At 62.0% G+C, this 230,686-nt stretch carries 206 protein-coding genes, 1 tRNA gene, 6 pseudogenes and 1 riboswitch (1 of these 214 cut by a window edge); of the genes and pseudogenes, 88 read left to right on the top strand and 125 right to left on the bottom strand.

The genetic code is table 11. The features are described 5' to 3' along the window. Positions 1-557: 557 nt before the first annotated feature. Positions 558-1,016 carry an REP-associated tyrosine transposase gene (locus PFEN_RS26170; protein WP_191489499.1) on the top strand — a complete coding sequence of 153 codons (459 nt, stop codon included), beginning with the start codon at positions 558-560 and terminating at the stop codon, positions 1,014-1,016. Between the two features lie 737 nt (positions 1,017-1,753). Here PFEN_RS26170 and fba read toward each other — a convergent pair. The 6 genes from fba to tkt all read right to left on the bottom strand — a co-directional run bounded on the left by fba (position 1,754) and on the right by tkt (position 8,146). Then, complete coding sequence (gene fba / locus PFEN_RS26165) at positions 1,754-2,818, bottom strand: class II fructose-bisphosphate aldolase (protein ID WP_191489498.1); 1,065 nt, start codon at positions 2,816-2,818, stop codon at positions 1,754-1,756. A 221-nt stretch (positions 2,819-3,039) separates the two neighbouring features. Continuing rightward, positions 3,040-3,384 (bottom strand): MliC family protein, encoded by a 345-nt coding sequence (locus PFEN_RS26160; RefSeq protein WP_191489497.1) that lies wholly within the window; start codon positions 3,382-3,384, stop codon positions 3,040-3,042. Between the two features lie 59 nt (positions 3,385-3,443). Continuing rightward, positions 3,444-3,662: a hypothetical protein gene (locus PFEN_RS26155; protein ID WP_191489496.1), complete on the bottom strand. Its 219-nt coding sequence runs from the start codon at positions 3,660-3,662 to the stop codon at positions 3,444-3,446. Between the two features lie 32 nt (positions 3,663-3,694). Next, positions 3,695-4,858, bottom strand: coding sequence for a phosphoglycerate kinase (locus tag PFEN_RS26150; RefSeq protein ID WP_191489495.1), 1,164 nt, complete (start codon positions 4,856-4,858; stop codon positions 3,695-3,697). Positions 4,859-4,875: 17 nt separating this feature from the next. Beyond that, the gene (gene epd / locus PFEN_RS26145) at positions 4,876-5,925 is read right to left on the bottom strand and encodes an erythrose-4-phosphate dehydrogenase (RefSeq protein WP_191489494.1); all 1,050 of its coding nucleotides are present in this window, start codon (positions 5,923-5,925) and stop codon (positions 4,876-4,878) included. Between the two features lie 223 nt (positions 5,926-6,148). Then, a complete protein-coding gene (gene tkt, locus PFEN_RS26140; protein WP_191489493.1) occupies positions 6,149-8,146 on the bottom strand; it encodes a transketolase in 1,998 nt (665 codons plus the stop codon). 273 nt (positions 8,147-8,419) lie between these two features. Between tkt and PFEN_RS26135 the strand changes: the two genes are divergently transcribed. From PFEN_RS26135 to PFEN_RS26115, 5 genes are all read left to right on the top strand, one after another. After that, positions 8,420-9,415 (top strand): ArsR/SmtB family transcription factor, encoded by a 996-nt coding sequence (locus PFEN_RS26135; protein ID WP_191489492.1) that lies wholly within the window; start codon positions 8,420-8,422, stop codon positions 9,413-9,415. A gap of 18 nt (positions 9,416-9,433) precedes the next feature. Continuing rightward, a complete protein-coding gene (gene metK, locus PFEN_RS26130) occupies positions 9,434-10,624 on the top strand; it encodes a methionine adenosyltransferase (RefSeq protein ID WP_191489491.1) in 1,191 nt (396 codons plus the stop codon). Between the two features lie 187 nt (positions 10,625-10,811). Next, positions 10,812-11,207 carry a DUF1090 family protein gene (locus PFEN_RS26125; RefSeq protein ID WP_191489490.1) on the top strand — a complete coding sequence of 132 codons (396 nt, stop codon included), beginning with the start codon at positions 10,812-10,814 and terminating at the stop codon, positions 11,205-11,207. Positions 11,208-11,304: 97 nt separating this feature from the next. After that, entirely contained in the window at positions 11,305-12,975 is a 1,671-nt protein-coding gene (ligB, locus tag PFEN_RS26120) for an NAD-dependent DNA ligase LigB (protein ID WP_412071482.1), read from the top strand. A 100-nt stretch (positions 12,976-13,075) separates the two neighbouring features. Further along, complete coding sequence (locus PFEN_RS26115; protein WP_191489488.1) at positions 13,076-13,471, top strand: DUF1090 domain-containing protein; 396 nt, start codon at positions 13,076-13,078, stop codon at positions 13,469-13,471. Between the two features lie 231 nt (positions 13,472-13,702). On the opposite strand, the gene PFEN_RS26110 is transcribed toward PFEN_RS26115, so the two are convergent. After that, positions 13,703-14,152 (bottom strand): c-type cytochrome, encoded by a 450-nt coding sequence (locus PFEN_RS26110; protein ID WP_191489487.1) that lies wholly within the window; start codon positions 14,150-14,152, stop codon positions 13,703-13,705. A 146-nt stretch (positions 14,153-14,298) separates the two neighbouring features. Between PFEN_RS26110 and PFEN_RS26105 the strand changes: the two genes are divergently transcribed. Then, entirely contained in the window at positions 14,299-15,450 is a 1,152-nt protein-coding gene (locus PFEN_RS26105; protein ID WP_191489486.1) for a murein transglycosylase A, read from the top strand. A gap of 52 nt (positions 15,451-15,502) precedes the next feature. Here the strand turns inward: PFEN_RS26105 and PFEN_RS26100 are convergent, their stop codons facing one another. From PFEN_RS26100 to PFEN_RS26085, 4 genes are all read right to left on the bottom strand, one after another. Then, complete coding sequence (locus PFEN_RS26100) at positions 15,503-15,889, bottom strand: MAPEG family protein (RefSeq protein WP_191489485.1); 387 nt, start codon at positions 15,887-15,889, stop codon at positions 15,503-15,505. 98 nt (positions 15,890-15,987) lie between these two features. Then, positions 15,988-16,236, bottom strand: a complete 249-nt coding sequence (locus PFEN_RS26095; protein WP_191489484.1) for a helix-turn-helix domain-containing protein — start codon at positions 16,234-16,236, stop codon at positions 15,988-15,990. Between the two features lie 12 nt (positions 16,237-16,248). Further along, the gene (locus tag PFEN_RS26090) at positions 16,249-16,797 is read right to left on the bottom strand and encodes a DUF2975 domain-containing protein (protein ID WP_191489483.1); all 549 of its coding nucleotides are present in this window, start codon (positions 16,795-16,797) and stop codon (positions 16,249-16,251) included. Between the two features lie 114 nt (positions 16,798-16,911). Then, positions 16,912-17,316 (bottom strand): acyl-CoA thioesterase, encoded by a 405-nt coding sequence (locus PFEN_RS26085; protein WP_191489482.1) that lies wholly within the window; start codon positions 17,314-17,316, stop codon positions 16,912-16,914. A 198-nt stretch (positions 17,317-17,514) separates the two neighbouring features. Beyond that, a riboswitch (S-adenosyl-L-homocysteine riboswitch) is annotated at positions 17,515-17,621 on the top strand. A 21-nt stretch (positions 17,622-17,642) separates the two neighbouring features. Between PFEN_RS26085 and ahcY the strand changes: the two genes are divergently transcribed. The 5 genes from ahcY to PFEN_RS26060 all read left to right on the top strand — a co-directional run bounded on the left by ahcY (position 17,643) and on the right by PFEN_RS26060 (position 24,210). Next, a complete protein-coding gene (gene ahcY / locus PFEN_RS26080) occupies positions 17,643-19,052 on the top strand; it encodes an adenosylhomocysteinase (RefSeq protein ID WP_191489481.1) in 1,410 nt (469 codons plus the stop codon). A 133-nt stretch (positions 19,053-19,185) separates the two neighbouring features. Continuing rightward, positions 19,186-20,031 carry a methylenetetrahydrofolate reductase [NAD(P)H] gene (gene metF / locus PFEN_RS26075; RefSeq protein WP_191489480.1) on the top strand — a complete coding sequence of 282 codons (846 nt, stop codon included), beginning with the start codon at positions 19,186-19,188 and terminating at the stop codon, positions 20,029-20,031. Between the two features lie 67 nt (positions 20,032-20,098). After that, entirely contained in the window at positions 20,099-21,181 is a 1,083-nt protein-coding gene (locus tag PFEN_RS26070; RefSeq protein ID WP_191489479.1) for a hypothetical protein, read from the top strand. Between the two features lie 58 nt (positions 21,182-21,239). Next, positions 21,240-22,025, top strand: coding sequence for a substrate-binding periplasmic protein (locus PFEN_RS26065; protein WP_191489478.1), 786 nt, complete (start codon positions 21,240-21,242; stop codon positions 22,023-22,025). 307 nt (positions 22,026-22,332) lie between these two features. After that, positions 22,333-24,210, top strand: coding sequence for a DEAD/DEAH box helicase (locus tag PFEN_RS26060; RefSeq protein WP_191489477.1), 1,878 nt, complete (start codon positions 22,333-22,335; stop codon positions 24,208-24,210). A gap of 181 nt (positions 24,211-24,391) precedes the next feature. Here PFEN_RS26060 and PFEN_RS26055 read toward each other — a convergent pair whose 3' ends face one another. Then, positions 24,392-24,988 (bottom strand): YceI family protein, encoded by a 597-nt coding sequence (locus PFEN_RS26055; protein WP_191489476.1) that lies wholly within the window; start codon positions 24,986-24,988, stop codon positions 24,392-24,394. Positions 24,989-25,019: 31 nt separating this feature from the next. Beyond that, on the bottom strand, positions 25,020-25,571 hold the full coding sequence (locus PFEN_RS26050) for a cytochrome b (RefSeq protein WP_191489475.1): 552 nt from the start codon (positions 25,569-25,571) through the stop codon (positions 25,020-25,022). A gap of 285 nt (positions 25,572-25,856) precedes the next feature. On the opposite strand from PFEN_RS26050, the gene PFEN_RS26045 reads away from it, so the two are divergent. After that, complete coding sequence (locus PFEN_RS26045; protein WP_191489474.1) at positions 25,857-27,263, top strand: adenosylmethionine--8-amino-7-oxononanoate transaminase; 1,407 nt, start codon at positions 25,857-25,859, stop codon at positions 27,261-27,263. Positions 27,264-27,458: 195 nt separating this feature from the next. After that, on the top strand, positions 27,459-28,178 hold the full coding sequence (locus PFEN_RS26040) for a 16S rRNA (uracil(1498)-N(3))-methyltransferase (protein ID WP_191489473.1): 720 nt from the start codon (positions 27,459-27,461) through the stop codon (positions 28,176-28,178). Positions 28,179-28,316: 138 nt separating this feature from the next. Here PFEN_RS26040 and PFEN_RS26035 read toward each other — a convergent pair. Both PFEN_RS26035 and trhA read right to left on the bottom strand, forming a co-directional pair. After that, a pseudogene (locus PFEN_RS26035) lies at positions 28,317-28,406 on the bottom strand (hemolysin III family protein); the annotation flags it as partial. 219 nt (positions 28,407-28,625) lie between these two features. Then, on the bottom strand, positions 28,626-29,243 hold the full coding sequence (gene trhA / locus PFEN_RS26020) for a PAQR family membrane homeostasis protein TrhA (protein WP_191489472.1): 618 nt from the start codon (positions 29,241-29,243) through the stop codon (positions 28,626-28,628). Between the two features lie 644 nt (positions 29,244-29,887). Here trhA and PFEN_RS26015 point away from each other — a divergent pair. Further along, the gene (locus tag PFEN_RS26015) at positions 29,888-30,802 is read left to right on the top strand and encodes a LysR substrate-binding domain-containing protein (RefSeq protein WP_191489471.1); all 915 of its coding nucleotides are present in this window, start codon (positions 29,888-29,890) and stop codon (positions 30,800-30,802) included. 187 nt (positions 30,803-30,989) lie between these two features. On the opposite strand, the gene madM is transcribed toward PFEN_RS26015, so the two are convergent. The 15 genes from madM to pilG form a co-directional block, all read right to left on the bottom strand. Further along, positions 30,990-31,754, bottom strand: coding sequence for a malonate transporter subunit MadM (gene madM, locus PFEN_RS26010; RefSeq protein ID WP_191489470.1), 765 nt, complete (start codon positions 31,752-31,754; stop codon positions 30,990-30,992). Position 31,755: 1 nt separating this feature from the next. Then, positions 31,756-32,172 (bottom strand): malonate transporter subunit MadL, encoded by a 417-nt coding sequence (madL, locus tag PFEN_RS26005; RefSeq protein ID WP_191489469.1) that lies wholly within the window; start codon positions 32,170-32,172, stop codon positions 31,756-31,758. 65 nt (positions 32,173-32,237) lie between these two features. Continuing rightward, on the bottom strand, positions 32,238-33,167 hold the full coding sequence (gene mdcH / locus PFEN_RS26000) for a malonate decarboxylase subunit epsilon (protein ID WP_191489468.1): 930 nt from the start codon (positions 33,165-33,167) through the stop codon (positions 32,238-32,240). Continuing rightward, positions 33,164-33,793, bottom strand: coding sequence for a malonate decarboxylase holo-ACP synthase (locus tag PFEN_RS25995; RefSeq protein ID WP_191489467.1), 630 nt, complete (start codon positions 33,791-33,793; stop codon positions 33,164-33,166). Before PFEN_RS25995 ends, mdcH begins: the two co-directional genes overlap by 4 nt. 6 nt (positions 33,794-33,799) lie before the next feature. Beyond that, positions 33,800-34,603, bottom strand: coding sequence for a biotin-independent malonate decarboxylase subunit gamma (mdcE, locus tag PFEN_RS25990; protein WP_191489466.1), 804 nt, complete (start codon positions 34,601-34,603; stop codon positions 33,800-33,802). Beyond that, positions 34,600-35,451, bottom strand: coding sequence for a biotin-independent malonate decarboxylase subunit beta (locus PFEN_RS25985; RefSeq protein ID WP_191489465.1), 852 nt, complete (start codon positions 35,449-35,451; stop codon positions 34,600-34,602). Before PFEN_RS25985 ends, mdcE begins: the two co-directional genes overlap by 4 nt. Further along, entirely contained in the window at positions 35,444-35,743 is a 300-nt protein-coding gene (locus PFEN_RS25980) for a malonate decarboxylase subunit delta (RefSeq protein ID WP_191489464.1), read from the bottom strand. Before PFEN_RS25980 ends, PFEN_RS25985 begins: the two co-directional genes overlap by 8 nt. Further along, positions 35,743-36,741, bottom strand: coding sequence for a triphosphoribosyl-dephospho-CoA synthase (locus PFEN_RS25975; RefSeq protein WP_191489463.1), 999 nt, complete (start codon positions 36,739-36,741; stop codon positions 35,743-35,745). The genes PFEN_RS25980 and PFEN_RS25975 overlap by 1 nt, the downstream gene beginning before the upstream one ends. After that, positions 36,742-38,418 (bottom strand): malonate decarboxylase subunit alpha, encoded by a 1,677-nt coding sequence (gene mdcA, locus PFEN_RS25970; RefSeq protein WP_191489462.1) that lies wholly within the window; start codon positions 38,416-38,418, stop codon positions 36,742-36,744. A 169-nt stretch (positions 38,419-38,587) separates the two neighbouring features. Next, entirely contained in the window at positions 38,588-39,043 is a 456-nt protein-coding gene (locus PFEN_RS25965) for a chemotaxis protein CheW (RefSeq protein ID WP_191489461.1), read from the bottom strand. Beyond that, positions 39,036-44,951 (bottom strand): Hpt domain-containing protein, encoded by a 5,916-nt coding sequence (locus PFEN_RS25960; RefSeq protein ID WP_191489460.1) that lies wholly within the window; start codon positions 44,949-44,951, stop codon positions 39,036-39,038. Before PFEN_RS25960 ends, PFEN_RS25965 begins: the two co-directional genes overlap by 8 nt. Positions 44,952-44,961: 10 nt before the next feature. Next, entirely contained in the window at positions 44,962-47,019 is a 2,058-nt protein-coding gene (locus tag PFEN_RS25955; protein ID WP_191489459.1) for a methyl-accepting chemotaxis protein, read from the bottom strand. A gap of 3 nt (positions 47,020-47,022) precedes the next feature. Continuing rightward, positions 47,023-47,574 carry a chemotaxis protein CheW gene (locus tag PFEN_RS25950; protein ID WP_191489458.1) on the bottom strand — a complete coding sequence of 184 codons (552 nt, stop codon included), beginning with the start codon at positions 47,572-47,574 and terminating at the stop codon, positions 47,023-47,025. A 12-nt stretch (positions 47,575-47,586) separates the two neighbouring features. Beyond that, entirely contained in the window at positions 47,587-47,952 is a 366-nt protein-coding gene (gene pilH / locus PFEN_RS25945) for a twitching motility response regulator PilH (protein ID WP_191489457.1), read from the bottom strand. Between the two features lie 45 nt (positions 47,953-47,997). Continuing rightward, on the bottom strand, positions 47,998-48,405 hold the full coding sequence (gene pilG / locus PFEN_RS25940) for a twitching motility response regulator PilG (RefSeq protein ID WP_191489456.1): 408 nt from the start codon (positions 48,403-48,405) through the stop codon (positions 47,998-48,000). 251 nt (positions 48,406-48,656) lie between these two features. Between pilG and gshB the strand changes: the two genes are divergently transcribed. From gshB to PFEN_RS25905, 7 genes are all read left to right on the top strand, one after another. Further along, a complete protein-coding gene (gene gshB, locus PFEN_RS25935; protein ID WP_191489455.1) occupies positions 48,657-49,610 on the top strand; it encodes a glutathione synthase in 954 nt (317 codons plus the stop codon). Between the two features lie 77 nt (positions 49,611-49,687). After that, entirely contained in the window at positions 49,688-50,587 is a 900-nt protein-coding gene (locus PFEN_RS25930) for an energy transducer TonB (RefSeq protein WP_191489454.1), read from the top strand. A gap of 122 nt (positions 50,588-50,709) precedes the next feature. Then, positions 50,710-51,279 carry a YqgE/AlgH family protein gene (locus PFEN_RS25925; RefSeq protein ID WP_191489453.1) on the top strand — a complete coding sequence of 190 codons (570 nt, stop codon included), beginning with the start codon at positions 50,710-50,712 and terminating at the stop codon, positions 51,277-51,279. After that, positions 51,279-51,719 (top strand): Holliday junction resolvase RuvX, encoded by a 441-nt coding sequence (gene ruvX, locus PFEN_RS25920; RefSeq protein ID WP_191489452.1) that lies wholly within the window; start codon positions 51,279-51,281, stop codon positions 51,717-51,719. Before PFEN_RS25925 ends, ruvX begins: the two co-directional genes overlap by 1 nt. Positions 51,720-51,785: 66 nt before the next feature. Beyond that, entirely contained in the window at positions 51,786-52,292 is a 507-nt protein-coding gene (gene pyrR / locus PFEN_RS25915) for a bifunctional pyr operon transcriptional regulator/uracil phosphoribosyltransferase PyrR (protein WP_191489451.1), read from the top strand. Positions 52,293-52,305: 13 nt separating this feature from the next. After that, entirely contained in the window at positions 52,306-53,310 is a 1,005-nt protein-coding gene (locus PFEN_RS25910) for an aspartate carbamoyltransferase catalytic subunit (protein WP_191489450.1), read from the top strand. Beyond that, positions 53,307-54,578, top strand: a complete 1,272-nt coding sequence (locus PFEN_RS25905) for a dihydroorotase (protein ID WP_191489449.1) — start codon at positions 53,307-53,309, stop codon at positions 54,576-54,578. Before PFEN_RS25910 ends, PFEN_RS25905 begins: the two co-directional genes overlap by 4 nt. Before the next feature lie 215 nt (positions 54,579-54,793). Here the strand turns inward: PFEN_RS25905 and PFEN_RS25900 are convergent, their stop codons facing one another. Further along, a complete protein-coding gene (locus PFEN_RS25900) occupies positions 54,794-55,213 on the bottom strand; it encodes a TM2 domain-containing protein (RefSeq protein WP_191489448.1) in 420 nt (139 codons plus the stop codon). Between the two features lie 252 nt (positions 55,214-55,465). Between PFEN_RS25900 and PFEN_RS25895 the strand changes: the two genes are divergently transcribed. Beyond that, a complete protein-coding gene (locus PFEN_RS25895; protein ID WP_191489447.1) occupies positions 55,466-56,116 on the top strand; it encodes a C40 family peptidase in 651 nt (216 codons plus the stop codon). A gap of 212 nt (positions 56,117-56,328) precedes the next feature. Here PFEN_RS25895 and PFEN_RS25890 read toward each other — a convergent pair whose 3' ends face one another. Next, positions 56,329-57,435 (bottom strand): PilT/PilU family type 4a pilus ATPase, encoded by a 1,107-nt coding sequence (locus tag PFEN_RS25890; protein ID WP_191489446.1) that lies wholly within the window; start codon positions 57,433-57,435, stop codon positions 56,329-56,331. Positions 57,436-57,499: 64 nt separating this feature from the next. Then, positions 57,500-58,534 (bottom strand): type IV pilus twitching motility protein PilT, encoded by a 1,035-nt coding sequence (locus PFEN_RS25885; RefSeq protein ID WP_191489445.1) that lies wholly within the window; start codon positions 58,532-58,534, stop codon positions 57,500-57,502. 56 nt (positions 58,535-58,590) lie between these two features. Here PFEN_RS25885 and PFEN_RS25880 point away from each other — a divergent pair, with 56 nt between their 5' ends. The 9 genes from PFEN_RS25880 to PFEN_RS25840 all read left to right on the top strand — a co-directional run bounded on the left by PFEN_RS25880 (position 58,591) and on the right by PFEN_RS25840 (position 65,350). Continuing rightward, complete coding sequence (locus PFEN_RS25880) at positions 58,591-59,277, top strand: YggS family pyridoxal phosphate-dependent enzyme (protein WP_191489444.1); 687 nt, start codon at positions 58,591-58,593, stop codon at positions 59,275-59,277. A 33-nt stretch (positions 59,278-59,310) separates the two neighbouring features. Then, positions 59,311-60,129, top strand: coding sequence for a pyrroline-5-carboxylate reductase (proC, locus tag PFEN_RS25875; protein WP_191489443.1), 819 nt, complete (start codon positions 59,311-59,313; stop codon positions 60,127-60,129). A gap of 18 nt (positions 60,130-60,147) precedes the next feature. Beyond that, positions 60,148-60,738, top strand: coding sequence for a YggT family protein (locus PFEN_RS25870; protein WP_191489442.1), 591 nt, complete (start codon positions 60,148-60,150; stop codon positions 60,736-60,738). A 258-nt stretch (positions 60,739-60,996) separates the two neighbouring features. Further along, positions 60,997-62,136: a homoserine O-succinyltransferase MetX gene (metX, locus tag PFEN_RS25865; RefSeq protein ID WP_191489441.1), complete on the top strand. Its 1,140-nt coding sequence runs from the start codon at positions 60,997-60,999 to the stop codon at positions 62,134-62,136. Positions 62,137-62,143: 7 nt separating this feature from the next. Continuing rightward, positions 62,144-62,764 carry a methionine biosynthesis protein MetW gene (gene metW, locus PFEN_RS25860; protein WP_191489440.1) on the top strand — a complete coding sequence of 207 codons (621 nt, stop codon included), beginning with the start codon at positions 62,144-62,146 and terminating at the stop codon, positions 62,762-62,764. 26 nt (positions 62,765-62,790) lie between these two features. Next, positions 62,791-63,225, top strand: coding sequence for a DUF4426 domain-containing protein (locus PFEN_RS25855; protein ID WP_191489439.1), 435 nt, complete (start codon positions 62,791-62,793; stop codon positions 63,223-63,225). Beyond that, on the top strand, positions 63,222-63,818 hold the full coding sequence (gene rdgB, locus PFEN_RS25850; protein ID WP_191489438.1) for an RdgB/HAM1 family non-canonical purine NTP pyrophosphatase: 597 nt from the start codon (positions 63,222-63,224) through the stop codon (positions 63,816-63,818). The genes PFEN_RS25855 and rdgB overlap by 4 nt, the downstream gene beginning before the upstream one ends. A 59-nt stretch (positions 63,819-63,877) precedes the next feature. Further along, the gene (gene hemW / locus PFEN_RS25845) at positions 63,878-65,017 is read left to right on the top strand and encodes a radical SAM family heme chaperone HemW (protein ID WP_191490260.1); all 1,140 of its coding nucleotides are present in this window, start codon (positions 63,878-63,880) and stop codon (positions 65,015-65,017) included. 9 nt (positions 65,018-65,026) lie between these two features. Continuing rightward, positions 65,027-65,350: a DUF3392 domain-containing protein gene (locus tag PFEN_RS25840; protein ID WP_191489437.1), complete on the top strand. Its 324-nt coding sequence runs from the start codon at positions 65,027-65,029 to the stop codon at positions 65,348-65,350. A gap of 129 nt (positions 65,351-65,479) precedes the next feature. Here the strand turns inward: PFEN_RS25840 and trmB are convergent, their stop codons facing one another. From trmB to PFEN_RS25820, 4 genes are all read right to left on the bottom strand, one after another. After that, entirely contained in the window at positions 65,480-66,205 is a 726-nt protein-coding gene (trmB, locus tag PFEN_RS25835) for a tRNA (guanosine(46)-N7)-methyltransferase TrmB (RefSeq protein WP_191489436.1), read from the bottom strand. Positions 66,206-66,214: 9 nt separating this feature from the next. Further along, positions 66,215-67,009 (bottom strand): thiazole synthase, encoded by a 795-nt coding sequence (locus tag PFEN_RS25830; RefSeq protein WP_191489435.1) that lies wholly within the window; start codon positions 67,007-67,009, stop codon positions 66,215-66,217. A gap of 66 nt (positions 67,010-67,075) precedes the next feature. Then, positions 67,076-67,276: a sulfur carrier protein ThiS gene (gene thiS / locus PFEN_RS25825; protein WP_191489434.1), complete on the bottom strand. Its 201-nt coding sequence runs from the start codon at positions 67,274-67,276 to the stop codon at positions 67,076-67,078. A gap of 87 nt (positions 67,277-67,363) precedes the next feature. After that, on the bottom strand, positions 67,364-67,744 hold the full coding sequence (locus tag PFEN_RS25820) for a DUF423 domain-containing protein (protein WP_191489433.1): 381 nt from the start codon (positions 67,742-67,744) through the stop codon (positions 67,364-67,366). Between the two features lie 70 nt (positions 67,745-67,814). Between PFEN_RS25820 and mtgA the strand changes: the two genes are divergently transcribed. Beyond that, positions 67,815-68,537 (top strand): monofunctional biosynthetic peptidoglycan transglycosylase, encoded by a 723-nt coding sequence (mtgA, locus tag PFEN_RS25815; RefSeq protein ID WP_191489432.1) that lies wholly within the window; start codon positions 67,815-67,817, stop codon positions 68,535-68,537. A 215-nt stretch (positions 68,538-68,752) separates the two neighbouring features. Here the strand turns inward: mtgA and rpoH are convergent, their stop codons facing one another. The 4 genes from rpoH to ftsY form a co-directional block, all read right to left on the bottom strand. Further along, entirely contained in the window at positions 68,753-69,607 is an 855-nt protein-coding gene (gene rpoH / locus PFEN_RS25810; RefSeq protein WP_100944601.1) for an RNA polymerase sigma factor RpoH, read from the bottom strand. A gap of 129 nt (positions 69,608-69,736) precedes the next feature. Next, positions 69,737-70,759 (bottom strand): permease-like cell division protein FtsX, encoded by a 1,023-nt coding sequence (gene ftsX, locus PFEN_RS25805; protein WP_191489431.1) that lies wholly within the window; start codon positions 70,757-70,759, stop codon positions 69,737-69,739. Further along, entirely contained in the window at positions 70,756-71,427 is a 672-nt protein-coding gene (gene ftsE / locus PFEN_RS25800; protein WP_191489430.1) for a cell division ATP-binding protein FtsE, read from the bottom strand. Before ftsE ends, ftsX begins: the two co-directional genes overlap by 4 nt. Further along, positions 71,424-72,866: a signal recognition particle-docking protein FtsY gene (gene ftsY / locus PFEN_RS25795; protein ID WP_191489429.1), complete on the bottom strand. Its 1,443-nt coding sequence runs from the start codon at positions 72,864-72,866 to the stop codon at positions 71,424-71,426. Before ftsY ends, ftsE begins: the two co-directional genes overlap by 4 nt. 174 nt (positions 72,867-73,040) lie before the next feature. Between ftsY and PFEN_RS25790 the strand changes: the two genes are divergently transcribed. The 6 genes from PFEN_RS25790 (at position 73,041) to PFEN_RS25765 (ending at position 80,562) form a co-directional block, all read left to right on the top strand. Further along, the gene (locus tag PFEN_RS25790; protein WP_191489428.1) at positions 73,041-74,396 is read left to right on the top strand and encodes a M16 family metallopeptidase; all 1,356 of its coding nucleotides are present in this window, start codon (positions 73,041-73,043) and stop codon (positions 74,394-74,396) included. Further along, the gene (locus PFEN_RS25785) at positions 74,389-75,879 is read left to right on the top strand and encodes a M16 family metallopeptidase (protein WP_191489427.1); all 1,491 of its coding nucleotides are present in this window, start codon (positions 74,389-74,391) and stop codon (positions 75,877-75,879) included. Before PFEN_RS25790 ends, PFEN_RS25785 begins: the two co-directional genes overlap by 8 nt. After that, complete coding sequence (gene rsmD, locus PFEN_RS25780; RefSeq protein ID WP_191489426.1) at positions 75,879-76,493, top strand: 16S rRNA (guanine(966)-N(2))-methyltransferase RsmD; 615 nt, start codon at positions 75,879-75,881, stop codon at positions 76,491-76,493. The genes PFEN_RS25785 and rsmD overlap by 1 nt, the downstream gene beginning before the upstream one ends. A gap of 126 nt (positions 76,494-76,619) precedes the next feature. Further along, positions 76,620-77,972: a M16 family metallopeptidase gene (locus PFEN_RS25775; RefSeq protein WP_191489425.1), complete on the top strand. Its 1,353-nt coding sequence runs from the start codon at positions 76,620-76,622 to the stop codon at positions 77,970-77,972. Beyond that, positions 77,965-79,428, top strand: a complete 1,464-nt coding sequence (locus PFEN_RS25770; RefSeq protein WP_191489424.1) for a M16 family metallopeptidase — start codon at positions 77,965-77,967, stop codon at positions 79,426-79,428. Before PFEN_RS25775 ends, PFEN_RS25770 begins: the two co-directional genes overlap by 8 nt. A gap of 120 nt (positions 79,429-79,548) precedes the next feature. Then, positions 79,549-80,562, top strand: coding sequence for a hydrolase (locus tag PFEN_RS25765; RefSeq protein WP_224771074.1), 1,014 nt, complete (start codon positions 79,549-79,551; stop codon positions 80,560-80,562). A gap of 231 nt (positions 80,563-80,793) precedes the next feature. Here the strand turns inward: PFEN_RS25765 and PFEN_RS25760 are convergent, their stop codons facing one another. Continuing rightward, the gene (locus PFEN_RS25760) at positions 80,794-81,648 is read right to left on the bottom strand and encodes a sulfurtransferase (protein ID WP_191489423.1); all 855 of its coding nucleotides are present in this window, start codon (positions 81,646-81,648) and stop codon (positions 80,794-80,796) included. A gap of 54 nt (positions 81,649-81,702) precedes the next feature. Next, positions 81,703-82,371: a TetR/AcrR family transcriptional regulator gene (locus tag PFEN_RS25755; RefSeq protein ID WP_191489422.1), complete on the bottom strand. Its 669-nt coding sequence runs from the start codon at positions 82,369-82,371 to the stop codon at positions 81,703-81,705. 163 nt (positions 82,372-82,534) lie between these two features. Between PFEN_RS25755 and PFEN_RS25750 the strand changes: the two genes are divergently transcribed. The 5 genes from PFEN_RS25750 to PFEN_RS25730 all read left to right on the top strand — a co-directional run bounded on the left by PFEN_RS25750 (position 82,535) and on the right by PFEN_RS25730 (position 87,298). Continuing rightward, a complete protein-coding gene (locus PFEN_RS25750) occupies positions 82,535-83,977 on the top strand; it encodes a coniferyl aldehyde dehydrogenase (RefSeq protein ID WP_263596644.1) in 1,443 nt (480 codons plus the stop codon). A gap of 25 nt (positions 83,978-84,002) precedes the next feature. Then, positions 84,003-84,548: a twin-arginine translocation pathway signal protein gene (locus tag PFEN_RS25745; protein WP_191490258.1), complete on the top strand. Its 546-nt coding sequence runs from the start codon at positions 84,003-84,005 to the stop codon at positions 84,546-84,548. A gap of 169 nt (positions 84,549-84,717) precedes the next feature. Then, a complete protein-coding gene (locus PFEN_RS25740; protein ID WP_191489420.1) occupies positions 84,718-86,313 on the top strand; it encodes a GMC family oxidoreductase in 1,596 nt (531 codons plus the stop codon). Between the two features lie 117 nt (positions 86,314-86,430). Continuing rightward, positions 86,431-86,910: a pantetheine-phosphate adenylyltransferase gene (gene coaD / locus PFEN_RS25735; protein WP_040071510.1), complete on the top strand. Its 480-nt coding sequence runs from the start codon at positions 86,431-86,433 to the stop codon at positions 86,908-86,910. A 136-nt stretch (positions 86,911-87,046) separates the two neighbouring features. Further along, positions 87,047-87,298, top strand: coding sequence for a YfhL family 4Fe-4S dicluster ferredoxin (locus tag PFEN_RS25730; RefSeq protein ID WP_191489419.1), 252 nt, complete (start codon positions 87,047-87,049; stop codon positions 87,296-87,298). A 157-nt stretch (positions 87,299-87,455) separates the two neighbouring features. On the opposite strand, the gene PFEN_RS25725 is transcribed toward PFEN_RS25730, so the two are convergent. The 3 genes from PFEN_RS25725 to PFEN_RS25715 form a co-directional block, all read right to left on the bottom strand. Beyond that, complete coding sequence (locus PFEN_RS25725) at positions 87,456-87,794, bottom strand: multidrug transporter (RefSeq protein ID WP_191489418.1); 339 nt, start codon at positions 87,792-87,794, stop codon at positions 87,456-87,458. 69 nt (positions 87,795-87,863) lie between these two features. Beyond that, positions 87,864-88,676 (bottom strand): bifunctional DNA-formamidopyrimidine glycosylase/DNA-(apurinic or apyrimidinic site) lyase, encoded by an 813-nt coding sequence (gene mutM, locus PFEN_RS25720; RefSeq protein WP_191489417.1) that lies wholly within the window; start codon positions 88,674-88,676, stop codon positions 87,864-87,866. A gap of 49 nt (positions 88,677-88,725) precedes the next feature. Beyond that, entirely contained in the window at positions 88,726-89,538 is an 813-nt protein-coding gene (locus PFEN_RS25715; protein WP_191490257.1) for an HDOD domain-containing protein, read from the bottom strand. A gap of 199 nt (positions 89,539-89,737) precedes the next feature. On the opposite strand from PFEN_RS25715, the gene PFEN_RS25710 reads away from it, so the two are divergent. From PFEN_RS25710 to ilvD, 6 genes and pseudogenes are all read left to right on the top strand, one after another. Beyond that, positions 89,738-90,934: a class I SAM-dependent rRNA methyltransferase gene (locus tag PFEN_RS25710; RefSeq protein ID WP_191489416.1), complete on the top strand. Its 1,197-nt coding sequence runs from the start codon at positions 89,738-89,740 to the stop codon at positions 90,932-90,934. A 369-nt stretch (positions 90,935-91,303) separates the two neighbouring features. After that, positions 91,304-91,528 (top strand): annotated as a pseudogene (locus tag PFEN_RS25705) (nitroreductase family protein); the annotation flags it as partial. Further along, positions 91,525-92,496 carry a diiron oxygenase gene (locus PFEN_RS25700; protein WP_191489415.1) on the top strand — a complete coding sequence of 324 codons (972 nt, stop codon included), beginning with the start codon at positions 91,525-91,527 and terminating at the stop codon, positions 92,494-92,496. The pseudogene PFEN_RS25705 and the gene PFEN_RS25700, both read left to right, overlap by 4 nt. Beyond that, the gene (locus tag PFEN_RS25695; protein ID WP_191489414.1) at positions 92,489-93,694 is read left to right on the top strand and encodes a multidrug effflux MFS transporter; all 1,206 of its coding nucleotides are present in this window, start codon (positions 92,489-92,491) and stop codon (positions 93,692-93,694) included. The genes PFEN_RS25700 and PFEN_RS25695 overlap by 8 nt, the downstream gene beginning before the upstream one ends. A gap of 56 nt (positions 93,695-93,750) precedes the next feature. Then, positions 93,751-93,859: pseudogene (locus PFEN_RS25690) on the top strand (RlmI/RlmK family 23S rRNA methyltransferase); the annotation flags it as partial. 314 nt (positions 93,860-94,173) lie between these two features. Continuing rightward, complete coding sequence (ilvD, locus tag PFEN_RS25685; RefSeq protein WP_191489413.1) at positions 94,174-96,021, top strand: dihydroxy-acid dehydratase; 1,848 nt, start codon at positions 94,174-94,176, stop codon at positions 96,019-96,021. 167 nt (positions 96,022-96,188) lie between these two features. Here ilvD and PFEN_RS25680 read toward each other — a convergent pair whose 3' ends face one another. After that, positions 96,189-96,734, bottom strand: coding sequence for a hypothetical protein (locus tag PFEN_RS25680; RefSeq protein WP_191489412.1), 546 nt, complete (start codon positions 96,732-96,734; stop codon positions 96,189-96,191). 417 nt (positions 96,735-97,151) lie between these two features. After that, positions 97,152-98,207 (bottom strand): haloacid dehalogenase-like hydrolase, encoded by a 1,056-nt coding sequence (locus PFEN_RS25675; RefSeq protein ID WP_191489411.1) that lies wholly within the window; start codon positions 98,205-98,207, stop codon positions 97,152-97,154. A gap of 244 nt (positions 98,208-98,451) precedes the next feature. On the opposite strand from PFEN_RS25675, the gene PFEN_RS25670 reads away from it, so the two are divergent. After that, positions 98,452-99,843, top strand: a complete 1,392-nt coding sequence (locus PFEN_RS25670; protein WP_191489410.1) for an L-cystine transporter — start codon at positions 98,452-98,454, stop codon at positions 99,841-99,843. 191 nt (positions 99,844-100,034) lie between these two features. On the opposite strand, the gene PFEN_RS25665 is transcribed toward PFEN_RS25670, so the two are convergent. Then, positions 100,035-100,547 (bottom strand): dihydrofolate reductase, encoded by a 513-nt coding sequence (locus PFEN_RS25665; protein WP_191489409.1) that lies wholly within the window; start codon positions 100,545-100,547, stop codon positions 100,035-100,037. A 140-nt stretch (positions 100,548-100,687) separates the two neighbouring features. On the opposite strand from PFEN_RS25665, the gene PFEN_RS25660 reads away from it, so the two are divergent. Then, positions 100,688-102,067 carry a DUF2868 domain-containing protein gene (locus tag PFEN_RS25660; protein ID WP_191489408.1) on the top strand — a complete coding sequence of 460 codons (1,380 nt, stop codon included), beginning with the start codon at positions 100,688-100,690 and terminating at the stop codon, positions 102,065-102,067. Further along, positions 102,060-103,433, top strand: a complete 1,374-nt coding sequence (locus PFEN_RS25655; protein ID WP_191489407.1) for a DUF3482 domain-containing protein — start codon at positions 102,060-102,062, stop codon at positions 103,431-103,433. The genes PFEN_RS25660 and PFEN_RS25655 overlap by 8 nt, the downstream gene beginning before the upstream one ends. Before the next feature lie 176 nt (positions 103,434-103,609). On the opposite strand, the gene PFEN_RS25650 is transcribed toward PFEN_RS25655, so the two are convergent. The 12 genes and pseudogenes from PFEN_RS25650 to PFEN_RS25595 form a co-directional block, all read right to left on the bottom strand. Continuing rightward, entirely contained in the window at positions 103,610-104,998 is a 1,389-nt protein-coding gene (locus PFEN_RS25650) for an efflux transporter outer membrane subunit (RefSeq protein ID WP_191489406.1), read from the bottom strand. After that, positions 104,995-106,005, bottom strand: a complete 1,011-nt coding sequence (locus PFEN_RS25645) for a hypothetical protein (RefSeq protein ID WP_191489405.1) — start codon at positions 106,003-106,005, stop codon at positions 104,995-104,997. The genes PFEN_RS25650 and PFEN_RS25645 overlap by 4 nt, the downstream gene beginning before the upstream one ends. Further along, the gene (locus tag PFEN_RS25640; protein ID WP_191489404.1) at positions 106,002-108,167 is read right to left on the bottom strand and encodes a peptidase domain-containing ABC transporter; all 2,166 of its coding nucleotides are present in this window, start codon (positions 108,165-108,167) and stop codon (positions 106,002-106,004) included. Before PFEN_RS25640 ends, PFEN_RS25645 begins: the two co-directional genes overlap by 4 nt. Further along, entirely contained in the window at positions 108,164-109,444 is a 1,281-nt protein-coding gene (locus PFEN_RS25635) for an HlyD family secretion protein (protein WP_224771072.1), read from the bottom strand. Before PFEN_RS25635 ends, PFEN_RS25640 begins: the two co-directional genes overlap by 4 nt. Positions 109,445-109,670: 226 nt before the next feature. Beyond that, the gene (locus PFEN_RS25630) at positions 109,671-109,823 is read right to left on the bottom strand and encodes a hypothetical protein (RefSeq protein WP_191489403.1); all 153 of its coding nucleotides are present in this window, start codon (positions 109,821-109,823) and stop codon (positions 109,671-109,673) included. Positions 109,824-110,154: 331 nt separating this feature from the next. Next, a pseudogene (locus PFEN_RS25625) lies at positions 110,155-110,750 on the bottom strand (phosphonate degradation HD-domain oxygenase). Next, a complete protein-coding gene (locus tag PFEN_RS25620; protein ID WP_191489402.1) occupies positions 110,747-111,883 on the bottom strand; it encodes a TIGR03364 family FAD-dependent oxidoreductase in 1,137 nt (378 codons plus the stop codon). The pseudogene PFEN_RS25625 and the gene PFEN_RS25620 overlap by 4 nt, the downstream one beginning before the upstream one ends. Positions 111,884-112,107: 224 nt before the next feature. Then, on the bottom strand, positions 112,108-113,130 hold the full coding sequence (locus tag PFEN_RS25615; protein WP_191489401.1) for a putative 2-aminoethylphosphonate ABC transporter substrate-binding protein: 1,023 nt from the start codon (positions 113,128-113,130) through the stop codon (positions 112,108-112,110). 38 nt (positions 113,131-113,168) lie between these two features. Continuing rightward, positions 113,169-114,893, bottom strand: coding sequence for a putative 2-aminoethylphosphonate ABC transporter permease subunit (locus tag PFEN_RS25610; protein ID WP_412071481.1), 1,725 nt, complete (start codon positions 114,891-114,893; stop codon positions 113,169-113,171). Between the two features lies 1 nt (position 114,894). After that, entirely contained in the window at positions 114,895-115,971 is a 1,077-nt protein-coding gene (locus PFEN_RS25605) for a putative 2-aminoethylphosphonate ABC transporter ATP-binding protein (RefSeq protein WP_191489399.1), read from the bottom strand. Between the two features lie 297 nt (positions 115,972-116,268). Further along, positions 116,269-117,132: a LysR family transcriptional regulator gene (locus PFEN_RS25600; RefSeq protein ID WP_191489398.1), complete on the bottom strand. Its 864-nt coding sequence runs from the start codon at positions 117,130-117,132 to the stop codon at positions 116,269-116,271. Between the two features lie 17 nt (positions 117,133-117,149). Then, positions 117,150-119,507 carry a heavy metal translocating P-type ATPase gene (locus PFEN_RS25595; RefSeq protein WP_191489397.1) on the bottom strand — a complete coding sequence of 786 codons (2,358 nt, stop codon included), beginning with the start codon at positions 119,505-119,507 and terminating at the stop codon, positions 117,150-117,152. 83 nt (positions 119,508-119,590) lie between these two features. On the opposite strand from PFEN_RS25595, the gene cadR reads away from it, so the two are divergent. Continuing rightward, positions 119,591-120,037, top strand: a complete 447-nt coding sequence (gene cadR / locus PFEN_RS25590) for a Cd(II)/Pb(II)-responsive transcriptional regulator (protein ID WP_191489396.1) — start codon at positions 119,591-119,593, stop codon at positions 120,035-120,037. A 180-nt stretch (positions 120,038-120,217) separates the two neighbouring features. On the opposite strand, the gene PFEN_RS25585 is transcribed toward cadR, so the two are convergent. From PFEN_RS25585 to PFEN_RS25575, 3 genes are all read right to left on the bottom strand, one after another. Further along, positions 120,218-121,189: a thymidylate synthase gene (locus PFEN_RS25585; RefSeq protein WP_191489395.1), complete on the bottom strand. Its 972-nt coding sequence runs from the start codon at positions 121,187-121,189 to the stop codon at positions 120,218-120,220. Positions 121,190-121,237: 48 nt separating this feature from the next. Further along, the gene (gene lgt, locus PFEN_RS25580) at positions 121,238-122,059 is read right to left on the bottom strand and encodes a prolipoprotein diacylglyceryl transferase (RefSeq protein WP_191489394.1); all 822 of its coding nucleotides are present in this window, start codon (positions 122,057-122,059) and stop codon (positions 121,238-121,240) included. A gap of 126 nt (positions 122,060-122,185) precedes the next feature. Continuing rightward, positions 122,186-122,968: a sulfite exporter TauE/SafE family protein gene (locus PFEN_RS25575; protein ID WP_191489393.1), complete on the bottom strand. Its 783-nt coding sequence runs from the start codon at positions 122,966-122,968 to the stop codon at positions 122,186-122,188. Between the two features lie 112 nt (positions 122,969-123,080). On the opposite strand from PFEN_RS25575, the gene PFEN_RS25570 reads away from it, so the two are divergent. Continuing rightward, on the top strand, positions 123,081-123,827 hold the full coding sequence (locus PFEN_RS25570; protein ID WP_191489392.1) for an NRDE family protein: 747 nt from the start codon (positions 123,081-123,083) through the stop codon (positions 123,825-123,827). 57 nt (positions 123,828-123,884) lie between these two features. On the opposite strand, the gene ptsP is transcribed toward PFEN_RS25570, so the two are convergent. Both ptsP and PFEN_RS25560 read right to left on the bottom strand, forming a co-directional pair. Next, on the bottom strand, positions 123,885-126,158 hold the full coding sequence (gene ptsP / locus PFEN_RS25565) for a phosphoenolpyruvate--protein phosphotransferase (RefSeq protein ID WP_191489391.1): 2,274 nt from the start codon (positions 126,156-126,158) through the stop codon (positions 123,885-123,887). Positions 126,159-126,179: 21 nt separating this feature from the next. After that, positions 126,180-126,659 carry an RNA pyrophosphohydrolase gene (locus PFEN_RS25560; RefSeq protein WP_040071746.1) on the bottom strand — a complete coding sequence of 160 codons (480 nt, stop codon included), beginning with the start codon at positions 126,657-126,659 and terminating at the stop codon, positions 126,180-126,182. A gap of 143 nt (positions 126,660-126,802) precedes the next feature. Between PFEN_RS25560 and PFEN_RS25555 the strand changes: the two genes are divergently transcribed. Then, complete coding sequence (locus PFEN_RS25555; RefSeq protein WP_191489390.1) at positions 126,803-127,459, top strand: HAD family hydrolase; 657 nt, start codon at positions 126,803-126,805, stop codon at positions 127,457-127,459. 130 nt (positions 127,460-127,589) lie between these two features. On the opposite strand, the gene PFEN_RS25550 is transcribed toward PFEN_RS25555, so the two are convergent. From PFEN_RS25550 to ilvA, 4 genes are all read right to left on the bottom strand, one after another. Beyond that, positions 127,590-128,057, bottom strand: a complete 468-nt coding sequence (locus PFEN_RS25550; RefSeq protein WP_191489389.1) for a DUF2269 family protein — start codon at positions 128,055-128,057, stop codon at positions 127,590-127,592. Next, positions 128,054-129,310: an SDR family oxidoreductase gene (locus PFEN_RS25545; RefSeq protein WP_191489388.1), complete on the bottom strand. Its 1,257-nt coding sequence runs from the start codon at positions 129,308-129,310 to the stop codon at positions 128,054-128,056. The genes PFEN_RS25550 and PFEN_RS25545 overlap by 4 nt, the downstream gene beginning before the upstream one ends. A 22-nt stretch (positions 129,311-129,332) precedes the next feature. Next, the gene (locus tag PFEN_RS25540) at positions 129,333-129,761 is read right to left on the bottom strand and encodes a DUF2269 family protein (RefSeq protein WP_191489387.1); all 429 of its coding nucleotides are present in this window, start codon (positions 129,759-129,761) and stop codon (positions 129,333-129,335) included. Positions 129,762-129,954: 193 nt separating this feature from the next. Further along, positions 129,955-131,469: a threonine ammonia-lyase, biosynthetic gene (ilvA, locus tag PFEN_RS25535; RefSeq protein WP_263596639.1), complete on the bottom strand. Its 1,515-nt coding sequence runs from the start codon at positions 131,467-131,469 to the stop codon at positions 129,955-129,957. Positions 131,470-131,677: 208 nt separating this feature from the next. Here ilvA and rpiA point away from each other — a divergent pair, with 208 nt between their 5' ends. Then, complete coding sequence (rpiA, locus tag PFEN_RS25530; protein ID WP_191489385.1) at positions 131,678-132,349, top strand: ribose-5-phosphate isomerase RpiA; 672 nt, start codon at positions 131,678-131,680, stop codon at positions 132,347-132,349. Positions 132,350-132,410: 61 nt separating this feature from the next. Here the strand turns inward: rpiA and PFEN_RS25525 are convergent, their stop codons facing one another. Then, positions 132,411-133,076 (bottom strand): fumarylacetoacetate hydrolase family protein, encoded by a 666-nt coding sequence (locus PFEN_RS25525; RefSeq protein WP_191489384.1) that lies wholly within the window; start codon positions 133,074-133,076, stop codon positions 132,411-132,413. A 37-nt stretch (positions 133,077-133,113) separates the two neighbouring features. Beyond that, the gene (locus PFEN_RS25520; RefSeq protein ID WP_191489383.1) at positions 133,114-134,508 is read right to left on the bottom strand and encodes an FAD-binding oxidoreductase; all 1,395 of its coding nucleotides are present in this window, start codon (positions 134,506-134,508) and stop codon (positions 133,114-133,116) included. A 202-nt stretch (positions 134,509-134,710) separates the two neighbouring features. Between PFEN_RS25520 and serA the strand changes: the two genes are divergently transcribed. Then, complete coding sequence (gene serA / locus PFEN_RS25515; RefSeq protein WP_191489382.1) at positions 134,711-135,940, top strand: phosphoglycerate dehydrogenase; 1,230 nt, start codon at positions 134,711-134,713, stop codon at positions 135,938-135,940. A gap of 63 nt (positions 135,941-136,003) precedes the next feature. Here serA and PFEN_RS25510 read toward each other — a convergent pair whose 3' ends face one another. Further along, on the bottom strand, positions 136,004-136,444 hold the full coding sequence (locus tag PFEN_RS25510; RefSeq protein ID WP_191489381.1) for a DUF4399 domain-containing protein: 441 nt from the start codon (positions 136,442-136,444) through the stop codon (positions 136,004-136,006). A 136-nt stretch (positions 136,445-136,580) separates the two neighbouring features. Here PFEN_RS25510 and PFEN_RS25505 point away from each other — a divergent pair, with 136 nt between their 5' ends. After that, complete coding sequence (locus PFEN_RS25505; protein WP_191489380.1) at positions 136,581-137,180, top strand: transporter substrate-binding domain-containing protein; 600 nt, start codon at positions 136,581-136,583, stop codon at positions 137,178-137,180. Between the two features lie 117 nt (positions 137,181-137,297). Here PFEN_RS25505 and PFEN_RS25500 read toward each other — a convergent pair whose 3' ends face one another. Together PFEN_RS25500 and PFEN_RS25495 are read right to left on the bottom strand one after the other, a co-directional pair. Beyond that, on the bottom strand, positions 137,298-137,798 hold the full coding sequence (locus PFEN_RS25500) for a DUF523 domain-containing protein (protein WP_191489379.1): 501 nt from the start codon (positions 137,796-137,798) through the stop codon (positions 137,298-137,300). Then, positions 137,795-138,430 (bottom strand): 2OG-Fe(II) oxygenase, encoded by a 636-nt coding sequence (locus PFEN_RS25495; RefSeq protein WP_191489378.1) that lies wholly within the window; start codon positions 138,428-138,430, stop codon positions 137,795-137,797. Before PFEN_RS25495 ends, PFEN_RS25500 begins: the two co-directional genes overlap by 4 nt. A 108-nt stretch (positions 138,431-138,538) precedes the next feature. Between PFEN_RS25495 and PFEN_RS25490 the strand changes: the two genes are divergently transcribed. Then, entirely contained in the window at positions 138,539-139,297 is a 759-nt protein-coding gene (locus tag PFEN_RS25490; RefSeq protein ID WP_191489377.1) for a DUF2059 domain-containing protein, read from the top strand. A gap of 109 nt (positions 139,298-139,406) precedes the next feature. Here the strand turns inward: PFEN_RS25490 and PFEN_RS25485 are convergent, their stop codons facing one another. Together PFEN_RS25485 and PFEN_RS25480 are read right to left on the bottom strand one after the other, a co-directional pair. Then, entirely contained in the window at positions 139,407-141,359 is a 1,953-nt protein-coding gene (locus PFEN_RS25485) for an ATP-dependent DNA helicase RecQ (protein ID WP_191489376.1), read from the bottom strand. Positions 141,360-141,667: 308 nt separating this feature from the next. Further along, complete coding sequence (locus PFEN_RS25480; RefSeq protein ID WP_191489375.1) at positions 141,668-142,843, bottom strand: tetratricopeptide repeat protein; 1,176 nt, start codon at positions 142,841-142,843, stop codon at positions 141,668-141,670. Positions 142,844-143,073: 230 nt separating this feature from the next. Here PFEN_RS25480 and PFEN_RS25475 point away from each other — a divergent pair, with 230 nt between their 5' ends. From PFEN_RS25475 to PFEN_RS25455, 5 genes are all read left to right on the top strand, one after another. Further along, positions 143,074-143,835 (top strand): hypothetical protein, encoded by a 762-nt coding sequence (locus PFEN_RS25475; protein ID WP_191489374.1) that lies wholly within the window; start codon positions 143,074-143,076, stop codon positions 143,833-143,835. Between the two features lie 473 nt (positions 143,836-144,308). After that, positions 144,309-144,596 carry a hypothetical protein gene (locus PFEN_RS25470; RefSeq protein WP_191489373.1) on the top strand — a complete coding sequence of 96 codons (288 nt, stop codon included), beginning with the start codon at positions 144,309-144,311 and terminating at the stop codon, positions 144,594-144,596. A gap of 115 nt (positions 144,597-144,711) precedes the next feature. Then, on the top strand, positions 144,712-145,158 hold the full coding sequence (locus tag PFEN_RS25465; RefSeq protein WP_191489372.1) for a hypothetical protein: 447 nt from the start codon (positions 144,712-144,714) through the stop codon (positions 145,156-145,158). A gap of 82 nt (positions 145,159-145,240) precedes the next feature. Next, positions 145,241-145,375, top strand: coding sequence for a type II toxin-antitoxin system RelE/ParE family toxin (locus tag PFEN_RS31675; protein ID WP_412071480.1), 135 nt, complete (start codon positions 145,241-145,243; stop codon positions 145,373-145,375). A 178-nt stretch (positions 145,376-145,553) separates the two neighbouring features. Next, a complete protein-coding gene (locus PFEN_RS25455; protein WP_412071479.1) occupies positions 145,554-145,727 on the top strand; it encodes an AbrB/MazE/SpoVT family DNA-binding domain-containing protein in 174 nt (57 codons plus the stop codon). Between the two features lie 762 nt (positions 145,728-146,489). On the opposite strand, the gene PFEN_RS25450 is transcribed toward PFEN_RS25455, so the two are convergent. The 3 genes from PFEN_RS25450 to PFEN_RS25440 form a co-directional block, all read right to left on the bottom strand. Beyond that, positions 146,490-148,040, bottom strand: coding sequence for a phosphoenolpyruvate carboxykinase (locus PFEN_RS25450; RefSeq protein ID WP_191489371.1), 1,551 nt, complete (start codon positions 148,038-148,040; stop codon positions 146,490-146,492). Positions 148,041-148,219: 179 nt separating this feature from the next. Continuing rightward, positions 148,220-149,122: an Hsp33 family molecular chaperone HslO gene (gene hslO, locus PFEN_RS25445; protein ID WP_191489370.1), complete on the bottom strand. Its 903-nt coding sequence runs from the start codon at positions 149,120-149,122 to the stop codon at positions 148,220-148,222. 192 nt (positions 149,123-149,314) lie between these two features. Further along, positions 149,315-149,716 carry an RNA-binding S4 domain-containing protein gene (locus PFEN_RS25440; protein WP_191489369.1) on the bottom strand — a complete coding sequence of 134 codons (402 nt, stop codon included), beginning with the start codon at positions 149,714-149,716 and terminating at the stop codon, positions 149,315-149,317. 216 nt (positions 149,717-149,932) lie between these two features. Here PFEN_RS25440 and PFEN_RS25435 point away from each other — a divergent pair, with 216 nt between their 5' ends. Next, on the top strand, positions 149,933-150,415 hold the full coding sequence (locus PFEN_RS25435) for an ATP-dependent zinc protease (protein WP_191489368.1): 483 nt from the start codon (positions 149,933-149,935) through the stop codon (positions 150,413-150,415). Then, the gene (rimK, locus tag PFEN_RS25430) at positions 150,412-151,317 is read left to right on the top strand and encodes a 30S ribosomal protein S6--L-glutamate ligase (RefSeq protein WP_191489367.1); all 906 of its coding nucleotides are present in this window, start codon (positions 150,412-150,414) and stop codon (positions 151,315-151,317) included. Before PFEN_RS25435 ends, rimK begins: the two co-directional genes overlap by 4 nt. A gap of 3 nt (positions 151,318-151,320) precedes the next feature. Here the strand turns inward: rimK and PFEN_RS25425 are convergent, their stop codons facing one another. Beyond that, positions 151,321-152,634 (bottom strand): ATP-binding protein, encoded by a 1,314-nt coding sequence (locus tag PFEN_RS25425; RefSeq protein ID WP_191489366.1) that lies wholly within the window; start codon positions 152,632-152,634, stop codon positions 151,321-151,323. A 139-nt stretch (positions 152,635-152,773) separates the two neighbouring features. Further along, positions 152,774-153,514 (bottom strand): two-component system response regulator OmpR, encoded by a 741-nt coding sequence (gene ompR, locus PFEN_RS25420; RefSeq protein ID WP_040071576.1) that lies wholly within the window; start codon positions 153,512-153,514, stop codon positions 152,774-152,776. Between the two features lie 338 nt (positions 153,515-153,852). On the opposite strand from ompR, the gene PFEN_RS25415 reads away from it, so the two are divergent. From PFEN_RS25415 to gshA, 3 genes and pseudogenes are all read left to right on the top strand, one after another. Continuing rightward, positions 153,853-156,177 carry a Tex family protein gene (locus PFEN_RS25415; RefSeq protein WP_191489365.1) on the top strand — a complete coding sequence of 775 codons (2,325 nt, stop codon included), beginning with the start codon at positions 153,853-153,855 and terminating at the stop codon, positions 156,175-156,177. Then, the gene (locus PFEN_RS25410; RefSeq protein WP_191489364.1) at positions 156,177-156,560 is read left to right on the top strand and encodes a PaaI family thioesterase; all 384 of its coding nucleotides are present in this window, start codon (positions 156,177-156,179) and stop codon (positions 156,558-156,560) included. The genes PFEN_RS25415 and PFEN_RS25410 overlap by 1 nt, the downstream gene beginning before the upstream one ends. Positions 156,561-156,759: 199 nt before the next feature. After that, positions 156,760-158,342 (top strand): annotated as a pseudogene (gshA, locus tag PFEN_RS25405) (glutamate--cysteine ligase). Between the two features lie 216 nt (positions 158,343-158,558). On the opposite strand, the gene argA reads toward gshA, so the two are convergent. Next, positions 158,559-159,857: an amino-acid N-acetyltransferase gene (gene argA / locus PFEN_RS25400; RefSeq protein WP_191489363.1), complete on the bottom strand. Its 1,299-nt coding sequence runs from the start codon at positions 159,855-159,857 to the stop codon at positions 158,559-158,561. 145 nt (positions 159,858-160,002) lie between these two features. Continuing rightward, complete coding sequence (argE, locus tag PFEN_RS25395) at positions 160,003-161,163, bottom strand: acetylornithine deacetylase (protein ID WP_191489362.1); 1,161 nt, start codon at positions 161,161-161,163, stop codon at positions 160,003-160,005. 317 nt (positions 161,164-161,480) lie between these two features. Here argE and PFEN_RS25390 point away from each other — a divergent pair, with 317 nt between their 5' ends. Next, positions 161,481-162,848, top strand: a complete 1,368-nt coding sequence (locus tag PFEN_RS25390; protein ID WP_191489361.1) for an inorganic triphosphatase — start codon at positions 161,481-161,483, stop codon at positions 162,846-162,848. Between the two features lie 102 nt (positions 162,849-162,950). On the opposite strand, the gene PFEN_RS25385 is transcribed toward PFEN_RS25390, so the two are convergent. Then, entirely contained in the window at positions 162,951-163,427 is a 477-nt protein-coding gene (locus tag PFEN_RS25385; RefSeq protein WP_191488881.1) for an Lrp/AsnC family transcriptional regulator, read from the bottom strand. 140 nt (positions 163,428-163,567) lie between these two features. Here PFEN_RS25385 and PFEN_RS25380 point away from each other — a divergent pair, with 140 nt between their 5' ends. From PFEN_RS25380 to PFEN_RS25355, 6 genes are all read left to right on the top strand, one after another. Next, complete coding sequence (locus PFEN_RS25380; protein ID WP_191488882.1) at positions 163,568-163,906, top strand: hypothetical protein; 339 nt, start codon at positions 163,568-163,570, stop codon at positions 163,904-163,906. Positions 163,907-164,048: 142 nt separating this feature from the next. After that, on the top strand, positions 164,049-165,830 hold the full coding sequence (locus PFEN_RS25375; protein WP_191489360.1) for a GspE/PulE family protein: 1,782 nt from the start codon (positions 164,049-164,051) through the stop codon (positions 165,828-165,830). Positions 165,831-165,942: 112 nt separating this feature from the next. Then, positions 165,943-166,863, top strand: coding sequence for an SPFH domain-containing protein (locus PFEN_RS25370; protein WP_191488883.1), 921 nt, complete (start codon positions 165,943-165,945; stop codon positions 166,861-166,863). 10 nt (positions 166,864-166,873) lie between these two features. Beyond that, positions 166,874-167,323, top strand: a complete 450-nt coding sequence (locus PFEN_RS25365) for an NfeD family protein (RefSeq protein WP_191488880.1) — start codon at positions 166,874-166,876, stop codon at positions 167,321-167,323. Between the two features lie 66 nt (positions 167,324-167,389). Beyond that, positions 167,390-167,707 carry a DUF2388 domain-containing protein gene (locus PFEN_RS25360; RefSeq protein WP_191488879.1) on the top strand — a complete coding sequence of 106 codons (318 nt, stop codon included), beginning with the start codon at positions 167,390-167,392 and terminating at the stop codon, positions 167,705-167,707. Between the two features lie 241 nt (positions 167,708-167,948). Next, positions 167,949-169,088, top strand: a complete 1,140-nt coding sequence (locus PFEN_RS25355; RefSeq protein WP_191488878.1) for a DegT/DnrJ/EryC1/StrS family aminotransferase — start codon at positions 167,949-167,951, stop codon at positions 169,086-169,088. Between the two features lie 127 nt (positions 169,089-169,215). Here PFEN_RS25355 and gcvH read toward each other — a convergent pair whose 3' ends face one another. The 16 genes from gcvH to PFEN_RS25275 all read right to left on the bottom strand — a co-directional run bounded on the left by gcvH (position 169,216) and on the right by PFEN_RS25275 (position 186,223). Beyond that, positions 169,216-169,599 carry a glycine cleavage system protein GcvH gene (gene gcvH / locus PFEN_RS25350; protein WP_191488877.1) on the bottom strand — a complete coding sequence of 128 codons (384 nt, stop codon included), beginning with the start codon at positions 169,597-169,599 and terminating at the stop codon, positions 169,216-169,218. A 57-nt stretch (positions 169,600-169,656) separates the two neighbouring features. Further along, positions 169,657-170,739 (bottom strand): glycine cleavage system aminomethyltransferase GcvT, encoded by a 1,083-nt coding sequence (gcvT, locus tag PFEN_RS25345; protein ID WP_191489359.1) that lies wholly within the window; start codon positions 170,737-170,739, stop codon positions 169,657-169,659. Positions 170,740-170,894: 155 nt separating this feature from the next. Continuing rightward, positions 170,895-172,502 (bottom strand): ABC transporter permease, encoded by a 1,608-nt coding sequence (locus PFEN_RS25340; RefSeq protein ID WP_191489358.1) that lies wholly within the window; start codon positions 172,500-172,502, stop codon positions 170,895-170,897. Between the two features lie 215 nt (positions 172,503-172,717). Further along, on the bottom strand, positions 172,718-173,719 hold the full coding sequence (locus PFEN_RS25335; protein ID WP_191489357.1) for an extracellular solute-binding protein: 1,002 nt from the start codon (positions 173,717-173,719) through the stop codon (positions 172,718-172,720). Between the two features lie 357 nt (positions 173,720-174,076). After that, positions 174,077-174,706 (bottom strand): class I SAM-dependent methyltransferase, encoded by a 630-nt coding sequence (locus PFEN_RS25330; RefSeq protein ID WP_191489356.1) that lies wholly within the window; start codon positions 174,704-174,706, stop codon positions 174,077-174,079. Positions 174,707-174,825: 119 nt separating this feature from the next. Then, the gene (locus PFEN_RS25325) at positions 174,826-175,470 is read right to left on the bottom strand and encodes a methionine ABC transporter permease (RefSeq protein WP_191489355.1); all 645 of its coding nucleotides are present in this window, start codon (positions 175,468-175,470) and stop codon (positions 174,826-174,828) included. Then, a complete protein-coding gene (locus PFEN_RS25320; RefSeq protein ID WP_191489354.1) occupies positions 175,460-176,581 on the bottom strand; it encodes a methionine ABC transporter ATP-binding protein in 1,122 nt (373 codons plus the stop codon). The genes PFEN_RS25325 and PFEN_RS25320 overlap by 11 nt, the downstream gene beginning before the upstream one ends. Position 176,582: 1 nt before the next feature. Then, on the bottom strand, positions 176,583-177,392 hold the full coding sequence (locus PFEN_RS25315; RefSeq protein WP_191489353.1) for a MetQ/NlpA family ABC transporter substrate-binding protein: 810 nt from the start codon (positions 177,390-177,392) through the stop codon (positions 176,583-176,585). Positions 177,393-177,567: 175 nt separating this feature from the next. Continuing rightward, entirely contained in the window at positions 177,568-178,929 is a 1,362-nt protein-coding gene (locus tag PFEN_RS25310; protein WP_191489352.1) for an LLM class flavin-dependent oxidoreductase, read from the bottom strand. Further along, positions 178,929-180,122, bottom strand: a complete 1,194-nt coding sequence (locus PFEN_RS25305) for an SfnB family sulfur acquisition oxidoreductase (protein ID WP_191489351.1) — start codon at positions 180,120-180,122, stop codon at positions 178,929-178,931. The genes PFEN_RS25310 and PFEN_RS25305 overlap by 1 nt, the downstream gene beginning before the upstream one ends. Before the next feature lie 23 nt (positions 180,123-180,145). Next, a complete protein-coding gene (locus PFEN_RS25300; protein WP_191489350.1) occupies positions 180,146-181,387 on the bottom strand; it encodes an SfnB family sulfur acquisition oxidoreductase in 1,242 nt (413 codons plus the stop codon). Between the two features lie 211 nt (positions 181,388-181,598). Then, the gene (locus PFEN_RS25295) at positions 181,599-182,354 is read right to left on the bottom strand and encodes a hypothetical protein (protein WP_191489349.1); all 756 of its coding nucleotides are present in this window, start codon (positions 182,352-182,354) and stop codon (positions 181,599-181,601) included. A gap of 407 nt (positions 182,355-182,761) precedes the next feature. Then, the gene (gene tcyN, locus PFEN_RS25290; protein ID WP_191489348.1) at positions 182,762-183,511 is read right to left on the bottom strand and encodes an L-cystine ABC transporter ATP-binding protein TcyN; all 750 of its coding nucleotides are present in this window, start codon (positions 183,509-183,511) and stop codon (positions 182,762-182,764) included. A gap of 3 nt (positions 183,512-183,514) precedes the next feature. Then, positions 183,515-184,180 carry a cystine ABC transporter permease gene (tcyL, locus tag PFEN_RS25285; protein ID WP_191489347.1) on the bottom strand — a complete coding sequence of 222 codons (666 nt, stop codon included), beginning with the start codon at positions 184,178-184,180 and terminating at the stop codon, positions 183,515-183,517. Further along, a complete protein-coding gene (gene tcyJ / locus PFEN_RS25280) occupies positions 184,180-184,977 on the bottom strand; it encodes a cystine ABC transporter substrate-binding protein (RefSeq protein WP_191489346.1) in 798 nt (265 codons plus the stop codon). Before tcyJ ends, tcyL begins: the two co-directional genes overlap by 1 nt. A gap of 253 nt (positions 184,978-185,230) precedes the next feature. Continuing rightward, entirely contained in the window at positions 185,231-186,223 is a 993-nt protein-coding gene (locus PFEN_RS25275; RefSeq protein WP_191489345.1) for a D-cysteine desulfhydrase, read from the bottom strand. A gap of 190 nt (positions 186,224-186,413) precedes the next feature. On the opposite strand from PFEN_RS25275, the gene epsC reads away from it, so the two are divergent. Next, a complete protein-coding gene (gene epsC / locus PFEN_RS25270) occupies positions 186,414-187,343 on the top strand; it encodes a serine O-acetyltransferase EpsC (RefSeq protein ID WP_191489344.1) in 930 nt (309 codons plus the stop codon). 215 nt (positions 187,344-187,558) lie between these two features. Here epsC and PFEN_RS25265 read toward each other — a convergent pair whose 3' ends face one another. After that, positions 187,559-187,816 carry a hypothetical protein gene (locus tag PFEN_RS25265; protein ID WP_191489343.1) on the bottom strand — a complete coding sequence of 86 codons (258 nt, stop codon included), beginning with the start codon at positions 187,814-187,816 and terminating at the stop codon, positions 187,559-187,561. Between the two features lie 272 nt (positions 187,817-188,088). Further along, positions 188,089-188,829 (bottom strand): SDR family oxidoreductase, encoded by a 741-nt coding sequence (locus PFEN_RS25260; RefSeq protein WP_191489342.1) that lies wholly within the window; start codon positions 188,827-188,829, stop codon positions 188,089-188,091. Between the two features lie 124 nt (positions 188,830-188,953). Between PFEN_RS25260 and PFEN_RS25255 the strand changes: the two genes are divergently transcribed. Beyond that, the gene (locus PFEN_RS25255; protein ID WP_191489341.1) at positions 188,954-189,844 is read left to right on the top strand and encodes a LysR family transcriptional regulator; all 891 of its coding nucleotides are present in this window, start codon (positions 188,954-188,956) and stop codon (positions 189,842-189,844) included. A gap of 104 nt (positions 189,845-189,948) precedes the next feature. Then, positions 189,949-190,986, top strand: coding sequence for an L-glyceraldehyde 3-phosphate reductase (gene mgrA, locus PFEN_RS25250; protein ID WP_191489340.1), 1,038 nt, complete (start codon positions 189,949-189,951; stop codon positions 190,984-190,986). A 706-nt stretch (positions 190,987-191,692) separates the two neighbouring features. Here the strand turns inward: mgrA and PFEN_RS25245 are convergent. The 5 genes from PFEN_RS25245 to PFEN_RS25225 all read right to left on the bottom strand — a co-directional run bounded on the left by PFEN_RS25245 (position 191,693) and on the right by PFEN_RS25225 (position 196,302). Next, entirely contained in the window at positions 191,693-192,475 is a 783-nt protein-coding gene (locus PFEN_RS25245; protein WP_191489339.1) for a MetQ/NlpA family ABC transporter substrate-binding protein, read from the bottom strand. Between the two features lie 377 nt (positions 192,476-192,852). Continuing rightward, positions 192,853-193,758, bottom strand: a complete 906-nt coding sequence (locus tag PFEN_RS25240) for a sigma 54-interacting transcriptional regulator (protein WP_191489338.1) — start codon at positions 193,756-193,758, stop codon at positions 192,853-192,855. A gap of 57 nt (positions 193,759-193,815) precedes the next feature. Continuing rightward, the gene (locus PFEN_RS25235; protein WP_191489337.1) at positions 193,816-194,397 is read right to left on the bottom strand and encodes an alpha/beta hydrolase; all 582 of its coding nucleotides are present in this window, start codon (positions 194,395-194,397) and stop codon (positions 193,816-193,818) included. Between the two features lie 382 nt (positions 194,398-194,779). Then, positions 194,780-195,103 (bottom strand): hypothetical protein, encoded by a 324-nt coding sequence (locus PFEN_RS25230; RefSeq protein WP_191489336.1) that lies wholly within the window; start codon positions 195,101-195,103, stop codon positions 194,780-194,782. 113 nt (positions 195,104-195,216) lie between these two features. Beyond that, positions 195,217-196,302 (bottom strand): fatty acid desaturase, encoded by a 1,086-nt coding sequence (locus tag PFEN_RS25225; RefSeq protein ID WP_191489335.1) that lies wholly within the window; start codon positions 196,300-196,302, stop codon positions 195,217-195,219. Positions 196,303-196,398: 96 nt separating this feature from the next. Here PFEN_RS25225 and PFEN_RS25220 point away from each other — a divergent pair, with 96 nt between their 5' ends. After that, on the top strand, positions 196,399-197,403 hold the full coding sequence (locus PFEN_RS25220) for an AraC family transcriptional regulator (RefSeq protein ID WP_191489334.1): 1,005 nt from the start codon (positions 196,399-196,401) through the stop codon (positions 197,401-197,403). 255 nt (positions 197,404-197,658) lie between these two features. On the opposite strand, the gene PFEN_RS25215 is transcribed toward PFEN_RS25220, so the two are convergent. Then, positions 197,659-198,345 carry a Crp/Fnr family transcriptional regulator gene (locus tag PFEN_RS25215; RefSeq protein ID WP_191489333.1) on the bottom strand — a complete coding sequence of 229 codons (687 nt, stop codon included), beginning with the start codon at positions 198,343-198,345 and terminating at the stop codon, positions 197,659-197,661. A gap of 86 nt (positions 198,346-198,431) precedes the next feature. Between PFEN_RS25215 and PFEN_RS25210 the strand changes: the two genes are divergently transcribed. Beyond that, the gene (locus PFEN_RS25210) at positions 198,432-198,956 is read left to right on the top strand and encodes a DUF962 domain-containing protein (RefSeq protein ID WP_191489332.1); all 525 of its coding nucleotides are present in this window, start codon (positions 198,432-198,434) and stop codon (positions 198,954-198,956) included. 159 nt (positions 198,957-199,115) lie between these two features. Here PFEN_RS25210 and PFEN_RS25205 read toward each other — a convergent pair whose 3' ends face one another. The 6 genes from PFEN_RS25205 to dibA all read right to left on the bottom strand — a co-directional run bounded on the left by PFEN_RS25205 (position 199,116) and on the right by dibA (position 205,972). Further along, positions 199,116-200,105, bottom strand: coding sequence for a sulfate/molybdate ABC transporter ATP-binding protein (locus tag PFEN_RS25205; RefSeq protein WP_191489331.1), 990 nt, complete (start codon positions 200,103-200,105; stop codon positions 199,116-199,118). Positions 200,106-200,108: 3 nt separating this feature from the next. After that, positions 200,109-200,981: a sulfate ABC transporter permease subunit CysW gene (cysW, locus tag PFEN_RS25200; protein ID WP_191489330.1), complete on the bottom strand. Its 873-nt coding sequence runs from the start codon at positions 200,979-200,981 to the stop codon at positions 200,109-200,111. 12 nt (positions 200,982-200,993) lie between these two features. After that, entirely contained in the window at positions 200,994-201,812 is an 819-nt protein-coding gene (cysT, locus tag PFEN_RS25195; protein WP_191489329.1) for a sulfate ABC transporter permease subunit CysT, read from the bottom strand. A 176-nt stretch (positions 201,813-201,988) separates the two neighbouring features. Next, entirely contained in the window at positions 201,989-202,999 is a 1,011-nt protein-coding gene (locus tag PFEN_RS25190) for a sulfate ABC transporter substrate-binding protein (RefSeq protein ID WP_191489328.1), read from the bottom strand. Positions 203,000-203,153: 154 nt separating this feature from the next. Beyond that, the gene (gene oscA / locus PFEN_RS25185; RefSeq protein ID WP_045181150.1) at positions 203,154-203,336 is read right to left on the bottom strand and encodes a sulfur starvation response protein OscA; all 183 of its coding nucleotides are present in this window, start codon (positions 203,334-203,336) and stop codon (positions 203,154-203,156) included. A gap of 716 nt (positions 203,337-204,052) precedes the next feature. Continuing rightward, the gene (gene dibA, locus PFEN_RS25180; protein ID WP_191489327.1) at positions 204,053-205,972 is read right to left on the bottom strand and encodes a phosphodiesterase DibA; all 1,920 of its coding nucleotides are present in this window, start codon (positions 205,970-205,972) and stop codon (positions 204,053-204,055) included. A 188-nt stretch (positions 205,973-206,160) separates the two neighbouring features. On the opposite strand from dibA, the gene desA reads away from it, so the two are divergent. Continuing rightward, positions 206,161-207,345: a delta-9 fatty acid desaturase DesA gene (gene desA, locus PFEN_RS25175; protein ID WP_191489326.1), complete on the top strand. Its 1,185-nt coding sequence runs from the start codon at positions 206,161-206,163 to the stop codon at positions 207,343-207,345. Positions 207,346-207,493: 148 nt separating this feature from the next. After that, positions 207,494-208,483 carry a GGDEF domain-containing protein gene (locus PFEN_RS25170; protein WP_191489325.1) on the top strand — a complete coding sequence of 330 codons (990 nt, stop codon included), beginning with the start codon at positions 207,494-207,496 and terminating at the stop codon, positions 208,481-208,483. A 190-nt stretch (positions 208,484-208,673) separates the two neighbouring features. On the opposite strand, the gene PFEN_RS25165 is transcribed toward PFEN_RS25170, so the two are convergent. The 3 genes from PFEN_RS25165 to gabD all read right to left on the bottom strand — a co-directional run bounded on the left by PFEN_RS25165 (position 208,674) and on the right by gabD (position 212,918). Further along, positions 208,674-209,885, bottom strand: coding sequence for an HDOD domain-containing protein (locus PFEN_RS25165; RefSeq protein ID WP_191489324.1), 1,212 nt, complete (start codon positions 209,883-209,885; stop codon positions 208,674-208,676). Positions 209,886-210,018: 133 nt separating this feature from the next. Beyond that, positions 210,019-211,302, bottom strand: coding sequence for a 4-aminobutyrate--2-oxoglutarate transaminase (gabT, locus tag PFEN_RS25160; RefSeq protein WP_191489323.1), 1,284 nt, complete (start codon positions 211,300-211,302; stop codon positions 210,019-210,021). A gap of 173 nt (positions 211,303-211,475) precedes the next feature. Beyond that, a complete protein-coding gene (gabD, locus tag PFEN_RS25155) occupies positions 211,476-212,918 on the bottom strand; it encodes an NADP-dependent succinate-semialdehyde dehydrogenase (protein WP_191489322.1) in 1,443 nt (480 codons plus the stop codon). A 397-nt stretch (positions 212,919-213,315) separates the two neighbouring features. Between gabD and PFEN_RS25150 the strand changes: the two genes are divergently transcribed. The 4 genes and pseudogenes from PFEN_RS25150 to PFEN_RS31665 all read left to right on the top strand — a co-directional run bounded on the left by PFEN_RS25150 (position 213,316) and on the right by PFEN_RS31665 (position 217,373). Next, a tRNA-Arg gene (locus tag PFEN_RS25150) sits at positions 213,316-213,392 on the top strand. 497 nt (positions 213,393-213,889) lie between these two features. Next, positions 213,890-215,077, top strand: a complete 1,188-nt coding sequence (locus tag PFEN_RS25145; protein ID WP_224771071.1) for an HD-GYP domain-containing protein — start codon at positions 213,890-213,892, stop codon at positions 215,075-215,077. A 133-nt stretch (positions 215,078-215,210) separates the two neighbouring features. Further along, a pseudogene (locus tag PFEN_RS31670) lies at positions 215,211-216,473 on the top strand (HAMP domain-containing protein); the annotation flags it as partial. After that, complete coding sequence (locus PFEN_RS31665) at positions 216,468-217,373, top strand: methyl-accepting chemotaxis protein (protein ID WP_412071491.1); 906 nt, start codon at positions 216,468-216,470, stop codon at positions 217,371-217,373. The pseudogene PFEN_RS31670 and the gene PFEN_RS31665, both read left to right, overlap by 6 nt. Before the next feature lie 179 nt (positions 217,374-217,552). On the opposite strand, the gene PFEN_RS25135 is transcribed toward PFEN_RS31665, so the two are convergent. The 7 genes from PFEN_RS25135 to PFEN_RS25105 form a co-directional block, all read right to left on the bottom strand. Next, positions 217,553-217,813 (bottom strand): hypothetical protein, encoded by a 261-nt coding sequence (locus tag PFEN_RS25135; RefSeq protein ID WP_191489320.1) that lies wholly within the window; start codon positions 217,811-217,813, stop codon positions 217,553-217,555. A 442-nt stretch (positions 217,814-218,255) separates the two neighbouring features. Further along, positions 218,256-223,541: a dermonecrotic toxin domain-containing protein gene (locus PFEN_RS25130; RefSeq protein WP_191489319.1), complete on the bottom strand. Its 5,286-nt coding sequence runs from the start codon at positions 223,539-223,541 to the stop codon at positions 218,256-218,258. 129 nt (positions 223,542-223,670) lie between these two features. Then, a complete protein-coding gene (gene pgaD, locus PFEN_RS25125) occupies positions 223,671-224,189 on the bottom strand; it encodes a poly-beta-1,6-N-acetyl-D-glucosamine biosynthesis protein PgaD (protein ID WP_191489318.1) in 519 nt (172 codons plus the stop codon). After that, complete coding sequence (pgaC, locus tag PFEN_RS25120; protein WP_191489317.1) at positions 224,186-225,541, bottom strand: poly-beta-1,6-N-acetyl-D-glucosamine synthase; 1,356 nt, start codon at positions 225,539-225,541, stop codon at positions 224,186-224,188. Before pgaC ends, pgaD begins: the two co-directional genes overlap by 4 nt. Positions 225,542-225,544: 3 nt before the next feature. After that, positions 225,545-227,542: a poly-beta-1,6-N-acetyl-D-glucosamine N-deacetylase PgaB gene (gene pgaB / locus PFEN_RS25115; RefSeq protein ID WP_191490253.1), complete on the bottom strand. Its 1,998-nt coding sequence runs from the start codon at positions 227,540-227,542 to the stop codon at positions 225,545-225,547. A 12-nt stretch (positions 227,543-227,554) separates the two neighbouring features. Then, complete coding sequence (pgaA, locus tag PFEN_RS25110; protein WP_191489316.1) at positions 227,555-230,035, bottom strand: poly-beta-1,6 N-acetyl-D-glucosamine export porin PgaA; 2,481 nt, start codon at positions 230,033-230,035, stop codon at positions 227,555-227,557. Between the two features lie 187 nt (positions 230,036-230,222). Then, positions 230,223-230,686, bottom strand: partial view of a CHASE2 domain-containing protein gene (locus PFEN_RS25105; RefSeq protein WP_191489315.1) — the 3' portion only. It continues 1,843 nt past the right edge of the window; 464 of the gene's 2,307 nt are visible here — the last part of the coding sequence; its start codon lies off the right edge, out of view; the stop codon is at positions 230,223-230,225.

Below are 230,686 nucleotides of genomic sequence, written 5' to 3'. Positions count from 1 at the left end.
GCTGCGCAGCCGAACGCGGGCAAGCCCGCTCGCCACACCTCTACTTCACTTCTGCACCTCTTCATCTCTTCACCTATGCACTTCTGCACTTCTGCACTTCTGCGGTCATACGGCCGACGTAAAGCCTCAAAACAGAACTAGAAGGGCTAATGTCCGTCAGCAAATAAAATGTGAGGCCGAACCGGACCTTGTGGCGAGCGGGCTTGCCCGCGCTGGGGTGCGCAGCGCCCCCAAAACCTGCGATCACGGTGTATCAGACATACCTGGGACTATGGTTTTACGGCTGCTGCGCAGCCGAACGCGGGCAAGCCCGCTCGCCACACCTCTGCAACTCCTGCACTCCTGCACCTCTGCACCTCTGCAACTCCTGCACTCCTGCACTCCTGCACCTCTGCAACTCCTGCACTCCTGCACTCCTGCACTCCTGCACTCCTGCACTCCTGCACCTCTGCACAACGAATGGGATCTGTAATACACGGTAAACCTTCCACCCCTTCCACCGTCGTGTGTGCTGCTAGCGTAAGTAGCATCTCCTCCAGCAAAGAGAGTGCAACGGATTGCCTCGACATCCCGACTCACATCGCCTGCGTATCGGTCGATACTCCGAACCCGGTCGCGCCTACTTGATCACGGCAGTGGTGCATAAACGATTACCGCTATTTGCCAATTGGCAGTTGGCGCGTTTGCTCGTCGCCGAAATGAGGAGAGCCCATGAGCAAGGCTGGGTGGAGTCCATGGCCTGGGTGATCATGCCGGATCACTTCCATTGGCTGTTTCAACTGCACCATAGCCATCTCTCACGGGTTATTGGCAGCATCAAATCCCGCAGTACCCTGACCATCAATCGGGCGACTCATGGTTGTGGCCGTTTCTGGCAAAGCGGTTATCACGACAGAGCCATTCGTGATGGCGAAGATTTGCGCAACACGGCTCGATACATAGTCGCCAACCCTCTACGTGCGGGCCTGGTCAAACAGATTGGAGACTACCCGCTGTGGGATGCCATTTGGCTTTGAAGCAAGAGCCTGGACCGGTGGTGAGTGGGCTTTTTCTAATGCCATTCAGCATAAGGAAGCCTGAGGTCGGACACAGTCCTGTGGCGAGCGGGCTTGTCGGAACATCGCACCGCCGCTCAGGGGGGGGCCAAGCGCCCCCAAAAAACTGCAAGCACCATGTGTCAGACATAACGGAACTTTGATTTTACGGCTGCTGCGCAGCCGAACGCGGGCAAGCCCGCTCGCCACACCTCTGCTTCATTTCTGCACCGCCTCACCTATGCATCTATGCATCTATGCATCTATGCATCTATGCATCTATGCATCTATGCATCTATGCATCTATGCACTTCTGCGGTCATACGGCCGACGTAAAGCCTCAAAACAGAACTAGAAGGGCTAATGTCCGTCAGCAAATAACATGTGAGGCCGAACCGGACCTTGTGGCGAGCGGGCTTGCCCGCGTTGGGGTGCGAAGCGCCCCCAAAACCTGCAATCACGGTGTATCAGATATACCCAGGACTATGATTTTACGGCTGCTGCGCAGCCGAACGCGGGCAAGCCCGCTCGCCACAATGAGAACTGCGTTCGAACCGGAAGACCGAGATACCCCTTAATCTGGGACTCCAGTGGTGTCTATTGAAATGCATCTTCCCATATGGCGAGCGGGCCGGCCCGCGTCAGGAACACTCCTTGCGCCTTGACTCTCGCCCACAAAAAACCCGCATCGCTGCGGGTTTTTCATAACGCTGCCAGTCTTAGTTGACCTTGGCGTTCAACTCACCCTTCAAGTAACGCTGGAACATCGCTTCCAGGGAGATCGGCTTGATCTTCGAAGCGTTGCCGGCAGTACCGAAAGCCTCGTAACGGGCGATACACACGTCACGCATGGCCGTCACGGTGGCACCGAAAAACTTGCGCGGGTCGAACTCGCTCGGGTTGGTGGCCATCAGGCGACGCATGGCACCCGTGGACGCCAGGCGCAGGTCGGTGTCGATATTGACCTTGCGCACGCCGTGCTTGATACCTTCGACAATTTCCTCAACCGGTACGCCGTAGGTTTCCTTGATGTCGCCACCGTACTGGTTGATGATCGCCAACCACTCTTGTGGCACCGACGAGGAACCATGCATCACCAGGTGAGTGTTGGGGATGCGCTTGTGGATTTCCTTGATCCGGTCGATCGCCAGCACGTCGCCGGTAGGCGGCTTGGTGAATTTGTAGGCGCCGTGGCTGGTGCCGATGGCGATGGCCAGGGCGTCGACCTGGGTCTTCTTGACGAAGTCCGCGGCTTCTTCCGGGTCGGTCAGCATCTGGCTGTGATCGAGTACGCCTTCAGCACCGATGCCGTCTTCTTCACCGGCCATGCCGGTTTCCAGCGAACCCAGGCAACCCAGCTCGCCCTCAACCGAAACGCCGCAAGCGTGAGCCATGGCCACGGTCTGTTGGGTAACCCGGACGTTGTATTCGTAGTCGGTCGGGGTCTTGCCGTCTTCGCCAAGGGAACCGTCCATCATCACCGAGCTGAAACCCAGTTGGATGGAGCGCTGGCAGACGTCCGGACTGGTGCCGTGGTCCTGGTGCATGCACACCGGGATATGCGGGAATTCTTCGATAGCGGCCAGGATCAGGTGCCGCAGGAACGGCGCGCCGGCGTATTTGCGCGCACCGGCCGAAGCCTGGACGATCACCGGGGAGTCGGTCTTGTCAGCGGCTTCCATGATGGCGCGCATCTGCTCAAGGTTGTTGACGTTGAAGGCTGGAACGCCGTAGCCGAATTCGGCTGCGTGGTCCAACATCTGGCGCATGCTGATAAGTGCCATTATGTGTGTCTCTCCCGGTCGAGGGTCGTTAATCGTGCAAGCCTGCCGGAGCGGCGGCTGCTATTCAAGTCATTGCAGATCGGGGGCTACCCCTGCCTGCGGATGTAGGGGTGAGCTTGCTCGCGATGGTGGCTCAGGCACTGCGGGGTATCAGGTACCCCGCGTTATCGTTGACGTCCATCGCGAGCAAGCTCGCTCCTACAGGGGACCGCGCTCAGCCGTTAACGCGCCTTGCAGGCCCGGCCGATCAAATCATTGGTGGCAACCCAGTAAACCAGGCCTTCCTCACCTTTTTTGTGAAACGCCAAGACGTTGTCGCTGTACAACACACCGCTGTCGACGGCACCGGCCTCGGGCTTGAGGCGATACACCTGGTCGGCGTTACCCAGGCGTACGTCGACCACCTGCTGCGCAGTGTCGACATAACGCCAGAGCACTTCGGCCTGGCTGTCACAGGTCCAGTGCGTCCAGTTGTCCGCCGGGGCCGACGCCTGATTGAAGGTGGCACTGAAGGCGGCGCAGCCACCCAGTGCTACCAGTGAAACAAGGGCGATAAAGCCTTTCATGCCGGTTCCTCGACTGACGACCGCTGGCCGCCAGCACTGCCTGTAGTGAATCTGACCCGTCAAGGACAGCCCCGTTCCCGGGTCCCGGACGAGGTGTCGTATTTTTCCAACCCGTCCGGCCCCAGGCGCTTGTTGATCACCGGGGCGGTTTCCGCCTGCCAGTCGGCCTGGTCGCACCCCCTCGGGGCGCGCTCTGCCGCCGGCCCGGCCGTGGGCTTGCCAGCACAACCGGCCAGCAAACCCACCAGGATCAGCAACGTTAACAACGGCTTGACCATCTGAACACTCCCTGTCAAAGGCCGATGCCGACTCAGGCCTTGGCGCGGCTTTCCAGCACTTCCACGGCCGGCAGTACCTTGCCTTCGACGAATTCGAGGAAGGCGCCACCGCCGGTGGAAATGTAGGAGATATCCTTGGCAACGCCATACTTGTCGATGGCCGCCAGGGTGTCGCCACCACCGGCAATGGAAAACGCCGAGCTGTCGGCGATAGCTTGAGCCAGGACTTTAGTGCCGTTACCGAACTGGTCGAATTCGAACACACCGACCGGACCGTTCCACAGGATGGTCTTCGACGATTTCAGCAGTTCGGCGAAGTGCGCGGCGGTCTGCGGGCCGATGTCGAGGATCATGTCGTCAGCGGCGACGTCGGCGATCAGTTTCACGGTGGCGACGGCGCTCTCGGCGAACTCCTTGGCCACCACTACGTCAACCGGCAGCGGCACGCTGACCTTGGCCGCGATGGCACGGGCAGTGTCCAGCAGGTCCGGCTCATAGAGGGACTTGCCCACTGGATGACCGGCAGCGGCCAGGAAGGTGTTGGCAATGCCACCGCCGACGATCAGTTGATCGCAGATCTGGCTCAGGCTGTTGAGTACGTCGAGCTTGGTCGACACCTTGGAGCCGGCAACGATGGCGGCCATCGGCTGGGCCGGCGCGCCCAGGGCCTTGCCCAGGGCTTCCAGTTCGGCGGCCAGCAGCGGGCCGGCGGCGGCGACCTTGGCAAACTTGGCCACGCCATGGGTCGAACCCTCGGCACGGTGCGCGGTACCGAAGGCGTCCATCACGAACACGTCGCACAGGGCGGCGTATTGCTTGGCCAATTCGTCGGCGTTCTTTTTCTCGCCCTTGTTGAAGCGCACGTTTTCGAACAGCACGACGTCGCCGGCCTTGACCTCGACACCGTTCAGGTAATCGGCCACCAGCGGCACTTCGCGGCCCAGGGCCTTGCTCAGGTAGTCGGCTACCGGTTTGAGGCTGTTCTCGGCCGAGAACTCGCCTTCGGTCGGACGGCCCAGGTGCGAGCAGATCATGACTGCCGCGCCTTTTTCCAGGGCCAGCTTGATGGTCGGCAGCGAAGCCAGGATACGCGCATCGCTGGTGACAACACCGTCCTTGACGGGAACGTTGAGGTCTTCGCGGATCAGTACGCGCTTACCTTGCAGATCGAGGTCGGTCATCTTCAACACGGTCATGGGTCGCAATCTCTGGTTTACGGTTTGTGGTGAATGGTGTGCAGGTAATGCTCTGCAACATCCAGCATTCGGTTGGCAAAACCCCATTCATTGTCGAACCAGGCCAGCACGTTCACCAGCCTTGGGCCGGAAACACGGGTCTGACTCGCATCGACAATCGCCGAATGAGGGTCATGGTTGAAATCGCAGCTGGCATGGGGCAACTCAGTGTAGGCCAGCAGGCCCTTGAGCGGACCGTGAGTGGCGGCCTCGCGCAGGATCCGGTTGACCTCCACGGCATCGGTGTCGCTGACGGTCTGCATCGTAATGTCGAGGCAGGACACGTTGACCGTCGGCACCCGTACGGCTTTGGCCTGGATTCGCCCGGCAAGTTCCGGCAGCAGGCGTTCGATGCCCCGCGCCAGACCGGTGGACACCGGGATCACCGACTGAAAGGCCGAACGTGTACGGCGCAGGTCTTCGGCGTGGTAGGCATCGATCACCGGCTGGTCGTTCATCGCCGAGTGGATGGTGGTGATCGATACGTATTCCAGGCCGATGGCCTGGTCCAGCAGGCGCAGCAGCGGCACACCGCAATTGGTGGTGCAGGAAGCGTTGGAGACCAGACGCTCGTCGCCGGTCAGGCAGTCCTGGTTGACGCCAAAGACGACGGTGGCGTCGACATCCGTCTCGCTGGCCATCGGCTGGGAGAACAGCACCCGTGGCGCGCCGGCGGCGAGGAAGCGCTCGCCGTCCTCGCGGGTGTGATAGGCACCGGAGCATTCCAGTACCAGGTCCACGTCCAGCGCGGCCCAATCGATTTCTTCGGGGCTGGCACTGCGGAAGACTTTCACGCAGTGGCCATTGATATGCAGACAACCGTCCTCGACCCGCACTTCGCCGGGAAAGCGGCCATGGGTGGAGTCGAAACGGGTCAGGTATTCAAGGCTGGCCATATCGGCCAGGTCGTTGAGGGCAACGATTTCAAAAGCGGCCCGATCCCCTCGCTCGAACAGCGCACGCAGGACACAACGACCGATACGGCCATAGCCGTTGAGTGCAACTCTGTAAGGACGCGGTTGGGGCATGGGGATCTCGTCGAAGCTTGCGTATCAAGCATCCACGCAGAAGCATGGATTATGTGGAGCTGGGCTTGCCTGTGAGTGAGGTGGCGTCTGCGAGGCCGTCTTCGCGGGCAAGCTCCGCTCCCACAGTGTCCGTGTCTGGCCAAGGAGTTCTGGCGCGACATCAAACCTGTGGGAGCGGAGCTTGCCCGCGAAGAGGCAAGACCAGACAATCCTACTCTCGAACTTAGTCTTCCAGCAGCTCTTCAGCCTGACCCAGGATGTTCTCCAGGGTGAAGCCAAACTCTTCGAACAAGGCCGGCGCGGGCGCCGATTCGCCGTAGGTGGTCATGCCGATCACACGACCTTCCAGGCCCACGTACTTGTACCAGTAGTCGGCGTGAGCGGCCTCGATGGCAATCCGCGCGCCCACTTGCAGCGGCAGTACCGCCTGCTTGTAGCTCGCCTCCTGGGCATCGAAAACACTGGTGCACGGCATCGACACCACGCGGACCTTGCGACCCTGTTCGGTCAGCTTGTCGAAGGCTTGCACCGCCAGACCGACTTCCGAACCGGTAGCGATCAGGATCAGCTCGGGCTCGCCCGCGCAATCCTTGAGCACGTAGCCACCGCGGTTGATGTTCTCGATCTGTACGGCATCGCGGTGCTGATGTTGCAGGTTCTGCCGGGAGAAGATCAGCGCCGAAGGACCGTCCTTGCGCTCCAGGGCGTTTTTCCAGGCCACGGCGGATTCCACCGCGTCGGCTGGACGCCAGGTGTCGAGGTTCGGCGTGCAACGCAGGCTCGCCAGTTGCTCGATCGGCTGGTGGGTCGGACCGTCTTCGCCCAGACCGATGGAGTCGTGGGTATAGACATGGATCACGCGCTGCTTCATCAGTGCCGACATGCGCACGGCGTTGCGGGCGTACTCCATGAACATCAGGAAGGTCGCGCCGTAAGGCACCAGGCCACCGTGCAGGGTGACGCCGTTCATGATTGCGGTCATGCCGAATTCGCGCACGCCGTAATGCACGTAGTTACCACTGGCATCCTCGGCGTTGACACCCTTGCAACCCTTCCACAGGGTCAGGTTGGAACCGGCCAGGTCGGCCGAGCCGCCGAACAGTTCCGGCAACAGCGGGCCAAAGGCGTTCAGGGTGTTCTGACTGGCTTTGCGGCTGGCGATGGTTTCGCCCTTGGCCGCGACTTCGGCGATATAGGCCGAGGCTTTTTCGGCGAAGTCGGCCGGCAGCTCACCGCTCAGACGACGCACCAGCTCATTGGCTTCGACTGGGAAGGCCGCGGAGTAGGCGGCGAAACGCTGGTCCCACTCGGCTTCGAGCGCGCGCCCGGCTTCCTTGGCATCCCACTCGGCATAGATGTCGGCGGGGATTTCGAACGGGCCGTAATTCCACTTCAGCGCCGCGCGGGTCAGAGCGATTTCCGCGTCACCCAGCGGGGCGCCGTGGCAATCTTCCTTGCCTTGCTTGTTCGGCGAGCCGAAGCCGATGGTGGTCTTGCAGCAGATCAGGGTCGGCTGCGTGCTTTTGCGCGCGGTCTCGATCGCGGTCTTGATCTCTTCCGGATCGTGACCGTCGACGTTGCGGATCACCTGCCAGTTGTAGGATTCGAAACGCTTGGGCGTGTCGTCGGTGAACCAGCCTTCGACTTCGCCGTCGATGGAGATGCCGTTGTCATCGTAGAAGGCGATCAGCTTGCCCAGGTCCAGGGTCCCGGCCAGGGAGGCGACTTCGTGGGAAATGCCTTCCATCATGCAGCCGTCACCGAGGAACACATAGGTGTGGTGGTCGACGATGTTGTGCCCGGGACGGTTGAACTGCGCGCCCAGGACCTTTTCCGCCAGGGCGAAGCCCACGGCGTTGGCCAGGCCCTGGCCGAGCGGACCGGTGGTGGTTTCCACGCCCGGGGTGTAACCGTATTCCGGGTGACCCGGGGTACGGCTGTGCAGTTGGCGGAAGTTCTTCAGGTCGTCGATCGACAGGTCGTAGCCGGTCAGGTGCAGCAACGAATAGATCAGCATCGAGCCATGACCATTGGACAGGACGAAGCGGTCACGGTCGGCGAACGACGGGTTGCTCGGGTTGTGCTTCAGGTAGTCACGCCACAGTACTTCGGCAATATCCGCCATACCCATGGGGGCACCGGGATGGCCGCTGTTGGCTTTTTGCACGGCATCCATGCTGAGGGCACGAATGGCGTTGGCACGCTCACGACGGCTGGGCATCGCTGATCTCCTGGGAATGTTGAATCGAGAGTAAATAAAACGAAACGGAAAAAAGGCGAGCATTTTCCCTCAGCGACCGCCAAGGGGCAATGACAGATAGTCACCATGAGGCGTTTTTCCCGCGGATAGTCGCGCATTCCCCGGGTGAAACCTTTCCGCCGTCGAATCTGTATAGACCAGCGCAGCCTCGAAAGCGCCACCTATCGCTCAATATCAAAACTTTTTGATATTGATCTTGCTAGGCGACCGAGGGGTCACTAGACTGCTGGCCTTATGAACTTACGCGTGCCCGCCATCCGTCATGACGACAGCGACGACCTGTCCGCCCTGTGCAAGGCCGGCGGCGACCCGTTGCGCCTGAACGTCTTGCGGGCCCTGGCCAACGATTCGTTCGGCGTGCTGGAACTGGCGCAGATCTTCGGCATCGGCCAATCCGGCATGAGCCACCACCTGAAAGTGCTGGCCCAGGCCGAGCTGGTGGCCACCCGTCGCGAAGGCAATGCGATCTTCTACCGCCGCGCCCTGCCCCACACCGGGCGCCTGGGCGGCAAGCTGCACGCGGCGCTGCTTGAAGAAGTCGACGAGCTCGACCTGCCGAACGACGTACAAGCCCGCATCGGCCTGGTACACGGTCAGCGTGCCGCCGCCAGCCAGGACTTTTTCTCACGGGTAGCGGAGAAATTCCGCGCCCAGCAAGATTTGATCGCCGGCCTGCCGCAGTACCGCGAAAGCGTCCTGGCGCTGCTCGACAAGCTAAGCTTCGGTCCCCAGGCCACGGCCCTGGAAGTCGGCCCCGGCGACGGTGCCTTTCTGCCGGAACTGGCGCGGCGCTTCCAGCAGGTCACGGCACTGGACAACAGCCCGGCCATGCTCGAGCTGGCTCGCCAGCTGTGTGAGCGCGAAGCGCTGGACAATGTCAGCCTGCATTTGGCCGATGCCTTGCAAGCCCCCCACCCGCAGGCCGACTGCGTGGTACTGAACATGGTGCTGCACCACTTCGCCGCACCGGCCGAGGCCCTCAAGCAGATGGCCGGTCTGCTGCAACCTGGCGGTAGTTTGCTCGTGACAGAATTGTGTAGCCACAACCAGAGCTGGGCCAGGGAGGCCTGCGGTGATCTCTGGTTGGGGTTCGAACAGGACGATCTGGCCCGTTGGGCCATCGCTGCGGGGCTCGTGCCCGAGGACAGCCTCTATGTAGGCTTACGTAATGGTTTCCAGATCCAGGTCCGCCACTTTCAGCGGCCGGCTGGCACCACTCACCATCGGTAACTCAGGAAAACCATCGATATGAGCGAATATTCCGTTTTCACCTCCGAGTCCGTGTCCGAAGGGCATCCGGACAAAATCGCCGACCAGATCTCCGATGCGGTGCTGGACGCCATCATTGCTGAAGACAAGTTCGCCCGTGTCGCGTGCGAAACCCTGGTGAAGACCGGTGTAGCGATCATCGCTGGCGAAGTGACCACTTCGGCCTGGGTCGACCTCGAGGACATCGTCCGTAACGTGATCCTCGACATCGGCTACAACAGCTCCGACGTCGGTTTTGACGGCGCCACCTGCGGCGTGATGAACATCATCGGCAAACAGTCGGTGGACATCGCCCAGGGCGTTGACCGCAGCAAGCCGGAAGACCAGGGCGCCGGCGACCAGGGCCTGATGTTCGGCTACGCCAGCAACGAAACCGCGGAGCTGATGCCAGCCCCGATCGCCTTCTCCCACCAGTTGGTCCAGCGCCAGGCCGAAGCCCGCAAATCCGGCCTGCTGCCTTGGCTGCGCCCGGACGCCAAGTCGCAAGTGACCTGCCGTTACGAAAACGGCAAGGTCGTGGCAATCGACGCGATCGTACTGTCGACCCAGCACAACCCTGAAGTGTCCTACAAGGACCTGCGCGAAGGCGTGATGGAGCTGATCGTCAAGCACGCGCTGCCGGCCCATCTGCTGACCAAGGACACTCAGTTCCACATCAACCCGACCGGCAACTTCATCATCGGTGGCCCGGTGGGCGACTGCGGCCTGACCGGTCGCAAGATCATCGTCGACAGCTACGGCGGCATGGCCCGTCACGGCGGTGGCGCGTTCTCCGGCAAGGATCCATCGAAAGTTGACCGTTCCGCCGCCTACGCAGGTCGTTACGTGGCCAAGAACATCGTCGCCGCTGGCCTGGCCGATCGTTGCGAAATCCAGGTTTCCTACGCCATCGGCGTCGCTCAGCCGACTTCGATCTCGTTGAACACCTTCGGCACCGGCAAGATCAGCGATGAGAAGATCATCAAGCTGGTCCGCGAGATCTTCGACCTGCGTCCATACGCCATCACCACCATGCTCGACCTGCTGCACCCGATGTACCAGGAGACCGCGGCCTACGGCCACTTCGGCCGCACCCCGGCGCTGAAGACCGTCGGCGACGATACCTTCACCACCTTCACCTGGGAAAAGACCGACCGCGTAGACGCGCTGCGAGCGGCTGCCGGCCTGTAATGTAGCCTGCGTCACAAAAGCCCTCCATGGCCGGCCATGGAGGGCTTTTTCATGTCTGTCGAAACTTGCGCGCCGGGACACGCCTCCCTAGAATCGCGCCCCCTCTCGAACCCTTTTCCCACTTGGATATTGCCCGGCGCCGTTCGAGACTCCCTTTCGCGCCGCCAATCGAACATTGAGGTTTGTCATGCGTCTCTCCACACTCGCCCCTGCCGCCATCCTGCTCGGCCTGTTCTCCCTGTCCGCGCAGGCGGCTGACCTGAGCGCCCTGGCCGGTGGCCTGACCTCGCAGTTGGGCGGCACCGCCGCTACACCCGCGGCCACCACCACCGCGGGTTCGAGCCCCTGCAACAAGCAGATCCAGGATCTGCAGGCCAAGATCGATGCCGCCAAGGCCAAGGGCGACGACCTGAAGGTCAGCGGCCTGCAAATGGCCATGGACCAAGCCTCCAAGGGCTGCACCAAGCTCAACGGCCAGGCGGCTGCCGCGCAACCGGCTGCCGCTGCGCCCGCCGCCACCCAGGACGCCAAGGCCCAGGCCATGGATACTGGCATGAAGGCACTGGGTGGCCTGCTCAAGTAAGTCGACACACGTAGTAAAAAAGCCCCGCCTCGCGCGGGGCTTTTTTATGCGCGCACTGATCTAGGCTTGTATTTCAGGTCGAGCAAGGATGCTCAGGATGCGTTTCTTCAGTGGATTGCCGTGCTTCGTTGTATGTCTAGCCGCCCATGCCTACCCTTGCCCGGACTGGCAGGCGGAACGCGCCCGACGAGAAGTCGAGGCTCTGCAGGAACAGTTGCTCCAGTGGGACCAAAGCTACCATCGCCAAGGCATCTCGCCCGTGGCCGACGAACTCTACGATCAGTCCCGCCAGCGGCTTGAGCAGTGGCGTAGCTGTTTCCGACAGCCGCCAGACAAACCGCATACGCCGCCCGGCGCGGCGGGTCCCGCGCCCCACCCGACCGCCCATACCGGCCTCGACAAGCTGCCGGACGCCGAGGCCGTCCGCGCCTGGATGAAAGACCGCGCGGGCCTGTGGATTCAGCCCAAGGTCGATGGCGTGGCCGTGACCCTGGTGTATCGCCAGGGCCGGTTGCACCAGGTCATCAGCCGCGGCGACGGGCTCAGCGGCCAGGACTGGACCGCCTCGGCCCGCAGGATTCCGGCAATCCCCGACGCCTTGCCGGTCGTCCGGGACCTGGTGTTGCAAGGTGAGTTGTACTGGCGTTTACCCAACCACGTGCAAGCCCGCGAAGGCAGCCTGAACGCCCGAGGCACGGTGGCCGGGTTGCTGGCCCGACACCAGCTGGACCGCTCGCGGGCCGAGGGTATCGGCCTGTTCGTCTGGGACTGGCCACAGGGACCGGCAACGCAGGAGGAGCGCCTCGAAGGATTACAGGCACTGGGGTTCCCGGACAGCAAGACCTACAGCCAGCCGATCCGTGACTTCAGCGAAGCCGAACACTGGCGCAATCACTGGTACCGCCAGCCACTGCCGTTTGCCAGCGATGGCGTCGTCCTGCGCCAGAGCCGACGCCCCGCCGCGCAAGCCTGGCGAGCCCTGCCCCCCTACTGGAGCGTGGCCTGGAAATACCCGCATGCCCAAGCATTGGCCCATGTGCGCAAGGTCAGCTTCAACGTTGGGCGGACCGGGCGAATTACCCCAATGCTGGAGCTGGCACCGGTGCAACTCGACGACCGGCGGATCAAACGGGTCAGCCTCGGCTCGCTGCAACGCTGGCAGGCCCTGGATATCCGCCCTGGCGACCAGGTCGCGATCAGTCTCGCCGGCCTGACCATCCCACGCCTGGACGCCGTGGTCTGGCGCAGCAGCGAACGCGAGCCGCTGGCCGTACCCGACCCTCAGCGCTTCCACCTGCTGAGTTGCTGGGAATATGGCCCGGGTTGCGAAAGCCAGTTTCTCGCCCGCCTGCGCTGGCTGAGCGGCAAGCAAGGGCTGGATCTGCCGCACCTGGGCGGCGGCACCTGGGACAAGCTGGTAGCAAGCGGAAGGGTCAAGCGCCTGCTCGATTGGTTGACCCTGGAGGGGGAAGAGCTTGCTACCATTGGCGGATTCGGCCCGCGCAACCGTGCTCGATGGCTGGAGAGCGTCCAACTGGCCCGGCAACGACCTTTCGAGCGCTGGCTCAGGGCGCTGGGACTGCCACCCTCGGCCACGGCGCCCTTGGACCCACCCTGGTCGGTATTGGCAGGCCGTACGCCCCAGGCGTGGCGGAGCATGCCCGGTGTCGGAGCCGAGCGGGCGGTACAACTGAGCGCTTTTTTCCGCGACCAGGAAGTACAGGCCCTCGCAGAATCATTACGTAACGCCGGTATCAAGGGATTTTAAGGACATAATCCCTGGCTAATTCAGATCATTCATACAGACAGTTTCGCCATCTATTTTCAGAGTGATCATTTTTCAATCATTGTTTCAGCCCGGAGTGTTTATGAGCTTTTTTCCACCGTTGGCGATCCTGACCTTGTGCAGAGTCCTGGCCGCCCCCTTGCTGGCCGCCGAAGAGCCCACCGAACTGACCGGTTGCGCCGCCAAGCGCCAGGCCATCAGCAGCCAACTCGACATCGCCAAGGCCCAGGGCAACGCTGAACAGCAAGCCGACCTGGAAAAGGCGTTGGACGAAGTGACCACCCATTGCACCGATGCCTCACTGAAAAGAGAACGGGAAAACAAGGTGCTCGACGCCAAGCACGAAGTCAGCCGCCGTCAGGCCGACCTCGACAAGGCGATGAAAAAGGGCGATCCGGACAAGGTCAACAAGCGCAAGGAAAAGCTCGCCGAGTCGCGCAAGGACCTGCAGAACGCGCTGGATGAGCTGGACAAATAGGTCACTGGAGCAGGATATCAAACGGTCGAAGCCAAGCGCCCCACCGTCACTCCGCTCAACTGAGAATGCCGCAACCCCTGTAGGAGCCAGCTTGCAGGCGATGAGGCCAATGAGCCTTGCATCGCCCGATCAGCCGCCATTGCCGGCAAGCCGGCGCCTACAAGACCGTGGTTGTGGGTACAGGGTCAAGACCGCTCTACGAACGCCGCCGCCCCTGATCGTCCACCAGGCTCAATGATCGCGAAACTCCTTATGGCAAGCATCGCAAGCGCCTTCGACCTTCTCGACCGCCGGTTTCAAGGTGCTGACCTTGTAAGGCTGGACCTGGCTGGCAAGCCGCAACTCTCCGGTGGCGACTTCCAACGAGCGCGCCAGCTCCTGGAAATGCGCCTGTTTCTGCCAGACGGCATCCCTGGCACTGGTATGCTCTGCTTCCTTGACTTGTGGGAAGTGTTTCCACGGCTCATGGGACAGGTCATCGAGCTGGTTCGCGCCCTCGACAAAACGCGGCCCGTCGAAGGGAATACGGCCGCGCAACATGCCGCCCAGGTCTTCGCTGGTCTTGAGCATCTGTTTGAAAATGGTCTTGCGCTGCCCCAAAGGAGAATTCGGGTCAACGCCGCCGCAAGCACTGAGGGTCAGACAGGCCAGCAATACAACAGAAAGGCTTTTAAGAGTCATGGTGGCTTCGGATCACGGGAAACGGCGGCCAGTATCCTCGTCTCGTCGCCAAAGACCAATAGCTTGCCAGCCCCATAACCACACTGAATCAATGGATTTGCTGAACAGAGTCTGAACAGGCAATCACCTTAGGAATTCACCGCTGTATGAACACCACTTTCAAGCGACTGGCCGCAGCCCTTTGCGCCCTCGCCCTGCTCGCTGGCTGTAATCGCAACGAAACCGCGGCGCCCCATGCGCCGCTAACCACCTACCTCAAGGCCGATTGGCAGGTACTGCCGACGGTTTCCGACACTGACTTGCAAGCGGGTTTCAGTTCGTGGCGCAGTGCCTGCGCCCGGCTCAAGACGGACGCCAACTGGGGCCCGACCTGCCTGGCGGCGGCCAATGTTGCCGATACCCCGACAGCCATTCGTGACTTTCTCCAGCAGAACCTCGAGGTCTACAGCCTGCGCTCTGCGCAAAACAGCGCCGACGGCCTGATCACCGGCTACTACGAGCCGGTCTACCGTGGCAGCTTGACCCAGACCGCCAAAGCCACGGTGCCGGTCTATGGCGTACCCGACGACCTGATCATCGTACAGCTCGACAGCCTCTACCCCGAACTCAAGGGCAAGCGCCTGCGCGGACGACTGGAAGGCCGCGTGGTGAAACCCTATGACGACGCGGCGCTGATCGCCACCCAAGGCGTCAAGGCCCCGGTGCTGGCCTGGTTGACCGACCCGATGGACCTGCAATTCCTGCAGATCCAGGGCTCGGGCAGGATCCGCCTGGATGACGGCCAGCAGGTACGGATCGGCTATGCCGACCAGAACGGCTACCCCTATCGCGCCATCGGGCGCTGGCTGGTGGAACAAGGCGAGCTGAAGAAGGAAGACGTCACCATGGGCGCCATCAGCGCCTGGGCCAAGGCCCACCCGACACGTATCCCGCAATTGCTCGGCAGCAACCCCAGCTATGTGTTCTTCGCCCGCAATCCGGACAGCAACGAAGGGCCGCGCGGCTCGCTGAACGTGCCGCTGACCGCTGGATACAGTGTGGCGGTGGACCGCAAAGTGATTCCGCTGGGCAGTCTGCTCTGGTTGTCGACGACCAAGCCGGACGGCAGCGCCCTGGTCCGTCCGGTGGCCGCCCAGGATACCGGCGGCGCGATTGCCGGCGAGGTCCGCGCCGACCTGTTCTGGGGCACCGGTGATGCGGCGGGCCAATTGGCCGGGGACATGAAGCAGAAGGGCAATATCTGGATGTTGTGGCCCAGGGGTGTGGCGTTGCCCAAGGCTCCGGATGTTGGCAGTTGATTGTTGCGGGGGCCGGCACGGGCCCCACACGATCCAACGACTGAAACACACCTCAGATAGAGACGAAAAAGAACGCCGCAATCAACACCATCCCAACAAACCACACCAGCGAGCGCAATATCGCCCAGTCCGCCAGGTAGCAGATGATGTAGAGCAGGCGACTGGTGATAAACAGCACCGCCAGCACATTGATGGTCACCAGTGACGCGGTGCCGGCAATATGGGCAATGATCACCGCCGCCGCAAAGGCCGGAGTCACCTCGAAGCCGTTCAACTGCGCCGAGTGAGCCCGCTTGGCGAAACCCTCAAGACCCTCGAGAAAGGCCCGCGGATCATGGTTCTCCCGCAGGCCGAACTTGCCATCACTGAACTTGGCGAGGCCAGTACACAGGTACGGCAGGAAGATAGCGATCAACACACACCAGAAAGCGACGGTCATAACAGAGTCCCTGAAAAGTGCCTGACGGCGTCGCCCACAACACTAGCCCACAACGGGACAGGCCGCAGAATGTTCTTTATCTTCCGACAGCGATGCAATCAGCCGTTGGCCAGTACCTCGACCTGAGCCTCGGCGTCTGTCACGGCGGGTCGATATTTCAACAAATCGCCGGGCTGGCAATCGAGCGCCTGACAAATGGCCTCGAGGGTCGCCAGGCGAAAGCCCTTGACCTTGCCCTGCTTCAACAATGAAAGGTTCTGCTCGGTAATGCCAATCCGCGCCGCCAGGTCCTTGGACTTGACCTTGCGCAGGGCCAGCATCACATCCAGCGTTATTTCAATCGACATCGACACATCCCACTAGATGAATTGTTGATTTTCACGGGCCAACTGGCAGGCGTTGCCCATGATCCGGGCCACCAGCATGACCGCGGCGCCCAGAAACAACGCCACCAGTTGAGCGGGACTGAAACCGAGACTCAGCAGACGTTCTCCCGGTGGCAGCAACAGGGTTATCCACACACTCATCAGCGGGTATAGCAGCACACTGGAAAGCACCCAAAGGCCGACACTCTTGCCTACCGTGCCTAGCAGGCCGGCCGTTTCCCGGGAAAAATACTCACCTTGCGCATAGGTCTGGAACAAAGCACGCAGCGCTTGCAGCCCGCGCGTCAGGACCAGTAACGGGATGCTGCTGAGCAGCATGCCACCGACCACCTGCCACCAGGGCATGGCGGCAATATCGACCTCAAGCTCCCTGACCAGGGAGGTCAGGTTGAAGTCGAATCCGTGCTCGACAAGCACCGGAAAAAACCAGCACGCCATGTTGAGCAGCAACATGCTCACCAGCAAAACCAGGGTGGCAGTTGCCAACCAGCGACTGTGCTTGATCAAACGATCGTCTTTCATCGAATACTCCTGTTAATCCTTTGGTCGGATGACCCGCCAAAGAAACTAACAGGGGATAAAATTATCGCAAAACGATAATTTATTACAAAATAACAGTAACTGCAGGAGCAGCCATCACCGATTGGGCTCATCATCCTTGAACTGATCCTTCACGTACTTGATCTCGGTACGCCCGTGAGGCGATGGCAGGCCATCCTCGCCGAGATTGACGAAGACCATTTTCTCCACGGTCAGGATGCTTTTGCGGGTGATTTTGTTGCGCACTTCACAGGTCAGGGTGATGGAGGTACGGCCGAACTCGGTGGCCGTGATGCCCAGCTCGATGATGTCGCCCTGGCGCGAGGCGCTGACGAAGTTGATTTCGGAGATGTACTTGGTCACCACGCGCTGGTTGCCCAGCTGGACGATGGCATAGATCGCCGCCTCCTCGTCGATCCAGCGCAGCAGGCTGCCGCCGAACAGCGTGCCGTTGGGATTGAGGTCTTCGGGTTTGACCCATTTGCGGGTGTGGAAATTCATGCTCACTCCTGACCGTCTTGCCGATTGATGCCCGCCATCATGGCAGACCGGCCGGTCAAGCTCCATGAGGGCTCGACTATGGTAGTCATCAACAATCTTCATGTCGCCGACAGAAACCCTTGGGAAGTCCGTTCCGGGCAGCTATAATCCCCACCGTTTCAAAACGGTAACCTTCGCTTGGTACCGTTTTCCCGCCACCTGTCCGAGGGGCGCTGCAGCAGGTTCGACCTGTCAGGCTCGGATGGGGCGTTGTTCGCTCAGGGTTCCCTGCACGGACACTAAACGCACAACGGCGCCCATTCGCATACTACGAATGGAGGCTCTTCATGAGCGCTGTCAACACGCCTGCAGATTTCAACGACTACAAAGTCGCCGACATGTCCCTGGCTGCCTGGGGCCGTCGCGAAACCATCATCGCCGAATCGGAAATGCCGGCCCTGATGGGTCTGCGCCGCAAGTACGCCGGTGAGCAGCCACTCAAGGGCGCCAAGATCATCGGCTGCATCCACATGACCATCCAGACCGCCGTGCTGATCGAGACCCTGGTTGCCCTGGGTGCCGAAGTGCGCTGGTCGTCCTGCAATATTTTCTCGACCCAGGACCAGGCCGCCGCCGCCATCGCCGCCGCCGGTATCCCGGTCTTCGCCTGGAAAGGCGAGACCGAGCAGGAATACGAGTGGTGCATCGAGCAGACCATCCTCAAGGACGGCCAGCCTTGGGACGCCAACATGATCCTCGACGACGGCGGCGACCTGACCGAGATCATCCACAAGAAATACCCGGCCATGCTGGAAAAAATCCACGGCGTGACCGAAGAAACCACCACCGGCGTGCACCGCCTGCTGGAAATGCTCGCCAAGGGCGAACTGAAAATCCCGGCCATCAACGTCAACGACTCGGTGACCAAGAGCAAGAACGACAACAAATACGGCTGCCGTCACAGCCTGAACGATGCCATCAAGCGCGGCACCGACCACCTGCTGTCCGGCAAGCAGGCGCTGGTGATCGGCTACGGTGACGTGGGCAAGGGTTCGTCCCAGTCCCTGCGTCAGGAAGGCATGATCGTCAAGGTTTCCGAAGTCGATCCGATCTGCGCCATGCAAGCCTGCATGGACGGTTTCGAAGTGGTTTCGCCGTTCATCAACGGCCAGAACGACGGCACCGCCGCCAGCATCGACAGCGCCCTGCTGGGCAAGATCGACCTGATCGTCACCACCACCGGTAACGTCAACGTCTGCGATGCGAACATGCTCAAGGCCCTGAAGAAGCGCGCCGTGGTCTGCAACATCGGTCACTTCGACAACGAAATCGACACCGCTTTCATGCGCAAGAACTGGGCATGGGAAGAAGTGAAGCCACAGGTGCACAAGATCCATCGCACCGGCCATGGCGATTTCGATCCGCAGAACGACGACTACCTGATCCTGCTGGCCGAAGGCCGCCTGGTGAACCTGGGCAACGCCACCGGCCACCCAAGCCGCATCATGGACGGTTCGTTTGCCAACCAGGTGCTGGCGCAGATCTTCCTGTTCGGCCAGAAGTATGCCGACCTGTCCGCCGCTCAGAAAGCCGAGCGCCTGACCGTGGAAGTCCTGCCGAAGAAGCTCGACGAAGAAGTGGCCCTGGAAATGGTTCGCGGCTTCGGCGGCGTGGTCACTCAACTGACCAAGCAACAGGCTGACTACATCGGCGTCACCGTCGAAGGTCCGTTCAAGCCGCACGCTTATCGCTACTGATACGCCCGGCTCCTTGTAGGAGCGAGCTTGCTCGCGATGAAGGCGATGCGGTGTGTCAGTTGCACCGCCATCGCGAGCAAGCTCGCTCCTACAGGGGCTCGCGTCCGGCTTTCGAGTTTCCAAGGATCCGACCATGTCCCAAGATCGTCGCTACAGCTTCGAGTTCTTCCCGACCAAGACCGATGCCGGGCAGGAAAAACTGCTCGCCACTGCCCGTCAGTTGGCCGGCTACAACCCCGACTTCTTCTCCTGCACCTACGGTGCCGGCGGCTCGACCCGCGACCGCACGATCAACACCGTGCTGCAGCTCGAGAATGAAGTAAAGATTCCCGCCGCACCGCATCTGTCCTGCGTCGGCGACAGCAAGGCCGACCTGCGCGGCCTGCTGGAGCAATACAAGAGCGCTGGCATCAAGCGCATTGTCGCCCTGCGCGGCGACCTGCCCTCCGGCATGGGCATGGCCAGCGGCGAACTGCGTCACGCCAATGACCTGGTGACCTTCATTCGTGAAGAAACCGGCAGCCACTTTCATATCGAAGTCGCCGCCTACCCGGAAATGCACCCACAAGCGCGCAATTTCGAAGACGACCTGCACAATTTCGTACGCAAGGCCAATGCCGGCGCCGACAGTGCCATCACCCAGTATTTCTTCAACGCCGACAGCTACTTCTATTTCGTCGAGCGTGTGCGGGCGATGGGCGTGAATATCCCGATCGTGCCGGGGATCATGCCGATCACCAACTACAGCAAGCTGGCGCGTTTCTCCGATGCCTGCGGCGCGGAAATCCCGCGCTGGATCCGCAAGCAACTGGAAGCCTACGGTGACGATACCCAGAGCATCCAGGCCTTCGGCGAGCAAGTGATCAGCCAGATGTGCGAACGCCTGCTGCAAGGCGGCGCGCCAGGGCTGCACTTCTATACCCTGAACCAGGCGGAGCCAAGCCTGGCCATCTGGAACAACCTGAAGCTGCCTCGCTAGCTAAGAAGCGCAAGCCCCTGAAATTCGGGGGCTGCAATCTCCCCCCAGCAGAAAAAGATCGTTGCCCATGACCACGACTCCCGCCAGCCGCCCGCAACTTGTCTATCTGGTCTTCGGCAACGAGACTTACCATCAGGAAGCCGTATTTAGTATTGCCAGTGCGCTCGCTCGCCTGCGCGAAACGCCCGGCGCGGAACTCGACATCCAGATTTTTACCGACAACCCTGAGCCTTATCGGCTGCTGCCGGTCCGCATCCGCCCGCTGGACGAAGCCACCCGTAAACGCTGGAGCGAGCCCTACGGCTATCACTTCCGAATCAAGCATATGGCGATGCGCAGCATTCTCGAAGACGCCGAGCAAGCAATACTGATCGACACCGATACCTTCTTCCATCGCTCCCCCATGGAGCTGTTCAAACGCATAGAACCTGGCGCCCTACTGTGCAACGTGGTCTATGGCGCCTATGGTGCCGACAAGAAAACGACGCTGTATACGGCGCTCTCGGCCCGCCTCAAGGAAAAGGGCCTGGCCGACGATCAGATGATGACGCTCAACTCCGGCGTGATCGGCCTGAACCGGCATGACATTGGCGTCATGGACCAGTCCATACAGTTGATGGATGAACTCTTTCCTTTCGCCCAAGGCGCCTACACGCTGGAAGAATTCTGCCTATCGATCGCAGCCTATCGCACCAGGAGCGTCAGGGAGTGCCCGGATCTGATCCACCACTATTGGGGCCGTAAGGTGCTCTTCCGTGCCAAGGTCAAGGCCTGGCTGCACAAGCATGGCGCAGACCCGCTCAGCCGCGAAGCGCTCGACGACGCTTGCCTGGTCAACGGTCGCCTGCCACGCCCGCCTCGCGGACGACGCATGCGCAACAAGCTTATGACCCTGACCTTGCCAAAACGGCAACGCCAGTTCTTCCGGGAACTGCTCTATGGCTGCTACGAGCACGCCAACGAGTTCGATCAGGCCTGTGGCACCGCCTGGTGGGAGCGCGCGCGCGAGAGCTTGGAGGAACGCCTGAAGCAACCACTGACCAATGAGCAACTGGCCCAATGGCTCGACAGTATCGCCTCGCGTCTATTGCTGGGCAAACGCCGCGAGACCATCCTTCAACACCTGCTCAGCGTCCGGCCCCTCGTATAAAACGGAAACAGGCATTCCAAAGCTTCTATTCGCCGCCTCGGCGTCGTAATCTCCAGCCATGTCCGCCATTGCCCAACTCCTGACAGTTGTGTTTTTCGCTTGCCTGAGCTTCGCCGCTCAAGGTGAAAAGCTGCGCATTGTCACCGACCCCTGGGCCCCCTACGCCTACCAGGAAAACGGCCAGGCCAAAGGAATCGATTACGAAACCACGGCGATTGTGCTCCAGCGCCTGGGTATCGACGCGGAGTGGCAGTTCCTGCCCTGGAAACGCTGCCTGGTGATGCTGGAGCAAGGCCAGGCCGACGGTGCCCTGGATATCTTCCACAACCACGAGCGCGACAAAAGCCTGCTCTACCCCGGCGAAGCCTTGTCGGAGGTGGATTTCGTGTTGTTTTATGCCAAGGCCCGGCCTCATCCTTTCGTCACCCTCGATGACCTCAACGGCCTGACCATCGGCACCTCCCCCGGTTATCTGTACAGCTCGGTGTTCAGCGACGCCAAGGGCCTCAAGCGCGAAGACGGGCCTAGCCAGGAAGCCAACTTCGGCAAGCTCGCCCGGGGGCGCATCGACCTGCTGATCACTGATCGCCGGGTTGGCCAACGCATTCTGGAACACATGCAGTTGCAGGACCGGATCGACCAGTACCCAACGGTCATCGCCCGGGAAAACCAGTACCTGGCCGTGCGCCGCGCCGCCGGGATGGACCTGTTGATACAACGCTTCGGTGCCGAATTGCGGCGCTTCAAGCACGAACCGGCCTATGCCGAGCTCGTCGCCCGCTATGCCGGCAAGGCCAGGAACAGCACGAACGGGCTCCATGAACACGAAAGCGCAAACCGTTGAGCAGCAGGAAAGCAGCGCACGGCGTTTGCTCTGTTATACTCCGACGTTCCCGCCAGGCTCACGCCCGGACGCTCGACCTTGCATCAGGTATTCCGACACTGCGACCAGCGCCGCCCAACGGCCCGCGCGAGCGGTGCGTAGAGCCTCAAGGCCCAGCAGGACCGGACGGGATGCGCCCCAGGGGTCAGTAAGAAAACTCGCCAAACCCGCTCGACAGGCAGGCAGCTTTTCTCTTACAGAACCTGAAACGCTATTCGCGCCAGGCAAGATTCCCATCGGGCCAAGCCCTAACTGAACAGGATTACTCATGTCCTTTGCTTCCCTCGGTCTCTCCGAGGCTTTAGTCCGCGCCATCGAGGCAGCGGGCTATACCGAGCCTACTCCGGTGCAACAGCGGGCCATTCCCGCCGTGTTGCAAGGTCGCGACCTGATGGTCGCGGCACAGACAGGTACGGGTAAAACCGGCGGTTTCGCCCTTCCGATTCTGGAACGGTTGTTTCCCAATGGTCACCCGGACAAATCCCAGCGTCATGGCCCGCGCCAACCGCGCGTGCTGGTCCTGACCCCAACCCGTGAACTGGCTGCCCAGGTGCACGAGAGCTTCAAGGTCTACGCCCGTGACCTGAAATTCGTCAGCGCCTGCATCTTCGGCGGCGTTGGCATGAACCCACAGGTCCAGGCCATGTCCCGGGGCGTCGACGTACTGGTTGCCTGCCCGGGTCGTTTGCTCGACCTGTGCGGCCAAGGCAGCGTCGACCTGTCCCACGTGGAAATCCTCGTGCTGGACGAAGCCGACCGCATGCTCGACATGGGCTTTGTCCATGACGTGAAGAAGGTCCTCGCCCGCCTGCCGTCCAAGCGGCAGAACCTGCTGTTCTCGGCGACCTTTTCCAAGGACATCACCGACCTCGCCGGCAAGTTGCTGCACAACCCGGAACGCATCGAAGTCACGCCGCCGAATACCACGGTCGAGCGTATCGAACAACGCGTCTTCCACCTGGCCGCCAGCCACAAGCGCTCGCTGCTGGCGCACCTGATCACCGCCGGTGCCTGGGAACAGGTCCTGGTGTTCACCCGCACCAAGCACGGCGCCAACCGTCTGGCCGAGTACCTGGACAAGCACGGCCTGAGCGCCGTCGCCATCCACGGCAACAAGAGTCAGAACGCCCGCACCAAAGCCCTGGCCGACTTCAAGGCCGGCGAAGTGCGGATCCTGGTGGCCACCGATATCGCCGCTCGCGGCCTGGATATCGACCAGTTGCCGCATGTGGTCAACTTCGAACTGCCGAACGTCGATGAAGACTACGTGCACCGTATCGGCCGTACTGGCCGGGCCGGTCGTTCGGGCGAGGCCATTTCCCTGGTCGCGCCAGACGAAGAGAAGCTGCTGAAAAGCATCGAGCGCATGACCAAGCAGAAAATCGCCGACGGCGACCTGATGGGCTTCGATTCCAGCGCCGTGGAAGCCGAGAAGCCGGAAGTGCGCGAGCGTCCGGATGTGCGCAACCCGCGCAACACCCCACGCGGTCCGAAGGGCGACGGCCCGAATGGCAGCGGTGGCGGCGGCGGGCGCAAGGATAAAGGCAAGGACAAGGGTGGCAAGGAGAAACCCGCCACCAACGGTCGCGGTGAGCGTCCGGCTCGTGAGCAGAAGCCACGTGAAGGCACACCGGCTCGCGAACAGCGTCAGCCAAGCCAGCCAAGCCAGCCGCCGCGCGCGGCGGCTGATCGTGCTCCGGATGAGTTCCTTGACGACGATATCGATAACTTCGGGAACCGCGTTGATTACGTGCCCCAGGCCAAGCCGGCCCAGGGCCGTGGTCGTCGTCCGGGGGCACCGGCACCAGGTGCGGGGGCTCCGCGCAGCGGTCAGCCGCAAGGTCGCCAGAATGGGCCGCGCAATGGTAGCGGCGCCACTACCGGGACTCCGCCAGCCAAGCGTAGCGGGCCACGCAATGGCGCTCCGCGTGATGGGCAGGCCCGTCGCGAAGAGTCACGCAATCGCCGCCCGGCTCGGGACGATCAGCCACGTGAGGAGCCAGCAGTACAGAATCCGCGTGGGCCGGGACCGAAGATTATTCATAAAGAGTCGAAGAGCGATCGCTTCCCGACACCTGAGCAGTTGGATCAGCTGCCAGGACGGCCTCGGGGTGAGAAGCCGGCGTTGTTGACTCGCAATCGCTGAGTTGGCAGTGCAATGAAAACGCCCCCGGCTCGTGAGAGCCGGGGGCGTTTTTTTGTCTGGCACAAATATTGAAACTTTGCGCTTACTGTAGGAGCAGAGCTTGCTCGCGAAGAGGGCCCTGAAGACGCCAAAAGCTTCGCGGGCAATCGAGCGTCGACCGGCTGCTCCTACAGTCTCAGCATTACTTCGCTTTCACACCCTCAAACGTCACATACAGCTCCACCGCGTCAGACGCTGGGCCCAAATCCATCATCTTGCCAAAGTCCGAACGCTTGATATGCGCTACACCTTCGAAACCAGCACGGTAGCCACCCCATGGATCCTTGCCTTCACCCAGGAAGGTCGCCTTGACCACGATCGACCTGGTCACGCCGTGCATCGTCAGGTCACCCGTGACGTCAGCCGTGTCCTTGCCATCGGCATTCTTGCCTGTCGATTTGACGCTGGTGGACACGAACTTGGCATCGGCAAACTTGGCAACGTCCAGGAAGTCCTTGCTGGAGATGTGCTTGTCACGCTCGGCATGGTTGGTGAACACGCTGGCGGTACGCACGTTGACTTCGATTTTGCTGGCTTCAGGCTTGGCCGCATCAAAGCTGAACTTGCCGTCCAGGTCCTTGAAGGTACCGGTGATGAAGCTGTAGCCCAGGTGGCTGATCTTGAAGTCGACGAAGGCGTGCTGGCCTTCCTTGTCGATCACATAATCCGCAGCCATCGCCTGACCGGCAACAAACAGCGCAGAACCGATTGCCAGTGCGGCGAGAGTCTTTTTCAACATACTTCTATTCCTTTTGAGTCGAGGTTGAACATCAAGCTTTGCGACCCAGCATGCGGGTCAGCGTCGCATCACGGTCGATAAAGTGGTGCTTCAGGGCTGCCAGGGCATGGAGACCCGCAAAGATCACCACCGTCCAGGCCAGGTACAAATGCACCGCCCCCGCCACATCCGCCTGATCGGGGATGCTGGAAATCCAGGCGGGCACGTCAAACAGGTTGAACACCGGAATCCCGACACCTTCGGCGGTGGAAATCAGGTACCCGGAAAACATCACGGCGAACAGGCCGAGATAGAGGAACGCATGACCGAACTTGGCACCCAGGCGGGTCAGTCGGCCATGATTGGCCGGTGGCGGTGGCGGTGGGCTGATGAAACGCCAGACCACGCGCAGCACCATGACCGCGAACAGGGTCAGGCCGATACTTTTATGCAGGTCCGGAGCCGCCTTGCGCCACTCGCTGTAGTAGTCGAGCCCGACCATCCACAAGCCCAGCGCAAAAAGACCGAACACCACCAGGGCAACGCCCCAATGCAGGAACATGCTGACAGCACCATAACGAGAAGATGAGTTGCGTAGCTGCATTGCCGGAATCCTGTAAGTGATGCGCCCAAGACTAATGGTTTACCTATCGAATTAAAGCGGAAAATTTCGCTTTGAAATATCGAAAAAACCGATTATCAGTCTGCGACGAACGGGTTAAGAAAATATTAAGGTCGATCTCTACGGTGAACACTCGGCCGCGCGGGTTTATTCGCGCCCGGCAATGCGGCGCCAGCATCGCCATGGGTTGTTCTGCGGCCGCGCATTGCATAGGCTTGCGCGATTGTGTGTCCGCCGGCGTCGCGGACAACCGCCCGGAGAATGCAAATGAGCCTGAACAACCAGTGGATGCAGCGCGATCTCGCGGTGGTATGGCATCCCTGCACCCAGATGAAAGATCACGAACAACTGCCGATGATCCCCATCAAACGCGGCGAAGGCGTCTGGCTGGAGGATTTCGAAGGCAAGCGTTACCTCGACGCCGTCAGTTCCTGGTGGGTCAACGTGTTCGGTCATTGCAATCCGCGCATCGGCCAGCGCATCAAGGACCAGGTCGACCAGCTCGAGCACGTGATCCTCGCCGGTTTCAGCCATCAGCCGGTGATCGAGCTGTCCGAGCGCCTGGTGAAGCTGACACCCGAAGGCCTGACCCGTTGCTTCTATGCCGACAACGGCTCGTCGTGCATCGAAGTCGCGCTGAAGATGAGCTTTCATTACTGGCTCAACCGCGGCCTGCCGGACAAGAAGCGCTATGTCACCCTGACCAACAGCTATCACGGCGAGACCGTGGCGGCGATGTCGGTGGGCGATGTGCCGCTGTTCACCGAGACCTACAAGGCCCTGCTGCTGGACACCATCAAGGTGCCCAGCCCGGATTGCTACCTGCGCCCGCAAGGCATGAGCTGGGAAGAACATTCGCGCAATATGTTCCGGGTCATGGAACAGACCCTGGCGGACAATCACCACAGCGTTGCCGCCGTGATCGTCGAACCGCTGATTCAGGGCGCTGGCGGCATGCGCATGTACCATCCGGTCTACCTCAAGCTGTTGCGCGAGGCCTGCGACCGTTATGGGGTGCACCTGATCCACGATGAAATCGCCGTGGGCTTCGGCCGTACCGGAACCATGTTCGCCTGTGAGCAAGCCGGCATCCGCCCGGACTTCCTGTGCCTGTCCAAGGCCCTGACCGGCGGCTACCTGCCGCTGGCGGCGTGCCTGACCACCGAGGATGTCTACAGCGCCTTCTACGACGATTATCCGACCCTGCGGGCGTTCCTGCATTCCCATAGCTACACCGGCAATCCACTGGCTTGTGCGGCGGCCCTGGCGACCCTGGATATCTTCGAGCAGGACAACGTTATCGAGAACAACAAGGCCCTGGCCCGGCGGATGGCGAGTGCCACCGCGCACCTGGTGGACCATCCACACGTCGCCGAAGTCCGCCAGACCGGCATGGCGCTGGCGATTGAAATGGTCCAGGACAAGGCGAGCAAGACCGCCTATCCATGGCAGGAACGCCGCGGCCTGAAGGTTTACCAGCACGCCCTGGAACGCGGCGCCTTGCTGCGGCCACTGGGCAGCGTGGTGTATTTCCTGCCGCCGTATGTCATCACCCCGGAGCAGATCGACTTCCTGGCTGAAGTGGCCAGCGAAGGGATCGATATCGCCACCCGCACAGGTGTCAGCGTGGCGGTACCGACCAATTTCCATCCGGATTTCCGTGATCCGGGCTAGAGGACAATGAGGTCCCGTGGCGAGCGGGCTTGCCCGCGTTCGGCTGCGTAGCAGTCGCAAGACCGGCCCCCTCGGTCTGCCTGATAGGCCGAATTCGCAGGTTTCAGGGCCGCTTCGCAGCCCAACGCGGGCAAGCCCGCTCGCCACGGAGGTATCATTCGCCTGCGCAAATACGATTTTCAGCAGAGATTTCAAATGAGACTGTCCCGCTTCTTTATCGACGCCCCCTTGAACCTCGGCGAACACGAGCTGCCCGAGGCCCAGGCCCACTACATCGGCCGCGTGCTGCGCATGGCCGAGGGCGACGCGCTGCAAGTGTTCGACGGTTCGGGCACGGAATTCCTCGGCAGCTTGCTGGAGGTCGGCAAGAAGCGCGTGCGCGTGCAACTGACTGAAAGCTTCGCCGGGCAAACCGAGTCGCCGCTGCGCATCCATCTCGGCCAGGGCCTGTCCCGGGGCGAGCGGATGGACTGGGCGATCCAGAAAGCCAGCGAACTGGGCGTGAGCGAAATCACCCCCATCGTCAGCGAGCGCTGCGAAGTCCGACTCAAGGACGAACGCGCCGACAAGCGCCTGGCCCATTGGCGGCAGATCGCGATCAGCGCTTGCGAACAGTGCGGCCGCTCGACGCTCCCGCTGATTCATCCACCGCTGTTGCTGGGCGAATGGGTGAAACAGACCGAAGCCCAGCTCAAGCTGGTGCTGCACCCGGTGGCCGAGCCGCTGACCAGTCACCCCAAGCCGGGGACACTGGCGTTCCTGATCGGCCCGGAAGGCGGGTTGTCGGACGCTGAAGTGGCCCAGGCCGCGCAAGCCGGTTATCTGCCGGCACGCCTCGGCCCGCGAGTCCTGCGTACCGAAACCGCGCCGGTGGTGGCCTTGGCGGTGGCCCAACAACTGTGGGGCGATTTCTGACCACACCTATTTCCTGACACGCCGCAACCCCTGTAGGAACCGGCGATGAGGCCAATGAGCCTTGCATCGCCAGATAAACCGCTATCGCTGGCAAGCCAGGCGCCTACAAGGGCCTGCCTTGGCCTTTGGATCGTGACCTCAGATCACATACCAGAAAATCGCCACGAAATGCAGCACGCTGCCGGCAATCACAAACAAATGCCAGATCCCATGGGCCTGCCTTAGCCTTTGGATCGTGACCTCAGATCACGTACCAGAAAATCGCCACGAAATGCAGCACGCTGCCGGCAATCACAAACAAATGCCAGATCCCATGGGCCTGCCTTGGCCTTTGGGTCGTGACCTCAGATCACATACCAGAAAATCGCCACGAAATGCAGCACGCTGCCGGCAATCACAAACAAATGCCAGATCCCATGGGCCTGCCTTGGCCTTTGGATCGTGACCTCAGATCACGTACCAGAAAATCGCCACGAAATGCAGCACGCTGCCGGCAATCACAAACAAATGCCAGATCCCATGGGCATGCCGCAGCCGATAATCCAGCGCGAAAAAGATAATCCCCAGGGTATACAAGGCCCCGCCGGTCGCCAACCAGACAAACCCCGCCGTACCCAACGCGGCGATTAGCGGCTTGACCGCCACCAGCACAATCCAGCCCATCACCGCGTAGATCACAATGGACAGGATCCGTGCTTCGGAACGTGGCTTGATCTCCTGCAACATGCCAATCACCGCCAGGCCCCAGACGATCCCGAACAGCGCCCAGCCCCAGGGTCCGCGCAGTGTCACCAGGCAGAACGGTGTATAGCTGCCGGCGATCAAGAGGTAGATCGACAGGTGATCGAGCTTCTGCATGATCACCTTGGCGCGCCCGCGCACGCTGTGGTACACCGTCGACACGCTGTACAGCAGCATCAGGGTCACGCCGTAGATCGCCACACTGACGATCTTCCAGGGGCTGCCATCCAGGCTCGCCACCACCAGCAACCAGATCGCCCCGATACCCGCCAGCACCGCCCCCACCAGATGGGTCCAGGCGTTAAAGCGTTCCCCGTGATACATCTGCCACCTACCTCGCTTGGTCGATACAACTGCGCGCAAGGCTCAGGCCTTGCGGGCAAAAGCACAAGGGTCTTCGCATGGTACCGTCAGGAAGACTCCCCACATCGGCACCTTCCCATAAAAAACAAGGCACCCATCTCCTATATATCGTTCCATTGATGAAGAAAAAAAGACCTGGCCTCGAAAATGAATCGGCACCACCCCGCGCCTGCTCAAGGCCATGCCGCGCAACCCAGGACACCGGGGGCACCGGTTTTTCAGCTCGTCGACCTACTCACCGGCGTACAGTTGCCACCCTCAAGGCGAAAGCCCTGGTCGATTCGGCATTGAATAATGCAAGAGATAGAACACTCGTAAGATTCGTAGCGTCTGGACGGACGCTTGTGGCGAGCGGGCTTGCCCGCGCTGGGGCGCGAAGCGGCCCTGATACCAGTGATCGCGGTCTATCAGGTAGAGCGAGGCCTCTGGTTTCACGACTGCTTCGCAGCCGCGCGCGGGCAAGCCCGCTCACCACAAGATCGTGCTCGGCCTGACATCTGTGTCACTGACAGGCATTGGGCCAAACCCGGCTCCATTCTGAAAAAGCCCCAGCCAAAACCCCAGGACTTGGGCACAATCAGGGCATTCGAAAAAGAGCCCGCGCCATGCTGATCGACGAAGAGCTGACCCTGAAAAAGCTGGAGGTGTTCCTGGCCTTCATGCGCACCGGCAATCTGGCGCGGGCGGCGGCCGAATTGCAGACCAGCAACGTCAGCGTTCACCGGGCCATCCACTCCCTGGAAAACGCCCTGCGCTGCCCGTTGTTCAAGCACGAAGGCCGCAACCTGACGCCGCTGGAAAGCGCCTATGTGCTGGAAGAGCGCGCGCAGAAGCTGATTCAGGACGTGCTCGAAAGCATCCGCGTGACCCGCGAGGCCGCCGGTTTCTCCGCCGAGCGCTTCAAACTCGGGTCGCTCTATTCGCTGACCGTGAAAACCGTGCCACAACTGATCATGGGCCTGAAGATCCGCCGCAGCGAACTCAATATCGACTTGATCCTGGGCTCGAACTTCGACCTCTTCTACAAGCTCAAGAACATGGAAGTGGACGCGATCCTGGTGTCGTTGGACGACTCGACCAACGACCCGGACTGCGAGCGCCTGCCACTGTTTTCCGATGATATCTTCCTGGCGACACCCGCCGACTCGCCACTTTCCCAACAGAGCGAAGTGGACCTGGCGGATTTGCGCGACATGACCTTCATCACCCTGACCCAAGGCTTCGCCACGCACCGGGATGGCAACCGGGTGTTCGAGCAGGCAGGCTTCGAGCCGAAGGTGGCGATGCAGGTCAACGACATCTTCACGCTGTTGAGCATGGTCAGCTCCGGGGTCGGCTATGCCTTGTTGCCGGGGCGGATTGCGGCGGTGTATGAAAACCGGGTGAAGCTGATTCCATTGCAGGCGCGCTACCGCCTGCAACAGCATATCGGCGTGGTGTTCCTCAAGGCCAAGGAGCGTGATCCCAACCTGTTGGCGCTGTTGGCGGAGTGCCGGATGTATGCCAACCGGTTGACCTGAGCTGCCAACGATCAGGTTTGATCATGCATTTTCAGTGCGTTCAAGGGCCTCTTCGCGGCGGTGCGGCGATCCGACAAGCTCCGCTCCCACAAGTTATGAGTCGTGCACTCAACCCTGGTCCTCCGCGGACATTGTGGGAGCGGAGCTTGCCCGCGAAAAAGTCAGAACAGGCACCGTATTATCAGGATCAGCCCACCAACCCACGCACGATGAAGAACAGCAGCGAAGGCCCGAGCAGACAGCCCAACCCGGTATGGAAGGTCGCCGTCAGCGCTCCATAGGGCACCAGCCGCCGATCCGTCGCCGCCAGCCCAGCGGTCACGCCACTGACCGTGCCCGCCAGACCACCGAACACCATTGCCGAACGCGGATTGTCCAGGCCCATCCAGCGCGCCGCCACCGGCGTGCCGACCATCACCAGAATCGCCTTGATCAAGCCTGTCGCGATCGACAGCGCCACCACTTCGGAACTCGCGCCAATCGCCGCCCCGGTCACTGGCCCGACGATATAGGTCACCGCCCCGGCACCAATGGTGGTGATACTCACCGCATCGCGATAACCGAAGGCCCAGGCCATGCTCGCCCCGACCACAAACGGCAGCAGCGTGCCCAGCAGCAGCGCCAGAGCACCGATCAAGCCGGCCTTCTTCGCCTCGGTCGCCTGGACTTCGAAGGCCGTGGCAACGATGGCGAAGTCACGCAACATCGCCCCGCCCATCAACCCGACGCCGGAAAACATGGCGACATCCGCCAGGCCTTTTTGCCCGCCCGTCAGCGTACCACCCACCCAAGCCAGTACCAGGCCGATCGCGATGGCAATCGCCGAACCATGGATCCGGCCATAGGTCAGGCGCTTGGACAGCACCACCGACACCCACATCACCAAGCCGACACCGGCGAATGCTGTTACCAGTCCATTCTGTCCCAGGCCCTTTCCAATGAGCTCCCACATATCAGCGACCTCCCGTGGCGGTTGAGGTCGGGGCAAAGGTTTCCGGCTCATCCGGTAATGGCTCGCCTTTATGAACCCGGCTGATCAGGGCAATGGCGCAACCGCAGACCACTACCGAACCAATCGCCGCCAGCAGTGCCAGCGGCCCGCCGTGCAGCGCCGCGACCACGTTCTGGTTGGCGGCCATCGCGACCACTACCGGAATGTACATGGCGCCCCAGAAACCGACGCCCAGCTCGCAATCCTTGCTCAGGCCGCCGCGTTTATGCATCCACAACCGGGCGCAGATCAGCAGGATCATTGCGATCCCGACCCCGCCGACATTGGATTTGACACCCAGCAGCACGCCCAGCATATCTCCCAGAATCACCCCTGCCAGCGTACAAATCGCCAGCAGTGCCACACCGTAAATGATCATTGTTGTTATCCTCACATCGCATTGCCGAAGTTGTTGTTTTTGTCCTTCGAAGCAGCAGCCGGTGTTTATCGGTGACGGCGTCCCTCCTCATCCAACAGCGCCTTGAGGCTATCCAATCGGGCGCCGTCGAACGCGATGACGGTGCCTTGCTCGAATACCCGGCGCGCCAGTCCGGTCAAGACCGAACCCGGAGGCAGTTCGATCTGCAGGCGGGCACCGCGCTCATAGGCGCTCTGTACGGTGCCGCGCCAATCGACGACCCGGCGCATATTGAAGGCCAGGTCATCGCGGATCTGTTCAGCGCCGCGCAGGAGCCGCGCGCTGCTAGCGCTGAGGTAGCCCAGCCGCGGCGCCTGAACCGGCACCTGGGCAAAGGCGGCGGCCAGTACCTGGGCCGGCTCGTCCAGCAGCGGGCAATGAGATGGCACGCTGACCGCCAGGCGCCTGACCACCCCGTCCCTTCCCATCAGGGCAACCAGCGCGCGCATCGCCTCGTCGCTCCCGGCAATCACGCATTGGTTATCGGCGTTGATATTCGCCAGGTAGACCGGTGTGCCTGCGCTGTGCACCTGGGCCAATAACTTATCCACAGCCGTCAGCTCCAGCCCGATCAGGGCGGTCATGCCATAGCCCTGTGGATAAGCCTGTTGCATCAATTCGCCACGCAGGCTGACCAGGCGCAGGGCATCAGCGAACGCCAGGGACTCGGCCAGTACCGCCGCCGGGTAGGCGCCGATGGACAGGCCGGCGACATAAGCCGGCAACACGGTGTTTTCCAGCAGCAACCGGGCACAAGCCACACCGGCGATCAGCAGGCAAAGCTGCACCGCCCGAGTCGAGGCCAGGGCCTGCGGCGTATCCAGCAACGCCACGTCCTCACCCAGCACGGCACGCGCCTCGTCCAGGCATTCGCGGACGACCGCGGCCTCAGGCAGGCGATGCAGCATGCCGGGCTGTTGCGCACCCTGACCGGGAAACACCAGCAGGCTGCTCATGCCATTTGCTCCTGGACGGACCAGGGGTCGAGCACCAACTGCGCGCCACTGGCCCGCTTGAGCAGAACACGGCGCGCCGAGCTCGCCCACTCCGCCAGTGCCACCGCGCCCCACGGGGTTTGCAGTTGCAGGTCAACGCGACAGAACGGGTTGTCGAGTTGCTGCAACAAGCCGGCGGCCTGACGACGGGACAGTGCTTGCGGTACACGCAGAATCAGATCCAGGTCGCTCTGTTGATGCAGGGTTGGAAAACCGCTGGCCAGTTCGAAACCGGCACTGCCAGCGACGCCCCAGACCAGCCTCGATTCACTCAGCAACGGACGCAGGTGACGCAGTGCCCGCAAGGCCGGCCAGTCCCGCGCAGCGACGTCAATATCGATCAGGGCTTCGGGCCGCACGCGACGCGCGACCAGCGTCCGCGGCATCAACGTGGCGAAACGCTGCTCCCGCAAAGGCCCGCGTACCCCCACCGGCACCAGATCAGGCGCGCTCAGCGCCCGCCGCACCACCACCGGGTGGCCGAGACTCAGCACCTCGGCCACCCAGCCCGGGGCGTTCTCCGGCAACTGCTCCGGGGTCAATCCCCAGAGCAGATCGTGGGGCAGGAACGGGGCGTCAGCGCGCATCGCGGCTCACCACTGCTCGCGCAACAGTTGCCGGACCCGACTCGATGCCGCCCGGTTGCTCGCGCCGAGCCGCCCACTCAAGTCCGGGCCCTTGCGCGCCACATCATGGATGGCTTCGACCAGGCAGTCCCGCACCTGTGCCAGGTCGGCCGCCGTGGGTTGTTCGATCCGCTCCACGCCCAGGGTTTTCCAGAGCAGGCCGAGACTGGCGAAGCTATCGATGTCGTAGGCCATCGGCGGCACGCTGGCAGCCAGGGCCTCCAGTTCCTCGACGCTACGCAAGGTCACCCGCGCCGCCGACGCCTTGCCCATCGCATGGACCATCACCCCCGGATCGCGCAGGGCAATCAACCGATTGGCCTGGTAGCCATGGGCGAGGAACGCCCCGGACATCGCCTTGCCCACCAACAGCGCAATCACCGCATGCCCCGCCAGGCGGGCCCGGGCATAACTGTCCACCGCCCCGGCCAGGGCCTGATGAATCCCCAAGGCTTCTTCACGGCGCCCGTAGGCCTGGCTCGGTACATCGACAATGGCGACCAAGGCGCGCTTGTCCGCGCGCCCGCTGTCGGCCTCGATCACCTCGTCGACGGCCTTGGCCAGGCCCCAGCCTTCGAGCAACCCGACCTCACCGTCGCGGGCACGGACAAAGCGGTTGGCCGGATCAGCCACTACCGCGAGAAAACGCACCGGTTGCCCCGCGAGTCGGGCATCCGCGACTTTCAACGACGGCGGCAGGCCGGGCACTTCGCCAGCCCCCGCGGTCAGGGCCTGGAACCAGTGCAAACCGCGCAGGGAATAAGCGCTCATGGGCGATCTCCTTGGAAAAGACGGCGCACCGTGGCCGGATCAATCTGCGGTTCGGCATCCAGTTCAGCCAAGCGTCGCAGGTAGCCATCCGCCTGCCGACTACGCTGCACCTCGGGCAAGCCGGCCTCCAGCAATGCGCTGACCTGTTGCTGGATCAACGCCACATCGTCGGCGACATAACGATCCGCGAGGCCACTGGCGAAACGTTGTTCGCCACCGGTCAGGCTCCAGATAAACGGCCGGTCACGGGAGTCGTACTCCGCCAGCCCAGCCTCCTGTTCGATCACCTGCGGGCCGTTGAGGCCCAGGCGCGCCTCCTGGGTCACCAGCAGATAACTGCACAGCCCCGCCGCGATGGACATACCGCCAAAACACCCGACGCTGCCGGCCACCACGCCGATCACCGGCTGATAACGGCGCAGGTCGACAATCGCCGCGTGGATGTCGGCGATGGCCGCCAGCCCCAGGTTGGCCTCCTGCAAACGCACGCCACCGGTCTCCAGCAGCAACACGGCACGAGTCGGAACGCCGTTGCGGTTGTCTTCGGCGGCCAGCTCCAGGGCCCCGGCGATTTTCGCACCGCCGACTTCACCGAGACTGCCGCCCTGGAACGCGCCTTCGATGGCCGCGATCAGCACCGGCAAGCCGTCAATGCGGCCCTTGGCAATCACCACGCCGTCGTCGGCCTGCGGCACCACGCCCTGGCGTTCGAGCCAGGGCGACATGATCCGGGCAAAGGGGTCGAGCAACTCGCGAAAACTGCCGCGATCGAGCAAGGCCCGGGCGCGCTGCCGGGCACCGAGTTCGACGAAGCTGTGTTTGTGCAACAAACGCGCGCTGTCAGTCATGGTCGATCTCCTCGAAACCTTGTTCCAGGCGCAAACGGACCACCCCGGGGGTGGCGCCGAAATCATGGATATCGATGGCCAGCGCGGGCAACAACTGGCCGTCGAACAGCCGTTCGAACAGGTGTTGCCAGCGGGCGGAGCTGCCGTTCACCGAGGTGGTAACCTGGATCGACAGCGTGCCGGGACGACCGGGCTCCAGCAACACTTCCAGATCACCCGAACCGACGCAGCCCACCAGCGCGCACCCTTTGGGCGGTTGGCCGGCGGGGAATTCAAAGGACAATTTTTCCATTACAAGGCTTCCTGTTCGAGGCGATCGATCAGCAGGCAGGCGGCGAGCAGATCCGCCGCGCCCCCCGGTGAAGCGTTTATCGCCAACAGCTGTTGATCCAATTCATGCAGGCAGCGCCGTCCGGCCAGGCTGGCGCTACCGCCCGCCGCCAGCACGGCGCGGGCGCCCTGTTGCATGGCCTGCAAACCTGGCACGCCAGCGCGGTAGAGCACGCAGGTGTCGGCCAGGCGGGTCATGATGGCGAGCAGGGCATCCAGCCGGGCGTTCTGTTCGCCATGACCGGCGAGCCGGCTGCGCTTGAGTTGCGGCAGACCAAGTCCGGTCACGGTCGGGAAGCCCAGTTGCGCCTCTTCCCGGGCGCCGCGAGCACCGTAGCGTTGCGCGACCTGGCGGCCGTGGCTGGTGCCATTGGGCGCGTAGCGGTCTTCCAGCAAGGCCAGGCGGGCGGCACGTAGCGTCAGGGCGTTGGCGGTCACGGCACGAGGGTCCAGCGCCGCTGCCGCCACCAGCAGCCCCAAGGCCCAGATCGCCCCGCGATGGGTATTCACTCCGCCGGTGGTCTGGAGCATCGCCTGCTCGCCTTCGCGACCGATACGGCCCAGGGCTTCACGTAGCGGCAAACCGATGCCCGGCTCCCCGTAGGAGCGAGCTTGCTCGCGATGGACGTCGACGATTACGCGGGAAACCTGGGGCCCAGCGGTGCCTGGACCCTCATCGCGAGCAAGCTCGCTCCTACAGGGGGCGGTGTTTTCCGTAGCGTCGCGGAGGTTGTCCATACCTTGCGCCGCTTCGGCCATCTCCTTGAACATCGGCCACAACGACAAGGCCGAAGCATGCATCAGGCCCAGATGCAGATCGCTGTGCGCCCCGTTGCCGCGTCGATCCACCAAGGCCGGCTTGGGCGACAGGTCGGCCTCGTCGATCAGCGCTTCCACCGCGAAGTCCGCCAAACGCTCGGCCAGAGACAAGGGTTGGGCTTGCAGATTGGGAGCGTGCATTTACCAGCTCCTGAATTTGGCGGGCGGGTTGTACAGGCCACCCGACCACTCCACCAGGTCGGCCACGCTCTTGGCCGCCAGCAGTTCGCGGCTGGCGTCGGTGCGCCGAATGCCCAGGTCCTCGGGCAAGGCTATCAAGCCTTCGCGACGCATCCGCAGGGTATCCTTGGGGTTATGCCGCAAACCGATGGCGGTGACGCCGGCCACGGCGGCGATCATCGCCTGGCGTTCTTCCAGGGAACGCGCCTTGTACAGGTAAGCGATGCCTTCTTCAGTGAGCAAATGGGTGACGTCGTCGCCATAGATCATGATCGGCGCCAACGGCATCCCGCTTTTCCTCGCCACCTCCACGGCATCGAGGGTTTCAACGAAGGTCGGTTTGCCGCCTTCCTGGAAGGTCTCGACCATCTGCACCACCAGCTTTTTGCCGCGCTCAAGCAAGGCTTCGGGTGCATCGCCGCTATCGAGGCGCATATCGAGCCAGGCCGGAGTACCGTGGCGACGACCGCGCGGGTCATGCCCCATATTCGGCGCCCCGCCGAAACCGGCCAGGCGACCGCGGGTCACGGTGGACGAATGACCGTCACCATCAACCTGCAAGGTCGCGCCGATAAACAGATCCACCGCATACTGCCCGGCCAACTGGCAGAACATCCGGTTCGAACGCAACGAGCCGTCGCGTCCGGTGAAGAACACGTCCGGCCGCGCCGCGATGTAGTGTTCCATGCCCAGTTCGGTGCCGAAGCAATGCACACTTTCGACCCAGCCGCTTTCGATGGCGGGAATCAGCGTCGGGTGCGGGTTGAGTGTCCAGTTGCGGCAGATCTTGCCTTTCAGGCCGAGGGATTCGCCGTAGGTCGGCAGGATCAGTTCAATGGCCGCGGTATTGAAACCAATCCCATGGTTGAGGGACTGCACCTTGTGTCTTTCGTAGATCCCACGAATCGCCATCATCGCCATCAACACGTGTACCGGCTTGATATGGCGTGGATCGCGGGTGAACAACGGCTCGATATAGAAAGGTTTGTCGGCCACCACCACGAAGTCGACCCAGGACGCGGGAATATCCACCCGCGGTAATTCGCTGACGTCATCGACCAGTTGATTGACCTGGACGATCACAATCCCGTCGCTGAAGGCCGCCGGCTCGATCAGCGCCGGGGTGTCTTCGGTGCTGGGACCGGTATAAATGTTGCCGGCGCGGTCGGCCATGAAACCGGCACTGAGCACGACATTGGGGATCAGGTCCACCACCAGGCGCGCATAGAGTTCGATGTAGGTGTGAATGGCGCCGATTTCCAGCAGGCCGTCTTCCAGCAACTGGCTGATGCGCAGGCTCTGGGTGCCGGCGAAGGAAAAGTCCAGCTTGCGGGCGATGCCGCGCTCGAACAGGTCCAGGTGCTCGGCGCGACCGACACTGGGCATGATCATGTGCAAATCGTGGAGCTTGGCCGGATCGGCTTTCACCAGGGAGCGGGAAAGGAAATCCGCCTGCTTCTGGTTATTGCCCTCCAGCACCACCCGGTCGCCCGGCATGATCAGGGCTTCGAGGGCGGCGACGATCTTGTCGGTCGGCAACACCACACCGTCGGCGAGGGCTTGCACCTGCGCGAGACGCCGCTGCTTCTCGGCGCGCCGCCGGGTCCAGCGCGAGTCGGGGGAATTGGGGGTTGTCATGCTCACTCCACGGGTTCGCTTTTGTGGAGTAGACAGTAGGAGTGTATTGGCAAGGCATCAATCAAGCCCGCCGGAGGATCATTACGCTCAGGGTAATGGTTCTGTACTTGTCAGGTTCAGCGGTGCCTGGGGCACCATCGCGAGCAAGCGCGCTCCCGCACAGTACCCGTCAGGCCAACCCCGACTCCAACACCAACTGCTCCAACCCCAGCAGGTCCGGCACCCTCGCCACCCATTCGCCAACCTGCACCGCCGCTTTCTCGAACCGGCACAGCGGCACATCGACAAAACTCAGCTGGCTGTCGAGCTTGTACGAGCGCGGAATACCCTGGATCACCAGCGCGATGAACTTCAACTCCGGCCGCCCACCGAGGGCATTGAGCACCACGATCCGCGCCCGATCCCCCACCGCCAGCGGACCGCCGCACGCCGCCTCGAAGCTGATCAGCGGCAATTGCTGGTTGCGCCAGGTCACCTGCCGCAGATACCACGGCGGCGCATCGCTCGCCGGTTCGCCGCGCTGGTAATCAATCAGCTCCGCCACCGCGACATTCGGCAACAGCAGGTAACGATCCGCCAATGGCAGCATCAGCCCCGTCAGGCTGCTGGTGCTGTGCTCATGCATGGACCTGACTCCAATAGGCGATGCTTTCCAGCAACACCGACTCCTGGTACGGCTTGCCCAGGTACTCGTTGACGCCAATGGCCATGGCCCGGTCGCGGTGCTTCTGGCCGGTACGCGAGGTGATCATGATGATCGGCAGGTCCTTGAGGCGCTCATCGTTGCGGATCCGCGTCGCCACCTCGAAACCGTCCATGCGCGGCATTTCGATATCCAACAGCATCAGGTCCGGGGTGTGTTCTTCCAGCAATGCCATGGCATCCACGCCATCCTTGGCCGTCAGCACGTTCATCCCGTTGCGCTCCAACAACCGACTGGTGACCTTGCGCACGGTGACCGAGTCGTCCACCACCATGACCAGGGTCGGGCGCACCAGCGTGGCATCCACGCTGGCACCACTGGACACGGACTGCTCCGGAGCCCGCGCCAATGCGCTGCGCACATGGGCGAGCAAGTCGAGAATCAGCACCACGCGACCGTCGCCAAGGATGGTCGCCCCCGACAACCCCGGCACCGAGGCGAACTGTGGCCCCAGGCTCTTGACCACGATTTCCCGCGAGCCCGCCAGCGAGTCCACCTGCAGCGCCACCCGCTGATCGTTGCAGTGCACCAGCAATACCGGCAGCGGCAGGCTCTGGCCCAGTAGCTTCGGCTTGCTCACGGTTTGCAGCAGCTCGCCCAGATAACGCAGTTCGTAGGTCTGCCCGGCGTACTCGTAGCGCGGTGGATCAAGTTGGTAATAGCTTTCCAGCTCGCCCGGCAATACCCGCACCAGTCCCTCGACGGTGTTCAGCGGCACGGCATATTGCTCGTCGGCGCATTGCACCATCAGCGCCCGGTTCACCGAGACGCTGAACGGCAGACGGATCTGAAAGTGCACGCCCTGCCCCGGGATCGAATCGATACGCATGCTCCCGCCCAGTTGCCGCACTTCTTCGTGAACCACGTCCATGCCCACGCCGCGCCCGGAAATCTGGGTGATCTTTTCCGCGGTGGAAAACCCCGGCTGCAGGATGAACTGCAACACGTCGCGATCGCTGATCGGCATGTCCGGTTCCAGCAGACCACGCTTGATCGCCTTGCGCCGCACCGCTTCGAGCGGTATTCCGGCGCCGTCGTCACGGATGTCGAAGACGATGTCGCCGCCTTCGTGGGACAGGTCCAGGGTGATCAGCCCCTGCTCCGGCTTGCCGGCGGCGCGGCGGCCTTCGGCATTTTCCAGGCCATGGTCGACAGCGTTACGCAACATATGCTCCAGGGGCGCGACCATGCGCTCCAGGACATTGCGATCCATCTCGCCCTCGGCATTGCCGATCACGAAATCGACCTCCTTGCCCAACTCCCCCGCCACCTGCCGGACGATGCGCTTGAGGCGCGGCACCAGGCGCTCGAACGGCACCATGCGCGTGCGCATCAGGCCCTCCTGCAACTGGGTGTTGACCCGCGCCTGTTGCGCCAACAGGTTTTCCGCATCCAGGTTACGCCCGGCCAGGGTCTCCTTGAGGTCCAGCAGGTCGGAGGCGGACTCGAACAAGGCCCGCGACAATTGCTGCAACTGGGAATGCCGGTCCATTTCCAGCGGATCGAACTCTTCATAGCCCAGGCGCTCGGCCTCCACCTGCTGGCGGCTGAGAATACGGCCCTGGGTCTCGGTGTCGAGGCGCCGCAACTGGTCGCGCATGCGCTCGATGGTGGTTTCCATTTCATTGAGCGCGATCCTGGCGTCATTGACCTGCTGCTCGATACGACCACGGAAGATCGAGGTTTCACCCGCCAGGTTGACCAGGTCTTCGAGCACGTCAGCGGAAACCTTGACCATATCCTGGGCCGCCCGCTCGGCCTCGGCGACCATCGCTACCTCGACTTTGGGCGACGCCGGGGGGACAGTCGAGACGGCTGCCGGCAGATTGATCGGCGACTGCCGACCAAACGCCTGGATATCCTGGATCAGGGCATCGGCGGGCACTACCGGCTTTTGCGCGCGAACCGCATCGAGCATCTGCGCCAGGCGATCATGGCCAACCTGCAACAAGCCGAACAGCTCGCTCCCCGCTTGCAACTGGCCCGCCGAGAGCCCTTCGTAGAGAAATTCCAGTTCATGGGCCAGGTCGCCGATCGGCACGATTTCCACCATCCGCGCGCTGCCCTTGAGGGTGTGCAGGTCGCGCAGCAGGGTTTCCACGTCCTGGCGATTCGCCGGCTCGGCCTGCCAGCGCAGCAAGGCCGCAGCGGAGCTTTCGAGGATATCGAAACCTTCCTCGAGAAAGATCTCCAGTAGCTCCGGGTCGCTACCGGCGGCCGTTGCCTCGATGGCTTCGCTGACCTCCAGCGGCGCGCTGCCGGCCTGGCGGAACAGACGCAGGCTTTCGATCAGGGCGCTCGGATCGCCCAGGGTCTGATGCCCCTGGAGCTGGTCCAGCAGGACGGCCAAGCGGTCATGGCTCTTCTGCAACAGCAGCGCCAGTTCGGGAGAATGGCTGAAGCGCCGGTCCACCAGCCCCTCGTAGAGATTTTCCAGCTCATGGGCCAGATCGCCCACCGGGCCGATCTCGGCCATGCGCGCCCCGCCCTTGAGGGTGTGCAGATCCCGTTGCAGGGACAGCAACGGCGCGGCGTTGTCCGGTTCGTCGAGCCAACGCTGCAAGGCCAGCCCGGCGCTGTCGAGGATATCCGCGGCTTCTTCGAGGAAGATCACCACGATCTCATCGTCGAGGTCCACCGCCTCAAGGGCCTCGCTCGCTTCAGCGGTGGCGGCGCCCAGTTCGGCGATGCTCGCGGCCCGGTTGCCATCGGTCTTGATCAGCCCGGTGGCGGACGGGTCGAGGGCCTCGTCGAGCAACTCGCGCAAGGCCCGGACCCGCGCCGGCTGCGCCTTGATCTCCTGGCCAGCGGCCAGTTCGTCAAACATGTTGAGCAGCGCTTCATGGGCACTCTGCGCCTCATGGAAAAACCGCTCGCTGACCGCCAGGCTGCTTTCTTCGACCGCGCCGTACAAGTCCAGCAAGGCTTCGCAGAGTTCGTCCAGCGGGTGCAGGTCGGCACTGTGAGCGCCCTGGCCAAGGGTGGTCAGTTCGTCCAGCAGGTCGTTGAGTTCCTGGCGCTGGCCGGGGTGCTGCTGCCAGCGCAGCAGCAGGTTTTCCGCATCCAGCAGGATGTCCATGCCCTGGGCCAGGAAGTTGTTGATCAGTCGCGGGTCGCGCTTGGTGCTGCTGGAAACACTGAGCAACGACTCCAGCCGGGCCGCGAGCAGGGTCTCGGCACGCTGGATCAGTTCCGAGGCGCCATCGATGGCCGCCAACGGGTCGTCCGCCAGTTGCTTCAAACCCTGGTGCAACAGGACTTCAGCCTCCAGCAGCAACTCGACCTCGTCCAGGTCCAGTGGCAACAGGTGGGCCTTGAACTCACGCACCAGGTGGTAAAACGGTGCCGCCAGTTCGGCGATCGGTCGCACGCCCGCCACATAGGCACTGCCCTTGAGGGTGTGCAAGGCCCTTTGCAGTTCGTCGCTGGCCAGCAGCGGCAGATGCTCGGTGGCCTGTTCGAGGAAATGATTGAGGCTGTCCAGGTGGGTCTCGGCCTCGTTGCGGAAAATCTCCAGCAACTGCCGGTCGATGGACTCATCCTCGGTTTCTCCGCCCTCCCCGCTCACCGCCTCGCCCGCGCTCGCCAACTCATGGGCACGGGCGGCCAACCGGTCGACATCGTCGCGCTGACGCTGGGCATGCTCGGCAAACTCGCCGACCAGTTCCGGCAACACCCGCAGCACATCGTCGAGCAACTGCCGGACCGGCGCATCGGCCTCGACACTGTGTTCGAGCACGCGATTGAGCAGGTTCTCCACGGCCCAGGCCAGTTCGCCGAGCACCAGCGCCCGCACCATTCGGCCGCTGCCCTTGAGCGTGTGGAAAGCCCGACGCAACTCGGTCAGAGCCGATTTGCTCTCGGTATTCGCCACCCAGCGCGGCAGGTACTCGCGCAGCACATCGAGCACTTCCGCGCATTCCTCGAGGAACACTTCACGCAATTCGTCATCCACCGGTACCTCGTCACCCGGTGGTGGCAGCAGGCTGCCCGGAACCTGGCGGGCCGGCGGGTTGAGCACCGACACCGGGCTGGCCAGGACCTCGGCCAGGGACTGCGCCACCTGTGGACTGTCCAGTGCCTGCAGGTCCTGCATCACCAGGGCTTCGTTGGGGCTCAGAATCTCGTCGAGCACCGGTACATCCTGCTCGGCGGGTCGGTAGCCGAGGGCGTCGAGGCTTTCCTCGGCCAGGTCCAGCAGCCGTTCACCCGGGGCCTCGTGGTCTTCGCCCAGGCGTTCGAGATAGTACTCGATACTGCTCAGGGCATCGGCCAGGCGGTCGAGTTGCTGCCAGGACGGCGGCTGCGGATCTTGCAACAGATGATCCTGGATATAGCGATTGCAGGTTTCCAGCAGGCTCGCGGCCCGATTGAGGGGAATCATCGCCAAGGCCCCGCGAACCTGGGTCAGCAACTCTGGCAAGGGCAGCAGGCGCTCGCGGTCCCAGTCGGCATCGATGTACTCGATGATCAGGTCCTTGGCTTGTTGCAGGCAGATCCGCGACTCCTTGAGCACCAACTGGTGGATCTGGCTCAGGTCGGTGGTCGGCAGGCGGCTTTCTTCGCGACTTTCCGGCTCCACGGTGCCGATCATCCCGGCCAGGGTCGCCTCGACATAGAGCAAGGCCCCGGCGACGTCCATCAGCACCGCGTCATTCGGCTCGCGCTGGCCCTGGACCAGGCCCAGGACCACCGCCGTCTGGTCGATGATGACCTTGCGCGGCTGGCCGAAGCCGAGCACCGCCAGGGTATCGGCGATCTGCCGCAAGGGTGCCAGCAGGCTGGACAGTTCGTCGGTGTGCTGGCGGTCGCCGCGCACGAACAAGTGGAGGCGTTCCTTGACCCGTACCAGCTCCTCGCACAACGCCGCGACCACCGAACGCATGGCATCGCGGTCCGGGCCGGCCAGGCGGGCCCGCTCCTCGTCGACCACCGCGGTGTCGGGCAGGGCTTCATCCAGGCCATAACGTTCTTTCAGGATCCGCATCCGCGCCGATGGCTGCCGCGCCTTGGCAATATAGAACAACAGGCTCTTGAGCAATTCTTCCGGGGCCGGCTGGTTGATCCCGGCAATGCCCTGTTCCAGAAGGCGCTTGAGCTCCTTGTCGGAATCCTTGAGCAGGCTGCGCAGGGCCGGACTGTTGGCGATGGCCCCGGCAAGCATGCCCTCGACCAGCGCCGACGCGACCTGCCAGAGCGGCCCCAACGGCGCTTCCAGGCACAAGCTTTCCAGGCGCGCGAAAACCTTGGCCATATAGCCGAGGTTGGTCTCGTCGTCCTGTTCGCGCAACAAGCCGACCAGCGCGGTCTGCAGCATTTGCCGCAGCTTGCGCAGCAAGGCCGGCAGTTCCGCCGGGGTCAGTTGAGCGAGGGTTTCCTCGTCCAGTGGCGGCAGCTGCGGCAGGGTCGGGCTGAACAGGCTGGTTTCCGAGAGCAGGCTTTCGCCTCGGGCGCTGCGCAGGTCGTTGAGCAGCGGCAGCACCACCAGTGGCAGATCGCGGCGCGCACTGTGGACCCGGTCCAGATACAACGGCATCTGGCCAAGCGCCTGGCGTAGCAGCTTGAGCGCTTCCGGCAGATCGACCACCCGCCCCTGCTGCACGGCCAGGGCCAGGGCTTCGGTCTCTTCGGCAAGCAGCGCCGCGCCATAGAACTCGACCATCTGCAAACTGCCGTGGACCTGGTGAATACACTCCAGGCACTCGGCGATGTCCTGGGCCGAATGCGTCGGCTCATCGAACGCATCCAGGGCCTGGCGCGCCTGTTTCAGGGTATCGGCGATTTCGCCCTTGACCCATTCGAGGGCCACATAGTCGTGCTGATCGCTCATGACGACTCCACTAACGGGTTTCACGCGCATCGGGCGCCGCGGGCAAAGTGAAACCGGAGACCGAGCGCCGCAACTGGCTGGCCATTTTCGCCAGGTTGCCGATGCTTTCGGCGGTGGCGGTCGAGCCGGACGATGTCTGGGTGGTGATCTGCTGGATCACGTTCATGGTCAGCGAGATCTGCCCGGCCGACGAGGTCTGTTGCTGGGCGGCGTTGGAAATGCTCTGGATCAAGGCCGCCAGGGTCTTGGACACCCCTTCGATCTCTTCCAGGGCCACCCCGGCGTCCTGGGCCAGGCGGGCACCGCGCACCACTTCGGTGGTGGTCTGCTCCATGGAGATCACCGCCTCGTTGGTATCGGTCTGGATCGCCCGCACCAGGGTTTCGATCTGCCGGGTTGCCGCCGACGAACGCTCCGCCAGGCGCTGCACTTCATCGGCCACCACCGCGAAACCGCGCCCGGCATCGCCGGCCATGGACGCCTGGATCGCCGCGTTGAGGGCGAGGATATTGGTCTGGTCGGCAATGTCGTCGATCAGACTGACGATGTCGCCGATTTCCTGGGAAGATTCGCCCAGGCGCTTGATCCGCTTGGCGGTGTCCTGGATCTGTTCGCGAATGTTGTCCATGCCGTGAATGGTGTTGTGCACCACCTCATTGCCCTTGTTGGCGATCTCCACCGAACGCTCGGCCACCGCTGAAGACTCGGCGGCGTTGGCCGAGACCTGGTCGATCGACTCGGCCATGTCGCTGATGGCGGTGGACGCCTCGGAAATCTGCTGGGCCTGGTGCTCGGAGGCCTCTGCCAGTTGCATGGCGGTGGCCTGGGTTTCCTGCACGGCGGCGGCGACCTGGCCGGCGGTGAGGTTGATGGTGGCCACCAGATCGCGCAACTGGTCGACGGAATAGTTGATGGAGTCGGCAATGGTCCCGGTGAAGTCTTCGGTGACCGAGGCGGTGACGGTCAGGTCGCCGTCGGCCAGGTCCTCGATTTCGTCGAGCAGGCGCATGATCGCGTGCTGGTTGCGTTCGTTTTTCTCGGCGGTCTCGTGCAACTGCCGATTGGTCTCGCGGACCATGACCAGGCCGATCAGGATGATCGAGGCCAGGGCCAGCAGGCCCAGGACATATCCACCGATGGTGTCCAGGGAGCGTTCGCCGGCAAGGTTTTCAAAACCATTGGCCAGGTGCGAGGCTTCGTCCAGCAACGTCTGCGACAAACTGAAGATATTCCCGGCCGACTCGCGGACCTGGAACAACTGCGGCGAGGTCTCGAGGATTTCATCCACCGAGCCGGAGACGAACTCGAAGAGCTCGGCAATATCCCCCAGGCGGGCGCGGGCGTCCTTGTCTTCGACCTGGGTGATTTTCAGGGCCGCGTTGCCCTGGAGCATACCGTTGAGGACCTGGCCGAAACGGGCGGCGTCGCGACCGAAGGCATCGGCGGCCTGGGACGAGGTTTCGTCGCCGGCCAGTACCGTGTTCACCGCCCCCAGGATGCGCTCGGCGAGCAACGACTGGCGCTGGGCCATGGCCACCTGCGCCGCCGGAGCGCCGCGCTGCAGGAGAATCTCCACGACCTTTTCGTATTCGACCTGCAACTGCGGTACGGTTTCGGCCAGGGTCGCGGCGACCTGATGCAACGACAGCACGGTCTGTTCGCTGGCCAGGATGGCGTCGGTGTTTCTCAGCAGGTTTTCCCAGTCCTGCTGCACCGCATGCATTTCCGGGCGCACGGCGGGCGGCGCGGCGGGCAGGCCGGTGGCCGGGTCGCCTTTCTTCAGGTAGCCCCAGCGCTGGGCGAAATCGTTGCGCGCATCACTCAGCAGCTTGAATGCCGCGGCCTTGCCGGAAGCCGCTTCCGTGGCGTTCTTGGCGATACGCTGGGACAGCACCCGCAGTTCGCCGGCATGGCTGATGTATTGCTTGTCGTAGGTGGACTGGGTGTTCAGATAGGCAAAGTTGGCGAACAGCAGCATGATGAACACGATCAGGGCAATAAACAGCACCAGGATCTGCGAACGACTGCGCGAAGCCTCCAACGGTTTGCCGGTTTTAGCGTTTGTCATCGATCAGGCCCCTGCCTGTAAGGCCACATCCAGAAACCCCGGCGCCTGCGCCAGGGCAAACGGGCTGAACACCCACCAACTGCGTTCACGCTCGAAACGGCCCCGGACAAAGGGTGCCACCGCGTCATCCGGCGGCGGCACCGCCAGTCCCTGCTGCCCGCCCAGTGGAAAGTGCTGCAAACCCGCGACTTCGTCCACCATCAGGCCGGCGAACACGTCCTTGTATTCCACCACCAACACCCGCCGCTGCTTGCGCAAGATCGAGAGTTCATGGCCGAAAAAACCGCACAGGTCCATGATCGGCAGCAAACGTCCACGCAAGTTGGCAACGCCCTTGACCCAGGGTTTCACCCCCGGCAACAGGGTGACGCGCGGCTCATGCAGGACCTCGCCGACTTCGCCCATCGGCGCCACATACCAGTGCTCGCCAAGGCGAAAGCCGATGCCGCTCCAGGTATCCTGGCGGGCCTGCTGCGACGGCAGGTCAGCCGCCAGCAAACGACAGCGCTGGTCGATTTCCAACAGCAGCTGGAAGGCGGTCTGTGACGGGCTCATGGGCGCGGGCCGTCAGCCGGCGAGGACACTGTTCAGGGTCTTGATCAGGGTGTCTTCCTCCACCGGCTTGGTCAGGTAGTCGCGGGCGCCCTGGCGCGTGCCCCAGACCTTGTCGGTTTCCTGATCCTTGGTGGTGATGATGATCACCGGGATGTGGCTGGTTTCACTGTCCTTGGTCAGTTGCCGGGTGGCCTGGAAGCCATTGAGGCCCGGCATGACGATGTCCATCAAGACCGCGTCGGGCTTCTCCTGGCGGGCCAGGGCCACGCCATCGGCACCGTTCTCGGCCTTGAGCACCTCATGACCGTGCTTTTCCAGCATGCCGGTCAGTTTGTACATTTCAGTCGGCGAATCATCGACGATCAGGATACGTGCCATGGTGTTCCCCACTGCTTATAAGGCGGGCGGCCAAACGGCCGCCCGTCAATGTGCTTGTTCTACCACCGCGAACCCCGGCACATGGGCCTTGATCGCGGCCAGCAGTTCTTCCTTGCTGAACGGCTTGGTCAAAAACTGATCGGAACCGACGATACGCCCCTTGGCCTTGTCGAACAGGCCATCCTTGGAGGACAGCATGATCACCGGCGTGGACTTGAACGCACGATTGTTCTTGATCAGGGCGCAGGTCTGGTAGCCATCCAGGCGCGGCATCATGATATCGACGAAGATAATCCCCGGATGATGATCGGCGATCTTGGCCAGCGCATCGAAACCGTCGATGGCCGTGATCACCTCGCACCCCACGTGTTTCAACAGCGTCTCGGCGGTTCGACGAATCGTCTTGGAGTCGTCGATGACCATCACTTTCAGGGCCGTGGAATGCTGTTCCATATCTGCTCTACCATCGCCACAGCGACTCGATTGACTGCACCTAAGCGGTTTTCAGGCGCGAAGCCCTTGATGTGTAAGCGCTTCGAGCGGCATGCGAGCCTTTTTAGCACAGTCTCATGATGCAATCTATCAACCGCCCCCGGCCGCGCCCGGGCAGTCGCTTTTTCCTTGACCGGGAATCGGTGTAGCGCCACTCTGACGCCACTTTTTCAAGTCATTTCGGCCATCACGGCCCATAGAGGATATAGCCCATGAGCGTTCGTCTCGGGATTGTCATGGACCCCATCGCCAACATTTCCTATAAGAAGGACAGCTCCCTGGCCATGCTGCTGGCCGCCCAAGCGCGCGGCTGGAGCCTGTTCTACATGGAACAGCAGGACCTGTACCAAGACGCCGGCGTGGCCCGGGCACGCATGCGTCCACTGAAGGTGTTCGCCAACCCCGAGCAGTGGTTCGAGCTGGCAGCCGAGACCGACACGGCCCTCAGCGACCTTGATGTGATCCTGATGCGCAAGGATCCACCCTTCGACATGGAGTTCGTCTACTCCACCTACCTGCTGGAACAGGCCGAGCGCGCCGGGGTGCTGGTGGTCAACAAGCCGCAGAGCCTGCGCGACTGCAATGAAAAGCTGTTCGCCACCCAGTTCCCGCAGTGCACGCCGGCCACCGTGGTCAGCCGTCGCGCCGATGTGTTGCGCGAATTTGCCGGCAAACACGGCGACGTGATCCTCAAGCCACTGGACGGCATGGGCGGCACCTCGATCTTCCGCCATCGGGTCGGCGATCCGAACCTGTCGGTGATCCTCGAGACCCTGACCGCCCTGGGCAGCCAGCAGATCATGGCCCAGGCCTACCTGCCGGGGATCAAGGACGGCGACAAGCGCATCCTGATGGTCGACGGCGAGCCGGTGCCGTATTGCCTGGCGCGAATTCCGGCCGCCGGTGAAACCCGTGGCAACCTGGCCGCTGGCGGGCGCGGCGAAGCCCGCCCGCTGACCGAGCGCGACCGCTGGATCGCCGCCCAGGTCGGCCCGACCTTGCGCGAGAAAGGCCTGCTGTTCGTCGGCCTGGACGTGATCGGCGAGCACCTGACGGAAATCAACGTCACCAGCCCGACCTGCATCCGCGAGATCGACAACGCCTTTGGCACCGACATCGGCGGCCTGCTGATGGATGCCATTGAGCGCAAGCTGCAAGCCCGCTGATGTAGAACAGCCGAGAAAAAACCAACATTGCGTTATCATGTTCGGCTTTCGATACATGCAATGTTGGTTTCCTGGTCATGACGCTTCCCGCCGATCTGCCTCCCGAACTCTCCCACGCCGGCATACGCCCGGCGGATCGGCTCGGCTTCACGCTTTTCCTGGCCGCGCTGATCCACCTGGCGCTGATCCTCGGCCTGGGTTTCACCTTCGTCGAGCCCAAGCAGATCAGCAAGACCCTGGAAATCACCCTGGCCACCTTCAAGAGCGAGAAAGCGCCCGAAAAGGCCGATTTCCTCGCCCAGGACAACCAGCAAGGCAGCGGCACCCTGGATAAAAAGGCGATTCCCAAGACCACCGAGGTCGCGCCGTTCCAGGACAACACCATCAATCAGGTCACCCCACCGCCGCCGGCCAAACAGGAAGTGACGGAAGCGGCGCCGAAGGCGGTGGTCACCACGGTGGCGCCGAAGCCGAAGAAAGCCGTGATCAAGCATGAACAGGTCAAGACCGAGGCCGCGCCTCAGCCAGCGGCGCCGACGTTCGACAGCTCGCAACTGTCCAGCGACATCGCCAGCCTCGAAGCGGAACTGGCCAAGGAACAGCAGCTCTACGCCAAGCGACCGCGGATCCACCGCTTGAGCGCGGCCTCGACCATGCGCGACAAGGGCGCCTGGTACAAGGAAGACTGGCGCAAGAAGGTCGAACGCATCGGCAACCTCAATTATCCCGAGGAAGCCCGGCGCCAGCAGATCTACGGCAATTTACGCATGATGGTCTCGATCAATCATGACGGCTCGCTCTATGAAGTGCTGGTGCTGGAGTCCTCCGGACAGCCACTGCTGGACCAGGCGGCGCAACGTATCGTGCGCCTGGCGGCCCCGTTCGCGCCCTTTACCGGCGATCTGTCGGATATCGACCGCCTGGAGATCATCCGTACCTGGCGTTTTGCCCGGGGCGACAAGCTTTCCAGCAATTGAGCGCATCCGATTGAATTCCCCTGGCGGGCCTCGAACCTGTGGGAGCGCCCGAAGTACAAACGTGCCGCATCAAGCGCTTGATCTGCTTGTCAGGTCGCCCGCCCACGGCCACACTAAGGCTCATGAAAAACCTCACCCCGACGTACCTCAAGCATCACTTCCTGATCGCCATGCCGCATATGGCCGACCCGAACTTCGCGCAGACCGTCACTTATATAGTCGAGCACAGCGCGAACGGTGCCATGGGGCTGGTGATCAACCGCCCACAATCGCTGAACCTGGCCGATATCCTCGAACAACTGCGCCCGGACATCGAGCCGCCAGCTCTCTGCCAGCATGTGCCGATCTATTCCGGCGGCCCGGTGCAAACCGACCGCGGCTTTGTCCTGCACCCCATCGGCCAGACCTACCAGGCCACCGTCGAACTGGACGGCCTGGCGCTGTCCACCTCCCAGGACGTGCTGTTCGCCATTGCCGACGGCGAGGGCCCGCCGCGCAGCCTGATCGCCCTGGGATACGCCGGCTGGGAAGCCGGGCAACTGGAAGCGGAGCTGGCCGACAACGCCTGGCTGACCTGCCCGTTTTCCCCGGACATCCTCTTCGAAACCGACAGCGACGCGCGCCTGGCCGCCGCCGCCGCCCACCTGGGCATCAACCTCAGCCTGCTCACCAGCCAGGCGGGCCACGCCTGATGGCCGCCATTCGCCTGCTGCTGGGTTTCGACTACGGCACCAAACAGATCGGCGTCGCCGTCGGCCAGATGATCACCGGGCAAGCCCGCGAGCTGTGCACCCTGAAGGCGCAGAACGGTATTCCCGACTGGAACCAGGTCGAAGCCCTGATCAAGGAGTGGCAGCCCGACGCCGTAGTGGTCGGCCTGCCGCTGAACATGGACGGCAGCCCCAGCGACATGTGCGCCCGGGCGGAGAAATTCGCCCGCCGGCTCAACGGCCGCTACAACCTGCCGTTCTTCACCCAGGACGAGCGCCTGACCACCTTCGAAGCCAAGGGCGAACGCATGGCCCGTGGCGGTCAGAAAGGGACCTATCGCGACAACCCGGTGGACGCCATCGCCGCCAAGCTGCTACTGCAAAGCTGGATCGAAGAACACCCGACGCCCGCCGAATCCTGAACACTGGCGAGGCCCGAACGATTCACCCTCGTCTTGATTCCCGCAAGGGCCCTTGAAGGAGCAACCATGAGCCTGCCCAATCCCGCCGACCTGATCAGCCAGATGGCCGTCGATCTCACCGCCTACCTGAGCAAACGCGGCATTGCCGAGCCGCGCTTCATTGGCATCCGTACCGGCGGCGTATGGGTCGCCCAGGCGCTGCTCAAGGCCCTTGGCAACGCGGCCCCCCTCGGTATCCTGGATGTGTCCTTCTACCGCGACGACTTCAGCCAGAGTGGCCTGCACCCGCAAGTGCGCCCGTCCGAGCTGCCGTTCGAGATCGAAGGCCAGCACCTGGTGCTGATCGACGACGTGTTGATGAGCGGCCGAACCATCCGCGCCGCCCTCAATGAACTGTTCGACTACGGCCGCCCGGCCAGCGTGACGCTGGTCAGCCTGCTGGACCTCGATGCCGCCGAATTGCCGATCCGTCCCGATGTGGTCGGCGCAACACTGTCGCTGGCGCCCACGGAACGGGTAAAATTGTCCGGCCCCGCGCCGCTCCAACTCGAACTTCAAGACCTCGCCCTTTAAAGAGTCCTTTGCGATGACGCCTCTAGACGCCAAGCGCCCGCTGCAGCTCAACGATCAGGGCCAGCTACGCCATTTCCTGTCGCTCGACGGCCTGCGCCGCGAGCTGTTGACCGAAATCCTCGACACCGCCGACTCCTTTCTCGAAGTCGGCGCCCGGGCGGTGAAGAAAGTCCCATTGTTACGCGGCAAGACCGTGTGCAATGTGTTCTTCGAGAACTCCACCCGCACCCGCACCACCTTCGAAATGGCCGCCCAGCGGCTATCGGCGGATGTGATCACGCTGAACGTGTCCACCTCCTCGGCGAGCAAGGGTGAAACCCTGCTCGATACCCTGCGCAACCTCGAGGCGATGGCCGCCGACATGTTCGTCGTGCGCCACGGCGACTCCGGCGCCGCGCACTTCATCGCCGAACACGTCTGCCCGCAGGTGGCGATCATCAACGGCGGCGATGGCCGCCACGCGCACCCGACCCAGGGCATGCTCGACATGCTGACCATCCGTCGGCACAAGGGCAGTTTCGAAAATCTTTCGGTGGCCATCGTCGGCGACATCCTGCACTCGCGGGTGGCGCGTTCGAACATGCTCGCGCTCAAGACCCTCGGCTGCCCGGACATCCGCGTGATCGCGCCGAAGACCTTGCTGCCGGTCGGCGTCGAACAATACGGGGTGAAGGTCTACACCGACCTGGCCGCGGGCCTGAAGGACGTCGACGTGGTGATCATGCTGCGCCTGCAGCGTGAACGCATGACCGGCGGCCTGCTGCCCAGCGAAGGCGAATTCTACCGCCTGTTCGGCCTGACCACCGCGCGCCTGGCGGGTGCCAAACCGGATGCCATTGTCATGCATCCGGGCCCGATCAACCGTGGCGTGGAGATCGAATCGGCGGTGGCCGACGGTCCCCATTCGGTCATCCTCAACCAAGTCACCTACGGCATCGCCGTACGCATGGCCGTGCTGTCCATGGCCATGAGCGGGCAGACCGCCCAGCGCCAATTCGATCAGGAGAAGGCCCAGTGAAACTCAGCATACTCGGCGCCCGCGTCGTTGATCCGAGCAGCGGCCTGGATCAAGTGACCGATCTGCACCTCGAGGCCGGCAAACTGCTTGCCATTGGCACCGCCCCGGCGGATTTCGCCGCGATTGAAGTCATCGACGCCAAGGGCCTGGTGGCCGCCCCCGGGCTGGTGGACCTGAACGTCTCCCTGCGCGAACCGGGCTACAGCCGCAAGGGCAACATCGCCAGCGAAACCCGCGCGGCGGCGGCCGGCGGCGTCACCAGCCTGTGCTGCCCACCGCGGACCAAACCGGTGCTGGACACCTCGGCGGTGGCCGAACTGATCCTCGACCGCGCCCGCGAAGCCGGCAACACCAAGGTGTTCCCCATCGGCGCCCTGAGCAAAGGCCTGGAAGGCGAGCAATTGGCCGAACTGGTAGCCTTGCGCGATGCCGGTTGCGTGGCGTTCGGCAACGGCCTGGAGAGTTTCCGCAACACCCGCACCCTGTGCCGGGCGCTGGAATATGCCGCGACCTTCGACCTGACGGTGATTTTCCACTCCCAGGACCATGACCTGGCCTACGGCGGCCTGGCCCATGAAGGCGCCACCGCCAGTTTCCTCGGCTTGCCGGGGATTCCAGAAACCGCCGAGACCGTGGCCCTGGCCCGCGACCTGCTGCTGGTGGAACAGAGTGGCGTGCGCGCGCACTTCAGCCAACTGACCAGCGCCCGCGGCGTGGCCCTGATCGCCCAGGCCCAGGCCCGTGGCCTGCCGGTGACCGCCGATGTGGCCCTGTACCAGTTGATCCTGACCGACGAAGCGCTGATCGACTTCTCCAGTCTTTATCATGTGCAACCGCCGCTGCGCACCCGCGCCGACCGCGAGGGTTTGCGCGCGGCGGTGAAATCCGGGGTGGTCACGGCCATCTCCAGCCACCATCAACCCCATGAACGGGATGCCAAGCTGGCGCCGTTCGGCGAGACCGAGCCGGGTATCAGCAGCGTCGAGCTGTTGCTGCCGCTGGCCTTGACCCTGGTGGAAGATGGCCTGCTGGACCTGCCGACCCTGCTCAAGCGCCTCAGCGCCGGTCCCGCCGAGGCCTTGCGCCTGCCGGCGGGCAAGCTGGCGGTGGGCGCGGCGGCGGACCTGGTGCTGTTCGATCCGAGCACCTCGACCGTGGCCGGTGAGCACTGGTTGTCCAAGGGCGAGAACTGCCCGTTCATCGGCCATGCGTTGCCGGGAAGCGTGCGTTATACGCTGATGGATGGGCGGATCACGCACCAGGCCTGATCCCCACCAGTAATTGTGGGATGGCTATAGGCTATAACTGTGGCGAGCGGGCTTGCCTGCGTTCGGCTGCGAAGCAGTCGTAAAACCGATCACCTCGGTCAACCTGATGTACCGAGTTTTCTGGTTTCAGGGCCGCTTCGCGACCCAGCGCGGCGGTGCGGCGTTCCGACAAGCCCGCTCGCCACAGGACCGCGCTCGACTTCAAACTTTCTGATTCAGCCCCGCCCGCTGTTCCTCAGCGACACCTGGTCATTCAGCGTCCAGAAGTCATACAGCACGCCCAACCCCAGCAACCCGCCCGTCACCAGGTAAAGCAGCCCGGTCAGCCACTTGCCCATGTACATCCGGTGCACACCGAGCAGCCCCAGGAACGTCAGCAGCAACCAGGCGACGTTATAGTCCAGCGGACCCGCGGTGAAACGCAGGTCCGCCTCCCGATCCATGCTCGGAATCAGGAACACGTCGATCAACCAGCCGATACCGAACACCCCGAAGGTAAAAAACCAGATCGTCCCGGTAATCGGCTTGCCGTAATAGAAGCGGTGCGAGCCGGTAAAACCAAAAATCCACAGCAAATACCCGAGTAAAACGTTGTGAGTATTAACCGGTGTGCCGTCTTGTCGATAGGTGTTCATCAAGGCCCTCTCCGAGCTCGATAGATAAATATTTCGTAATTTCGTGTGACTTTTTTACTGTCTCAAAACATGTAACAAACCCTTGCCAGAAATCGCTGAAAGCCTTGTGGGGCCTGACTCTCACGTGACCCATGGGTCGCTTTTCGCAGCCGCCCGCGCATTTAACCCCCTGTATTGATTCGACAAACGGGCCCAGAAGTGAGCAAAAAGCTGTTATAAAGTTGCGCGATTACCTATTTAGAGCCTTGCCTAATGCGACCATTTTTCAAGACATGGCTAACCATTTGCCTATTAATGCCACTGGCCGCCCACGCCACCAACCGTGAGCAACGTCTTCCTTCCGTCAACGGTCACACCGCCAAATCACCGGTTTCCGTTGCCCATGCTACCGATTTGAACGCACCTGTGGTCAAGCGCCCTGGCAAGCACAGCAGCCACGGCAAAGCCCATCATACTGTCGTTGCGATCAATCCGGCGGCGCCAAACGCCAAGCAAAGCAGCGCGGTGCTCAGCCGTGCGGTGAACGCATTGGGCACACCCTATCGCTGGGGTGGCAGCAGCCCGAGCAAGGGCTTTGATTGCAGCGGCCTGGTCAAGTATGCCTTCAACGGCGTAGCCGCCAGTGATCTGCCACGCACCTCCAATGCCATGGCCGCCGGCCACGGGCAGAAAGTCGCGCGCAAGGACCTCAAGCCTGGCGACCTGCTGTTCTTCACCCTCAAGAGCCGCAAGGTCAACCATGTAGCCATCTACCTGGGCAACGACCGCTTTATCCATGCGCCGCGTCGTGGCAAGTCGGTGAGCATCGACACGCTGAAGAAGCCGTATTGGGATAGCCACTACGTGATTGCCAAGCGGGTGATTCCAAAAGAGCAGAATCATATGCGGGTTGTGCAGCGCTGATCGGATTGGTAGTGCGCCCGTGAAGCTTTGGGCGCTCTCGAGGGCCTCTTCGCGGGCAAGCTCCGCTCCCACAATCACCGAGTCAATCTCAGAGTCTGGATCCAGCCGGCTCCCACAGGTTGTCAGTCGTACACAAGACTCAGGCACGACTCGAATCTAGTGTGGGAGCGGAGCTTGCCCGCGAAGAGGCCAGGACCGCGACCAAAAGACTCCTAGGCCGGCCCCAGGCTCAAGCTGTCCGCCCCCTCGCTACTCGCGCCCTTCTCCAGCTTGATCATCAGCCGCAAGTCATTGGCCGAGTCGGCATATGCCAGCGCATCGCGGTAGCTGATCGCCCCCTCCTGATACAACACATACAACGCCTGGTCCAAGGTCTGCATCCCCTGCTCGGTCGAGCGCTTCATCAACGATTTGAGCTCCTTGATTTCACCCTTGCGAATCAGATCGGCCATCAACGGCGTATTCAGCAACACTTCCACCACCACCCGCCGCCCCTTGCCATCACGGCTCGGAATCAATTGCTGGGCGACAATCGCCCGCAGGTTGAGGGACAGCTCTATCCAGATCTGCGGATGGCGATCCACGGGAAAGAAGTTGATGATCCGCTCCAGCGCCTGGTCGGCATTCGGCGCGTGCAGGGTCGCCAGACACAGGTGACCGGTTTCCGCGAAAGCCAGGGCGTGCCCCATGGTTTCCCGGGTGCGTACTTCGCCAATCATGATCAGGTCCGGAGCCTGGCGCAGGGTGTTTTTCAGCGCAACCTCGTAGGAGTCGGTGTCGATCCCCACTTCTCGCTGGGTAATGATGCAATTGTGGTGTTCGTGGACAAACTCGATGGGGTCCTCAACCGTGACGATATGACCGCTACCCTGCTGGTTGCGGTGGCCGATCATCGCCGCCAGGGTAGTCGACTTGCCGGTCCCGGTTGCCCCGACAACCATCACCAAGCCGCGCTTGAGCAACGCCAATTGCTCGATGAACGGCGGCAGTTTCAGTTCCGCCAGCGCGGGAATCAACGTTTCGATACGCCGCAACACCATGCCCGGCTGGCTGCGCTGGTAGAAGGCGCTGACCCGGAAGCGGCCGATGCCCTTGGGCTGGATGGCAAAATTGCATTCGTGCAGATGGCTGAAATCCAGTTTCTGGCGCTCGTTCATCAGCCCGAACACCGCGTCCTGGACCTGCTCCTGGGTCAACGGGGTGTGATTCACCGGCAGGATCTGGCCATTGACCTTCAGCGAAGGCGGCAGGCCCGGGGTGATAAACAGGTCGGACCCGCCCTTCTCCACCATCAGGCGCAGCAGTTTCTCGAACTCCATGAGCTTCTCCGCGTCGAATCAGGCATACACCTGTGTGACAGCGTAGAAGCTTGTGGGGTCCGTGTTAGAAGTTGTCCGGAATCTTGGCCTTTTCCCGGGCGTTATCCCGGGTGATCAGCCCCTTGCTCAGCAGGTCCTTGAGACACATGTCGAGGGTCTGCATGCCCAGCGAGCCGCCGGTCTGGATCGAGGAGTACATCTGCGCCACCTTGTCTTCGCGGATCAGGTTACGGATCGCCGGCGTGCCGAGCATGATCTCGTGGGCCGCGATGCGCCCGCCGCCGACCTTTTTCAGCAGACTCTGGGAAATCACCGCCTGCAACGACTCCGAAAGCATCGAGCGGACCATGGACTTCTCTTGCGCCGGAAATACGTCCACCACCCGGTCGATGGTCTTGGCCGCCGAGGTGGTGTGCAGCGTGCCGAACACCAGGTGACCGGTCTCGGCCGCGGTGAGGGCCAGGCGAATGGTTTCCAGGTCACGCATCTCGCCCACCAGGATCACGTCCGGGTCTTCGCGCAAGGCCGAACGCAGGGCGGCGGAGAAACTCTGGGTGTCGCGGTGCACTTCCCGCTGGTTGACCAGGCACTTCTTCGATTCGTGAACGAATTCGATCGGGTCCTCGATGGTCAGGATATGGTGATGCCGGTTATTGTTCAGGTGGTCGATCATCGCCGCCAGGGTGGTCGACTTGCCCGAGCCGGTCGGCCCGGTCACCAGCACCAGTCCGCGCGGCACCTCGGTGATCTTGCGGAACACCTCGCCCATGCCCAGGTCGCTCATGGTCAGGACTTTCGAGGGAATGGTCCGGAATACCGCGCCCGAACCGCGATTGTGGTTGAAGGCATTGACCCGGAACCGCGCAACGCCCGGCACTTCGAAGGAGAAATCGGTTTCCAGAAACTCCTCGTAGTCCTTGCGCTGGCGGTCGTTCATGATGTCGTAGATCAGGTCGTGGACCTGCTTGTGGTCCAGCGCTGGCAGGTTGATCCGCCGCACATCGCCGTCGACTCGGATCATCGGCGGCAGGCCCGCCGAGAGGTGCAAGTCCGACGCGCCCTGTTTGGCGCTAAAGGCCAGCAGCTCGGTGATATCCATGAGGCTCCCCAATACAGGTAGAATGCCGCAGACTTTTGACCTGCTGGCGAATTTTAATGACCACGATAGCAGACAACATCACCGCCGTTGCAGCCCGCATTGCGTCCGCCGCCCAGGCCGCCGGCCGCGACAGCGCCGACATCGGCTTGCTCGCCGTGAGCAAGACCAAGCCCGCCGCCGCCGTGCGCGAAGCCCATGCCGCGGGCCTGCGGGACTTCGGCGAAAATTATCTGCAGGAAGCCCTGGGCAAACAGGCGGAACTGACCGACCTGCCCTTGTGCTGGCACTTCATCGGCCCCATTCAATCGAACAAGACTCGCGCCATCGCCGAGCACTTCGACTGGGTACACTCCGTGGATCGCCTGAAAATCGCCCAACGCCTGTCCGAGCAACGCCCGGCCAACCTGCCGCCGCTGAACATCTGCATCCAGGTCAATGTCAGTGGCGAGGCCAGCAAGTCCGGCTGCGCCCCCGCCGACCTGCCCGCCCTGGCCACCGCCATCGCCGGCCTGCCGAACCTAAAATTGCGCGGATTGATGGCCATTCCCGAGCCGACGGAAGATCGTGCCGCCCAGGACGCGGCCTTTGCCGCCGTCCGTACCTTGCAAGACAGCCTCAATCTGCCGCTCGATACTTTGTCCATGGGCATGAGCCACGACCTGGAATCGGCCATTGCCCAGGGCGCCACCTGGGTGCGGATCGGTACCGCGCTGTTTGGCGCCCGCGATTACGGCCAGGCCTGAGATGGCCCTACACACTGATTTGAAGGATCCGACATGAGCAAGACACGTATTGCCTTTATCGGCGCAGGCAACATGGCCGCCAGCCTGATCGGCGGCCTGCGGGCCAAGGGCCTGGAAGCGGCGCGGATCCGCGCCAGCGATCCGGGCGAAGAAACCCGCGCGCGGGTCCACGCCGAACACGCCATCGAAGTGTTCGCCGACAATGCCGAAGCGATCCAGGGCGCCGACGTGGTGGTCCTGGCGGTCAAGCCGCAAGCCATGAAAGCCGTCTGCGAGGCCTTGCGCCCGAGCCTGGCGGCGAATCAGCTGGTGGTGTCGATTGCCGCCGGGATCACCTGCGCCAGCCTGGGCCAGTGGCTCGGGGCCCAGCCGATCGTGCGGTGCATGCCCAATACCCCGGCGCTATTGCGCCAGGGCGTCAGCGGCCTGTTCGCCACCGAACGGGTATCCGCCGCGCAGCGCGAGCAGGCCGAGGAACTGTTATCGGCCGTGGGCCTTGCCCTCTGGCTGGACGAGGAGCGGCAACTGGACGCGGTCACGGCTGTTTCCGGCAGCGGCCCGGCGTACTTCTTCCTGTTGATCGAAGCCATGACCGCTGCCGGCGAAAAGCTCGGCCTGCCCCGTGCAACCGCGGCGCAGCTGACCTTGCAGACGGCCCTGGGCGCCGCCCACATGGCGGTCTCCAGCGACGTCGACGCCGCCGAGCTGCGCCGTCGCGTCACTTCGCCCGCCGGTACCACGGAAGCGGCGATCAAGGCGTTCCAGGCCGGCGGCTTCGAAGCCCTGGTAGAAAAGGCGCTCGGCGCCGCCGCCCATCGTTCGGCCGAAATGGCCGAGCAACTCGGTCAGTAATCCTCGAGGGAATCTTTAATGTTTGCATTCAATAGCGCTGCCATTTTTGTCATACAAACCCTGGGCAGCCTGTACCTGTTGGTGATTCTGCTGCGTTTCATCCTGCAACTGGTCCGGGCCAACTTCTACAACCCGCTCTGCCAGTTCACCGTCAAGGCCACCCAGCCCCTGCTCAAGCCACTGCGCCGGATCATTCCGAGCATGTTCGGACTGGATATGTCCTCGCTGGTGCTGGCGATCATCGTGCAGATGCTGTTGATGGCAGTGATCCTGCTGCTCAGCTACGGCGTGACCGGCAACGTCGCTTACCTGCTGATCTGGTCGGTTATCGGTATCACCTCGCTGTTCCTCAAGGTGTTCTTCTTCGCCATGATCATCAGCGTGATCCTCTCGTGGGTGGCTCCGAGCAGCCATAGCCCGGCGGCCGAGCTGGTGTACCAGATCAGCGAACCGGCCCTGGCGCCGTTCCGCAAGATCGTGCCGAACCTGGGTGGCCTGGACATCTCGCCGATCCTGGCGTTCCTGGTGATCCAGTTGATCCAGAGCTATGTGATTCCGCCGCTGGCCGTCATGAGCGGCATGCCGGAAGTGCTGTTCCGGTTGATCTGATCAGCTGCGCGGGCGCGGCTTGCAGTGGAAACAAAACCCGCTGCAGGCACAGCGCTTATTGTGGGAGCGGAGCTTGTCGGATCGCCGCGAAGCTTTCAGCGGTCTCAAGGCCTCCTTCGCGGGCAGGCTCAGCTCCCACGCAAACGCGGCTCACCAAGAGACCGTGTGCTTCATCACATAGATTCCTGTCCGACCTTCGCTTGCCGCTAACCCCCTTGCTCATTAGACTTACGCCTCATTCAAGCGTGAGCAGGGTCGATGTCCACTGTCTTTCCCCACGATTCCGTCGGGCTGGTCGTGCCGCAAACGGCACACTTCAGCGAGCCCCTGGCCCTGGCCTGTGGCCGTTCCCTGCCAGCCTACGACCTGATCTACGAAACCTACGGCAGCCTCAACGCCACGGCGAGCAATGCCGTGCTGATCTGCCATGCCCTCTCCGGCCACCATCACGCCGCCGGTTTTCACCGCGCCGACGAGCGCAAGCCCGGCTGGTGGGACAGCTGCATCGGCCCCGGCAAGCCCATCGACACCAACAAGTTCTTCGTCGTCAGCCTGAACAACCTCGGCGGCTGCAACGGTTCCACCGGCCCGAGCAGCCTCAACCCCGAGACCGGCAGACCCTTCGGCGCCGATTTCCCGGTGCTGACCGTGGAGGACTGGGTTCACAGCCAGGCCCGCCTCGCCGACCGCCTGGGCATCAGGCAATGGGCCGCGGTGATCGGCGGCAGCCTGGGCGGCATGCAAGCCATGCAATGGTCCATCACCTACCCCGATCGCGTGCGCAACTGCGTCGCCATCGCCTCGGCCCCCAAGCTGTCGGCGCAGAACATCGCCTTCAACGAAGTGGCGCGCCAGGCAATCCTCACCGACCCGGAGTTTCACGGCGGCTCCTTCCAGGAACACGGCGTGATCCCCAAGCGCGGCCTGATGCTGGCGCGGATGGTCGGACACATCACCTACCTGTCCGATGACTCCATGGGCGAGAAATTCGGCCGCGGCCTGAAGAGCGAAAAGCTCAACTACGACTTCCACAGCGTGGAATTCCAGGTCGAAAGCTACCTGCGCTACCAGGGCGAGGAGTTTTCCGGGCGTTTCGACGCCAATACCTACCTGTTGATGACCAAGGCCCTGGACTACTTCGACCCGGCGGCCAACTTCAACGATGACCTGGCGCAAACCTTCGCCGGCGCCAAGGCGCGCTTCTGCGTGATGTCCTTCACCACCGACTGGCGTTTCTCACCGGCCCGCTCGCGGGAAATCGTCGATGCGCTGATGGCCGCGCGCAAGGACGTCTGCTACCTGGAGATCGACGCGCCGCAAGGCCACGATGCCTTCCTGATTCCGATCCCGCGTTACTTGCAGGCGTTCGGCAACTACATGAACCGAATATCGCTGTGAGGACGCCATGAGAGCCGACCTGGAAATCATCCAAGACTGGATCCCCGCCGGCAGCCGCGTGCTCGACCTCGGCTGCGGCGACGGCGAACTGCTGGCCTGGCTGCGCGACCACAAGCAGGTCAGCGGCTACGGCCTGGAAAACGACCCGGACAACATCGCCACCTGCGTGGCCAAGGGCATCAATGTCATCGAGCAGGACCTGGACAAGGGCCTGGGCAACTTCGCCAGCAACAGCTTCGATGTCGTGGTCATGACCCAGGCCCTGCAAGCCGTGCACTACCCGGACAAGATCCTCGACGAAATGCTCCGGGTCGGGCGCCAGTGCATCATCACCTTCCCCAACTTCGGGCACTGGCGTTGCCGCTGGTACCTGGCGAGCAAGGGCCGGATGCCGGTGTCCGATTTCCTCCCGTACACCTGGTACAACACGCCGAACATCCACTTCTGCACCTTCGAGGACTTCGAGGCCCTGTGCAGCGAACGCTCGGCCAAGGTCATCAACCGGCTTGCCGTGGATCAACAGCACCGCCACGGGTGGGCCAGTAAGCTATGGCCTAATCTGTTAGGGGAGATCGGTATTTATCGCGTCAGCAGTCCGGGCCTCGCCGATCATCAGCTCGCGGTGTAAACCGCACGGTTTCGAGGAGAATGACCATGTTTCGTGCAGCTGCTTTTCTAATGTTGGCCTGTCTCGGTGTCACGGCCATGGCCGCCGACGCCATCAAGAGCGAACGCCAGGAAGTGTTCGGAGACATCACCGTGCACTACAACACCTTCAACTCCACCTATATCCAACCGGATGCCGCCCAGCGTGCGGAGCTGGTTCGCAGCAAGAACCAGGGCGTGATCAACATCTCGGTGGCAAAAGCCGGCAAACCGATGGTGGCGCAGGTCAGCGGCAACGTGAAGGACCTGACCGGTAAGAGCGTGACGCTGAACTTCAAGCAGAAGACAGAGCAGGGCGCCATCTACTACCTGGCGCAATACCCAGTGCCGCAGCAGGAAAACCGCATCTTCGAAATTACCGTCACTGTCGCCGGCGATACCCACACTTTCAGCTTCAACCAGGAACTTTTCCCCGCCGAATGATGAATTTCAGCCAACTGGTACTGGCCAGCCACAACGCCGGCAAACTCAAGGAACTCCAGGCCATGCTCGGCGGTTCGGTGCAACTGAGCTCGATCGGCGAGTTCAGCAGCGTCGAGCCGGAAGAAACCGGTCTGTCGTTCGTCGAAAATGCCATCCTGAAAGCCCGCAATGCCTCACGTATTTCCGGCCTGCCGGCGCTGGCCGACGACTCCGGGCTGGCGGTGGACTTTCTCGGCGGCGCGCCGGGCATCTATTCGGCCCGTTATGCCGATGGCCAGGGCGACGCGGCGAACAACGCCAAGCTGCTCGAGGCCCTGAAGGACGTCCCGACCGCGGAGCGCGGGGCGCAGTTCGTCTGCGTGCTGGCCCTGGTCCGGCATGCCGACGACCCACTGCCGATCCTCTGCGAAGGCCTGTGGCACGGGCGCATCCTCACCAGCGCCAGCGGCGAGCATGGCTTTGGCTACGATCCGCTGTTCTGGGTACCGGAGCGTGACTGCTCCAGCGCCGAACTGGGCCCTGTCGAAAAGAACCAGCTCAGCCACCGTGCCCGCGCCATGGCTCTGCTGCGCCAACGCCTGGGCCTGCAATGACCCAGCCCCACGTAGCGCCGCCGCTGATCCACGGCAGCGCGCCAACACCTCGTGCGGCCATGCCGCAGCTACCGCCCCTGGCGTTGTACATCCATATCCCCTGGTGCGTGCGCAAATGCCCGTATTGCGACTTCAACTCCCACGCCGCCAGCCCGGTGCTGCCGGAAGAAGAGTATGTCGACGCGCTGCTGGCCGATCTCGACCAGGACCTGCACGCGGTGCATGGCCGTGAATTGAGTTCGATCTTCTTCGGCGGCGGCACGCCCAGCTTGTTCAGCGCCCAGGCGCTGGGACGCCTGCTCAAGGGCGTCGAAGCACGTATTCCTTTCGCCAGCGATATCGAAATCACCCTGGAAGCCAACCCGGGGACATTCGAGCAGGAAAAATTCATCGCCTATCGGCAATTGGGCATCAATCGGCTGTCCATCGGTATCCAGAGCTTCCAGGAAGACAAGCTCAAGGCCCTGGGCCGCATCCATAGCGGCGGCGAAGCCATGCGCGCGGCGGACATGGCGCGTCAGGCCGGCTTCGACAACTTCAACCTGGATCTGATGCACGGTTTGCCCGACCAGTCCCTGGAGGATGCCCTGGGCGACCTGCGCCAGGCCATCGCCCTGAAACCCACGCATCTGTCCTGGTATCAGCTCACGCTCGAACCCAACACCGTGTTCTGGAACCAGCCGCCGACGCTGCCGGAAGACGACACCCTGTGGGATATCCAGGAAGCCGGCCAGGCCCTGCTGGCCGAGCACGGCTACGCCCAGTATGAAGTCTCGGCCTATGCCCAACCCGGGCGAGCGGCGCGGCACAACCTCAACTACTGGAGCTTCGGCGATTTCATCGGCATCGGCGCGGGCGCCCATGGCAAGCTCAGCCACCCGGACGGGCGCATTGTGCGGACCTGGAAAACCCGCCTGCCGAAGGACTACCTGAACCCGGCCAAGGCCTTTCAGGCAGGGGAAAAAAACCTGGCCAACGAAGAGCTGCCGTTCGAGTTCCTGATGAACGCCCTGCGCCTGACCGCGGGCGTCGACGCGGTCTTGTTTGCGCAACGTACCGGGCTTAGTCTCGACAGCTTGCACGCCGCGCGCGCCGAGGCCGAACAAAGTGGCCTGTTACAGGTCGAACCGTCACGCCTGGTAGCCACCGCTCGCGGGCAACTGTTTCTCAACGACCTGCTGCAATATTTTTTGACCTAAGGAAACCCCATGGACCTGGTACTCGACCTGCTCGCCACGGTGTCACGCTGGAGCCGCAGCAACCTGTCGGAAATCGCCCTGGCGCTGGTGGGCTGCCTGCTGGTGCTGTTTGGCGCGGATATCAAGGGTTGGATCGATCAACGCCTGGGCAGCATTGCCGGCGCCTTGCGCGTACCGTTGATGGCCCTGCTGTGCATGATCGGCAGCGGCGCGGCATTGATCTACGCCACGCCCTGGGTGGTGCGCGGTTTGAGCCAGTTCAACAACTACAGCCTGGCGCCGGTGCTGTTGGTGGTGCTGGTATTGATCGGGGTAGTGGCGGATCGGCGCTGATTGGACAGCACCGGAGCCGGGCCTGACGCTATTTCGCGCGGAGCCCTGCAGGAGCCAGCTTGCTGGCTCCTGCAGGGGACGCGGTGCTGCTGGCAAATACGCTACCGCCCCACCGTGCCGCCATAGGCATCAGGCCAGCTTTTCGAACTTCAAGTCCCACACCCCATGCCCCAGTCGCTCGCCACGGCGTTCGAACTTGGTGATCGGGCGCTCGGCCGGACGTGGCACGCATTTACCGTCTTGCGCCAGGTTGCGATAACCCGGGGCGACGTTCATCACTTCCAGCATGTATTCGGCATACGGCTCCCAGTCGGTGGCCATATGCAGAATCCCACCGACCTTCAACTTGCTGCGTACCAGCTCGGCAAAGGACGCCTGGACAATACGACGCTTGTGGTGGCGACTCTTGTGCCAAGGATCGGGGAAAAACAGCATCAGCCGATCCAGGCTGTTGTCCGCCACGCAGCGGTTGAGCACTTCAATCGCATCGCAGTCGTAGACCCGCAGGTTTTTCAGCCCTTGGGTCAGCACGCCATTGAGCAACGCCCCGACACCCGGCCGATGCACTTCAACACCGATAAAGTCCTGCTCCGGTGCCGCCGCCGCCATCTCCAGCAGGGAATGGCCCATGCCGAAGCCGATTTCCAGCGAGCGCGGCGCCGAGCGACCGAACACCTGGTCGAAATCCACCGGTGCGTCGGCCAGCGGCAGGACGAACAGCGGCGTGCCCTGCTCCAGACCTTTCTGCTGGCCTTCGGTCATGCGCCCGGCGCGCATCACGAAACTCTTGATACGGCGGTGTTGGCGCTCTTCATCAGCTTGCGGCGGGAGCGGCGTGTCGTTCGATTCAGTCATCAAAGGCTCTTACTTGATCAGACCATCCAGCGGCGAGGAAGCGCTGGCATAGAGTTTTTTCGGCATGCGCCCGGCGAGGTAGGCCAGGCGGCCGGCGACGATGGCGTGCTTCATCGCCTCGGCCATCAGGATCGGTTGCTGGGCGTGGGCGATGGCCGAGTTCATCAGCACCGCTTCGCAGCCCAGCTCCATGGCGATGGTGGCGTCGGATGCGGTACCGACACCGGCGTCCACCAGCACCGGGATCTTGGCTTCTTCGAGGATGATCCGCAGGTTGTACGGGTTGCAGATCCCCAGGCCAGTACCGATCAGACCGGCCAGCGGCATGACCGCGATACAACCGATTTCCGCCAGTTGCCGGGCGATGATCGGATCATCGCTGGTGTAGACCATCACGTCGAAGCCTTCCTTGACCAGCACTTCGGCGGCCTTGAGGGTTTCGATCACATTGGGGAACAGGGTCTTCTGGTCGGCCAGGACTTCCAGCTTCACCAGGTTGTGACCGTCCAGCAGTTCACGGGCCAGGCGACAGGTGCGCACGGCTTCGATGGCGTCGTAGCAACCGGCGGTGTTCGGCAGGATGGTGTAGCGATCCGGCGGCAGGATATCCAGCAGGTTCGGTTCGCCCGGGTTCTGCCCGAGATTGGTCCGGCGCACGGCCACGGTGACGATCTCGGCCCCCGAGGCTTCGATGGCCAGGCGGGTTTCTTCCATATCACGGTATTTGCCAGTGCCCACCAGCAGGCGGGACTGATAGGTACGGCCGGCCAGCACGAAGGGCTTGTCGCTGCGAACAGTGCTCATTCGGAAATCCTCTTGAAAGGTTGAGGGTTTGCAGGGTGGATCAGGGCGTGGGGGCCGCGGGCGGGATCAACCGCCGCCGATGGCTTGTACCACTTCGACCTGATCGCCTTCACGCAGGGCGGTTTCGGCATGCTGGCTGCGCGAAACGATCTCCAGGTTCAGCTCCACCGCCACCCGGCGCCCGACCAGGTCGAGCCGGGCCAGCAGCGCCGCGACGGTCTCGCCATCGGGCAGTTCAAAGGGTTCACCGTTCAATTGAATGCGCATGCGCCGGGCTGCCATCATTTTTAGGGGTCAGCATTCTAGCCCGATCAGTCCGGGCGACCCAAGCCATTCGTCGACCTGGCGGGCAGCTCAAGCCAGCGTTTGCAAGCGCCAGGCCGCCAGACCGAGGCAGAACCAGCCAACCAGGAAGCTCAGGCCACCGAAGGGAGTGATAATGCCCAGTTTGCCGATACCGGTGAGGGTCAACAGATACAGGCTGCCGGAGAACAGCAGGATACCGATGGCAAACGAAATTCCGGCCCAGCTCACCAGACGCCCCGGAATATGGGTCGCCAGCAAGGCCACGCCGAACAGCGCCAGGGCATGCACCAGTTGATAGGTCACGCCGGTATGGAAGATCGCCAGGTATTCCGCGCTCAGTCGATCCTTCAGGCCGTGGGCGGCAAAGGCGCCAAGGCCCACGCCGGTAAAACCGAAAAAGGCGGCCAACAGCAGAAAACCACGCAACATGATGAACTCCATTCAGGGGGCACAGGGTCTGTATAATGGCCCGCTCCCACGCCCCGGCCAAGCCATCTCTATGTTGCGTTTCCTTTTTCGCCGCTTCGTCACCGCCCTGAAATGGTTTGCCATTGGCAGTGTGCTGCTGGTGCTGCTGTTTCGTTGGGTACCGCCGCCCGTTACCGCGTTGATGGTCGAACGCAAGATCGAGTCCTGGACCAATGGCGAGCCCATCGACCTGCAACGCAGCTGGCGGCCGTGGAACCAGATCTCCGATGAGCTGAAAGTGGCGGTGATGGCGGGCGAGGACCAGAAGTTCCCTGAACACTGGGGCTTCGACTTCAACGCGATCCAGGCCGCCTTCGAGCACAACGAGCGCGGCGGTTCGATCCGCGGCGCCAGCACCTTGAGCCAGCAGGTGTCGAAGAACCTGTTCCTGTGGTCGGGCCGCAGTTACTTGCGCAAGGGCCTGGAAGCCTGGTTTACCGGGCTGATCGAGCTGATGTGGCCCAAGCAGCGGATTCTCGAGGTATACCTGAACAGCGTGGAGTGGGATGACGGCGTGTTCGGCGCGGAAGCGGCGGCGCGGCACCACTTCGGCGTCAGCGCGGCGTCCCTGTCGCGCCAGCAGGCCAGCTTGCTGGCGGCCGTGCTGCCCAATCCGCGGGAATGGAGCGCCAGCCATCCAAGCACCTATGTGGCGCGACGGGCAGGTTGGATTCGCCAGCAGATGAGCCAGCTGGGTGGGGATGAATACCTGGTGGGGCTGAACAATTCGCGCAAGGCGCCGTGGGCGCTCTGAGCGCCGAGCCTGGGATCGTTGTGGCGAGTGGGCTTGCCCACGTCCGGCGGCGAAGCAGTCGCAAAACCTGACAACCGGTTCTACCTGATAGACCGCGCTCCAGATTTTAGGGCTGCTTCGCGCCCCAGCGTGGGCAAGCCCACTCGCCACAACAAGCCCGCTGCCGACAAAAAAACGCCCCGATCAACTCGAGGCGTTTTTCATTGCGTCAGTGCTTACGCGGCAATCGACAGCTTCAGCTTGTTCATCGCACTCTTTTCCAGCTGGCGAATCCGCTCGGCCGAAACGTTGTACTTCTGCGCCAGGTCGTGCAGCGTGGCCTTCTCTTCCGCCAACCAGCGCTGATAGAGAATGTCGCGACTGCGCTCGTCCAGCACTTCCAGGGCTTCATGCAGGTTGCTGTTGGAGTTTTCGCTCCAGTCGGCATCCTCCAGTTGACGCGCCGGGTCATACCGGTGGTCTTCCAGGTAATTGGCCGGAGACTGGAACGCGCTGTCGTCGTCGGCTTCCGCCGCCGGGTCGAAGGCCATGTCCTGGCCGGTCAAACGGCTTTCCATCTCGCGCACTTCACGTGGCTCCACGCCGAGGCTTTCGGCCACGCGGTGGACTTCCTCGTTGTTCAGCCAGGCCAGGCGCTTCTTCTGGCTGCGCAGGTTGAAGAACAGCTTGCGCTGGGCCTTGGTGGTCGCCACTTTGACAATGCGCCAGTTGCGCAGGATGAACTCGTGGATTTCCGCCTTGATCCAGTGCACGGCGAACGACACCAGGCGCACCCCCATTTCCGGGTTGAAGCGCTTCACGGCCTTCATCAGACCGACGTTGCCTTCCTGGATCAGGTCAGCCTGGGCCAGGCCGTAGCCGGAATAGCTACGGGCGATATGGACGACAAACCGCAGGTGGGCGAGCACCATCTGCCGAGCCGCCCCCAGATCCTGCTCATAATAGAGACTCTCGGCCAGTTCACGCTCCTGCTCCGGCGTCAGCAAGGGAATGCTGTTCACCGTGTTCACGTAGGCTTCCAGGTTCGCACCCGGGACCAACGCGTAGACAGGTTGCAAAGAAGTGGTCATACGAAAAAACCTCCGACTCACATAACTCGTGCAGTGAAGCACTGCGAAAATTGACCAGGAACCGTAGGACAAGTTCCCTAAACTGCTGATACGGCCAATACAAACGAAACCACATTAATCTGACATTAACTACTTCGGTGCCAGCTCACGTAAATGCCGTGCGACCGCAATCCAAGCACCGATATACCCCAAGAGCACCGCCCCAAGCAACAGGGACAGACCATCGGCAGCCGGCACACCGGCCAGGGCGAAATCGCTGCCGTAGAGACCGGCCAGCCCGACCACCGCGTCATTCAGCCAGTTAAGGCCATAAGCCAGCACGCCCCAGGACAAAAATCCGGCCCCAAAGCCATAAAGCGCGCCCATATAGAGAAACGGCCTACGCACATAGCTATCAGTGCCTCCGACCAGTTTAATCACTTCGATCTCGGTGCGGCGGTTTTCAATATGAAGACGAATGGTATTGCCTATCACCAAAAGTAATGCGGACACCAGCAGCACCGTCAGGCCGAAGACAAACCGGTCGCCGAGCTTGAGAATCGCCGCCAGGCGCTCGACCCAGACCAGGTCCAGTTGCGCCTGTTGCACCTTGGGCAACTCAGCCAGGCGCTGGCGCAGCGCCTCCAGCGTCGCCTTGTCGACCTCGTTCGGCGTTACCAGCACCACCCCCGGCAAGGGGTTCTGCGGCAATTCCTTGAGGGCTTCACCCAGGCCCGACTGCTGCTGGAACTCGCCCAGGGCCTTTTCCTTGCTGATGAACTCGGCATCCGCCACGCCGGGCATGGCCTTGATCTGCTCGCTGAGGTGCTCGCCTTCGGTCGGACTGGCATCCAGTTGCAGATACAGGGAAATCTGCGCCGCGCGCTGCCAGGAACCGCCCAGACGCTCGACATTGGTCAGCAGCAACGACAGGCCCATGGGCAGGCTCAAGGCCACGGCCATCACCAGGCAGGTAAAGAAGCTGCCGATCGGCTGCTTGCCCAGACGCCGCAGGCTGTCCACCAGGCTGGCGCGATGGCTTTCGATCCAGGCGTGCAGCAGGGTGCTGAAGTCCGGGCCGTCGTCTTCGTTGCGTTTTTTCTTCGGCGGCTGCGGGTCGGAGGCCTTCGGGGCCACGCGTTCAGCCACTTTCGGGCTACGGGTCGCACTCATACGCCAGCCTCCCCGTCGCCGATCAAGCGGCCACGTTGCAGGGTCAGCATGCGGTGGCGCATGCGGGCGATCAGGGCCAGGTCGTGGCTGGCGATCAGCACACTGGTGCCCAGCCGGTTGATATCTTCGAACACGCCCATGATTTCCGCCGCCAGGCGCGGGTCGAGGTTGCCGGTGGGCTCGTCCGCCAGCAGCAGCGCCGGGCGATGGACGATGGCCCGGGCAATGCCGACGCGCTGTTGCTGGCCGGTGGACAGGTCGCCGGGGTAGAGATCGGTTTTCTCCGACAACGCCACGCGTTCCAGAGCCGAATCGACCCGTTTGACGATCTCGGCCTTGGACAGGCCGAGGATCTGCAACGGCAGGGCGACGTTGTTGAACACCGTGCGATCGAACAGCAACTGGTGGTTCTGGAAGACCACGCCAATCTGCCGGCGCAGGAACGGAATCTGTGCGTTGCTGATCTGGCCCAGGTCCTGCCCGGCCAGTAGCAATTTGCCAGTGGTCGGACGCTCCATCGCCAGCAGCAGGCGCAACAGGGTACTTTTGCCCGCGCCGGAATGCCCGGTCACGAACAGGAATTCACCACGACGCACCCGAAAGCTCAGCTCATGCAAGCCGACGTGACCGTTCGGATAGCGTTTACCGACCTGTTCGAAACGAATCATGAACGCTCCCGCTCGGCGAAAAGGGCCTGGACAAAGGGCTCGGCTTCGAAGGTGCGCAGATCGTCGATCCCTTCGCCGACACCGATGTAACGAATCGGCAAGCCAAACTGCTTGGCCAGGGCAAAGATCACCCCACCCTTGGCGGTTCCATCGAGCTTAGTCAATGCCAGGCCGGTCAGTTGGACCGTCTGGTTGAATTGCTTGGCCTGGTTGATGGCGTTCTGCCCAGTACCGGCGTCAAGCACCAGCAGCACTTCGTGCGGCGCATCGGCGTCGAGCTTGCCAATGACCCGGCGAACTTTCTTCAGCTCTTCCATCAGGTTGTCTTTGGTGTGCAGGCGACCGGCGGTATCGGCGATCAGCACGTCGATACCGCGAGCCTTGGCCGCCTGGACCGCGTCGAAGATCACCGAGGCCGAATCGGCGCCGGTGTGCTGGGCGATCACCGGGATCTGGTTGCGCTCGCCCCACACCTGCAATTGCTCCACCGCCGCCGCGCGGAAGGTATCGCCCGCCGCCAGCATGACTTTCTTGCCGTCGAGCTGCAGTTTCTTCGCCAACTTGCCGATGGTGGTGGTCTTGCCGGCGCCGTTGACGCCCACCACCAGGATCACGAAAGGCTTCTGCTGCGAAACGATGGCCAGCGGCTGCTCGACCGGCTTGAGCATCGCGGTCAGCTCGGCCTGCAACGCGGCGTACAGCGCATCGCTGTCGGTCAGTTGCTTGCGGGCGACTTTCTGGGTCAGGCTCTGGATGATCACCGAGGTCGCTTCGACGCCCACGTCGGCGGTCAGCAGGCGGGTCTCAAGCTCTTCGAGCAGGTCGTCGTCGATGGCCTTCCTGCCGAGGAACAGGCTGGCCATGCCTTCGCCGATACTGGCGCTGGTCTTGGACAGGCCCTGCTTGAGGCGGGTGAAGAAGCCAACCTTGGTTTCCTCGACGGCGGGCTTGGGCGATTCGGCGACCACGGGCTCGGCCACGACAACCGGGGCCACGACTGACGCAGGTGCCGGGACTGGAGCTGGAGCTTCGGCAAACGCTGCAATGACCGGCGGTTGCACCGCAGCCACCACAACCGGCGCGGGCACCACCGCTTCTGTAACAGGCACGACCACGGGCACCGGGATCGGCGGGATGATATGTGGCGCCTGAACATCCTCGACCAGGGCCACCGGCTCTTCGGCCACGGGCAGGCTCGGCCAGGGTTCGTGCGCCGGGGCCACCGCCGCGCCGGCGGGCGCTTCAACCCGCGCCACGCTGACCGGCACCGGCTCGGCGGCGACCGGCAAAGCCTCGCTCACCGGCGCCGGCGCGGCGTCAGGGATCGCTTGTGGCTGTTCGACAACGGCTTCCTGCGGTTTCTTACGCAGCCAGCCGAACAGGCCTTTTTTCTCGCCAGCCGGGGCTGGGGTCTTCTTGTCGTCGTTGGAACCAAACATGGAGGACGGCTATCTCACGGTAGCGACGCGCCAAGGTGGCGCTTCGGCAAATAATATTCTGATGCGTAACAGACTGCCTTTTGACCAGATTGTTCGCGCGCAACGCAGTATCCTAGCACCTCCTCGCTCGCCGACGCTAAGATCACGCGGGCCGTATTACAGGTTTGAAAACGAATGAATGCTCTAGCCCGCCGTGCCGCTGGCCTGTTGCTCAGTGCGCTCTGTCTCCCCCTGGCAGCCCTGGCCGCCGACCCGCAACCGACCCACGAATTCACCCTCGACAATGGCCTGAAGGTGGTCGTCCGCGAGGATCACCGTGCCCCCGTGGTGGTCTCGCAGATCTGGTACAAGGTCGGTTCAAGCTACGAGACCCCGGGCCAGACCGGCCTGTCCCACGCCCTGGAACACATGATGTTCAAGGGCAGCGCCAAGGTCGGCCCGGGCGAAGCCTCGCTGATCCTGCGCGACCTCGGTGCCGACGAAAACGCTTTCACCAGTGACGACTACACCGCGTATTACCAGGTCCTGGCCCGCGACCGCCTGGGCGTGGCCCTGGAACTTGAAGCCGACCGCATGGCCAGCCTGCGCCTGCCGGCCGACGAGTTCAGCCGTGAAATCGAGGTGATCAAGGAAGAACGCCGCCTGCGCACCGACGACAAGCCCATGGGCAAGGCCTTCGAGCGCTTCAAGGCCATGGCCTACCCGGCCAGCGGCTACCACACGCCGACCATCGGCTGGATGGCCGACCTCGACCGCATGAAAGTCGAGGAACTGCGTCACTGGTACCAATCCTGGTACGTACCGAACAATGCCACCCTGGTGGTGGTGGGCGACGTCACCCCGGACGAAGTCAAAAGCCTGGCCCAGCGCTATTTCGGCGCCATCCCCCGGCGTGACACGCCGCCCGCGAAGATCCCACGGGAACTGGACACGCCCGGCGAACGCCTGATCACCCTGCATGTGAAGACCCAACTGCCGAGCCTGATGCTCGCCTTCAACGTGCCGAGCTTCGCCACCGCCGAAGACAAGCGTTCGGTCAACGCCCTGCGCCTGATCGCCGCCCTGCTCGACGGCGGCTACAGCGCCCGCCTGCCGTCGCAACTGGAGCGCGGCGAAGAACTGATCTCCGGCGGCTCGTCGAGCTACGATGCCTATACCCGCGGGGACAGCCTGTTCCTGCTCTCGGCCACCCCCAACAGCCAGAAGAAAAAGACCCTGGCCGACACCGAGGCCGGCCTCTGGCGCCTGCTGGAGCAGTTGAAGACCCAGGCTCCGAGTGCCGAAGAACTTGAGCGCGTACGGGCCCAGGTGATTGCCGGCCTGGTCTACGAACGCGATTCCATCACCAGCCAGGCCAGCGCCATCGGCATCCTCGAGACCGTCGGCCTGTCCTGGAAAATAATGGACACCGAGCTGTCCGACCTGCAAAGCGTCACGCCGCAGGATCTGCAGAACGCCGCGCGCACCTACTTCACCCGCGAGCGTCTCAGCGTCGCCCATGTCTTGCCCGAGGAGAACGCCCATGAGTAAGTCCAAGGGGCCACGTTTCGCCTTGCTCGCCCTGACCCTCGCCGTGGCGGCGGGTGGCATCGGCTTTTATCTGTTCGATAGCCACAGCTCCCAGGCCAGCCAGGCCCTGGATGCGGCCCAGGCCGGCCACAAGCTGCAATCGCTGGCGGAACTGGACGGCAAGGCACCGGCGCGGCGCACTCTGAACGTACAGACCTGGAAAACCGCCGAAGGCGCCAAGGTGCTGTTCGTCGAGGCCCATGAACTGCCGATGTTCAACCTGAACCTGACTTTCGCCGCCGGCAGCAGCCAGGACGGCAACGCCCCGGGCGTCGCCGCGCTGACCAACGCCATGCTCAACGAAGGCGTGGCCGGCAAGGACGTCAGCGCCATCGCCCAGGGCTTCGAAGGGCTGGGAGCCGACTTCGGCAACGGCTCCTACAAGGACATGGCGATTGCCTCGCTGCGCAGCCTCAGCGCCGCGGACAAGCGCGAACCGGCGCTGAAGCTGTTCGCCGAGGTGGTGGGCAAGCCGACCTTCCCCGCCGACTCCCTGGCACGGATCAAGAACCAGTTGCTGGCCGGCTTCGAATACCAGAAGCAGAACCCCGGCAAACTGGCGAGCCTGGAGTTGTCCAGCCGCCTGTACGGCAATCACCCTTATGCCCACTCCAGCGAAGGCACCGCGCAGAGCATCCCGCCGATCAGCCTGCAGCAGTTGCGCGCCTTCCATGCCAAGGCCTACGCCGCCGGCAACGTGGTGATCGCCCTGGTCGGCGACCTGTCACGCAGCGAAGCCGAAGGCATCGCCGCCCAGGTTTCCAGCGCCCTGCCCAAGGGCCCGGCCTTGCCGAAGATTACCGAGCCGGACGAACCGAAAGCCAGCATCGGGCATATCGAGTTCCCGTCCAAGCAGACCACTGTCCTGATGGCCCAACTGGGCATCGACCGTAGCGACCCGGATTACGCGGCGCTGTCCCTGGGCAACCAGATCCTCGGCGGTGGCGGCTTCGGCACCCGCCTGATGAGCGAAGTGCGCGAGAAGCGCGGCCTGACCTACGGTGTCTATTCGGGCTTCTCGCCGATGCAGGCCCGCGGCCCGTTCCAGATCAACCTGCAAACCCGCGCCGAAATGAGCGAAGGCACGCTCAAGCTGGTGGACGAGGTGATCGCCGACTACCTGAAAAGCGGCCCGACACAAAAGGAGCTCGACGACGCCAAGCGCGAAATGACCGGCAGCTTCCCGCTCTCCAATGCGAGCAACAGCAGCATCGTCGGCCAGCTGGGCCTCATGGGTTTCTATGACCTGCCGCTCGATTACCTGGAAAACTTCGTGCAGCAGACCCAGGACTTGAGCGTCGAGCAGGTCAAGTCCGCCATGAACAAACACCTGAGTGTCGACAAGATGATCGTCGTCACCGCAGGTCCCACGGTGCCGCAAAAGCCCCTGCCGCCGCCGACTGACAAACCCGCCGAGCAGCCGCTCGGGGTTCCGGAGCATTAATGGCCAGCCCATCGCGTCCCAGCAAGAAACCCGCTCACCCGCATAACGGCGTGAACCAACTGCGCATCATCGGCGGCGAATGGCGCAGCCGGCGCCTGAGCTTCCCCGATGTCCTGGGCTTGCGCCCGACCCCGGACCGCGTGCGTGAAACCCTGTTCAACTGGCTCGCGCCCTACGTCGCCGGGGCCAAGGTGCTCGACCCGTTCGCCGGCAGCGGCGCCCTGTTCCTCGAGGCCCTGTCCCGTGGCGCCGCCATGGGCCAGGCGCTGGATGCCAGCAACGTCGCCGTGGCCAATCTGCGCGAGCACCTCGGCACCCTGCGCTGCAGTGTCGGCCAGGTGCAGACCGCCGACGCCATGCGCTACCTGGAAACCCAGGCGGCCACCGCGTTCGACCTGGTGTTCCTCGACCCGCCATTCAACCAGAACCTGTTGCCAGGCGTCTGCGCCCTGCTGGAAGAGCGCCAATGGCTGGCCGAAGACGCCTGGATCTATACCGAAAGCGAAGCCGCGCCCTCGAGCCTCGGCCTGCCGGGCAACTGGCGCCTGCACCGCGAGCAGAAGTCCGGGCGGGTTCACTACGCGCTGTGGCAACGCAGTGTAGCGGGCCTGTAGCTTGATCCTCGATGGCGGTTCGAGCGAATCCTCGAGCCGCCATCACTATCCCTGTACCGCCATGGCCTCCGTCCGCCGGATCAAGGTGCTCCTTCGAAAATCGTAAGGACACAAGGATCCCGAAGGATGAAACGCCCCATTCCCTGGCTTGCACTCGGTTGGCTTGTCCTGCCGGTCACGGCCCTCGCCACAACCACGCCCACCCCCAGCACACATGAATGGCTGCTCGACAATGGTTTGAAAGTCATTGTGCGCGAAGATCATCGCGCGCCCGTCGTGGCGGCCCAGCTTTGGTACAAAGTCGGCTCCAGTCACGAACCGCCGGGCGAATCCGGTCTTTCACATGCCCTCGAACACCTGCTGTTCCAGGGCAGCAGCAAAGTCTGCCCCGGCCAGGCGTTCCAGATCATGGAGCGTCTGGGCGCCCGGATAAACGCCTTCACCAACCATGACGCCACCACCTACGAATACCTCATGCCGCGCCAGATCCTCGGTGTCGCGATGGAAATCATGGCCGACCAGATGGGCTCCGCCCAACTTGCGCAAGCGGCCTTCCAGCGCGAAATAGAGGTCATCAAGAACGAACGGTTGCAGAACATCGACGACTCCCCCATGGCAATACTCGACGAAAAAATGCGCGGCATTGCCTTTACCACCAGCGGCTATCGCACCTCGACCGTCGGCTGGCAACACGATCTGGAACGCCTGCGCGTAGAGCAACTGCGCCGTTGGTATGCCAACTGGTACGCGCCGAACAACGCCACCCTGGTGGTGGTCGGCGATGTGACGGCCACGGCGGTCGAAAGCCTCGCCCGACGCTACTTCGCCGACCTGCCGCGCCGAACACTTCCCGAAACCCGCCGCCCACTGGAACTGAACACCCCGGGCGAGCGACGGATCACGCTGACCACCCGCAATGAGTTTCCCAGCCTGATCATGGCCTTCAACGTCCCCAGCCTGGTGACCGCCGTCGACCCGCATACCGCGTACACCCTGCGCCTGCTCAACGAATTGCTCGGCGTCGGTGCCAGCTCGCGGATTTTCCGACAGTTGAAATTCCGTGAAGAACTGATCACCCAGGCCCACTCCAGCTATGAGGCGTTCAATCGGGGCGATGCCTTGCTGACGATCAGTGTCGACCTGGACACCCAGAAAAACCCGAGTCCGGAGGACCTTCAGGCGCGCCTGTGGCAATTGCTGGGCGAGTTCAAACGCACGCCAGTCAGCGCGCAGGAGCTTGAGCGCGCGCGTACCCGGGTAGTGGCACAACTGGTCTTTGCCCACGACTCGGTGGAAACCCAGGCGCAGAAACTCGGCAAGCTGGAAAGCGCCGGCCTGTCGTGGACCCTGGCGGACCGGGAGCACGAGCACCTGAAGGCCGTCACGCCGCTGGACATTCAACAAGCCGCGCGCATGTACCTTACCCGCGAGCGACTCAGTGTGGCCCTGGCCAGCCCCGGGGAAAACAACCATGAATAAAGGTCACCGCATTTTATCGAGCACCCTGCTGACGCTGCTGGCGAGCCTGTCCAGCCCCGGGGCGAAGGTGCTTGCCAGCACTGACGGCTCGACCGTCAAGCCACTGCAATCGCTGAGCGCCGTCCTTCACCTGCCACCGACACCCGCCACCCGCGTGGTGCGTGGCTGGAAAACGCTCAGCGGCAGCAAGGTGCTTTTTGTTGAAACCCATGGCCTGCCGTTGATCGATGTTGCCGTGAGCTTTGCCGCGGGCAGCCGCTACGACGGTGATCGGCACGGCCTGGCGGTCATGGTTCTGAGTTTGCTCAACGAAGGGTCGGACGGAAAAGACGTCGACGCGATCATGACGGCGTTCGACAGCCTGGGGGTGAAAATCGGCAATGGCATCAATAGGGACCATGGTTTTTTCACTCTGCGCAGCCTCAGCGACGAAACCGTCCGCACACCGGCCCTGCAATTGTTCAGCGAGGTGCTGGGCAAGCCGAGCTTTACCCCGGATGCCATCCGCCGGGTAAAGAGCGAAACCCTCGATCGCCAGCTGCGTCAGGATAATGCCTTGGACACCTGGATCAGCCATCGCGCTCCACCGCTGCTCTACTCACGACACCCTTATGCCCAGCCCCTCTATGGAACCCGAGAAAGTATCGCCCGAATTACTGTCGATCAATTGCGCGCCTTCCACGGCGAAGCCTACAGCGCGGGCAATGCCGTCATCCTGCTGGTCGGTGATCTCTCGGTGGCACAGGCACAGACTATCAGCGTGAATATTTCCGACGCCCTGCCCAAAGGCCCGGCGTTGCCACCCCCCGCCAATGCCAGCCGTCACGACAGCGTCATCGGCATCACTCATATCGAGCGCCCGACCAGCCTGGTCCAGTTGGATCTCGCCCAGATTGCGCCGTCCCGGCATCATCCCGATTACGTCGCCCTCTATGTCGCCAGCCTTATCTTTGGTGGCGGCTTCGATAGCCGACTCATGAAGGAACTGCGTGAGCAGCATGGCATCACCTACTCGGCGTCATCCCAACTAACCAACTGGCAGGGCCAAGGACCTTTCCATATCAATCTTTCGACCCCACCCGAATACAGCGAGGCGGTCATCCAACGGGTCAAACTCATGTTCGAACAGTTCCTCAAGGACGGGCCGACGGAGCAGGAGCTGCAAAACGTCAAACAGAGCATGCAGGGGGACATGGCATTGGACGGCGCCAGCAATGCCGATATCCTTCAGGCACTGCTCGTTATCGCTCGTCATGACCTGCCGCTGAGCCTGACCGACTTCGCCGAACAGGCACAGCGGCTGACCCGCGAGACGATCAAAGCCGCCTTGAACGCTCATTTCGATGCCAACGGCTGGGTGGTGACAAGTGCCGGCCCGAGCGTCCCCCAGAAAACACTGCCCGATGTCCAGACGCAGGGGCCGAGTTGCCAGGCCGGCCGCCTCCCAGCCGGATAAAAAACTGCGGCAATGGACCTGACTGTGGCAATTTAGAGGTATCGCACGCTGCCATGTGCTTGCCAGGACGGCTTGTGCCTGGCGGTGTCAGACATTTCCATTGCCACGCCGAGACTCCCTGTGTTGCCTTCACTTTCCCCGCCCGCGCATTTGCCGGGCTTCACCCCCGCCCCGGGCCTGGGCAACCCGCACCTGCAAACCTTGTGGGGGCCGCTCTGGCGCAAGACCGTCCACCTGGAACGCCAGCGTGAACGCCTCTGGCTCGACGACGGAGACTTCCTCGACCTCGACTGGCACGGCCCGCATGCCGCCGAGACGCCGCTGGTGCTGGTCCTGCACGGGCTGACCGGTTCGTCGAACTCGCCCTATGTCGCCGGCCTGCAACAGGCGCTGGCGAACCAGGGCTGGGCCAGCGTGGCGCTGAACTGGCGGGGCTGTTCGGGGGAGCCCAACCTGCTGGCGCGCAGCTATCACTCCGGTGCCAGCGAGGACCTGGCGGCGACTATCGCCCACCTCAAGGCCGCGCGCCCGATGGCGCCACTCTATGCCGTCGGCTACTCCCTGGGCGGCAATGTGCTGCTCAAGCACCTGGGGGAAAGCGGCCATGACAGCGGCCTGCAAGGCGCCGTCGCGGTGTCGGTGCCGTTTCGCCTGGACCAGTGCGCCGACCGCATCGGCCAGGGCTTTTCACGGATCTATCAGGCGCACTTCATGCGCGAGATGCTGGCTTATATCAAGAACAAGCAGCGCCAGTTCCAGCACGACGGGCGGATCGAGGGCCTGGCGACCCTGAGCGATCTGGGACCGCTGACGGGCCTGCGTACCTTCTGGGACTTTGATGGCCGGGTAACGGCACCGCTGAACGGTTTTGCCGATGCGCAGGATTATTATCGCCGCGCCTCCAGCCGCTATTTCCTCGGGGCGATCCGCACCCCGACGTTGATTATCCAGGCCAAGGACGACCCGTTCGTGTTTTCCCACAGCCTGCCGGAACCAAGCGAACTGACAGCGGACACTCAGTTCGAGTTACAGGCCAAGGGCGGGCATGTGGGGTTCGTCGACGGCACCCTGCGCAAACCCGGTTACTACCTGGAGCGCCGGATTCCGCAATGGCTGGCCGATAGGGGATGTTGATCGCAACGCCGCTCGATTAAGGAAACTTGCCGCCGGACACGCTCCCGTGGCGAGCGGGCTTGCCCGCGTTCGACTGCGAAGCAGTGGTAAAACCAGTGTCGGTATTCTGCCTGACACAATGCGGCCGCTGATTTCAGGGCCGCTTCGCGCCCCAGCGTGGGCAAGCCCACTCGCTACAATCCCCTGCTCATCTTTGCCTGACCGGTATTGGGCCAGGCCCGCTCGCCCTAATCAGTCACCGGTGGCAATCCCACGCTTCGGATCGGTAATCCACTCGCTCCACGACCCGGCATACAGCGTCCCCAACGGATACCCCGCCAGGCACAGCGCAAACAGGTTGTGACAGGCCGTCACCCCGGAGCCGCAATACGCCACCAATTCCCCCGGCGAGCGATCCCCCAGCTTCGCGGCGAAACGCTGCCGGAGCTGCTCCGCCGGCAGAAACCGGCCATCGGCATCCAGGTTCTCGTTGAACGCCGCACATTGCGCGCCGGGAATATGCCCGGCCACCGGATCGATCGGCTCCACATCACCGCGAAAACGCGGCAAGGCGCGGGCGTCCAGCAAGGTCAGGGACGGCTGCCCGAGACGCTGTTGCAGACGTTCGGCACTGATCTGCAGCGCGGCGTCCGGCGTTCCCTCGAAGGTTCCACGGCCGGCGAGCGGCGGATTCAGGCTCAGCGGCTGCCCGGCCGCATGCCAGGCTTTCAGGCCGCCATCGAGCAGGAACACGCCATCACGCTTGCCCAGCCAGGCCAGCAGCCACCAGGCGCGGGCGGCGTACATGCCAGGGCCGTCGTCATACAGCACGACCTCACTGTCGGCACTGATGCCCCAGGCCTGCAAGCGATCGATCAAGGCTGCCGGTGCCGGCAGCGGATGACGGCCAGTCACGCCCTTGGTCACCGGGCCACTCAAGTCACGGTTCAGGTCGGCGAAGTGCGCGCCCTCAATATGCCCCTGGGCATAACTGCGCTGTCCGTAATCCGGGTCTTCAAGGGAAAAACGACAATCCAGGATCACCAACCCGGGCCGAGCCTGGCGCTCGGCCAGTTGTTGGGGGCTGATCAGTTGCGCAAGGGACATAGCGAACGCCTCATAAGTGAAGTGGATAACAGATAGCCTGAGAACGGGCGACGCCTAGCGCCCCTCCAGGGCCTGTGCCAACGGCACATAGAATTCATTGAGCAACTTGTCGACTGCCGCCCGCGACTGCGCGGTGACAAAGCCCGACTCCAGCACCAGCACCTGATAGACCCCGCGCTTGATCGACTCTTCGCTCAAGTGGTCGGCGTTCTCACGGGTGGTGCTCAGGAAGCGTACCCAGGAGGTCAGGATGATCCAGGCATTGAGGGTCAGGGCCTCGATCTGCACCCGGTCCATGCCAAGGATCCCGGCCTCGACAAAGCCCGCGTAGATCGCCTGGCCCTGGATCAGGCAGCGCTGGGAAAAGCGTCGGTAACGAGCGGCCAGTTCGGCATCGCTTTCCAGCAGGTGTTCGAGGTCGCGGTGCAGGAAGCGATAACGCCACATCGCCGCCAGCAGGGCCTTGAGATAGAAGCGCTTGTCGTCGATGGTCGCGGCGCGGCCCTGGGGCGGGCGCAGGAAGCTGTCGACCAGGGCTTCATACTCGGCGAACAGCACGGCGATGATCGCCTGCTTGTTGGGGAAGTGGTAGTAGAGATTACCCGGCGAAATGTCCATGTGCGCCGCGATATGGTTGGTGCTGACGCTACGTTCACCCTGCTGGTTGAACAGATCCAGGCTGTTCTGGACGATGCGCTCGCTGGTTTTTATTCGAGGGGCCATGACTTCAGCTTTACTTCCGGAAGACGGTATTGGCCATCTTACGGCCTATCCGGTCGCGGATAAATCGCTGTGATCCGCAGCCACTACGCTAAAGCGCAGGCGTTGCCTGTTGACTTTTTGGAGCATAAGCTCTAAACATTCGTTTAAAAATAAAATCACATCCCTGGAGCGCACCATGTCTGCCGAAATCGCCTATCTGCAGGAGTCGCAGCGGCAACTGGACCTGCTCCAGCACCTGTTTCAAGCACAACGCCAGGCCTACGCCGCGCACCCCATGCCCCCCGCCGAGCAACGCCGACAATGGCTCGATAGCCTGCGTCAGGTACTCAGCGACGAACGACAAGCCCTGATCGACGCCATCAGCCAGGACTTCGGCAACCGCAGCGCCGATGAAACCCTGCTCGGCGAACTCATGCCCAGCCTGCACGGTATCCACCATGCCCGCCAACACCTCAAACGCTGGATGAAACCGTCACGCCGTCGCGTCGGCCTGGCCTTCCAGCCGGCCTCGGCCAAAGTCGTCTACCAGCCGCTGGGCGTAATCGGCGTGATCGTGCCTTGGAACTATCCGCTGTTCCTCAGCATCGGTCCGCTGGTGGGCGCGTTGGCGGCGGGCAACCGGGTGATGCTCAAGCTCAGTGAATCAACCCCGGCCACCGGCCTTTTGCTCAAGGAACTGTTGGGCCGGGTGTTTCCCGAGGATCAGGTGTGCGTGGTGCTCGGCGAAGCCGAGGTCGGCATGGCGTTTTCCAAGCTGCCGTTCGACCATCTGCTGTTCACCGGCGCCACCAGCATCGGCCGGCACGTGATGCGCGCGGCGGCGGAAAACCTGACCCCGGTGACCCTCGAACTGGGCGGAAAATCCCCGGCCATCGTCTCCCAGGACGTGCCCCTCAAGGATGCCGCCGAGCGCATCGCCTTCGGCAAGACCCTCAACGCCGGCCAGACCTGCGTGGCGCCGGACTACGTGCTGGTGCCAGAAGATCGGGTCGGGGCCTTCGTCGAAGCCTACCGCCAGGCGGTGCGCGGTTTTTATCCGACATTGATCGACAACCCGGACTACACCAGCATCATCAACGAGCGCCAACTGGCCCGGCTCAACGGCTACCTGAGCGACGCCACCAGCAAGGGCGCGCTGCTGATCCCGCTGTTCGACCAGGGCCAGGCACGACGCATGGGCCACAGCCTGCTGCTGAACGTCAACGATGAGATGACACTGATGCAGGATGAGATCTTCGGGCCGTTGCTGCCCATCGTGCCTTACCAGGGCCTGGATGAAGCCTTTGCCTATATCAACCGCCGGCCTCGTCCATTGGCGCTCTACTACTTCGGCTACAACAAGGCCGAACAGCAACGCGTGCTGCAGGAAACCCATTCCGGCGGTGTCTGCCTGAACGACACCCTGCTCCACGTGCCCCAGGAAGACCTGCCCTTCGGCGGCATCGGTCCCTCGGGCATGGGCCATTACCACGGCCATGAAGGCTTCCTGACCTTCAGCAAGGCCAAGGGTGTGTTGACCAAGCAGCGCTTCAACGCGGCGCGGCTGATCTATCCGCCTTACGGGAAATCGATCCAGAAGCTGATCCAGAAACTGTTCGTCCGTTGATGTTCCACTGTCCAGGTGAATAACAATAATGCCAAGCCTGTCTGAATCCCCCGTCCTGAGCCGCCGCGGCGTGCTGAAAATCGGCCTGTGTGCCGCCGCCTTTCTCGGCACGGCCGGGCTAGCCGCCAGCCTCAGCGGCTGCTCGGCCGGCCATCCGGCCAGCGGTTTTGCCGTGTTGCAGGACAATGACCTGCCATTTTTGCGGGCCCTGATCCCGGTAATGCTCGAAGGCGCCGTTGCTTCCGGAAAAATGCCCGTCGCCACCGAGCAGACCCTGGCGAGCCTGGACTACAGCCTCAATCACCTGTCGCCGGAAATGCTCAAGCTGACCCGGCAACTGTTCGACGTGCTGGGCATGAGCATGACCCGTGGGCCGCTGACCGGCATCTGGGGCGGCTGGGAAAATGCCACCGACGCGCAGATCCGGGCCTTTCTCGAACGCTGGGAAAACAGCTACCTGAGCCTGCTGCGCATGGGCCATGCGTCCCTGCTGCAACTGGTGACGATGGCCTGGTACAACCGCGCCGAAGCCTGGGCGCACTGCGGTTATCCCGGACCGCCGAAAGTCTAGTTCCTGTAGAGGTCCAGCTCTTGTGGGAGCGGAGCTTGCCCGCGAAATAGGCGCCACGGTTCTCCAGAGACACCGCGTCATCGTTCTTCGCAGCGGTACGGCGTCCCGACAAACTCCGCTCCCACACAAGTCAGACGAACCTGAAAAAACAACAATATAGAGGCTACACATGCCCGTACCCGATCTGTTTCGCGAAGGCCTGGCCCGAGGCTGGAAAACCTACGACGGCTCCCGCCTGGACCAGGACCTGACGCTGGAGGCCGATGTCGCCATCATCGGCAGCGGCGCGGGCGGCGGCACCACCGCCGAAATCCTCAGCGCCGCCGGGTACAAGGTCCTGCTGATCGAGGAGGGCCCGCTGAAAACCAGCAGCGACTTCAAGATGCTCGAAGACCAGGCCTATACCAGCCTCTACCAGGAAGGCATCGGCCGCATGAGCAAGGACGGCGCCATCACCATCCTCCAGGGCCGCGCCGTCGGCGGCACCACGCTGATCAACTGGACCTCCAGCTTCCGCACCCCGGAACCGACCCTCGAGCACTGGGCCAGGGAGCACAACGTCAAAGGTCACAGCAGCGCCGAAATGGCCCCCTGGTTCGAGAAAATGGAACAACGCCTGGGTGTCGCCCCCTGGGTCATGCCGCCCAACGCCAACAACGACGTGATTCGCAACGGCTGCGAAGCGCTTGGCTACAGCTGGAAAGTCATTCCGCGTAACGTGCGCGGCTGCTGGAACCTGGGCTACTGCGGCATGGGTTGCCCGACCAACGCCAAGCAGTCGATGCTGGTCACCACCATTCCGGCGACCCTGGAGAAAGGCGGCGAGCTACTCTATCTGGCCCGGGCCGAGCGCTTGCAGATCGAAGGCGACCAGGTCACCGGGCTGCTCTGCAGGGCGATGGACGACCGCTGCGTGGTCCCGAATGGCCGGACCATCAAGGTCAAGGCCCGGCATTACGTACTGGCGGGCGGCGGCATCAACAGCCCGGGACTGCTGTTGCGCTCCAAGGCCCCGGACCCCAGCGGCCAACTGGGCAAGCGAACCTTCCTGCATTTGGTGAACTTCTCCGCCGGGCAATTTTCCGAGGTGATCAATCCGTTTTACGGCGCTCCACAGTCGATTTATTCCGACCATTTCCAGTGGAATGCCGGCGTCACCGGGGCTATGTCCTACAAACTCGAAGTCCCGCCCCTGCAACCGGCGCTGGCCAGCACCTTGCTGGGCGGCTTCGGCACGCAAAACGCCTTGCGCATGGAGCAACTGCCCCACACCCACATGATGCTGGCGCTGATGCGCGACGGCTTCCACCCGGACAGCCCCGGTGGCAGCGTGGAACTGCGCGGCGACGGTACTCCGGTGCTCGACTACCCGGTTTCCGCTTATGCCTGGGACGGCCTGCGGCGGGCGTTCCACAGCATGGCCGAGATCCAGTTCGCGGCGGGCGCCAAGTCAGTGCTGCCAGTGCACGCGGATGCCGACTACGTGAATAGCCTGGCCAAGGCCCGGGAGCTGATCGACGGCCTGAGCCTGGAGTTGTACCGCACACGCCTGGGCAGCGCCCACGTCATGGGCGGTTGCGCCATGGGCGAAGAGCCGAAAAGCGCGGTCACCGACAGCCTGGGACGCCACCATCAACTGCGCAACCTGTCGATCCACGACGGCTCGCTGTTCCCCACCAGCATCGGCGCCAACCCACAGCTTTCGGTCTACGGCCTGACGGCGCAGTTGGCGACCGCTCTCGCGCAACGCTTGAAAAACGCGTGAAAAAGAGGACTATTCGCCACATCTATAGTGCCTTCTTCCCAGTATCCCGACTTGGCCGACCGGGAAGGCTGCGCTACCATCCGACTCCCGCAAACGGACACCCGCCAGGACGACGCGATGAACCGAGTGTTGTACCCAGGTACCTTCGACCCGATTACCAAGGGCCATGGCGATCTGGTCGAGCGCGCCGCGCGCCTGTTCGACCACGTGATCATCGCCGTGGCCGCCAGCCCGAAGAAAAACCCGCTGTTCCCGCTGGAGCAACGTGTGGAACTGGCCCGCGAGGTCACCAAGCACCTGCCCAACGTGGAAGTGGTGGGGTTTTCCACCCTGCTGGCGCATTTCGCCAAGGAACAGAACGCCAACGTGTTCCTGCGCGGTCTACGCGCCGTATCGGACTTCGAATATGAGTTCCAGCTGGCGAACATGAATCGCCAACTGGCCCCGGACGTCGAGAGCCTGTTTCTCACGCCATCGGAGCGTTATTCATTCATTTCGTCGACTTTGGTCCGTGAAATCGCGGCCCTGGGCGGTGATATCACCAAGTTCGTCCACCCGGCCGTGGCCGACGCGCTGACCCTGCGCTTCAAGAAATAGCGCCCCGCGCAGGCACGCTCGAAGGCGGCTATTACGGCCGCCCCGTCGCGTGCGCGTGCACTGTGCGCGTCAATGCGGCACAATTGGCGCATTAGTTTTCATGTCGCCCGGACCTGTCGTCCGGGCCGGAGTGCCCATGTCCCTGATCATCACCGACGATTGCATCAACTGCGACGTCTGCGAACCCGAGTGCCCGAACGCCGCCATTTCCCAAGGCGAAGAGATCTACGTGATCGACCCGAACCTGTGCACCCAGTGCGTCGGCCATTACGACGAACCGCAATGCCAGCAGGTCTGCCCGGTGGACTGCATCCCACTGGATGAAGCCCACCCGGAAACCGAAGCCGAGTTGATGGTCAAATACCGGAAGATCACCGGTAAGGCTTGAGCGTTGTAGCGAATCCAAGGCCCTTTTCGCGGGCAAGCTCCGCTCCCACAGGTGTTGTGCCGTGCACAATATCCGGGCTGGACTCAAATATTGTGGGAGCGGAGCTTGTCGGGACGCCGGACCGCCGCGAAAGGGCCGTCACTGACACCGCGCCAGCTTACTGGTCGCCGTTGAAACCTTCGGCCGTGCAGCCCAGGCAACGGGCAAAGGCCGCCTTCCCGGGGGCGAGCACCAGCGACTTGCCCGCCTTGCCCATGCCATCGACACCACCGAATGCGGTAAACGGCAACGACACCACGAACACCGCCGTACCGACCAGGGTCGCGCCCACCAGCAAGGGACGGGCGATGATCATATCGGCGATCATCGCGTAGGCCGGCGGATTCTGGATCCTGTAGGTCGGGTCGCCGCTGCCGCCATCGTCCGCCAGAGCCGGCAATGCTTGCAGACCAAAACTCAGGGCCACAACCAGGGCCAGGGTGCGAAACGGGTTCATGGCACTATCCTTCAGCAAAGCAATGGATGGCAAAGTCTTAACTATAACAGCGTCCGCACGCTTGTCAGGTCAGCTCTGGCAGCGCGGGCAGTACACGCTGGCCCGCTGCCCCAGGCGAATTTCGCGCAAGCCGCTGCCACAGACCTTGCAGTGTTCGCCACCACGCCCGTAGACGAACAGTTCCTGCTGGAAGTAGCCGGGCTGGCCGTCGCCGCCGATAAAGTCGCGCAAGGTCGTACCGCCACGCTCAATGGCCGCCGCGAGGATGCGCTTGATTTCGATCGCCAGCGCGAGATAACGCCCGCGCGAGATACCCCCGGCCTCGCGGCGTGGATCAATGCCGGCGGCGAACAGCGCCTCGGTCGCGTAGATATTGCCGACCCCCACCACCACCGCGTTATCCATGATGAACGGCTTAACCGCCATGGAGCGCTTGCGCGACAGCTGGAACAACCGTTCACCGTCGAACAGTTCGGTCAATGGCTCCGGCCCCAGGCGCGCGAGCAACTCGTGATTGAGCGGGTCCAGGCTCCAGAGCATCGCCCCGAACCGCCGTGGATCGGTGTAGCGCAGGGCCAACCCGGACTCCAGTTCGATATCCACATGCTCATGCTTGGCCGCCGGCAAACCAGCCTCCACCAACCGTAGATTGCCCGACATGCCCAGATGGCTGATCAGCGTCCCGACCTCGGCGTTGATCAACAGGTACTTGGCCCGTCGCTCCACCAGCACGATGCGTTGCCCGGACAGGCGCACATCGAGATCTTCCGGGATCGGCCAGCGTAGCCGCCGGTCGCGCACGATCACCCGGCTGACCCGCTGGCCTTCCAGATGGGGCGCGATACCGCGCCGGGTGGTTTCGACTTCAGGTAATTCAGGCATGGCGACCCCAGGTCAGGCGATAACGGGCTCGATGACAGCGTCAGGACGCTTAGTGAGCACCGAGTTCGCGAATGTTCTCTCTGAGGTTTTCGAAGTCATAGTCGGACAGTCCGACATAATCGAGCACCAGCGGGCCGACGGCATTCCATTCGTGGTCTTCGGTCTGGTTGCCCAGTACCCGATGGGAGGCGCAGATGTGTTCGGCCATTTTCAGGATCGCCAGCAGGTTCTTCAACTGGCTGTTGCGGGTCGACTCGTCGCTGAAGATTGCCAGGGCGTTGTGGTGATTGGCAATGGCGTTGGTCACGTGCTCCGGCAGGCGCCAGGATTTGGCCGTGTAGTAGCCGACCACCGCATGGTTGGTGTTCAGCTCTTCGTTTTCCGTGTCCACCACCCGCTTCTCCGGGCCGGCATTGGCATAAGCCCGCTCCAGCACTGGCATATAGTCGGGGAAACGCTTGATCATCAGCGGAATGCCACAATCGTGGAACAGTCCCAGGGCATAGGACTCATCGACTGCTTGTGCGCCGGTACGCTTGGCCAGGGTCAGGCTGGTCATGGCCACGTCCTGGGCGGTGTCCCAGAAGCGATTGAGGGTCACGATGGTCTCGTCGGCCATCTCGCCCTTGATCGACTGCGCGTTGATCAGGTTGATGATCGAACGGCTGCCCAGCAGATTCACCGCGCGCTGGATCGACGCGATCTTGTTCGACAGGCCGTAATAGGGCGAGTTGACGATTTTCAGCAACGCGCCGGAGAGGCCGGGGTCCTGGCTGATCAGCCGGGCAATCACTTCCAGGTCCGGGTCGGGCATGTACTGCTCCATCTGCAAATCCACCATGATTTGCGGCTGAGGCGGCACGCTGATGCCTTGCAGGGCCTGCTGGATCTGTTCGGCTGAAAGTTCTTGGGACATGGGTACACACTCCGGGCGAGTGAGGGATTCTAGCGGAATTTTTTTACCCCATGTGCCGAGTGTACAATCGCTTACACGAAACATGACGACACGATCCCCCTGAACTCCCGCTATAATTCCGCTCTTTTTTCCCCGGAGCGACGTCATGTCCCTGCCTAGCCTACGCCTCAAAGCCAACGCCGACCGACGCCTGCGCGCCGGTCACCTGTGGGTCTACAGCAACGAAATCGACGTGGCGGCCACCCCGCTCCATGGCTTCAAGGCCGGCGACCAGGCCGTACTGGAAGCCGCCGGGGGCAAGCCGCTGGGCATCGTCGCCATGAGCCCGAACAACCTGATCTGCGCCCGCCTGCTGTCGCGCGACATCAAGTTGCCGCTGGACAAGTCGCTGCTGGTGCACCGCCTCAACGTCGCGCTGTCACTGCGCGAGCGGTTGTTCGACAAGCCGTTCTATCGCCTGGTCTACGGTGATTCCGACCTGCTGCCGGGGCTGGTGGTGGATCGATTCGGCGATATCCTGGTGGTCCAGCTCGCCTCGGCGGCCATGGAACAGCACAAGGATGAAGTGATCGCGGCGCTGGTCCAGGTCCTGAAACCGAGCGGCATCCTGTTCAAGAACGACTCCGCGGCCCGCGATGCCGAAGGTCTGGAGCGTTACGTGGAAACCGTGTTCGGCCTGGTGCCGGAGTGGGTGGCACTGGAAGAGAACGGCGTGAAATTCGAAGCGCCAGTGATGGAAGGTCAGAAAACCGGCTGGTTCTACGACCACCGCATGAACCGTGCGCGCCTGGCGCCGTATGCCAAGGGCAAGCGGGTGCTCGACCTGTTCAGCTATATCGGCGGCTGGGGCGTGCAGGCGGCAGCGTTCGGCGCCAGCGAAGTGTTCTGCGTCGATGCCTCGGCCTTTGCCCTGGACGGTGTCGAACGCAACGCGGCGTTGAACGGCTTTGCCGAGAAGATGACCTACATCGAAGGCGACGTGTTCGAAGCCCTGAAGGAACTGAAGGCCTCCGAAGAGCGTTTCGACGTGATCGTCGCCGACCCGCCCGCCTTCATCAAGCGCAAGAAAGACCTGAAGAACGGCGAAGGCGCCTACCGCCGCCTGAACGAGCAGGCCATGCGCCTGCTGAGCAAGGACGGCATCCTGGTCAGCGCCTCGTGCTCGATGCATTTGCCGGAAGATGACCTGCAGAACATCCTGCTGACCAGCGCCCGTCACCTGGACCGCAATATCCAACTGCTGGAACGCGGCGGCCAGGGCCCGGACCATCCGGTACACCCGGCGATCCCGGAGACGCGCTATATCAAGAGCATTACTTGTCGCTTGCTACCTAACAGCTGATTTTACCGTAGCGCGGAGCAGCCCCGCTCCGCGCCACAGGACTCGTTAAATATCCGACTTATCCTCTTTCATTACAAAAGCGTCCAGTTCAATCACCCCCCCAAATAACATATAGACGCAGACTTGCACCAACAACAAACACATACAAAGCCTCCTACACCCCAAAGACACCTCTTACAAAATTCCTAGAAATTTCCCACTTAGCTTTCCCTTGCCAACAACCACAACCAAACTACTATTGAGAACAGTCATTTCAAAAATGACTAACCCCGGAAGCACCAACTATCCAACTCAAAAGCAGAATGGAGTAATAACCATGAAAACAATCAATCTTGAATGTAAAAAAATCGCCAACCTTAACTGCCTGGTGTCGAAACAGGTCACATCACCCAAACGTTCCAATTGGTCGCCACTGCACTCAGACTAAAAACCTGGTTGACTGGCGCTATGACTGATGAACAAATCGAGGATTTGCTAGGACTGGAAAATAATCCTGAACAAGTCTTATTTTTTGTAGGATGTGGAAAGGGCGATGCAGAAGCCCAGTGCGAAGCACTCCGCGCGCTGATCAAAGAACGGAGTGTTCAAGAATGACGCCATCGGCCTCCGACGTATTGGGCAACTCTCCCTGCTTTACCTTGGGAGACTGGAATAATAAAGCCAGTGTAAGAAATAAAAAAGATAATTGCCTTCTCCCTCCCAAGCAGGAACTGGAGTTTGAGCTGGAAAGCAAATACTGGTTCCCTCCAACTTTTATGCCTTACCTACAACACCCGCTGATCACAGGCACAGATAAAAAAGTCAAACAGAAACTCACAGCCAATCACTTGATTCATTTTCTCGACTATACAACCGTACTAGAACACAAAATCGTCAATCGTTCGGTAGAAACCATCATCCATGGAGAATTGTCAGGCGACATACCCGAAGAAATGAAGTCCGCCGCCTTACAGCTCTACACTGACGAGGGTTATCATGCACTTTTTTCTTATGAAATGGCCAAACAGGTGGCAGAATATTACGATATTCCTCACCGACATCTTAAGCCACTACGAATCACCCTGCTATTTGATTTTATCGACAGAACTGATGCAGAGTACAAACCACTGGCATGGTTCTTGATTGGCTTTGTGTCGGAGACAATTATTGCCAAAGAGCTACTCAACATCACCTGCCACACGATAATCTCTAGCGTATACCAAGTTCTACGACAGCATCTGGAAGATGAAGCTAGACACAGTCGATTTTTTGCAGACGGTTTTTACTATTTTTGGCGCAGCCTCGAGATTGACCGGCAACTACTTGCAGCAAAACTACTAAAAGACATCGTTCTTATTTTTTCAGAAGTCGATCACCCGTGGTTGAGGGAGAGTCTGTGCAGCACAGGTTTCTCTGCTTTCCAGGCCGACACCATCATTCGACCACTCCTGAATAAATCTGCGGCGGCTCAGCGTATGAGAATCAGCGCTGCTCCCACTTTCATAGCCATGAAAAGGGCCGGTGTTTTCGACAATAAACGTAACAAGCTTCATTTCAAGGAGGCGGGCCTGATCGATGACTGAGCTAAATACAGCCATAAAGAAAAACAAAAAAATCTCGGCGATTGCACTCTTGCTATCCATGGTACTGCTAGGGGTATTTCCAATTGATGTACTGCTCCCGTCCTTTCCTTCGCTATCCTCTCATTTCAATCGTTCCCCTGCCGACATTGCCCTGTCCATCAGTCTGTTCGCCATCGGCATATCTATATCTCAACTGTTCATTGGTCCGTTATCAGATAGAATAGGTCGAAAAGGGCTCCTTCTTACCGGCATGGCGACATCCATGCTGGGGGCGCTGGGGTGTACGCTAGTTGACGAATATAGTCTGTTTCTACTATTTCGTCTGATCCAGGCACTCGGATGCGGTTGCTTTGTACTATCACAGGCTCTCGTCCAAGATCTATTCGAAGGCAAAGAGCGAGATCGACTACGCATTCTCATCGTTACTGCCAGCGGTGTTTTCATATCACTGTCGCCCTTGGCCGGTGCCGCATTGCAGAAGTGGCTGGATTGGTCGGGCAGTTTCTATATATTCGCCATAGTCGCGGCGCTGGTATTCATCAAAGCCTACCTGCTCCTAGAGGACACAACAGTAGAAAAACGCCCCTCTCGTTCAATCTTCCAGGCCTATCAGCACATCTGCACAGATATGAAATTCCTTGGCTATTGGCTGATCGCTGCGCTGGTTTTCACCTGCCATTTTTCGTTTATCGTTATTTCACCATTGATATTCATGGAGCGCCTGCACCTCTCCGAGTACGAGTTCTCACTAACGTTGGTGCTCTACGGCGCGGCCTATATCATAGGCGGCGCCGTCGCGGGGTTTCTCAGTACCAGAATAACTTCCAACACTCAAATAACAGTGGGTCTATGCTTTATTTTTTGCGCTGGAATGATGCTATTTTACCTGTCAAATCGCCTCGGTCTGTCGACGACGACGGTATTGATACCGATGGTCGTTTGCACTGCGGGTACAACTATCACTCGTCCAGCTGCAACCTCAAAAGCCATGGAGAGTTTCCCGGATCAAGCTGGCGCAAGTGCCTCTGCAGGTAACACATTGATTTTCCTTTGCGGCGGACTGATCAGTGCGTTAGTCAATCTCAGCCCAATGGCACTCGAAGCGACACTCGCCTTGTCCTTTCTGCTACTGAGCACGACCGGACTTGGCCTGAACACACTAATCCAGCGACGTAACCAGCGACCGATTTTCGAGTGACACGATCCCAGTCGTCATCCTTCGCACTCCATAATCCCAGCCTCAGCAACTGCGCCCATTTCCAGCTACTGGAACGCGGCGGCCAGGGCCCGGACCATCCGGTACACCCGGCGATCCCGGAAACGCGCTATATCAATTACTTGCCGGTTGTTGCCTAACAGCTAAGGCCCCGCCTTTAGCCGGCCCCAGCTCGCGCCTACAGGGAGTGTGCCTGCCTGGAAAACCGCCAGTCGTCACGCCACACACTTCGTCAACCCCGACACAACACTTGCCGCCATTCCTTCCGCCCACGACCCGTGTAGAATCAGCCTATTCATCGCCAGTCATCCCCCGGCGGGTTTATGAGCTCAGGCCCAGGCGCGCGGTGATCCCGCGAGGCCAACGGCAGCTTTCGGGCACCCGGCTATTTTCGGTGTGCGCCAGAGGCCCATGGAAGCTCACTTCCCTTTATGTACCTGATTAGCCGCCCGGAGTGCTCCATGCCTGATTACCGCTCGAAAACATCCACCCACGGCCGCAACATGGCCGGCGCCCGCGCCCTCTGGCGGGCCACGGGGATGAAAGACGCCGACTTCAAGAAACCGATCATCGCCGTCGCCAATTCCTTCACCCAGTTCGTGCCCGGCCATGTCCACCTCAAGGACATGGGCCAACTGGTCGCCCGCGAAATCGAACGCGCCGGCGGCGTGGCCAAGGAATTCAACACCATCGCCGTGGATGACGGCATCGCCATGGGCCACGATGGCATGCTCTATTCGTTGCCGAGCCGCGAGATCATCGCCGACTCCGTCGAGTACATGGTCAACGCCCACTGCGCCGATGCCATCGTCTGCATCTCCAACTGCGACAAGATCACCCCCGGCATGCTGATGGCCGCCCTGCGCCTGAACATCCCGGTGATCTTCGTCTCCGGCGGCCCGATGGAAGCCGGCAAGACCAAACTGGCCGCCCACGGCCTCGACCTGGTGGACGCCATGGTCATCGCCGCCGACTCCAGCGCCTCCGACGAGAAGGTCGCCGAGTACGAGCGCAGCGCCTGCCCGACCTGCGGTTCGTGCTCCGGCATGTTCACCGCCAACTCGATGAACTGCCTCACCGAAGCCTTGGGCCTGGCCCTGCCGGGCAACGGTTCGACCCTGGCGACCCACGCGGACCGCGAGCAGTTGTTCCTCCAGGCCGGTCGCACCATCGTCGAGCTGTGCCAACGTCACTATGGCGACAACGATGACTCGGTGCTGCCGCGCAATATCGCCAATATCAAGGCGTTCGAGAACGCCATGACCCTGGACATCGCCATGGGCGGTTCCACCAACACCATCCTGCACCTGCTGGCCGCCGCCCAGGAAGCCGAGATCGATTTCGACCTGCGCGATATCGACCGCCTGTCCCGTCATGTGCCACAGCTGTGCAAGGTTGCGCCGAACATCCAGAAGTACCACATGGAAGACGTGCACCGCGCCGGCGGGATCTTCAGCATCCTTGGCGAGCTGGCCCGTGGCGGCCTGCTGCACACCGACCTGCCGACCGTGCACAGCAAGACCCTGGCCGAGGGTATCGCCAAGTGGGATATCACCCAGACCACTGACGAAACGGTACACACCTTCTTCAAGGCCGGCCCCGCCGGGATCCCGACCCAGACCGCGTTCAGCCAGTCGACCCGCTGGGACACCCTCGACGACGACCGTGAAAACGGCTGCATCCGCAGTGTCGAGCACGCCTATTCGAAAGAAGGCGGCCTGGCCGTGCTGTACGGCAACATCGCCCTGGACGGCTGCGTGGTGAAAACCGCTGGCGTCGACGAGTCGATCCACGTGTTCGAAGGTAACGCGAAAATCTTCGAAAGCCAGGACAGCGCCGTGCGCGGCATCCTCGCCGACGAAGTGCAGGCCGGCGACATCGTGATCATCCGCTACGAAGGTCCGAAAGGCGGCCCAGGCATGCAGGAAATGCTCTACCCGACCTCCTACCTGAAATCCAAGGGCCTGGGCAAAGCCTGCGCCCTGCTGACCGACGGGCGTTTCTCCGGCGGGACCTCGGGTCTGTCCATCGGCCATGCTTCTCCGGAAGCGGCCGCCGGTGGCGCTATCGGACTGGTCCGGGACGGCGACAAGGTGCTGATCGACATTCCGAATCGCTCGATCAACCTGTTGGTCAGCGACGAAGAGCTGGCGACTCGCCGCGCCGAGCAGGACAAGAAAGGCTGGAAGCCGGTGGAAGTGCGTCCACGCAAAGTGACCACCGCCTTGAAGGCTTACGCGTTGCTCGCCACCAGTGCCGACAAGGGCGCGGTACGCGACAAGGCAATGCTGGACAAGCTGGTGCCTTAAAAGTCATGCCCACCCAAGAGCCCGGTCTGAGTACCGGGCTCTTATAAACCAGCTATGTATTTAGAGCCCCACTCCAACTGAACAGATCGGTTTATTAAATAAAGCCTGGTCGCCCCTAATAACGTTCTGACTGTTGAAAACTAGCCCTACAGAAAATCGACCAGACACTAAAGCCTTCTCCATCCCTCCAGCTTCTGCTCATCAGGAGCACCCGTTACAAAATCATATTGTTCGACAAATACCTTCCCCGTCATGTATTCCACGACCGCACGAGGTGGAATGCCACCCTCTTTTGCCCATTCTCTCTGGCCTGGATAGGGCCGGATAATATTAGCCTTATCGAAAAACTCATTGACATCCCAAAACTTACCCGTCGCACTGGCAATCTCGGTATTAATTCTATAAAGATTCGTATTGAGGACTTGCTGGGCAAACACGGGATCAAGCTTTTTGAGCATCCCATATCCCCCCGTCGAAACAAACTGACTGTCAAATTTCGCCAAGCGTCCGGCATTGGTGCCGTTCAAATGAATATTTCGCACATGTTCAACGAGCGTAAGGCATCCCTGTTGAGACCACGGTTTAAAGCCGATGGCACGAATGAGCCGTGGGTCTCTGGAGTCCCAGCGATAAGTGAAAGCCGGCAACTTCTTTCCATTAATCATTCGCCCTAATATTCGCTTCTCTCGCAAAATAGCGTTTGTTATGTTCATTCTTTCCCTCCACTTCCTTTGCTTTCCAAAACACAGGCATCCGTGCTAAAAACTCACCGAAAAGCACTCAATACATTTTGCACTGTTCAAGAATCAATCATGCACACCCGCGCCTGCAAAAAAAATAATACACAACCTGCAGGCGACACTTAAGGACTTTCCAGGTGCGACACATGAAAAATTACTACCATACATTTATAAGAATAATCTGATCGCCAACCGGCAAAACATCAAGTCATCAGCGCCGCCCCTGAAAACTGATCATTGCCGCGAAGGGAGAAAAAATGAAACGAATCATGACCTCTTCGAGGTCAGCGCGAGCCCACTCACTCCTACGGTATCTCGGTCAGGTACAAACAATAAGTACGACACCCATACGCCAGGAACAAGCGTGCTCGCGCTGCATTCAATCCGGTCTTACTGAATGTCCTCCGGTTTGACGATCACCCAGTTCTTGTCCGCCGTCACCGCCAGGCCTTCTTTCGCCTGCGCCTCGGCATTGCTTTTCATCATGCCGTTGAGTTGGGTCATGTACTTGTCCTTGCGGTTGACCCACAGGTGTACGCCACCCTTGGCCACATCGACACTGTGGAACAGCATGTAGCCATCGCTGCTCGGAGTATCGCCGCCCACCAACACCGGTTTCTTCCACTGGTCGATATAGGTCAGGATGGCGGCCTGCTTGCCGGCCATCCAGGTCGCCGGGGTCCACAGGTAGGGGGTCAGCTCCAGGTCGAGGTTGGCCTTCTCGTCATACTTGCCGGCGCTGATCTGCTTACGCGCGGTGGTCAGCTCGCCGGTCTTGCGATCCTTGAGCAAGGTGCTCACGCCGATCACATTCTGTGGCTTGACGTTATAACCGTACTTGGGATCCGCCGCGACCATGCGCACCAGCTCCTCCGACGCCGCAGTCATCACGTAGACCTCGATGCCGTTCTCCATCAGCTTGTTGTACAGCTCGGCCTGACCGGTGAAGACCTTCGGCGGCGGGACGTCGATGTGTTTCACCACATCGCCGTCGTAATAGGTGCTCGGCACCGGCTTGCCCGACGCCATCATCTCGTCGACATACCCCTTGAGTTGTTTAAGGGTAAAACCGGAGAACACCTGTGCCACCCATGGGTAGCAAACCATGTCGTCGACTTCGCACAGGCGGTAGTAGTAACTGAACAGGCTTTCCTTGTGCTCGGCGGTGTCCTTGAACGGAATCAGCTTCAGGGACGGATCAAGGGTCTCGCGGGTGATCAGGCCCTTGTTTTCCAGATACGGCAACAGGGACTCTTCCAGGTCATAGCGGTAACTGGTGTTGTCCATGTCGAACACCGCGAAGTTACCCTTGTTGGCATTGGCGGCGATCATCGCATCCAACTGCTTGGCCTGAGCCTCTGGCCAATGCTTCAACTCGGTGGCGAACGCCTGGCCGGCAAGGCCCAGGCACAGAGCGGTAGCGAGGATCGTGGGTGCGAACTTCATCGTTGACTTCTCCCTGAATGAAAGCGATTCACGCTACCAAATGCGTATGACAGTTCTCATCCACGCACGACCCCCGGTGTTCCGATCACGTCACCCGCATGCGCCCGAGCGCCAGCGGCTTATTCCAAAAACGACAGAAGCCATTCCATATTGTTATTAAATTCATATATATCAAGCTGTTAGGCTTGCCGGCTGACAATTGCCGACTAGGGTGATTGGCACCTATCGTTTTTTCGGAGCTTCAATGAATCTGCCGCTGATTCTCAACCTGCTGGTATTCCTTGCCCTGCTGCTGGGCCTGGCCCAAACCCGCCGCACCACCTTCAGCCTGGCGAAAAAAGTCCTGCTCGCCCTGGTCCTGGGGGTGCTCTTCGGGGTCGCCCTGCACGGCATCTACGGTGCCGGCCATCCGGTGCTCAAAGCCTCCATCGGCTGGTTCGATCTGGTGGGCAACGGCTACGTGCAGTTGCTGCAGATGATCGTGATCCCGCTGGTGTTCGCCTCGATCCTCAGCGCCGTGGCCCGGCTGCATAACGCCACGTCCCTGGGCAAGATCAGCTTCCTGACCATCGGCACACTGCTGTTCACCACGGCCATCGCCGCGCTGATCGGTATCGGCCTGACCAACCTGTTCGGCCTGACCGCCGAGGGTCTGGTCGCCGGCACCCAGGAAATGGCGCGCCTGCAAGTGATCCAGAGCGATTACGCGGGCAAGGTCGCCGACCTGAATGTGCCGCAACTGCTGCTCTCGTTCATTCCGCAGAACCCCTTTGCCGACCTGGCGCGGGCCAAGCCGACCTCGATCATCAGCGTGGTGATCTTTGCCGCGTTCATGGGCGTGGCCGCGCTGCAACTGCTCAAGGATGACGCCGAGAAAGGCCAGAAGGTGGTGAGCGCCATCGATACCCTGCAAGCCTGGGTCACGCGCCTGGTGCGCCTGGTGATGAAGCTCACGCCTTACGGCGTACTGGCGCTGATGACCAAGGTGGTCGCCGGCTCCAACCTGCAGGACATCATCAAGCTGGGCAGTTTCGTGGTGGTGTCGTATATCGGCCTGGGCCTGATGTTCGTGGTCCACGGGCTGCTGGTGTCGCTGGCCGGGATCAACCCGATACGGTTCTTCCGCAAGATCTGGCCGGTGCTGACCTTTGCCTTCACCAGCCGCTCCAGCGCGGCGAGCATTCCGTTGAGTATCGAAGCCCAGACCCGGCGCTTGGGGATTCCCCAGTCGATTGCCAGCTTTGCCGCGTCGTTTGGCGCGACCATCGGCCAGAACGGTTGTGCCGGGCTCTATCCGGCGATGCTGGCGGTGATGGTTGCGCCGACGGTGGGGATCAACCCGCTGGATCCGCTGTGGATTGCGACGTTGGTGGCGATTGTGACCTTGAGTTCGGCCGGGGTGGCCGGGGTCGGTGGCGGGGCGACGTTCGCCGCGCTGATCGTACTGCCGGCGATGGGCTTGCCGGTCTCGCTGGTGGCACTGCTGATTTCCGTGGAGCCGTTGATCGACATGGGGCGCACGGCGCTGAACGTCAGCGGTTCGATCACCGCCGGGGCGATCTCCAGCCAGCTCATGCAGCAGACCGACAAGGCGCTGCTGGAGGCTGAAGAGCATGGGGAACTGGCGCAGGCTTGAGCCTGGCCAGGATTTGTGGCGAGCGGGCTTGCCCGCGCTCGGCTGCGCAGCAGTCGCAAAACCTGTGACTGCGTTCTGCCTGACACAATGAGGTCACCGGTTTCAAGGGTGCTTCGCGCCCTAGCGCGGGCAAGCCCGCTCGCCACAAGTATCGTGTTCGGTCTTGACTGACGGGCTTGCCCGCGAAGCTTTTAGCGTTTTTCCCAGACTTCGAAACTGAACGCCGGCTTGCCATCCGCCGCCGGGTGCGGCTCATCCGATACCAGCGTCCACTGGTTCTCATCAATCTGCGGAAACCAGGCATCACCTTCCGGACTCAACGCCACGCGGGTCAGGTACAGCCGATCCGCCTGCGCCAGGCCCTGGGCATACAACTGCGCCCCGCCGATCAGCATCAGCTCGCTCGCACCCTGCTCCAGCGCCCACTGTTCAGCGCGCACCAGCGCCGCCTCCAGCGATGGAAAAACCTCCGCGCCGTCCAGCTGCAAACCGGCCTGGCGACTGACCACCAGGTTCAGCCGGCCCGGCAATGGCCGCCCCAGTGAATCCCAGGTCTTGCGCCCCATGATGATCGGCTTGCCGAGGGTCGTGGCCTTGAAGTATTTGAAATCCGCCGGCAAATGCCAGGGCATGCTGTTGTCGACGCCGATCACGCGGTTTTCACCGAGGGCCGCGATCAGGCTTAAAGGGAGAGTTCTGTTCATGTCGCCGAGGATACCAGAGCCCATGGGCCGACTCGGACATACGCCGACAAAATTAACCCCACCTTGCCGCGGCGGACAGCGGGATGCAGCTACCCGCCACAGCGGTTATGCTTCCAGCTCACTTGACCCCAGGACCCCGCGTGACTGAACCGACTCCCCTGCACCGCCTCTGGTTGACCGAGACGGTGCGCCTGCGCGAAGAGCAGGCAGGTCCACTGGACGACCTCGAAGCCAATCGCCGCGCCCGGGCCGCGGGGGGCGACCTGCCGACCCGGATCCAGCACCGCGCCCTCTGGCTGGCCGAACGCGACGGTCTGTTCAGTGCCTTGCGCCATTGGTTGCAAGGCGCGCGACTGGCGTTGCTGGTCCTGGCGCTGGTGGTGATTGTCAGCGGCGCCGGCATGGCCTTCGCCGCCCTGGGCAACGGCCAGGCAGCGGTCAATGTGTTCTGGGCCCTGGGCAGCCTGCTCGGCCTGAACCTGCTGTTGCTGCTGAGCTGGGCCCTGGGCCTGGCCTTCGCCGGCGAACACGCGGCCAGCTTCGGCCGTCTCTGGCTGTGGCTCAGCGAAAAGCTCGCGCGCGATGCCCAGGCCGCGCAACTGGCACCGGCGCTGCTGCTGATGCTGCAACGCCGACGCCTCAATCGCTGGGCCATCGGCACCGTGGTTCACGGCCTCTGGTTGCTGGCCATGCTCAGTGCCCTGGTCCTGCTGCTGATGTTGATGTCGACCCGGCGCTACGGCTTTGTCTGGGAAACCACCCTGCTGCGCGGCGATACCTTTGTCGCGGCGACCCAGGCCCTCGGCGCCCTGCCCGCGCTGCTGGGCTTCAGCCTGCCCGATGCCGACATGATCCGGGCCAGCGGCAATACCGCGCTGAACCTGGAGGCCGCCCGGCACGCCTGGGCCACCTGGCTGGTGGGGGTGCTGGTGGTCTATGGCGTGTTGCCGCGCCTGCTGCTGGCGGCTTTTTGCCTATGGCGCTGGCGTGTCGGCAGCCGGTCCCTGGCGCTGGACCTCAACCTGCCCGGCTACGCGCAACTGCGCGAACGGCTGATGCCCAGCAGCGAACGCCTGGGGGTCAGCGACGCAGCGCCCGATGCGCTGCCCAACGCCGAGGCTGGGAGCACACCGCCGGAGAGCGAAGGCGCCCTGCTGGTGGCCATCGAGCTGGACAGCCAACGCCCCTGGCCGCCGACCTTGCCGAAAACCGTGAGGGACGCCGGCATCCTCGATAGCCGCGAGTCACGACACAAACTTCTCGAACAATTGACCCGCTTCCCGCCGGCACGTCTGGCAATCGCCTGCGACCCGCGACGCTCGCCGGACCGTGGCAGCCTCGGGCTGATCGCCGAACTGGCCCGCAGCGCCGGCGCAACCCGGGTCTGGCTGCTGCAAGCGCCACCCGGCCAGGCCCTGGATGCCGACCGCCTCGGCGACTGGCACAGCGCCCTGCGACAGCTGGAACTGCCCTTCGCTGACAGCGCCCCGTTGAACTGGCTGGAGAGCGGCCATGACTAAAGCCCTGAAACTGGCCGTGGTCGGCCATACCAATGTCGGCAAGACCTCGCTGCTGCGCACCCTCACCCGGGATATCGGCTTCGGCGAAGTCTCCCACCGCCCCAGTACCACCCGGCACGTGGAAGGCGCACGGTTGTCGGTGGACGGCGAAGCCCTGCTCGAGCTCTACGACACCCCCGGCCTGGAAGACGCCATCGCCCTGCTCGACTACCTCGAACGCCTGGATCGCCCCGGTGAACGTCTCGACGGTCCGGCCCGTGTCGCGCGCTTTCTCGACGGTAGCGAGGCGCGCCAGCGCTTCGAGCAGGAAGCCAAGGTGCTGCGCCAGTTGCTGGCCTCGGACGCCGGGCTCTATGTGATCGATGCCCGCGAGCCGGTGCTGGCCAAATACCGCGATGAACTGAGCGTACTCGCCAGTTGCGGCAAACCGTTGCTGCCGGTGCTCAACTTCGTCAGCAGCGCCGAACAGCGCGAGCCGGAGTGGCGTGAGGCCCTGGCTCGCCTGGGCTTGCATGCGCTGGTGCGGTTCGACAGCGTGGCCCCGCCGGAAGACGGTGAGCGGCGCCTGTATGAAAGCCTGGCCTTGCTACTGGAAGGCGCGCGCGCGCAACTGGAACGCCTGGTCCTCGACCTGGAGGCCCAGCGCCGGGCTCGTCGGCAAAGCGCCAACCGCCTGATCGCCGAACTGCTGATCGACTGCGCGGCCTGTCGGCGCAGCGTGATCAGCGTAGCCGACGCGCAAACCCGCGCCATCGGTGAATTGCGCCAGGCCGTACGCCAGCGGGAGCAACGCTGTGTCGAAGCCTTGCTCAAACTCTATGCCTTCCGCCCCGGCGATGCGGCGGCCAGCGACCTGCCGCTGCTGGACGGTCGCTGGGGCGACGACCTGTTCAACCCGGAGACCCTCAAACAACTGGGGGTAAAGGTCGGCGGCGGAATTGCCGCCGGAGCGGCAGCGGGTGCCGGTATCGACCTGCTGGTGGGTGGCCTGACCCTCGGCGCGGCCGCCCTCGCTGGAGCAATCGCCGGCGGTGCCCTGCAAACCGCCCGCAGCTATGGCAGCCGCCTGCTGGGCAAACTCAAGGGCCAACGGGAACTGACTGTCGACGACAGCGTGCTGCGCCTGCTGGCGCTGCGCCAACGACAACTGCTGCAAGCCCTGGAAGCACGAGGGCATGCGGCGATGGACAGTATCCAGATGGCGATGCCGGTGGATACCAGCTGGCGTGAAGGCAAGTTGCCCGAGGCCCTGCACAAGGCCCGGGCGCATCCGCAGTGGTCGTCGCTCAACACTCACCCCCGATTGAGCCAGCCAGAACGCCAGGAACAGATCGATCTATTACTGGATCGTCTGGCTGAAACCTGACCAGGCGATCAGTTAAGAGCGAGCACAGCCCCCGTAGATCAGGATCTGGTTTCTCGGCGTCCCCGCTCCCTTTCAGGGTGCTGCCGCGTGTGGTCGGCAGACCAGGATTCCTGGCCTTGAGTGCGAAACCGCGCCCGCTCTTGAAAGCCATGGGAATCGACGAATCATGGCACCGCTCAGGACCAGCCGCCGCCCAGGCTCTTGTACAGCGAGATACGATTGCTCACCTGCAACAAGCGGGTCCTGATCAGCGCTTGCCGCGCCGTGCTCAGGCCACGCTGGGCATCGAGGACTTCGAGGTAGCTGTTCAGTCCATCCTGATAGAGCAACTGCGCCAGCTCGACGCGGCGCGATTCGTTCTGCACCAACCGTTGCTGTGCATTGAACTGCCGATTAAGCGGCTCGTTCGAAGCCAAGGCATCGGCCACTTCACGAAAGGCCTGCTGGATCGAACGTTGGTACTCGACCACGGCAATCTCACGCTGCACCTTGGACAGCTCGAGCTGCACGAAACGTCGGCCCATATCGAACAGCGGCAAAGTCACGGCGGGGGTAAAGGACCAGCCCTTGGCTTGCCCGGAAAACAGCTCGCTCAGCTGCGGACTGCTGACACCAAAGAAACCGGTCAGGGAAATGCTCGGCAGAAAGGCCGCCCGGGCCGCGCCGATATTGGCATTGAAGGCCTTGAGCCGAGCCTCGGCGGCGCGAATATCCGGGCGCCGCACCAGCAGCTCGGAAGGCAGGCCCGGAGTAATCTCCGGCAACTGCGGCCCTTCGCGCCACTCCCCGGAGGAAAGCCGCGCGGGGTCAATCGTCGTCCCTACCAGCAACTCCAGACGGTTCAGGGCCAAGCTCTGTTGTCGGGCCGCGTCGGCCAGCTCGGCCTCCAGCGTCAGAGCCAGCGTATCGGCCTGACGCAACTCCAGCTCGCTCGCCAATCCCAGCTCCTGGCGGCGGCCGATCAGACGCTTCGACTCGCCCGCCCGCTCCAGCAACTGGCGGTTCTGCCGGTGCAATTCAAGATAAGCACGATGTTCGTAGTAAGCCGTCGCGACCTCGCCGACCAAGCTGATCTGCACGCTCAGGGCATCTTCCTCGCGGGCCACCAGACGTTGCCCGGCTTCGGCTTTCAACGCCCGGACCCGGCCCCAGAGATCCAGTTCAAAGGCAGTGACCCCCAACCTGAACTGCCCCTGTTCGTGGATCACCGACTTGCGGGTGGGCGAGTCCGCTGCGGAAATCTTCTGCCGCTGTACCGAGCCATCGACGCCCCCGCCGGGCCATTGATCGGCAGCGGAAATCCCATACAACGCTCGCGCCTCATCAATACGCAGGACGGCAACCTGCAGATCACGGTTATGCGTCCGCGCCAGCGCGATCAGCGCTTGCAGCTCGGGGTCGAGAAAGACCTCGCGCCAGTCCGGTAACGACCCGGCGTCGCCCTGCGTCCCCGCGTCACGCCAGTGCTCGGCCACCGTTGGCGACGGCCGCTGGTAGTCGGGAATAAACGAACATCCGGCCAATAGCTGGACAACCAGCATCAGTCCCGGACAGCCCACCTTCATCCGATCCCCCGCCGCTGCAGAAGCCCAGGCAGTCCAGAGGCTTTCTCGCCGGAGGTCTTTTGTCGCTGATAGAAGGCTTCCAAGCGTGACAAGTAGAACCAGTGCTCGGGAGCCTCGACAATGAACGATTCCATCGCCCGCGCCCATTGCGCCCGCATATCCGAGGCGGCGGCCCTGCCGATCCACTGGATCACATGCAGTTCACCGCAACCGCCGAGCCGGGCACGATGCCCCGCCAGCAGCACATCGCACTTCATTTTCGCCGCCAGGAACATCGGCCCCTTGACGAATTGCGCGGCGCGGCCAAACAGGCGTCCATCCGCCGGCTCGCCGGAGCGCGCCCCGGCGAAACTCACCGGCAGGTCGGCAAAGATCAGCACCTGGTCGCCACGCTTGAGCGCCCGGGCAATCGCCAGCGCGGTTTTCGGATCGTTGCTGTCGAGAATATCCACAGCGTGACCGAAGGCTTCCAGGCTCTGGAGGGAGCGCCGGGTCAGCGGGTCGTTGAAGTTCCAGATCGGGATGATAAAACGCTTCGGAGCCGGACAGCGCTCGATCATGCAGGCCACCGCCATCCAGTATTCGCCCGTGTGGGCCAGCACGATGATTGTCGAACGCACCCGCGTACGCGACCAGTGTTGCTCCGGGTCGTGCCAGGTAACGGCGCGAATCCAAGCGCGCAAGCGTTCGGGATTATTACGCGGGTAAAGCGCCTGGTAGATCGCACACTGCAACTGAATGGCGCTGTAGCGGCAGGCCAGTAGCTGACAGGCGCGAGGTTCCAGTCCGAACAACTCGAGGTTCTGCCGACAGGCGTTGTAGTCCGGGCCGCGCCACGCCGACGGCAGCCGCAGCAGGATGGCCGGCAACAACGGCAAGCAACGGTGCGCGGCCCGCAGCCGAAAGATCAGCGTCATGCCTTTTATCAACCGCGCACGCAGCCCGGCCTTGAGGCGTATCCACAACAGCCGGCGACGGATCGGCCAGCCCGGGCGAAACGGATTCATCGCGCCGCGCCGCTCAAGGGTCGCAAACGCCCCTGGTGCATCAGCAACACCGTATCGCAAGCCTGGGCCACGGCCTTGTCATGGGTCACGATCACACACAGCATCGGCAAGCGGCGCACAGTCTCGATTATCACGTCACGGGCACTGGGGTCCAGATGGGAAGTCGGTTCGTCGAGCAACAGCAACTCCGGGCACCGATACAGCGCCCGGGCGATCAGCAAGCGTTGCTTCTGGCCCGAGGACAATTGCACCCCCATGGGCCCAAGCAAGGTGTTGAAGCCGTTGCTCAGTTTCAGGATGCTCTCCAGCAGCCCGGCCTGCTCGACACAGCGCTGCAAACGCGTGCCGTCCAGTGGGTCGCTGTCCATCAGGATATTCTCGATCACCGTACCGGCGATGATCTCGTCGTGAGCGGTGACATAGGCCACGCTCTGGCGGTAGCGGCGCAAACCAAAATGCCGCATCGCCAGGCCATTGATCCTGAAGCGCCCGGCGTCCAGGCGGTAAAAACCAGCGAGCACTTTCAGGAAGGTGCTCTTGCCGCAGCCCGAAGGACCGAATATCGCGATACGCCGGCATGGGCCTTCCAGACTGAAACTCAGGTCCTCGAAGGTTGGCCGATCGAACGAACTGTAGCGAAAGCGCGCGCCCTCGATCTGGATCGAGCGCAAGGGCTGCTGCTGGCCGAGGGGGTCGGCGCTGTACACGCTCGACTCCACCCGCTCGACCGGCTCATCGACGATTTCCTCGACCCGCTTGAGCTCGACCTTCACCAGCCGCAGATTCATGTAGCTGTCGACCACCTTCAGCGCGCAGCCCATGAACATGTCCTTGTACAGGACGAAGGCGAACAGATCGCCGACGCTGTTCTCGCCGTGGAGCACGGCCAGCGCGCCGAGGGCGCTGACCAACAGCGAATGGCCGTGAGACAGCCCTTCGTGCACCACCTGATTCATCGCCTGCAAACGCTGGACACCGGCGCGGGCCATTTCGGTGTCGGTGTGCTGGTTGCTCCAGTTCGCCAGCTTGGCCGCTTCGTAGTTGTAGAGTTTCATCGACTCGACATTGCCCAGGGTGCCGAGCAAGGTCACGTTGCGCGCTGTCTCGGCTTCGATCGAGGTCTTGTGGTGTTTCTCCATCACCGGCAGGGTCAGGCCGCGAAACAGGAAAAACAGCAGGCACAACAGCAGCGACAGGGCCGCCAGCTTGGCGTTGATCAGGGCCATCAGCACGAGGAACACCATGCCGAAGGCCAGGTCGATGGCGATATCCATCCAGCCGGCGGTGAACTGCACGAAGGCTTTGTCGGTGGCCTGGGTCCGCCGCAGGATATCGCCCGGGGCGCGGCGTTCGAAGTAACTCACCGGCAGCCGCAGCAGCCAGGCGATAACCCCGCTGGACAGGTCCTGGCTCAAGGCGATGCGCAGACGCATATCGAGGACCGTCCGCAGCCAGGCGGCGAGGCTCTTGAACAGAAAGATCCCGCCAAAGACATAGAGGATCAGAAACAGGAAATCCTCGTCGTTCTTCGCCACCACCTCATCGATGGTCAGGGAAAACAGCTTGGGCGCGGCGATGGCGCCGAAGTAGCCAACCACCGAGAGCAGACCCATGGGCATCAGGTAACGCAGCAACCAGGTGTTGTTGCGCAGCACGCCGAGCGGGCCGAAGGTGCCGGGCACCCGCCGCTGGACCTGGGTGGTGAAGCCCAGCCCCGGAAGCATTTCCAGCGCCGCGCCGCTGAACATCGACAGCGCCTCTTCCCAGCTATAGAAGCGCCGCCCCACCGCCGGATCGACGATATGCAGCCCCTGGCGGTTGGTGGACTGCAGCACGACAAAGTGCATGTTGTTCCAGAACAGGATCGACGGCGTGCGCAGTTGCCGCACGTCATGCAGCTGCAGGCGCAGCGGGCGGCAGCTGAAGCCCAGCTCCTCGCTGACCTTGATCACCTGGAACAACGACATGCCGTCCCGCGCCACGCGGTAACGTTGGCGCATCTCGCGCAGGGTCAGCGCCTTGCCGTGATAGCCGGCGACCATGGCAATCGAGGCCATGCCGCATTCGGACATTTCGTCCTGGAGAATCACCGGGACCGCGCGCGTGAACAGCTGTCGCGAGCGGCCCAGGGCCTCGCGCAGCGATTGTTTGAGCCGGCTCATGCCGACTCACCCAAAGGCCGCGTCGGCCGCCCCAGTCCCGGCAGATAATCCGGATTACCCGCCAGCCCCCTGAGCACCGGCAGGAACAGCCACTCCATCAGGTTCAGGCGCTCCAGGCGCAGGGAACCGCTGAGGGTCATGCCATCCTTGAGCCAGTCCTGGCGGATCTTGGTGCGCGGGTCGGAAAAGTCGAGTTTCACTTCGGCCCGATAGGTCGGTCCCGGCTCCTCGCCATCGGTCCTGGCACCGGGTGGAGCCTCAAGGTAAGTGCTGGCGGTACTACGGACGATCTGGCCCTTGATCACGCCATAGCGTTCATAGGGAAAGGCATCGACGCGCACGATGACTTCGGTACCGGCGCTGGCGAAACCGATGGCGGCCGGACTGACATCGAGGACCACCACCGGCGCCTCGTGCAAGGCCCGACTGATGCGCAGCAACATCATTGGCTGGCCGCCCTGGGCCCGGGCACCGGGAAACACCGAAACGGCATCGACCATGCCCTCGACGGGCGACAACAGGACATATTCCTGGCTCTTGCCGAGGTTTTCGAGGCGTTCGCGCAAGTCATGCCGTTGCCGGGCGAGTTCACTGAGACGGCTGGTGAGGGTGTGATCGGCTTCGCTGCCGCGCTGCTCCAGTTCGAGTATCCGTTGCCGCGCGCTGGCCTGGGCCAGATCGTTGTTCGCCAGGTCCTGGAGCACCGCCTCGTGCTTGACGATCGCTTCGTTCAGCGCCGCCACGGACACCGCGCCTTCGGCCGCCAGGCGCTCATGACGCTGGCGGTTCTCCAGGGCGATACCGGCTCGCCGTTGGATCGAGCGCTTGATCGTCGCGGTGAGTTGCAGATCCTTGTGCAACTGCTCGATCTGCAGTTGCAGAAGTTTTTTCTGGGTCTGGTGGGCCAAGCGGGCCTGGCGTTCATCACCAACGGCATCCTCCAGCAGGCTGCCCAGGCGTTCAGCGCTTTGGGTGGAAAGGGGTTTGTCGCTGCCTTCGTTGAAGCTTTCCGGCTCCAGGGTGCGGATCCGTACCAGGGGCTGGTCCTTGCTGACCGATTCGCCGGCCTCGACCAGCACTTCGCGGATATGGGCGGGGCGTTCGCTGGTGATCCGCACCACATCGCGGGTGAGGATCCGGCCCGGGACATCTTCTTTCTTCGCGTAGTCGCCGATGAACAACAAGACCAGGCCGCCGGCGAAGAACAGGCAGATGAACCAGGCGAAGACCATGGGTGCCAGCGCCGCTCGTGGCGCGACCTTGCCCAACTCAAGCATAGGTGAACTCGTGCGTGACAACCGACGCGACAGGGCCTGCGCCGATGAAGGAATACGGACTTGAGGACACTGAGCACCTTGTAGGAGCAGTCGGTCGACGCTCGATTGCTCGCGATGAACTCAAAGGCGCCGCGTGGTTTCAGATGCCCCGCGTTATCGTTGCCGTCCATCGCGAGCAAGCTCGCTCCTACACGCACAGGCGATGCCTATCGCCCCGGCAGCGGCATCAGCTGGCTTTCTTCAAACCTTCGGAGATCCAGTCGACGGCTTTGTCGAGGATTGGGCCGAAATCGGTGAAGAACCCGGAACCGCGAACGTCCTGGGTCTCTTCGAGGGTCATTTCCTGGAGGGTGTTTTCTTGTTGGGTTGCTTCCAGCATAGGTGTAAACCTCGGCATTATTATTGGATGAAGACAGCATCGAAGCGGCCGGTGGGATCACCGTCGAATCGAACTTTCATGCAGCTCCGGAACGACGCGTCGTGCTTGAACTGCGAGTGCCATCTTCGGCCAAGGTCATATTTATTTATATCCGAATAGTCTCCGGAGAACGGTGCAAAGCCGCATGAGCACGTAGGATTTTCACCCACCCGTCCAGACACACCGCATTCCCCTGTAGGAGCAGGGCTTGGTCCGGGCGGCGTTCCGACGAAGCTTTCGGCGTCCTCACGATCCCCTTCGCTGCGATGCGGCGTCCCGACAAGCCAGGCTTCTACAGGTTTGGCGGCGTGGCTGTGATTGCGGTGTCGGCCAACAACAACGCCGCCTTGGCGCGCAGCAGTTGCAGGTCGATCACTGGCGCTCCCTCGCACTTGGCCTGTTCGTCCCAATGGCGCATCCGCAGGCTCACGGCGCACAGCGGGTCCTGCTCGAAAGCCCGCGCTTGCGTTTCCGTCATGACACCACCCTGGTACTCCAGGGTACGCCGACTCGCTTCGCTCAAACGCTCGTAGTACCCGGGCTCGCGCAACGTCAGAAAACGCTTGGCCTGAACGTGATACTCCACCAGCCGCGCCAGCCGCTCGCTGAAACCGCACCGGCGCAAGTAGTCGGCCCCGAGGCGCTCATGACTGGCCACGCCATAGCCCCCATATCCCCCGCCGGCTGCGCGCCGGGTGGGCAGATGTGCCCGATATCGTGGAAGAACGCCGCCAGCACCACTTCATCGTCGAAACCTTCGGCCAGCGCCAACCGCGCGGCCTGGGACATATGTTCCAACTGGGACACCGGCTCGCCGATGTAGTCGGCATCACCAAACTGACGGTACAGGCCGAAGACCTCGTCCAGCCTCTGTTCAACGGACTTCATGTGGACTCCCCCAGCAAGCCGGCGATATTGCCTTCGGCCAGGGCCGGGCCGACACTCATGCCCACGCCCGTGTGCATCAGCGCGGCATTCAGCCCCGGTGCGACCTGAAGGAAGGAGAACGGTCCCGGCCCCCTGGCGCCATAGACGCCCTGCCAACGTTCCAGTACCCGCACCTTGCAACCCAGGGTGTGCTCGGCCAGCTCCAGCAAACAGTTGTCTACCTGCTCGGCGTTGAACGGCGACGCCTCGCTGCCGTAGTGGTGGGAGTCGCCGATGATCAGTTCGCCATACGGGGTCGGGCTGATCAGCAGGTGGATACCGTGCTCGTGCAGGTGCGGGCTTTCACGCAGGATCTGCGCCTGGATCGCCGCCGCTTCCGGCAAATCGGCAAAGGCGCCGTAGTGCACGCAGCTGAGACCGGTGAGCAGCGCGTGCTGCAAGTTCAAGTCGACCTGGGGTCGGGCACGCAGCATTTGCAGACGGCAGATGGACGGCTGCAACTGGCTGAAGGGTTCGGCCAGCAGGGTCTGATAATCGTGACCGGAACAGACGATGATCCGCGCGCCGTGAAAGGTCCCGGCGGTGCTGTGCACATGGCCGGGCTCGACCTCGCGCACCAGGGTCGAGAAGTGGAACGTCACGCCCAGTTCACGCCGCAGATATTCGATCAGCGTCGGGATCGCCTCGCGCGAGTAGAGCTGCTGGTCGTCGAGGCCGTGCAACGCGGCGCGGTGATGGCTGAATCGGCCACGGTAGAGGTCGTTCAGTGCGGCGCCACGCAGTAACTCGACGCGATAGCCCTGCTCCTCGGCGCGGCCGGCACAAAATGCGTCGAGCAGATGTTCTTCGGCGTCAGTGCGGGCGAACAGGTACGAGCCGTTGCGTTTGAGCGCAAAGCCGGCCTGTTGTGCCCATTGGGCCCAGATCTCCCGGCTGGCGCGGGCCAGCTCGGACATGATGCCCGGCGGCTGGCCGGTGACCAGGGCCTGGCCGAAGTTGCGCACCGAAGCGCCCAGGGGCGTGGCGCTGCGCTCGAAGACCGTGACCTTGAGACCGCGCCGGGCGGCGGCATAGGCGTGGGACAGGCCGAGGATGCCGGCGCCGACAATAAGGATGTCGCAGTGGTTTTTCATGGAGGGGGTCCTGAAGATTTTGCGGCGAGCGCGGGCTTGTGGCGAGCGGGCTTGTCGGGACGCCGCACCGCCGCTCTCGGCTGCGAAGCAGTCGCAAAACCTGTGACCGCGTTCTGCCTGACACAACGAGGTCGCTGATTTAAGGGCCGCCCGCAGCCCGGCGCGGGCAAGCCCGCTCGCCACATATCTCAGCCAGCCTGAGACGGCTCCGCCAGATAACGTACTTACTGAGGCAACTTCTCCGACTTGCCGTCATAGCGCTTGCGCCATTCGGTCAGGATTTCGTCGCGGTTCTTCGAGGCCCAGGCAAAATCGTTCTTGATCAGGCGCTGCTCGTAGTCCGCCGGCAATTCGGTCTGCGGCTTGGCAATGCCCGGCTGTGCCAGCACGGCGAAGTTTTCCTTGTACAGCTCCATGGCCGCGGGACTGGCCGAGAAATCCGCCAGCTTCTTCGCCGCCTCTTCATGTGGCGTGCCCTTGATCACCGCCGTCGCCTCGATTTCCCAGCCCAGACCTTCTTTCGGCAGGATGATGTCCAGCGGCGCGCCCTGGCGCTTCAACTGCACCGCCGGATACTCGAAGGAAATACCGATCGGGAACTCACCCGCGGCCGCCAGCTTGCACGGCTTGGAGCCGGAGTGAACGTACTGGCCGATGTTCTGGTGCAGCTCATCCATGTACTGCCAGCCCTGCTTCTGGCCGAAGGTCTGCAACCAGGCGCTGACATCAAGGAAGCCAGTACCGGAAGAGGCCGGGTTCGGCATCACGATCTTGCCCTTGTACTCGGGCTTGGTCAGGTCCTGCCAGCTCACCGGCTTGCTCAGATGTTGTTTCTCGGCTTCAACGGTGTTGAAGCAGATGGTCGCCGCCCATACGTCCATGCCGACCCAGGCCGGCGGGTTGGCCGCGTCGCGATAGTTGCCGCCGATCTTGCCCAGGTCCTTGGGAGCGTAGCTTTGCAGCATGCCCTGCTGATCAAGGATCGCCAGGCTCGAAGCGGCCAACCCCCAGACCACATCGGCCTGCGGACGCGCCTTCTCGGCCAGCAGCTTGGCGGTGATGATGCCGGTGGAGTCGCGCACCCATTTGATCTCCACGTCCGGGTAGGTCGCCTCGAAGGCTTTCTTGTAGGCGCTCAACTGTTCGGACTCGAGGGCCGTGTACACGGTCAGCTCGGTTTTCGCGGCAAAGGCATTCAGGCTGAACGCAGTGAGGACAGCAGCGGCAAGAGCCAGGGGCTTGAACATGGTGCGGTTCCTTATGGAGTGCGGTTGGGGGGCAAAGATCAATGACCGGGCGCGGTCTGCCGCCAGGCCTGGGAGCGACGCAGTACGCCGCGCGAGGCCCAGGCCAACAGCAGCGACACGGCTACCGAGGTAAACAGGATCAGGCTCGACATGGCCGCGGCACCGCCAACGTTGCCGGCGTCGTCCATGTTCAGTACCGCCACCGCCGCCAGAATGGTGTCGGGGCTATAGAGAAAGATCGCCGCCGACACCGTGGTCATCGCCGAGACGAACAGATAGCGCACGATATCCAGCAACGCCGGCAGACAGATCGGCAGCGTGACCCGCAGGTAATGCCGATAGAGTGGTGTCTTGAGCGACAGGGCGGCGGCTTCGAACTCGCTGTCGAGCTGGCGCAGGGCGGTGCTGGCGGTCATCTGCGCAGTGGTCAGGTAATGGGCGATGGTGCAGATCACCAGCAGGGTCATGGTCCCGTAGAACACATGCAGCGGGTTGCCATTGAGGTTGAAGAAGAACACATAGCCCAGGCCCAGGACCAAGCCCGGGACCGCCATCGGCACGAAACCGAGCACCCGCAACGCCAGATTCAGGCCGCGCTGGCCACGGGTTTTCTCCATCAGGTAGGCCCCGGTGAAAATCAGCCCGCTGCCGATCAGCGCCGTGCACAGGGCCAGGGTCAGGCTGTTGCGGTAGGCCAGCCAGCCGCTGCCCGTCGTCGCGTTGAATGCATAGTGACTGAGGGACAACGACAGGTTGTATGGCCAGAACTTCACCAGCGACGAGTACACCGCCATGCCGAACACCAGCAGCAAGGCCGCGCAGATCAGCAGCACAATCGCCAGGTAGCAGGCATCGCGCCGCCATGACGGTGCCGGCTGGAACACCTGGGCCCGTCCGCTCATGGCCTCGCCGTGACGGCGCCGCAGCCAGGCATCGACAGCAAAACTCAGCAGCGCCGGCAACAGCAGGATCATGCCGATCAAGGCGCCACGCCCGAATTGCTGCTGGCCGACCACCGCCTTGTAGGCTTCGAGCGCCAGCACCTGATAGTCGCCGCCCACCACCACGGGTACGCCGAAATCGGTGATGGTCAGGGTGAACACCAGGCAGAAGGCGGCGAACAGCGCCTGGCGACTGGCCGGCCAGGTGATGCTGCGAAAGGCTTTCCAGGGTCCGGCGCCCATGCTCGACGCGGCGTCGAACAAGCGCGCGTCGGCCAGGGACAAGGCCGAGATCAGGATCATCAAGGCATGAGGAAAGGTGTAGATGACTTCGCCGAGGACCACGCCCCAGAAACCGTAGATATTCTCCGACAGCAAGTCACGCAGCAGACCCTGGTTGCCGAACAGGTAGACCAGCGCGATCCCCGGCAGCATCGACGGTGCCATCAACGGCAGCAGGGACAGGGCGCGCCACAGCGGCTTGGCGGGGATCAGGGTTCGTTGCAGGGCGTAGGCAAACAGATAAGCCAGCGGCACGACGATGGCTGCAACACTGAGGGAAACCTTCAGGCTATTGCCCAGCAGCCAGTGAAAGTTGTCGCTGGTCACCAGTTCCTTCGCGGCGAGCCAGCCACCCCCCTGCCCGGCTTCGCTGCTGAAACCACGCCAGAAGATCGCCAACAGTGGCAGCAGCACCGCCACGCCCAGCAGGCAGAGCCAGAGCAGCTTGCCGCCGACCACGAACAGGCGGTCGCCGAGGCCGACCCGCGTGGGCTTCAGGCTCGACTGCCGGTACCCGCGCAGGCCGATTGCAGCGGCCATCTCAGGCAAACACCTGGAGGCTGCGCGGCGGCAGCGCCACCCAGATATCCGGTGCGCCCAGGCGCGACATGTCCTGCGGAGCGACTTCGGCCAACAACGGGTGTCCGGGCAATTGGTTGAGTTCAAAACTCATGCGGCAGCGATTGCCCAGGAAAGTGATTTCGCGAACCCGCGCCGGGAACAGGTTTTCCTCATGGACCGGCGGGTTGACATTGATCGCTTCGGGGCGGCAGAACAGCCGGCCGGAGGCGGCGCGGGCGCTGCCATCGGCCAGGCGCACATCCATGCCGCCAACCCGTGCATGGCTGACGCTGCTGCGCTGGAATGGCAGCCAGTTGCCCTGGCCGACGAACTCGGCAACGAACGGCGTGGCCGGTCTGTCATAGATTTCCTGGGGCGTGGCGTACTGCTCGACCTTGCCGTTGTTCATCACGGCGATGCGGTCGGCCATCAGCATGGCCTCGTCCTGATTGTGGGTGACCATCAACGTGGTCACGCCGAGGTTGCGTTGCAGCTGACGCAGCTCGGTACACAGATGCTCACGGACCCGGGCGTCGAGGGCCGACATCGGCTCGTCCAGCAGCAACAGCGAAGGCGCCGGGGCCAGGGCGCGGGCCAGGGCGACCCGTTGCTGCTGGCCGCCGGAGAGTTGCCCGGGGTATTTCCTTTCGCTGCCGAGCAGGCCCACCAGTTCCAGCATCTGACCGACGCGCTTGCGGGTTTCGTCGCGGCCATTGCCAGCGAGACCATAGGCAATATTCGCCTCTACCGTCAGATTCGGGAAAAGCGCATAGGACTGGAACAAGATGCCGTAGTCACGGGCTTGTGGCGGCAGATCGGACACATTGCGCTCGCCGAGGAACAGCTCGCCGTCGTCCTGGTGCTCGAGGCCGGCGATACAGCGCAGCAAGGTGGTCTTGCCACAGCCGGACGGGCCGAGCAGGCAGACCAGCTCGCCGGCGGCCACGTCCAGGGAGATGTTCTCCAGCGCGCTGAAGGCGCCGAAGCGCTTGCGTACACCGCGCACCCTCAGTGGGGCGCCGGGGTTGGCCAGGGCGTTGGCGATCGAGTGGTTCATGGACGGACCTCATCAAGCGGATGAGGGTCATGCTAGGGGGCGAATGCGTAGGCTATGTGGCAACGAGGCCAAAGCTACCGATAGTGGTATTGGTGGATTTGGGTTGGCTACGTAACAGGCTGGCGAGCGAACTTGCGGCGAGCGGGCTTGTCAGGACGCCGCACCGCCGCTCTCGGCTGCGAAGCAGTCGCAAAACCTGTGACCGCGTTCTGCCTGACACAGCGAAGTCGCTGACTTTAGGGCCGCTTCGCGCCCCAGCGCGGGCAAGCCCGCTCGCCACAGGGATTACTTCAAGGTTCAGGCCGGCGCCATTTCCTGCGCCAGCCCCAGAAACGCCGCCGGCAGGCGCGCCGCCTTGCGTTCCTTCAGACAATACAGGTACTCGGGAATCTGCGGTGCGTTCTCGATGGTCAGCACCCGCAGCTGCGGGTCGTGGGGGACTTCCTGCCGGGCAATGATGCTGATGCCGATATTGCGCAGCACCGCCTCGCGAATCGACTCACGGCTGCCGATTTCCAGCAACGGGCCATAACTGACTTGCGCATTACGCAATAACGCCTCCGTCAACTGCCGGGTGGTCGAACCGGCTTCGCGCATCAACAGGCAGTGCCCGGCCAGCGCACTCAACGGCACATGATCATGCACCGCCAACGGATGATTGCGATGCACCGCCAGCACCAGCGGATCGCTGCCCAGCACCCGGCGGATCAACCGTGGGTCCTCCAGCAACTGCGACGATGCCGCGACATCGACCCGATAGTCCTCCAGCGCCTCCAGCACCTGTTGCGAGTTGCCGATCTCCACCGACACCTCCACCTGCGGCAAACGCTCGCGAAAGGCCTTCACCAGGTCAAGGATGTAATACGGCGCCGTCGCGGCAATCCGCAAAGCGCCCTGCACCTGCCCGGCATTGCGCAGGAAAAACTCGATATCGGCTTCCTGTTGCAACAGCGTCTTGACCATTGGCAGCAGGCGCGCACCGTCGTCACTGAGGCTCAGCCGCCGGCCGCCGCGATAGAAGAGCTCAACCGCATACTGGCTTTCCAGATGGCGGATCTGAGTGGTCACCGTGGGCTGGCTGAGCCCGAGCTTTTTCGCCGCCAGGGTGATGCTGCCCAGGCGGGCGACCATGTAAAACGCCTTCAGCTCGGCACTCAGCACATCACCCTCTCATTCGTTCACTTGCGCAACAGGCGCAACCCATTGAACACCACCAGCAGGCTGACGCCCATATCGGCGAACACCGCCATCCACATGGTCGCGAACCCCAGGAATGTCACCACCAGGAAGATCGCCTTGATCACCAGCGCCAGGGCGATATTTTGCCTGAGGATACGCGCGGTCTGGCGCGAAAGGCGAATGAAAGCGGGAATTTTGCGCAGATCGTCGTCCATCAGGGCGACATCGGCAGTTTCTATGGCGGTGTCGGTACCGGCGGCGGCCATGGCGAAGCCGATCTCGGCGCGAGCCAGGGCCGGGGCGTCGTTGATACCGTCGCCGACCATGCCGGCCCGATGGCCACGAGCATAGAGCTCTTCGATGGCTTGCAGTTTGTCGGTGGGCAGCAGATCGCCGCGCGCCTCGTCGATCCCGACCTGGGCGGCAATGGCCGCGGCGGTATGGACATTGTCCCCGGTCAGCATCAGGGTCCTGATACCCAGTTCGTGCAACTCGCGGATGGCTTCACGGCTGGAGTCCTTGACCGTATCGGCCACGGCGAACAAAGCCAGCGGCCCGGACGCGTCGAGCAACAGCACCACGCTCTTGCCTTGTTTTTCCAGGGCGAAGAGCTTCTCTTCCAGGGCAGGCGAGCAGAGACCGAGGTCTTCCACCAGGCGATGGTTGCCCAGGTAATAGCCTTCTCCACCGATCTCGCCGCGCACTCCGCGCCCGCTCAGGGCCTCGAACGCCTCGACATCATGCCGAACGAACTGTTTGTCCTGCCCATCGCGGGCAATTGCCAGGGACACCGGGTGGTCGGAACGTGCCGCGAGGCTGGCGGCAATCGCCGATGCGGTGTCGAGGGCCCGCGGCTCAAGGAGCAGGAAATCGGTCAGTACCGGCTTACCATGGGTAATGGTGCCGGTCTTGTCCAGGGCCAGGTAGTCGAGCTTGTGCCCGCTTTCCAGGTACACCCCGCCCTTGACCAGGATGCCCTTGCGGGCGGCGGCGGCCAGACCGCTGACGATGGTCACCGGGGTCGAGATCACCAGCGCGCACGGACAGGCCACCACCAGCAGGACCAATGCCCGGTAGATCCAGTCGAACCACAGGCCGTTCATGAACAGCGGCGGCAACACCGCCACCGCCAGGGCCAGCGCGAACACCGCCGGGGTGTAGATTTTCGAGAACGTATCGACGAAGCGCTGGGTGGGTGCCCGCGCGCCCTGGGCCTGCTCGACGGCATGGATGATCCGCGCCAGGGTCGAATTGCCCGCGACAGCGGTCACCCGATAGTCCAGCGAGCCCGCCTGGTTGATGGTACCGGCGAACACCTTGTCGCCCGGGTTCTTCTCGATGGGCAGGCTTTCACCGGTGATCGGTGCCTGATCGACGCTTGAGTTGCCATAGACCACCTCGCCGTCGAGGCCGATGCGCTCACCGGGCCGGACCCGGACCAAAGCCCCCAGTTCGATGCTTTTAACCTCGCGTGCGACCCATTCGCCGTCATCCTGGCGGACCGTGGCCTTTTCCGGCGTCATCTGCATCAAGCCGCTGATGGCGTTGCGCGCCCGGTCCAGCGATTTGGCTTCGATCAACTCGGCGATGGTGAAGAGGAACATCACCATCGCCGCTTCCGGCCACTGACCGATCAGCACGGCGCCAGTCACGGCGATGCTCATCAGCGCGTTGATGTTCAGGTTGCGGTTCTTCAGGGCAATCCAGCCCTTTTTATAAGTGCCCAGGCCGCCGCTGAGGATGGACACCAGCGCGACGATGGCCACCACCCAGGTCGGAGCCAGGCTGGTGAAGTGAATGACTTCGGCGGCCAAGGCGCCGACACCGGACAGCGCCAGGGGCCACCAGGGTTTCTTCAGCGGCGGCTGACTTGGGGTTTCGGCAGCCGCGCCCTCGTCCAGCGGCTCGGCCTGCATGCCCAGGGACTTGATGGCGTCGACGATTGGCGTGGTCGACGACAGGTCATGGGTCACGCCGAGGATCCGGTTGATCAGATTGAACTCAAGCTGCTGCACGCCCGCCAGCTTGCCGAGTTTGTTCTGGATCAGCGTCTGCTCAGTGGGGCAGTCCATGGCGTCGATGCGGAAACGACTCAACCGCGCGTCGGCGCTGGTGGTCTCGCTGAGCTTGACCAGCGCGGGAGCCTCGGCGGTCGAACAGCAGCTGTGCGCGTGCCCGGCCGCCCCATGGGAGTGGGAAGCCTTTACCGGCTGGAGGACCTGGAAGGACTGAGGAGCCGACTTATCGGCAGGACCGTGGTCATGGCTATGATCATGGCCGTGATCGTGATCGTGATCGTGACCAGCCTGCGCAGGATCGCTGCCGGGCTTGGGCGAAGAATGGATGGAGTCGCTCATGGGTACGTCCCTGAAAGTGCTTGTTGCCAAGTGAACACCCTGTAGCCACTATAGGGTCAAGCCCCCTTTTGCGAGATTGAACGATGAAGATTGGCGAACTGGCGAAACTCACCGACTGCCAGGTGGAGACCATCCGCTATTACGAAAAGGAAAACCTGCTGCCGGAACCGGCGCGCAGCGAGGGCAACTACCGCCTGTACACCCAGGCGCACGTGGAACGCCTGACCTTTATCCGTAACTGCCGCAGCCTGGACATGACGCTGGAGGAAATTCGCAGCTTGCTGGGTCTGCGCGACAGTCCGCAGGACCAGTGCGAAAACGTGAATGCGCTGATCGACGAGCATATCCACCACGTCAAGGCTCGCATCGACGGCTTGCAGGCGTTGCAGGTGCAATTGCTCGACCTGCGCCAACGCTGTGGCAGCGGGCCGGATGTCGAGCAGTGCGGGATCTTGCAGCGGTTGGAGGTCAGTGGCAGCGTGGTGCCGACTGAAGAGCATTCACATGTCGGAAGAAGTCATGGGCATTGAGGCCCCCTGTGGTGAGCGGGCTTGCCCGCGTTCGACTGCGCAGCAGTCGCAAAACCGTCCACCTCGGTCGACCTGATGCACCGGATTCACAGGTTCCAGGGCCGCTTCGCAGCCCAACGCGGGCAAGCCCGCTCGCCACAAATCTCGGCCAGACTTGAGACCGCTCCCAACTGAGACAACTCAGACCGCCATCGGCGCCGTCATCGGCGCATGGTGCTGGTAGCCTTCCAGCGAGAAATCCCCCGGTTCCACCCGCTCCAGCCACTCCGGCTGGTACACACCGGTCTTGGCAAACTCCGGCACGCGCTCGGAAATCACCAGCTTAGGCATCGGGAACGGCTCGCGCGTCAGCTGCTCATTGAGCATGTCCAGGTGATTTTCATACACATGGGCATCACCAATGAAATAGGTGAACCAGCGCGGCGTGTAGCCGGTCAGGCGCCCGATCAGGCTCAGCAGCGCCGCGCCTTCGGTCAGGTTGAACGGCGTGCCCAACCCCAAGTCGTTCGAGCGGATGTAGAGCGTCAGGGAAATTTCCCGGGTCTCCACATTCGGGTGGAACTGATACAGTAAATGACATGGTGGCAAGGCCATTTCATCCAACTGCGCGCAGTTCCAGCCGTGGAACAGGATCCGTCTACTGCCCGGGTCCTTGATGATGGTGTCGATGCACTGGCGCACCTGGTCGATGGCCTTGTACAGCACCACATAGGCCTGGCCGTTTTCCTCGCCCTCGGCAATCTGCCGATAGCCCTGGCCCAGGGTCTGCTCAATGGCGGCGACATTGCTTTTGGCAATCTGCTTGTACGCCGGCCATTGGCGCCATTGCACCCCGTAGATCTCGCCGAGGTCGTCTTCGCCCTGGCGGAACGGATTGGCCAGCCACTGGGCGTTTTCGTTGGCGTTCTGGTCCCAGACCTTGCAGCCCAGCGCGCGGAATTCGGCGGCGTTGTTCACCCCACGAAGAAAGCCGCACATCTCGCCAACGGCGGACTTGAAGGCCATCTTGCGGGTGGTGATCGCCGGGAAGCCATCCTTGAGGTCATAACGCAGCATCGCCCCGGGAAAGCTGATGGTGTTCACGCCAGTACGGTTGGCCTGCTTGGTGCCGTTCTTGATGACGTGGGCGACCAGTTCGAGATATTGCTTCATGAGTTACCTGCATCCTTGAATACGGGGCCCACGGGCCCCGATTCGAATTTAAAGCGCGGCGCCTTTCGCTGCCGGTGGGGTCGCGGCGCGGTGATAGGCGAACCACAGCAAGCCCAGGCCGCCGAGGATCATCGGCAGACTGAGAATCTGCCCCATGGTCACCCAGCCGAACGCCAGATAGCCGAGCTGCGCATCCGGCACCCGGACAAACTCGACGACAAAACGGAAGATCCCGTAGAACAAGGCGAACATGCCCGAAACCGCCATGGTCGGCCGTGGCTTGCGCGAGAACAGCCAGAGGATGACGAACAGGGCCACGCCTTCCAGGGCGAACTGGTACAGCTGCGACGGGTGGCGCGGCAACTGGGCCGGGTCGCTGAACGGCGGGAAGATCATCGCCCACGGCAAATCGGTCGGTTTGCCCCACAGCTCGGCGTTGATGAAGTTGCCGATCCGCCCGGCACCCAGGCCGATCGGCACCATCGGCGCGACAAAGTCCATCAGTTCGAAGAACGACTTGCCATTGCGCCGACCAAACCACCAGGCGGCCAGCATCACCCCAATGAAACCGCCATGGAACGCCATGCCGCCCTTCCAGACCTCGAAGATCAGCGTCGGGTTAGCCAGGTAGGCACTCAGGTCGTAGAACAGCACATAACCCAAACGCCCGCCGACGATGACCCCCATGGCCAACCAGAAGATCAGGTCGGAGAGTTTTTCCTTGGTCCAGGTCGGATCGAAACGGTTCAGGCGCCGGGAGGCCAGCAGCCACGCACCGCCAATGCCAACCAGGTACATCAAGCCGTACCAGTGGATTTTCAGCGGGCCGATGGCCAGGGCCACCGGGTCAATCTGCGGGTAAGGCAGCATTGCAACTCCTCGATAGAGTAAAAATTCAGGGCCCGGAGGATCAGCAAGCGTCCGGGCCGGCGGCTCATCTTGCAACCGCGCCATTAAGCCAATATTGCGCCTGGGTGACTGAACCGAGCCTGTGGCTCAGAGCAGGAACTTCATCCCGACGCAGAATAACAGGCCGGCAAACAGCCGCTTGAGCAGCAGCGGCGATAGCCTGTGCGCCAATTGCACGCCGAAACGCGCAAAAAACATACTGGTCAGGGCAATGCCGAGCAAGGCCGGCAAATAGATAAAACCCAGGCTGTGGGCCGGCAACAATGGATCGTGCCAACCCAGGATGATGAAACTCAAGGTGCTGGCCAGGGCAATCGGCAAGCCGCAGGCGGCGGACGTCGCCACCGCCTGCTGCATCGACACACTGCGCCAGGTCAGGAACGGCACGGTCAGCGAACCGCCGCCGATCCCGAAAATCGCCGAGGCCCAACCGATCACCGCCCCCGCCAGACCGAGACCGAACTTGCCGGGCACGCTGCGACTGGCCTTGGGCTTGAGGTTCAGCGCCATCTGCGCCGCCACCACCAGGGCGAACACGCCGATGATCTTCTGCAGGTTCGGGCCGGCGATGGCCCTGGCGGTCAGCGCGCCGAGGCCCGAGCCCAGGAGGATGCCCACGGCCATCCAGGCAAAGATCGGCCAACGTACCGCACCGCGCTGGTGATGCCCGCGAATGGTATTGAACGAAGTGAATATGATCGTCGCCAGGGACGTACCCACCGCCAGGTGCGTGAGGATCAGCGGATCAACCCCCTGCAGGGTGAAACTGAACACCAGCACCGGGACGATAATGATCCCCCCGCCCACGCCGAACAGCCCGGCCAACACGCCGGCACAGGCCCCCAAGGCCAGATAGAGCAGAAATTCCATGCGCAACCCCGCGAAACAAGTCCGGCATGGTAACGGAAGGACGAATACGGCTCTACTGGATGACGATGGATACCCTGCGTAGAGTGGACAAAAAACATCGAGGGACAACCTGATGTGTCTGATTGTCTTTGCCTGGCGCCCGGGCCATGCCCAGCCGCTGATCGTCGCGGCCAACCGCGATGAATTCTATGCCCGCCCGAGCCTGCCGCTGGCGCAATGGCCCGAAACGCCGCAGGTTTATGCGGGTCGGGATCTGGAAGCCGGTGGTACCTGGCTCGGGATAGGCGCCGGAGGGCGTTTTGCGGCTTTGACCAATATCCGCAATCCACACCAGCCGGTGGCCCCGCGTTCGCGTGGGGAACTGGTGGCGGGCTTTCTCGGCGAGGAACTGCCGATCGACCAGTATTTAGCCGAAGTTCGCGAAAAATCGCCGGAATATGCCGGTTTCAACCTGTTGTTGGGAACAACGGACGCGCTGTGGCATTTCAATTCCCACGAGGGCGAGCCGCGCCAACTGACGGAGGGTGTGTACGGAGTGTCCAATGCCGGGCTCGATACGCCCTGGCCGAAACTGCTCAAGGCCCGGGCGGCACTGTCCTGGGCGCTGGCCGATCCCCGACCGGAGACTTTGCTGGCGATGCTCGGCGATCCGACGACCGCGCCGCTGGCCGAGCTGCCGGACACTGGCGTGGGACTGGCGACCGAGAGCCTGTTGTCCAGCGTGTTTATCGCCAGCCCCAGCTACGGCACGCGGGCCAGCACGGTACTGATCGTCCACGCCGATGGCAGGCGCCATCTGGTCGAGCGCAGCTTCGGACCTTATGGCGGGCATCTGGGAGAGGTGGAACTGAAGATTTAGTCTGCGGCTGCCCCGGCGATTGCTATCGCCGGTAAGCCAGGTTCCTACAGTCAGTCATCAATGCGTGACGGTCGGCACCACCATCCGTGACAGCCCGAGGTTCTTCAGCGCCAACTGCAAGGTACTGCGAATCACCTGCGGGTTGTCGATGGTCATCACCTGGGCCAGCAGTTCCTGGGCCTTGCTCAAATTGATCTGGCGCAGCATCCATTTCACCTTCGGCAAGTTGGTGGCGTTCATCGACAAACTGTCAAAACCCATCGCCATCAACAACACCGCCGCCATCGGATCACCGGCCATCTCGCCGCAGATACTCACCGGCTTGCCTTCGGCATGGGCGTCACGCACCACATTCTGCAAGGCTTGCAGCACCGCCGGGTGCAAGTAGTCGTACAGGTCCGCGACCCGCGGGTTGTTGCGATCCACCGCCAGCAGGTACTGGGTCAGGTCGTTGGAGCCCACCGAGAGGAAATCCACCTGTCGCGCCAGCTCGCGGGTCTGGTACACCGCCGCCGGAATTTCGATCATCACGCCCACCGGCGGCATCGGCACGTCGGTGCCTTCGTCACGCACCTCGCCCCAGGCCCGGTGGATCAGGTGCAACGCCTCTTCCATCTCGTGGATGCCCGAGATCATCGGCAGCAGGATCCGCAGATTGTTCAGGCCCTCGCTGGCCTTGAGCATGGCCCGCGCCTGCACCAGGAAGATTTCCGGGTGGTCGAGGGTCACGCGGATACCGCGCCAGCCGAGGAACGGGTTGTCTTCCTCGATCGGGAAATACGGCAGCGACTTGTCGCCACCGATGTCCAGGCTGCGCATGGTCACCGGCTGCGGATGGAACGCCGACAGTTGCTCGCGATAGATCGCCAGCTGTTCCTTCTCGCTCGGGAAGCGCTGGTTGATCATGAATGGCACTTCGGTGCGGTACAGACCGACACCCTCGGCCCCGCGCTGCTGTGCCCGGGCCACATCCGCCAGCAAGCCGGTGTTGACCCACAGCGGCATGCGGTGACCGTCGGGCGTCACGCACGGCAGTTCGCGCAAGGCGTCCAGGCCTTCGGACAGTTGGCGCTCTTCCTCCACCACGCCGGCATATTGCTGACGCAGGACTTCACTAGGGTTGGTAAACACCTCGCCACGCGCGCCGTCGACGATCATCTCGATGCCGTCGACCTTCGAATATGGCAGGTCCACCAGGCCCATGACCGTCGGGATGCCCATGGCCCGCGCCAGGATCGCCACGTGGGAGTTACCCGACCCCAGCACCGAAACCAAGCCCTTGAGCTTGCCTTCCGGCACTTCGCCGAGCATGGCCGCGGTCAGCTCTTCGCTGACCATGATGGTGTTGTCCGGGTAGACCAGGGCCTGTTGGCGCTCGGATTGCAGGTAGGCCAGCAACCGACGCCCGAGGTCCTTGACGTCCGACGCACGCTCGCGCAGGTAGGCGTCGTCCATCAGTTCGAAACGGTTGACGTGATCGGACACCACTTGGCGCAAGGCGCCCTGGGCCCATTGACCGGTCTTGATCACATTGGTGATTTCGCTGCCCAGGGAGGCATCGTCGAGCATCATCAGATAGACATCGAACAGCGCCCGCTCTTCCGGACGCAACTGGGTCGCGAGCTTGGCCGAGAGCGTGCGCATGTCGGCGCGCACACCTTCGATCGCGGTCTTGAACAGGGCCAGCTCGGCGTCGACGTCGAGGACCGTCTTGTCCGGCACCACGTCCAGGTCCGCCGGCGGCAGCATGACCACCGCCGTGCCCACCGCCGCGCCCGGCGAACCCGGCACACCGATGAACTTGGCTTCCTGGATGCCCTTGCCCTCACGCCCCAGCCCGCGGATCGAACCGGTGGCTTCGGCATGGGCGATAACGCCGGCGAGCTGGGCGCTCATGGTCACCAGGAAGGCCTCTTCGCCTTCATCGAACTGGCGACGTTCCTTCTGCTGGATCACCAACACGCCAACCACGCGGCGATGATGAATGATCGGCGCGCCAAGGAACGAGGCGTAACGCTCCTCGCCGGTTTCGGCGAAGTAGCGATAACGCGGGTGATCGGCAGCGTGCTCCAGGTTCAGCGGTTCTTCGCGCGTACCCACCAGGCCCACCAGGCCTTCGTTCGGCGCCATGCTGACCTTGCCGATCGAGCGCTTGTTCAAGCCCTCGGTGGCCATCAGGACAAAGCGGTTGGTCTCGGGGTCCAGCAAATAGACCGAGCAGACCTGGCTGCCCATGGCCTCTTTGACGCGCAATACAATAATGCCCAACGCCGCCTTGAGATCCTTGGCGGCGTTAACTTCCTGGACGATCTTGCGCAGCGTATTGAGCATGGCTCGGGGTCGAACTCCGTGTCAGTCGCGCGCCAACAGGCGCGGGGCAAGCTCTTTGAGCGCGCGACGGTAGACCTCGCGCTTGAATGTCACCACCTGGCCCAACGGGTACCAATAGCTGACCCAACGCCAGCCATCGAACTCCGGTTTACCGGTCAAATCCATCCGCACCCGCTGCTCGTTGGAGAGCAGGCGCAGGAGAAACCATTTCTGTTTCTGGCCGATGCACAGCGGTTGGCTGTGGGTACGTACCAGACGTTGCGGCAAACGATAGCGCAACCAGCCGCGGGTACAGGCCAGAATTTGCACATCTTCTCGTTCCAGGCCGACTTCTTCGTTCAATTCGCGGTACAAAGCGTCTTCGGGCGTTTCGTCGGGATTGATCCCACCTTGCGGAAACTGCCATGCATCTTGGTTGATGCGACGTGCCCAGAGGACCTGCCCAGCATCATTCGTCAGAATTATCCCGACATTAGGACGGAAACCATCGGGGTCGATCACGGCAACCACCTCGCAAACGCATGTCGCCGCATTGTTCCACAAAGGTTGTGAAAGCAGCAACGAGCCTGCCTACCTTATGTGCACTCTTGTGAAAAGACCGTATTCTGGAGACCTTTTTACAGGCTTTTCAGCGAGTAACCGCAATGCGTCTGGCTATATTCGACTTGGACAACACACTTTTGGGCGGCGACAGCGACCACGCCTGGGGCGATTACCTGTGCGAACGGGGCATTCTCGATCCGGTGGCCTATAAAAACCGTAACGATGAGTTCTACCAGGACTACCTGGCGGGTCGGCTGGACAACGCCGCGTACCTGAATTTCTGCCTGGAGATTCTCGGGCGCAGCGAAATGGCCCAGTTGGACGAGTGGCATCGCGACTACATGCGCGACTGCATTGAGCCCATCGTGCTGCCCAAGGGCCTGGAACTGCTGGCCCAACACCGCGATGCCGGCGACAAGCTGGTGATCATCACCGCCACCAACCGTTTCGTCACCGCACCGATTGCCACACGCCTGGGGGTCGAGACCCTGATCGCCACCGAGTGCGAGATGATCGACGGCCGCTACAGCGGGCGCAGTACCGATGTACCGTGCTTTCGCGAGGGCAAGGTGACGCGCTTGAACCGTTGGTTGGAAGAGACCGGACATGGCCTGGAGGACAGCTATTTCTACAGTGACTCGATGAATGACCTGCCGTTGCTGGAGCAGGTGGCAAATCCCGTGGCAGTGGATCCGGATCCAAATCTGCGGGCGGAAGCCGAGAAGCGTGGCTGGCCGGTGATCAGTCTGCGTGGCTGATGGCCTCTTCGCGAGCAAGCTCCGCTCCCACATCAGATTTGTGACGGACACAGAAAGTGCATACGACTCAGGACCTAATATGGGAACGGAGCTTGTCGGATCGCCGCGAAGATGGCGACTCGGTGCCGGATCAGGCCGGCTTGGCGACCATCAGGTAGAAAATCGCCATGAAAGACAGAAACGCCGGCCAGCCCAGGACAAACCACCAGCGCATATAGGTCCGGGCCTGGATCGGCATCGCCGTACCGGCGCACAAGGCCTGCTCGGCCATCTTGTGCACCCGGATCTGCAGCCACACCACCGGCAACCAGCAGATCCCCGCCAGCACGAACAAGCCCAGGCTCCACGTCAACCAGCTTTGCTGGATCGGCCACCCCGCCAGATGCATCAACCCCAACCCACTCAACGGCTGGAACACCGCCGTGGTGGTGGTAAAGGCCCAATCGGCGAACACCAGGTGCTTGAAGGTCGCCGCGATCACCTCGACCTGGCCCGTGCGCCAGGCCCGCAAGGCGTAATAGGCAGAGCCGGCGCCGAGGCCGAAAAGAATGGTGGAAGACAGGATATGCAAGGTTTTGAGCAGTAGATAAGCACTCATCGACGCGGTTCGGTCCAAAGCAGCCAAAGGGTCGCCACCATCAACACCAGGTTCTTGGCGACGGCGGCATAAGGGTCAAACCAATAGTGCGGCAGCACGAAGCTGATAATCAGGGTGTAGGCACTCATCAGCAGCAATTGCGCCTGGAACGTACGCCGGCGCCAGCGCTTGAACAGCATCCCCAAGCCCAGCAGGCCGTCGCACAGCGCCCCGGCATAGACCGCGAACACCGCCGGCGCCCCGCTGACACCGGCCTCGGCCATGATCCGCAGGCTCCAGTCATGGCCCGGCCCCAGGCAAACCAACGCCGTTCCCAACCAGATCAACAGCAGCACCGCCAGCAGCAACGGCCGCAGCGCCCACTGGGCACTCTGGCCAGCGTTCGGCCAATCCACCAGGCGGCTCGCCAGGGGCGCGACCCGGTAGCCACAGACCGCGACCAGTGCTTCGGGGTCGGCGACATTGTCGCGCCCGGCCATGCGCAGGCTCTGGCGATTCAAGGCGCGCCAACCAAGACGCTGGCCCAGCCAGGCGCCAGCCCGCGACAAGAGCCCCGGCACTTTCACGTAGCGCGCAGGCGCCCAGCCCTGGGCCGCACGCAACTGATCGAGCAACTGCGCCAATGTCAGCACCTGCGGGCCGACCAGCGGCAAGATTCGGGACTGCCCCGGCCAATGCCGCAGCAAGGCCAGCACGGCGGCGCAGAGATCGTCGATATGCAGCGGTTGCAAGCGCGCTTGCAGGTCCAGCAGGGGAATCAGCGGCCACGGCGACAGCCGCGCCAACCAGGCACTGCTGGCTCCGCCGGCGCCCACCAGCAACGAGGGCCGCAGCACCACGGCCGGCACGCCGAGCCCCATCAGGTAATCATCCGCCGCCGCCTTGCTTGCCAGGAACGGCACATCCGGCTGCTCGCCGGCCCCCAGCGCGGAAATATGCAGCACCCGCACGCCCCGGCGCGCCGCCTGGTCGAACAGCGCCCGGGTGCCCTGGTCCTGGGTCAGGCGCAACGCCTGCTCATCGACACTCAGCAAACCGGCGGCATTGATCAGCAGGTCGATATCGTGGGGCAGGATGAAATGCTTGGCATCGCCGGGCAACAGGTCAAGGTCCAGCACCTGCCATTCGACACCCGGCATCGAGCGGACGTGATGACCACGACTGGTGGCGATCACCTCGTGACCGGCGGCGTTCAACGCAACCAGCAAATGGCGACCGACGAAACCCGTGGCCCCCACCAGAAGCACCTTCATGGCAATTCCCCGGCCTGATGCTTTAAACCGGTTTCGCGCCCATCAGGCCCGCAATGGCGACAAAACAGACAGCCGTGAAAATCGCCAGGGCCAGTGTGAACCCTGGATGCCGCGCCGCTATGCCATGGCGCAGGCGATTGAGACGAACCACCAGCCACACCCAGCTCAAGGTGCCCAGGGTATAGAGCACGCTCGAACCCAGCAGCCAGACCTGGCCCAACGGCCAACCACCCAGGTGCACCAGCCACCAGCCGCTGACCGGGAGCGCGACCAGGCACAGCGCCATCAGTGCCCAGACGAAGAACCAGGGGCGCTGCAAGGTACGGTTCTGAACCGTCATGTCGCCGGCACGGCGTCCGCGCCAGAGCCTGATCGTCACCGCCAGCGCGCTGCCCAGCAAAAGCACCGGTGCCACTCCGTGTAGCAATTTCAAGGCAGTGAGCGTTTCCATTTCATCGTTTCCTTGGTTTTACGATCAACTTTCGAGCAGTAATCAGATACAGGGCCGAGCTCGTATCCTGTAGGAGCATGGCTTGTCGGGACGCCGCAACGCAACGCAGAGGCCCGTGAGAGCGCCAAGAGCTTCGCTGGCAGCGTCCCGGGAGCCGGGCCTGCCCACCAGCTTAGCAGCCATCCAGCGCGTTTCAGCCGAGGAACAACCGATACGCCGGGTTATCGCTTTCATCCCAATACGGGTAGCCGATTGCCGCCAGCGCCGCCGGAACCAGATGACGTTCTTCCTCCGGGACCTGCAAGCCCGCGACCACCCGACCGTCAGCGGCGCCATGGTTGCGGTAATGGAACATCGAGATATTCCAGCGCCCGCCAAGCTTGGTGAGGAAATTGAACAACGCCCCCGGACGCTCCGGAAACTCGAAGCGCAGCACCATCTCGTCGCTGACTTGGGCCGCGTGGCCACCGACCATGTGGCGGATATGCAACTTGGCCAGCTCGTTGTCGGTCAGGTCGAGCACCGGAAAGCCCTGGGCGGTCAGGCTGTCGATCAGGCCGCTGCGCGGATCGCTGTCGGGGTGGGTCTGCACGCCAACAAAAATATGCGCTTCGCGACCAGTGTGATAACGGTAATTGAACTCGGTGATCTGGCGCTTGCCGATGGCCTCGCAGAACGCCTTGAAACTGCCCGGCTGCTCCGGAATGGTCACGGCGATGATCGCTTCGCGCCCTTCACCCAGCTCGGCGCGCTCGGCCACATGGCGCAGACGGTCGAAGTTGACGTTGGCACCGGAGTCGATGGCCACCAGGGTCTGCCCGCTGATCTTGCGCGATTCGACGTACTTCTTGATTCCCGCCACGCCCAAGGCGCCGGCCGGCTCGGTGATCGAGCGGGTATCGTCGTAGATATCCTTGATGGCGGCGCAGATCTCGTCGGTACTGACGGTGATCACCTCGTCGACATAGTCCTTGCAGATGTCGAAGGTATGCTGGCCGATCTGGGCCACGGCGACGCCGTCGGCGAAGAGGCCCACGGTGGGCAATATCACCCGTTCACCCGCGGCCATGGCCTGTTGCAGGCAGTTGGAGTCGTCCGGCTCGACGCCGATCACCTTGATGTCCGGCCGCAGGTACTTCACATAGGCCGCAATACCGGCAATCAACCCACCGCCACCGACCGGGACGAAGATCGCATCCAACGGACCCGGATGCTGACGCAAAATCTCCATCGCCACGGTGCCCTGCCCGGCAATAGTGTGCGGATCATCGTAGGGATGGATATAGACGTAGCCTTTTTCCTCGACCAACTTCAGCGAATACGCCAGGGCTTCGGGGAAAGTGTCGCCATGCAGCACCACTTTGCCACCTCGAGAGCGCACGCCTTCGATCTTGATTTCAGGCGTGGTCTTGGGCATCACGATAGTGGCCTTGACCCCCAGCACCTTGGCCGCCAGGGCCAGGCCCTGGGCATGGTTGCCCGCCGAAGCCGTGACCACGCCGCGCGCGCGCTCGGCGTCGCTGAGCTGGGTCAGCTTGTTGTAGGCACCGCGAATCTTGAAGGAAAACACCGGCTGCAGGTCTTCGCGCTTGAGCCAGACCTGGTTGCCCAGCCGCTCGGAGAGCTGGCGAGCTTTCTGCAACGGGGTTTCCACGGCAACGTCGTAGACGCGCGAGGTGAGGATCTTCTTGACGTACTGTTCGAGCATCGGAAGGCATCGCTGGCGGGTGTGGGCAGGGACCGAGGAGTCTAACCCAGCGCTTGCGGCAACGACCACAGGGTTCCTGAGGTTTTATTGCCCGCGCCCTCGGTTTGCCTCCAGGAGCCGCCTGCGGCCAAACGGACAATGACCTTCCCTGCCCCGCCGCTTATAATGCCGGCCTTGCGTACACCCCCCACCCGCTTTCGGAGCCCGCATGACCCAGGATCAACTCAAACAGGCCGTGGCCCAAGCCGCTGTCGACTTCATCCTTCCCAAGCTCGATGACAAAAGCATCATCGGCGTGGGCACCGGCTCCACCGCCAACTGCTTTATCGACGCCCTGGCCCAGCACAAGGGCGCCTTCGACGGCGCGGTCGCCAGCTCCGAAGCCACCGCCGCGCGCCTCAAGGGCCACGGGATTCCGGTCTATGAGCTGAACACCGTCAGCGATCTGGAGTTCTACATCGACGGTGCCGATGAAAGCGACGAACACCTGCACCTGATCAAGGGCGGCGGCGCGGCCCTGACCCGCGAGAAGATCGTCGCGGCCGTGGCCAAGACCTTCATCTGTATCGCCGATGGCAGCAAGTTGGTACCGGTGCTCGGAGCCTTCCCGCTGCCGGTGGAAGTGATCCCAATGGCCCGTAGCCATGTGGCGCGGCAGTTGGTGAAACTCGGCGGGGATCCGGTGTACCGCGAAGGCGTGTTGACCGATAACGGCAACATTATCCTGGATGTGCACAACCTGCGGATCAGCAACCCGGTGGAGCTGGAAAGTCAGATCAATGCGATTGTCGGCGTGGTCACCAACGGCCTGTTCGCGGCGCGTCCGGCGGATCTGCTGTTGCTGGGCACCAGCGAAGGCGTGAAAACCCTCAAGGCCTGAAGCAAGCCCCCCTGTAGGAGCGTCGACCGGCTGCTCCTACAGACAGAGGACGCAGTCGTGATTAGCGGACGCTGCCGTGGAAACTGCTGGCGCCCGGCAACTCCAGCACCAGCTCATCCCCGGCATTCAACGGACCGACGCCCACCGGCGTGCCGGTCAGGATCACATCGCCGGCCTGCAGCGAGAAACACGCCGCCATGTACTGGATCATCGGCACGATCGGGTTGAGCATGTCGCTGCTGATCCCGTCCTGGCGCACCTGGCCATTGATGGTCAGGCGAATGCCGATCTGGGTCAGATCGGGAAAGGTACTGCCAACCACGAACGGCGCCAGCACGCAGGCACCATCGAACGACTTGGCGATTTCCCAGGGCAAGCCCTTGCTCTTCAACTCCGACTGTTTGTCGCGCAAGGTCAGGTCCAGCGCCGGGGCAAAACCGGAAATGGCATCCAGTACCTCTTCAGCACTGGGCTTGGTCGACAGCGGCTTGCCGATCAATACGGCAATCTCGGCCTCGTAATGCACCGATCCGCGGTCCGCCGGAATGCTGAAACCACCCTCGAGCGGCACCACGCAACTGCCCGGCTTGATAAACAGCAGCGGCTCGGTCGGCACCGGATTGTCCAGTTCCTTGGCGTGCTCGGCGTAATTGCGCCCGATACACACCACCTTGCCGATGGGAAAGTGAATGCGGGTACCGTCGACATACTGGTGCTGATAGCTCATTACCGACTCCTGGTCTTTGTTATCAGTGACTTCAGGTTCAAACCGCGAAGATCTTGCCCGGGTTCATGATCCCGTTCGGATCGAACACCGCCTTGACCGCCTTCATGTATTCAATTTCAACCGGGGAACGGCTGTAGGTCAGGTAATCGCGCTTGGTCATGCCCACGCCGTGCTCGGCGGAAATCGAACCGTTGTACTTCTCGACGGTTTCGAACACCCACTTGTTGACGGTGGCGCACTTGGCGAAGAACTCGTCCTTGCTCAGGTTTTCCGGCTTGAGGATGTTCAGGTGCAGGTTGCCATCGCCGATGTGACCGAACCAGACAATTTCGAAGTCGGGATAGTGTTCACCGACGATCGCGTCGATTTCCTTGAGGAAAGCCGGCACTTTCGACACCGTGACCGAAATGTCGTTCTTGTACGGCGTCCAGTGGGAAATGGTTTCGGAGATGTACTCGCGCAACTTCCAGAGGTTCTGCAACTGGGTTTCGCTCTGGCTCATCACCCCATCCAGCACCCAGCCCTGCTCGACACAGTGCTCGAAAGTTTCCAGGGCATGGTTGGCCACTTCTTCAGTGGTCGCCTCGAATTCCAGCAATGCATAGAACGGGCAATCGGTTTCGAACGGTGCCGGCACGTCGCCACGTCCGAGGACCTTGGCCAGGGCCTTGTCGGAGAAAAACTCGAAGGCAGTCAGGTCCAGCTTGCCCTGGAAAGCGTGCAGCACCGGCATGATCGAGTCGAAATCCGCGGTGCCGAGCACCATGCAGGTCAGGTTCCGCGGCGCCCGATCCAGGCGCATGGTGGCCTCGACCACAAAGCCCAGGGTACCCTCGGCACCGATGAACAGCTGACGCAGGTCGTAGCCGGTGGCGTTCTTGATCAGGTCCTTGTTCAGTTCCAGCAGATCGCCCTTGCCGGTCACGACTTTCATGCCGGCCACCCAATTGCGGGTCATACCGTAGCGAATCACCTTGATCCCGCCGGCATTGGTACCGATATTGCCGCCAATCTGGCTGGAACCGGCCGAGGCGAAGTCCACTGGATAGTACAGCCCCTTTTCTTCGGCGACGTTTTGCAGGTGCTCGGTGACCACGCCCGGCTGGCAGACGGCGGTACGATCGGTGAGGTTGATATCCAGCACCTGGTTCATATAGTCGAACGACACCACCACTTCACCGTTGGCCGCCACGGCCGCGGCGGAGAGCCCGGTACGACCGCCCGATGGCACCAGCGCGACCTTGTGCTGGTTGGCCCAGCGCACGATGGCCTGGACCTGCTCGGTGGTTTTCGGGAACACAATGGCCGTCGGCGCGGGAGCGAAATGCTTGGTCCAATCCTTCCCGTAAGCATTCAGGGAGTCAGCATCGGTCAAGACCTTGCCAGGCTCAACCAGGGTCTTCAGCTCATCAATCAGGGCAGGATGGGTCATCGACAGAACTCTCGAACAATTCATGGTCATCCTGAGGACGCTTCACGTCGCAGAATGAGTGTTTGCGGGTCGCATATGCTAGCATACGCACCCCGCAGAAGCGTGCTATCAGGCCGATCTGCGGTGCCGGCGATCACGCCGCGCGGTCAGCTCAAGCTGTCCATTCCCCTGCCATTTTTCTCCGGGACACAGGTTTACGCAGATGAGCAAGACTTCTCTCGATAAGAGCAAGATCAAGTTCCTTCTTCTCGAAGGCGTCCACCAATCCGCCGTGGACGTCCTCAAGGCCTCCGGGTACGTCAATATCGAGTACCTCACGGGCTCCTTGCCAGAAGCCCAGTTGAAGGAAAAGATCGCCGATGCCCACTTCATCGGCATTCGCTCGCGCACCCAACTGACCGAGGAAATCTTCGAGCACGCGAAGAAACTCGTCGCTGTCGGTTGTTTCTGCATCGGCACCAACCAGGTCGACCTCAACGCGGCTCGCGAGCGCGGCATCGCCGTGTTCAACGCCCCGTACTCCAACACCCGCTCCGTTGCCGAGCTGGTGCTGGCCGAAGCGATCCTGTTGCTGCGCGGCATCCCCGAGAAGAACGCTTCCTGCCATCGCGGTGGCTGGATCAAGAGCGCGGCCAACTCCTTTGAAATCCGCGGCAAGAAGCTGGGGATCATCGGTTACGGCTCGATCGGCACGCAGCTGTCGGTCCTGGCCGAAGGCCTGGGCATGCAGGTGTTCTTCTACGACACCCTGACCAAGCTGCCACTGGGCAACGCCACCCAGGTCTCGAACCTGACCGACCTGCTGGGCATGTCCGATATCGTCACCCTGCACGTTCCGGAAACCGCGGAAACCCAGTGGATGATCGGCGACAAGGAAATCCGCGCCATCAAGAAGGGCGGGATCCTGATCAACGCCGCACGCGGCACCGTGGTCGAGCTGGATGCCCTGGCGAACGCGATCAAGGACAAGCACCTGATCGGCGCGGCCATCGATGTTTTCCCGGTGGAGCCGCGCTCCAACGACGAAGAGTTCGAAAGCCCGCTGCGTGGCCTGGACAACGTGATCCTGACCCCGCACATCGGTGGCTCGACGGCCGAGGCGCAGGCCAACATCGGCCTGGAAGTGGCGGAAAAGCTGGTCAAGTACAGCGACAACGGTACCTCGGTATCGTCGGTGAACTTCCCTGAAGTGGCCCTGCCGGCTCACCCTGGCAAGCACCGCCTGCTGCACATCCACGAAAACATTCCGGGTGTGATGAGCGAAATCAACAAGGTCTTCGCGGAAAACGGCATTAACATCTCCGGCCAGTTCCTGCAGACCAATGAGAAAGTTGGCTACGTGGTCATCGATGTCGACGCCGAGTACTCGGACCTGGCGCAAGAGAAGCTGCAACACATCAACGGCACCATCCGGTCCCGCGTGCTGTTCTAAACCTCAAGCGCTGGACGAAAAAAGGGAGGCCTGCGAGGGTCTCCCTTTTTTTCTATCGCGGATTTACTTCACATTGATGGTGATGACTTTCGAAGCGACCGTCGGATTGAACTGCATGTGGCCCTTGTCGCCCGCCACCAGTTGCAAGGTGTGCTTGCCCGGGGTCAGGGTCAGTTGGGTTTCGGTCTGGGCCTTGCCGTAGTGGATCACGCTGTCGGTCGCCGGGATCGGCAGGGTCGGATCCGGCAGAGCCTTCTGGTCGACCAGCAGGTGATGGTGACCGGAGCCCGGCGTCTCGTCGCCGGCCGGCTTGAGCACCAGGCCCTTCATGCCGAACTTGACCGTGAAGGTCTTGTCGACCGTGGCGCCGTTTTTCGGCGAAACGATAAAGACTTTGGCGTCCTTGGGCGCCGAAACGCGCGGAACGACATCCGCCGCTACAGCCAGCATCGAAGAACCCAGTAAAACAGTAGCCAACGCAACACGAGACACTAAGGTTTTCATTAACTTCTCCAGTTTTCCGCAATTTCAGTACGGTTATGACAACTTCGTAGCGATTTGTTGTCCAAGGCACACAACAACATAGCAAAACGTGCCTGAAAGGCGCGGTACATATTTGTATTTCAACTCGGGAGCGACCATGCGCTTTTTGCCTGGCCTATTACTTTTACTGCCCTTTGCCAGCCCTTTCGTCCAAGCCGAACTGATTGATGACGTCAACGACCGGGGCGAGTTGCGCATTGCCCTGGAAGGCGACATGCGGCCCTTCGGCTTCAGCGAAGACGGTCGCCTGACCGGCTTCGAAGTCGAACTGGGCGAGCAACTGGCCAAGGAACTGGACGTACAAGCCTCGTTCGTCCCCACCGACGCCACCGATCTGCTGCAAGGCGTCGAAACCGGCAAATATGATGTCGCCATCAACCACATGGCTATGACTGCGGAACTGCGCAAACGTTACGACTTCAGCGAACCTTATGGTTACACCAGCGCGCAATTGATCGAGCACAAGGAAGCGCAGCCGACGCAGATCCCGTTCGCCATGCGTGAAAACTCCCTGGCGGTCACGCAAGACGTGTCCGAGGCGCCAACGGTGACCCTGGCGATTCCGTTCCAGAAAGGCAATCCGGCGTTCCAGGCCAGTCTCGACAAGGCGTTGCAACGCTTGAAAGCGGACGGACGCCTGGCGGCGCTTTCACAGAAGTGGTTCGGGATGGATGCGACCCAGCCGCCGAAGCAGTGAGCTGGCAGAGCACTGAATACAGAAATCAGGTCCTGGAAGCAAAGCGGAACCTGTAGGGGCAGGGCTTGCGGATCAGGGTCTTGAGGTCGCTGAAAGCTTCGCGAGCAAACTCTGCTCCTACAGGGCCGGGATATCCAGAAACTGCAGGGCGATGAGCGCTTCAGGCAGTTCCAACTCACTGAACACCTGCACCCCTGCCTGCCGCAACAACGCCGCCGTCACCCCTTCGCCACGAACCTTCACCCCGCTGAAGGTCCCGTCGTAGGTCAGCCGGTTGCCGCACGACGGGCTGTTGGCCTTGAGCACCGCGATCCGAATGTCATGGCGCCGCACCAGCTCCAGCGCCTGACGCGCGCCAGAGAGAAAGGCCTCGCTGACATCCTCGCCTTCGCGGGTGATCACCCGGGCCAATCCTTCCAACACCTGCGTGCCCTGTCCACCGGGAATTTCCGCCGCGGCACGGGGTGTCGGCAAGCCGCCGGCCACTTCCGGGCACAACGGCACTACCCGTCCTTCATCCTGCCAACGGGACAATTGTTCATAAGGCCCACTGGCCCCGCCGTCATAGCGTACGAGATGCCCTAGCAGGCAGCGACTGACCAGGATTTTCTGCTTCATGGGAACGGATCATTTGCGCGACGACGAAACCAGCCGGTCAATGACAGGCGCTCGCGCGTCGCCGGCAACACTTCATGGGGCACATCGCCCGAGAGGAACACCACCAGACAACCACCGGTCGGAACCACGTCACGCTCCACGTTGTCTTCCAGGTACAGGCGCAACTGGCCACCATGCTCCGGCAACCAGGCGTCATTCAGATAAAGCACCGCCGAGACCGTCCGTCGATCGTCATCGCGAAAGCGGTCCACATGCTTTTTATAGAAAGCCCCTGGAGGGTACAGCGCGAAATGGCTTTCGAAATCCACGAGCCCCAGGAACAGCCCACGGTTGAGGGCCGCGCGCAAGCTGTCCATCAGTTCCAGGTATTCATCGCAGGGGCCGGCCTGACCTGGTTCCAGCCACTGGATATGGTCGCCGCGAATCGCCTCGCGCACTTCCTGGGCCGGCCCGCGTCCCACTCCGGCCGGAGCCAGCTCGCCGTCGGCGGCGCGCTGACGACACTCGGCGGCCAGCGCAACGGTCAACGCTTGCGGCAGGAAGATGTTCTGCTGCGACCAGCCGTGAGCGGCCAGGTCATCGACGATACGTAACAGCAGTGGATGATCAGAGGGTATGTGCATGTCGCGCATAGTATCCAGATGCCCGTAAATCCGACAGAGCCCCTCGAACGACTTACAGGAATTCTCGACAAGTCCAGCGCTCGCCGGGACAATAGCCGGCTGTAGACAGGAGTCCCTATGCGCCGTTTGCTTTTTTCGCTGTTGATGTTCTGCACCTTGCCCGCCTGGGCAGACAGCCACGACCAGTTGTACCGGGTCGCCGGTTGGCCAGAACAACGCGCGCATTTCAATGATGCCCTGAGCGCTGCCCAGCAGAAGTATCGCAATAGCCTGCCGCCGGCGGTCTATGACGCACTGGTGAACAACAGCAACCAACGTTTCGCGCCCCAGGCCATGGACCAGCGGGCCGAGGCCCAGTTGCGCCAGAAGCTCGACAACCCGAAGCCGGCCCTGACGTTCTTCCAATCGCCGCTGGGACGCAAGATCGTCTCCGCCGAACTGCTCGCTACCCGGCGCGACCAATTGGCCAAGAATGCCCAGGGCCTGCCACATATCGAAGCCAGCGCCACCCGGCGCCTGTTGATCAACCACCTGGGCCGGGCCCTGCCGGCGCGCGAGGCCGGGGCCGAAGTCACCCTGGCCATCGCCGGCGTGGCGGCCGACAGCCTGAGCTCGATGATTCCCGGTCTGCTGGGCGGCGGCGCGGCACAAGGGATGCTGGACGGCCAGCGCCAGCGCTTGATGCAACAGATCGGCAACGACCTGGATAATACCTTGCTCTATGTCTATCGTGGCCTGTCCGACCCGGAGCTGGAGGAGTTCTCCACCTTTGCCGAGTCGCCGGAGGGCAAGGCCTACTACCAGGCCGCGCTGGCAGCGATCCGCGCGGGGCTGGCGGTGGGTCAGAACCTGACACAGTCACAACCGAACAACTGAAAAGCCCTCGGTCGCCAGTGATGACAGCGGTGAATGTGATATCGCCATTGCCAGCAAGCTGGCTCCTACAGAGATACCGCGCTCAAAATGAACTCGGTACATGCCAGGCCTACGCGATTTGTGCCTGCCCCTCAAGGGACCACGCCGCGACCCATTCCCGCACATCCGCATAGGGATAGGCTTCCAACGCCGAAAAACCCGGCAACGCCCTCGCCTTCAACTTCGTGAACAACGGCACACTGATACCGCACAAGAAACGCGTCAGGCACTCCGCACTCGGTGCGTGCCCATTGTGCTCCTGGTGCCTGTGGATAAATCCACTGCAAAGCCCCGGAAAATCACGCTGATCAAGCGCGGGCAACGCTGGCGGCTCCGGCAGGCAGGCCACTTGCCCGTGACACACCGAACAATGCCCGCACCGTTCAGGCGCCTGCTCATCGCCGAAATAGCGGGCCAGCCGATAGCCCAGGCATTGTTCGGTCGCAAACAACGCCAGCATCGCGTGAATCCGCGCAATCTCGCTGACCTCATGCTGCGCAAAATAAGCGTACAGCTCCAGGCTCAGGGCATGGGGATCGAAGTCGCTGATCGACAAGCTGTAGACCTCGGTCATCTGCTTGCTTTCCAGCTCGATCCAGCGTCGTTCCTGGAAGAAGTCCAACGCTTTCACCACCCGCCCGCGCTCGGCCTGATGCTGTTGATAGAGGGCGTCGAAATTCACCGTGGACCAGGTCCGGGCACGATTGGAGGTCTGGATAATCGCCGAGACAAAGTCGCGTCGCTCCCCCTCGAACTTCGCCAGCAACTCCTCGGGTTCCACCAGGAACTTGAAACGGTATTCGGCAAAATAGGCATAGCGCGGCGCGATCAAGCCACGCAGCTCCAACTGGACCAACAAGGTCTTGAGCGGCAGTTGGCGGATATTGCTCTGGTCCGCCAAGGGCCCGAGCAGGAACTCCCACTGCCCGTCTGGAATCGTCCCCTTGAGCTCATCCAGCACCCGCCGAATCCCCTCCAGTTCCGGCGTGTCGCCATAGACGAAGTTCTCCAGCACATTGAGGCTGTCGCGGTTGGCCAGCACCAGGCAATCGGAAGGCTGGCCGTCGCGCCCGGCCCGGCCGATTTCCTGGCTATAGTTCTCGATGGACTTGGGCAGGTCGAAATGCACCACATTGCGGATATCGGCCTTGTCGATACCCATGCCGAAGGCGATGGTGGCGACGATGCAGTTCAACTGCCCGGCCATGAACTGCTTCTGGATCGCCTCCCGCTGCTCATGGGGCAGGCCGGCGTGATAGGCCGTGGCCGGGATAGCGTTGCGGCTCAGGTGCTGGGCGATCTGCTCGGCGGTTTTCTGCAAGGTGACGTAGACGATGCTCGGCTGCCCGAGGCGCCCGCCCAGCCATTCCACCAGCCGGCGCTGCTTGTCCTGGCCGCCGACCGACTCCACCAACAGGTTCAGGTTCGGTCGATAGAAACCGGTGGTGATCACATCGCCCGGCGCAATGGCGAACTTGGCCTGCATGTCGGCGATCACTTTCGGCGTGGCGGTGGCGGTCAACAGCAAGGCCTGGGGAATGCGGAACTGGCGCTGATAGTCCGGTAGCTTCAGGTAGTCCGGACGGAAATTGTGGCCCCACTCGGAGATACAGTGCGCCTCGTCCACCACCAGCAGGGAAATCCGCACCTGTTGGAGAAAATTGCGGAAGCGCTCGTTCTTCAGGCGCTCCACGGAAATCATCAGGATCTTCAGCTCGCCGGAACGGGCCCGGGCCATCACCGCATTGGCTTCATCGCGGCTCTGCGCCGAGTCGATGCTCGCCGCCGCGATGCCGTGGCGTTGCAGGAAGGCCAACTGGTCCTGCATCAGCGCCAACAATGGCGACACCACCAGCGTCAGGTGCGGCAGGAGCAGCGCCGGCAGTTGATAACACAAGGACTTGCCGGAACCGGTGGGAAAGATCGCCGCCGCCGAACGCCCGGCCAATACCGCGCTGACCGCCGCTTCCTGGCCGGCGCGGAACTGTGGATAACCAAAAACCCGCAGGAGGGTGTCGTGCATAAGCTGTCACTCCGTTGACCGCTGTGGATAAACAAACCCTAGGCGGTCGGGCGAGAAAAGGTCCGAGGCAAGCATTACAAACTGCTACGGCGCGCCAGACTAGCGCAAAGCAGGCCATGATTGCGGGATAGCGACCAATACCCGGATACAAATCCGCGGATGCGCCCCTGTGGAAATATCGATTACCTCAACCACGACGACCAAGGTATGCACAGGGTTTTCCGGCCAACGCAACGACCCTGTAACGGTCTCCAGAAACGAACAACGCGCCAGTCAGGGCGCGTTGTGGGGTTGGATCAGTTTACGATTCAGCGATTTTTGACTCGCTCGATCGCCGTGTCGTACACCGGATTGGCCTTCTGTTCCTTGGCCAACTCGTAGTGACGCAGGGCATCGGAGAACTGTCCGGCATCTTCGTAGATACGGGCAATGTTGTAGTAGGAACCGGCGCGAACAGTATTGGCCGAGCTGCCGGATGCCAGGGCAACGGCCTTGCGGTCGGCCCAAATGGCTTCAGCGGTATTACCGGCCTTCTGATACGCCAGACCGAGGTTGCTATAAGCCTGGCCGAAGCTGTTGTTCAGATCGATGGCCTGACGGAAGAAGGCAATCGCCTGCTCCAGATTACCGGCCTTGTAAGCTGCCTCGCCTTTCACATTCAGCGCCTTCGCATCGATCTGCGCCGTCGAACTGACCGCCACTTCGGCGACCGCGACCTTGTCGTCAAGCAGTGGCGAAACTTCGTTCAACACATCCTTGGCGTCCACGGTCACGCCACTGAAGGTGTTGATGTCCTGGAAATCACCGTTGCCGGTCATGCGGAACACGGTCCACAGGTTACCGCTGCGATTGACAGGAACGTAATAGGTACGGACCAGCGACTGGCCCATGTACACAAACACCGTGGCCTGGCTGTTGGACAACTGCCGAGAGCTCGGATTGCCAGCGTTGGTGTAATCATGTACCGCATACACATAGCTTTCGCCGTAGTGCTTCTTCTGCAGGGTGATGGTTTCCGGACCATAGCTGTCGGTGTCATCCACATCCAGCTCGGCATCGGTGCCCTTCTGCTGTTCGAAGTAGATGTTGTTGCCGGGGAAAATCATATGCGAGTCGAGGTCCGCCGGGGTCTTGCCCCAGGTCAGCACCACGCGCAGGCCGTCGAGGCTCTGCATCACCGGGCTGACGGCATAGGTCATGTCCTTGCAGGGACACTTGACCACCAGATTGGAATAACCGGCCTTCTTGATGATCAGCAGATTGCTGGCATCGTCGGCGAAGTTGGCCTCGAGGACCACCTGGCCCTGGGCGTTGGTCTTGCCGACCACGTTCTGCTCGCCGTTGCGCTGCAACAGCACTTCGGCGTCGGCGATCTTCTGATCCTTGACCACCGCACTGAGGACTTCGATGGGCAATTGCCCGGCCTGGACCGACCAGGCGGCGGCACACAACGACAGTACCGAAGCCATGCGAAGCAAATACATACTTAACTCCCTTTAAGTGGAAAATTCGAGCACCGGATGGCACCCTCAAATTTGGAGGGAAACATACCGATTTTTTGCCTGATGCGTCTGCTTTTTATAAGGAAAATTTCATTTTTGTGGACCCGTCGTGACTCGCCAATAGCCGTTTGACGATTTAATCCGCAATCCCCCTCAAAGCCCATGAGAAAGCGCCGATAACCCGCTTACTCACCAAGGAAGGCAGCGGCGACATGCATCACCCAGAGCAAGAAGATGACGATGGCGTCATCCGTTTCAAACGTCTGCACCCCGAACATTTCGACGTGGTACTAGGATCGCACCCGGCCAAACAGAAAGTTCCGCGCCCTGTGCAGCCCAAATCCTATGGAATGTGGGTATTGGTGCTGATACTGGTGGGTATGCTTGGCTACATGGCGGTCAACCGCAGCAGCCACCCGATCCCTATTGCGCCACTACCAGCGGCTGAGCCACTGCCGACTGAAACATCCGAAGCGCCTATGGAGCCAGTAGAGCCGGTGCAAGCGCATCCGGAGCCCACCGCCAAACTCTTTCCGGCGCCTGCACCGCAAGTGGTGGTCGTGGTACAGCCCCAGGCACCAGCGGCAGCACCCGCCCCGGCACCAGCCCCTAAGGCGCAGGGTCTGGTGTCCGCCAGCTACCTGGCCGGCTACCAGGCCGAATTGAATGCCCCCGAAGCCAGGCAGACGCGCCCGTTCGAAATCGCCACGGTCAACATTCGCGAATGGGACGGTCGCAACCGCTATCAGGCGAAATGGCGGATTTTCAACAACGTTATCGACAACGCCAGTGTCTGCGGCAACTTCCTCGCCAACAGCACCGAACACCGCGAATGTCGCAAGTCGGCGGAGGTGTTTTTCAAGGAGCAGTGCGGCGAATGGGGCAAGCGCTGGGACCGCGACCAGGATGAGAAAAGCAAAGGGATGCAGGTGCGCTATTGCACGGCGATGAAGACCTATAGCGCGGAGGGGTAAATCCGACGCTCCTGCCGAGCCGTATCTGTCGATGCCAATTCAGCTGACCCGAAACAAGCACACATTATTTTTATATTGCGTTTGAGCGGACACATTTTGGCGTTTGTCCACGGTTCATGGACTGTGGACAACTCGCTCAAGCGCAACAAGCACTGTCAATGCGAAAAATGCTTCCGATTACATCATATTGAGAGCAGATCGCCACGCCTTGCGCTGCCCCGCCGAAGCCTCCTATAGTTCGCCCCGTCGCTGCCAATTCAGCGACCGGGTTTGGTCACCTGTCAGAGTGCGCACTAGCGCCACAGTGGATGTTGCAGGCGCGTTTCGTGTCGGCACGCTTCATGGCGGCTGTGTGCAGGACACCTTCGGGTGTGCCGGTGCGCTCTGCCGGTTGACCAACCTGCGCACAGTCCGCCACCCGTCGCTTGGTCACGATGAGGGCGGATCAATGGAACTCATCAGAGCGCATACCTATGAATACTCAAAATCGCTATATCCCTCTCAGCACCAATTTCACCACAATCCCCGTCCTGCTCATCGACACCAACGCCAGCCTCGACGATCTGCAAACCAGCGCCTACCTACGCCTTCAGGCCGCCAGCGACCTGCTGGAAACCATGACGTGCGTGAGCCTCGTCAACACCTGCGACAAAGACTTCACCCACGTCACCAATGCCGCGTACCTGTTGGTGCGTGAAGGCTGCGATCTGTTGCAGTTGGTTCAGCAACGGACGATGGCATTGAGCAGGCAAGACAACTAAGCCTTCTCCATTCAGACCTTTCCCACGCGTCGCGTGGGAAAGCCAGGGGATTGCAATCTATTATTGATTGCGTAGCATGACGTCATATCCTGATAAACCAACACAGAGGTGACCTATGACAACGGAAACCATTGATCACAGCACCCTGACCCGCCTGGTGGAAACTGGCTCGGTTAGCGCCGCCCATATCGTTGGGCAACAAGGCGGCTGGGAAGTCCAAGTGACTTACGGAGCGCTCGATCATACGTTGACAGCTCAACGTAGCCGGCAGGTGCGGTTGTTCAAAAAATTCGAGACGCTCGTGGCCTATCTTCAGGGCGTCGGTATCAATCACTTCGATGTAGACGCATCGAGTTATGACCCGCTCACAGTCAAGACTTACGGCCGTCCAGACCGTTCAGCAGCGCTGAAACAGGTCCATGAAGCCGCAGCCTATGACGAGTGGTTCAAGGCTCAGGTCCAAGCCAGCATCGATGACCCTCGTCCCAGCATTTCCGATGAAAATGCTCGACAGTTGTTTGCCGTCAAACGTGAAACGTTGCGGAAAAGGGCTCACGGGTGAAGGTTGTATGGCGTCCAATGGCGCTTACTGACCGAGAAACCATCATGGGACACGTAGGACAAGATAATCTTGATGCCGCCCCATGCTTTACAAAAAAGGACGACTGGCAGGAACAAGAGAGATCGTCGTCCTTCCCAACTATGTAATGGTGTACAGCATCACTAATAGCAGTATAGAAATACTCCGGGTAATGCATGCCAGGCAAAAACGGCCTTGATTCCAGGACAACAATTAAACGCCAAGTAATACACTTAGTAAAAATTTCTTTCACAGCAGAATAAATCCTCTTCTGACAGTAGTCAGGGGCATTTCAGACAACACTCAAGCAGGCTACCATGCCTGTGCAAAAGGCATATGTTAGGCCGCATAGCCCAAGCATATGTAGGAGTGGCACTATGAGCACAGTTTCAATTTTCAAGATTGGCAAAACCCAAGTGGTTCGTTTGCCAAATGACATCGTTTACGAAGGTGTAGAGGAACTAGAAATTACGCGCAATGGCGATATGATCACCCTCTGCCCCGTACGCCCCAGCTGGCAAAGCTGTCCGCTGCCAGCGCTGGTTTTCTAGAGGAGCGCCCTGACATCATCAGAGATGAAGACAGGTTCAATTTTTAACCATCTATATGCTCGACACCGCAATTGCTCATTAATCATATAGGTGCCCCGAACCCAACGACCTCAGCTGCGCTGCAAAAATTTAATACAAAAATAGGATTTCCGTTTGTTGCGCCAAACTTGAAAAACTGAAAACATCCCCACAACGCATCTGGCTAACCATTTGCCCACCTTCCGAGGCCCGCATCGATTCATCGAGCGGGCTTTCGTGTATCTGAGGGTAAGGAATGCCCCTTGTAGGTTATTTCTTTTAATATCGAAAGCCTTATCTGAAAGACACACGAAGTACTAACGCACAACAAATCAATATTATTATAAGGTATATCTCATACTACTGAGATCTGCTGTCTTGTATACCTACCTGCTAACTCGTCAGTTGAAGCTCAATTCCGAAAGCCTCACCAGAAACAAAACGCTGCGGTACTTGCGCGACCGAGCTCAATTCGAGTTAGGAAGGGAGGTTACTAATGGCTTGTGCTAGGTGAGTACGGAATACCCAAGTCAGCCATAGAAAAACTCGGTAAATACATCCCTGAAAATGCCAGTGAAGAAAGTGTAATTTTCATTATAAGAAACTCAGCATGCTACAAAATATCGAACCCCTCAAATATGAGAAAGAGAAAATAATTGACGTTATAAATCCAGCAAATAAATACTACCAAAAATAAAAACCGCCCCGAAGGGCGGTTTTCTTGAGTCAGATAACCAAGCTCGATTACAGCTTCGGCCCAGCCGCCTTGATCGCGTCGCTCACGTCGAACTTCTTGAAGTTCTCGATGAACAGACCCGCCAGCGCTTTCGCCGCTGCATCGTAGGCAGCCTTGTCGGCCCAGGTGTTACGTGGGTTCAACAGGCCGGTCTCGACGCCCGGCACGGCCAATGGCACGTCCAGGTTGATGGTGTCCAGGTGCTCGGTTTTCGCGCCAATCAACGCACCGCTCTGGATCGCCGCAATCACGCCACGAGTGGTCGGGATGTTGAAACGCTTGCCAACGCCATAGCCACCGCCGGTCCAGCCGGTGTTGACCAGGTAGACCTTCGAACCGAAACCACGGATGCGCTTGATCAGCAGTTCAGCGTATTCGCCAGCCGGACGCGGGAAGAACGGTGCGCCGAAGCAGGTGGAGAAGGTCGACTTGATGCCGGCGCCCGAACCCATTTCGGTCGAGCCCACCAGTGCGGTGTAGCCGGACAGGAAGTGGTAAGCCGCCTGTTCTTCGCTGAGGATCGACACCGGTGGCAGTACGCCGGTCAGGTCGCAAGTCAGGAAGATCACGGCGTTCGGCTCGCCACCGAGGTTTTTCGGTGCGCGTTTTTCGATCAGTTCACGCGGATAGGCCGCACGGCTGTTCTGGGTCAGGCTATCGTCGGCGTAGTCGGCCTTCTTGGTCACTGGGTCGATCACGACGTTTTCCAGCACGGCGCCGTGCTGGATGGCTTTCCAGATCACCGGCTCGTTCTTCTCGGACAGGTCGATGCACTTGGCATAGCAACCGCCTTCGATGTTGAACACCACGCCCACGCCCCAACCGTGTTCGTCGTCACCGATCAGGTAACGGCTTTCGTCAGCCGACAGGGTGGTCTTGCCGGTGCCCGACAGACCGAAGAACAGGGTCACATCGCCGTCTTCGCCCATGTTCGCCGCGCAGTGCATTGGCAGCACGTCGACCGCTGGCAGCAGGAAGTTCTGCACCGAGAACAGGGCTTTTTTCATCTCACCGGCGTAACGCATGCCGGCGATCAGGACTTTCTTGGCCGCGAAGTTGAGGATCACGGTACCGTCGGAGTTGGTGCCGTCACGCTCTGGCACGCACTCGAACTCAGGCACGTTGAGGATCTGCCACTCGTCCTTGCCACCCGCGTTGTATTGGCCGGCTTCCGGGTTGATGAACAGGCAACGACCGAACAGGTTGTGCCAGGCGGTACCGGTGGTCATCTTGACCGGCAGGTAGTGCGCCGGGTCGGAACCTACATGCACATGAGAAACAAAACGATCGCGCTCGCCGACAAAGGCTTCGACACGGTTCCACAGGGCATCGAACTTGTCGGCCGGGAACTTGCGGTTGATCGGGCCCCAGGCAATCTCGGCCTGGGTGGACGGCTCTTCAACGATAAAACGGTCGACCGGCGAACGACCGGTACGGTGACCAGTGCGCACGACCAGCGCGCCGGTGTCGGCGAGTTCGCCTTCACCACGAGCCAGGGCTTCTTTTACCAGATCGTCAACACTCAGATCGGTGTACACGGCATTGTTTGCTTGCGTCATGAGATTCCCCGTCGGCCAATGGCCGAGTGCTCCAAACGTTTTGTAGTAGAAAGTCGCGCACTACTACCGCGAAAAAAGTGGGCCGGATTATGCCAGAAAAGCCCAAAAATAGTAGGGTCCTCCTGTCAGAACGCCCATTTTCTGTCGTTTGACAGGAGATTTACCTGAGCTGAAACGTTTCAGTGACGAGTATCTGACGGGGTATCGACGCCGGCACCGGCGAACAATTGCACAATATCGGCGGCGTCGAACAGGTAACGCTGGTTGCAGAACTGGCAATCAACCTCGATGTGACCACCATGCTCCACCACCAGTTGCTGGGCATCTTCCAGCCCCAGGCTGACCAATGCATTGCCTGAACGCTCCCGCGAACAGCTGCAATGGAAACGCAGCGGCTGGATATCGAACAGGCGCACGGCCTCTTCGTGATAGAGGCGGTGCAGGACGGTTTCGTTGTCCAGGCTCAGCAGTTCGTCGGCGGTCAGGGTGCTGGCCATGGCCGTCAGGTGCTGCCAACTGGCGTCACGCTCGTCCTGATCGCGCAGGCGGTCGGCGGGCAACTGCTGCAGCAGCATGCCACGGGCACGGCGACCATCGGCATAGAGCCAGAAGCGCGTGCCGACCTGCTGGGACATGACGAAATAGTTGGTGAAACACTCCGACAAGGTTTCGCCGTCGAGGTCGACGATACCTTGGTAACGCTGGCCCTGGGTCGGGTCGACGGTAAGCGCCAGGACGCCGTTGGGCATCAGGTCGGCCAGGGTCGCGTCAGGGCCGATCAGCTCCGCGTCGTAACGGGCCAGGCCTCGGATTTCACGCTCACTGGAGCATTCGATCATCAACAGCGGCACCGGGCCTTCGGAACGCGCCTGGAGAATCAGCAAACCGTCGAATTTCAGGGTACCGACCAGCAACGACGCGGCGGCCATCAGTTCGCCGAGCAGTTGCGCGACGGGCTCCGGGTAAGCGTGCTTGGCCAGCACTTCGGCGTAGCTGTGCTCCAGCGACACCAATTCGCCGCGGGTATCGCTGTCATCGAAGATGAAGCGCTGGGTGTAGTCGGTGTCCGATAGATCTGACATAAGTATCGATTCTGAAAGTAGGAATAAGGGTGTTCGGCCCAGGGAAGCTGAGCATTTTATGAACAAACGGGAATTGTACCAAGCAACATGGGGGCGAATGGCGGCCAGTCAAGGACAGGAGATCCTTTAAACCATGCACGACCAATGAGGGCAGCGGGGAATTCCGCATCGCAATCGCCAGCAAGCTGGCTCCTACACGCCACTGTCACGGAACTTGAACAAGTCTCGCCGCTGTTTCTTGCTCGGCTTGCCATCGGTGGTCAAACCCAGCGCGCCAGCCTTGCGTTGGGCCGCGGCGGCCTCGCGCTTGGCCAGGCTTTGCTCGGTTTCAGCATAGAGCGCCTGCGCTTCGGGTGCGCCACGGCGGACCAGTGACAGCGCCTGCACCACCACCGTCCGTTCGTCGAAGCCGGTGCGGATCTGGATCTCGTCGCCCACCCGCGGCTCCTTGCCCGGTTTGCAGCGCTCGCCGCGACAATGCACCTTGCCGCTTTCAATCGCCGCCTTGGCCAGGGCACGGGTTTTATAGAAGCGCGCCGCCCACAACCACTTATCCAGTCGAACCTTGTCGTCCTCTTCCGCTTTCTGCGCCACTGTCCGTCCTCAAACTGAAATATTGTCGAACTGTACTACCGTTGCCGTCGAAGCTGAATGGCCCTGGCCAGTCTAGAATGCCAGGTGTTCCAAGGGGTAATTTCACGACCTGAAACAGGTCGCAGAGATAACTATCGCCATTTACCCGATATTCTGCGTGAATACCGCGATGCGGCTGCCAGACAGCCGGAGCGCCTTTCTCACCGGTTGAGCATTTTGAAGACATTTGACCATTTGACTGTTGTGGGTCTGCGCGAGTGGGTAGCGCTTCCGGATCTGGGAGTCGCTGGCCTGCGGGCGAAAATCGACACCGGTGCCAGCACCTCCAGCTTGCACGCCACCGATATCGAGCCGTTCGAGCGCGACGGGGCGAAGTGGGTGCGCTTCACCGCGCACCTGGGTAGCGTGGTGCAACTGCGTCATCGCCGCTGTGAAGCCCCCTTGCTCGCGATGAAGACCATCAAGAGTTCCAATGGCCACGCCCAGGTGCGCTACGTGATCGCCACCACCCTGGCCCTGGGCGACCGGGTCTGGCAGGTGCAGTTCACCCTCGCCTGCCGCAAGGCCATGCGTTATCGCCTGCTACTCGGTTCCAAAGCCCTGATCGATGGCCAACTGGTAGTCAATCCGGGGCAAAAATACGTTCAAGACAAGCCGGTTTTCCCGGTCACTACTACCTCTGCCACAGGTGTTGCATGAAGATCGCTGTGCTGTCGCGTAACCCGCGTCTGTATTCCACTCGTCGCCTGGTAGAGGCCGGCATCGCCCGCGGCCACGAGATGGTGGTGGTCGACACCTTGCGTGCCTATATGAACATCGCCAGCCACAAGCCGCAGATCCACTATCGCGGCAAGCCCCTGGAAGGTTTCGATGCGGTGATCCCACGGATCGGCGCGTCGGTGACTTTCTATGGCTGTGCGGTGCTGCGCCAGTTCGAAATGATGGGGGTGTTCCCGCTCAACGAGTCGGTGGCCATCGCCCGCTCACGGGACAAATTGCGCTCGCTGCAATTGCTGTCGCGGCGCGGGATCGGCTTGCCGGTGACCGGGTTTGCCCACTCGCCGGACGACATTCCCGACCTGATTGCCATGGTCAACGGCGCACCGCTGGTGATCAAGGTGCTCGAAGGCACCCAGGGCATCGGCGTGGTGCTGTGCGAAACGGCGACGGCGGCGGAATCGGTGATCGAGGCGTTCATGGGTCTGAAGCAGGACATCATGGTCCAGGAGTACATCAAGGAGGCCGGTGGCGCCGATATCCGCTGCTTCGTGGTCGGCGACAAGGTGATCGCGGCGATGAAGCGCCAGGCCAAGCCCGGCGAGTTCCGCTCCAACCTGCACCGCGGCGGTAGCGCCAGCCTGATCAAGATCACCCCGGAAGAACGCATGACCGCGATTCGCGCGGCCAAAGTGATGGGCCTGAGCGTGGCCGGGGTGGATATCCTGCGCTCCAATCATGGACCGCTGGTGATGGAGGTGAACTCCTCACCGGGCCTGGAGGGCATCGAGGTCACCACTGGCAAGGATGTGGCGGGGATCATCATCGAGCACATCGAGAAGAATGGCGGCCCGAACATGACCCGGACCAAGGGCAAAGGCTGAGTTCTACACCGCGTCACGCGGCAACATCAGCCCCAACGGCAAACGAACCCGCGCTTCCAGCCCGCCACCGGTACGGTTGCGCAGTTCGACATTTCCGCCATGCATCGAGGCGATCCGTTTGACGATCGCCAGCCCCAGGCCCGTGCCCTTGCCGCCACGGGCCTTGTCGCCCCGGGTGAAGGGGTTGAAGATGCCTTCCAGCTCCGCCGGATCGATCCCCGCGCCCCGGTCCATGACGCTCAGCACCACATAAGGCGCGCTGTTGTCGCCAGAGACATAGGCCGCCACTTCCACTCCTTCGCCGGCATGGTGCAAGGCGTTGCCGATCAGGTTGTTCAACAGCCGCTTCATCGACACCCGGCGCAACGGGAACGGCTGGATCGGTTGCAGGCGTGTGCGCACCCGCTCCACGCTTTGGTTGTAGGGTGCCACCACCTCGCGCACCAACTCACTGAGGTCGACCTCTTCCACCGACTCGTCACGACCGTCGCGGATAAAAGCCAGGAACTGGTCGAGGATGGCATCCATGTCCTCGATATCACGGACCATTTCGTCGCTGAGATCATCGTGGTTGCCCATCAGCTCCAGCGACAGGCGCAACCGCGTCAACGGCGTGCGCAAGTCGTGGGACACCCCCGCCAGCATCAGCTCCCGTTCTCGCCCCGCCTGTTCGACGTCCTCGGCCATCTGGTTGAAGGCCCGGTACACCTCGGTCATTTCGCTGGGGGTATCACTGATTGGCAGTCGCACGCTGCGCCCCTGACCCAGTTGCCGCGCCGCATCCACCAGGCGTTTCAACGGCTGGTTGAGCTGGCTGACGAAGATCCAGGCCGACGCGGTGGAAAGCAGCCCAATGGCCAGGAACCAGCCCAGCACGCTCCAGATTTTCTGCCCGCGTAGCGGATGCGGATACAGCGGCACTTTCAGCCAACCGGCCCCCAGGCTCGGCGCCCGCACCCACAGCGCCGGCGGCGAATGCATACGCAACCGGACCTCGGTGTCGGCGCCCAGTTCGGCCTGCATCTGGCGCTGGTAGATTTCGCTGTAGGGCCAGTGCTGCTCGCCTTCCGGTACCCCGCCACTGACTACCCGGATCAACCCGGCGGCATCGGCGATCTTGTCACGATCATGCTCGTCCGCCGCCCAATAGGCACGCAGGGTCAGGGCCACGCCATGACTGTACTGGCGGTCCACCAGCACATCTTCATTCATCAGCAGGTACACCAGGGTCAGCGCCTTGGAGAACAGCACGACGATCAGCACCAGCCAGAGGGTGCGGGCGAAGAAACTTTGGGGGAACCAGAGAGGGGTCTTCATGGGCAGCCGCTGGACACTTTGCAGAAGCGAGCGAGCGCGCTCGCATATTGCGGATTGCGACTCGCCCGGGGGCTTGCGCGCACCCGGGCGAATCGTTCCTACCAATCAACAGGCACCCGGCAACAGGCACCCGGCATCGTCACTTGGTCGCGGTGCCGTCCGGCACGAACACATAACCCACACCCCAGACGGTCTGGATGTAGCGCGGCTTGGACGGGTCCGGCTCGATCATGCGGCGCAGCCGAGAAATCTGCACGTCGATGGAACGCTCCAGCGCATCCCATTCACGACCACGGGCCAGGTTCATCAGCTTGTCGCGGGTCAGCGGCTCACGGGCATGCATGACCAGCGCCTTGAGCACGGCGAACTCGCCGGTGGTGAGCATGTGCACTTCCTCGCCGCGCTTGAGTTCGCGGGTGGCGAGGGACAGTTCGTAATCGCCGAAGGTCACGCTTTCGTCTTCGCTGCCCGGCGCGCCCGGCACCGGTGCCGACTGGCGACGCAACACGGCCTTGACCCGGGCCATCAGCTCATCGGGGTTGAAGGGTTTGGCCAGGTAGTCGTCGGCCCCCAGCTCCAGGCCCTTGATCCGGCTCAGCTCGTCGCCCTTGGCGGTGAGCATGATGATCGGCACCTGGTTGTTCGCCGCGCGCAGGCGACGGCACGCGGTCAGGCCGTCTTCGCCAGGTAGCATCAGGTCGAGGACCACCAGGTTGAAAACCTCGCGTGACAGCAGGCGGTCCATCTGTTCTGTATTGGCCACTGCGCGGGCGCGATAGCCCTTGCTGGTGAAAAACCGTTCCAGCAGGCTGCTCAGCCCCGGATCGTCATCAACGATGAGAATTTTTTCGCCTTCAGCAGTGTTTGCAGTGCTGCTCATTGGATGCTCCTTTGATCTCGGCACGCATTATGGACCCAGCCGTGATTATCCGTACCCTGTGCATTGTTAGCAGATTTTTCCTCAACTACCAGTAAACGCTCTAAAGGCCGCCACGGGCGCACAATCCCCGCAAGCGCGGAACGCTGGTTATAATGCGCCGCCTCTTGTCTCAGGCAACGTCTGATCATTGCTGCGCGATGCCACTCTTTATTTTCAAAGGCATACAGCAATGTGCTGATTTCATGGGTCTGAAGGTTGCCTTTTGATCCCAAACCAGATTCGTCCCCATGGCTTGAGAGCCCCGACGCGTCTGCTTTCACACTTTGTCAGGTGGTTTTATGGACAGCATCAACAGCCGCATCGCCGCAGAACTCGGCGTCCGCCCACAACAGGTCGAAGCGGCCGTCGCTCTACTCGATGAAGGGTCCACCGTGCCCTTCATCTCGCGCTACCGCAAGGAAGTGACCGGTAGCCTGGATGACATCCAACTGCGTCATCTGGAAGAGCGTCTGCGCTACCTGCGAGAACTCGACGAACGGCGTATCAGCATCCTCGCCAGCATCGAGGAGCAAGGCAAGCTGACCCCGGAGCTGGCCCGCGACATCAAGCTGGCCGACACCAAGACCCGCCTCGAAGACCTTTACCTGCCGTACAAGCAGAAGCGCCGCACCAAGGGCCAGATCGCCCTCGAAGCCGGCCTCGGCGAGCTGGCGGACGGCCTGTTCAACGACCCGGCGTTGACGCCGGAAAGTGAAGCGGCACGCTTCGTCAACGCCGAAAAAGGCGTGGCGGACGTGAAGGCGGCCCTCGAAGGCGCCAAGTACATCCTGATGGAGCGCTTTGCCGAAGACGCCGGCCTGCTGGACAAACTGCGCAACTATCTCAAGCAGGAGGCGACCCTCAGTGCCCGGGTGATCGCTGGCAAGGAAGAGGAAGGCGCCAAGTTCCGCGACTACTTCGAACACGACGAACCGCTGAAAAGCATGCCGTCGCACCGCGCCCTGGCGATTTTCCGTGGCCGCAACGAGGGCATCCTCAGCTCCGCGCTGAAAGTCGGCGATGAGCAGCCGGGCAGCATGCACCCGTGCGAAGGCATGATCGGGCAGCAGTTCGGCATCCAGAACCAGAACCGCCCCGCCGACAAATGGCTGGGCGAAGTAGTGCGCTGGACCTGGAAGGTCAAGCTCTACACCCATCTGGAAACCGACCTGCTCGGTGAGCTGCGCGACAGCGCGGAAACCGAGGCGATCAACGTCTTCGCCCACAACCTGCACGACCTGCTGCTGGCCGCGCCGGCCGGCCCGCGCGCCACCCTGGGCCTCGACCCGGGCCTGCGCACCGGCTGCAAGGTCGCGGTGGTGGATGCCACCGGCAAGCTGCTGGACCACGCCACCGTCTACCCGCACGTGCCGCACAACAAGTGGGACCAGACCCTCGCCGTGCTCGCCGCCCTGTGCGCCAAGCACTCGGTGGACCTGATCGCCATCGGCAACGGCACCGCCAGCCGTGAAACCGACAAGCTGGCCGCCGAGCTGATCAAAAAATACCCGGCCATGAAGATGACCAAGGTCATGGTCTCCGAAGCCGGCGCCTCGGTGTATTCCGCCTCGGAACTGGCCTCCAAGGAGTTCCCCGACCTGGATGTGTCGATCCGTGGTGCCGTGTCGATTGCCCGCCGCCTGCAGGACCCGCTGGCCGAGCTGGTGAAGATCGACCCGAAATCCATCGGCGTCGGCCAATACCAGCACGACGTGTCCCAGCTCAAGCTGGCCCGTGGCCTGGACGCGGTGGTGGAAGACTGCGTGAACGCTGTCGGCGTCGACGTGAATACCGCCTCGGTGGCGCTGCTGGCGCGGATTTCCGGCCTCAACCCGACCCTGGCGCAGAATATCGTCAACCACCGCGATGAAAACGGCGCGTTCAAGACCCGCGCGGCACTGAAGAAAGTAGCCCGCCTCGGCGAAAAAACCTTCGAGCAAGCCGCCGGCTTCCTGCGGGTAATGAACGGCGACAACCCGCTGGACTCCTCCGCCGTGCACCCGGAGGCCTACCCGTTGGTACAGCGGATTGCCGCCGAAACCGACCGCGATATCCGCTCGCTGATCGGCGACGCCAGCTTCCTCAAGCGCCTGGACCCGAAGAAGTTCACCGATGAAACCTTCGGCCTGCCCACCGTCACCGACATTCTCCAGGAACTGGAGAAGCCCGGCCGCGACCCGCGTCCCGAGTTCAAGACCGCCGCGTTCCAGGACGGCGTCGAAGACCTCAAGGACCTGGAGCCTGGGATGATCCTCGAAGGCGTGGTGACCAACGTGACCAACTTCGGTGCCTTCGTCGATATCGGCGTGCATCAGGACGGCCTGGTGCATATCTCGGCATTGTCCGAGAAGTTCATCAAGGACCCACGCGAGGCGGTGAAAGCCGGCGATGTGGTGAAGGTCAAGGTCATGGAAGTCGACATCCCGCGCAAACGCGTCGGCCTGTCGATGCGCATGAGCGACACCCCGGGGGAGAAAGTCGACGGTGCCCGTGGCTCACGCCCGGGCTCGGCGCCACGACCGTCGCAGAACAGCGCGCCGCGCAAGGAAAGCACGCCCGCCGCGCCGAGCAACAATGCCATGGCCTCGCTGTTCGCCAACGCCAAACAGTTGAAGAAACGCTGATGGAGATGCCTGACGGCCTCACCCAGAGCGCTTTCAGCGAGATGCTCGGCTGCCGCCCGCAACGCCTGGAAAACGGTGTGGCCGAGGTGGCCCTGACGCTGGAGCCGCATCTGCGCAATCGCGGTAACGTGATGCACGGCGGGGCGATCTTCAGCCTGGTGGACATTACCATGGGCCTGGCTTGTTCCAGTTCCCATGGCTTTGACCAGCGCAGCGTCACCGTCGAATGCAAGATCAACTACATGCGCGCGGTGGCCGAAGGCGAAGTGTTATGCACCGCCACGGTCATCCACCCCGGCCGCCGCACCCTGGTGGTCGAGGCCGAGGTGCGCCAGGGCGACAAGCTTGTCGCGAAAGCACAAGGCACGTTCGCTGTTCTCTAGCCGCGCCTGCTCGATTTGGGTTAATTTCGACACTGTGAAAGCGGTGTCGGGGTTTTCCCTGTCAGCGCCTCCGTCCCAGGGAGGAAATGTCGGCGTTTTCTGATATTTACCAGGCGACCACGCCAGTTCTCAACTTCACCCTTGTAGACCGTCTTGCCCACCCCCATATTGGGGCGACTGACGCGTGAAGGAATCCAACTTGAGCGAACTTCTCAACCGCCGCCTGGCTCTGCTCGGCGAACGCGACCACCTCTCTCTGCTCGAACAGTGCCTGCACGGCATCGAGCGTGAATGCCTGCGCGTCACCAGCGATGCCCGTCTGGCGCAGACACCACACCCGAAGAGCTGGGAAGCGCACTGACCAACGAACAAATCACCACTGACTATTCCGAGTCGTTGCTGGAGTTCATTACTCCCGCCCTGGCCGACCCGGCCGACACCCTGGCCAGCCTGGACAAGATCCATCGCTTTGCCTACAGCAAGCTCGGCAACGAGTACCTGTGGAGCCCATCGATGCCCTGCCCGCTGCCGGCGGAAGAAGATATCCCGATCGCCTATTACGGCACCTCGAATATCGGCAAGCTCAAGTATGTGTACCGCCAGGGCCTGGCCCTGCGCTACGGCAAGACCATGCAGTGCATCGCCGGGATTCACTACAATTTCTCCCTGCCGGAAGCGCTCTGGCCCGTGCTCAAGCAGGCCGAGGGCTTTGTCGGCACGGACCGTGACTACCAGTCGCTGGCCTACATCGCGCTGATCCGCAATTTCCGTCGTTACAGCTGGCTGCTGATGTACCTGTTCGGTGCGTCACCGGCCCTGGACGCCGGGTTCCTGCGCGGCCACGCCCATCAGTTGGAGCAGTTCGACGCCGATACGCTGTACCTGCCTTACGCCACCAGCCTGCGCATGAGCGACCTGGGCTACCAGAGCAGCGCCCAGGCCGGCCTGACGCCGTGCTACAACGATCTGAACAGCTACACCGACAGCCTGCGCAAGGCAGTGGCCACGCCCTACGCGCCTTATGTGGAGATCGGCACGCACAAGGATGGCGAGTGGGTGCAACTCAACACCAATATCCTGCAGATCGAAAACGAGTACTACTCCACCATTCGCCCCAAGCGCGTGACCTACACCGGCGAGCGGCCGATCCAGGCGCTGATGGCCCGTGGCGTGCAGTATGTCGAGGCGCGCTGCCTGGACATCAACCCGTTCCTGCCGACCGGCATCGATTTGACCGAGGCGCGCTTCCTTGATGCGTTCCTGCTGTACTGCGCGCTGAACGACAGTCCGCTGTTCGAAAACAACGAGTGTGGCAATGCCACCGCGAACTTCCTCACCGTGGTCAAGGAAGGTCGGCGTCCGGGCCTGCAATTGCAGCGTCGGGGCCAGGCAGTGGACATGAAGGAGTGGGCCGCCGAGTTGCTGGAGAAGATCGCGCCGCTGGCGGCGTTGCTGGACCGCAGCCACGCTGGCGACAGCCACAGCAAGGCCTTGGACGAGCAGTTCGCCAAGGTCAAGGACTCGTCCCTGACACCCTCGGCCCAGGTATTGGCGAGCATGACCCTGCACAAGGAAAGTTTTGCGCAGTTCTCGATGCGCCAGAGCCAGGCCCATGCCGAGTTCTTCCGCAACCAGCCGTTGAGCCAGGAAGAGCAGGCCGGCTTCGAGGAAGCGGCGCGCAAGTCGCTGGTGCAACAGGCTGAGCTGGAGCAGAACGAGGTGGGGGATTTCGACGTGTTTGTCGGCTCGTACCAGGCAAGTATCCTGGCGATCAGTAACTGATCCGTGGACTGATCCGTGGCGAGCGGGCTTGCCCGCGCTGGGCTGCGAAGCAGCCCCAAAAACCTGTGACTGCGTTCTGCCTGACACAATGAAGTCGCTGATTTCAGGGCCGCTTCGCAGCCCTGCGCGGGCAAGCCCGCTCGCCACAAGACCGTGTTCGGCAGGAAGGCCCTCAAGGCTAGCAAAAGCCTCTCAGGCCAAACCAGCTCTTAACGGTCAGAGGGCTTTTTCGAAGATCTTCGAATTACGCTGGTAGTTGTACAGCGAAGCCCGCGCGCTCGGCAGGCGTTCCACGCTGCTCGGCTCGAAGCCACGCTCGCGGAACCAATGCGCGGTACGGGTCGTCAACACGAACAAGGTTTTCAACCCCTGCGCCCGCGCCCGCGTCTCGATCCGCTCGAGCAGCTCATCGCCGCGACCGCCATGGCGATACTCTGGATTCACCGCCAGGCATGCCAGCTCCCCAGCCTGCGAATCAGCAATCGGATACAACGCCGCACAGGCGATAATCATGCCTTCGCGTTCCACCACGCTGAACTGCTCGATCTCGCGCTCCAGCACTTCCCGCGACCGCCGCACCAGGATGCCCTGCTCTTCCAGCGGGCTGATCAGGTCAAGCAAACCACCGACATCCTCGATGGCCGCCTCGCGCACCAGCTCGAACTGCTCCTGGGCCACCAGCGTACCGCCACCGTCGCGGGTGAACAGCTCGGTCAACAGGGCGCCGTCCTCGGCATAGCTGACGATATGACTGCGCGCCACGCCACCGCGGCAGGCCTGCGCCGCCGCATCCAGCAACTCGCCCTGGTAATCGTTGCCCAGGCGCAACAGATGCGCCGGCACCTGCTGCGGGCGCAGCTCCCGGACCAGCTTGCCATTTTCGTCGATCAGACCATGATCCGCGCCGAACAGCAGGAGTTTTTCCGCCTCCAGATCGATGGCGGCACGGGTCGCCACGTCTTCGCAGGCCAGATTGAAGATTTCCCCGGTGGGCGAATAGCCCAGCGGTGACAGCAAGACGATGGAGCGCTCGTCCAGCAGACGGTTGATGCCCTTGCGGTCGACCCGGCGGACTTCGCCGGTGTGGTGATAATCAACACCTTCCAGCACGCCGATCGGCCGTGCCGTCACCAGGTTGCCGCTGGCGACCCGCAGCCGCGAGCCCTGCATCGGCGAGGCCGCCAGGTCCATGGACAAACGCGCTTCAATGGCAATCCGCAGATGGCCCACGGCATCGATCACGCATTCCAGGGTGTCGGCATCGGTAATGCGCATGCCGTGATGGTAATGCGGTGTCAGGCCACGCGCCGCCAGACGGCTTTCGATCTGCGGACGCGAGCCGTGCACCAGCACCAAGCGCACCCCCAGGCTGTGGAGCAGCACCAGGTCGTGGACGATATTGCCGAAATTGGGATGTTCGACGCCGTCGCCGGGCAGCATGACCACAAAGGTGCAGTCCCGGTGGGCATTGATATAGGGAGACGCATGGCGAAGCCAATTCACGTAATCGGGCATAAAAACCTGAACCTGTATAAAAAACAGCCAATGGAAAATAGGTGCAACATCAAAACGCACAACGGGCTGTTGGTTATCGTCGGAACAGACTTGGCGACACGCGCGCTCTCCTTGGTATCTCGAAAAAAGTCAATGAGCCGCGCATTTAACGCAAGGTTGCGACCGGGCTCAAGCAGTAATGTTGAATCAATTCACGCAGTAGATGCACGGTAGGCTGCAAACGTGACATTTCGAGGTATTCCCCCGGCTGGTGAGCACAGGCGATGTCGCCGGGCCCCAGGACCAGGGTTTCACAGCCAAGGCGCTGAAGATAAGGCGCTTCGGTGCCAAATGCCACCGCCTCGGCACGATGACCGGTGAGTTTTTCCGCGAGACGTACCAGCTCCGCGTCCTCGATCTGTTCAAATGGCGGCACTTCGGGAAACAGCGGCGCGTAGTCGATCTTGACCTGGTGCCGTTGCGCCAGGGGTTCGAGCTTGGCCCGGATCGCCGCGCGCAGGACACTCGGATCCATCCCCGGCAACGGCCGCAGGTCGAACTCCAGGGAGCATTGGCCGCAGATGCGGTTGGGGTTGTCACCACCGTGGATGCAGCCAAAGTTCAGGGTCGGCTGCGGTACGCTGAATTGTGGATTGTTGTATTCGCGCTGCCATTGCCAGCGCAGGCCCTTGAGTTCGCCGATGGCATCGTGCATGGCTTCGAGGGCGCTATGGCCCAGTCTCGGGTCCGAGGAGTGACCGCTGCGGCCGAGAATCTCGATGCGCTCCATCATCACCCCCTTGTGCAGGCGGATCGGCCGCAAGCCCGTGGGTTCGCCGATCACCGCGGCACGGCCCAGTGGCCGACCGGCGGCGGCCAGGGCCCGGGCACCGGACATGGAGCTTTCTTCGTCACAGGTGGCCAGGATCAGCAACGGCTGCTTGAACGGCTGATCGAGCAGCGGCTTCACGGCCTCGATGGCCAGGGCGAAAAAGCCCTTCATGTCGCAACTGCCGAGGCCGATCCAGCGACCATCGACTTCGGTCAATTTCAGCGGGTCGGTCTGCCACAGCGCGCTATCGAACGGCACGGTGTCACTGTGTCCGGCCAGCACCAGTCCGCCGGGGCCGCTACCGAAGCTGGCGAGCAGGTTGAACTTGCCGGGATTGACCAACTGGATATCGCAACTGAAGCCCAGGTCGGTCAGCCAACTGGCCAGCAAGTCGATCACCGGACGGTTGGATTGATCAAGACTGGGCTGGGTACAACTGACCGATGGCGCGGCAATCAGCGCAGCGAATTGATCTTGCATCGATGGCAGCGGCATATCCATGCTCCTCATTCACAAGGCAACCCCCGATACCCGACTCCAGACCACACGCACTCCCCCGTGGGAGCCCGCTTGCTGGCGATGGCGTCATCAAGAACGACGCATGAGATCATGGCCGCATCGCCAGTAAGCGGGCTCCTGCAAGAAATGCGCGGCGCTCGAAATCGATCGGCATCCGGGCAAAACCCATCATAGAGCCATCCAGCGACTGGAATAAACCGCCGCGACGCGTGTCGCCCGCTTGTCCTGTACACTGCACGGCCTAGGCAGCCCCCTTTTCCCCGGCTGCGCTCCCGATCCTGGATTTTCCGGCCATGCAGAAAGAAACCGAAATCAAACTCCGCGTCAGCCGCGAAACCCTCGCCGCCCTGCGCGAGCATCCGCTGTTGAAGAAACGCAACAAAAGTGGCTGGGAACGTCGCGAGCTGATGAATCAGTATTTCGACACTCCCGAGCGCGACCTGGCCAAGGCCAAGGTCGCGCTGCGCCTGCGCCGTGACGGCGAAGAAGTGATCCAGACCCTCAAGACCCGTGGCCAGAGCATTGCCGGCCTGTCGGAACGCAACGAGTACGACTGGCACCTGGCCAAGGCCAAGCTGGACGTGAAAAAACTCGAAGGCGAATGCTGGCCCGAGGCACTGGCCGAACTGGACAAGAAAACCCTGAAGCCGATCTTCACCACCGATTTCGTTCGCGAACGCGCCGAAATCGCCTGGGGTCGCGGCAAGGCCAAGGTGGTCATCGAGGCCGCGCTGGACCTGGGTTTTGTCATCGCCGGCAAACAGAAGGAAGAAATCTGCGAGCTGGAACTGGAACTGCGTGAAGGCGAACCGGCCGCACTGCTGGAACTGGCCGCCGAACTGGCCGAGAAGCTGGCGCTGATGCCGTGCGATATCAGCAAGGCCGAACGCGGTTATCGCCTGTTCGATGCCAACAGCTACTCGCTGAGCCTGCCGGCCCCGCAATTGAGCGCCGAAATGCCACTGGACGATGCGTTCGCCGCATTGGGCTGGCATTTGCTCGGCAGCAGCCAGCGGCTGGCCGAGCAATACCGCTTCAATGGCCACTGGCGCTTGCTGCAGGACTGGGTCGCACAGTTGATCGAGTTGCGCGCGCTGCTCAGCAGCCTCGGCCAGGCCGCACCGCGGCAATCCACCAGCGAACTGCGCAGCGCCCTGGATGCCTTGCTGGAAGACTGGCGGCCGCTGGTGCAGGCCGGCCTGGAAGACGAAGACGTGCGCAAGGCCGCGCCGGAGCAGTTCCTTGAAGAGCTGGAAGACGTGCGCTGGGGCCAGTTCTCCCTGAACACCTCGCGCTGGTTGCTGGCCCGTAGCTGGACAGCTGAGCGCACCACCCGGGGCAATCGCCAGGGCGCGGCGCAGTTGCAGAACTGGCTGCCACGGCTGCTGGCCGAGGAAGCCACCTCGTTGCAACTGGGACGCTACCAGCAGCAACCGGAAGACCTGGCCGAGCAACTGCCACGAATCGAGCGGATCCAGGCCTGGTTGCACCTGGCCCGTAGCGTGCTGGAGTTACCGGAGCTGGATCGCCTGTTCGGTGAAATGAACAAGCTGGCGCAACTGGCCGAGACGGACATCAGCGACGAGGTGCTGGAAGCACGGGTGCAACAGGCGCTGACGGTGTTCCAGAGCCGTGCCTGGAAGACCTTGTTGCGTCTGTAACCCCTTGAGCCCGGGCGTGCTGGAACCGCACGCTGCCGCGCTTGTCGCGGACCGGCAAACCGCCCCGGGTGTTCGTCAAGGAGCTCTTCGCCCAATGGACGCTCAGACCGGGCGCAACACCGGCAAACTCGTCGTCGACTTGATCTCGGACAGGGCGACGATGGAGTTGACCTCCTGGATCCCCGGCACCAGCGACAGTTTCTCGAAGAAAAACCGCTCATAGGCCTCGATGTCCGCCGTGACGATCCGCAGCAGGAAATCCACCGCGCCCATCAGCACATAACACTCCAATACCTCCGGGAAACCGCGAATCGCCTCGGTGAACTCGGTGAAGTTGGAGCGGCCATGGGCGTTGAGTTTGACCTCGGCGAAGATCTGCGTGTTGAGGCCGATCTTCTTGCGATCCAGCAACGTCACCTGGGCACGGATCACCCCCTCTTCCTTGAGCCGCTGAATCCGCCGCCAGCAGGGTGACTGGGACAATCCCACCTGCTCGGCGATCTGCGCGCTGGAAAGCGACGCGTCTTCTTGCAGCAACGCCAGGATTCGGCGGTCGTAGGTGTCAAGCTCGCCTTGCATAAAAAAACCCTTCAATAGCAAAACCATGAATAGATCATGTCTTATTCAGATATAATCGACCCATCATAGATAAGAAATACCCCGCCAGGCGTGTAAAAATTTCTTCAGCAAACTCCGCCGCTGAAGCAGGAAAACCCACCATGCCCTCTCCCGAAGCCGTCCATGACGCTCCCGTCCGCGCCGATGTCTGGGCTGCCGGCAGCCCCCATTGCCGGGTGCGTTACCAAGTGCTCGCCGAGGTGGAGCCGGACCTGCTGTGTCGCCTGCTGAACCTGTTCGCCCTGCAGTTCCTGACCCCGCAACAGGTACGGGCGGAACAGGACGATGGACGGCTGTCGATCGACATCGAACTGGATGGCCTGAGCTGGCACCGCGCCCAGGTCATCGGTGAAAAAATGCGCAATCTGATCAGCGTCTGCTCGGTGGCCCTGCAACCGACCCAAGGCGCGCAGCGGCACAACGCAAAAGCGGTGGGCTGAAGGCTTCTTGAAAAAAATCGCAATCTTTGTCTTGGTATCGGCGCCAACGTCAGGCAGCCTCGTGTCTATTCTTGATAATTGACGATCAGACAAGGACTACGTCTGGATCACTGGTTGCAGGACCGACCGATTAGGAGCACGCATGCCCGTCGCCCCCCTCTCTCCGGACCGTTGGCTGGATGTCAATGAGCTGTTGCGCGAACTGGTCGCCCAGGGTTTTATCAGCCAGGACGCGGCCGAACAGGCCCTGGCTTCTCGGCGTGACGCGCGCATTACCCAGCAGCATCCGCTGGAATTCATCGCCCATCTGCAGCTCGATGACCTGAGCCGTCCGGGTAAAACCCTGGACCTGGAAAACCTGACTCTCTGGCTCGCCCATCACACCGGACAACCCTATCTGCGCATCGATCCGCTGAAGATCAACGTGGCCGAGGTGACCGCGCTGATGTCCTACGCCTTCGCCCAACGGCACAAGATCCTCGCGGTGGAGGTCGACCGCGAAGGCGTGACCATCGCCAGCGCCCAGCCCCATGTGCGGGCCTGGGAGGCCGACCTCAGTCATGTGCTGAAGCTGCCGATCCGCCGGGTCGTGGCCAATCCGACGGACATCCAGCGCTTTGCCGTGGAGTTTTTCCGCCTGGCCAAATCGGTCAGCGGTGCCAGCCTGCTCGACCAGAGAAGCCACAACCCGGGCAATTTCGAGCAGTTGCTCAATCTCGGCGCCAGCGACCAGGAGCCGGACGCCAACGACGCCCATATCGTCAATATCGTCGACTGGCTGTTCCAGTACGCCTTCCAGCAACGGGCCAGCGATATCCATATCGAACCACGCCGCGAACAGGGCACGGTGCGCTTTCGCATCGACGGTGTGCTGCACAATGTCTATCAGTTCCCGCCCCAGGTGACCATGGCGATTGTCAGCCGCCTGAAAAGCCTGGGCCGGATGAACGTCGCGGAAAAACGCAAGCCCCAGGATGGCCGGGTGAAGACCAAGACCCCGGACGGCGGCGAAGTCGAATTGCGCTTGTCGACCCTGCCCACCGCGTTCGGCGAGAAGCTGGTGATGCGGATCTTCGATCCGGAAGTGCTGTTGAAGAATTTCGACCAGTTGGGCTTCGGTGCCGACGACCTGCGCCGCTGGCAGGAGATGACCCGCCAGTCCAATGGCATCATCCTGGTCACCGGCCCCACCGGCTCGGGCAAGACCACCACGCTGTATACCACCCTGAAGAAACTGGCGACCTCGGAGGTCAACCTCTGCACCATCGAAGACCCGATCGAGATGATCGAGCCGGCCTTCAACCAGATGCAGGTCCAGCACAACATCGACCTGACCTTCGCCAGCGGCGTGCGCGCGCTGATGCGCCAGGACCCGGACATCATCATGATCGGCGAGATCCGCGACCTGGAAACCGCCGAAATGGCAATCCAGGCCGCGCTCACCGGCCACCTGGTGCTCTCGACCCTGCACACCAACGATGCGCCGAGCGCCATCAGTCGCCTGCTGGAACTGGGCGTGCCGCATTACCTGATCAAGGCCACCGTGCTCGGGGTCATGGCCCAGCGCCTGGTGCGCACCCTGTGCCCGCACTGCAAGGCGCCAACCCAGCTGGAAGAAGAAGACTGGCAAAGCCTGACGCGGCCCTGGCAGGCGCCGATGCCGAGCGGTGCCCAGCGTGCCGTCGGTTGCCTGGAATGTCGCGACACCGGCTATCGCGGGCGCGCCGGGGTCTACGAGATCCTGGTCTTGAACGACGGCCTCAAGGCGCATATCCACGCCGACACCGACCTCCTGGCCCTGCGTCGCCAGGCGTTCATGGACGGCATGCGCAGCCTGCGCCTGTCCGGCGCGCAGAAGGTCGCGGCGGGGCTGACCACCGTCGAGGAAGTGCTACGGGTAACGCCGCAGAGCGAGCAGCGCTGATGAAAGCGTCACAACATGCGTACAACCCCCGGTAAACACTTTTTATCCGCGCAAGGCCCATTACACTCAAGGTAACCGCCTTCTCGATAAACACTTGCTACAGGGAATCGTCATGCAAATCGGTAGCGTACTCCTCCTTTTCGTCGGCCTGGCCATTGCCCTCGTGTTCATGGGCTTCAAGGTCGTGCCCCAGGGCTTTCAATGGACGGTGGAGCGCTTCGGGCGCTACACCAACACCCTCAAGCCGGGCCTCAATATCATCATCCCGGTCATGGACCGCATCGGGCGCAAGATCAACGTGATGGAAAGCGTGCTCGACATTCCGCCCCAGGAAGTCATCACCGCCGACAACGCCACGGTACAGATCGACGCCGTGTGCTTCTTCCAGGTGGTCAACGCCGCCCAGGCCGCCTATGAGGTGAACAACCTCGAACACGCCATTCGCAACCTGTTGCAGACCAATATCCGCACCGTGCTCGGTTCCATGGAGCTGGACGCCATGCTCGGCCAACGCGATGCCATCAACGAACGCCTGCTGCGCACCGTCGACGAAGCGACCGCACCCTGGGGCATCAAGGTGACCCGCATCGAAATCAAGGACATCAGCCCGCCCGCCGACCTGATGGCAGCCATGTCCGGGCAGATGAAGGCCGAACGGGTCAAGCGCGCGCAAATCCTCGAGGCCGAGGGCCTGCGCGCCTCGGCGATCCTCACCGCCGAAGGCAAGAAGCAGGCGCAGATCCTCGAAGCCGAGGGCGCCCGGCAGTCGGCCTTCCTGCAATCCGAGGCCCGTGAGCGCCAGGCCGAAGCCGAAGCCCGGGCGACCCAGGTGGTCTCCGAGGCCATCGCCAAGGGGGACGTGCAGGCGGTGAACTACTTCGTCGCGCAGAAGTACATCGACGCCCTGGGCAAGCTGGCCTCGGCCAACAACAGCAAGGTGATCCTGATGCCGCTGGAGGCCAGCCAGATGATCGGCGCGATAGGCGGCATCGGCGAGATCGTCAAGGCCACGTTCGACAGCAAGAAACCCTGAGGCGGTACCTATGTGGGAATTCCTGCAACACCTGTCATTCTGGGACTGGCTGGCTCTCGGCACGCTGCTGTTGATTCTCGAAATATTCGGGGCCGGCGGTTATCTGCTGTGGGTGGGGATTGCCGCCGCGGCCGTGGGCGTCCTGACCTACCTGATTCCTGGCCTGCACTGGACCTTGCAATTGGTGCTGTTCGGCGTGCTGTCGATCCTGACGGCGTGGCTGTGGTGGAAGCGCCAGCGCAGCGCCGCCTGCCCCAGCGACCAACCCGGGCTCAATGAGCGGGGTCATGACCTGCTCGGCAAGACCTTCATGGTACACGTCGCCATTGTCGCCGGACGCGGCAAGATCAAGGTCGGCGACAGCGTATGGATGGCCACCGGAGCGGATGCCGAGGTTGGCACGCAGGTCCGGGTGATCGGTCAGGACGGCAGCACCCTGCACGTGGAAAAGGTTGAGTGAAGCCCACGGAACTCCGACGTGGCAATGGCAATCAAACCTTTCAGATACCCCACACCGGAGTCACCCATGCGTCTAAAAACGGCAGTTGTCGCATTCGCCTTGCTTTCCCTTCCCGTCAGTGCCGCGATGGCTGACGACTTCTGGCGTAATGTCATCTCCTCCGGCGCCACCACCGGATCCACTTACCTGACCTTCAAGGACCACAAGCTGGTGGTCGCGGCCCAGGATGATGCCGGCAGCTTCGTCGCCAGCAACGGCGGCATTCGCGGCCCTTACCTGGAAGCCGCCATGCAGAAACTGCGGGCCGAGAACCCGAGCCTGAAAGCCACCGACATGGAGTTGGCCAACGCCATCCTGGCAAAGAACGCCGTCGCCGAAGACTGATCCCAAAGCTTCACCCCCCTGAACAAGACGCCGCCCACCCAGCGGCGTTTTGCATTTCCCGGGAGGAGTGACCAAGCGCCGCGCAAACATCGCCCCGACACGTCCGTTCAGCGTCCAGACAGCAAAAAAAGCACCGAAATTTCAGCTTAAAACAGTATCATCGGCAGCATTGCAGCCTGGCTGCCTACTCCTCACTGCCGGTAGAACACTCCCCGGCCTTCACATCGGACGTCACGACCCCATGAGCGAACTTCCTTTCCTGCCTTTTGCCAAACCGACCATCGACGAAGCGACCATTGCCGCCGTAGGCGACGTCCTGCGTTCTGGCTGGATCACCAGCGGTCCGAAAGTCGCGGCCTTTGAAGCGCAACTGTCGGAATATTTTGGCGGGCGCCCGGTGCGCACCTTCAACTCCGGCACCTGCACCATGGAAATCGCCTTGCGGATCGCCGGTATCGGCGCGGGCGACGAAGTGATCACCACGCCCATCTCCTGGGTGGCCACGGCCAACGTGATCATCGAAGTCGGCGCAACCCCGGTGTTCGCCGATATCGACCCGGTGACCCGCAATATCGACCTGGACAAGGTCGAAGCCGCCATCACTCCGCGCACCAAGGCCATCATCCCGGTTTACCTGTCCGGCCTGCCGGTGGATATGGATCGCCTCTATGCCATCGCCAAGAAACACAACCTGCGCATCGTCGAAGACGCGGCCCAGGCCCTGGGTTCGGAATGGAACGGCCAGAAGATCGGCGCCCTCGGTGACCTGGTGTCGTTCAGCTTCCAGGCGAACAAGAACATCACCTCGTCCGAGGGCGGCTGCCTGGTGCTGAACAACGCCGAAGAAGCCCGGCTGGCCGAGAAGTATCGCCTGCAAGGCGTGACCCGCACCGGCCATGACGGCCTGGACGTGGACGTGCTGGGCGGCAAATTCAACATGACCGATGTCGCCGCCGCCATCGGCCTGGGCCAGTTCGCCCACATCGATGCGATCACGGCCCACCGCCGTGAACTGGCCGAATACTATTTCGAGTGCTTCGGCAGTGATTTCGAAGAGAAATACGGCGCGCAGCTACCGGTGAAGGATTTCACCAACAGCAACTGGCACATGTTCCAGCTGGTTCTGCCGGAACGTCAGGACGGCCAGCCGGCACGGGCGACCTTCATGGAAGAGATGAAGCAGCGCGGCATCGGCATCGGCTATCACTACCCGGCGATCCACCTGCTGAGCCTGTACCGCGAACGCGGTTTCAAGGCAGGCATGTTCCCGATTGCCGAGCGCGTCGGGCGCCTGATCGTGTCGTTGCCGATGTTCAACGTGATGACCAAGGCCGACGTCGAGCGCTCGGTCGCGGCGGTCAAGGCCGTCTTGCAGCCGTAACACCGTGATAGCTCGCTCCTACGTCGCCCGTGTCCCGCGCAATGGCATGTACACCCGGGCGCCTGTAGGAGCAGCCGGTCGAGGCTCGATTGCTCGCGATGAACGATAACGCGGTAGAACTGACGAATTACTCGCCGATGGCCGCCTTGTAACCGGCCGCATCCAGCAACTTCTCCAGCTCGGCGACATCGCTCGGCTTGAGCTTGAAGATCCACGCACCGTAAGGTTCGGAGTTCAGCAGCTCAGGACTGGCGGACAGCTCTTCGTTGACGGCAATCACTTCACCCGACAACGGCGAATAGATATCCGAAGCGGCCTTCACCGACTCGACCACACCGGCGGCCTCGCCAGCGGCGAACACCTTGCCGACTTCAGCCAGCTCCACGAATACCACATCCCCCAAGGCTTCCTGTGCATGGTCGCTGATGCCGACGGTCACCGTGCCGTCAGCTTCCAGGCGGGCCCACTCGTGACTTTCGGCGAAACGCAGATCAGCAGGGATATCGCTCATATTCAGTGTCCTCACATTAAGTATCGGCGGCGGAGCGACCGAGGCCCCGCCGGAAAGTCAGATCAAGGTTTTGCCATGACGCACGAACGTCGGCTTTACCACGCGAACCGGGTACCATTTACCACGAATTTCAACTTCAGCGCGATCAGCCGTGGCCGCGGGAACACGCGCCAGCGCAATCGACTTGCTAAGCGTAGGAGAGAAACTACCACTGGTGATCTCTCCTTCGCCAACCTCGGCGATCCGAACGACCTGATGAGCACGCAAAACACCGCGCTCCTCCAGCACCAATCCGACCAGCTTGAGTTTGGACCCCGCGGCTTTTTCTGCTTCCAGGGCCTGGCGTCCGACAAAATCGCGATCAGCCGGCTCCCAGGCAATGGTCCAGGCCATATTGGCCGCCAGCGGCGAAACGTCCTGGTGAATATCCTGGCCATAAAGGTTCATCCCGGCTTCCAGGCGCAAGGTATCCCGGGCCCCAAGACCGATGGGTGAAATCCCGGCGCCCACCAGGTCGTTGAAGAAGCCGGGGGCCTGCTCGGCCGGCAAGATGATCTCCAGGCCGTCTTCCCCGGTATAACCGGTGCGGGCAATGAACCAGTCGCCGTCACTGCGGCCTTCGAAAGGTTTGAGCTGCTGGATCAACTGGCCCCGGGACTGGGTCACCAGTTCGGCGATCTTGTGCCGCGCATGAGGCCCCTGGATCGCCAGCATCGCCAGCTCCGAGCGCTCGTGCAGTTGCACGTCGTAGGCACCGAGACGGGCCTGCATCCAGGCCATGTCCTGATCACGGGTCGCGGCATTGACCACCAGGCGGTAACCGGACTCGGTGCGATAGACGATCATGTCGTCGACCACCCCGCCGTGTTCGTTGAGCATCGCGCTGTACAAGGCGCGACCGGGGCTGTCCAGGCGCTCGACATCATTGGCCAACAGGTAGCGTAACCAAGCCTTGGCCTGGCTGCCGGTGATATCGATCACGGTCATATGCGAAACATCGAAAACCCCGCAGTCGCGTCGCACCTGATGATGCTCCTCGACCTGCGAGCCGTAATGCAGAGGCATATCCCAACCGCCAAAATCGACCATCTTCGCGCCAAGGGCGAGGTGCAGGTCATACAGAGGCGTACGCTGTCCCATGGGTTTCTCCTTCCGGGCGTGGCGAAGGCGCGGACAGGCAGGAAACCGGCTTGAGCCCTTTATGGATGGGGCCTTGAGTCCTGTTTCGTACCCGGTCTGTCAGACGGACCGCACCGAATGCCGCGCATTGTAGCCGCAAGGGGGAGCCATGACACCTAGCCGATTCGATACGCCGAGCGGCGAATCAGCCCGATCACCGGCAAGAGACCGACCAGCACCAGCATCAAGGCCGGCAACGAGGCCCGCGCCCACTCCCCTTCGCTGGTCATTTCGAAGATCCGCACCGCCAGCGTGTCCCAGCCGAACGGGCGCATCAGCAAGGTCGCGGGCATTTCCTTGAGCACATCGACGAACACCAGCAATGCGCCACTCAAGACACCGGGCAGCAGCAGTGGCAGATACACTTTGCAAAAAAGTAGTGGCCCACTGACTCCAAGGCTGCGAGCGGCTTCGGGCAAGGCTGGCCGAATGCGCGCCAGACTGTTTTCCAACGGGCCATAGGCCACGGCGATAAAGCGCACCAGATAGGCCAGCAGCAGGGCCGCCAGACTGCCCAGCAACAACGGCTTGCCCGCCCCGCCCAACAGCCGCATGACCAGCACCCGGTCCAGATAGCTGAATGCGAGCATGATCGACACCGCCAGCACGGAACCCGGCAGGGCGTAACCGAGATTGGCCAGGCTGACTCCGGAGCGAATGGCCCGGGTGGGGGCCAGCCGCCGGGCAAAAGCCAGCAGCAGGGCTACGCCGACGGTGATCAGGGCCGCCATGACGCCCAGGTACAGGCTGTGCAGGATCAACCCGGTGTAACGCTCGTCGAGATCGAAACGGCCACGTTGCCAGAACCAGGCCAGCAGTTGCAGCAGTGGGATGACAAAGGCGCAGGCGAACACCAGCAGGCACCAGGCGCTGGCCGCCAAGGCCTTGATCCCACGCAGTTGATAGAGCGCCTGGCCGCGCGGACGTTCATTGCCCGTGCGCACGGCTCCACGGGCACGGCGTTCGCCGTAGAGCACCAGCATCACCGCCAAAAGCAGCAGACTGGCCAGCTGCGCCGCGCTGGAAAGGCTGAAGAAGCCGTACCAGGTCTTGTAGATGGCGGTGGTAAAGGTGTCGAAGTTGAACACCGCGACCGCACCGAAATCGGCCAGGGTTTCCATCAGCGCCAGGGCCACGCCGGCACCGATGGCCGGACGTGCCATGGGCAGCGCCACCCGCCAGAACGCCTGCCAGGGCGATTGCCCGAGCACCCGGGCAGCTTCCATAAGGCCCTTGCCTTGTGCCAGGAAGGCGCTACGCGCCAACAGGTAGACGTAAGGGTAGAAGACCAGCACCAGAACCAGGATCACCCCGCCGGTGGAACGTACCCGGGGCAGGCGCAGACCGCTGCCGAACCACTCGCGCAACAGGGTCTGTACGGGGCCGGCGAAATCCAGCAGGCCGACGAAGACGAACGCCAGGACATAGGCCGGGATGGCGAAGGGCAGCATCAGGGCCCAGTCCAGCCAGCGCCGGCCGGGGAACTCGCAGAGGCTGGTGAGCCAGGCGAGACTGACGCCGAGCAGGGTGACGCCGGTGCCGACGCCCAGCACCAGCGTCAGGGTGTTGCCCAACAGGCGCGGTAGCTGGGTATCCCAGAGGTGGGACCAGATCTGCAGGTCGATCGACTGCCAGGACAACAGCAGCACGCTCAGTGGCAGCAATACCAGGCTGGCGACGGCGAAAACTGGAAGGTACCAGCGGCGTTGAGCGGAATGGGCCAAGGGGATTCTCAGAGCAAAGGGATACGGCACCTACCTGTGGCGAGTCGGCTTGTCGGAACGCCGCACCGCCACGCTCGGCTGCGCAGCAGACGCAAAACCTGCAGTCGCGCTATGTCAGCCAGAACACGCTTGCGGGTTTCAGGGCCGCTTCGCAGCCCGGCGCGGGCAAGCGCGCTCGCCACAAGAGGGCATGTCGCCAGGACTTGTGTGTTTGCTCAGTTCCAACCAGCGCGATCCATCAGACGGATCGCCTCAGCCTGACGCTTGCCGGCGATCTCCACCGGCAAGGTATCGGGCGCGAACCGTCCCCAACTCGCCACTTCCGCCGACGGCGCTACCGCCGGGTTGGCCGGGAACTCCTGGTTCACGTCGGCAAAGATGCGCTGCGCCTCGGGAGTGGTCAGCCACTCCACCAGGGCCTTGGCCGCTTCTGGATGCGGTGCGTATCGGGTCAGGCCGATGCCCGATAGATTCACATGCACGCCGCGATCACCCTGGTTCGGCCAGAACAGTTTGACCGCCAGATTCGGCTTCTGCTTGTGCAGACGACCGTAGTAGTAGGTGTTGACGATCCCTACATCGCACTGCCCGGCATTGATCGCCTCGAGTACGGCGATGTCGTCGGAGAACACATCGGTGGACAGGTTGCCGACCCAGCCCTTGAGTATCTGCTCGGTCTTCTCGGCGCCATGGACTTCGATCAGCGTAGCGGTCAGCGACTGGTTATAGACCTTCTTCGCCGTGCGCAGGCACAGGCGGCCTTCCCACTGCTTGTCGGCCAGTGCTTCATAGGTGCTCAGGTCGGACGCTTTCACCCGCTCGGTGGAATACGCCAGGGTCCGCGCGCGCAGGCTCAGACCGGTCCATTGATGACCGGACGAACGGTATTGCAGCGGGATATTGGCGTCGATCAGCTTGGACGTGAAGGGTTGCAGGATACCCATCTGCTCAGCCTGCCAGAGGTTGCCGGCATCGACGGTGAGCAGCAGGTCGGCGCTGGCATTTTCACCTTCGGCCTTGATCCGCTGCATCAGCGGCGCTTCCTTGTCGGTGATGAACCTGATCTTGACCCCGGTCTTTTCGGTGTAGGCGTCGAAGACCGGTTTGATCAGTTCGTCGATGCGCGAAGAGTAGACCACCACTTCGTCGGCCGCGTGAGCGGGGCCGGCCATAAGGAAAAAGGCCAGGGCGGTCAGTAGACGCTTCGGTGCCAGCATGGGAGCGGGTTCTCGATTACGAAATGAGCGCGAAATGATAGTGACTCACATTTCGCTTCTCAAACCTAACCCGAGACGGAGGAGTTACCAGATGTTGCACGGGTAACCGGCAGGGAGACCGCGTTATCGTTCATCGCGGGCAAGCTTGCTGCAAGGACCGCGTTTCAACGCACCGACGAAGGGTCCCGTGAGGCCGTCAAAAGCTTCGCGGGCAAGTCCTGCTCCTACAATCCAGTGTCGCGCAAAAAGGCTGTGAACCCCACAAAACTGTAGAAGTCAGCTTGCTGGCGATAGCGTCTGCACAAGCGATGAAGGGCCCCAGGCCCTCATCGCCGACAAGCCGGCTTGTGTCTGACTTCAGGTCTTGCGCCAGACACTCGCCAGCCACGGCTGCTGCTCACGCGGCAGCCCGGCGGGGCGATAGTAATGTTCCAATTCAACGAAGCCCGCCGCTGTCAGCAGTGCCCGCCAGGCTTCCAGGTCGTGGTATGAGCCATAACGCTCGCCGTTCCAGCCTTCCTGGTTGTCCCCGCGCGGATTGGAGCTGAACAGCACACCGCCGGGCTTGAGCGTGGCATGCAACTGCCCGAGCACCCGTGGCAACTCCTGACGTGGAACATGGAACAACACCGCGTTGGCGAACACCCCGTCAAAGCGCTCGGATGGCAAGTCGAGTTCAAGGAAGTTCTGCCGCAACACCTCACAACCGCTATCGTCCCGAGCCATCTGCGCAAAGCGCTCGGAACCGTCGAGGCCAACCGCGATATGGCCCATGCGGGTGAAAGTTCGCAAATCCCGCCCCGGACCACAGCCGAAATCCAACACGGTAAACGGCGCCGAACCCTGGATATGCCGCAACAGCGCATCGATGTTCTGGCTCACATCGTGGTCGCGGGTGCCTTCGCGGAAACTCTCGGCACTGCGGTTGTAGTGACCGAGGGTGGTGGAAGCAATCTGTTCGAGGTCGCTGGGGCCGAGGGTTTTCATTGAGGTCTGCGCGGGCTGGTGTGGATGTCCCGAATATATCACCCTGCCCTTTGATGCGGCGCCTGTGATATCGCCTTCGCGGCGGTGCGGCGAAGGGGCCCGCCCCGACAACAAATACCTCAACGCTTGTTCAGCACCCGCGCCAAGCGATCCCCACCCAACTGAATCACCGCCACCAGAATCACCAACAGTACGATCACGGTCAGCATCACCTGGCTGTCGAAGCGCTGGTAACCGTAGCGATAGGCGATATCCCCCAAGCCGCCAGCACCAATGGCACCGGCCATGGCCGAGGAGTTGATCATGGTCACCAGGGTGATGGTGAAACCACCGACAATCCCTGGCAACGCCTCGGGCAACAGCACATGCCAGACGATATGCCAGCGCCGGCAACCCATGGCCTGGGCCGCTTCGATCAAGCCATGATCGACCTCGCGCAGGCTCACCTCGGCGATCCGCGCAAAGAACGGCGTGGCGGCGATGGTCAGCGGCACCACGGCGGCCCACACGCCATAGGTGGTGCCGACGATCAACCGGGTAAAGGGAATCAGCGCCACCATCAGGATCAGGAACGGGATCGAGCGGAACAGATTCACGAACGCCCCCAGCATCCGGTTCAACGCGGGCGCCGCATAGATCCCGCCCTTGCCGCTGGTGACCAGGATCACCGCCAACGGAACGCCCAGCAACAAAGCGATCAACGACGACACGCCAACCATCAGGAAGGTGTCGATCACCCCCTGCCACAAACGATCAAGCCACATAGCCCAGCACCTCCACCCGTTGCGCCCAACGCCCGGCCCGCAGACGCAGTTCCTCGACCCCCAGCGATGAGCCACTCACCGCCAGCAACAACTGCCCCAGCGCATGCCCCTGAATCCGCTCGACAGCGCCCTGCAGCAAGCGCACGCGCCCGCCGAGGGCACTGAACAGCGCCGCCAGGTCCGGCTCCTCGGCAACGCCGCCGGTCAATTGCAAGCGCAGCACCAGCGCCGAATCCGATGACTCGGGCCAGGCCTGCAAGCGCTCTTGCAGCTCCGCTGGCAAGGCGTGCTGCAACGGCGCCAACAAGGTCCGGCTGACCTCATGCCGAGGCTCGCCGAAGACCTGCCAGACCGGCCCCTGCTCGACCACCCGGCCATGCTCCAGCACCACCACCCGATCACAGATCTCGCGGATCACCGCCATCTCATGGGTGATCAGGACAATGGTCAGGCCCAGGCGCTGATTGATCTCGCGCAGCAAGCCAAGGATCGATTGGGTGGTTTCCGGGTCCAGCGCCGAGGTGGCCTCGTCACACAGCAGGATCGCCGGGTCATGGACCAGCGCCCGGGCAATCCCGACTCGCTGTTTCTGCCCACCGGACAACTGCGCCGGGTAGGCCTTGTGCTTGTCCCGCAGGCCCACCAGCTCCAGCAGTTCGCGCACCTTCTGTTCACGTTGCAATTTCGGCACCCCGGCCACTTTCAACGGCAACTCGACGTTCTGCCAGACCGTCTTGGCCGACATCAGGTTGAAGTGCTGGAAGATCATGCCGATGCGTCGACGCAGTTCCACCAAGCGATTTTCGTCGAACTCGCCGATGTCGACCTGGTCGATCAGCACCCGCCCGGCACTCGGTTGTTCCAGGCGGTTGATGGTGCGGATCAGCGAAGATTTGCCCGCACCGCTGCGGCCAATAATGCCGAACACTTCGCCACGCTGGATCGCCAGGTCGATGCCTTGCAAGGCGTTTACCGGACCCTGTTGGCCATCGTAGGTCTTGCCCACGCCGATAAAGCGCACGTGGGCCCGATTGAGCTCGGGATGCAGCTCGGTCTGCTCCGCGCTGCGCGGCGTTGCCTCAGATGGGCGCTGGAGATTGACGACACTCATATCAGCCTTCCCAACCGGCCTGGTACAGCTTGCCATGGGCCTTGTCCAGGGCGGCGCGCACCACTGGCGAGTGCTGGTAGATATCGACGAACTTGATCAGCCGTGGGTCGGTTTTCTCTTTCGGCTGGATCACGAACTGGATCACGTACTCCTTGTGATCGAGGCCGTCGAACAGCAACGCGGAGCCGGCATCGAAGGTCTTCGCCAGGCGGATATAGGCCGGGTAGCCCTGGACCAGATCGGCGTCGTCGTAGGCGCGCACCAGTTGCACGGCTTCGACCTGGAGGATCTTGAGCTTCTTCGGGTTGCCGATGATGTCCTCTTCGGTGGCTTTGTAACCGACGCCAGGTTTCAAGGTGATCAGCCCGGCCTTGGCCAGCAGTTGCAGGCCACGGCCGCTGTTGATCGGGTCGTTGGCGATGGCCACGCTGGCGCCTTGCGGCAGTTCGTCGAAGCTTTTGTATTTTTTCGAGTAGAGACCGACGTTGTTGATGATCCCCGGGGCAAAGGGCACCAGGTCGAAACCGGCGGCGGCCTTGGCGTTTTCCAGGAAAGGGATGTGCTGGAAGTAGTTCACGTCGATATCGCCAGCGGCGAGACTGACGTTCGGCGCGATCCAGTCGCTGAACTCCACCAGCTCGACTTTCAGGCCCTGTTTGCCGGCCTCTTCGACGGCGGCTTCCAGGGGGATGGCGAAGGCCGCGGTGGTGCCGACCTTGAGCGGAGCGTCGGCGGCGGCGGCCACGGCGCTGAAGAGACCGAGGGCCAGGACCAGTGCTTTGACTGGTGGGGTAAGGCGTGTTGTTTTCATGATGGGTTTCCAGTCAATCATACGGATTATGAGATTTCACTTGTGGCGAGCGGGCTTGCCCGCGCTGGGGCGCGAAGCGGCCCTGAACCCGGCGAATGCGGTCTCTCAGGCAGACCGAGAGGACCGCCTTTGCGACTGCTTCGCAACCGAGCGTGGCGGTGCTACAGGGACCTTGTCAGTCAGGAATATGGCGATAGCCCGCTCCAGCGTGCTGCCCAGGCAGATGCGCCTCAGCGTGAAACAACTTTTCGCGCAAGGTCCCACCGTCATAAGCAGTCTTGTACGACCCGCGCCGCTGCAACTGCGGAATCACCAGCTCGATAAAATCCACATAGCTTTCCGGGGTGACGATGCGCGTCAGGTTGAAGCCGTCCAGCCCGGTTTCGGCGATCCACGACTCCAGCTCATCGGCCACCTGTTCGGGCGAGCCGACCACGGTGAAATAGCGCCCGCCCAAGGCGTGCTGTTCGAGCAACTTGCGCCGGGTCCAGTCATTGTTCTGCAGGTTTCTGGTCGCCGACTGGATCGCGTTGCTCTTCACATACTGGATCGGTTCATCCAGTTCGTACTCGGCGAAATCGATCGCGGTGGACGCGGAAAAATGCGCCACCCCGGCCTCCGCGCTGGCATACCCGAGGTACTCGGCGTGCTTGGCCCAGGCTGCCTCCTCGGTCTCGCCGACAATCACGTTCAGGCCCATGAACACCTTGATGCCATCAGGCTCACGTCCGGCCGCCACCGCGCTGGCGCGCACCTTGTCCACCTGAACCTTGGTCGCGGCCTTGTTCTGCCCACTGATGAACACGCACTCGGCATGCCGCCCGGCAAACTCCAGGCCACGCTCCGAACTGCCGGCCTGGAACAACACCGGCGTGCGCTGCGGCGACGGCTCGCAGAGGTGATAACCCTCGACCTGATAGAACTCGCCGGCGTGCCGCACCTTGTGCACTTTCTCCGGTTGGGCATAGATCCGCCGGGCCGGATCGTTGAGCACCGCATCGTTTTCCCAACTACCTTCCCAGAGCTTGTAGAGCACCTCCAGGTACTCGTCGGCCTGGTCGTAGCGCCGGTCGTGCTCGACCTGCTCCTTGAGTCCCATGGCCCGGGCGGCACTGTCGAGGTAACCGGTGACGATATTCCAGCCGACCCGCCCGCGACTCAGGTGGTCGAGCGTCGACATGCGCCGGGCGAATAGATACGGCGCCTCATAGGAGAGGTTGGCGGTCAGGCCGAAACCGAGGTTTTTCGTCACCGCCGCCATGGCCGACACCAGCAGCAGCGGATCGTTGACCGGCAACTGGATCGACTCTCGCAGCGGTACGTCCACCGAGCCCTGGTACACGTCGTAGACCCCGACGATATCGGCGATAAACAGGCCGTCGAATAAGCCGCGCTCCAACAACCGCGCCAATTCGGTCCAGTATTCCAATGTCTTGTACTGGGTCGAATTGTCCCGCGGATGGGTCCACAAGCCGTGGTTGATATGCCCGATGCAATTCATGTTGAAGGCATTGAGCAGGATCTTTTTCTTCGCCATCAGATGGTCCCCCGCAGTGGCGGGTTTTGCGCATTGAGGTAATAGTTGCCCACCGCGTGGTACTTCCAACGCACCGGATCGTGCAGGGTGTGTACCCGCGCGTTACGCCAGTGACGATCCAGGCCGTGTTCGGCGAGCGTGGCCTGGCTGCCGGCCAGTTCGAACAGGCTGCTGCCGGCGGCCAGGGAGATTTCGGTGCTGATGGCCCGCGCCTCGGCAACTGCGATCGAGGCCGCCGCCACGGTCTCGGCGTTGGTTTCGGCCTGGGCCCGGTCGAGGTATTCGCCGGCCCGTTCCAGCAAGGCCTCGGCGGCGTGCAGCCGAACGCTCAGCTGACCGAGGCTCTTGAGGGTCAACGGATCTTCGGTGGCCTGGTCACTACCGGCATCGATCCACGGACGGGTGCGGGTGCGGACAAAGTGCAGGGTGTCTTCATAGGCGGCGCGGGCAATACCGGTGTCGATGGCCGCATGGAGAATCTGCGCCAGCGGGCCAACCGGGGTCGGACGCTCGAAGGCACTTTGAAAAGGGATCACGTCGGCGGCGGCGACATAGACGTCTTCGAACACCACCGAACCACTGCCGGTAGTGCGCTGGCCAAAACCGCTCCAGTCGTCGATCACGTTCAGGCCTCTGCTATCGCGCGGCACAAAGGCCAACTGCTGGACGCCCTGCTCATCCACCACCGAGGTCGGAATGCGCTGGGCATACAAGGCCCCGGTGGCGTAGAACTTGCGCCCGTTGATGCGGTAGCCGTCGCCATCCCGACGCAGGCTGGTGATACGGTCGTGGGCGGTCTTGGTGCCCAGTTCGGCCAGTGCATTGCCGAAGCGTCGGCCAGCCAGTACCTCGGCATACAGACGTTGCTTCTGCGCCTCGCTGCCGTTGACCCGCAGCACTTCCAGGGCATAGAAATGATTCTGTGGTATCTGCCCCAGGGACGCATCGGCCTCGGCGATCAGTTGCGTGACCCTGGCCAGGGTGACGTTGGACACCCCGGCGCCGCCATAGGCCTTCGGCACGCTGATGCCCCAGAGGCCGGAGCGGGAAAACACTTCCAGCTCGGCCAGCGGCAGACGCCGTTCACGGTCGCGCAGGACGCTGTCGCGCTTGAAATCCTCGGCCAGGTCGCTGGCCACGATCAGGGCTTGCTCGTCGCTGCCGATGACCGCGACGTATTGAGAAAGAGTCATGTACTTCTCCAGAGGTCCGGTCGTCAAATCCAGGAATGCCGGGCCGGCAAGCTGCCGTTCAGGCGATAGGCGCCGACGGCGTGATACTTCCAGCGCACCGGGTCGTGCAGGGTGTGCACGCGGGCATTGCGCCAGTGGCGATCGAGGTTGAATTCGGCCAGGGTCGCGCGGCTGCCGGCCAGCTCGAACAACTTCTCGCTGGCGAGCAAGGCGATTTCGGTGGTGAGGACCTTGGCCTCGGCCACGGCAATCGAAGCCCGCGCGGCCGCGGCGGCATCCACCGGCCCGGCGCTGACCTGGTCGAGCACCTGCCCGGCCTTGCGCAACAGCGCTTCGGCGGCGTGCAGCTCGATTTTCAATTTGCCGATATCGGCAATCACGTAGAGGTCGTCACTGGCACGCTCGACCTTGGCATCGATCCATGGCCGCGAACGCTCGCGAACAAAGGCGATGCTGTCGTCGATGGCCCCACGGGCAATGCCCGCGTCGATGGCCGCCTGGATCAGTTGCGAGAAGGCACCCTGGATATTCGGCACCTCGCCCTGGCGCCAGTTGTCGATGACGTCATCCGCTTCCACCCGCACCTTGTTCAGCAACACCGTGCCGCTGGCGGTGGTGCGCTGGCCGAAGCCCGACCAGTCGTCGACGATGCGCAAGCCCGGCGTGCCGCGCCGGACGAAGGCCATGACCTGCCGACCCTCATCGTTGATCGCCTTGACCGCCACCCAGTGGGCGAACAGCGCGCCGGTGGAATAGAACTTCTGCCCGCTGATGACGAAAGCATCGCCGTCGGCGCTGATCCGGGTCTTCAGTTCCAGGGTATTCCGCGTGCCGCGTTCAGGCCCGGCGTTGCCGATGCGCCAGCCCTCCAGCACGCTCTGGAACAGCTGTTTTTTCTGGCGCTCGGTGGCGGTGCCGTGGAGCAACTGGAGAATGCCGAACTGGTTCTGCGGGATCTGCCCGAGCGCCGGATCGGCGGCGGAAATGATCGCGAAGACCTCGGCCACGGTAACGAATGAAACCTGCGGACCGCCGTACTCACGGGGAAGGGTGATGCTACCCAGGCCGCTGCGGGTGAACTGCTCGATCTCGACCCATGGCAGCTTGCGCTGACGGTCGCGGCGCGCAGCCTGCCCGCGAGCGGCCTCGGCCAACTCACGGGCGGCCTGCAGGGCTTCGGCATCGTTGCGCAGTACCCGGGCCGGCAGCAACGGCGGGGCAATATCCAGGTCGCTCTGGACCTGTGCTTCCTGCAAGTTAGACATCAACGCCACTCCGTGGCGTGCGCAATGCCCTGGCGATCCGCACGAGGGTGACTGTGTTCCTGACCATACCGACCTCATCTCTCTTAGGAAGCGTCGCGAAAGCGCGACGCCATCGAAATCAAACAAGTCCGGTGGTCCGGTTCATATACCCTAAACGCGTATAAAAATTAAATAAACTAACTTTTGGGAATATGCATAGAAGGTCCGCTTCTCAGCCCCGGCAGGGTTGGGCAAGCTTCGCCAAAGCCGGGCGTGGGGCTCTGATGTAGTGCCGGGCGCTGCCGACCCTGAGCCGCCTTACCGGGGCCCAGCGGGAGTTGTTGCCGACGCGGTCGATCACGCAGTAGGTCAGATCCAGGCCACTGTCCTCGCCGGCTTCCTGGATCACCGCGGGCGGCACGAAGACCCTGACCGGCTTGCCGATGTCCTCGCCGGCGAGCTTGGGCAGGTCCAGGCGCACATCGCCCCAGAGCAAGGTGATTTCGTCCTCGGCGGCCATGTTCAGATAGGGCGCCAGGGTCAGCGGCACCCCCCGACGCATCTGGCTCGGGTTGACCCCATAACGCTGGATCGGCGCGGGGATGATCAGCGGCGCCAGCCCCTGGTTTTCCTCGCCGAAGGGCTGGCCACCAGGGCAAGCGAGTTTGACCGGCACCTTGAGCCGACGTGAGCAGGCGCCACTGCTGCCCACGTGCAGGACCCGATAGTGAACCCGCGCCAGCCCCTCCAGCACGAAACTCTCCGGCACCCGCAAATTGAGCGACTGGCCGACATCATCCGCCGACACCTGCCGGGCCGTGACATAACAACCGTCCCAGAACAACTCGATCAGGTCGCCCTCTTCCATGCCGACGTAGGGTCGGATGACAATCGACAACTGTGCGGCGGCCAACAGACCGATACCACGCCCATGGGCCTGGGGAACGACAGGCGGCGCCAGCCGCAGGGTTTCCTGAAAACGAGTCATGAAAAAATCCTTTTTGTGGGGTGACGAAAAGTCCAACGTGCAGGCACGGGCCTGGGCCGCATAAACAACCGTTGTCCTTGAACCTCAATAGGCGTCCTTACCGTCGCAAATTCTGGAAGGCGCACGCGCAGTCCGGCAAACAGTTGGCCGAAACGTGCATACGGTCCTGATAACGTCGTGCAGGTTGTGAAGTGCAGCTAAGAGTTTTGCAGAGAGGGTGTCAAGCCATTAAACGGTCATGACGAAGTTCGCCCGAAAATTCGGACACTTCCTACTTTCACTGTCTTTACAGTGGAAAAATTCACGGGAAAATCGGTAGTCAATAGTTAATACCCAAGACCCGAGAAATAACTATACGAGACCGCCGTACTCTTTCCCTGAGTACGCCCTATTATTTAAGAAATGTCCTACGTATTGCCCAGAAACTTACTGAGAAACTGCCGGGTACGCTCTTCCTTGGGGTGGGCAAACAGCGCCTTGGCCTCACCTTGCTCGACGATCACGCCCTTGTCGAAAAAGATCACCCGATTGGCCACATCCCGGGCAAAGCCCATTTCGTGGGTGACAATCACCATGGTGCGTTTTTCTTCGGCCAGGCCACGGATGGTTGCCAACACTTCGCCCACCAGCTCCGGGTCGAGGGCCGAGGTCGGCTCGTCGAACAGGATCACCTCCGGCTCCATCGCCAACGCGCGGGCAATCGCGACCCGTTGTTGCTGGCCACCGGACAACCTGCGCGGGTAGGCGTCTTCCTTGCCCGCCAGGCCGACCTTGGCCAGCAGCTTGCGCCCCAGGGCGAGCGCTTGGTCGCGCGGCATCTTCTTGACCACCAGCGGGCCTTCGATGACGTTTTCCAGCGCCGTGCGGTGCGGAAACAGGTTGAAGTTCTGGAACACGAAGCCGACCTGCTGGCGTAGCTTGCGCACCAGACCCTGCTGCTGGTTCAGCGGACGGCTGCCATCGATTTCGATGTCGCCGACCTTGATCCGGCCACTGCTGGGTTCCTCGAGGAAGTTCAGGCAACGCAAGAAGGTGGTCTTGCCGGAACCGCTGGGACCGATGATGGCCACCACCTCGCCGGGCTCGACCGTCAGGTCGATGCCGTTGAGCACGGTCTGTCCATTGAATTGCTTGGTCAGGTTTTCAACCACGATCATGCTTCAAGACTCCTGGTCATGCCGATTGACCCGCGCTTCCAGACGGTTCTGCAAGTGTGCGAGCAGGCTGGCGAGGACCCAGTAGATCAGGGCGGCGGCAAGATACATGGTGAAAATTTCAAAGGTCCGGGCGGTAATCAGCTGGGCCTGGCGGAACAGCTCCGGGACCTGGATGGTCGCGGCCAATGCCGTGTCCTTGACCAGGGAAATGAAGCTGTTGCCCAACGGCGGCAGGGCAGTGCGCGCGGCTTGCGGCAAAATCGCCCGGCGCAGGGTCTGCGCCCGCGTCATGCCGATGCTCGCCGCCGCTTCCCACTGGCCGCGCTCGATCGAACTGATGGCGGCCCGAAGGATTTCACAGGCGTAGGCCGCCATGTTCAGCGAGAAGCCGATCAGCGCGGCGGGCAGCGGGTCCAGCTCGATGCCCATTTGCGGCAGTCCGTAATAGATCACGAACAACTGGACCAACAGGGGTGTGCCGCGAAAGAACGACACATAGACCCTGGCGATCCCGCTTACCAGCTTGAAGCGCGACAGCCGCATCAAGGCCAGGCCGAAACCCAGCAGCAAACCGAAGAACATGCCACCCAGGCTGAGGATGACCGTGTAGTACGCGCCCTGGAGCAGAAAGGGCGCGGAGTCCAGCGCAAGCTGAAAAGCTGCTTCCATTATTGGGTGACGTCAGCGTTGAAGTACTTTTCCGACAGCTTCTTCAGAGTGCCGTCGGCGCGCAGTTCGTCGATGGCCTTGTTCACCGCGGCCAGCAACTCGGGTTCGCCTTTGCGCAAGGCGATACCGGCTTCCTGGCGGGAGAATGGTTCGCCGGAGACGGCCAGCGTGTCGTTGGTTTTCTTGATCAGTTCGAAGGCCGCCAGGCGGTCGACCAGGATCGCGTCGATACGGCCTACGCGCAGGTCCTGATACTTGGTCGGATCATCATCGTAGGTCTTGATCACAGCTTTTGGCACATTGTCCTTGAGCCACTGTTCATAGTTGGTGCCCAGACCGACACCGACCTTGTGGCCCGCCAGATCCTGGGCGGTCTTGAACTTGTCGGCGTCTTTCTTCTGCACCAGCGCCTGGATACCGGAAATAGTGTACGGCTCGGAGAAGTCATACTTCTTCTTGCGCTCTTCGGAGATGGTCACCTGGTTGATCACCGCATCCAGGCGCTTGGACTCCAGGGCGGCGAGAATGCCGTCCCATTTGGTCGGTTGCAGCTTGACCTTCACCCCGAGCTTTTTCGCCAGGGCTTCGGAGAATTCGACTTCGAACCCAGCCAGCTTGCCGTCGGCACCGACGAAGCTGAACGGTGGGTAGGTACCTTCCAGGCCGACGTTGATCGTGCCGGCCTTCTTGATATTGTCCAGTTGCTCACCGGCAAAAGCCTGGCCGAGCATACCGGCACCGAGTACCAAGCCCAGGCTGCCGACCAGCAGACGCTTGCGAAATGCGGAAATATTCATGACGAGCCCCGTGTGTATTCTTATGGGAGAGAACGCGAATCTGACGCCCTGAAGAGCTGCGTCAATCCTGCCTTAAAGCAGCGCTGGCGTCTCGCGCCAAATCGCCTGCGCCACGACTATAGCGAGCGCTTTTTATTCTATAAAATAATAAAAAACTATTTATATATTCAATTTTAACCACCCTTGATAGCGCTATCGCCAGCAAGCTGGGCTCCTCTACAGGAGCCGTGCTCGCTTCACTATCAAGGTTGGCTTAAAGCATAGCGTTATAGGCGAACAACGCCGGCGCCCCGCCGGTGTGCAGGAAGATGATCGGGCCATCCTCGAAACGCTGGCGGCCAATGCCATCGAGCAGACCGGCCATGGCCTTGCCGGTGTAGACCGGGTCGAGCAGGATGCCTTCCTGGCTGGCCAGCAGCTTGACCGCCGCCAGCGTCCCCGCATTCGGCTCGCCATAACGGGGCGCGAAATATTCGTCCCAGAGTTCGACCTTGAAGCTGGCCGGTACCGCTACCCCCAGCAACTCGGCCGTGCGCTCGGCCAGGCCCTGCACCTTGGGCCGTTGCGCCTCGTCGCTGCGCGACACCGTCACACCGACCACCGGCAAGCCCGGCAGCGCCTCGCTCAAGGCCAGGGCCAGGCCGCTGTGGGTCCCGGCACTGCCGGAAGCCAGCACCACCGCGGCAAACGCCAGCCCGCTGTCTTCGATCTGCGCCGCCAGTTCGAACCCGGCCCGCACATAACCCAGCGCGCCCAGAGCGTTGGAGCCACCAATCGGCACCAGGTACGGCTTCTTGCCGTTGCCGCGCAGGCGCTCGGCCAGGGCCTGCAACTGCTCGTCGGCATTGTCCAGGTTGTCCACCAACTCGACCCGGGCGTCGAACAGGTCCAGCAACAAGCGGTTGCCGTTGCCCAGGTAGTTGACGTCCTCGGTGCCAATGGGATTCTCCAGCAGAGCCACGCAGCCCAGTCCGAGACGCGCCGCCAGGGCCGCCGTCTGGCGCACATGGTTGGACTGGATGGCGCCGGCGGTGATCAGCGTATCGGCGCCGACCGCCAGGGCATCGGCCCCCAGGTATTCCAGCTTGCGCAGCTTGTTGCCGCCCAGGGCCAGGGGGGTCAGGTCATCGCGCTTGATGTAGATATCGCGGCCCACCCACGCCGACAGGCGTTCGAGCTTTTCCAGAGGGGTGGCCTGGGCCAGGAGTTCCAGACGGGGAAAACGGGCAAGCTGTTGTTTGATCATGGGTCCGAGCTGACTGTAGAAGATGCCTGGACTATAGGCAGCGGCTTTTCACCAGGCAACTGTCATTCGCTTATGCCGGAAAGTTCTGAGACAAGCACCATTCGTTCTTAATTGCCGTTTACGCCAGTGCCGTAAAGTGGAAGCCATACAGGCGACCCGATGGGCCGGTCGCCCAGCCGGAGATTTGATCGTGAGCGAGCGTTCCAGCCATTGGCAACTACAGACCATCGTCAGCCAGTTGCGCGGCGCCCGGGATGAGTGGCGCAGCCGTAACGGCCGGGTCAGCGACGAACAAGGGGGCCGTGAGCTGCCGTCGCGCCAGGCCATGGCCGAGATTCTCGAATCACTCTGCGGCGCGCTGTTTCCCATGCGTCTGGGACCGGTGGATCTGCGCGAGGAAAGCGAGGACTTCTACGTCGGCCACACCCTCGACGCCGCTCTCAATGCCCTGCTGGCCCAGGCCCGCCTGGAACTGCGCTACGTGGCGCGGCATGGCGGCGAGTCGGACCGCGAGGTCCAGGCCAAGGCCGTGCAATTGATCCAGGATTTCGCCATGGCCTTGCCAGGACTGCGCCGATTGCTCGACACCGACGTGCTGGCGGCCTACCACGGCGACCCGGCGGCGCGCAGCGTCGATGAAGTGCTGCTGTGCTACCCAGGCATTCTCGCGGTGATTCATCACCGCCTCGCCCACCACCTGTATCGGGCGGGATTGCCGTTGCTGGCGCGGATCAGTTCGGAAATCGCCCACTCGGCCACCGGGATCGATATTCACCCCGGAGCGCAGATCGGCGGCAGTTTCTTTATCGACCATGGGACCGGCGTGGTGATTGGTGAAACCGCGATCATCGGCGAACGAGTACGGATCTACCAGGCGGTGACCCTGGGCGCCAAGCGCTTCCCGGCGGACGAGGACGGCCAGTTGCAGAAGGGCCATCCGCGTCACCCCATTGTCGAGGACGATGTGGTGATCTACGCCGGGGCGACCATCCTCGGGCGCATCACCATCGGTCGTGGCGCCACCATCGGCGGCAATGTCTGGCTGACCCGCAGCGTGCCGGCCGGTTGCAACCTGACTCAGGCCAACCTGCAGCAGCATGAGGAGGGAACGCAGCGCTGACGCCCTCCGGTGCGCCGACATCCGGGTTGGAATACGATGGTGAGTGGCTTGCCGGCGATGAGGCCAGTAGGCCCCACATCGATCTTGCGGCCGCCTTCGCTGGCAAGCCAGGTTCAGGTTCTGTGCCTTACGCGAAAGCCAATGACAACGTCAGCCTGGAAATCGGCCATGGCGACCAGCACCCATTCATCTACCAGGTGCGTTGAGCGCTTGGTTCAGGCATCGTCCAGCACCATGAACAAGGCCATGGTGACGGCCGGCAGGCCGAACACCGCCAGCCCGATCATCAACTCCGAAAGGAGGCTCTGGTGGGCGGTGAGCACCCCGATGGCACCATTGATGATCGTCGCCAGCAACCACATGCCGAGAAAGCCGGCACCGAGGATCTGCCGACTGATGCCCAGGCGCTGGCCGAAGAACAGCGTGCCGCCGAGCAGGATCAGGCCGATGGCGAGGATGATCGCGGTGTGCATGGCGTGTCCTCCAGGGCTGTGTGTCCGTCAGCCCCAATGCTGATGGGTAGGAGCCGGCTGGCTGGCGATGAGGCCAGTTGCCCAATCGGCCGCTGTCGCCAGCAAGCCGGCTCCCCCAGGTTAGTATCCAAGCGGACTGACCGGTACGGGCGCCTGCCCGCGAAGGCCATTCTGAACGCCACACAGCACTGCCCCTGACGCTCGTCCCTTACTAACACTGTAGATCGAAACCAAGCCCGTCAACGCTCGGCAATCAAGGATGCAGGCGCAGATCAGACCAGACCACCATTGGCGCGCAGGATCTGGCCGTTGACCCAGGCGGCGGCCGGGCTGACCAGGAAGGACACCACGCTGGCGATGTCTTCCGGCTGACCGAGACGCTCCAGCGGTGGCATCTTGGCGAAGGTCTGGATCTGCTCTTCACTCTTGCCATACAGGAACAGTTCAGTCGCCACCGGGCCGGGAGCCACGGCATTGACGGTGATCTGGCGACCACGCAGTTCCTTGGCGAACACCTGGGTGAAGGACTCCACCGCCGCCTTGCTGGCGATATACACCGCGTAGCCGGGCAGATTCAGGCCCACGGTACTGCTGGAGAAGTTGACGATACGGCCACCGTCATTCATCCGCGTCGCGGCTTCGCGCAGGGTATTGAAGGTGCCACGGGTGTTGATGGCAAAGGTCTGCTCGTACAGCTCGTCACTGTGCTGGGCCAGGGGCATGACCTTGAGGATGCCGGCGTTGTTGACCAGCACATCGACCTTGCCCAGTTGCTGCTCGGTTTCGTCGAACAGCCGGGTGACATCGGCGGAACTGGCGACATCGGCCCTGACCGCTATGGCCTGGTGACCGGCCTGGCGCAGCTCCACCACCAGCGCCGAGGCTTCGCTGGCGCTGCTGGCATAGTTGATGGCGACGGCAAAACCTTGCGCCGCCAGTTGGCGGGCGATGACGGCACCGATGCCGCGTGAGGCGCCGGTGACAATGGCAACTTTCCGAGTCTGGGTAGTCATGTCGAATCTCCTGGGGTGTGAATGGGGGTGGAGCCAATTTCACATGTTTACCCGGAGGGATAAATGCACGATAGTTGGCTTGACTATTCAATAATCACCAACAATCAACGGCAACGGAGCGCCCATGGACCAAGTCAAGGCCATGAAGGTTTTTGTCCGGATCTACGAGCGCAGCAGCTTCACCCTGGCCGCCGAAGACCTGAACCTGCCCCGCGCGACCCTGACCCACACCCTGAATCAGTTCGAGGCCTGGCTCGGCACCCGGCTGTTGGAGCGTAGCACCCGCCGCGTCCGCCCGACCCTGGACGGCGAGGCCTATTACCGACGCTGCGTGCAGCTGCTCGCGGAACTGGAAGAAGCCGAACTGGCGTTCCGCTCGGTGGCGCCCAAGGGCCGCTTGCGGGTGGACTTGCAAGGCACGCTGGCGAGGTATTTCGTGGTCCCGGCACTACCGCGGTTTCTCGAACGCTACCCGGACATCGATGTCTCGATGAGCGAGGCCAGCCACTTTATCGACCTGATCGCCGAGGGTGTGGACTGCGTGCTGCGCTCGGGCAATCTCGGCGACTCATCGCTGGTCGGCCGGCGTGTCGCCAACTTGCGCCAGGTGACCTGCGCCAGCCCGGCCTACCTGCGCAAATATGGCGAACCGCGGAGTCTCGCGGACCTGAGCCGGCATCAAGGCGTGAACTACGTTTCCAGGACCACCGGCAAATTGTTCCCGTTCGAATTCAGCGAAGCCGGCGAGTTACGCGAAGTGCCCCTGGCGGGCCGAGTGTCGGTCTTCGGCGCCGAGATCTATGCCGCGGCGGCCGTCTCCGGGCTGGGGCTGATCCAGGTCCCGCATTACCGGGTGGCAGAGCAGATCGGCCAGGGTTTGCTCAAGGAGGTCCTGCCGGACCATCCACCACCGCCGATGCCGGTATCGGTGCTCTATCCGCAAAACCGGCACATGTCACCACGGGTGCGGGTGTTCGTGGACTGGATCAGCGAGATCTTTGCCAAGGCCGTGTAGGCGCATGAAAGGTTTCAGCAACGGATAGAACCGCTGTCGGCTGTGGTCTGAGTTCGGCGTATGCTGGACAACTTCGCTGAAACTGCCCACCGAGAGAGGATTCGATGACTTACCAAGCTGCCGAAAACCGCTACGACTCCATTCCCTACCGCCGCGTCGGACGCAGTGGGCTGGTACTGCCGGCGCTGTCTCTGGGCCTGTGGCACAACTTCGGCGACAGCACGCCGATCGACACCCAGCGCGCCCTGTTGCGCACCGCCTTCGACCTGGGCATCAACCACTTCGATCTGGCGAACAACTATGGCCCGCCCTACGGCAGCGCCGAGATCAACTTCGGCCGCCTGCTGCGCGAAGACTTCAAGCAGTATCGCGATGAACTGATCATCTCCAGCAAGGCCGGTTGGGACATGTGGCCCGGCCCTTACGGCCAGGGCGGCGGTTCGCGCAAATACGTGCTCGCCAGCCTCGACCAGAGCCTGCAACGGCTGGGTCTGGACTATGTGGATATCTTCTATTCGCACCGCTTCGACCCGGACACCCCGCTGGAAGAAACCGCCAGCGCCCTGGCCACGGCCGTGCAGCAAGGCAAGGCGCTGTATATCGGCATCTCGTCGTATTCCGGGGTGAAAACCCGTGAGATCGCCACTCTGCTCCAGGAGTGGAAAGTCCCGCTATTGATTCACCAGCCGGCCTACAACCTGCTCAATCGCTGGGTGGAAAAGGACCTGCTGGATACCGTCGAGGAGCTGGGGACCGGGGTGATTGCCTTTACCCCCTTGGCACAAGGTCTGCTGACCGACAAATACCTCAACGGTATCCCGAAGGATGCGCGGGTCAATCGTCCGGGCGGCGGCTCGTTGCAGGCCTCGCACTTGTCCGAGGCCAATATCGCGCATGTGCGGGGGCTGAATGAGATCGCCCGGCGTCGCGGCCAGAGCCTGGCACAATTGGCGCTAGCCTGGACATTGCGCGACCCACGGGTGACCTCGGCGCTGATCGGCGCGAGCCGGCCGGAGCAGATCATCGAGAACGTCGGCGCACTGAAGAACCTGAGTTTCACCCGGGAAGAACTGGCGGAGATTGATCGCTTTGCCCAGGAAGGCGGGATCAATTTGTGGGAAAAACCGTCGACGGCGGAGTGATTACCGCGCTTGCATCAGGTTGAGTCCGAGGAGGACTTGCGCACGCTCCGTTGCGCGGTACTCTTTCATCGGTGCCGTTACGATTGTTAACGTGAAACGCCCCCTGTAGGAGCCAGCTTGCTGGCGATGCGATCTGACAGTCGACATCGCCTGATAAATCGCTATCGCCAGCAAGCTGGCTCCTACAGGGTTCGTGGCGTTTTCAAGCGCTCACAGCCTTGGCAAGCCCAGTCAAGAGCCTGACCGCCGGGATTTGCCGGATGCCAGGCGGACGACTACTTTGATCAGGTTGTACAACGGATCTTTTTTACCCGAGGGGACTCCAAGCATGGATGCCAATGGCCGGATTCGACGGCCACCTCACTACAAGGAAAGTACCTATGCTCCAGGCAAATGCGCCGGAAAAGCTTGATCCCCAGGACATCGTGAAACTGCTGGTGGCCCTGCGCCGGGCGGTGAAAGCCCAACCAAACGAGCACGCTCCCCAGCCGTAATTGCAAGAACGCCAGTCGACGCTCGATTGCCGGCGATTGCGCTCGGATAGTCGATACATGACTTGCGGGCCTCATCGCTGCGATGCGCTGTCCCGACAAGCCGGCGCCTACAGGGGGGCCACGCCGAACAAAGGATCTCAGACGAGACAAAATAGAAAACGCCGATGCGGGTCACGCATCGGCGTTGAAACGTTGCACGGGTTATCCGCCCATCAGAACGCCGGCAAGACCGAGCCTTTGTACTTCGCGGCGATGAACGCTTTCACTTGCGGGCTGGTCAAGGCCTTGGCCAGTTTCTGGATAGCGTCGCTGTCCTTGTTGTCCGGACGGGCCACCAGGAAGTTCACGTAAGGCGAGTCGGCACCTTCGATCAGCAATGCGTCCTTGGCCGGGTTGAGGCCCGCTTCCAGCGCATAGTTGGTGTTGATCATATCCAGGTCGACCTGATCCAGTACCCGTGGCAGCAGAGCCGACTCCAGTTCCTTGAACTTCAGGTGCTTGTCGTTCTTGACGATATCTTTCGGGGTCGACAGCGCATTGGTCGGGTCTTTCAGAGTGATCAGACCGGCTTTCTGCAGGAGCAGCAGTGCACGGCCACTGTTGCTACCTTCGTTCGGAATCGCCACGGTGGCGCCATCTTTCAGATCGGCCAGGCTTTTGACTTTCTTCGAGTACCCGCCGAAAGGCTCGACGTGCACGCCGATCACGGTGACCAGGTTGGTACCCTTGCCTTTATTGAAGCCATCCAGGTATGGCTTGGTCTGGAAATAGTTGGCGTCGAGGTGTTTCTCGGCCACCTGGGTGTTCGGTTGCACATAGTCGGTGAACACCTTGATTTCCAGGTCCACGCCTTCCTTGGCCAGGGCCGGCTTGATCAGCTCGAGGATCTCGGCGTGGGGGACCGGCGTCGCGGCCACCACCAGCTTCTCGCCGGCCTGGGCCAGACCTGCCGTCAACGCGGCCGCCAATGCGGTAAACAACAGAACCTTTTTCATGCAGTGTCCTTATCGAAAATCACGGGTGTCATCGACGACAGCCTTGAGAGAGGTGCCAGCAAAGTGATATCGCTGGCGTGGAACAGAAGATACCGATATTTTTTATTCCAGAAAAATATCTTTTATTCATCTTCATATTCCATTTTGTTCATACAGTACTGACGCGGTACTGCCTTGTGGGAGCGGTGCTTGTGTGGGAGCGGTGCTTGCCCGCGAATGAGACGACGCGGAGCCTCAGGCGCACCGCGTTATCGTTCTTCGCGGGCAAGCTCCGCTCCCACGGGATCCGCACCCGACTCCAATAGAGCTGCACCCTATTCCCTCCGGGCCCGGACCCTACTCCCATGAAATCTTCGCCCTACTCACGCAAGCGGGCCTCATACAGCGCTGTCCAAAAGGCGTTTCAGCTGAGCCAGCTCCTCGGCGGAACTGCTGCCGATAAATTGCTCGATAAGGGCCAGCGGTACCGGCAGGTTCAAATGCGCCGGCAGGATCTCGTCGCCGCTGCTGACCAGCAAGGCAAAATGAATGACATTCTCCAGCTCCCGGGTGTTACCCGGCCAACTGTGCCGCTCCAGGGCACGCTGGGCACTTTCACTGATCAGCGGCACCGACAGGCTCAGACGCTGGCTGTAAATGCCGAGAAAATACTCGGCCAGGGGCAGGATATCGCCGACCCGTTCGCGCAACGCCGGCAACTCCAGTCGACCTTCGCTGAGGTAGTGATACAGCCGTTCATGGAATTTGCCGACCGCCACCGCCTGGGCCAGGTCGATGCTGGTGGCTGCCACCAGGCGTACATCTACCGGACTCGGTTGCGGCGCTCCGACCCGGGTGACCTCGTGATTCTCCAGCGCGGCGAGCAACTTCACCTGGATCGGCAGCGGCAGGTCGCCAATCTCGTCCAGATACAAGGTGCCGCCGTTGGCCGAACCAAACCAGCCGGCGCGACTGCTGGCCGAGCCGCTGTAGGCCCCGGCGGCATAACCGAACAGCTCGGCGTCGGCGTAGGTCGGGCTGATGGCACCGCAGTTGACCGAAACGAACAACCCGCTCCGGTCACTGGCGCGGTGGATATGCCGGGCGAGCAGCTCCTTGCCGGTCCCGGTCTCGCCACGGATCAATACCGGCAGCGCCTTGGGCGCCAGCGTTTCGAGCTCTTCACGCAGTTGTCGCGAACGCGGATCGACGAACACCAGCGCCTTGGCCCGAATGCTCAGCGGGCTCTTTTCGGCATCGGGAAAGGTCAGCAATGGCTGACCGAAAGATTCATACAGGCTCATGGCAGGCTCCCGCCCCAAACCGCTGACCGGCGGGGGACGTTCAAGCAAAAGAAAGATTCAGGCGCGACGCAGGGAATGCCGTTCCATTCGGGTTTGCAGGCGGTACAGGTAGGCAAAACCCTGTTCCCAGCGCTGATGGCCGGACTTCACGTTGATATGCCCGGCACCGCTGAGGATGCTCGCTTGCGCGCCCCAGTCGCGGGCCAGCTCCAAGGTGCGCTGGGCACTGATGGCGGCGTCGTTGTCGGAAGCGACGATCTGGCTCGGGAACGGCAACAGGTCGCTCGGGATCGGCGCAAAGTTACGCAAGGCCGGGGCGCAGGCGCGACGCTCGACATCGGCCGGGGCCACCAGCAACGCACCACGGACCTGACGCAGCAGGTGCAGCGGCGCCGTTTGCGCCCAATGGGCGACGGTGATGCACCCCAGGCTGTGGGCGATCAGGATCACCGGCGTGTCGTCAGCCGCAATGGCTTCGGCCAGGGCCGCCACCCAGTCCTCGCGGCGTGGCGTCAGCCAGTCGGCCTGTTCCACCCGCGCGCTATTGGGCAGGCTGTGCTGCCAATGGGTTTGCCAATGATCTTCTGGCGATCCTTGCCAGCCCGGCACGATCAGATAACGAATCGACTCGTTGCGCATGGGGTACACCTCCTCCAGCGTTTGCGTTCCGGATCGAGTATAGAGAGGAGAGTTATATTCGTTAAGGAATAAGAAGCTATTTATTAAGACCATAAAGAAATATACGGTCAATCCCCCGTGGCGAGTGGGCTTGCCCACGCTGGGGGGCGAAGCGCCCCCAAAACCGGGGATCCCAACAGCTGCCGCGACATCGACAACAACACGGATAACCAAGAAACAAAAAGGCGGATACGGATGACCGAAAGATGAAAACTTCAAACAGAAATAACACGCTTTTTATTATTAGCGAGAACAACAAAACATACCGCCAGGACTTCAAGCGGATGAGTGGAAACCTCCACCCATTCGCTTGTTGGCCTGGCAGTACAACGTGTTGCCTTTATTACTGTTTGACGAACTCGCCGCCCAGACCGACCACTTGGCCGTCAAAGGTGGTGCGCGATCCGCTGGCTCTCAGTTTCCCGTAGTTGTGATCGGGAGAGAAAGCCGCGTAGGTGACGTAGCCATGACCATCGTTGTAGCCGGTGAAGGCGATGATCGTTGGCTGGCCGGTACTGTTCTGGAAGTGATAGTGGCCGGTCACGTTGTAGTTCACGCCGGCCTGGGTGATCTGCCCGCTGAACGAGCCGTTCGAGTCGTTGCCGTCGGTGACGACCAGTTTAGCGTCCGAATTGTAGCTTACATAAGTTCCATTGATGCTCGACATGATGCGTTCTCCTTATGTCGTTAATACACTCTTCCAATGAAAGTGAGTTCCTCCTGAAACTCACGACTTCCAGCATGGTTGGACTTATAACATCTGTCCAATCGGACCCACTGTTATTTCTCAATCGATTGGCTATATGAACCCAGGCCATTGTGAATAACTTGTTCCTCCCGAACAAACCGGTTCGCCCGCCCGAACGTCCCGAAGTCATTGAAGCGCACGCCCATCTCGGCCATCACCTTATGCGCCACCGACGCGGTCATCTGACGGATATAGAACGGTTCCTTGACCACGAAATGATGAATCCCGTGGGTGCTGCCGAAGTTGCAGCAGAACGCCTGCAACGGCCACAACCACCAGGGATTGAGTACCTGGGTCTGCTGGATCACATTGCCCGGCTCGACATCGCCGTAGTAGTGCATGTTCGAGCTGACGAAATGCAGGCAGAACGTACGCAACACGTTCGGCCCGATGATCACCACCGTCGCGATGTCGATCACCTGCATCACCGCCAGGGTATTGGCCGACCAGCCGATGGACGTCCCCAGCAAGCCGGCGACCCCATTGGCGGCGTGAAAGCCGAGAAATACGTACCACGCGCCCCAGTGCAGCAGCGCCAGCGGCGCATAGACCTTGAGCGTGCGCTTGAGGATGTTCAATTTGTGTGCCCGGGTTTTCGCCCGCAGCAGGCGGATCAGCGAAGACATCACGTTGTCGCCGACCATCAGCAGGCGGGCGATCCCCCACGGCTCGCCATTGGTAATGGCGCGCTCCTCCATATCCGCCTCGGTGCCGGAGACCTTGTGATGATTGAGGTGCAGATGACGCCGAATCCATGGATTGATGGTGCTTGGCCGCGCCAGCCAGACCAGCGCCAGCATCAGGTTGTGCGGCAGCCGTTGTTTTCGGAAATACATACTGTGGATCAGGTCGTGCTCCAGCTCGTGGGTCAGCGAGGCAAAAAACGCATTCAGTAACAAACATCCCCACCAGGCCAGATACCCCTCCACATAGAGCAGCGCCGAACCGATCATCCCGGCCAATGCAACGACCAGAATGCCCGCGCCCAAGGCGTCCTGGTGGCTCAGCAGCGGGTAACGCCGGCGCAACTCGACACCGCGGGCCATGACCACTTGGCGAATATGCGCCGATCGTTGTTGAGCATTCAGGCGCTCGGGACTTGCGCAAACACCGTCCATGATTCCATCCTCTGGTTATTGATGTTCGTATCCTGCGCCGTTGCAGCATCAAAGGTCGTAGCCGCGAACGCCAACCCGTTGACCGGATACGCCAATATGCCCGAACCGACCTCTCTCTCCAGCTGGACCCGCGCCCTGCGCAAGCAGCTCGACGCATTGGGCCTCGACAGCGCCGCGCTGTGCCGCGAAGCCGGGCTCGACCCACAACTGATGGACGATCCCAACGCCCGCTACCCGCTGTCGGCCACCACGCGCCTGTGGCAACTGGCCGTGGCCAGCAGCGGCGATCCGGCCATCGGTTTGCGGGTTTCACGGTTTGTCAGCCCGACCACCTTCCACGCCCTCGGCTACGCCTTGGTGGCCAGCGGCAGTCTGCGGGAAGTGTTCGAACGAATCGTGCGTTATCACCAGGTGGTCAGCGATGCGCTGGAGCTGCAGCTCAGCCGCGAGGGCGAACGCTACCGTTTTCGCCTGCAGGTGCCCAAGGGCGGCCCGTCCCCGGCTCCCGAGGCCATCGATGCCTTCGCCTCGATCTATGTACGCACCTGCCGCAACCGCCTGGGCCGCGATTACGCGCCGCTGGCGGTGCATCTGCGGCGTCCGGCGCCGGCCGACCCATCACCTTGGCACACGGTGTTCCGCGCGCCGGTATTCTTCGCCGCCGCGGAGGATCGACTGGAGTTTGCCTGTAGCGATTTCGACAGCCACCTGGACGATGCCAACCCGGAACTGGTCGCACACAACGAGACGGTGCTCAACCGTACACTTGCGCAATTGAAACCGCTGACCTGGGAGCGCCGCGTGCGCGAAGCCATCGAAGCCCAGTTGCCAGAAGGCGAGCCATCGGCGGAACGTATCGCCCAGGCCCTGAATCTGAGCCTGCGCAGCCTGCAACGGCACCTGGCCGATGAGGGCGCGCGCTACGACACCCTGCTCAACGAATGCCGGGAAAACCTGGCGTTGCTGCACCTGCGCGACCCGCGGTGCTCGCTGAGCGAAGTCAGCTACCTGCTCGGTTTTGCCGACACCAGCAGCTTCAGCCGGGCGTTCAAGCGCTGGACCGGGATCACCCCGGGACAGTTTCGCGACGGGCTGCGCTGAACAGTACGTACCCCATACCTGTGGCGAGCGGGTTTGCCCTATAGGCCATTCGGTCAAGGAAATGGGATCTCGAAAGCGCCGTGGGAGCGGTGCTTGTCGGACCGCCGCGCCGCCGCGAAACTTTTAGCGGCCTCAAGGCCCTCTTCGCGAGCAAGCTCTGCTCCCACAAGGACCGTGTTCGGCCTTGGCTGAATCGCCTATGGGGCAAGCTCGCCACAAAGATCAAACCTGCTCATCCTGGATTGCCAGGGTCGCTCAGGCGCTGGCCGTGGCCCGCAGGCGTTCGAGATCGAGAATCTCGATCCCACCATAGTGGGTGCGCAGGATGCCCTGCTGCTGAAAATCCTGGAGGATCTGGTTGATGCTCTGGCGCGACAGCGACAACATCGCCGCCAACTGTTCCTGGGACACCTCGATCAATTGCCGCGAACGGTTCAGTTCGCCGTAGCCTTCGGCAATCAACAACAGGCGGTGAGCCAAACGCGCCGGAGCCGACATCAGGCTCAACTGTTCCAGACCGATAAAAGTCAGGCGCAGTTTCTGGCTCATCAGCAAAGCGAACTGCCGCCAGTATTCCGGGTGCTCGTCGAGCAGTTTGAGCAAAACATCCTGGGGCACTTGCAACAGGATGGTGTGACCCACGGCATAGGCGTCGTGGGTTCGCGGCAAGCCATCGAACAGCGAAATTTCGCCGAACCAGTAAGGCAGTTCGATCACTCCCAGCAAGGCCTCCTTGCCCTTCTCGCTGACCGCGCCGACCCTGATCGAACCTTCCAGTACCGCGTACAGCCCGCAAGGCGGATCGCCACGCTGGAACAGGCGCTGCCCGGGCGTCAGGCGACGCCCTTTGGCGGCGGCGAGCAGACTATCCTGCAAGTGCGCGGGCAGGTGGCTGAACCAGTGTCCGGTCAGCAGGCGCGAGCGCCAGGCAGATACATCCATGAGAACTCCGAGACGATTGTCGTATAGCTGACAGAGTAAAAGTTTCACGCAGGGCATGATCCCATCACCCTACAGGAGGAATAACAATGAAAAACCTCGTCGAGCATCTCAGTCAATACGCGGACTATCACCGTGACCCGCGCAATATCGCCAGCCACTTCATCGGGATCCCAATGATCGTGGTCGCGGTCGCGGCGTTGCTGTCACGCCCGCAATGGCCGGTGGCCGGGCTCGGGATCAGTCCCGCAGTGCTTTTGGCGGTGGTCGCGGCGCTGTTTTATCTGCGCCTGGAACGGGCCCTCGGGCTACTGATGACGGTGCTGCTCGGCCTATCCGTTTGGCTGGGCCAAATCCTCGCGGCGCAGAGCACGCCGGTGTGGTTGGCGAGCGGCATCGGCCTGTTCGTGATCGGTTGGGTAATCCAATTCGTCGGGCATTACTACGAAGGGCGCAAGCCGGCGTTTGTCGATGACCTCAGCGGGCTGATCGTCGGGCCGTTGTTCGTGGTGGCGGAACTGTTGTTCCTGCTCGGGCTGCGCCAGGGTCTCAAGCATGAGATCGAGGCGCGGGTTGGGGCGGTGCGGTTGCGGGAGAAAAACGTCAGCGCCTGAATATCATCATTGTGGCGAGCGGGCTTGCCCGCGTTCGGCTGCGAAGCAGTCGTAAATCCGACCAACTCGGTCTAACTGACACGCCGAGCTCGCTGGTTTTAGGGCCGCTTCGCGCCCCAACGCGGGCAAGCCCGCTCGCCGCAAGTACTTACAACCCTGTCAGAGATTGGCCTGCTTCTGCCAGACCTTGGGCTTGAAGAACAAGGTCTCGCCCCGTGTCAGGCCGATCAGGCTGTCGTGATCCTTCACCACTTCGGCTTCGATCAGTTCGCTCTGGCCTTCGACTTTCAACGTTACCCGGGTCGTGGCGCCCAGCGGCCGGATATCGCGGACCTCGGCCGCATGGTGATCCTCCAGTTCATGGCGCGACAGCGATACCTCATGGGGTCGGAACTGCAGGTGATGATCATCGCCCAGGTGCAGACGGTTGGAGTCACCGAGGAAGTGGTAGACGAAATCGCTGGCCGGGTATTCATACACCTCGCCCGGCGAGCCGATCTGCTCGATCACACCCTTGTTCATCACCACGATGCGGTCGGCGACTTCCATGGCCTCTTCCTGGTCATGGGTGACGAACACCGAGGTCAGGTTGATGTCTTCGTGCAGCCGCGCCAGCCAGCGCCGCAGCTCCTTGCGGACCTTGGCATCGAGCGCGCCAAAAGGTTCGTCCAGCAGCAGCACCTTGGGCTCCACCGCCAGGGCCCGGGCCAGGGCGATGCGTTGGCGCTGGCCGCCGGACAGTTGCTCCGGGTAACGATCAGCCAGCCAGTCGAGTTGCACCATGTTGAGTAACTCATGGACCTTGGTCGCGATCTGGCTGGCGTTCGGGCGCTGGTTCTTCGGTTTCATGCGCAGGCCGAAGGCAACGTTGTCGAACACCGTCATGTGGCGGAACAGCGCGTAGTGCTGGAATACGAAACCGACGTTGCGATCACGCACGTCGTGACCGGAAACGTCTTCGCCGTGGAACACGATGCTGCCCTCATCCGGGGTTTCCAACCCGGCGATGATTCGCAGCAAGGAGGTCTTGCCGCAACCGGACGGACCGAGCAGAGCCACCAGTTCACCGCTCTGGATATCCAGGTTGATGTTGTCCAGAGCTTTGAAGGCGTTGAAGTTCTTGCTGATATTACGGACTTCGATCGACATGACTTATTCCTCCGCGGCGCTGGCGCGCAGGCGGTTGATGCGGTTTTCGCTCCACTGCTTGAGCAGCAGGATGAAGAGCGCCAGGATCAGCAACAGGCTCGCCACGGCGAACGCAGCCACGTGGTTGTATTCGTTGTAGAGGATCTCGACGTGCAGCGGCAGGGTGTTGGTCACCCCGCGAATGTGCCCGGAGACCACCGACACCGCGCCGAACTCGCCCATCGCCCGCGCCGTGCAAAGCACCACGCCATAGATCAGGCCCCACTTGATATTCGGCACGGTGACGTGCCAGAACATCTGCCAGCCGTTGGCGCCCAGCAGCCGCGCGGCCTCTTCTTCCTGGGTGCCCTGTTCCTGCATCAGCGGGATCAGTTCACGGGCAACGAAGGGCACGGTGACGAAGATGGTCGCCAGGACGATGCCCGGCAGCGCGAAGACGATCTGGATATCGTGGTCGGCCAGCCATGGCCCGAAGATCCCCTGGGCGCCGAACATCAGCACATAAACCAGACCGGCGATCACCGGCGACACCGAGAACGGCAGGTCGATCAGGGTCACCAGCATGCTCTTGCCACGAAAGCTGTACTTGCTCACGCACCAGGCGGCGCTGACGCCGAACACCAGGTTCAGTGGCACCGAAATCAGCACGGCGATCACCGTCAGCTTCAACGCCGACAGGGCATCCGCTTCGAAAATCGCGCTGAAGAACGCCCCCAGGCCGAGCTTCAGGCCCTGGGACACCACGATAAACAGCGGCAAGAGTAAAAACAGCGCAAAGATCAGCCAGCCGAGGCCGATCAGGACCCGCCGCGAGACGGCACTGCCACGCCGGGCAGCGTTGGCCGAGGAAGCGGCGCTAATGGACGATTGGGACATGTTCGCGCCTCCTTATGGGGTTTCGATACGCCGCTGCAACAAGTTGATCAGCAGCAACAGGACAAAGGAAACCACCAGCATCAGCACGCCGATGGACGTCGCGCCGGTGTAGTCGTACTGGTCGAGCTTGACCATGATCAGCAGTGGCAGGATCTCGGTCTTCATCGGCATATTGCCGGCGATGAAGATCACCGAACCGTATTCACCGACACCGCGGGCAAAGGCCAGGGCGAAACCGGTCAGCCAGGCGGGCAGCAGGGCTGGCACCAGGATATGGCGGAACACCTGCAGCGGCTTGGCGCCCAGGCAGGCGGCGGCCTCCTCGACTTCCCGGGGAATGTCGGCCAGCACCGGCTGCACGGTCCGCACCACGAACGGCAAGGTCACGAAGGTCAATGCCAGGGTAATCCCCAGCGGGGTATAGGCGATCTTGAAGCCGAGGTCGGCGGCGAACTGCCCGACCAACCCGGTGGGCGTGTACAGCGCGGTCAGGGCGATACCGGCCACGGCGGTGGGCAGAGCGAACGGCAGGTCGATCATCGCATCGATGATCTTGCGTCCCGGGAAGGTGTAGCGCACCAGCACCCAGGCCAGCAACGTGCCGATAATGCCGTTGATGATCGCCGCATACAGCGCGGTACCGAAACTCAGCTGCAACGCCGAAACCACTCGCGGGGCCGAGATGATCGCCCAGAACTGCTCCCAGGTGAGTTGGGCGGCATGCACGAACATCGCTGCCAGGGGGATGAGCACGATCAGACTGAGGTACACCAAGGTGTAGCCCAGCGTCAGCCCGAAGCCGGGTATGACGGGGGAGATACGACGCGACATAAAGGTCCTTGGTTAACGGAACAGACATGCAAAACCCGCAAATGAATGCGGGCGCTCCTGGCCACTGTAGGAGCGGGCATGCTCGCGAAAGTCTCAAGGGCACCGCGTTCATCCAGAATGTCCGCGTTATCGTTGGCGCTCTTCGCGAGCATGCTCGCTCCTACAGTCGGTGTGGCTTACTGCGCCTGGTAGATCTGGTCGAACACACCACCGTCATTGAAGAATTTCGGTTGGGCAGTTTTCCAGCCGCCGAAGTCCTTGTCGATGGTGACCAGCTCCAGTTTCGGGAATTGCTGGGCGTATTTGGCGGCAATCTTTGCGTCACGCGGACGGTAGAAGTTCTTCGCGGCGATTTCCTGGCCGGCCGGGCTGTACAGGTGTTTCAGGTAGGCCTCGGCGATCTCGCTGTTGCCCTTTTTCTCGGCGTTCTTGTCAACCACCGCAACCGGCGGCTCGGCGAGGATCGACAGGGACGGCACGACGATATCAAACTTGTCGGCACCGCCATCTTCCTTGAGCGCCAGGAAAGCTTCGTTCTCCCAGGCCAGCAATACGTCGCCCTGGCCGTTGTTGACGAACGTGATGGTCGAGCCGCGAGCGCCGGTGTCGAGGATCGGCACGTGCTTGAACAGCGCTTTCACGTAGTCCTGGGCCTTGGCTTCGCTGCCGCCGGCTTTCAGCCCGTAGGCCCAGGCGGCGAGAAAGTTCCAGCGCGCGCCGCCACTGGTTTTCGGGTTCGGGGTGATCACCGAGACGTCGTTCTTGAGCAGATCGCCCCAGTCCTTGATGCCCTTGGGGTTGCCCTTGCGCACCAGGAACACGATGGTCGAGGTGTACGGGGTGCTGGCGTCCGGCAGGCGTTTTTGCCAGTCCTCGGGCAAGGTCTTGCCCAGCTTGGCGATTTCATCGATGTCACCGGCCAGGGCCAGGGTCACCACGTCGGCGCGCAGGCCGTCGATCACCGCTCGGCCTTGCTTGCCCGAACCGCCATGGGATTGCTGGATCTTCACATTGTCGCCGGGATGGGCCTGCTTCCAGAAGCTGCTGAATTCGGCGTTATAGTCCTGGTACAGCTCACGGGTCGGGTCGTAGGAGACATTGAGCAGCTCGTAATCCTTGGCGACCGCGGAACCGGCAAACACGGCACTGGCGAGCGCGGCCAGGGCGTAACGGCGAATCGACGACATGGTGAAGCTCCCAAATGGTGGTGTATTGGCTTTTTTCTTATGGCGCTTGCGACCCGCACTCGGGCTCGAACGCTCTGGTTTTGACTCGGGCTGGGGGATAACGCCCGCAGGCGAGCCGCCGGGCCTCTGCTTGTGACAGAGGAAGGCGCCGGGGTCAGCCGGGCTTGGTGCCCGGGTTCTGCAGACGGAATTTTTCCTTGCGTTCGATCTGTACCACTTGAGCGTTGTGGACGGTGATCTCGACGGCACCGAAACGCAGATCACGCAAGGCGCTCTGGATCTCACGCAGAATGGTTGCTTCGTCCTGGCCGTCAACGCTACGCAGAGATGCGCTCATGGTCGTGCTCCTGAAATGAGAGAGGCCCCGGCAGTGGGGCACTGCTTGTGGCGTGAGGGCAATCTTAGACAGGCCAAGTTATTCTTAAAAATACTATTTAAGAATTTTAATATAACTAAATGCCATTACCAGAAGCGAAGCGGGTTGCGCTGGAGATAGATGCCTCGAAAGCGCGAGATAAACCTCTGTGGCGAGCGGGCTTGCCCGCGCTGGGGCGCGAAGCGGCCCTGAAATCAGCAGCCTCGTTGTGTCAGATGGAATGCAGTCACGGGTTTTATGGCTGCTTCGCAGCCGAACGGGGGTAAGCCCCCTCACCACAGGCAAGCCTCCTTGCCACAAGCAAGTCCTCCTCACCGGGTTGCGCTGGAGATAGATGCCTCGAAAGCGCGGGATAAACCTCTGTGGCGAGCGGGCTTGCCCGCGCTGGGGCGCGAAGCGGCCCTGAAATCAGCAGCCTCGTTGTGTCAGATGGAATGCAGTCGCGGGTTTTACGGCTGCTTCGCAGCCGAACGGGGGCAAGCCCCCTCGCCACAGGCAAGCCTCCTCGCCACAAGCAGGCCCCCCTCACCACAGGTAAGCCCCCTCGCCACAAGCAGGCCCCCTCACCACAGGCAAGCCTCCTTGCCACAAGCAAGCCTCCTCAACACAGGCAAGCCTCCTTGCCACAAGCAAGCCCTCTCGCCACAAGACCGCGTTCGACCTGAAGCCGAAAATAATCAGGCAATCGCCGGAGCACACTGCCAATCAAGCTGCTCCGCTGGCATCGGTCGCCCGAACCAGTAGCCCTGCCCCAAGTCGCAGGAATGATCAAGCAGGAAACGCGCCTGCTCGGCCTGCTCGATGCCCTCGGCCTGGACCCGCATGCCCATGCTTTGCGCCAGGGCGATGACCACCCGGACAATCGCCGCATCGTCTTCGTCCCACGGCAATCCGGCGACAAAGCCCTGGTCGATCTTGAGCTTCTGCACCGGCAGCCGCTTGAGCCGCAGCAGCGAGGAATAGCCGGTGCCAAAATCGTCGATCGCCAGGCTCACGCCCAGTTCGCGCAACCGATGCAGTTGCTCCAGCGCCACCTCCGGGTCGTCCATCACCGCGCTTTCGGTCACCTCCAACTCCAGCAGGGCCGGGTCCAGGCCGGTGTCGTCGAGCACTTTCGCCACCTGCTGGTACAGCTCACGACGGGCAAACAGGCGACTGGAAACATTCACGGCAATAAAGGACAGCTCTATGCCGTCCCGTAGCCATTGGCACATCTGCCGACAGGACTTTTCCATGACCCAGGCATCGATTTCGGCAATCAGTCCGGTGCGTTCGGCAATCGGAATAAACTCGCCTGGCGACACCAGCCCACGCTGCGGATGCTCCCAGCGCACCAGCGCCTCGACCCCGATCAACCGGCTGCCACGCAGTTCATGCACCGGCTGGTAATAGACCCGCAGCTCGCCCTGCTCCAGCGCCCGGCGCAACTCGCCGGCCATTTCCACCCGGTGCTGGGCATGGGCGGTCAGTTCTTCGGTGTACAAGGCATAGCCTTCGCGCCCCGCGCTCTTGGCCTTGAACAAAGCCGAGTCGGCATTGCGCAGCAGTTGCTCGGCATTCAGCGAATCGCTGGGGAACAGGCTGATACCGATACTGGCACTGATGAACAATTGATGCCCGTCGAGCAGGAACGGCTCCCTCAAGCCCTCGATCACCCGCTGTGCCAGAGCCGCCGCCTGCACCACCTGCGGGCAGTTCTCCGCCAGCACGGCGAACTCATCACCGCCCAGGCGGGCCAGGCTGATCCCAGTGCCGAAGAGCTGCTGCAGACGCTCGCCCACCGCCTTGAGCAATTGGTCGCCAATGTTGTGACCGAGGCTGTCATTGATGATCTTGAAGTGATCGAGGTCAATCAGCAGCAAGGCGCAACCACGCTTGTGCACCTGTGCCGAGGCCAGCGCCTGGGAAGCGCGGTCGGTGAACAGCAGGCGATTGGGCAAGCCGGTCAGAGGATCGTAGTTCGCCAGCTGCGCCAACTCGTGCTGCGAGTCCTTGATCGCGCTGATATCGGAAAACACCGCGACATACTGGCTGAGCTGTCCATGGTCGTCACGGATCGCGCGGATCGTCTGCCATTGTGGATAGATTTCGCCGCTCTTGCGCCGGTTCCAGATCTCGCCGCTCCACTCGCCCGTGGTCTCCAGCGCCCGATAGACCTTCTGGTAGAAGTCCACCGAATGGCGACCGGACTTGAACAGGCTCGGACGCATCCCCAGCACCTCGGCTTCCTGATAGCCGGTAATGGCGACAAAGGCGCGGTTGACATGGATGATCAAACCGTCCTTGTTCGTGACCAGCACGCCCTCGCGAGTGCAATCGAATACCGCGGCGGCCTGGCGCAAACGCTCGCGATCCGCGGAGCTGTGCATCAGGTGCATGACGGTATGAGCAAAACGCTGGTAACGCGCGTGGATCAGGAATATCAGCACGGTGCTGACACTCACCCACAGGTAGCCGCGCACGATCTGCCAATGCACCAGTTGCTCAGGCTGATCGAAAACGCTGCTCAACAGGCGTTGGCTAAGCTGGATCCAGAGGATCGACAGCAGCAGGTACAGCAGGCCTGCCCTTAGAGCATTACGGTTTGAAATCGACATAAACGGTGCTGATTCCCTCTAGAAAGGCCAAATTGCCCTACAGAAACGCCAAATCACCCTACAAACTGACCGGAATTATAGAGTAAGAAACATCCCGCGACTCTTATCTGAAAGAGCGACTGGTTTTCTCTGTGGGCTCGGTGATAATGCAAGGGCTGTTCTTTACTTTATCGAGGGCCATACAGCCTATGTGGTACAACGGTTTTCTTGACCTGTCGGCCTGGCAAGTGGTGGCGGTCACCCTGTTGATGACCCACGTGACCATTGTTGGCGTCACGGTCTATCTGCACCGCTTTTCGGCCCACCGCTCCCTGGAGCTCAACGGCGGCCTGAAACATTTTTTCCGCTTCTGGCTGTGGCTGACCACGGCACAGAATACTCGCGAGTGGACCGCTATCCACCGTAAACATCACGCAAAATGTGAAACTGTCGACGATCCTCACAGCCCGGTGATCCTCGGCCTCGCCACCGTCCTGCGGACCGGCGCCGAGCTGTACCGGGCTGAAGCCGGTAACCCCGAGACCCTGCGTATCTACGGCAAGAACTGCCCGGACGACTGGCTCGAACGCAACCTCTACTCGCGCTACAAGCTGCTCGGCATCGCCCTGATGGCGGTGATCGACCTGCTGCTGTTCGGTGCCATCGGCATCACCGTCTGGGCGATCCAGATGATGTGGATTCCATTCTGGGCCGCCGGCGTGATCAACGGCCTCGGCCACGCGGTCGGCTATCGCAACTTCGAATGCCGTGACGCCGCCACCAACCTGATGCCCTGGGGCATCCTGATCGGCGGCGAAGAACTGCACAACAACCACCATACCTACCCCAACTCGGCCAAGCTGTCGGTCAAGCCGTGGGAGTTCGACCTGGGCTGGGCCTGGATCAAGGTCTTCAGCGTCCTGCGCCTGGCCAAGGTGCAACGCGTGGCGCCCATCGCCCATCGGGTCGAAGGCAAGGGCCACCTGGACATGGACACGGCCATGGCGATCCTCAACAACCGCTTCCAGATCATGGCCCAGTACCGCAAGCTGGTGATCGCACCGCTGGTGCAACAGGAACTGGCCAAGGTCGATCACTCGGTCCGGCATCAGTTCCACCGCGCCAAGCGCCTGCTGTCGCGGGAAACCAGCCTGCTCAGCGAAAAGCACCAGTTGCGCATCGAAACCATGCTGGCCCACAGCCAGGCGCTCAAGGTAATTTACGAGAAACGCCTGGCCCTGCAACAGATCTGGGTCAAGACCAGCTCAAATGGCCACGACATGCTCGCCGCCATCAAGGACTGGGTCCACGAGGCCGAGGCCAGCGGCATCCAGTCGTTGCGCGATTTCGCCGATCAACTGAAAACCTACTCGCTGCGCCCCTCTGTCGCCTGACACCGTTGATCGGCGCGCCCCTCACTGGGCGCGTCGTTCGGGAACTTCACGGCTGCGCCCCTATCTCAAAGTGCACGTCGCCATCCCGGCGGGCTGTAGTGTGGCCGTGCCCGCATCACGTATGGCACGCCCTGTGAGATCAGTGCCGATGGTCAATAAGAACCCGAAATCCCCCGCCCTCCAGCAGTGGCCCGAGGCCGCTGAAACCCTGTTGGCCTTGATGCACGCACAAGGCGAAGTCGCGCGCCTGGGCGAACGCGAACAACTCTTCAGCTCCCTGCTGGTCAGCGTCAATGCAGTGCTGTGGGCCCTCGACTGGGACACCCGGCAAATGCTCTATGTCAGCCCCGCCTACGAACGGATCTTTGGCCGCTCGGCCGGCCTGCTGCTGGCCGACTACAACGAATGGCTCAACAGCATCTACCCCGACGACCTCGACTACGCCGAACGCAGCCTGGCCCAGGTACTGGAAAAAGGCGCGGTGGAAGACCGTGAGTACCGCATCATCAGTGCCGACGGGCAGATCCGCTGGCTCAGCGACAAATGCTTCATCAGTCGCCACGCACAGCCGGGACAGCAAGTGATCGTGGTCGGTATCGCCGAGGACATCACCGAGAAGAAAGCGCTGGAGGACGAGTTGCAGCGGCTGGCCACCACCGACGTACTGACCGGCAGCAGCAACCGGCGGCACTTCTTCGAGAGTGCTCATCGCGCCTTCGAACAAGCGCGGTTGCAAGACTCGCCCCTGGCGTTCCTGTTGCTGGACATCGATGACTTCAAGCAGATCAATGACAACTACGGCCATCCCGAAGGTGACCTGGTGTTGCAACGGATCGCCGAAGCCGGACGCGGCGCGTTGCGCGGCGGGGATCTGTTCGGGCGTATCGGCGGAGAGGAATTCGCCGTGCTGCTGCCCGGTTGCGCACCGGAGATGGCCCGGCAGATCGCCGAGCGCCTGCAACGGGAGATCCAGCGCCTGAGCTTCAGCCACGACGGTCAGAGTTTCGGCGTTACCGTCAGCCAGGGCCTGACCAGCCTGACGCCGGGGGATGAAAGCCTCGACCCGCTGTTCGCCCGGGCCGACAGCGCCATGTACCAGGCCAAGCGCCAGGGCAAGAACCAGATCGTGCTGGCATAGCCCCCCGCGACAACCGCCCGCCCTGTGAATGCCGTCTTGCCCCTGAACCCGTAACCCTGGTCAACGCGCTCACAGTGGGAGTCGGCTTGCCGGCGATGAGACCGGCCAGTCTGGCGCTGATCCTGCAGACGCCATCACCGGCAAGCCGGCTCCACCGGGGGCCATGCGCGCCATCCGAAACCGCCGATCGTCAGCTCTTGCGTAAGCGCATCAGCTCCGGCAAGTCGACCTTGAGCAAGCGTGCCGCGCGGCCCTTGGCGATCTCTTCAACGCCCTCATGGGGGGTCAGGCGCGCCAATTGTGCCGCCAGGTTCAGCACCAGGGCCTCGCGCGAGAAAACCCCGCCACCGAGCTGGTAGACCGCCGCAATCAACTCCCGCAACTCCAATGGCAGGCGCCAGCGCGCGCGCAGCGCCGAACCGAAGCCGGCGCCAAGGGCGTAGAGCGATTCGCCGATCAGTTCATCATCCAGATCACCGCCCGCGTTCAGCCATTCCTGCAAGCAGCGCAGCAAGGCCAGGTCGCCCAGACGATGCAACAGGCCGGCGCAGTAACAACGTTCCTGGTCCAGATCAAGCAAGCGCGCCAAGGAGTAGGCGTATTCGGCCGTGTGCAGCGATAACTCCCAATAGCGCTCGGCATAGTCGCCCAGGGCCGCGTCACTGAGCCGGGCGCTGCGCTTGAGGGTCAGGCCGAGGATCAGGTTCATGCTCTGCGCCGCGCCGAGGCGTGGCAACGCCTGGGCCAGGGTCTGAACCGAGCTGCCGTGGTGCTGGGCCGCGCTGTTGGCGGCGGCGATCAGCACCGCGGTGATTTGCGGATCGGCGCGGATTTCCTGCTCCAGCAGCTTCAGATCAAGCCCCGCGAGATTGAGGCTGCGTTTGACCGCCAGCTCCACATCCGCCATCAGCGGCGCACCGTCCGACTCCTCGCGACGGCGTTCCAGAAATTTTTCCAAGGGCATGCCCGGCGCCAACGCCGGGATTTCGAGCGAAACCAGCTGCCCGGCATCCACCAGCAGATCCTGAAAGCGCTGGGTCAGGCTTTCCAGGCCCAGGGGTTTGGCCAGGTAGGCCGTCGGGTGTAGCGGCACGATTTCCCGCACGCTGGCCACGTCGTTGCGCGCGCCCAGCAAAATGAACGGTAGTGGCGGATTACGCTTTCTCTGACGCAGGTCGCGCAACAGGCTCAGGCCATCGACGCCCGGCAGTTCCCAGTCGGCAATCACCAGGTCGAACGCGTGCGCGTTGAGCAGCTCAAGCGCCTGTCGACCATCGGTACAGACGTCCAAGCGCGCATCCCAACGCACGTTCAGCAACACCTGCGCCAGCAAGTCCCGTGACCAAGGGTCCGCCTCGGCGATCAACACACGGGGTACGGCGGGTAACTCCACGGCAATCATCAGGCGCTCTCCGAGGGCTGTCCTGAAACCTTAGTCAATGCACGCAGGCAGATACAGCCAAAAGCCACTTATGAGCGCTGGCACAGACAAAAAAACCCGCCGAAGCGGGTCTTTTTGTCTATCGCATCACAACTCAGGCGAGTTCGGCGAAGCACTCTTCGATGATTGCCAGACCTTTGTCCAGTTGCTCGTCCGGCGCGGTCAGCGGAACCAGGACCCGCAACACATTGCCGTAGGTGCCGCAGGACAGCAGGATCAGCCCCTTGTCACGGGCCTTGGCCACGACCTTGGCCACGGCTGCCGCGTTCGGCTTGTGAGTATCGCCGTTGTCGAACAGCTCGATCGCGATCATCGCACCCAGGGCACGCACATCACCAATCACCGCCGGGTACTTGGCCTGAATTTTCTTCAGGCCGGTCACCAAGCGCTCGCCGACCGCCTTGCAGCGATCCAGCAGGTGCTCTTCCTCGAACACTTCGATCACGGCCAGGGCCGCGGCGCAAGCGATCGGGCTACCGGCATAGGTGCCGCCCAGGCCGCCTGGCGCGATGGCGTCCATGTATTCGGCCTTGCCGCAGACACCGGCCAGCGGGAAGCCGCCAGCGATGGATTTGGCGAAGGTGGTCAGGTCGGCGGCAACGCCCATCTGTTCCATGGCGAAGAAGGTACCGGTACGGCCGGCACCGGTTTGCACTTCGTCAGCGATCATCAGGATGCCATGCTGGTCGCACAGGGCCCGCAGACGCTTCATGAACTCTTTGGGCGCGACGTAGAAACCGCCCTCGCCTTGTACTGGCTCGATGATGATCGCGGCGATATCACGTGGCTCGGCATCGTTCTTGAAGATGCGCTCGATGCTGGCAATCGAATCGTCGATGCTCACGCCATGCAGTTCGTTCGGGTACAGCGCGCGGAAGATGCCGCCAGGCATCAGGCCCATGCCGGCCGAGTAAGGCACGACTTTACCGGTCAGGCCCAGGGTCATCATGGTGCGACCGTGGTAGGCGCCGGTGAAGGCGATCACGCCAGCGCGGCCAGTGGCGGCACGGGCGATCTTCACGGCGTTTTCCACCGCTTCCGAACCGGTGCTGACCAGCAGGGTTTTCTTGGTGAAATCACCCGGAACCTTGGCGTTGATTTTTTCACACAGCTCTACGTAGGGTTCGTAGGCCAGGACCTGGAAGCAGGTGTGGGTCAGCTTGTGCAGTTGCTCGGTCACGGCAGCGATGACTTTCGGGTGCAGGTGACCGGTGTTCAGCACGGCGATACCGCCGGCGAAGTCGATGAACTCGCGACCTTCGACGTCGGTCACCGTGGCGTTCTTCGCGTGGTCGGCGAAGATCGGGTGGATCTGGCCAACACCGCGGGCTACGGCGGCTTCGCGGCGTTTCATCAGGGATGCGTTGGTCTTGCTCATGGTGTCCTCATTCACCGCTCATCGGGCGGCGTGGTTCAAGGATGACGCGGCAGGGAGGCACTGCACCAGCATACGATGATCGACTGGTACAGCGTTCCGGCCACACTGATATGTCGTTTGCAACGCGACAGGGGCAGCGCTCTCGTGCCCCTCTCGCCGAACCACCTGCCGGGTTAGATACCCAGGCAGAGATATTTGATTTCCAGGTAGTCTTCGATGCCGTACTTGGAACCTTCGCGCCCCAGGCCCGAGGCCTTGATACCGCCGAACGGCGCGACTTCGTTGGAGATCAGCCCGGTGTTGACACCGACCATGCCGTATTCCAGGGCCTCGGCCACACGGAACACACGACCCAGGTCACGGGCGTAGAAGTACGAGGCCAGGCCGAACTCGGTGTCGTTGGACATCGCGATCACTTCGGCTTCGTCCTTGAAGCGGAACAGCGGAGCCAGTGGACCGAAGGTCTCTTCCTTGGCCACGGCCGCGTCTTTCGAGACGTTGACCAGGATGGTCGGTTCGAAGAAGTTGCCTTCGATGGACTTGCCGCCGGCCAGCAGGGTCGCGCCTTTGCTCAGGGCGTCGGCGATATGCTCCTGGACCTTGGCCACGGCTTTCTCGTCGATCAAGGGACCTGTGGTAGTGCCCTCCTCCAGACCGTTGCCGATCTTGAGCTTGGCGACCGCCACTTTCAGTTTCTCGGCGAACGCGTCGTAGACCGCATCCTGGATGTACAGGCGGTTGGCACAGACGCAGGTCTGGCCGTTGTTGCGGTACTTGGAAATGATCGCGCCTTCGACAGCCTTGTCCAGGTCCGCGTCGTCGAACACGATGAAGGGTGCGTTGCCGCCCAGTTCCAGGGAAACCTTCTTGATATCCTTGGCGCATTCGGCCATCAACTGGCGACCGATCTCGGTCGAGCCGGTGAAGGACAGCTTGCGCACGATCGGGTTGCTGGTCAGCTCGCTGCCGATATCGCCGGCACTGCCGGAGACCACGCTGAACACGCCTTTAGGGATACCGGCACGTTGGGCCAGTTCCGCCAGGGCGAAGGCCGAGAACGGGGTTTGCGAAGCGGGCTTGAGCACCATGGTGCAACCGGCGGCCAGGGCCGGGCCGGCTTTGCGGGTGATCATCGCGGCCGGGAAGTTCCACGGGGTGATGGCGGCGGTGACACCGATCGGCTGCTTGATCACGATCAGGCGCTTGTCCGGCTGGTGGCCCGGAATCACATCGCCGTAGATACGCTTGGCTTCTTCGGCAAACCATTCGATGAAGGAGGCGGCATAGACGATTTCGCCCTTGGCTTCGGCCAACGGTTTGCCTTGTTCGAGGGTCATCAAACGGGCCAGGTCGTCCTGGTTCTCGATGATCAGCTCGAACCAGCGACGTAGTTTGTTCGCACGCTCTTTGGCGGTCAGGGCACGCCAGGCCGGCAGGGCCTTGTCGGCGGCTTCGATGGCGCGACGGGTTTCGGCGGCGCCCATTTTCGGCACGGTACCCAGGATTTCGCCGGTGGCCGGGTTGTTGACCTTGATCGTCTGACCGTTGTCCGCATCGACCCAAGCCCCATCAATGAAGGCTTGCTGGCGGAACAACTGGGTGTCTTTGAGCTGCATGTAGGCTTTCCTTAACAGCACCGCGCTTACGCGCAGCGAATTATTGATTGTAGAAAGGCGCCTTGGAGGCTGCCGTCAGGAAATTCATTCACCGGGCCGAAGCACATAAATAGCGCACATGCGATCGATGTGCGGTTCAGCACCCAGACAAGAGCGTTTGAAATCTCAAACGAATCCTAGGATCAATGGGGGTAAAGGACAATAGTCTGTTCGAAAAAAAGAACGAAAATGGCGCTTTTGCCGGGGTTTTCTGATCAACGTGAAGCCCGGGCCTTCGCGACGCCCGTCGAAGCCAGCAAGACAGGGCGAACGACCGGAGAAAATCCACAAAGAGAATATCCCGACAAAACCTGAATGGACGCCCCGGGCCGACATGGGTATGATGTCGCCCGCACAAGCACCAGTAGCTCAGCTGGATAGAGTACTGCCCTCCGAAGGCAGGGGTCGTGGGTTCGAATCCCGCCTGGTGCACCATATAGCAATCCAGACCTGTCTCAGACAGTCTGCGCCCCCCCAAGAGAGCCCGCCCTGCGCGGGCTTTCTTGTTCCTGGCAACCTGTCCCTGCCTCGCTACGGGGCCATAGGCCGCGGCTTCAACATCATGGGCACTCCGATAATGAAGGCCAAGTAACCACGAGCATGCTCGCCCCAGCCAAAGCCCAGCATTTACTTATCGAACTAACCAATAGCCAACTACGTAATTACCCCTACGGCCAACTTGATCTACATCAAGTAAGTCTCCGCGCAAAAAGGGTCTATTGTGTAAAAGGCAATTCGGATTTACCTACCTCTCGCCAAACAGGATTATTTTTCATTAAACAGTCATTGTTAAGTGCGGGTAATTGAATTACCGGCGGGCAATGCTGGACGCAAGGTCCCGGTCGTTCGTAATTTTTGGGTACGGCAGGATTAAGGCCAAGAAGGCTTTATAAGGAAGCAAGGATTAAAAGAACACCGAACAGGTGACGATCATGTTGACGTGTAAAGATCTTAGCGACTGCTGCGAGGGGATGCAAAAAAGTGAGCGGTGTGGCACGTGCCCCGAATCACCCTACTGGAAAGGCGGATTGCGCCTTGATCGCGGACGGGATTTGCACGACGCCCCGGACACCGGGGCGGACGAGGGGGGCATTGATACACCCGAAGCATTGAACGTCCAATGTCGACAAGACCAACAGGCTATTGCCAGCGACAGCGTCGTGGCGGCTACGACGATGACTGAAGAGTTGGTCACGGCAAAAAAGCTTTATGTGCAATCGAAATTGGCCGTGATTGAGATGTTCACGCATGCGCGGATGGGCCGCGTGGTTGCTTTAGAACAGGCAGATGAACTGGTCGACAATATATCCCTGTCGATCGCCCGTCATCCACATGCATTTATCAGCCTGGCACGACTGAAAAGTGCGGACGAATACACCTATATGCATTCGGTCGCTGTCGGTGCCTTGATGATTGCCCTTGCCAAACAGCTGGATTTTTCTGAAGAACTGGTCCATCAGGCGGGCTTGGCAGGCTTGCTGCACGATATTGGGAAGATGGCCGTTCCCGGCGCCATTCTCAACAAACCCGGTAAATTGACTGACAGTGAATTTGATCGGGTTCGTCAACACCCGCAGTTGGGCGCGCACATCTTGCGCAGCTCGGTTCAGGTATGCGAGTTGGTGATGGACGTGTGCCTGCATCATCATGAAAAAGTAGATGGCTCAGGCTATCCAGACCAGCTGGCGGGCGAGCAAATCAGTCTTTTTTCACGTATGGCGGCCGTGTGCGATGTGTATGACGCAGTCACCTCGGATCGCCCCTACAAAGAAGCCTGGAGTCCAGCCCTCGCCATTCAGAAAATGTCGGAATGGAAAGAACATTTCGATAGTTCAGTGTTTCAGGCATTTGTAAAGTCAGTCGGTATTTATCCGATAGGCTCCATTGTTCGCCTCAGCAGTGGAAATGTTGGTGTCGTCGTGGAGCAGGATCCGCACTCGCTGCTGACGCCAAAAGTAAAAGTTTTCTTTTCCGTGCCATTAAATGCCTATATCACGCCCAGCGTGATTGATATCAGTACCTGCGCGCAGTCCGAAAAAATTGTCGAGCGCCTTATCGCCAAACAATATGGATTTAAAAACATAGAGGCCCTGTGGGTCGGCGCGCCCATCGAAAGTTGAGCATTTTGTAACATTCAAGGAGTGAGCACTAACAACAGAAGGCTTGATCGCTATTCCCCGGGCGATGCAAGACCATTAAACACCGCTGTCTTTGACCGCCAGCAAAATAACAACATAGCAGGTAGAAAACATTATGAAATTCAAATCAGTGCAGGCAAAAATTTGTGCCACGGCGGGCATATGCTTGTTTGTCTCATCGGCCAGCCTGGTGATTTATGGATTGTTTACTTCTCGCGCGAGTGAGCAATATGTCTCCACCGAAGTCGGGGCACTGGTTGAAAAATCAACTATCCACGAGATTCAAAACCTGGCGGAGTCTCGGGCAAATGCTATTCAGGCGAAATTGCAGAACGCACTGGATGCGGCCCGGACCATGGCCAATGCATTCGCCGCCAGCAAAACCTCGTCAAGCCCTTTAGCCATGGGTCGTGAACAGATTAATAGCGTATTGCTCAGCGTCCTGAAGGACAACCCTGAATTCAACGGCACCTATTCATGCTGGGAGCCGGATGCATTGGACGGTCAGGATCTGGCGTCACGCAACGGCCAGGATGGCAGTAATCCGCTGACTGGGCGCTTCACGCCTTATTGGACACGCAGTGCCGACGGTCATATCGCGGTGCAACCATTGGTGGAGTATGACTCCCCGGACCGCCATCCCAACGGTGTCCTCAAAGGCGGCTGGTACAGCGGCCCGCGCACGACCTTGAAGGAAAGCGTGCTGGACCCGATTCCATATGTGGTACAGGGCAAAAATGTCTGGCTGACCACCTTGTCGGTGCCGATCGTGTCCAACGGCAAGTTTTATGGCGTGGTCGGGGCTGACTTCGATATCGCGTTCATTCAGAAACTCAGCGAGCAGATGTCCGCGGATCTTTACGGCGGAAAGGGTTCGGTATCGATTATGAGCAACCAGGGATTGGTGGTGGCCGACAGTCAGCGTACCGATCTGATTGGCCAGCCCATCAAGGCGTTGTTACCTGACTCGTGGGAAAAGGTTCTCGGCGATATCCAAGGTGGTCGCGGTACCGGCCTGCTCAACCAGGCCACTCAGAACATTGAAGTGCTGATGCCGATTCAGCTTGGGCGAACAGGTAAACCCTGGGCTGTGTTGATTCGTCTGCCCAAAGCGGTGGTCATGAGTCAGGCGATTGCCCTGGAACATGAATTGCAGTCGCGCAGCATCAACAACAGCATCTGGCAAGTATCGGTGGGGTTGGTTATTTCACTGCTGGCTTTGGCGGCCCTCTGGTTTACCGCAGCGAAAATCGCCGGGCCGATTCGCGAGGCCGCGGCACTGGCAGCCAATATAAGCCTAGGCGATTTCTCTCATCGCCTGGTTCAGCAATCCGAAGATGAGGTAGGACACCTATCAAGCGCCCTGAACGAGATGTCCGAAAGCCTGCAACGCCAGGTGCGAGTGGCCGAGCGCATTTCCGAAGGCGATCTGGATCTGGAGGTCAGGTTGTCTTCGCCTCAGGATACACTTGGCAAGTCGCTGGAAAAGATGGTCAGCAACCTGAACAACCTGATTTCCGAGGTGCAGGTCAGCGCCACCCAGATCACCCACAGCTCGGAACAGGTCACGGATTTGAGCCAGTCGTTGTCGGACGGGGCATCCAATTCCGCATCGTCCATCACCGAGATCAGCGCGGTGATGACACAGATGGCCGCGCAGACTTCCGACAACGCCGCCAACGCCAAAAAAGCCGATATGCAATCCCAAGCGTCACTGGCCGACGCAGGCGAAAGCGACAAACTGATGAGCGAGCTGATTGCCGCCATGGCCGAAATCGACAATTCGGGTAAAGACATCACGGCGATCATCACCACCATCGACAACATTGCCGCGCAGACCAATCTGTTGGCGCTGAACGCCGCGATCGAGGCTGCCAGGGCCGGCGAGCTTGGGCGTGGTTTTGCCGTGGTCGCCGATGAGGTGCGCAGCTTGGCGGCCCGCAGTGCCGAGGCGGCCCAACAGACGGCGGCACTGATCGCCGACTCCTCGACCAAGACACAGCGCGGCATGATCATCGCGGGCCGAACCGCCGAATCACTTAAGAATATCGTCAGCGGAACCAGCTCGGTGTCAAACCTGGTCTCCATGATTTACCAGGCTTCCAGTGAGCAGGCTTCCGGTTTGCAACAGGCCAGTGTCGGCCTTGAGCAGATCGACGAAGTGACGCAGAAGAACCAGTCCAACTCGCAGGATTGCGCGGTCGCGGCGAAAGATCTTTCGATGCGGGCATCGTTGATGCAGCGCGAGTTGAGTCGATTCAAAGTGAAAAAGGCTTAGTCGCTGCAGGCCACGAGTCTGCAAATTAAAAGCTCCGGATCGTTGATTCGGGGCTTTGCTGCCAACTGAGGCCACGATGAAGAGTCAAAATATTTTATTGCTTATCGAGTCAAGCCGTGAAAGCCCTGCATAAAACGTCAGGGCTTGATTTTAAGTCTGTAACGAACAATGACCGTAGGCTATCCGTCAATTCGCCGCCTCACCACCTCCAGCATATCCGCCCCCTCCCGAAGCAGCAGATACGCGGCACTGGTGAATCGATACAGATCGTTATCTTCCAGGCAGGTGATGCTCACGGACGTGATGCTTTCCAGCAGATCGGTACCCGCCTTGATGCGCTGCTGCGCGCACTCCAACAACTGGGCCACGGGGACGTGACTGTCGATCAACAGGACGGGGCGGTCGGGTAAATTGGTTTGAAGCGAGATGTATTGCGTCATGTTGCGTAACTCCTAACTTGAGAATAGAACCCTCCATCTCGTCGCCAAACAAAATGGGTGGCAGCTGTACGCAGGTTGGCGAACCGGTAAGTTAGAAACCCGGCAGACACGAAGGTCTCCCGCGCACAGCCACCATGAAGTGCAATCGCTCATGCCAATAACATGTACGAAAGGACATGATGCAACTGCGCCTAACTTGATTCGGATCGCCAAATCCGGTCGCTGGCTTGTACAGCGACAGGGCCAACTATAGGGGGCAGCAGCCAATGTAAGCAAGCTACGCCGGACCACTTAAGAGCGTTATGTGTAAGTCGAGTGCGGAAGCACGCTGTATCAAGGGTGCGGCGCTGGACGCTCAGGTATTGATGAACCTCAGGTTATCCGTCAGTCCGCCATCTGCCCACCTCCCGCAAACCCACCTCGGGCAACAACCACTGCCCCCCTATTGCGCCCTGACTAAAAACACCACGACCCGATCAGAACCCGGCACCCGCTGCAACCCCCCGACCATTTTCACCAGGCGCCCCTGTTCCATAGCTTCCCTGACCGGTTGCAGCAGCTGGTGCTGGCCCATCGTGCGCAGGTCGACGATTCTGCGCAGCCACTCATCCGTCAGTTGCTGCGGCGCCCCTCGGGAACGGCGCAAGGTCACCGACCAGCGCTTGGTCCATTTGAGCATGATGAAGTACAGCTGATCCGAGCCCGGGTGAGTACAGAACAGGTTGACCGTATTGAAGGACCGCGACTTCGGAACCTCGGTCACCACAAAACCATGGCGGCGCAGGATCGGCATCACCGCTTGCTCGGTATTCAGCGCCAGGCCGGCAACGCGAGGCGGTCCGCTGACGTCGAAGATCCGCGGGTCAACCACGTGGGGCGTATGAAAGTCCAGGCGGGAAAACCCCGTCGTACTCCTCGGCTCGTCGATTGGAAAGTTGCGCCCGCGGATGGGCCGGATATCCAGTTCGCTGAACAGCACATGCATGTCCACCCCCCGCGAAACCCAGGCTTCCTGCGTGCGCCTGAGCGCGACCATGCGGCTGGCCGTCACCGACGTACCCTCCACATCGGAACGTTCGATCAGCCGATTGAGCGTCCTGCGCTGGTTGGCTTGCAGCATGCCGTCCAGGGGCCGCGCCAGGGACTGCTCCGGGGGCACGCTGAACAAGGGCGTGCGCAGCGTCCAGGTCTGGCTCCGATGATCGAAGGTGGCCGGAATCGGCTGTTCGTCCAAATGCTCCCACCAGCGGTTGAAGTCGGTTCGAGCCTGCGCGGACAACGAACCGGGACGTTTCAGAAAAACGATATCGGGGTGAATATGCGGACCGTCGGGAAGCAGTTCGAAATAACGATCATCGAGTTTCAACAGACGCGTCTTGTGGATTTTCCCCTGTAGCCGATACAACCCCTGGGGCGCCGATAACACGTGGACCTGCTCGTCATCCAATAGCAGCCCCCACGCTCTCCAGTCCGTGGACAACAAGGCCGGTCGACGCGTCATCCATTCCAATTGCGGCACTGACGTACCTGCGGCAACCGTCGCCGGCTCCCAGGGGCGATGCCAACTGGCCCGACTGGGGCCAGCCACGGGCTCGGGCGCGTCGGCACGCAACAGGTATTCGCCAGGTTCGTGGATATGCAGGATCAGTTCATTGTCCTGCGCGGCGGTTTTCTTCAAGCGCAGGGCCTTTTCCCCCTTGGGCCAGTAGACCTCATAGTTGTGGCTGCCATCGGTGATGAACTGCACGCCATTTTTCGCGTAGCTGCCGGCATTGCTCGGACCGTGCAGGGCGATCGCATCGTCCAAGGTGATCTTCGCTTCATACCCTGGAAGCACAGGCCTGGGCTTGACTGCGGTGTCGATTTTTCTCAGCGCCATCGCACCTTTGTGGGAGAGCGCCTGGCGGTTGTTGATGGTCCTCAGCGCCCCGCGCGGCCAGAGCGCATGGCTGGCCCGAGCCGGCCGGGTCGCCAGGCTGCCGGGATAAAAAGTCAGCGCGGCATCGACCAGCGTCATAAGCGCGGCCTTGAAGAGTTCGAAGGCGTCGCGCGGATCGCCGCTGCGATGAAACCGGCGCAAAGCCACGGCCGTCTCATGGAAATTGACCGCGATGCTGACAACGGGCACCACCGACAAGACCCTGAGCCAATAGGCAGAACGCTGCTCGCGCGCGCGTTCCTCGCGGATCTGCGACAGTTGCCGGGCAGAGTTGGAAATCGACCGGGCACGCTGCTGAGCTCGCAGGACAAAGGCATGCGCCAGTATCAGCGACAGGTCGGATCGCCGGGTTTTCCCAAGCCGCAACCAATGCTCGGGATTTTCCGCTAGCTCACGCCTGACCTCCTTTTCCAGCGCCGCGGAATCCGGCACGGCTTGCTCCGGTTCGCTGCTCCACCAGCTCTTGACGGTCTTGAGCAGCGTAACGGCATTGACTGCGGAAACCGGGCCGCCCCCAAAGGGATTCAGGGCGATTGAAACCCGATCACCTTGCAGGGGAGCCAGGTGCATTGGGCACGCCGCCGCCTGGCCTTGCTCGGCGGGATAACCCTCAACGGCCTCCTTATCCCAGCCTGGCGCCAGTCTTTGCACAATGTCCGCCACCCGTTGCGGTGCCTGCTCGATATCGACCAGCGCGCGTTGCGCCGCCGCCAGGTCGGTGTGTTCAGTCAGCGCCTGTGCATGCGCGGCACCCGGCAGATAGACCAGGGTTCTCCCGCAAACCTTGTCGTGGATCGCCACGGCATTGCCGACATGCCGGGCCCGGGCAAAAGCCCGGCCGGCGAAGGTGATGAAGTGCAACTCAAGCTCAAGCCGGTCATTACGCAGGTCAGCGGCAAACTCAGCGTTCAAGGCCACCTCGAAGACCCCCGCGGCCCAGTCACTGAGCCCCTGTTGCCGGGCACTGAACAACTCCATACGGGCCCGTTGTCTGACCAGCCGGTACAACAGCACCCGGTCGAACGCCCGCAACGGTTCGAGCCCGGGGTTATCGACACCGTAAAAAACCCGCTGGATCAGGCTGTCGTAGTGCCCGCCAAGATCCAACGCCGAAATCGTGCCGATCAGGTACTCGGGGCTCAGACGCTGCCGCCAGGCTGTGTCCAATATCCGTCCATGCTGTAGACGACGCTTGGTCCCAGGCGCTTGCGGGTCGAGGTTTTCCAGGGCCAGGCGCAAGAAGCTGTAGCGGCGGCGGCCCTCGCTGACCACTGTTTTCGGGCCCGCCTCGCCCACCGTGCGCTCAGGGTGCCCGACCCACACCCGCTCGACACTGTCGGGAAGATCGAACAGCGGCTTGTCGATATCCAGTCCTGGATAAAAACCGTCCTGTTTGAGCTGCTCGATGATTTTCCCACGGGCGAAGTCATCCAGGTCCGGCAACTGGTTTTCCAGCTTGCGCTCCAGGACATGCACGCTGCTCTGATAGCGGGCCAGCAGTCGCGCGTACTGCTGGCGTACCGAACGGGATGCCTCGGACAACCAGCTGGGAAGAGCTTGCGCCTGCGCCGTGCCGAGCTGCAGCACGGCCATGTTGTCCAGCGCCCGCTCCCGGGCATCGTGCCCCGGAATACCGAGGTTTTCCTCCAGCTCATGGGCCAGCAGTTGCAGGGAGTTGTTGACGTCGCCGATTTCCGAGAACGGCCGCAAGCCGCCCTCGATCCGCCGACAGACCCGAAGGTGGTCCTGGATCTGCTGCTGGAGTCCCTGCTGCAGAGCGTCCGTTTCAATGGACGGGTAATGGAAGGATATCGGCTCGTCAGCAGGTAACCTCCGAACCCAGCTGCGCGCCTCGCCACGCAGGTCCCGGGGGACCAACGGCCAGAGGGTTTCGCACTCCAGGCTGCGCAAGGTGATGTCCAGCTGTTGCGAGAGACTGTCGAGGCTCATGAAACGTTGCAGCCCGCCCAGCCGTCCCGGCACAAACAGTAGCGCCGAGACGCCCGAGCGTGGATCGGCCAGCGCTTGTCGGGTACTGATGACACAGGCCCCGGTCAGCGACCAGCGCGAGGTTGGCGGCCCCAGGGCGATACCAGCGATCCGCGTATCACTGTCGGCATGCACGTCAGCCCGAGGTTGTGGCAACACCGCGAGCACACGCTCCAATTCCTGCTGATTGATCAGCCCGAGCCGATGCTGCATCTGCGCCTCGTACAACAATCCCTGGCCGCGCCCCTTGAGCATCTGGCCGGAAAGATCGCTGCCGTCCTTGTCCCTCGTGCTCCAGAACTCAGCCCGGGAGTAGCCATTCCGGTCCCGAAGCAGGCCCCGCAGATCAGCCGCCTGCTGTTGCCAAAGCGTGTGGCGCGCCAGCAGTTCGCTATAAGCCGGGGTGTCGCGTCCCGGGTCCTGCTCATCGAGCAGCTTGAGGATGGCCCGTTCCTGCTGCCGGACTTTGCTCTGCCGCAAGCGCACCGGAAGGCCAGCGGCCAGGCTGCCAAAGGTGATCTCCAGCATCCGGCGGCGTTCGTCGCGCCGCAGCAGTTGCGTGAGCGTCATTCGCAGGGGCGGCAAGGCCGTCAAGGCGGCGCGCGACTCCTGCATGGCATCCACCGCCTGCAACGGCGTCAAGCGCCCGGCATCGGTCAATCCCTCCGGCAGCATGCACGCCGTGTTGAGCAACAACGCGGCAGCCCACTCGTTGGCCAATTGCGTATCCAACCGGCTCAGGGCGCTGTGGGCCAGGGCATCGCCAGCGAGCTCCGCGCCGGCCTGGAAGCGGTATGCCAGGGCCGGGCGCTGCGCTTGGGGAAACAGCCAATCGCGCTCCTGCAGCGCCAGCAACTGCCAGAGCCGATAATTGCCCGGCGCGTTGAACAGCTCCGGGAGCCCGCGTTGCAGGTCGGCGTGGCTGGCAAACTCGAAGAACTCCGTGGACATACCGGGCACGAAGACCACCTGCCTGCCCCGCTCGGCGCTGCCGGAACCATGCAGGTGCAAGGCTCCGCTCAACGTCAGCGCAGCCCGGTCCTTTCCCGGCCAGACCAGCTCCGACGCCGTCAGACGGCCCCAGCGGCCACCGGCGAGCGCACGCGCTTCGGGAGTCGGAGCATCCAGCAACCCCATCAACATGTGGAACCCGGCGGAGGACAACTCGTCGATGCCACGGGCCAACAGGGCCTTGTCGTGAAACAGCAGCTTGTGCAGCTCGATCAGCCGCTCCCGTCGCGAAACAGCGCTGTCGCAGGCCGGCTGATACCAATAGCTGCGCAGGGCGGTGTCGATCCTGGAAGACAACCCCAGGGCCTTCAGACGCTCCAGAACCTGCTCCGGGTCCAACGGCAGGAGGCTGTCCGGTTCGGCGGCCAGGCTCAGTCGCACAGCATGGCCCGGTCCCAGGGACAGAAACGGATTGCGCAACAGCGACATGGCCACCTGCGCCAGGGTTCGTGCCGTTTGCCCGGCACCGCAGCGCAACGGCGGAGTGAACAGGAGCTGGTGCGGATCGTGTCCGAAGGACTGGGTCAGTATCTGTGTGAGCAGCGTACCGATCCGCGGCGCCCGCTCGAAGAGCGCCTTGAGCCGCTGCTGGCTATCGAGCCCACGCACCAGCGCCGCCTGGAGCCGGTTGAGCAACAGACTGGGGCGTTCGGAAGTCGCGATATGTTCGGAGAGTTTCTCGCCGAGGCGCTCCAGGGCGACGCCATCAGGGTCGGGTAAAACCGCTGTGGCGCCCTCGCTGGCCGACTCAACGCTGTCCCTGGGCGGGTTCTCTACGGAAGTGGTCATGGGATTTCCCTTGTTCCATGGAAAAAGGGAAAAGCGTAGAGCACGGTACATCCTGCTCGTGCAGTAGATAGTTAGGCGCGAGGCGGCCCTGCCCGGCATCGACCATCAGCGGTTCATAAGGGAGCAACGCTACAGTCGCGGACGGTTGCCGTCATTCTCCGTCACCAGCCGGATGGTCTGAAGATGGGCTGGCGGCGCCAGCGGCGACGGCCGCTCCTCCGGCTCGACGCGATACAGGTGCGTAAACACTTCACGTATTTCCCCGTGCTCATCGTTGTGCACCACCATCCTCGCGGACTGGCGCATCCGGGCGAAATTGTCCTCGCTCAGCTTGAAGCTGCGACTCAAGCCCTCATCGCCGACCACCGGCGCGGGCAGACGACGCTTGGCGAAGCTACGGCTCTTGCGTTGCTGATAACGCGCCCAGGCGATCAACAGCGCGGCATTCAGCAGACCGATCCACAGATAAACCTGCAAGGTATTCAGGGCGTCGAAGAACGAGATATCGATCCGTGGCCCGGTATGCCCGTCGAACAATGGCCACAAACCCTGAATCAACAGGTACAACAGGCCTATCCAGGCCAGCACGGTCAGCACCACATCGACTACCACCATGAATGGCCGCTGGCGGGTTCTGATGATTTTCATGAGCGCACCCTCTGCTTGTCGTCAGCGTGAGGCTTGATCCCCCGATCCGGACTGACCCAGCGGGCCCGCTTGCGGCTCTGGCCAAACAACACCCGGGGAAAGCTGACCAGGGTGGTGAAGAAGCTGATGAACCAGAACACCAGCGGGTACCAGACCACCCAGAACATGATTTTCCAGAGGTCTCTTTCGTAACGACGGTCGATCAGCACGCTGACCGCGAACTGCGCCAGGCAGACGATCGCCAGCAGCAGGCCGGTAAAGGCCGGCGGCACAATGCGATGTACGGCAATGGAGGCAGGCATCTCGATGAACAGGCCCATGCAATAGAAAATGATCGACAACAGGAAGGTGAACGCCCAGCCCGTCGACAGGCAGTACTCGAACAACAGCGGCCACAGATAACGATGGTTCCACTGCCAGATGCCGCGGATGTTCTTGAACAACACTTCCGCGCCACCCTGGGCCCAGCGCAGCCGCTGCTTCCACAACCCACGCAAGGTCTCCGGCATGAGGATCCAGCACAGTGCCCGTGGCTCGTAGAAAATGCTCCAGTGATCCAGTTGCAGCTTCCAGCTGATATCGATGTCTTCGGTGATCATGTCCGGGCTCCAGTAGCCGACCCGATCCAGCGCTGTACGGCGGAAGGCGCAGATCACTCCGGAGATGGTGAAAATCCGCCCGAAGACCCGTTGCGTGCGTTTGATCAACCCGATGATCGAGGAAAATTCGCCGACCTGGACCCGTCCGACCAAGGTCGAGCGGGTACGGATCCGTGGGTTGCCGGTCACGGCACCCAGGCGGGCGTTCTCCAGCATCGGCGCCACCAGATAAGCCGCCGTGTGCGGCGCAAGCAAGGCGTCGCCGTCGATGCACACCAGATACTCACTGCGGGCCGCCACGGCGCCCATGCGCAGGGCCACCGCCTTGCCCTGGTTCTGCGCCAGATGAATCACCCGCAAGCGCGGATCCAGCTGCGCCAGGCGATCGAGCAACTGGCCGGTGTCGTCCTTGGAGCCGTCATTGATGGCGATCACTTCAATGTTCGGATAATGCTGGCCCAGCGCGGCCTCGATGGTTTCGGCGACGTTGTGCTCTTCGTTGAAGCAAGGGACCAGGATCGAGATCAGCGGCTCACCCGCCAGCGCCGGCGGCAGGGTATCGGCTTCCCAGGGCCAGTGGCGTTCCCAGTGCAGCCAGAAGTACAAGCCACCGGCCATCCACAACCCCGACATGAACAACGGGTAGAAGAACACGAAGTCCATCAGGAATTGCCCGGTGACCAGGAAAATCACGCCCAGGGGAACTCCCAGAACGAGCGCCAGGACGAGCAGTGCCAGGATTCGATCCATCATGATCTAAGGATTCCATTTATTGGAAAGTGCGGGGCGCACGGCCTGCACGGCCGGGCTGTTGTCCAGGAAGTTGTCCGGGTAATAACCGAAACTGCTGGCGCCATGGCGCTTGAGCCGTCCCATCCAGTCTGCCAGCAGCTCACCGTCAAGATCCGTCGCCGGTTTCTGTCGCCAATCCCGGGCCTGTAGCTCGAACACCGTGCGTTCCAGGGCACCGGGGCGTTGCTTGACCTTGTCGACCAGCGCCTCCAACCAGTCGGCCGAGTGTTTCTCGCTCTGCCCTTCCATCAATGGCATGGCCATGGGCACGGTCCAGTCGTAGCCGGACAGGAAGTCATCAAGGTTCTGGGCAAACCAGGTTTCACTGCGCGGATCGATCACCGGCTCCACGAACAGGTTGCGTGCGGTCTGCACCTGCGGTCCGCGAATGGCCCGCACCTTGGCGGTCAGTTCGCCGGTGAAATCCATCAGGTAGCGGCTCTTGAACCGCGTCCAGCGTTGCAGCGTCGCCGGGTCGCCGCGCAGTGCGCCGATCGTACCCGGCAGACCATTGGCCGCGTAGGTACGCAGCGCCTGTGGGCTGGCGTCCTCGAAGTCGGACAACACGGCGTCATCGTGATAGAGGATGCCGTCGACCGAGGTCAGTCGGGCCACATCCTCGTAGATCTCGCCAATGATCCGCCGTACATCCGGGTCGAACGGCGACAGGCGCCGGTATTGTTTCGGGTCAACCGCGGCTTGCCCGGTGGCCGGGTCCCAGCGCGTCACCCGTGGCAGCTTTTCATCCAGGGCAAAACTGAGCACCGGCATCCAGGCGAAAACCTTGACGTGGGCCCGGGTGCGCAATTGCCAGGCGGCGCGGTCGAACAGGTCGGCCCGCATCGGCAGGTGGCGGTTGGGGAAGTACAGCGCGTGCACCAGGCCGTCGCCCGCAGGGTCGGCAAATGCCTGCAGGAACACGGTATTGGCGCCCATGTCCGCCATGCGCTGGACCAGCTTGCCGAGGTTGGCTTCCTGCTGCACCGGGTCCGGGTCGTAGACGTTGTCCAGGTCGACATGCACCACGCGCATCGGCAAGCGGTTCTGCACGGCAACGATACTGCTGGCGTAGTGGCCGCCATCCGGGTCCGCCGCCACCAGCAAACGTGGGCTGTTCAGCAGTTGATCAAGGCTGTCGATGCCATCGTCCAGGGTCAGTGCCATCTTGTAACCCTGGCTCTCGATCACCTTCAGCGCAGTGCCATCGGCAGTGCCGTAAGGCCAGATCCAGACCCGTGGCGAGTAACCGGTGGCCGCGCGAATCTTGGTCGAGATGGCGATCACATCCGCACGCAAGCGCGCCTCGAAATCGGCCTCGCTTTCATACCGACCGCTCGCCGCATCGTAACGTCGGGTCGCCGCCGCCGGTTGCAGGTTGCCCTGGGGATTGGCGAGCAGCCCCTGGTGGCTGGCGTCGGTGTGGGCAACGATTTCCACCAGCCCCGAGGCGGCCACTTCCTTGATCTGCACCCAGTTCAGGAACTCGGCGCGTGGGCGCAACTCACCGGCAAAATTCACCGGTTTATCCGCCGGGGTATCGATCCAGACACCGACCGGCGCCAGCAAGGCCGGCCACCGATAGCTCCTGAGCACCGGCAACACACGGGTGTAGAAACTCGCATAGCCGTCATCGAAGGTCAGCAGGATCGCCCTGGGCGGTAATTCCGGCCCGCCGTTGCGCGCCGCCAGGATCTGGTCCACGGTCACCGGCCGATAGTTGTTCTCCCGCAACCAGGCCAACTGCTCGAGCAATCGCTCGGTACGTACGGCGACCACCGCCTGATCGGGGTCGCGGTCCTCGATGTCATGGTAGGTCAGGCTGAGAAAGTGATTTTTCGGCCAGGGCGCCTCATTGACTGGTACCGCCCGCTGCGCGGGCGCGACAAACTCAGCCGGTTTCTGGGCGCAAGCGCCGATCAGCAAGGCTCCCAACAATAGGATGCAACGCGTGATCAAAGGCATCATCAACCCCTTCTAGAAGCGGTAGGTCAGGTCGACGATCAGCCGCACGTCGCGTTCGCGGTCGCCGTCATAGGGTCGACTGATCCAACTCAGATTCGCCCCGGCCTCCAGTACATCGTTCCAGCTCACCCGCTGGCCGTAGCCCAGCAGTGCAACCGCGCCCGTCGAATAATCGCGCTGGCTGTAGGTCCCGGCCCCAACCTGGAATTGCTGGCTCCACTGGGTTTCATAGCGACGGTAGAGGACGTGGTTGACGTTCACCGTCGGCAACAAGCTGAAGTCAGACTTGGGGTTGAAGTACGGTACGTCTTCGCTCTTGCTGTTGTGGCTGGTACTGACTTCCAGGCCCAGGTCCACTTGTACATGGGCGCTGCTGTAGATGCCTTCGCGGCCGCTGAGCAGGGCTTCGGTACGGTTGTTGCCGTCGCTGAAATGCGAAGGCGTGATCGCCAGCTTCCATTCGCGACTCTCATCGGCGCGCCAGCGCAGGAAAGCGCTCGCCGAATTGGCGCTGATATCATTCTTCAAGGCCCGCAATGGCGTCGCCGCCGACAGCCGTTCGAGGCTGCCGCCGTATTGCCAGTGATCGTTGATATCGAAGGCCGCCGCCAGGCGCGCGCCAAGCTTGTCGCCGTAGCCGTAGGACTGCTTGGAGAGCTCGGCCTCGAGGGTCATGTCACGGGATCGATTCTCCACCCCGAGCCGCTGCCAGCGGCGCTGGCCATCGCCTTCGGTAAAGCGGCCGAAGGCGTAGCCAGCCCCGGCGAACAATCGCCAGTCCTGGTTGATCGGCGGGCTGTAGAGCACGCTTTCAATCCCGTAGTCACGGCTGCCGGTGACCGCACCGGCACCGTTGGCGCCGCCGCCGAAGCTCTTGCCGGTATAGGCCTCGACCCGCAGCTCGGCCATCTCATGGACCTCACGCAGACGCTCCAGGCGCTGGACCTGCGGGTTCTCCGGAAAACGTCCGGCGACGTCGTCGGTGAGCACATCGAGCTGGCGCCACTCCTGCAACGCCAGGGCGGTGTTGCCCTGGGCAACTTCCAGCCCCATGTCGCGTGGTGCCTCGTTTTCGGTCTCCTTGTTCAGGGCCTCGGCACGGCGTGGCCAGGCGCGGGACAGGTACATATCGGCCTGCGCCACCCGCAAGCCAACGTCGCCCGGCGCCTGGCCGGCCAGTGCCTCCAGGCCTTGCTGGCTGGCGGGCAGGTCACCGTTGTGCAACCCCATCTGGGCCGCCAATTGCTGGGCTTCCAGCCAGGCATCGTTGGGCACGCCGCCCGGCACCCCCTTGAGCTGCAAGCGTGGCGGTACGGTTTTCGCCAGTTTATCCGCCACCAAGCGGGCTTCTTCCGGCTGGTCGCTTTCAATCAGGGCATAGACAAGAGCCGAGGTGTCACCCGCCTGGTCAGTCGGGTCCGCGCCTGGCACCGAGAGGATCTGCCGATACAGCGCCACGGCCTTCTCCGGCTCGCGCACCGCGAGGTAGGCCGAGGCAATCCAACGCAGGGCATAGGGCGGGATCGTCACACCGTCATCGAGCAGCTTCTGGTACTCGGACAGCACCTCGGCATTGCGCGAGCGGGCCTTGAGCGCCCCCAGGCGGTCGATGCGCCAGTGCACGATATCGTCATGGGCCCCCGGGTCCGCGGACCACGCCGCGAACAGGCGGTCATAATCGGCCAGGGCGCGATCGGCGACGACAAAGCGCTCCGCCTCGGTACGGGTTGGCAACTCGGCCAGGCGTACCCGTTCGGCGGCCAGTTCGCCTTCGAGGCGCCGGGTCGCTGGCGCATCGATCAACCCCGGATGCCGCTGGGCCAGGCGCAAGGCCGGTTCCGGCAGGCGCGCACGCTCCAGGGCGAACAGGTATTCACGCATGACCTCGGGTTTGTCCGCGGACCGGACAAAGGCCTGGTCGTACTCGAACAAGGCATCGCTGTTATTGCCCGAGCGGGTCAACGCATAACCCAGGGCCATGCGTCGAGCCGGATCATTGGGCTGCCGGACGACCTGCTCGCGCGCCCGACGCACCGCATCCCGCGGATCGCCACCATCGGCCTCGGTAACCGCCAGGCCCAGTTGCAGGTCGGCATTCTGCGGTTCGCGCTGCAGGGCCTGGCGATACAGGCGTTCGGCTTCATCCCAGTGCTTCAGATTGCGATAGGCGCGGGCAACGGCGGTCAGGGCCGGGGTCGGCAAGGTTCGATGAACGCCCTGGGTTTCATAGACGCTGACCACTTCGGCATCCAGCCCGGCCCAACTGGCGATCTGCAAATGATCGCTGATCTGACCGGTGGATTGCTGTTCGACGGGCAGTTGGCGCAAGTGCGCCAGCGCCGGCGTGTAGCTGCCGTCACGGGCCTGGCGGATAAGTTGATCGTAGGAAACATCGGCCAAGGCACTGAGTGGCCACAGCAACTGGCTACACAGCGCCACCCCCAACAACGGGTGCAATCTGCCCCCAAAACAGAGTCGAGCATTACGCGGCATATCGTCCATTTCCCGAGTGACAGCCGGAGTCCAATGCTCCCGCCTGGTCCGAACACACAAGACGGAGCTTAGCGACAGCGGTCGAACACACTTCCCCCCACTGCCTTTCACGAAGGTTAGACGAAAAAATCAGGTCCACGATTTATTCGCTCGTCATCGCCCCCGGAGATCGGGGTGTGGCGCCCGCTCACGCCTGCCACAGTGCCAGGTAAATCGTGAACGTCGTGCCCTGGCCCTCGACGCTGGCGCAGTGAATGCGACCGCCATGCCGATCGATCACGGTCTTGACCATCGACAGGCCCAGGCCCAGACCCACGGTGTTCTGCGCGGAGGTCAGGCGTCTGTAGGGATCGAAGAGTAGCGGCAGCTCAGCGGCGCTGATCCCCCGGCCCTGGTCGCTGAGGCGACAGACCAGCTCGTTGTCCAGCACCGTCAGGTCGAGGCTGATGCGCGTGCCGCCAGGGCTGTATTTGATGGCGTTTTCCAGCAGATTGAACAACGCCCGGGTCAACAGCGGGCCATCGGCCCAGACCAGACTTTCATCGGCCTCGTCGAGTTGATGACGCAGCTCGACGCCCTTGAGCCGGGCCAAGGGCGCTACCTGGTCGAAGGCATCCAGCACTAGCATGGCGAACAGCACGGGCTGGAACC

It is taken from the genome of Pseudomonas sp. FEN, from assembly GCF_904067045.1.
In the GTDB taxonomy this organism is placed as follows: Bacteria; Pseudomonadota; Gammaproteobacteria; order Pseudomonadales; family Pseudomonadaceae; genus Aquipseudomonas.
This window is presented reverse-complemented; position numbering and strand designations above follow the sequence as displayed.

Coding starts and splice junctions, on each gene's coding strand:
- PFEN_RS25655 (WP_191489407.1), top strand. CDS start 102,060: ATGACTAAAGCCCTGAAACTGGCCGTGGTCGGCCATACCAATGTCGGC.
- PFEN_RS25475 (WP_191489374.1), top strand. CDS start 143,074: ATGCATCACCCAGAGCAAGAAGATGACGATGGCGTCATCCGTTTCAAA.
- trmB (WP_191489436.1), bottom strand. CDS start 66,205: ATGACTGAATCGAACGACACGCCGCTCCCGCCGCAAGCTGATGAAGAG.
- PFEN_RS25870 (WP_191489442.1), top strand. CDS start 60,148: ATGTTTGCATTCAATAGCGCTGCCATTTTTGTCATACAAACCCTGGGC.
- PFEN_RS25605 (WP_191489399.1), bottom strand. CDS start 115,971: ATGAACCACTCGATCGCCAACGCCCTGGCCAACCCCGGCGCCCCACTG.
- PFEN_RS25965 (WP_191489461.1), bottom strand. CDS start 39,043: ATGCATGAGCACAGCACCAGCAGCCTGACGGGGCTGATGCTGCCATTG.
- PFEN_RS25380 (WP_191488882.1), top strand. CDS start 163,568: ATGCCCTCTCCCGAAGCCGTCCATGACGCTCCCGTCCGCGCCGATGTC.
- PFEN_RS25295 (WP_191489349.1), bottom strand. CDS start 182,354: ATGACTCGTTTTCAGGAAACCCTGCGGCTGGCGCCGCCTGTCGTTCCC.
- PFEN_RS25505 (WP_191489380.1), top strand. CDS start 136,581: ATGCGCTTTTTGCCTGGCCTATTACTTTTACTGCCCTTTGCCAGCCCT.
- PFEN_RS25665 (WP_191489409.1), bottom strand. CDS start 100,547: ATGAACAGAACTCTCCCTTTAAGCCTGATCGCGGCCCTCGGTGAAAAC.
- PFEN_RS25775 (WP_191489425.1), top strand. CDS start 76,620: ATGAAACGCCCCATTCCCTGGCTTGCACTCGGTTGGCTTGTCCTGCCG.
- gcvH (WP_191488877.1), bottom strand. CDS start 169,599: ATGAGCGATATCCCTGCTGATCTGCGTTTCGCCGAAAGTCACGAGTGG.
- oscA (WP_045181150.1), bottom strand. CDS start 203,336: ATGAGCGCATCTCTGCGTAGCGTTGACGGCCAGGACGAAGCAACCATT.
- PFEN_RS25275 (WP_191489345.1), bottom strand. CDS start 186,223: ATGATCAAACAACAGCTTGCCCGTTTTCCCCGTCTGGAACTCCTGGCC.
- PFEN_RS25525 (WP_191489384.1), bottom strand. CDS start 133,076: ATGAGCTATCAGCACCAGTATGTCGACGGTACCCGCATTCACTTTCCC.
- metW (WP_191489440.1), top strand. CDS start 62,144: ATGAGAGCCGACCTGGAAATCATCCAAGACTGGATCCCCGCCGGCAGC.
- madM (WP_191489470.1), bottom strand. CDS start 31,754: ATGTGGGAGCTCATTGGAAAGGGCCTGGGACAGAATGGACTGGTAACA.
- PFEN_RS25215 (WP_191489333.1), bottom strand. CDS start 198,345: ATGGATGTATCTGCCTGGCGCTCGCGCCTGCTGACCGGACACTGGTTC.
- PFEN_RS25335 (WP_191489357.1), bottom strand. CDS start 173,719: ATGCTGGCACCGAAGCGTCTACTGACCGCCCTGGCCTTTTTCCTTATG.
- PFEN_RS25880 (WP_191489444.1), top strand. CDS start 58,591: ATGACCACGATAGCAGACAACATCACCGCCGTTGCAGCCCGCATTGCG.
- PFEN_RS25555 (WP_191489390.1), top strand. CDS start 126,803: ATGCGTCTGGCTATATTCGACTTGGACAACACACTTTTGGGCGGCGAC.
- serA (WP_191489382.1), top strand. CDS start 134,711: ATGAGCAAGACTTCTCTCGATAAGAGCAAGATCAAGTTCCTTCTTCTC.
- cysT (WP_191489329.1), bottom strand. CDS start 201,812: ATGTCGCGTCGTATCTCCCCCGTCATACCCGGCTTCGGGCTGACGCTG.
- PFEN_RS25375 (WP_191489360.1), top strand. CDS start 164,049: ATGCCCGTCGCCCCCCTCTCTCCGGACCGTTGGCTGGATGTCAATGAG.
- dibA (WP_191489327.1), bottom strand. CDS start 205,972: ATGTCGATTTCAAACCGTAATGCTCTAAGGGCAGGCCTGCTGTACCTG.
- PFEN_RS26060 (WP_191489477.1), top strand. CDS start 22,333: ATGTCCTTTGCTTCCCTCGGTCTCTCCGAGGCTTTAGTCCGCGCCATC.
- rimK (WP_191489367.1), top strand. CDS start 150,412: ATGAAGATCGCTGTGCTGTCGCGTAACCCGCGTCTGTATTCCACTCGT.
- PFEN_RS25820 (WP_191489433.1), bottom strand. CDS start 67,744: ATGTTGCGTGGTTTTCTGCTGTTGGCCGCCTTTTTCGGTTTTACCGGC.
- PFEN_RS25895 (WP_191489447.1), top strand. CDS start 55,466: ATGCGACCATTTTTCAAGACATGGCTAACCATTTGCCTATTAATGCCA.
- gabD (WP_191489322.1), bottom strand. CDS start 212,918: ATGCAGCTCAAAGACACCCAGTTGTTCCGCCAGCAAGCCTTCATTGAT.
- PFEN_RS25320 (WP_191489354.1), bottom strand. CDS start 176,581: ATGAGTGTCGTCAATCTCCAGCGCCCATCTGAGGCAACGCCGCGCAGC.
- PFEN_RS26015 (WP_191489471.1), top strand. CDS start 29,888: ATGCTGATCGACGAAGAGCTGACCCTGAAAAAGCTGGAGGTGTTCCTG.
- ilvD (WP_191489413.1), top strand. CDS start 94,174: ATGCCTGATTACCGCTCGAAAACATCCACCCACGGCCGCAACATGGCC.
- PFEN_RS25950 (WP_191489458.1), bottom strand. CDS start 47,574: ATGAGCCCGTCACAGACCGCCTTCCAGCTGCTGTTGGAAATCGACCAG.
- PFEN_RS25700 (WP_191489415.1), top strand. CDS start 91,525: ATGACGCCATCGGCCTCCGACGTATTGGGCAACTCTCCCTGCTTTACC.
- PFEN_RS26160 (WP_191489497.1), bottom strand. CDS start 3,384: ATGAAAGGCTTTATCGCCCTTGTTTCACTGGTAGCACTGGGTGGCTGC.
- PFEN_RS25455 (WP_412071479.1), top strand. CDS start 145,554: ATGAGCACAGTTTCAATTTTCAAGATTGGCAAAACCCAAGTGGTTCGT.
- PFEN_RS25830 (WP_191489435.1), bottom strand. CDS start 67,009: ATGAGCACTGTTCGCAGCGACAAGCCCTTCGTGCTGGCCGGCCGTACC.
- PFEN_RS25630 (WP_191489403.1), bottom strand. CDS start 109,823: ATGCTGGAAGCAACCCAACAAGAAAACACCCTCCAGGAAATGACCCTC.
- PFEN_RS25205 (WP_191489331.1), bottom strand. CDS start 200,105: ATGTCGATCGAAGTCCGTAATATCAGCAAGAACTTCAACGCCTTCAAA.
- PFEN_RS25330 (WP_191489356.1), bottom strand. CDS start 174,706: ATGAAAACCCTCGGCCCCAGCGACCTCGAACAGATTGCTTCCACCACC.
- PFEN_RS26155 (WP_191489496.1), bottom strand. CDS start 3,662: ATGGTCAAGCCGTTGTTAACGTTGCTGATCCTGGTGGGTTTGCTGGCC.
- gabT (WP_191489323.1), bottom strand. CDS start 211,302: ATGAGCAAGACCAACGCATCCCTGATGAAACGCCGCGAAGCCGCCGTA.
- PFEN_RS26110 (WP_191489487.1), bottom strand. CDS start 14,152: ATGACTCTTAAAAGCCTTTCTGTTGTATTGCTGGCCTGTCTGACCCTC.
- desA (WP_191489326.1), top strand. CDS start 206,161: ATGTGGTACAACGGTTTTCTTGACCTGTCGGCCTGGCAAGTGGTGGCG.
- PFEN_RS26115 (WP_191489488.1), top strand. CDS start 13,076: ATGAGCTTTTTTCCACCGTTGGCGATCCTGACCTTGTGCAGAGTCCTG.
- PFEN_RS25960 (WP_191489460.1), bottom strand. CDS start 44,951: ATGAGCGATCAGCACGACTATGTGGCCCTCGAATGGGTCAAGGGCGAA.
- PFEN_RS25585 (WP_191489395.1), bottom strand. CDS start 121,189: ATGAAGCAATATCTCGAACTGGTCGCCCACGTCATCAAGAACGGCACC.
- argA (WP_191489363.1), bottom strand. CDS start 159,857: ATGCCCGATTACGTGAATTGGCTTCGCCATGCGTCTCCCTATATCAAT.
- PFEN_RS25510 (WP_191489381.1), bottom strand. CDS start 136,444: ATGAAAACCTTAGTGTCTCGTGTTGCGTTGGCTACTGTTTTACTGGGT.
- PFEN_RS25230 (WP_191489336.1), bottom strand. CDS start 195,103: ATGTCGAGCATCAATGGAACTTATGTAAGCTACAATTCGGACGCTAAA.
- PFEN_RS25165 (WP_191489324.1), bottom strand. CDS start 209,885: ATGATTGCCGTGGAGTTACCCGCCGTACCCCGTGTGTTGATCGCCGAG.
- ptsP (WP_191489391.1), bottom strand. CDS start 126,158: ATGCTCAATACGCTGCGCAAGATCGTCCAGGAAGTTAACGCCGCCAAG.
- ilvA (WP_263596639.1), bottom strand. CDS start 131,469: ATGCTCGAACAGTACGTCAAGAAGATCCTCACCTCGCGCGTCTACGAC.
- rpoH (WP_100944601.1), bottom strand. CDS start 69,607: ATGACCACTTCTTTGCAACCTGTCTACGCGTTGGTCCCGGGTGCGAAC.
- PFEN_RS25550 (WP_191489389.1), bottom strand. CDS start 128,057: ATGAGTGCTTATCTACTGCTCAAAACCTTGCATATCCTGTCTTCCACC.
- ahcY (WP_191489481.1), top strand. CDS start 17,643: ATGAGCGCTGTCAACACGCCTGCAGATTTCAACGACTACAAAGTCGCC.
- PFEN_RS25385 (WP_191488881.1), bottom strand. CDS start 163,427: ATGCAAGGCGAGCTTGACACCTACGACCGCCGAATCCTGGCGTTGCTG.
- tkt (WP_191489493.1), bottom strand. CDS start 8,146: ATGCCCAGCCGTCGTGAGCGTGCCAACGCCATTCGTGCCCTCAGCATG.
- rpiA (WP_191489385.1), top strand. CDS start 131,678: ATGACCCAGGATCAACTCAAACAGGCCGTGGCCCAAGCCGCTGTCGAC.
- PFEN_RS26135 (WP_191489492.1), top strand. CDS start 8,420: ATGAACTTACGCGTGCCCGCCATCCGTCATGACGACAGCGACGACCTG.
- PFEN_RS25620 (WP_191489402.1), bottom strand. CDS start 111,883: ATGAAAAACCACTGCGACATCCTTATTGTCGGCGCCGGCATCCTCGGC.
- thiS (WP_191489434.1), bottom strand. CDS start 67,276: ATGCGCATTCAATTGAACGGTGAACCCTTTGAACTGCCCGATGGCGAG.
- hemW (WP_191490260.1), top strand. CDS start 63,878: ATGCCGCAGCTACCGCCCCTGGCGTTGTACATCCATATCCCCTGGTGC.
- PFEN_RS26095 (WP_191489484.1), bottom strand. CDS start 16,236: ATGTCGATTGAAATAACGCTGGATGTGATGCTGGCCCTGCGCAAGGTC.
- PFEN_RS25255 (WP_191489341.1), top strand. CDS start 188,954: ATGGACCAAGTCAAGGCCATGAAGGTTTTTGTCCGGATCTACGAGCGC.
- PFEN_RS26045 (WP_191489474.1), top strand. CDS start 25,857: ATGAGCCTGAACAACCAGTGGATGCAGCGCGATCTCGCGGTGGTATGG.
- PFEN_RS25675 (WP_191489411.1), bottom strand. CDS start 98,207: ATGAAGTTCGCACCCACGATCCTCGCTACCGCTCTGTGCCTGGGCCTT.
- epd (WP_191489494.1), bottom strand. CDS start 5,925: ATGCCCCAACCGCGTCCTTACAGAGTTGCACTCAACGGCTATGGCCGT.
- PFEN_RS25725 (WP_191489418.1), bottom strand. CDS start 87,794: ATGAACCCGTTTCGCACCCTGGCCCTGGTTGTGGCCCTGAGTTTTGGT.
- PFEN_RS25355 (WP_191488878.1), top strand. CDS start 167,949: ATGAGCGAACTTCCTTTCCTGCCTTTTGCCAAACCGACCATCGACGAA.
- PFEN_RS25925 (WP_191489453.1), top strand. CDS start 50,710: ATGAAAAACCTCACCCCGACGTACCTCAAGCATCACTTCCTGATCGCC.
- gshB (WP_191489455.1), top strand. CDS start 48,657: ATGAGCGTTCGTCTCGGGATTGTCATGGACCCCATCGCCAACATTTCC.
- PFEN_RS25135 (WP_191489320.1), bottom strand. CDS start 217,813: ATGACGCAATACATCTCGCTTCAAACCAATTTACCCGACCGCCCCGTC.
- PFEN_RS25360 (WP_191488879.1), top strand. CDS start 167,390: ATGCGTCTAAAAACGGCAGTTGTCGCATTCGCCTTGCTTTCCCTTCCC.
- cadR (WP_191489396.1), top strand. CDS start 119,591: ATGAAGATTGGCGAACTGGCGAAACTCACCGACTGCCAGGTGGAGACC.
- PFEN_RS25955 (WP_191489459.1), bottom strand. CDS start 47,019: ATGACAAACGCTAAAACCGGCAAACCGTTGGAGGCTTCGCGCAGTCGT.
- PFEN_RS25520 (WP_191489383.1), bottom strand. CDS start 134,508: ATGACCCATCCTGCCCTGATTGATGAGCTGAAGACCCTGGTTGAGCCT.
- PFEN_RS25415 (WP_191489365.1), top strand. CDS start 153,853: ATGGACAGCATCAACAGCCGCATCGCCGCAGAACTCGGCGTCCGCCCA.
- PFEN_RS25995 (WP_191489467.1), bottom strand. CDS start 33,793: ATGCGCGCTGACGCCCCGTTCCTGCCCCACGATCTGCTCTGGGGATTG.
- mutM (WP_191489417.1), bottom strand. CDS start 88,676: ATGCCTGAATTACCTGAAGTCGAAACCACCCGGCGCGGTATCGCGCCC.
- tcyN (WP_191489348.1), bottom strand. CDS start 183,511: ATGATCGTGGTTGAAAACCTGACCAAGCAATTCAATGGACAGACCGTG.
- PFEN_RS25930 (WP_191489454.1), top strand. CDS start 49,688: ATGACGCTTCCCGCCGATCTGCCTCCCGAACTCTCCCACGCCGGCATA.
- PFEN_RS25910 (WP_191489450.1), top strand. CDS start 52,306: ATGACGCCTCTAGACGCCAAGCGCCCGCTGCAGCTCAACGATCAGGGC.
- hslO (WP_191489370.1), bottom strand. CDS start 149,122: ATGTCAGATCTATCGGACACCGACTACACCCAGCGCTTCATCTTCGAT.
- PFEN_RS25495 (WP_191489378.1), bottom strand. CDS start 138,430: ATGCGCGACATGCACATACCCTCTGATCATCCACTGCTGTTACGTATC.
- PFEN_RS25755 (WP_191489422.1), bottom strand. CDS start 82,371: ATGGCCCCTCGAATAAAAACCAGCGAGCGCATCGTCCAGAACAGCCTG.
- PFEN_RS25245 (WP_191489339.1), bottom strand. CDS start 192,475: ATGAAAAAGGTTCTGTTGTTTACCGCATTGGCGGCCGCGTTGACGGCA.
- PFEN_RS25170 (WP_191489325.1), top strand. CDS start 207,494: ATGGTCAATAAGAACCCGAAATCCCCCGCCCTCCAGCAGTGGCCCGAG.
- PFEN_RS25240 (WP_191489338.1), bottom strand. CDS start 193,758: ATGAGCCTGTATGAATCTTTCGGTCAGCCATTGCTGACCTTTCCCGAT.
- lgt (WP_191489394.1), bottom strand. CDS start 122,059: ATGCTGCCTTACCCGCAGATTGACCCGGTGGCCCTGGCCATCGGCCCG.
- PFEN_RS25370 (WP_191488883.1), top strand. CDS start 165,943: ATGCAAATCGGTAGCGTACTCCTCCTTTTCGTCGGCCTGGCCATTGCC.
- PFEN_RS25365 (WP_191488880.1), top strand. CDS start 166,874: ATGTGGGAATTCCTGCAACACCTGTCATTCTGGGACTGGCTGGCTCTC.
- PFEN_RS25760 (WP_191489423.1), bottom strand. CDS start 81,648: ATGTCCCTTGCGCAACTGATCAGCCCCCAACAACTGGCCGAGCGCCAG.
- metX (WP_191489441.1), top strand. CDS start 60,997: ATGTCCACTGTCTTTCCCCACGATTCCGTCGGGCTGGTCGTGCCGCAA.
- PFEN_RS26050 (WP_191489475.1), bottom strand. CDS start 25,571: ATGCAGCTACGCAACTCATCTTCTCGTTATGGTGCTGTCAGCATGTTC.
- PFEN_RS26040 (WP_191489473.1), top strand. CDS start 27,459: ATGAGACTGTCCCGCTTCTTTATCGACGCCCCCTTGAACCTCGGCGAA.
- trhA (WP_191489472.1), bottom strand. CDS start 29,243: ATGTATCACGGGGAACGCTTTAACGCCTGGACCCATCTGGTGGGGGCG.
- ompR (WP_040071576.1), bottom strand. CDS start 153,514: ATGAGCAGCACTGCAAACACTGCTGAAGGCGAAAAAATTCTCATCGTT.
- PFEN_RS25315 (WP_191489353.1), bottom strand. CDS start 177,392: ATGAAAACAACACGCCTTACCCCACCAGTCAAAGCACTGGTCCTGGCC.
- pilH (WP_191489457.1), bottom strand. CDS start 47,952: ATGGCACGTATCCTGATCGTCGATGATTCGCCGACTGAAATGTACAAA.
- PFEN_RS25545 (WP_191489388.1), bottom strand. CDS start 129,310: ATGAAGGTGCTTCTGGTGGGGGCCACGGGTTTCGTCGGTCGCCATTTG.
- PFEN_RS25465 (WP_191489372.1), top strand. CDS start 144,712: ATGACAACGGAAACCATTGATCACAGCACCCTGACCCGCCTGGTGGAA.
- PFEN_RS25900 (WP_191489448.1), bottom strand. CDS start 55,213: ATGAACACCTATCGACAAGACGGCACACCGGTTAATACTCACAACGTT.
- PFEN_RS25740 (WP_191489420.1), top strand. CDS start 84,718: ATGCCCGTACCCGATCTGTTTCGCGAAGGCCTGGCCCGAGGCTGGAAA.
- PFEN_RS25680 (WP_191489412.1), bottom strand. CDS start 96,734: ATGAACATAACAAACGCTATTTTGCGAGAGAAGCGAATATTAGGGCGA.
- PFEN_RS25855 (WP_191489439.1), top strand. CDS start 62,791: ATGTTTCGTGCAGCTGCTTTTCTAATGTTGGCCTGTCTCGGTGTCACG.
- cysW (WP_191489330.1), bottom strand. CDS start 200,981: ATGTCCCAATCGTCCATTAGCGCCGCTTCCTCGGCCAACGCTGCCCGG.
- ligB (WP_412071482.1), top strand. CDS start 11,305: ATGCGTTTCTTCAGTGGATTGCCGTGCTTCGTTGTATGTCTAGCCGCC.
- mtgA (WP_191489432.1), top strand. CDS start 67,815: ATGTTGCGTTTCCTTTTTCGCCGCTTCGTCACCGCCCTGAAATGGTTT.
- madL (WP_191489469.1), bottom strand. CDS start 32,172: ATGATCATTTACGGTGTGGCACTGCTGGCGATTTGTACGCTGGCAGGG.
- pgaD (WP_191489318.1), bottom strand. CDS start 224,189: ATGAAAATCATCAGAACCCGCCAGCGGCCATTCATGGTGGTAGTCGAT.
- PFEN_RS25485 (WP_191489376.1), bottom strand. CDS start 141,359: ATGCACGACACCCTCCTGCGGGTTTTTGGTTATCCACAGTTCCGCGCC.
- PFEN_RS25885 (WP_191489445.1), bottom strand. CDS start 58,534: ATGGATATCACCGAGCTGCTGGCCTTTAGCGCCAAACAGGGCGCGTCG.
- rdgB (WP_191489438.1), top strand. CDS start 63,222: ATGATGAATTTCAGCCAACTGGTACTGGCCAGCCACAACGCCGGCAAA.
- PFEN_RS25210 (WP_191489332.1), top strand. CDS start 198,432: ATGAAAAACCTCGTCGAGCATCTCAGTCAATACGCGGACTATCACCGT.
- PFEN_RS25645 (WP_191489405.1), bottom strand. CDS start 106,005: ATGAATCCGTTTCGCCCGGGCTGGCCGATCCGTCGCCGGCTGTTGTGG.
- mdcH (WP_191489468.1), bottom strand. CDS start 33,167: ATGAGCAGCCTGCTGGTGTTTCCCGGTCAGGGTGCGCAACAGCCCGGC.
- pgaC (WP_191489317.1), bottom strand. CDS start 225,541: ATGATGGATCGAATCCTGGCACTGCTCGTCCTGGCGCTCGTTCTGGGA.
- PFEN_RS25595 (WP_191489397.1), bottom strand. CDS start 119,507: ATGAGCGACTCCATCCATTCTTCGCCCAAGCCCGGCAGCGATCCTGCG.
- PFEN_RS25650 (WP_191489406.1), bottom strand. CDS start 104,998: ATGAAGGTGGGCTGTCCGGGACTGATGCTGGTTGTCCAGCTATTGGCC.
- PFEN_RS25410 (WP_191489364.1), top strand. CDS start 156,177: ATGGAGATGCCTGACGGCCTCACCCAGAGCGCTTTCAGCGAGATGCTC.
- PFEN_RS25770 (WP_191489424.1), top strand. CDS start 77,965: ATGAATAAAGGTCACCGCATTTTATCGAGCACCCTGCTGACGCTGCTG.
- PFEN_RS25615 (WP_191489401.1), bottom strand. CDS start 113,130: ATGTTCAAGCCCCTGGCTCTTGCCGCTGCTGTCCTCACTGCGTTCAGC.
- ftsX (WP_191489431.1), bottom strand. CDS start 70,759: ATGAGTGCGACCCGTAGCCCGAAAGTGGCTGAACGCGTGGCCCCGAAG.
- PFEN_RS25730 (WP_191489419.1), top strand. CDS start 87,047: ATGTCCCTGATCATCACCGACGATTGCATCAACTGCGACGTCTGCGAA.
- PFEN_RS25695 (WP_191489414.1), top strand. CDS start 92,489: ATGACTGAGCTAAATACAGCCATAAAGAAAAACAAAAAAATCTCGGCG.
- PFEN_RS25425 (WP_191489366.1), bottom strand. CDS start 152,634: ATGAAGACCCCTCTCTGGTTCCCCCAAAGTTTCTTCGCCCGCACCCTC.
- PFEN_RS25985 (WP_191489465.1), bottom strand. CDS start 35,451: ATGACTGACAGCGCGCGTTTGTTGCACAAACACAGCTTCGTCGAACTC.
- PFEN_RS25710 (WP_191489416.1), top strand. CDS start 89,738: ATGTCCCTGCCTAGCCTACGCCTCAAAGCCAACGCCGACCGACGCCTG.
- PFEN_RS25980 (WP_191489464.1), bottom strand. CDS start 35,743: ATGGAAAAATTGTCCTTTGAATTCCCCGCCGGCCAACCGCCCAAAGGG.
- PFEN_RS26065 (WP_191489478.1), top strand. CDS start 21,240: ATGTCCGCCATTGCCCAACTCCTGACAGTTGTGTTTTTCGCTTGCCTG.
- PFEN_RS31675 (WP_412071480.1), top strand. CDS start 145,241: ATGCTTTACAAAAAAGGACGACTGGCAGGAACAAGAGAGATCGTCGTC.
- ftsE (WP_191489430.1), bottom strand. CDS start 71,427: ATGATTCGTTTCGAACAGGTCGGTAAACGCTATCCGAACGGTCACGTC.
- PFEN_RS25325 (WP_191489355.1), bottom strand. CDS start 175,470: ATGTGGCTTGATCGTTTGTGGCAGGGGGTGATCGACACCTTCCTGATG.
- PFEN_RS25670 (WP_191489410.1), top strand. CDS start 98,452: ATGAATCTGCCGCTGATTCTCAACCTGCTGGTATTCCTTGCCCTGCTG.
- ruvX (WP_191489452.1), top strand. CDS start 51,279: ATGGCCGCCATTCGCCTGCTGCTGGGTTTCGACTACGGCACCAAACAG.
- PFEN_RS26090 (WP_191489483.1), bottom strand. CDS start 16,797: ATGAAAGACGATCGTTTGATCAAGCACAGTCGCTGGTTGGCAACTGCC.
- rsmD (WP_191489426.1), top strand. CDS start 75,879: ATGGCCAGCCCATCGCGTCCCAGCAAGAAACCCGCTCACCCGCATAAC.
- PFEN_RS25190 (WP_191489328.1), bottom strand. CDS start 202,999: ATGTCGTCGATTCGCCGTTACGCCCTGGCCGCGCTCGCCAGTGCCGTG.
- PFEN_RS25500 (WP_191489379.1), bottom strand. CDS start 137,798: ATGAAGCAGAAAATCCTGGTCAGTCGCTGCCTGCTAGGGCATCTCGTA.
- metK (WP_191489491.1), top strand. CDS start 9,434: ATGAGCGAATATTCCGTTTTCACCTCCGAGTCCGTGTCCGAAGGGCAT.
- metF (WP_191489480.1), top strand. CDS start 19,186: ATGTCCCAAGATCGTCGCTACAGCTTCGAGTTCTTCCCGACCAAGACC.
- mdcE (WP_191489466.1), bottom strand. CDS start 34,603: ATGAGCGCTTATTCCCTGCGCGGTTTGCACTGGTTCCAGGCCCTGACC.
- PFEN_RS26150 (WP_191489495.1), bottom strand. CDS start 4,858: ATGACCGTGTTGAAGATGACCGACCTCGATCTGCAAGGTAAGCGCGTA.
- coaD (WP_040071510.1), top strand. CDS start 86,431: ATGAACCGAGTGTTGTACCCAGGTACCTTCGACCCGATTACCAAGGGC.
- pgaB (WP_191490253.1), bottom strand. CDS start 227,542: ATGCCTTTGATCACGCGTTGCATCCTATTGTTGGGAGCCTTGCTGATC.
- PFEN_RS25390 (WP_191489361.1), top strand. CDS start 161,481: ATGCAGAAAGAAACCGAAATCAAACTCCGCGTCAGCCGCGAAACCCTC.
- gcvT (WP_191489359.1), bottom strand. CDS start 170,739: ATGGGACAGCGTACGCCTCTGTATGACCTGCACCTCGCCCTTGGCGCG.
- PFEN_RS25610 (WP_412071481.1), bottom strand. CDS start 114,893: ATGGCCGCTGCAATCGGCCTGCGCGGGTACCGGCAGTCGAGCCTGAAG.
- PFEN_RS26100 (WP_191489485.1), bottom strand. CDS start 15,889: ATGACCGTCGCTTTCTGGTGTGTGTTGATCGCTATCTTCCTGCCGTAC.
- pyrR (WP_191489451.1), top strand. CDS start 51,786: ATGAGCCTGCCCAATCCCGCCGACCTGATCAGCCAGATGGCCGTCGAT.
- PFEN_RS25145 (WP_224771071.1), top strand. CDS start 213,890: ATGTTGACGTGTAAAGATCTTAGCGACTGCTGCGAGGGGATGCAAAAA.
- PFEN_RS25310 (WP_191489352.1), bottom strand. CDS start 178,929: ATGGCGAAGAAAAAGATCCTGCTCAATGCCTTCAACATGAATTGCATC.
- mdcA (WP_191489462.1), bottom strand. CDS start 38,418: ATGACAACCCCCAATTCCCCCGACTCGCGCTGGACCCGGCGGCGCGCC.
- pgaA (WP_191489316.1), bottom strand. CDS start 230,035: ATGCCGCGTAATGCTCGACTCTGTTTTGGGGGCAGATTGCACCCGTTG.
- PFEN_RS25570 (WP_191489392.1), top strand. CDS start 123,081: ATGTGTCTGATTGTCTTTGCCTGGCGCCCGGGCCATGCCCAGCCGCTG.
- PFEN_RS25540 (WP_191489387.1), bottom strand. CDS start 129,761: ATGGAAACGCTCACTGCCTTGAAATTGCTACACGGAGTGGCACCGGTG.
- PFEN_RS25130 (WP_191489319.1), bottom strand. CDS start 223,541: ATGACCACTTCCGTAGAGAACCCGCCCAGGGACAGCGTTGAGTCGGCC.
- PFEN_RS26070 (WP_191489479.1), top strand. CDS start 20,099: ATGACCACGACTCCCGCCAGCCGCCCGCAACTTGTCTATCTGGTCTTC.
- PFEN_RS25635 (WP_224771072.1), bottom strand. CDS start 109,444: ATGCTTGAGTTGGGCAAGGTCGCGCCACGAGCGGCGCTGGCACCCATG.
- PFEN_RS26055 (WP_191489476.1), bottom strand. CDS start 24,988: ATGTTGAAAAAGACTCTCGCCGCACTGGCAATCGGTTCTGCGCTGTTT.
- ftsY (WP_191489429.1), bottom strand. CDS start 72,866: ATGTTTGGTTCCAACGACGACAAGAAGACCCCAGCCCCGGCTGGCGAG.
- tcyL (WP_191489347.1), bottom strand. CDS start 184,180: ATGGAAGCAGCTTTTCAGCTTGCGCTGGACTCCGCGCCCTTTCTGCTC.
- PFEN_RS26125 (WP_191489490.1), top strand. CDS start 10,812: ATGCGTCTCTCCACACTCGCCCCTGCCGCCATCCTGCTCGGCCTGTTC.
- mgrA (WP_191489340.1), top strand. CDS start 189,949: ATGACTTACCAAGCTGCCGAAAACCGCTACGACTCCATTCCCTACCGC.
- argE (WP_191489362.1), bottom strand. CDS start 161,163: ATGCCGCTGCCATCGATGCAAGATCAATTCGCTGCGCTGATTGCCGCG.
- PFEN_RS25575 (WP_191489393.1), bottom strand. CDS start 122,968: ATGGAATTTCTGCTCTATCTGGCCTTGGGGGCCTGTGCCGGCGTGTTG.
- fba (WP_191489498.1), bottom strand. CDS start 2,818: ATGGCACTTATCAGCATGCGCCAGATGTTGGACCACGCAGCCGAATTC.
- PFEN_RS25840 (WP_191489437.1), top strand. CDS start 65,027: ATGGACCTGGTACTCGACCTGCTCGCCACGGTGTCACGCTGGAGCCGC.
- PFEN_RS25450 (WP_191489371.1), bottom strand. CDS start 148,040: ATGACGCAAGCAAACAATGCCGTGTACACCGATCTGAGTGTTGACGAT.
- PFEN_RS25890 (WP_191489446.1), bottom strand. CDS start 57,435: ATGGAGTTCGAGAAACTGCTGCGCCTGATGGTGGAGAAGGGCGGGTCC.
- PFEN_RS25640 (WP_191489404.1), bottom strand. CDS start 108,167: ATGAGCCGGCTCAAACAATCGCTGCGCGAGGCCCTGGGCCGCTCGCGA.
- PFEN_RS26105 (WP_191489486.1), top strand. CDS start 14,299: ATGAACACCACTTTCAAGCGACTGGCCGCAGCCCTTTGCGCCCTCGCC.
- PFEN_RS25975 (WP_191489463.1), bottom strand. CDS start 36,741: ATGCACGCTCCCAATCTGCAAGCCCAACCCTTGTCTCTGGCCGAGCGT.
- PFEN_RS25225 (WP_191489335.1), bottom strand. CDS start 196,302: ATGGACGGTGTTTGCGCAAGTCCCGAGCGCCTGAATGCTCAACAACGA.
- PFEN_RS25260 (WP_191489342.1), bottom strand. CDS start 188,829: ATGACTACCCAGACTCGGAAAGTTGCCATTGTCACCGGCGCCTCACGC.
- PFEN_RS25470 (WP_191489373.1), top strand. CDS start 144,309: ATGAATACTCAAAATCGCTATATCCCTCTCAGCACCAATTTCACCACA.
- PFEN_RS25490 (WP_191489377.1), top strand. CDS start 138,539: ATGCGCCGTTTGCTTTTTTCGCTGTTGATGTTCTGCACCTTGCCCGCC.
- PFEN_RS26085 (WP_191489482.1), bottom strand. CDS start 17,316: ATGAATTTCCACACCCGCAAATGGGTCAAACCCGAAGACCTCAATCCC.
- PFEN_RS25220 (WP_191489334.1), top strand. CDS start 196,399: ATGCCCGAACCGACCTCTCTCTCCAGCTGGACCCGCGCCCTGCGCAAG.
- proC (WP_191489443.1), top strand. CDS start 59,311: ATGAGCAAGACACGTATTGCCTTTATCGGCGCAGGCAACATGGCCGCC.
- PFEN_RS25265 (WP_191489343.1), bottom strand. CDS start 187,816: ATGCACACCGCGATCATCCTCGCCATCGGCCTGATCCTGCTCGGCGGC.
- PFEN_RS25305 (WP_191489351.1), bottom strand. CDS start 180,122: ATGACTCTTTCTCAATACGTCGCGGTCATCGGCAGCGACGAGCAAGCC.
- PFEN_RS25790 (WP_191489428.1), top strand. CDS start 73,041: ATGAATGCTCTAGCCCGCCGTGCCGCTGGCCTGTTGCTCAGTGCGCTC.
- PFEN_RS25300 (WP_191489350.1), bottom strand. CDS start 181,387: ATGTCTAACTTGCAGGAAGCACAGGTCCAGAGCGACCTGGATATTGCC.
- pilG (WP_191489456.1), bottom strand. CDS start 48,405: ATGGAACAGCATTCCACGGCCCTGAAAGTGATGGTCATCGACGACTCC.
- PFEN_RS25785 (WP_191489427.1), top strand. CDS start 74,389: ATGAGTAAGTCCAAGGGGCCACGTTTCGCCTTGCTCGCCCTGACCCTC.
- PFEN_RS25480 (WP_191489375.1), bottom strand. CDS start 142,843: ATGTATTTGCTTCGCATGGCTTCGGTACTGTCGTTGTGTGCCGCCGCC.
- PFEN_RS25235 (WP_191489337.1), bottom strand. CDS start 194,397: ATGCGCAACGAGTCGATTCGTTATCTGATCGTGCCGGGCTGGCAAGGA.
- tcyJ (WP_191489346.1), bottom strand. CDS start 184,977: ATGAATATTTCCGCATTTCGCAAGCGTCTGCTGGTCGGCAGCCTGGGC.
- PFEN_RS31665 (WP_412071491.1), top strand. CDS start 216,468: ATGTCCGAAAGCCTGCAACGCCAGGTGCGAGTGGCCGAGCGCATTTCC.